The organism is Pseudomonas sp. HLG18 (genome assembly GCF_051903985.1).
GTDB classification, from domain to species: domain Bacteria; phylum Pseudomonadota; class Gammaproteobacteria; order Pseudomonadales; family Pseudomonadaceae; genus Aquipseudomonas; species Aquipseudomonas fluorescens_BT.
In genome coordinates, this window is sequence record NZ_CP195831.1 from 4,948,158 (window position 1) to 5,178,843 (window position 230,686).

General features: G+C 60.3%; 212 protein-coding genes and 1 pseudogene (2 of these 213 only partly in view). 81 read left to right on the forward strand and 132 right to left on the reverse strand.

Going from position 1 to position 230,686, the window contains the following annotated elements; genetic code table 11:
- The 5 genes from ACSPX5_RS22840 to dadA all read right to left on the reverse strand — a co-directional run.
- A protein-coding gene (locus ACSPX5_RS22840; protein ID WP_034152043.1) for a c-type cytochrome crosses the window boundary here: on the reverse strand, positions 1–43 show its start. It extends 374 nt beyond the left edge of the window; the window shows 43 of its 417 coding nt (coding positions 1–43); the start codon lies at positions 41–43; the stop codon falls past the left edge of the window.
- A gap of 182 nt (positions 44–225) precedes the next feature.
- Positions 226–774, reverse strand: coding sequence for a cupin domain-containing protein (locus ACSPX5_RS22845; RefSeq protein ID WP_003229444.1), 549 nt, complete (start codon positions 772–774; stop codon positions 226–228).
- Between the two features lie 89 nt (positions 775–863).
- Positions 864–1,937 (reverse strand): alanine racemase, encoded by a 1,074-nt coding sequence (gene alr / locus ACSPX5_RS22850; RefSeq protein WP_207865452.1) that lies wholly within the window; start codon positions 1,935–1,937, stop codon positions 864–866.
- A 94-nt stretch (positions 1,938–2,031) separates the two neighbouring features.
- Positions 2,032–2,385 carry a RidA family protein gene (locus tag ACSPX5_RS22855; protein WP_039765240.1) on the reverse strand — a complete coding sequence of 118 codons (354 nt, stop codon included), beginning with the start codon at positions 2,383–2,385 and terminating at the stop codon, positions 2,032–2,034.
- The gene (gene dadA / locus ACSPX5_RS22860) at positions 2,357–3,661 is read right to left on the reverse strand and encodes a D-amino acid dehydrogenase (protein WP_085708888.1); all 1,305 of its coding nucleotides are present in this window, start codon (positions 3,659–3,661) and stop codon (positions 2,357–2,359) included. The genes ACSPX5_RS22855 and dadA overlap by 29 nt, the downstream gene beginning before the upstream one ends.
- 154 nt (positions 3,662–3,815) lie before the next feature.
- Between dadA and ACSPX5_RS22865 the strand changes: the two genes are divergently transcribed.
- Complete coding sequence (locus ACSPX5_RS22865) at positions 3,816–4,304, forward strand: Lrp/AsnC ligand binding domain-containing protein (protein ID WP_003177284.1); 489 nt, start codon at positions 3,816–3,818, stop codon at positions 4,302–4,304.
- A 4-nt stretch (positions 4,305–4,308) separates the two neighbouring features.
- On the opposite strand, the gene ACSPX5_RS22870 is transcribed toward ACSPX5_RS22865, so the two are convergent.
- The gene (locus ACSPX5_RS22870; RefSeq protein ID WP_007954485.1) at positions 4,309–4,662 is read right to left on the reverse strand and encodes a YkgJ family cysteine cluster protein; all 354 of its coding nucleotides are present in this window, start codon (positions 4,660–4,662) and stop codon (positions 4,309–4,311) included.
- A gap of 145 nt (positions 4,663–4,807) precedes the next feature.
- Between ACSPX5_RS22870 and ACSPX5_RS22875 the strand changes: the two genes are divergently transcribed.
- A complete protein-coding gene (locus ACSPX5_RS22875) occupies positions 4,808–6,118 on the forward strand; it encodes an NAD(P)/FAD-dependent oxidoreductase (RefSeq protein ID WP_439820305.1) in 1,311 nt (436 codons plus the stop codon).
- Positions 6,119–6,259: 141 nt separating this feature from the next.
- On the opposite strand, the gene ACSPX5_RS22880 is transcribed toward ACSPX5_RS22875, so the two are convergent.
- The gene (locus ACSPX5_RS22880; RefSeq protein ID WP_439820306.1) at positions 6,260–6,505 is read right to left on the reverse strand and encodes a DUF1127 domain-containing protein; all 246 of its coding nucleotides are present in this window, start codon (positions 6,503–6,505) and stop codon (positions 6,260–6,262) included.
- A gap of 179 nt (positions 6,506–6,684) precedes the next feature.
- On the opposite strand from ACSPX5_RS22880, the gene ACSPX5_RS22885 reads away from it, so the two are divergent.
- Together ACSPX5_RS22885 and ACSPX5_RS22890 are read left to right on the forward strand one after the other, a co-directional pair.
- Entirely contained in the window at positions 6,685–8,106 is a 1,422-nt protein-coding gene (locus ACSPX5_RS22885) for a PLP-dependent aminotransferase family protein (RefSeq protein WP_439820307.1), read from the forward strand.
- Between the two features lie 60 nt (positions 8,107–8,166).
- Positions 8,167–9,735 (forward strand): phospholipase D family protein, encoded by a 1,569-nt coding sequence (locus ACSPX5_RS22890; protein WP_169432449.1) that lies wholly within the window; start codon positions 8,167–8,169, stop codon positions 9,733–9,735.
- A 21-nt stretch (positions 9,736–9,756) separates the two neighbouring features.
- Here ACSPX5_RS22890 and ACSPX5_RS22895 read toward each other — a convergent pair whose 3' ends face one another.
- The gene (locus ACSPX5_RS22895) at positions 9,757–10,902 is read right to left on the reverse strand and encodes an MFS transporter (RefSeq protein WP_439820308.1); all 1,146 of its coding nucleotides are present in this window, start codon (positions 10,900–10,902) and stop codon (positions 9,757–9,759) included.
- Between the two features lie 187 nt (positions 10,903–11,089).
- Complete coding sequence (locus ACSPX5_RS22900; RefSeq protein WP_085708877.1) at positions 11,090–12,583, reverse strand: aldehyde dehydrogenase; 1,494 nt, start codon at positions 12,581–12,583, stop codon at positions 11,090–11,092.
- Positions 12,584–12,818: 235 nt separating this feature from the next.
- Here ACSPX5_RS22900 and ACSPX5_RS22905 point away from each other — a divergent pair, with 235 nt between their 5' ends.
- Positions 12,819–13,181: a cupin domain-containing protein gene (locus tag ACSPX5_RS22905; protein ID WP_169432451.1), complete on the forward strand. Its 363-nt coding sequence runs from the start codon at positions 12,819–12,821 to the stop codon at positions 13,179–13,181.
- Positions 13,182–13,254: 73 nt separating this feature from the next.
- On the opposite strand, the gene rpmG is transcribed toward ACSPX5_RS22905, so the two are convergent.
- The 3 genes from rpmG to ACSPX5_RS22920 all read right to left on the reverse strand — a co-directional run bounded on the left by rpmG (position 13,255) and on the right by ACSPX5_RS22920 (position 14,022).
- On the reverse strand, positions 13,255–13,410 hold the full coding sequence (rpmG, locus tag ACSPX5_RS22910; RefSeq protein WP_003177274.1) for a 50S ribosomal protein L33: 156 nt from the start codon (positions 13,408–13,410) through the stop codon (positions 13,255–13,257).
- 11 nt (positions 13,411–13,421) lie between these two features.
- Positions 13,422–13,655, reverse strand: a complete 234-nt coding sequence (gene rpmB / locus ACSPX5_RS22915) for a 50S ribosomal protein L28 (RefSeq protein WP_003177273.1) — start codon at positions 13,653–13,655, stop codon at positions 13,422–13,424.
- A gap of 199 nt (positions 13,656–13,854) precedes the next feature.
- Positions 13,855–14,022 (reverse strand): hypothetical protein, encoded by a 168-nt coding sequence (locus ACSPX5_RS22920; protein ID WP_439820309.1) that lies wholly within the window; start codon positions 14,020–14,022, stop codon positions 13,855–13,857.
- A gap of 79 nt (positions 14,023–14,101) precedes the next feature.
- On the opposite strand from ACSPX5_RS22920, the gene ACSPX5_RS22925 reads away from it, so the two are divergent.
- Complete coding sequence (locus ACSPX5_RS22925; protein WP_169432453.1) at positions 14,102–15,688, forward strand: ABC transporter substrate-binding protein; 1,587 nt, start codon at positions 14,102–14,104, stop codon at positions 15,686–15,688.
- Positions 15,689–15,755: 67 nt separating this feature from the next.
- On the opposite strand, the gene radC is transcribed toward ACSPX5_RS22925, so the two are convergent.
- Entirely contained in the window at positions 15,756–16,430 is a 675-nt protein-coding gene (gene radC / locus ACSPX5_RS22930; protein ID WP_169432454.1) for a RadC family protein, read from the reverse strand.
- A gap of 135 nt (positions 16,431–16,565) precedes the next feature.
- On the opposite strand from radC, the gene coaBC reads away from it, so the two are divergent.
- The 4 genes and pseudogenes from coaBC (at position 16,566) to argB (ending at position 20,799) form a co-directional block, all read left to right on the forward strand.
- Positions 16,566–17,774 carry a bifunctional phosphopantothenoylcysteine decarboxylase/phosphopantothenate--cysteine ligase CoaBC gene (gene coaBC / locus ACSPX5_RS22935; RefSeq protein ID WP_085606127.1) on the forward strand — a complete coding sequence of 403 codons (1,209 nt, stop codon included), beginning with the start codon at positions 16,566–16,568 and terminating at the stop codon, positions 17,772–17,774.
- Between the two features lie 5 nt (positions 17,775–17,779).
- On the forward strand, positions 17,780–18,235 hold the full coding sequence (gene dut, locus ACSPX5_RS22940; RefSeq protein WP_007954445.1) for a dUTP diphosphatase: 456 nt from the start codon (positions 17,780–17,782) through the stop codon (positions 18,233–18,235).
- Positions 18,236–18,492: 257 nt separating this feature from the next.
- Positions 18,493–19,869 (forward strand): annotated as a pseudogene (locus ACSPX5_RS22945) (phosphomannomutase/phosphoglucomutase); the annotation flags it as partial.
- A gap of 24 nt (positions 19,870–19,893) precedes the next feature.
- On the forward strand, positions 19,894–20,799 hold the full coding sequence (argB, locus tag ACSPX5_RS22950) for an acetylglutamate kinase (protein ID WP_003229488.1): 906 nt from the start codon (positions 19,894–19,896) through the stop codon (positions 20,797–20,799).
- A 69-nt stretch (positions 20,800–20,868) separates the two neighbouring features.
- On the opposite strand, the gene pyrE is transcribed toward argB, so the two are convergent.
- Complete coding sequence (gene pyrE, locus ACSPX5_RS22955) at positions 20,869–21,513, reverse strand: orotate phosphoribosyltransferase (protein WP_169432456.1); 645 nt, start codon at positions 21,511–21,513, stop codon at positions 20,869–20,871.
- An 82-nt stretch (positions 21,514–21,595) separates the two neighbouring features.
- Between pyrE and ACSPX5_RS22960 the strand changes: the two genes are divergently transcribed.
- The gene (locus ACSPX5_RS22960) at positions 21,596–22,375 is read left to right on the forward strand and encodes an exodeoxyribonuclease III (RefSeq protein WP_007920349.1); all 780 of its coding nucleotides are present in this window, start codon (positions 21,596–21,598) and stop codon (positions 22,373–22,375) included.
- 63 nt (positions 22,376–22,438) lie between these two features.
- Here the strand turns inward: ACSPX5_RS22960 and ACSPX5_RS22965 are convergent, their stop codons facing one another.
- The gene (locus ACSPX5_RS22965; RefSeq protein WP_207865429.1) at positions 22,439–22,807 is read right to left on the reverse strand and encodes a DUF4870 domain-containing protein; all 369 of its coding nucleotides are present in this window, start codon (positions 22,805–22,807) and stop codon (positions 22,439–22,441) included.
- A gap of 29 nt (positions 22,808–22,836) precedes the next feature.
- The gene (gene rph / locus ACSPX5_RS22970; protein WP_169432459.1) at positions 22,837–23,559 is read right to left on the reverse strand and encodes a ribonuclease PH; all 723 of its coding nucleotides are present in this window, start codon (positions 23,557–23,559) and stop codon (positions 22,837–22,839) included.
- Between the two features lie 268 nt (positions 23,560–23,827).
- On the opposite strand from rph, the gene ACSPX5_RS22975 reads away from it, so the two are divergent.
- From ACSPX5_RS22975 to ACSPX5_RS23000, 6 genes are all read left to right on the forward strand, one after another.
- Positions 23,828–24,691 carry a YicC/YloC family endoribonuclease gene (locus ACSPX5_RS22975; RefSeq protein WP_169432460.1) on the forward strand — a complete coding sequence of 288 codons (864 nt, stop codon included), beginning with the start codon at positions 23,828–23,830 and terminating at the stop codon, positions 24,689–24,691.
- 10 nt (positions 24,692–24,701) lie between these two features.
- A complete protein-coding gene (gene gmk, locus ACSPX5_RS22980) occupies positions 24,702–25,322 on the forward strand; it encodes a guanylate kinase (RefSeq protein WP_169432461.1) in 621 nt (206 codons plus the stop codon).
- A 168-nt stretch (positions 25,323–25,490) separates the two neighbouring features.
- A complete protein-coding gene (gene rpoZ / locus ACSPX5_RS22985) occupies positions 25,491–25,754 on the forward strand; it encodes a DNA-directed RNA polymerase subunit omega (protein ID WP_003229503.1) in 264 nt (87 codons plus the stop codon).
- Between the two features lie 57 nt (positions 25,755–25,811).
- Complete coding sequence (gene spoT, locus ACSPX5_RS22990; protein WP_007954439.1) at positions 25,812–27,917, forward strand: bifunctional GTP diphosphokinase/guanosine-3',5'-bis pyrophosphate 3'-pyrophosphohydrolase; 2,106 nt, start codon at positions 25,812–25,814, stop codon at positions 27,915–27,917.
- A gap of 24 nt (positions 27,918–27,941) precedes the next feature.
- On the forward strand, positions 27,942–28,322 hold the full coding sequence (locus ACSPX5_RS22995) for a RidA family protein (RefSeq protein ID WP_003229509.1): 381 nt from the start codon (positions 27,942–27,944) through the stop codon (positions 28,320–28,322).
- Between the two features lie 73 nt (positions 28,323–28,395).
- Positions 28,396–29,136, forward strand: a complete 741-nt coding sequence (locus ACSPX5_RS23000; protein ID WP_439820310.1) for a hypothetical protein — start codon at positions 28,396–28,398, stop codon at positions 29,134–29,136.
- A 137-nt stretch (positions 29,137–29,273) separates the two neighbouring features.
- Here ACSPX5_RS23000 and ACSPX5_RS23005 read toward each other — a convergent pair whose 3' ends face one another.
- On the reverse strand, positions 29,274–30,131 hold the full coding sequence (locus tag ACSPX5_RS23005; protein ID WP_439820311.1) for an SDR family oxidoreductase: 858 nt from the start codon (positions 30,129–30,131) through the stop codon (positions 29,274–29,276).
- Positions 30,132–30,319: 188 nt separating this feature from the next.
- Here ACSPX5_RS23005 and exbB point away from each other — a divergent pair, with 188 nt between their 5' ends.
- The 8 genes from exbB to ACSPX5_RS23045 all read left to right on the forward strand — a co-directional run bounded on the left by exbB (position 30,320) and on the right by ACSPX5_RS23045 (position 38,279).
- Positions 30,320–31,273: a tonB-system energizer ExbB gene (exbB, locus tag ACSPX5_RS23010; protein ID WP_439820312.1), complete on the forward strand. Its 954-nt coding sequence runs from the start codon at positions 30,320–30,322 to the stop codon at positions 31,271–31,273.
- A 6-nt stretch (positions 31,274–31,279) separates the two neighbouring features.
- On the forward strand, positions 31,280–31,708 hold the full coding sequence (exbD, locus tag ACSPX5_RS23015) for a TonB system transport protein ExbD (protein WP_169432465.1): 429 nt from the start codon (positions 31,280–31,282) through the stop codon (positions 31,706–31,708).
- On the forward strand, positions 31,705–32,454 hold the full coding sequence (locus tag ACSPX5_RS23020; RefSeq protein ID WP_169432466.1) for an energy transducer TonB family protein: 750 nt from the start codon (positions 31,705–31,707) through the stop codon (positions 32,452–32,454). Before exbD ends, ACSPX5_RS23020 begins: the two co-directional genes overlap by 4 nt.
- A gap of 177 nt (positions 32,455–32,631) precedes the next feature.
- Complete coding sequence (locus ACSPX5_RS23025; RefSeq protein ID WP_007954418.1) at positions 32,632–33,561, forward strand: hydrogen peroxide-inducible genes activator; 930 nt, start codon at positions 32,632–32,634, stop codon at positions 33,559–33,561.
- A gap of 9 nt (positions 33,562–33,570) precedes the next feature.
- Complete coding sequence (gene recG / locus ACSPX5_RS23030; RefSeq protein ID WP_011336566.1) at positions 33,571–35,646, forward strand: ATP-dependent DNA helicase RecG; 2,076 nt, start codon at positions 33,571–33,573, stop codon at positions 35,644–35,646.
- A gap of 79 nt (positions 35,647–35,725) precedes the next feature.
- Positions 35,726–37,126 (forward strand): aminoacyl-tRNA deacylase and HDOD domain-containing protein, encoded by a 1,401-nt coding sequence (locus ACSPX5_RS23035; RefSeq protein ID WP_439820313.1) that lies wholly within the window; start codon positions 35,726–35,728, stop codon positions 37,124–37,126.
- Positions 37,127–37,263: 137 nt separating this feature from the next.
- Entirely contained in the window at positions 37,264–37,521 is a 258-nt protein-coding gene (locus tag ACSPX5_RS23040; protein ID WP_085612086.1) for a hypothetical protein, read from the forward strand.
- The gene (locus tag ACSPX5_RS23045) at positions 37,518–38,279 is read left to right on the forward strand and encodes a Fic/DOC family protein (RefSeq protein ID WP_439820314.1); all 762 of its coding nucleotides are present in this window, start codon (positions 37,518–37,520) and stop codon (positions 38,277–38,279) included. The genes ACSPX5_RS23040 and ACSPX5_RS23045 overlap by 4 nt, the downstream gene beginning before the upstream one ends.
- A 36-nt stretch (positions 38,280–38,315) precedes the next feature.
- Here the strand turns inward: ACSPX5_RS23045 and ACSPX5_RS23050 are convergent, their stop codons facing one another.
- The gene (locus ACSPX5_RS23050; RefSeq protein ID WP_096817262.1) at positions 38,316–38,699 is read right to left on the reverse strand and encodes an SCP2 sterol-binding domain-containing protein; all 384 of its coding nucleotides are present in this window, start codon (positions 38,697–38,699) and stop codon (positions 38,316–38,318) included.
- Between the two features lie 532 nt (positions 38,700–39,231).
- Here ACSPX5_RS23050 and ACSPX5_RS23055 point away from each other — a divergent pair.
- A complete protein-coding gene (locus ACSPX5_RS23055; protein ID WP_439820315.1) occupies positions 39,232–39,600 on the forward strand; it encodes a DUF6124 family protein in 369 nt (122 codons plus the stop codon).
- A gap of 61 nt (positions 39,601–39,661) precedes the next feature.
- Here ACSPX5_RS23055 and ACSPX5_RS23060 read toward each other — a convergent pair whose 3' ends face one another.
- The 35 genes from ACSPX5_RS23060 to tssA form a co-directional block, all read right to left on the reverse strand.
- On the reverse strand, positions 39,662–40,705 hold the full coding sequence (locus ACSPX5_RS23060; RefSeq protein ID WP_439820316.1) for a hypothetical protein: 1,044 nt from the start codon (positions 40,703–40,705) through the stop codon (positions 39,662–39,664).
- 73 nt (positions 40,706–40,778) lie between these two features.
- A complete protein-coding gene (locus ACSPX5_RS23065; RefSeq protein WP_439820317.1) occupies positions 40,779–41,768 on the reverse strand; it encodes a hypothetical protein in 990 nt (329 codons plus the stop codon).
- Between the two features lie 51 nt (positions 41,769–41,819).
- Entirely contained in the window at positions 41,820–42,575 is a 756-nt protein-coding gene (locus ACSPX5_RS23070; protein ID WP_439820318.1) for a lysozyme inhibitor LprI family protein, read from the reverse strand.
- A 2-nt stretch (positions 42,576–42,577) separates the two neighbouring features.
- Positions 42,578–43,429 (reverse strand): tetratricopeptide repeat protein, encoded by an 852-nt coding sequence (locus tag ACSPX5_RS23075; protein ID WP_169432724.1) that lies wholly within the window; start codon positions 43,427–43,429, stop codon positions 42,578–42,580.
- A complete protein-coding gene (locus ACSPX5_RS23080) occupies positions 43,416–43,961 on the reverse strand; it encodes a hypothetical protein (RefSeq protein WP_439820319.1) in 546 nt (181 codons plus the stop codon). The genes ACSPX5_RS23075 and ACSPX5_RS23080 overlap by 14 nt, the downstream gene beginning before the upstream one ends.
- Positions 43,962–43,965: 4 nt before the next feature.
- Positions 43,966–44,472 carry a hypothetical protein gene (locus ACSPX5_RS23085; protein ID WP_243433270.1) on the reverse strand — a complete coding sequence of 169 codons (507 nt, stop codon included), beginning with the start codon at positions 44,470–44,472 and terminating at the stop codon, positions 43,966–43,968.
- 35 nt (positions 44,473–44,507) lie between these two features.
- Complete coding sequence (locus ACSPX5_RS23090; protein ID WP_236192136.1) at positions 44,508–45,017, reverse strand: hypothetical protein; 510 nt, start codon at positions 45,015–45,017, stop codon at positions 44,508–44,510.
- Positions 45,014–47,464, reverse strand: a complete 2,451-nt coding sequence (locus ACSPX5_RS23095; protein WP_439820320.1) for an alpha/beta hydrolase — start codon at positions 47,462–47,464, stop codon at positions 45,014–45,016. Before ACSPX5_RS23095 ends, ACSPX5_RS23090 begins: the two co-directional genes overlap by 4 nt.
- A gap of 9 nt (positions 47,465–47,473) precedes the next feature.
- Positions 47,474–48,868 carry a TIGR01777 family oxidoreductase gene (locus ACSPX5_RS23100; RefSeq protein ID WP_439820321.1) on the reverse strand — a complete coding sequence of 465 codons (1,395 nt, stop codon included), beginning with the start codon at positions 48,866–48,868 and terminating at the stop codon, positions 47,474–47,476.
- A gap of 138 nt (positions 48,869–49,006) precedes the next feature.
- Positions 49,007–50,371, reverse strand: a complete 1,365-nt coding sequence (locus tag ACSPX5_RS23105; RefSeq protein WP_439820322.1) for a lysozyme inhibitor LprI family protein — start codon at positions 50,369–50,371, stop codon at positions 49,007–49,009.
- A gap of 20 nt (positions 50,372–50,391) precedes the next feature.
- Positions 50,392–50,853, reverse strand: a complete 462-nt coding sequence (locus tag ACSPX5_RS23110; RefSeq protein WP_439820323.1) for an XAC2610-related protein — start codon at positions 50,851–50,853, stop codon at positions 50,392–50,394.
- 9 nt (positions 50,854–50,862) lie between these two features.
- Complete coding sequence (locus ACSPX5_RS23115; protein WP_439820324.1) at positions 50,863–51,186, reverse strand: hypothetical protein; 324 nt, start codon at positions 51,184–51,186, stop codon at positions 50,863–50,865.
- A 303-nt stretch (positions 51,187–51,489) separates the two neighbouring features.
- A complete protein-coding gene (locus ACSPX5_RS23120) occupies positions 51,490–52,347 on the reverse strand; it encodes a tetratricopeptide repeat protein (RefSeq protein ID WP_439820325.1) in 858 nt (285 codons plus the stop codon).
- Positions 52,340–55,210 carry an SH3 domain-containing protein gene (locus ACSPX5_RS23125; RefSeq protein WP_439820326.1) on the reverse strand — a complete coding sequence of 957 codons (2,871 nt, stop codon included), beginning with the start codon at positions 55,208–55,210 and terminating at the stop codon, positions 52,340–52,342. Before ACSPX5_RS23125 ends, ACSPX5_RS23120 begins: the two co-directional genes overlap by 8 nt.
- 37 nt (positions 55,211–55,247) lie before the next feature.
- Entirely contained in the window at positions 55,248–57,290 is a 2,043-nt protein-coding gene (locus ACSPX5_RS23130) for a type VI secretion system Vgr family protein (RefSeq protein WP_439820327.1), read from the reverse strand.
- Positions 57,291–57,318: 28 nt separating this feature from the next.
- Positions 57,319–58,320: a serine/threonine-protein kinase gene (locus ACSPX5_RS23135; protein ID WP_439820328.1), complete on the reverse strand. Its 1,002-nt coding sequence runs from the start codon at positions 58,318–58,320 to the stop codon at positions 57,319–57,321.
- The gene (locus tag ACSPX5_RS23140; RefSeq protein WP_039765158.1) at positions 58,317–59,045 is read right to left on the reverse strand and encodes a PP2C family protein-serine/threonine phosphatase; all 729 of its coding nucleotides are present in this window, start codon (positions 59,043–59,045) and stop codon (positions 58,317–58,319) included. The genes ACSPX5_RS23135 and ACSPX5_RS23140 overlap by 4 nt, the downstream gene beginning before the upstream one ends.
- Positions 59,045–62,584, reverse strand: a complete 3,540-nt coding sequence (gene tssM, locus ACSPX5_RS23145) for a type VI secretion system membrane subunit TssM (protein WP_323159683.1) — start codon at positions 62,582–62,584, stop codon at positions 59,045–59,047. The genes ACSPX5_RS23140 and tssM overlap by 1 nt, the downstream gene beginning before the upstream one ends.
- A 13-nt stretch (positions 62,585–62,597) precedes the next feature.
- Positions 62,598–63,473 carry a type IVB secretion system protein IcmH/DotU gene (gene icmH / locus ACSPX5_RS23150; RefSeq protein WP_439820329.1) on the reverse strand — a complete coding sequence of 292 codons (876 nt, stop codon included), beginning with the start codon at positions 63,471–63,473 and terminating at the stop codon, positions 62,598–62,600.
- Positions 63,474–63,478: 5 nt separating this feature from the next.
- Entirely contained in the window at positions 63,479–64,810 is a 1,332-nt protein-coding gene (tssK, locus tag ACSPX5_RS23155; protein WP_085731357.1) for a type VI secretion system baseplate subunit TssK, read from the reverse strand.
- A 2-nt stretch (positions 64,811–64,812) separates the two neighbouring features.
- A complete protein-coding gene (tssJ, locus tag ACSPX5_RS23160) occupies positions 64,813–65,313 on the reverse strand; it encodes a type VI secretion system lipoprotein TssJ (protein WP_169432485.1) in 501 nt (166 codons plus the stop codon).
- A gap of 5 nt (positions 65,314–65,318) precedes the next feature.
- The gene (gene tagH / locus ACSPX5_RS23165) at positions 65,319–66,512 is read right to left on the reverse strand and encodes a type VI secretion system-associated FHA domain protein TagH (RefSeq protein WP_169432486.1); all 1,194 of its coding nucleotides are present in this window, start codon (positions 66,510–66,512) and stop codon (positions 65,319–65,321) included.
- 18 nt (positions 66,513–66,530) lie between these two features.
- Positions 66,531–66,671 (reverse strand): hypothetical protein, encoded by a 141-nt coding sequence (locus ACSPX5_RS23170; protein ID WP_053125091.1) that lies wholly within the window; start codon positions 66,669–66,671, stop codon positions 66,531–66,533.
- A gap of 93 nt (positions 66,672–66,764) precedes the next feature.
- Positions 66,765–68,285, reverse strand: a complete 1,521-nt coding sequence (locus ACSPX5_RS23175) for a sigma-54 interaction domain-containing protein (RefSeq protein ID WP_207865407.1) — start codon at positions 68,283–68,285, stop codon at positions 66,765–66,767.
- Between the two features lie 10 nt (positions 68,286–68,295).
- Positions 68,296–70,953, reverse strand: coding sequence for a type VI secretion system ATPase TssH (gene tssH / locus ACSPX5_RS23180; protein ID WP_439820330.1), 2,658 nt, complete (start codon positions 70,951–70,953; stop codon positions 68,296–68,298).
- Positions 70,954–70,964: 11 nt separating this feature from the next.
- Positions 70,965–71,972, reverse strand: coding sequence for a type VI secretion system baseplate subunit TssG (gene tssG, locus ACSPX5_RS23185; protein WP_039765146.1), 1,008 nt, complete (start codon positions 71,970–71,972; stop codon positions 70,965–70,967).
- Positions 71,936–73,723, reverse strand: a complete 1,788-nt coding sequence (gene tssF / locus ACSPX5_RS23190; RefSeq protein ID WP_169432489.1) for a type VI secretion system baseplate subunit TssF — start codon at positions 73,721–73,723, stop codon at positions 71,936–71,938. Before tssF ends, tssG begins: the two co-directional genes overlap by 37 nt.
- A 69-nt stretch (positions 73,724–73,792) precedes the next feature.
- Positions 73,793–74,215, reverse strand: a complete 423-nt coding sequence (locus ACSPX5_RS23195) for a hypothetical protein (RefSeq protein WP_439820331.1) — start codon at positions 74,213–74,215, stop codon at positions 73,793–73,795.
- A gap of 264 nt (positions 74,216–74,479) precedes the next feature.
- The gene (locus ACSPX5_RS23200) at positions 74,480–74,866 is read right to left on the reverse strand and encodes a hypothetical protein (RefSeq protein WP_169432490.1); all 387 of its coding nucleotides are present in this window, start codon (positions 74,864–74,866) and stop codon (positions 74,480–74,482) included.
- Positions 74,863–75,855 carry a DUF6402 family protein gene (locus ACSPX5_RS23205; protein ID WP_169432491.1) on the reverse strand — a complete coding sequence of 331 codons (993 nt, stop codon included), beginning with the start codon at positions 75,853–75,855 and terminating at the stop codon, positions 74,863–74,865. The genes ACSPX5_RS23200 and ACSPX5_RS23205 overlap by 4 nt, the downstream gene beginning before the upstream one ends.
- Before the next feature lie 11 nt (positions 75,856–75,866).
- Positions 75,867–76,391, reverse strand: a complete 525-nt coding sequence (locus ACSPX5_RS23210) for a PAAR domain-containing protein (protein WP_439820332.1) — start codon at positions 76,389–76,391, stop codon at positions 75,867–75,869.
- 11 nt (positions 76,392–76,402) lie between these two features.
- The gene (tssE, locus tag ACSPX5_RS23215) at positions 76,403–76,810 is read right to left on the reverse strand and encodes a type VI secretion system baseplate subunit TssE (protein WP_085708830.1); all 408 of its coding nucleotides are present in this window, start codon (positions 76,808–76,810) and stop codon (positions 76,403–76,405) included.
- Between the two features lie 9 nt (positions 76,811–76,819).
- Positions 76,820–78,295 carry a type VI secretion system contractile sheath large subunit gene (gene tssC / locus ACSPX5_RS23220; RefSeq protein ID WP_085731350.1) on the reverse strand — a complete coding sequence of 492 codons (1,476 nt, stop codon included), beginning with the start codon at positions 78,293–78,295 and terminating at the stop codon, positions 76,820–76,822.
- 28 nt (positions 78,296–78,323) lie between these two features.
- The gene (gene tssB / locus ACSPX5_RS23225) at positions 78,324–78,827 is read right to left on the reverse strand and encodes a type VI secretion system contractile sheath small subunit (RefSeq protein ID WP_003229587.1); all 504 of its coding nucleotides are present in this window, start codon (positions 78,825–78,827) and stop codon (positions 78,324–78,326) included.
- 32 nt (positions 78,828–78,859) lie between these two features.
- The gene (tssA, locus tag ACSPX5_RS23230) at positions 78,860–80,422 is read right to left on the reverse strand and encodes a type VI secretion system protein TssA (protein WP_169432493.1); all 1,563 of its coding nucleotides are present in this window, start codon (positions 80,420–80,422) and stop codon (positions 78,860–78,862) included.
- Positions 80,423–81,114: 692 nt separating this feature from the next.
- Here tssA and ACSPX5_RS23235 point away from each other — a divergent pair.
- Genes ACSPX5_RS23235 through ACSPX5_RS23245 form a run of 3 tightly spaced genes read left to right on the forward strand, consistent with a single transcriptional unit; the run spans position 81,115 to position 83,274 of the window.
- On the forward strand, positions 81,115–81,747 hold the full coding sequence (locus tag ACSPX5_RS23235; protein WP_169432494.1) for a CDP-alcohol phosphatidyltransferase family protein: 633 nt from the start codon (positions 81,115–81,117) through the stop codon (positions 81,745–81,747).
- Positions 81,734–82,333, forward strand: coding sequence for a lysophospholipid acyltransferase family protein (locus ACSPX5_RS23240; RefSeq protein ID WP_439820333.1), 600 nt, complete (start codon positions 81,734–81,736; stop codon positions 82,331–82,333). Before ACSPX5_RS23235 ends, ACSPX5_RS23240 begins: the two co-directional genes overlap by 14 nt.
- Positions 82,330–83,274, forward strand: coding sequence for a phosphatidate cytidylyltransferase (locus tag ACSPX5_RS23245; protein ID WP_039765128.1), 945 nt, complete (start codon positions 82,330–82,332; stop codon positions 83,272–83,274). The genes ACSPX5_RS23240 and ACSPX5_RS23245 overlap by 4 nt, the downstream gene beginning before the upstream one ends.
- 99 nt (positions 83,275–83,373) lie before the next feature.
- Here ACSPX5_RS23245 and ACSPX5_RS23250 read toward each other — a convergent pair whose 3' ends face one another.
- The 3 genes from ACSPX5_RS23250 to ACSPX5_RS23260 form a co-directional block, all read right to left on the reverse strand.
- Positions 83,374–83,649 carry an HU family DNA-binding protein gene (locus tag ACSPX5_RS23250; protein WP_003213368.1) on the reverse strand — a complete coding sequence of 92 codons (276 nt, stop codon included), beginning with the start codon at positions 83,647–83,649 and terminating at the stop codon, positions 83,374–83,376.
- Positions 83,650–83,839: 190 nt separating this feature from the next.
- Entirely contained in the window at positions 83,840–84,988 is a 1,149-nt protein-coding gene (locus ACSPX5_RS23255) for an NAD(P)/FAD-dependent oxidoreductase (RefSeq protein ID WP_439820334.1), read from the reverse strand.
- A gap of 20 nt (positions 84,989–85,008) precedes the next feature.
- Complete coding sequence (locus ACSPX5_RS23260; RefSeq protein WP_169432497.1) at positions 85,009–85,176, reverse strand: rubredoxin; 168 nt, start codon at positions 85,174–85,176, stop codon at positions 85,009–85,011.
- A gap of 199 nt (positions 85,177–85,375) precedes the next feature.
- Between ACSPX5_RS23260 and ACSPX5_RS23265 the strand changes: the two genes are divergently transcribed.
- Both ACSPX5_RS23265 and ubiA read left to right on the forward strand, forming a co-directional pair.
- Positions 85,376–85,927 carry a chorismate--pyruvate lyase family protein gene (locus ACSPX5_RS23265; RefSeq protein ID WP_439820335.1) on the forward strand — a complete coding sequence of 184 codons (552 nt, stop codon included), beginning with the start codon at positions 85,376–85,378 and terminating at the stop codon, positions 85,925–85,927.
- Positions 85,927–86,817: a 4-hydroxybenzoate octaprenyltransferase gene (ubiA, locus tag ACSPX5_RS23270; RefSeq protein ID WP_439820336.1), complete on the forward strand. Its 891-nt coding sequence runs from the start codon at positions 85,927–85,929 to the stop codon at positions 86,815–86,817. Before ACSPX5_RS23265 ends, ubiA begins: the two co-directional genes overlap by 1 nt.
- Positions 86,818–86,868: 51 nt before the next feature.
- On the opposite strand, the gene ACSPX5_RS23275 is transcribed toward ubiA, so the two are convergent.
- Positions 86,869–87,252 carry a COG4315 family predicted lipoprotein gene (locus ACSPX5_RS23275; protein WP_439820337.1) on the reverse strand — a complete coding sequence of 128 codons (384 nt, stop codon included), beginning with the start codon at positions 87,250–87,252 and terminating at the stop codon, positions 86,869–86,871.
- Positions 87,253–87,403: 151 nt separating this feature from the next.
- Here ACSPX5_RS23275 and phoB point away from each other — a divergent pair, with 151 nt between their 5' ends.
- The 3 genes from phoB to ACSPX5_RS23290 all read left to right on the forward strand — a co-directional run bounded on the left by phoB (position 87,404) and on the right by ACSPX5_RS23290 (position 90,906).
- Complete coding sequence (gene phoB, locus ACSPX5_RS23280; protein WP_007896474.1) at positions 87,404–88,093, forward strand: phosphate regulon transcriptional regulator PhoB; 690 nt, start codon at positions 87,404–87,406, stop codon at positions 88,091–88,093.
- A gap of 74 nt (positions 88,094–88,167) precedes the next feature.
- The gene (phoR, locus tag ACSPX5_RS23285; RefSeq protein WP_439822050.1) at positions 88,168–89,454 is read left to right on the forward strand and encodes a phosphate regulon sensor histidine kinase PhoR; all 1,287 of its coding nucleotides are present in this window, start codon (positions 88,168–88,170) and stop codon (positions 89,452–89,454) included.
- A 111-nt stretch (positions 89,455–89,565) separates the two neighbouring features.
- The gene (locus ACSPX5_RS23290) at positions 89,566–90,906 is read left to right on the forward strand and encodes a hemolysin family protein (RefSeq protein ID WP_169432502.1); all 1,341 of its coding nucleotides are present in this window, start codon (positions 89,566–89,568) and stop codon (positions 90,904–90,906) included.
- 7 nt (positions 90,907–90,913) lie between these two features.
- Here ACSPX5_RS23290 and ACSPX5_RS23295 read toward each other — a convergent pair whose 3' ends face one another.
- The 8 genes from ACSPX5_RS23295 to ACSPX5_RS23330 all read right to left on the reverse strand — a co-directional run bounded on the left by ACSPX5_RS23295 (position 90,914) and on the right by ACSPX5_RS23330 (position 101,481).
- The gene (locus tag ACSPX5_RS23295) at positions 90,914–91,810 is read right to left on the reverse strand and encodes a peptidoglycan DD-metalloendopeptidase family protein (RefSeq protein ID WP_439820338.1); all 897 of its coding nucleotides are present in this window, start codon (positions 91,808–91,810) and stop codon (positions 90,914–90,916) included.
- Between the two features lie 185 nt (positions 91,811–91,995).
- Positions 91,996–92,943: a response regulator gene (locus ACSPX5_RS23300; protein WP_169432503.1), complete on the reverse strand. Its 948-nt coding sequence runs from the start codon at positions 92,941–92,943 to the stop codon at positions 91,996–91,998.
- A gap of 187 nt (positions 92,944–93,130) precedes the next feature.
- Positions 93,131–93,892, reverse strand: coding sequence for a phosphate signaling complex protein PhoU (phoU, locus tag ACSPX5_RS23305; protein WP_065258232.1), 762 nt, complete (start codon positions 93,890–93,892; stop codon positions 93,131–93,133).
- A 74-nt stretch (positions 93,893–93,966) separates the two neighbouring features.
- Positions 93,967–94,800, reverse strand: a complete 834-nt coding sequence (pstB, locus tag ACSPX5_RS23310; RefSeq protein ID WP_065258233.1) for a phosphate ABC transporter ATP-binding protein PstB — start codon at positions 94,798–94,800, stop codon at positions 93,967–93,969.
- A gap of 82 nt (positions 94,801–94,882) precedes the next feature.
- Positions 94,883–96,553: a phosphate ABC transporter permease PstA gene (gene pstA / locus ACSPX5_RS23315; protein WP_323159674.1), complete on the reverse strand. Its 1,671-nt coding sequence runs from the start codon at positions 96,551–96,553 to the stop codon at positions 94,883–94,885.
- Between the two features lie 15 nt (positions 96,554–96,568).
- Entirely contained in the window at positions 96,569–98,602 is a 2,034-nt protein-coding gene (locus ACSPX5_RS23320) for an ABC transporter permease subunit (RefSeq protein WP_207865449.1), read from the reverse strand.
- 424 nt (positions 98,603–99,026) lie between these two features.
- The gene (locus ACSPX5_RS23325) at positions 99,027–100,028 is read right to left on the reverse strand and encodes a phosphate ABC transporter substrate-binding protein PstS (RefSeq protein ID WP_011336616.1); all 1,002 of its coding nucleotides are present in this window, start codon (positions 100,026–100,028) and stop codon (positions 99,027–99,029) included.
- 154 nt (positions 100,029–100,182) lie between these two features.
- The gene (locus tag ACSPX5_RS23330; protein WP_169432505.1) at positions 100,183–101,481 is read right to left on the reverse strand and encodes an MFS transporter; all 1,299 of its coding nucleotides are present in this window, start codon (positions 101,479–101,481) and stop codon (positions 100,183–100,185) included.
- A 379-nt stretch (positions 101,482–101,860) separates the two neighbouring features.
- On the opposite strand from ACSPX5_RS23330, the gene ACSPX5_RS23335 reads away from it, so the two are divergent.
- Both ACSPX5_RS23335 and ACSPX5_RS23340 read left to right on the forward strand, forming a co-directional pair.
- Positions 101,861–102,265 (forward strand): acyl-CoA thioesterase, encoded by a 405-nt coding sequence (locus ACSPX5_RS23335; protein WP_003229628.1) that lies wholly within the window; start codon positions 101,861–101,863, stop codon positions 102,263–102,265.
- A gap of 57 nt (positions 102,266–102,322) precedes the next feature.
- Complete coding sequence (locus ACSPX5_RS23340) at positions 102,323–103,222, forward strand: D-hexose-6-phosphate mutarotase (RefSeq protein ID WP_323159673.1); 900 nt, start codon at positions 102,323–102,325, stop codon at positions 103,220–103,222.
- A gap of 48 nt (positions 103,223–103,270) precedes the next feature.
- On the opposite strand, the gene ACSPX5_RS23345 is transcribed toward ACSPX5_RS23340, so the two are convergent.
- The 4 genes from ACSPX5_RS23345 to purE form a co-directional block, all read right to left on the reverse strand.
- Positions 103,271–103,807 carry a DUF3299 domain-containing protein gene (locus ACSPX5_RS23345; protein WP_169432507.1) on the reverse strand — a complete coding sequence of 179 codons (537 nt, stop codon included), beginning with the start codon at positions 103,805–103,807 and terminating at the stop codon, positions 103,271–103,273.
- A gap of 103 nt (positions 103,808–103,910) precedes the next feature.
- The gene (locus tag ACSPX5_RS23350; protein WP_003229635.1) at positions 103,911–104,156 is read right to left on the reverse strand and encodes a GlsB/YeaQ/YmgE family stress response membrane protein; all 246 of its coding nucleotides are present in this window, start codon (positions 104,154–104,156) and stop codon (positions 103,911–103,913) included.
- Positions 104,157–104,269: 113 nt separating this feature from the next.
- Positions 104,270–105,352 carry a 5-(carboxyamino)imidazole ribonucleotide synthase gene (locus tag ACSPX5_RS23355; protein ID WP_439820339.1) on the reverse strand — a complete coding sequence of 361 codons (1,083 nt, stop codon included), beginning with the start codon at positions 105,350–105,352 and terminating at the stop codon, positions 104,270–104,272.
- 10 nt (positions 105,353–105,362) lie between these two features.
- Positions 105,363–105,854: a 5-(carboxyamino)imidazole ribonucleotide mutase gene (purE, locus tag ACSPX5_RS23360; RefSeq protein ID WP_007954291.1), complete on the reverse strand. Its 492-nt coding sequence runs from the start codon at positions 105,852–105,854 to the stop codon at positions 105,363–105,365.
- Between the two features lie 511 nt (positions 105,855–106,365).
- Between purE and ACSPX5_RS23365 the strand changes: the two genes are divergently transcribed.
- Positions 106,366–106,980, forward strand: a complete 615-nt coding sequence (locus ACSPX5_RS23365; RefSeq protein ID WP_169432509.1) for a hypothetical protein — start codon at positions 106,366–106,368, stop codon at positions 106,978–106,980.
- 97 nt (positions 106,981–107,077) lie between these two features.
- Here ACSPX5_RS23365 and ACSPX5_RS23370 read toward each other — a convergent pair whose 3' ends face one another.
- Positions 107,078–107,989, reverse strand: coding sequence for a LysR substrate-binding domain-containing protein (locus tag ACSPX5_RS23370; protein ID WP_169432510.1), 912 nt, complete (start codon positions 107,987–107,989; stop codon positions 107,078–107,080).
- Between the two features lie 180 nt (positions 107,990–108,169).
- On the opposite strand from ACSPX5_RS23370, the gene aspA reads away from it, so the two are divergent.
- The 3 genes from aspA to ACSPX5_RS23385 all read left to right on the forward strand — a co-directional run bounded on the left by aspA (position 108,170) and on the right by ACSPX5_RS23385 (position 112,585).
- Positions 108,170–109,594: an aspartate ammonia-lyase gene (gene aspA / locus ACSPX5_RS23375; protein WP_039765095.1), complete on the forward strand. Its 1,425-nt coding sequence runs from the start codon at positions 108,170–108,172 to the stop codon at positions 109,592–109,594.
- A gap of 441 nt (positions 109,595–110,035) precedes the next feature.
- Positions 110,036–111,481: an alanine/glycine:cation symporter family protein gene (locus ACSPX5_RS23380; protein ID WP_011336625.1), complete on the forward strand. Its 1,446-nt coding sequence runs from the start codon at positions 110,036–110,038 to the stop codon at positions 111,479–111,481.
- 99 nt (positions 111,482–111,580) lie between these two features.
- A complete protein-coding gene (locus ACSPX5_RS23385; protein WP_439820340.1) occupies positions 111,581–112,585 on the forward strand; it encodes an asparaginase in 1,005 nt (334 codons plus the stop codon).
- A 168-nt stretch (positions 112,586–112,753) separates the two neighbouring features.
- On the opposite strand, the gene ACSPX5_RS23390 is transcribed toward ACSPX5_RS23385, so the two are convergent.
- Positions 112,754–113,152, reverse strand: coding sequence for a hypothetical protein (locus ACSPX5_RS23390; protein ID WP_439820341.1), 399 nt, complete (start codon positions 113,150–113,152; stop codon positions 112,754–112,756).
- 333 nt (positions 113,153–113,485) lie between these two features.
- Positions 113,486–113,962 carry a hypothetical protein gene (locus ACSPX5_RS23395; protein WP_439820342.1) on the reverse strand — a complete coding sequence of 159 codons (477 nt, stop codon included), beginning with the start codon at positions 113,960–113,962 and terminating at the stop codon, positions 113,486–113,488.
- 323 nt (positions 113,963–114,285) lie between these two features.
- Between ACSPX5_RS23395 and ACSPX5_RS23400 the strand changes: the two genes are divergently transcribed.
- The 3 genes from ACSPX5_RS23400 to ACSPX5_RS23410 all read left to right on the forward strand — a co-directional run bounded on the left by ACSPX5_RS23400 (position 114,286) and on the right by ACSPX5_RS23410 (position 117,539).
- Complete coding sequence (locus ACSPX5_RS23400; protein WP_439820343.1) at positions 114,286–115,284, forward strand: AraC family transcriptional regulator; 999 nt, start codon at positions 114,286–114,288, stop codon at positions 115,282–115,284.
- A 132-nt stretch (positions 115,285–115,416) separates the two neighbouring features.
- A complete protein-coding gene (locus ACSPX5_RS23405) occupies positions 115,417–116,442 on the forward strand; it encodes a histone deacetylase family protein (protein WP_169432516.1) in 1,026 nt (341 codons plus the stop codon).
- Positions 116,439–117,539: a polyamine ABC transporter substrate-binding protein gene (locus tag ACSPX5_RS23410; RefSeq protein ID WP_439820344.1), complete on the forward strand. Its 1,101-nt coding sequence runs from the start codon at positions 116,439–116,441 to the stop codon at positions 117,537–117,539. Before ACSPX5_RS23405 ends, ACSPX5_RS23410 begins: the two co-directional genes overlap by 4 nt.
- A 59-nt stretch (positions 117,540–117,598) precedes the next feature.
- On the opposite strand, the gene ACSPX5_RS23415 is transcribed toward ACSPX5_RS23410, so the two are convergent.
- Entirely contained in the window at positions 117,599–119,152 is a 1,554-nt protein-coding gene (locus ACSPX5_RS23415) for a PLP-dependent aminotransferase family protein (RefSeq protein WP_439820345.1), read from the reverse strand.
- A gap of 92 nt (positions 119,153–119,244) precedes the next feature.
- Between ACSPX5_RS23415 and ACSPX5_RS23420 the strand changes: the two genes are divergently transcribed.
- From ACSPX5_RS23420 to ACSPX5_RS23440, 5 genes are all read left to right on the forward strand, one after another.
- Positions 119,245–119,868, forward strand: a complete 624-nt coding sequence (locus ACSPX5_RS23420) for an FMN-binding negative transcriptional regulator (RefSeq protein WP_439820346.1) — start codon at positions 119,245–119,247, stop codon at positions 119,866–119,868.
- A gap of 10 nt (positions 119,869–119,878) precedes the next feature.
- Complete coding sequence (locus tag ACSPX5_RS23425; protein WP_011336633.1) at positions 119,879–120,325, forward strand: GNAT family N-acetyltransferase; 447 nt, start codon at positions 119,879–119,881, stop codon at positions 120,323–120,325.
- Positions 120,326–120,337: 12 nt separating this feature from the next.
- The gene (locus ACSPX5_RS23430; RefSeq protein WP_207865382.1) at positions 120,338–121,009 is read left to right on the forward strand and encodes a GNAT family N-acetyltransferase; all 672 of its coding nucleotides are present in this window, start codon (positions 120,338–120,340) and stop codon (positions 121,007–121,009) included.
- A 222-nt stretch (positions 121,010–121,231) separates the two neighbouring features.
- Complete coding sequence (locus tag ACSPX5_RS23435; RefSeq protein WP_439820347.1) at positions 121,232–124,189, forward strand: autotransporter outer membrane beta-barrel domain-containing protein; 2,958 nt, start codon at positions 121,232–121,234, stop codon at positions 124,187–124,189.
- Between the two features lie 172 nt (positions 124,190–124,361).
- Complete coding sequence (locus ACSPX5_RS23440; RefSeq protein WP_439820348.1) at positions 124,362–126,560, forward strand: autotransporter outer membrane beta-barrel domain-containing protein; 2,199 nt, start codon at positions 124,362–124,364, stop codon at positions 126,558–126,560.
- 104 nt (positions 126,561–126,664) lie between these two features.
- Here ACSPX5_RS23440 and oadA read toward each other — a convergent pair whose 3' ends face one another.
- Entirely contained in the window at positions 126,665–128,473 is a 1,809-nt protein-coding gene (gene oadA / locus ACSPX5_RS23445) for a sodium-extruding oxaloacetate decarboxylase subunit alpha (protein WP_169432523.1), read from the reverse strand.
- Between the two features lie 11 nt (positions 128,474–128,484).
- Positions 128,485–129,900, reverse strand: a complete 1,416-nt coding sequence (locus tag ACSPX5_RS23450; protein ID WP_085708794.1) for an acetyl-CoA carboxylase biotin carboxylase subunit — start codon at positions 129,898–129,900, stop codon at positions 128,485–128,487.
- 191 nt (positions 129,901–130,091) lie between these two features.
- Here ACSPX5_RS23450 and ACSPX5_RS23455 point away from each other — a divergent pair, with 191 nt between their 5' ends.
- Positions 130,092–131,054: a LysR family transcriptional regulator gene (locus ACSPX5_RS23455; RefSeq protein WP_439820349.1), complete on the forward strand. Its 963-nt coding sequence runs from the start codon at positions 130,092–130,094 to the stop codon at positions 131,052–131,054.
- Here the strand turns inward: ACSPX5_RS23455 and ACSPX5_RS23460 are convergent.
- The 3 genes from ACSPX5_RS23460 to ACSPX5_RS23470 all read right to left on the reverse strand — a co-directional run bounded on the left by ACSPX5_RS23460 (position 130,996) and on the right by ACSPX5_RS23470 (position 135,207).
- Positions 130,996–131,208: a PA3496 family putative envelope integrity protein gene (locus ACSPX5_RS23460; RefSeq protein ID WP_085708792.1), complete on the reverse strand. Its 213-nt coding sequence runs from the start codon at positions 131,206–131,208 to the stop codon at positions 130,996–130,998. The genes ACSPX5_RS23455 and ACSPX5_RS23460 overlap by 59 nt on opposite strands.
- A gap of 108 nt (positions 131,209–131,316) precedes the next feature.
- A complete protein-coding gene (gene hexR, locus ACSPX5_RS23465) occupies positions 131,317–132,183 on the reverse strand; it encodes a transcriptional regulator HexR (protein WP_007954250.1) in 867 nt (288 codons plus the stop codon).
- Between the two features lie 150 nt (positions 132,184–132,333).
- Complete coding sequence (locus ACSPX5_RS23470; protein WP_169432526.1) at positions 132,334–135,207, reverse strand: GGDEF domain-containing phosphodiesterase; 2,874 nt, start codon at positions 135,205–135,207, stop codon at positions 132,334–132,336.
- A 259-nt stretch (positions 135,208–135,466) separates the two neighbouring features.
- Here ACSPX5_RS23470 and uvrD point away from each other — a divergent pair, with 259 nt between their 5' ends.
- The 4 genes from uvrD to ACSPX5_RS23490 all read left to right on the forward strand — a co-directional run bounded on the left by uvrD (position 135,467) and on the right by ACSPX5_RS23490 (position 139,829).
- Entirely contained in the window at positions 135,467–137,650 is a 2,184-nt protein-coding gene (uvrD, locus tag ACSPX5_RS23475; RefSeq protein WP_207865378.1) for a DNA helicase II, read from the forward strand.
- Positions 137,651–137,792: 142 nt separating this feature from the next.
- The gene (locus ACSPX5_RS23480) at positions 137,793–138,233 is read left to right on the forward strand and encodes an EamA family transporter (protein ID WP_016984014.1); all 441 of its coding nucleotides are present in this window, start codon (positions 137,793–137,795) and stop codon (positions 138,231–138,233) included.
- A gap of 175 nt (positions 138,234–138,408) precedes the next feature.
- Positions 138,409–139,284, forward strand: a complete 876-nt coding sequence (locus tag ACSPX5_RS23485) for a Tim44 domain-containing protein (RefSeq protein WP_169432528.1) — start codon at positions 138,409–138,411, stop codon at positions 139,282–139,284.
- 137 nt (positions 139,285–139,421) lie between these two features.
- Positions 139,422–139,829: an SMI1/KNR4 family protein gene (locus ACSPX5_RS23490; protein ID WP_007995855.1), complete on the forward strand. Its 408-nt coding sequence runs from the start codon at positions 139,422–139,424 to the stop codon at positions 139,827–139,829.
- Between the two features lie 21 nt (positions 139,830–139,850).
- Here the strand turns inward: ACSPX5_RS23490 and ACSPX5_RS23495 are convergent, their stop codons facing one another.
- Positions 139,851–141,614 carry a cation:proton antiporter gene (locus tag ACSPX5_RS23495; RefSeq protein ID WP_169432529.1) on the reverse strand — a complete coding sequence of 588 codons (1,764 nt, stop codon included), beginning with the start codon at positions 141,612–141,614 and terminating at the stop codon, positions 139,851–139,853.
- A 283-nt stretch (positions 141,615–141,897) separates the two neighbouring features.
- Between ACSPX5_RS23495 and ACSPX5_RS23500 the strand changes: the two genes are divergently transcribed.
- Positions 141,898–142,380 carry an acyl-CoA thioesterase gene (locus tag ACSPX5_RS23500; RefSeq protein WP_003229693.1) on the forward strand — a complete coding sequence of 161 codons (483 nt, stop codon included), beginning with the start codon at positions 141,898–141,900 and terminating at the stop codon, positions 142,378–142,380.
- A gap of 117 nt (positions 142,381–142,497) precedes the next feature.
- Here ACSPX5_RS23500 and pdxY read toward each other — a convergent pair whose 3' ends face one another.
- Positions 142,498–143,370 carry a pyridoxal kinase PdxY gene (pdxY, locus tag ACSPX5_RS23505; protein WP_169432530.1) on the reverse strand — a complete coding sequence of 291 codons (873 nt, stop codon included), beginning with the start codon at positions 143,368–143,370 and terminating at the stop codon, positions 142,498–142,500.
- Positions 143,371–143,487: 117 nt separating this feature from the next.
- On the opposite strand from pdxY, the gene ACSPX5_RS23510 reads away from it, so the two are divergent.
- Complete coding sequence (locus tag ACSPX5_RS23510; RefSeq protein ID WP_169432531.1) at positions 143,488–143,901, forward strand: DUF3301 domain-containing protein; 414 nt, start codon at positions 143,488–143,490, stop codon at positions 143,899–143,901.
- Between the two features lies 1 nt (position 143,902).
- Here ACSPX5_RS23510 and ACSPX5_RS23515 read toward each other — a convergent pair whose 3' ends face one another.
- Entirely contained in the window at positions 143,903–144,874 is a 972-nt protein-coding gene (locus ACSPX5_RS23515; protein WP_439820350.1) for a CobW family GTP-binding protein, read from the reverse strand.
- Between the two features lie 25 nt (positions 144,875–144,899).
- On the opposite strand from ACSPX5_RS23515, the gene ACSPX5_RS23520 reads away from it, so the two are divergent.
- On the forward strand, positions 144,900–145,256 hold the full coding sequence (locus tag ACSPX5_RS23520; RefSeq protein ID WP_207865376.1) for an NADH:ubiquinone oxidoreductase: 357 nt from the start codon (positions 144,900–144,902) through the stop codon (positions 145,254–145,256).
- 4 nt (positions 145,257–145,260) lie between these two features.
- Here ACSPX5_RS23520 and ACSPX5_RS23525 read toward each other — a convergent pair whose 3' ends face one another.
- Positions 145,261–145,911: a DUF1826 domain-containing protein gene (locus ACSPX5_RS23525; protein ID WP_207865375.1), complete on the reverse strand. Its 651-nt coding sequence runs from the start codon at positions 145,909–145,911 to the stop codon at positions 145,261–145,263.
- Positions 145,911–147,116 (reverse strand): zinc metallochaperone GTPase ZigA, encoded by a 1,206-nt coding sequence (gene zigA, locus ACSPX5_RS23530; protein WP_439822051.1) that lies wholly within the window; start codon positions 147,114–147,116, stop codon positions 145,911–145,913. The genes ACSPX5_RS23525 and zigA overlap by 1 nt, the downstream gene beginning before the upstream one ends.
- Before the next feature lie 218 nt (positions 147,117–147,334).
- Here zigA and ACSPX5_RS23535 point away from each other — a divergent pair, with 218 nt between their 5' ends.
- Positions 147,335–147,709: a glutamine synthetase gene (locus tag ACSPX5_RS23535; RefSeq protein WP_439820351.1), complete on the forward strand. Its 375-nt coding sequence runs from the start codon at positions 147,335–147,337 to the stop codon at positions 147,707–147,709.
- On the opposite strand, the gene ACSPX5_RS23540 is transcribed toward ACSPX5_RS23535, so the two are convergent.
- The gene (locus ACSPX5_RS23540; protein WP_169432535.1) at positions 147,706–148,905 is read right to left on the reverse strand and encodes an N-acetylmuramoyl-L-alanine amidase; all 1,200 of its coding nucleotides are present in this window, start codon (positions 148,903–148,905) and stop codon (positions 147,706–147,708) included. The two genes, ACSPX5_RS23535 and ACSPX5_RS23540, sit on opposite strands and share 4 nt — an antisense overlap.
- Positions 148,906–148,989: 84 nt before the next feature.
- Between ACSPX5_RS23540 and folE2 the strand changes: the two genes are divergently transcribed.
- From folE2 to ACSPX5_RS23570, 6 genes are read left to right on the forward strand one after another with little or no spacing between them, the layout of a single operon-like run.
- Entirely contained in the window at positions 148,990–149,886 is an 897-nt protein-coding gene (folE2, locus tag ACSPX5_RS23545) for a GTP cyclohydrolase FolE2 (RefSeq protein WP_439820352.1), read from the forward strand.
- Positions 149,883–150,551 (forward strand): metal ABC transporter ATP-binding protein, encoded by a 669-nt coding sequence (locus ACSPX5_RS23550; protein WP_439820353.1) that lies wholly within the window; start codon positions 149,883–149,885, stop codon positions 150,549–150,551. Before folE2 ends, ACSPX5_RS23550 begins: the two co-directional genes overlap by 4 nt.
- Positions 150,551–151,417 carry a metal ABC transporter permease gene (locus tag ACSPX5_RS23555; protein WP_439820354.1) on the forward strand — a complete coding sequence of 289 codons (867 nt, stop codon included), beginning with the start codon at positions 150,551–150,553 and terminating at the stop codon, positions 151,415–151,417. The genes ACSPX5_RS23550 and ACSPX5_RS23555 overlap by 1 nt, the downstream gene beginning before the upstream one ends.
- Positions 151,418–151,428: 11 nt before the next feature.
- A complete protein-coding gene (locus ACSPX5_RS23560) occupies positions 151,429–152,304 on the forward strand; it encodes a metal ABC transporter substrate-binding protein (RefSeq protein WP_439820355.1) in 876 nt (291 codons plus the stop codon).
- Complete coding sequence (locus tag ACSPX5_RS23565; RefSeq protein ID WP_085731299.1) at positions 152,301–152,861, forward strand: gamma carbonic anhydrase family protein; 561 nt, start codon at positions 152,301–152,303, stop codon at positions 152,859–152,861. Before ACSPX5_RS23560 ends, ACSPX5_RS23565 begins: the two co-directional genes overlap by 4 nt.
- 3 nt (positions 152,862–152,864) lie before the next feature.
- Positions 152,865–154,202, forward strand: coding sequence for a dihydroorotase (locus ACSPX5_RS23570; protein WP_439820356.1), 1,338 nt, complete (start codon positions 152,865–152,867; stop codon positions 154,200–154,202).
- Between the two features lie 38 nt (positions 154,203–154,240).
- Here ACSPX5_RS23570 and ACSPX5_RS23575 read toward each other — a convergent pair whose 3' ends face one another.
- Positions 154,241–154,759 carry a DUF3617 domain-containing protein gene (locus ACSPX5_RS23575; RefSeq protein WP_439820357.1) on the reverse strand — a complete coding sequence of 173 codons (519 nt, stop codon included), beginning with the start codon at positions 154,757–154,759 and terminating at the stop codon, positions 154,241–154,243.
- A 146-nt stretch (positions 154,760–154,905) separates the two neighbouring features.
- Here ACSPX5_RS23575 and cls point away from each other — a divergent pair, with 146 nt between their 5' ends.
- Positions 154,906–156,345, forward strand: a complete 1,440-nt coding sequence (cls, locus tag ACSPX5_RS23580) for a cardiolipin synthase (protein WP_439820358.1) — start codon at positions 154,906–154,908, stop codon at positions 156,343–156,345.
- Between the two features lies 1 nt (position 156,346).
- Here the strand turns inward: cls and cfaB are convergent, their stop codons facing one another.
- The 5 genes from cfaB to hflK (ACSPX5_RS23605) form a co-directional block, all read right to left on the reverse strand.
- Positions 156,347–157,534, reverse strand: a complete 1,188-nt coding sequence (cfaB, locus tag ACSPX5_RS23585; RefSeq protein WP_439820359.1) for a C17 cyclopropane fatty acid synthase CfaB — start codon at positions 157,532–157,534, stop codon at positions 156,347–156,349.
- 177 nt (positions 157,535–157,711) lie between these two features.
- The gene (locus ACSPX5_RS23590) at positions 157,712–159,619 is read right to left on the reverse strand and encodes a heavy metal translocating P-type ATPase (protein WP_439820360.1); all 1,908 of its coding nucleotides are present in this window, start codon (positions 159,617–159,619) and stop codon (positions 157,712–157,714) included.
- Positions 159,616–160,668 carry a protease modulator HflK gene (gene hflK, locus ACSPX5_RS23595; RefSeq protein WP_439820361.1) on the reverse strand — a complete coding sequence of 351 codons (1,053 nt, stop codon included), beginning with the start codon at positions 160,666–160,668 and terminating at the stop codon, positions 159,616–159,618. Before hflK (ACSPX5_RS23595) ends, ACSPX5_RS23590 begins: the two co-directional genes overlap by 4 nt.
- Complete coding sequence (gene hflC, locus ACSPX5_RS23600) at positions 160,665–161,708, reverse strand: protease modulator HflC (RefSeq protein WP_207865366.1); 1,044 nt, start codon at positions 161,706–161,708, stop codon at positions 160,665–160,667. Before hflC ends, hflK (ACSPX5_RS23595) begins: the two co-directional genes overlap by 4 nt.
- A complete protein-coding gene (gene hflK / locus ACSPX5_RS23605; protein WP_439822052.1) occupies positions 161,705–163,663 on the reverse strand; it encodes a protease modulator HflK in 1,959 nt (652 codons plus the stop codon). The genes hflC and hflK (ACSPX5_RS23605) overlap by 4 nt, the downstream gene beginning before the upstream one ends.
- A gap of 193 nt (positions 163,664–163,856) precedes the next feature.
- Between hflK (ACSPX5_RS23605) and lpdA the strand changes: the two genes are divergently transcribed.
- Complete coding sequence (lpdA, locus tag ACSPX5_RS23610; protein ID WP_439820362.1) at positions 163,857–165,257, forward strand: dihydrolipoyl dehydrogenase; 1,401 nt, start codon at positions 163,857–163,859, stop codon at positions 165,255–165,257.
- 37 nt (positions 165,258–165,294) lie between these two features.
- Here the strand turns inward: lpdA and ACSPX5_RS23615 are convergent, their stop codons facing one another.
- The gene (locus tag ACSPX5_RS23615) at positions 165,295–165,768 is read right to left on the reverse strand and encodes an Lrp/AsnC family transcriptional regulator (RefSeq protein WP_007954205.1); all 474 of its coding nucleotides are present in this window, start codon (positions 165,766–165,768) and stop codon (positions 165,295–165,297) included.
- 144 nt (positions 165,769–165,912) lie between these two features.
- Between ACSPX5_RS23615 and ACSPX5_RS23620 the strand changes: the two genes are divergently transcribed.
- Positions 165,913–166,542, forward strand: a complete 630-nt coding sequence (locus ACSPX5_RS23620) for a LysE family translocator (RefSeq protein ID WP_439820363.1) — start codon at positions 165,913–165,915, stop codon at positions 166,540–166,542.
- Here the strand turns inward: ACSPX5_RS23620 and ACSPX5_RS23625 are convergent.
- From ACSPX5_RS23625 to ACSPX5_RS23655, 7 genes are read right to left on the reverse strand one after another with little or no spacing between them, the layout of a single operon-like run.
- The gene (locus tag ACSPX5_RS23625) at positions 166,539–168,677 is read right to left on the reverse strand and encodes a hypothetical protein (protein ID WP_439820364.1); all 2,139 of its coding nucleotides are present in this window, start codon (positions 168,675–168,677) and stop codon (positions 166,539–166,541) included. The two genes, ACSPX5_RS23620 and ACSPX5_RS23625, sit on opposite strands and share 4 nt — an antisense overlap.
- Entirely contained in the window at positions 168,664–169,857 is a 1,194-nt protein-coding gene (locus ACSPX5_RS23630; RefSeq protein WP_439820365.1) for a DUF3142 domain-containing protein, read from the reverse strand. The genes ACSPX5_RS23625 and ACSPX5_RS23630 overlap by 14 nt, the downstream gene beginning before the upstream one ends.
- Before the next feature lie 48 nt (positions 169,858–169,905).
- The gene (locus ACSPX5_RS23635; RefSeq protein ID WP_169432553.1) at positions 169,906–170,724 is read right to left on the reverse strand and encodes a class I SAM-dependent methyltransferase; all 819 of its coding nucleotides are present in this window, start codon (positions 170,722–170,724) and stop codon (positions 169,906–169,908) included.
- Positions 170,718–171,872: an acyltransferase family protein gene (locus ACSPX5_RS23640; RefSeq protein ID WP_439820366.1), complete on the reverse strand. Its 1,155-nt coding sequence runs from the start codon at positions 171,870–171,872 to the stop codon at positions 170,718–170,720. Before ACSPX5_RS23640 ends, ACSPX5_RS23635 begins: the two co-directional genes overlap by 7 nt.
- Entirely contained in the window at positions 171,869–172,753 is an 885-nt protein-coding gene (locus ACSPX5_RS23645) for a class I SAM-dependent methyltransferase (RefSeq protein ID WP_323159647.1), read from the reverse strand. Before ACSPX5_RS23645 ends, ACSPX5_RS23640 begins: the two co-directional genes overlap by 4 nt.
- Complete coding sequence (locus ACSPX5_RS23650; protein WP_169432556.1) at positions 172,750–174,054, reverse strand: glycosyltransferase; 1,305 nt, start codon at positions 174,052–174,054, stop codon at positions 172,750–172,752. The genes ACSPX5_RS23645 and ACSPX5_RS23650 overlap by 4 nt, the downstream gene beginning before the upstream one ends.
- Positions 174,048–175,634, reverse strand: coding sequence for a glycosyltransferase (locus ACSPX5_RS23655; RefSeq protein WP_439820367.1), 1,587 nt, complete (start codon positions 175,632–175,634; stop codon positions 174,048–174,050). The genes ACSPX5_RS23650 and ACSPX5_RS23655 overlap by 7 nt, the downstream gene beginning before the upstream one ends.
- A gap of 401 nt (positions 175,635–176,035) precedes the next feature.
- Between ACSPX5_RS23655 and ACSPX5_RS23660 the strand changes: the two genes are divergently transcribed.
- Genes ACSPX5_RS23660 through ACSPX5_RS23695 form a run of 8 tightly spaced genes read left to right on the forward strand, consistent with a single transcriptional unit; the run spans position 176,036 to position 185,021 of the window.
- Positions 176,036–176,950 (forward strand): GDP-mannose 4,6-dehydratase, encoded by a 915-nt coding sequence (locus ACSPX5_RS23660; RefSeq protein ID WP_323159644.1) that lies wholly within the window; start codon positions 176,036–176,038, stop codon positions 176,948–176,950.
- The gene (gene gmd, locus ACSPX5_RS23665) at positions 176,947–177,918 is read left to right on the forward strand and encodes a GDP-mannose 4,6-dehydratase (RefSeq protein ID WP_007954189.1); all 972 of its coding nucleotides are present in this window, start codon (positions 176,947–176,949) and stop codon (positions 177,916–177,918) included. The genes ACSPX5_RS23660 and gmd overlap by 4 nt, the downstream gene beginning before the upstream one ends.
- Before the next feature lie 3 nt (positions 177,919–177,921).
- Positions 177,922–179,364: a mannose-1-phosphate guanylyltransferase/mannose-6-phosphate isomerase gene (locus ACSPX5_RS23670; RefSeq protein ID WP_207865357.1), complete on the forward strand. Its 1,443-nt coding sequence runs from the start codon at positions 177,922–177,924 to the stop codon at positions 179,362–179,364.
- Positions 179,365–180,162, forward strand: coding sequence for an ABC transporter permease (locus tag ACSPX5_RS23675; protein WP_439820368.1), 798 nt, complete (start codon positions 179,365–179,367; stop codon positions 180,160–180,162).
- Positions 180,162–181,412 carry an ABC transporter ATP-binding protein gene (locus ACSPX5_RS23680; protein WP_207865356.1) on the forward strand — a complete coding sequence of 417 codons (1,251 nt, stop codon included), beginning with the start codon at positions 180,162–180,164 and terminating at the stop codon, positions 181,410–181,412. The genes ACSPX5_RS23675 and ACSPX5_RS23680 overlap by 1 nt, the downstream gene beginning before the upstream one ends.
- Positions 181,409–182,776, forward strand: a complete 1,368-nt coding sequence (locus ACSPX5_RS23685) for a glycosyltransferase family 4 protein (protein ID WP_207865355.1) — start codon at positions 181,409–181,411, stop codon at positions 182,774–182,776. The genes ACSPX5_RS23680 and ACSPX5_RS23685 overlap by 4 nt, the downstream gene beginning before the upstream one ends.
- A complete protein-coding gene (locus tag ACSPX5_RS23690; RefSeq protein WP_439820369.1) occupies positions 182,760–183,890 on the forward strand; it encodes a glycosyltransferase family 4 protein in 1,131 nt (376 codons plus the stop codon). Before ACSPX5_RS23685 ends, ACSPX5_RS23690 begins: the two co-directional genes overlap by 17 nt.
- Positions 183,891–185,021, forward strand: coding sequence for a glycosyltransferase family 4 protein (locus ACSPX5_RS23695; protein WP_169432564.1), 1,131 nt, complete (start codon positions 183,891–183,893; stop codon positions 185,019–185,021). It begins immediately after the preceding gene.
- 4 nt (positions 185,022–185,025) lie between these two features.
- Here the strand turns inward: ACSPX5_RS23695 and ACSPX5_RS23700 are convergent, their stop codons facing one another.
- The 27 genes from ACSPX5_RS23700 to rpmH all read right to left on the reverse strand — a co-directional run bounded on the left by ACSPX5_RS23700 (position 185,026) and on the right by rpmH (position 214,225).
- Entirely contained in the window at positions 185,026–187,056 is a 2,031-nt protein-coding gene (locus ACSPX5_RS23700; protein WP_439820370.1) for a 2Fe-2S iron-sulfur cluster-binding protein, read from the reverse strand.
- A gap of 45 nt (positions 187,057–187,101) precedes the next feature.
- Positions 187,102–187,728: a glutathione S-transferase family protein gene (locus ACSPX5_RS23705; protein WP_207865352.1), complete on the reverse strand. Its 627-nt coding sequence runs from the start codon at positions 187,726–187,728 to the stop codon at positions 187,102–187,104.
- A 104-nt stretch (positions 187,729–187,832) separates the two neighbouring features.
- Complete coding sequence (locus tag ACSPX5_RS23710) at positions 187,833–188,759, reverse strand: LysR family transcriptional regulator (RefSeq protein ID WP_169432567.1); 927 nt, start codon at positions 188,757–188,759, stop codon at positions 187,833–187,835.
- Positions 188,760–188,862: 103 nt separating this feature from the next.
- On the reverse strand, positions 188,863–190,269 hold the full coding sequence (locus ACSPX5_RS23715) for an amino acid permease (protein ID WP_207865350.1): 1,407 nt from the start codon (positions 190,267–190,269) through the stop codon (positions 188,863–188,865).
- Positions 190,270–190,380: 111 nt separating this feature from the next.
- A complete protein-coding gene (gene hutH / locus ACSPX5_RS23720) occupies positions 190,381–191,913 on the reverse strand; it encodes a histidine ammonia-lyase (RefSeq protein WP_439820371.1) in 1,533 nt (510 codons plus the stop codon).
- Between the two features lie 2 nt (positions 191,914–191,915).
- On the reverse strand, positions 191,916–193,607 hold the full coding sequence (hutU, locus tag ACSPX5_RS23725; protein WP_207865348.1) for a urocanate hydratase: 1,692 nt from the start codon (positions 193,605–193,607) through the stop codon (positions 191,916–191,918).
- Between the two features lie 404 nt (positions 193,608–194,011).
- The gene (gene glmS / locus ACSPX5_RS23730) at positions 194,012–195,844 is read right to left on the reverse strand and encodes a glutamine--fructose-6-phosphate transaminase (isomerizing) (protein WP_439820372.1); all 1,833 of its coding nucleotides are present in this window, start codon (positions 195,842–195,844) and stop codon (positions 194,012–194,014) included.
- Positions 195,845–195,846: 2 nt separating this feature from the next.
- A complete protein-coding gene (locus tag ACSPX5_RS23735) occupies positions 195,847–196,623 on the reverse strand; it encodes a DeoR/GlpR family DNA-binding transcription regulator (protein WP_323159637.1) in 777 nt (258 codons plus the stop codon).
- Positions 196,624–196,755: 132 nt separating this feature from the next.
- Positions 196,756–198,123 (reverse strand): bifunctional UDP-N-acetylglucosamine diphosphorylase/glucosamine-1-phosphate N-acetyltransferase GlmU, encoded by a 1,368-nt coding sequence (gene glmU / locus ACSPX5_RS23740; protein WP_169432573.1) that lies wholly within the window; start codon positions 198,121–198,123, stop codon positions 196,756–196,758.
- A 118-nt stretch (positions 198,124–198,241) separates the two neighbouring features.
- On the reverse strand, positions 198,242–198,667 hold the full coding sequence (locus ACSPX5_RS23745) for a F0F1 ATP synthase subunit epsilon (RefSeq protein ID WP_007954164.1): 426 nt from the start codon (positions 198,665–198,667) through the stop codon (positions 198,242–198,244).
- 45 nt (positions 198,668–198,712) lie between these two features.
- Positions 198,713–200,089: a F0F1 ATP synthase subunit beta gene (gene atpD / locus ACSPX5_RS23750; RefSeq protein WP_007954162.1), complete on the reverse strand. Its 1,377-nt coding sequence runs from the start codon at positions 200,087–200,089 to the stop codon at positions 198,713–198,715.
- Positions 200,090–200,116: 27 nt separating this feature from the next.
- A complete protein-coding gene (atpG, locus tag ACSPX5_RS23755; RefSeq protein ID WP_008084419.1) occupies positions 200,117–200,977 on the reverse strand; it encodes a F0F1 ATP synthase subunit gamma in 861 nt (286 codons plus the stop codon).
- 50 nt (positions 200,978–201,027) lie between these two features.
- Positions 201,028–202,572 carry a F0F1 ATP synthase subunit alpha gene (gene atpA / locus ACSPX5_RS23760; protein WP_041073579.1) on the reverse strand — a complete coding sequence of 515 codons (1,545 nt, stop codon included), beginning with the start codon at positions 202,570–202,572 and terminating at the stop codon, positions 201,028–201,030.
- Positions 202,573–202,593: 21 nt separating this feature from the next.
- The gene (locus ACSPX5_RS23765) at positions 202,594–203,130 is read right to left on the reverse strand and encodes a F0F1 ATP synthase subunit delta (RefSeq protein WP_007911956.1); all 537 of its coding nucleotides are present in this window, start codon (positions 203,128–203,130) and stop codon (positions 202,594–202,596) included.
- A 12-nt stretch (positions 203,131–203,142) separates the two neighbouring features.
- Positions 203,143–203,613 (reverse strand): F0F1 ATP synthase subunit B, encoded by a 471-nt coding sequence (locus ACSPX5_RS23770; protein ID WP_007954149.1) that lies wholly within the window; start codon positions 203,611–203,613, stop codon positions 203,143–203,145.
- A 59-nt stretch (positions 203,614–203,672) separates the two neighbouring features.
- On the reverse strand, positions 203,673–203,930 hold the full coding sequence (atpE, locus tag ACSPX5_RS23775; protein ID WP_003097235.1) for a F0F1 ATP synthase subunit C: 258 nt from the start codon (positions 203,928–203,930) through the stop codon (positions 203,673–203,675).
- Positions 203,931–204,064: 134 nt separating this feature from the next.
- Positions 204,065–204,934: a F0F1 ATP synthase subunit A gene (gene atpB / locus ACSPX5_RS23780; RefSeq protein WP_439820373.1), complete on the reverse strand. Its 870-nt coding sequence runs from the start codon at positions 204,932–204,934 to the stop codon at positions 204,065–204,067.
- A 16-nt stretch (positions 204,935–204,950) separates the two neighbouring features.
- A complete protein-coding gene (locus ACSPX5_RS23785) occupies positions 204,951–205,358 on the reverse strand; it encodes a F0F1 ATP synthase subunit I (protein ID WP_003229783.1) in 408 nt (135 codons plus the stop codon).
- Positions 205,359–205,506: 148 nt separating this feature from the next.
- A complete protein-coding gene (locus ACSPX5_RS23790; protein ID WP_011336720.1) occupies positions 205,507–206,379 on the reverse strand; it encodes a ParB/RepB/Spo0J family partition protein in 873 nt (290 codons plus the stop codon).
- Between the two features lie 9 nt (positions 206,380–206,388).
- The gene (locus ACSPX5_RS23795) at positions 206,389–207,186 is read right to left on the reverse strand and encodes a ParA family protein (protein WP_085713099.1); all 798 of its coding nucleotides are present in this window, start codon (positions 207,184–207,186) and stop codon (positions 206,389–206,391) included.
- A gap of 18 nt (positions 207,187–207,204) precedes the next feature.
- Entirely contained in the window at positions 207,205–207,849 is a 645-nt protein-coding gene (gene rsmG / locus ACSPX5_RS23800; protein WP_169432575.1) for a 16S rRNA (guanine(527)-N(7))-methyltransferase RsmG, read from the reverse strand.
- Positions 207,846–209,744, reverse strand: coding sequence for a tRNA uridine-5-carboxymethylaminomethyl(34) synthesis enzyme MnmG (mnmG, locus tag ACSPX5_RS23805; RefSeq protein WP_439820374.1), 1,899 nt, complete (start codon positions 209,742–209,744; stop codon positions 207,846–207,848). The genes rsmG and mnmG overlap by 4 nt, the downstream gene beginning before the upstream one ends.
- A 553-nt stretch (positions 209,745–210,297) precedes the next feature.
- Entirely contained in the window at positions 210,298–211,668 is a 1,371-nt protein-coding gene (gene mnmE, locus ACSPX5_RS23810) for a tRNA uridine-5-carboxymethylaminomethyl(34) synthesis GTPase MnmE (RefSeq protein ID WP_323159634.1), read from the reverse strand.
- Between the two features lie 81 nt (positions 211,669–211,749).
- Positions 211,750–213,432, reverse strand: coding sequence for a membrane protein insertase YidC (gene yidC, locus ACSPX5_RS23815; RefSeq protein WP_439820375.1), 1,683 nt, complete (start codon positions 213,430–213,432; stop codon positions 211,750–211,752).
- Positions 213,433–213,434: 2 nt separating this feature from the next.
- Positions 213,435–213,680, reverse strand: coding sequence for a membrane protein insertion efficiency factor YidD (gene yidD / locus ACSPX5_RS23820; RefSeq protein WP_010565858.1), 246 nt, complete (start codon positions 213,678–213,680; stop codon positions 213,435–213,437).
- The gene (rnpA, locus tag ACSPX5_RS23825) at positions 213,673–214,074 is read right to left on the reverse strand and encodes a ribonuclease P protein component (RefSeq protein WP_042556900.1); all 402 of its coding nucleotides are present in this window, start codon (positions 214,072–214,074) and stop codon (positions 213,673–213,675) included. Before rnpA ends, yidD begins: the two co-directional genes overlap by 8 nt.
- Positions 214,075–214,090: 16 nt before the next feature.
- Positions 214,091–214,225, reverse strand: a complete 135-nt coding sequence (gene rpmH, locus ACSPX5_RS23830) for a 50S ribosomal protein L34 (protein WP_003213577.1) — start codon at positions 214,223–214,225, stop codon at positions 214,091–214,093.
- Between the two features lie 565 nt (positions 214,226–214,790).
- On the opposite strand from rpmH, the gene dnaA reads away from it, so the two are divergent.
- From dnaA to gyrB, 4 genes are read left to right on the forward strand one after another with little or no spacing between them, the layout of a single operon-like run.
- Positions 214,791–216,314, forward strand: coding sequence for a chromosomal replication initiator protein DnaA (gene dnaA, locus ACSPX5_RS23835; RefSeq protein WP_085713096.1), 1,524 nt, complete (start codon positions 214,791–214,793; stop codon positions 216,312–216,314).
- Positions 216,315–216,353: 39 nt separating this feature from the next.
- Positions 216,354–217,457, forward strand: a complete 1,104-nt coding sequence (gene dnaN, locus ACSPX5_RS23840; protein ID WP_085733897.1) for a DNA polymerase III subunit beta — start codon at positions 216,354–216,356, stop codon at positions 217,455–217,457.
- Between the two features lie 14 nt (positions 217,458–217,471).
- Positions 217,472–218,575, forward strand: a complete 1,104-nt coding sequence (gene recF, locus ACSPX5_RS23845) for a DNA replication/repair protein RecF (RefSeq protein WP_007911886.1) — start codon at positions 217,472–217,474, stop codon at positions 218,573–218,575.
- 5 nt (positions 218,576–218,580) lie between these two features.
- Positions 218,581–220,998 carry a DNA topoisomerase (ATP-hydrolyzing) subunit B gene (gyrB, locus tag ACSPX5_RS23850; RefSeq protein ID WP_085686140.1) on the forward strand — a complete coding sequence of 806 codons (2,418 nt, stop codon included), beginning with the start codon at positions 218,581–218,583 and terminating at the stop codon, positions 220,996–220,998.
- Positions 220,999–221,060: 62 nt separating this feature from the next.
- Here gyrB and ACSPX5_RS23855 read toward each other — a convergent pair whose 3' ends face one another.
- Positions 221,061–221,780, reverse strand: a complete 720-nt coding sequence (locus ACSPX5_RS23855) for a response regulator transcription factor (protein WP_169428216.1) — start codon at positions 221,778–221,780, stop codon at positions 221,061–221,063.
- 165 nt (positions 221,781–221,945) lie between these two features.
- On the opposite strand from ACSPX5_RS23855, the gene ACSPX5_RS23860 reads away from it, so the two are divergent.
- On the forward strand, positions 221,946–223,487 hold the full coding sequence (locus ACSPX5_RS23860; RefSeq protein ID WP_207865343.1) for a sensor histidine kinase: 1,542 nt from the start codon (positions 221,946–221,948) through the stop codon (positions 223,485–223,487).
- 157 nt (positions 223,488–223,644) lie between these two features.
- On the opposite strand, the gene ACSPX5_RS23865 is transcribed toward ACSPX5_RS23860, so the two are convergent.
- The 4 genes from ACSPX5_RS23865 to glyQ form a co-directional block, all read right to left on the reverse strand.
- The gene (locus ACSPX5_RS23865; RefSeq protein ID WP_169428218.1) at positions 223,645–224,424 is read right to left on the reverse strand and encodes a lysophospholipid acyltransferase family protein; all 780 of its coding nucleotides are present in this window, start codon (positions 224,422–224,424) and stop codon (positions 223,645–223,647) included.
- Between the two features lie 82 nt (positions 224,425–224,506).
- On the reverse strand, positions 224,507–225,046 hold the full coding sequence (gene gmhB, locus ACSPX5_RS23870; protein WP_169428219.1) for a D-glycero-beta-D-manno-heptose 1,7-bisphosphate 7-phosphatase: 540 nt from the start codon (positions 225,044–225,046) through the stop codon (positions 224,507–224,509).
- A 4-nt stretch (positions 225,047–225,050) separates the two neighbouring features.
- The gene (gene glyS, locus ACSPX5_RS23875; RefSeq protein ID WP_169428220.1) at positions 225,051–227,105 is read right to left on the reverse strand and encodes a glycine--tRNA ligase subunit beta; all 2,055 of its coding nucleotides are present in this window, start codon (positions 227,103–227,105) and stop codon (positions 225,051–225,053) included.
- Positions 227,102–228,055, reverse strand: coding sequence for a glycine--tRNA ligase subunit alpha (gene glyQ, locus ACSPX5_RS23880; RefSeq protein ID WP_003187265.1), 954 nt, complete (start codon positions 228,053–228,055; stop codon positions 227,102–227,104). Before glyQ ends, glyS begins: the two co-directional genes overlap by 4 nt.
- Before the next feature lie 81 nt (positions 228,056–228,136).
- On the opposite strand from glyQ, the gene tag reads away from it, so the two are divergent.
- Positions 228,137–228,694: a DNA-3-methyladenine glycosylase I gene (gene tag / locus ACSPX5_RS23885; protein ID WP_085748011.1), complete on the forward strand. Its 558-nt coding sequence runs from the start codon at positions 228,137–228,139 to the stop codon at positions 228,692–228,694.
- Positions 228,695–228,734: 40 nt separating this feature from the next.
- Complete coding sequence (locus tag ACSPX5_RS23890) at positions 228,735–229,622, forward strand: lysophospholipid acyltransferase (protein WP_439820376.1); 888 nt, start codon at positions 228,735–228,737, stop codon at positions 229,620–229,622.
- Between the two features lie 51 nt (positions 229,623–229,673).
- Here ACSPX5_RS23890 and ACSPX5_RS23895 read toward each other — a convergent pair whose 3' ends face one another.
- Positions 229,674–229,988, reverse strand: a complete 315-nt coding sequence (locus ACSPX5_RS23895; RefSeq protein ID WP_439820377.1) for a tetratricopeptide repeat protein — start codon at positions 229,986–229,988, stop codon at positions 229,674–229,676.
- Positions 229,989–230,008: 20 nt separating this feature from the next.
- Positions 230,009–230,686, reverse strand: partial view of a Trk system potassium transporter TrkA gene (trkA, locus tag ACSPX5_RS23900; RefSeq protein WP_085713086.1) — the 3' portion only. The gene runs 699 nt beyond the window's last position; the window shows 678 of its 1,377 coding nt (coding positions 700–1,377); its start codon lies off the right edge, out of view; the stop codon is at positions 230,009–230,011.

The following is a 230,686-nucleotide window of genomic DNA, read 5'->3' on the forward strand; positions in this document are numbered from 1 at the left end:
CCCAGAGGGCCAGTACGGTTGCTGGTGCAGCCAGCATTTTCATAATTAGATTCACGCGTTCACCCTCAATGGTGGCTATTCACGCCTGCGGCCACGGTTCGCAGGCGGGCGCAAGTATAGCGGGTAGCCCGCCACACTGAAACAACCCCAAAGTTAAAGGGGTCTTGTTGCGCATCGGTCAAACAGTCCGGACACCTTTGCCGCAGTGGCCTGGCGTCTCTCGGTTTAAAAGTTCGCCGGCGTGGCTGCGCTGATTAGTCGCGCCGGCGCGTCGAACGGATTACGGAAACGATGCGGCTTGGTACTTTCAAAGTAGTAGCTGTCGCCGGCTTCGAGGATAAAAGTTTCAAGGCCCACCACCAGCTCCAGGCGCCCCTCCACCAGAATTCCGGTTTCTTCGCCTTCGTGGGTGAGCATTTCTTCGCCGGTGTCGGCGCCCGGTGGATAGATTTCGTTGAGAAACGCGATGGCTCGGCTCGGGTGTGCGCGGCCGACCAGTTTCATGGTCACGGCGCCGTCGGAAATGTCGATCAGCTCGTTGGCCTTGTAGACGATCTGGGTCGGTTTTTCCTGGAGGATTTCTTCGGAAAAGAACTCGACCATGGACATGGGAATCCCGCCCAGCACCTTCCTCAGCGAACTGATCGAAGGGCTGACGCTGTTCTTTTCGATCATCGAAATGGTGCTGTTGGTGACGCCCGCGCGCTTGGCGAGTTCACGCTGGGAAAGCCCTTTGAGCTTGCGGATCGATTGCAGTCGTTCACCGACGTCCAAGGCTTGGGCCTCCTGAGTGTTGTAGAAATATTGAGCGTTATCATGGCGACAGCGTTCAGTATTTACAACACTTGGGCCCGGCCCGGGCTTCAACCCCCGGAATAGAGCCTTGGCACCCGGCGCAGGTTGCAGAAGATCTGGTACGCAATGGTATCCGCCCACTTCGCCACGTCACTGGCGAGGATGTTCTTGCCCCACAGCTCGACGGTCGAACCCAGGCCGGCTTCCGGCACATCGGTCAGGTCGATGCACAGCATGTCCATCGACACGCGGCCCAGAATGCGGCTGCGCTTGCCAGCGACCAGCACCGGGGTGCCGGTCGGCGCCTGGCGCGGATAGCCGTCGGCGTAACCCATGGCGACCACGCCGATGCGCATCGGTTTGTCAGTGATGAATTTGGCGCCATAGCCCACCGGTTCACCGGCAGGCAGTTCACGTACGCTGATGACTTTCGACTCCAGCGTCATCACCGGTTGCAGGCGCTCGGCCACAGCGTTGGCTTCTTCGAAAGGGGTGGCACCGTAAAGCATGATGCCCGGACGCACCCAGTCGCTGTGAATCTGTGGCCAGCCCAGTACCGCCGGCGAGTTACGCAGGCTGACTTCGGCTGCCAGGCCCTGACGTGCCGCTTCAAACACTGCAACCTGATCGGCGCTGCTCTGCTCGTGCAGCTCATCGGCACGGGCGAAGTGGCTCATCAGCACGACTTTCGCCACTTTGCCGCTGGCCAGCAGACGCTGGTAAGCCGCCGGGTAATCCTTGGGATGCAGGCCAACACGGTGCATGCCCGAATCGAGCTTCAGCCACACAGTGATCGGTTTGCTCAACGTCGTCTGTTCGATCGCTTCGAGCTGCCACAGCGAATGCACCACACACCAGAAATCGTGCTCGACGATCAGCGCCAGCTCATCGGCTTCGAAAAAACCTTCAAGCAACAGCACCGGCGCACGAATGCCAGCGGCACGCAGCTCCAGGGCTTCTTCGATACAGGCCACCGCGAAGCCATCCGCTTCAGCCTCCAGCGCCTGGGCACATCGCACTGCGCCGTGGCCGTAGGCATCGGCCTTGATCACCGCCAATGCCTTGGCACCGGTGACTTCGCGGGCGATACGGTAGTTGTGACGCAGGGCTTGAAGGTCGATCAGGGCACGGGCAGGACGCATGGCAGCAGACTTCTTGGCGGTCATGGAATAAAAACCGGCGCTGGCTGGCGGCGTGAACCGCCAACAGCACCGGGAGAGGGATCTTTACAACGGGTTACGGCAACGCGGCGACGATGGAGATCTCGACCAGGATGCTCGGCTTGGCCATCTTCGCTTCAACCGTGGCACGGGCCGGCGCGGCGCCTTTGGGCAGCCACTGATCCCACACCGAATTCATGCCGGCAAAGTGCGCCTCGATGTCGTTCAGATAGATCGTCGCCGACAGCAGATGCTGTTTGTCGGTGCCGGCCAGATCGAGCAGACGCTCGATGTTGGCGAGTACGTCGCGGGTCTGCTGTTCGACACCGGCGTTGAAGTCATCGCCGACCTGCCCGGACAGATACACCGTACCGTTGTGGCTGACGATCTGACTCATGCGCTCATTGGTGAGCTGGCGCTGGATTGCCATGCTTTGCGGACTCCTGGGTCTTGTTGCCATAACGGGAAATATCGAGGCCTTCGGCGCTGATCTGCGGCTTTTTCTTCGCCATCAGGTCAGCCAGCAAGCGACCGGAGCCACACGCCATGGTCCAGCCGAGGGTGCCGTGACCGGTGTTCAGGAACAGGTTCTTGAACGGGGTGGCGCCGACGATCGGCGTGCCATCCGGCGTGGTTGGACGCAGACCGGTCCAGAAACTCGCTTCGGCCAGATTGCCGCCCTGAGGATAAAGGTCGTTGACGATCATCTCCAGGGTTTCGCGCCGACGCGGGTTGAGCGACAGGTCAAAACCGGCGATCTCCGCCATGCCGCCAACGCGGATGCGGTTGTCGAAACGAGTGATCGCGACCTTGTAGGTCTCGTCGAGGATGGTCGAAGTCGGGGCCATGGCCGGGTTGGTGATCGGCACGGTCAGCGAGTAGCCCTTCAACGGATAGACCGGGGCCTTGATACCCAGCGGCTTGAGCAGTTGCGGCGAGTAGCTGCCGAGGGCCAGCACGTAGCGGTCGGCGGTTTCCAGCTTGCCGTCGATCCACACGCCGTTGATGCGGTCACCGGCGAAGTCGAGGCGCTGGATGTCCTGGTTGAAACGGAATTCCACACCCAGGTTCACGGCCATTTCGGCGAGGCGGGTGGTGAAAATCTGGCAGTCGCCGGTCTGGTCGTTCGGCAGGCGCAGGGCACCGGCGAGGATGTCGGTGACGCTGGCCAGCGCCGGCTCGACGCGGGCAATGCCGGCGCGGTCGAGGACTTCGAACGGTACGCCGGACTCTTTCAGGACGGCGATGTCCTTGGCGGCGCCATCAAGCTGAGCCTGGGTGCGGAACAGCTGGGTGGTGCCCAAGCTGCGGCCTTCGTAGGCGATGCCGGTTTCGGCGCGCAATTCGTCGAGGCAGTCGCGGCTGTACTCGGACAGACGCACCATGCGCTCCTTGTTCACCGCGTAACGGTTGGCGGTGCAGTTGCGCAGCATCTGCGCCATCCACAGGTACTGGTCGATGTCGGCGGTGGCCTTGATCGCCAGCGGCGCGTGGCGTTGCAGCAGCCATTTGATGGCCTTGAGCGGAACGCCCGGCGCGGCCCACGGCGAGGCGTAGCCCGGCGAGACCTGGCCGGCGTTGGCGAAACTGGTCTCCATGGCCGCGGCGGGCTGCCGGTCGACCACCACCACTTCAAACCCGGCACGGGCCAGATAGTAAGCACTGGCGGTACCGATGACGCCGCTACCCAAGACCATAACGCGCATTTTTGTATCCCTCTCGCGGCGTGCCGCGTACGTCTGTTGTCAGAGCAATGATGCGCGCAGTGTAAAAAAGATTCGCCAGTGCTTTTCACTGTATAAGCGCCTATATTTGGCGACAATTCTCGGCAAAAACCCTTTTCACGGAGGCGCATCCCCTATGCGTACCAATACTCAGACCAAACGTGAGCTGGACAAGATCGACCGCAACATCTTGCGGATCCTGCAGGCGGACGGGCGGATATCATTCACTGAACTGGGCGAAAAAGTCGGGCTCTCCACCACGCCCTGCACCGAGCGGGTGCGACGCCTGGAGCGTGAGGGGATCATCATGGGCTACAACGCCCGCCTGAATCCGCAGCACTTGAAGGGTAGTCTGCTGGTGTTCGTCGAGATCAGCCTCGACTACAAGTCCGGCGATACTTTCGAAGAGTTCCGACGCGCGGTGCTGAAATTGCCCCACGTACTGGAGTGCCACCTGGTGTCAGGGGATTTCGACTATCTGGTGAAGGCGCGGATTTCCGAGATGGCCTCGTACCGCAAGCTGCTGGGCGACATCCTGCTCAAGCTGCCGCACGTACGCGAATCCAAGAGCTACATCGTGATGGAAGAAGTGAAAGAGAGCCTGAGCCTGCCGATTCCGGACTGAACGCTCAGACCAGCACTTGCCGGTTCTCGGCCATGTACTCGAACACCTGCTTCTCGACCCGTGGGTGAATCAGCTCCACCGGCCGACGGCCGTTGGGGCACGGCAAGGTCTGGGTGGTGCCGAACAAGCGGCAGATCAGCGGCCGTTCGTCATACACCGTGCAGCCGTTCGGCCCCAGGTGCACACAGTTGAGTTCTTCCATGGCCGCGTCCTGCTCGGCGCGAGTCTTGCGCGGCAGGCGGGACATTTCCTCGGGCGAGGTGGTCACCGGCCCACAGCAGTCATGACAGCCCGGCACGCACTCGAACGTGGGAATCTGCTGACGCAGGGTGCGGATTTTCTGACTGTTGCAGCTCATTGCAGCGGTAACCGGAGCGAAATAGGCGGCAATTGTGCCGCAAAAGCCGTGATCCAGACACCACGGGCCGACCAATGTTGCCCGGCCTCGGGCCTGCGGCTTATGCTCCGTCAAATTTTCTCGACACCCGTTCAGGATGACGCCCATGAATGCCCGCGCCCAAGCCTTCGCGAGCCAACCCCACGTTGCCTCTTACTACGCCGCCAGCAGCCTGCCGCAGCCCGACCATCCGGTGCTGCAAGGCGAGCTGATCGCGGACGTGTGCGTGGTCGGCGGCGGTTTCTCCGGGCTGAACACCGCGCTGGAGCTGGCAGATCGCGGGCTGAGCGTCGTGCTGCTGGAAGCGCATCGGATTGGCTGGGGCGCCAGCGGCCGCAATGGTGGGCAATTGATTCGCGGGGTGGGTCACGGCCTCGATCAGTTCGCCAATGTGATCGGCGCCGACGGCGTGCGCCAGATGAAACTCATGGGCCTGGAAGCCGTGGAAATCGTCCGACAACGCGTCGAGCGTTTTCAGATCCCCTGCGACCTGACCTGGGGCTACTGCGACCTCGCCAACAAACCCCGCGATCTCGAGGGTTTTGCCGAGGATGCCGAAGAACTCCGAGGTCTCGGTTACCGCTATGAAACCCGCCTGCTGCAAGCGAACGAAATGCACACTGTGGTCGGCTCCAAACGCTACGTCGGCGGCCTGATCGATATGGGTTCCGGGCATCTGCATCCGTTGAACCTGGCACTCGGCGAAGCCGCCGCGGCGCAGCAACTGGGGGTGAAGCTGTTCGAACAATCGGCGGTCACCCGCATCAACTACGGCCCTGAAGTCCGGGTGTACACGGCGAAAGGCTCGGTGCGGGCGAAAACCCTGGTGCTCGGCTGCAACGCATACCTCAACGATCTGAATCCGCAACTCAGCGGCAAGGTGTTGCCAGCCGGCAGCTACATCATCGCCACCGAACCACTGAGCGAAGAACAGGCCCACGCCCTGCTGCCACAGAACATGGCGGTCTGCGACCAGCGGGTGGCGCTGGATTACTACCGCCTCTCGGCGGACCGTCGTCTGCTGTTCGGCGGCGCCTGCCATTACTCAGGTCGTGATCCGAAGGACATCGGCGCGTACATGCGGCCGAAGATGCTCGAAGTATTCCCGCAACTGGCTTCGGCGAAGATCGAGTATCAGTGGGGCGGGATGATCGGCATCGGAGCCAACCGTCTGCCGCAGATTGGCCGGCTAAGCGATCAGCCGAACGTGTATTACGCCCAGGCCTATTCCGGTCACGGGGTGAATGCCACGCACCTGGCGGGCAAGTTGCTGGCCGAGGCCATCAGCGGCCAGCACAGCGGCGGTTTCGACCTGTTCGCCAAAGTGCCCCACATCACCTTCCCCGGTGGCAAGCATCTGCGCTCGCCGCTGCTGGCGTTGGGGATGTTGTGGCATCGCCTTAAAGAGTTGGTCTGATGATTTTGTAGCGTCCTTGAGGCCGCCATCGCTGGCAAGCCAGCTCCCACAAGGTCGGTGGTGGACACTGATTTTGTGAACACCACCACTACTGTGGGAGCGGGCTTGCTCGCGAAGGGGCCGAAACAGGCGCTAAAGCGTTCAGATCCGCCAGAACGGCTTCAACCCCTCCTCCAGCGCCTGTTCGCGAGTCAGCCCGACATCCTTGAGCTGCTCCGCCGTCAGGCCCAGCAGCGCTTTGCGTGTGTGCAGACGATGCCAGAACAGGCCCCAGCGGTTCAGGCCGGACGGCGCGTTGCGCAGCATCTCGTTGCGCGCGTTGTCCTGTTGCCCTGCCTCCAGTTCCTGACGGTGTAACGTCAGCCGCACATCGCTCAAGCCGTTCATTTTTGTCGCTCCTGTTTACTTGGGTAGCCAGAGATTCCATGATGCGCGGGCCGACAAAAGCATTACAGATTCAACACATCTGTATTATTTCCATACAGATTTGCTGTCTCCGGGACTGAATTGTCGATTTACGCCGCATCTGTACTGGTTTTTCGAATCACCTGCATCGAGGCAGTGCCATGACCCTGTATGTGAACCTCGCCGAACTGCTCGGCACCCGCATCGAACAAGGCTTCTACCGTCCTGGTGATCGCCTGCCGTCGGTGCGCGCCTTGAGCGTAGAACACGGGGTCAGCCTGAGCACGGTGCAGCAGGCCTATCGAATGCTGGAAGACAGCGGCCTGGCCACGCCAAAGCCCAAATCCGGGTACTTCGTGCCGGTCGGCCGCGAGCTGCCGGAACTGCCAGCGGTCGGGCGCCCGGCCCAGCGCCCGGTGGAAATTTCCCAGTGGGATCAGGTGCTGGAACTGATTCGCACGGTGCCGCGCAAGGACGTGGTGCAACTCGGTCGCGGCATGCCGGACATCTCGTCGCCGACGATGAAACCGCTGCTGCGCGGACTGGCCCGTATCAGTCGCCGCCAGGATATGCCCGGTCTGTATTACGACAACATCCACGGCTCCCTCGAACTGCGCGAACAGATCGCCCGGCTGATGCTCGATTCCGGCTGCCAGTTGAGCGCCAGCGACCTCGTCATCACCACCGGTTGCCATGAAGCGCTGTCCACCAGCATCCACGCGATCTGCGAGCCGGGTGACATCGTCGCGGTGGAATCGCCAAGCTTTCACGGCGCCATGCAGACCCTCAAAGGGCTGGGCATGAAAGCCCTGGAAATCCCCACCGACCCGCTCACCGGCATCAGCCTCGAAGCGCTGGAACTGGCGCTGGAGCAATGGCCGATCAAGGTCATCCAGCTCACGCCCAACTGCAACAATCCGCTTGGTTACATCATGCCGGAGTCGCGCAAGCGGGCCTTGCTCAATCTGGCCCAGCGCTTCGACGTCGCGATCATCGAGGACGATGTATATGGCGAGCTGGCCTACACCTATCCGCGTCCGCGCACGATCAAATCCTTCGACGAGGATGGCCGCGTGTTGCTGTGCAGCTCGTTCTCCAAGACCCTCGCGCCGGGGCTGCGCATCGGCTGGGTTGCGCCGGGTCGGTATCTCGAACGCGTGCTGCACATGAAATACATCAGCACCGGCTCCACCGCCCCACAGCCGCAGATCGCCATCGCCGAATTTCTCAAGGCAGGGCACTTCGAACCGCATTTGCGGCGGGTGCGCACGCAATACCAGCGCAATCGCGACGTGATGATCGACTGGGTGGCCCGTTATTTCCCGGCAGGCACCCGCGCCAGCCGTCCGCAAGGCAGCTTCATGCTCTGGGTCGAACTGCCGGAAGGTTTCGATACCCTGAAACTGAATCGAGCGCTGCACGACCAAGGCGTACAGATTGCCGTCGGCAGCATCTTTTCCGCTTCGGGCAAGTACCGCAATTGCCTGCGCATGAACTACGGTGCCAAACCTACACCGCTGATCGAAGAAGCGGTGCGCAAAGTCGGTGCAGCGGCAATCAGATTGCTGGCGGAAGCCGACTGACTTTTCACGAGCAAACAGCGTCCATATGCCCAACCCTGCCGCCAACCGGAACAATCCCACGTGAGCTTCAGACAGCCCCTACTCGCTCTGCTGGTACTCGCCTCGTTCCTTGGCGGTTGTGCGTCTATCGACGTACCGCGCGAATCGAGCCAGGCCTTGCCGGCGTCCGACTCCGCGTTCGGCCGCTCGATCCAGGCCCAGGCGGCTCCCTACAAGGGCCAGTCCGGCTTTCGCCTGCTGTCCAACAGCACCGAAGCCTTCACCGCCCGCGCCGAACTGATCCGCAACGCCCAAAGCAGCCTCGACCTGCAGTACTACATCGTCCATGACGGCATCAGCACGCGAATGCTGGTGGAAGAAGTGCTGAAGGCCGCCGACCGTGGCGTGCGGGTGCGGATCCTGCTGGACGACACCACCAGCGACGGTCTCGACCTGATCATCGCCACGCTGGCGGCGCATCCGAATATCCAGATCCGCCTGTTCAATCCATTGCACCTGGGCCGCAGCACCGGCGTGACCCGCGCCGCTGGCCGGCTGTTCAACCTGTCGCAGCAACACCGGCGGATGCACAACAAACTGTGGCTGGCGGACAACAGTGCCGCGATCGTCGGCGGACGCAATCTGGGTGACGAGTACTTCGATGCCGAGCCCAATCTGAACTTCACCGACATCGACATGCTCAGCGTCGGACCGGTCGCCGAACAGCTCGGACACAGTTTCGACCAGTACTGGAACAGCGCCCTGAGCAAACCGATCGACGAATTCCTCTCCAGCAAACCCTCGGCCAAAGACCTGCAGAACACCCGCACGCGCCTGGAAGAATCCCTCGAGGAAACCCGCAAACAAAATCACGCGCTCTATCAGCAGTTGATGACCTTCACCACCCACCCGCGCATGGACATCTGGCGCCGAGAGCTGATCTGGGCGTGGAACCAGGCGTTGTGGGATGCACCGAGCAAGGTGCTGGCGGACGGCGAGCCCGATCCCCAACTGCTGCTGACCACGCAACTGGCACCGGAACTGCGGGGCGTCAGCAAAGAATTGATGATGATTTCCGCCTACTTCGTACCGGGCCAGCCTGGGCTGGTCTACCTCACCGGCCGGGCCGATGCGGGCGTATCGGTGAGCCTGCTGACCAACTCGCTGGAAGCCACCGATGTACCGGCAGTACACGGTGGTTATGCGCCGTATCGCAAGGCGTTGCTGGAACATGGCGTGAAACTGTTCGAGCTGCGGCGCCAGCCTGGGGATAACTTCGGCAGCGGCCCGCATCTGTTTTACAGCAAGTCGTTTCGCGGCTCGGATTCCAGCCTGCACAGCAAGGCGATGATCTTCGACGGAAAGAAAGCGTTCATCGGCTCGTTCAACTTCGACCCCCGCTCGGTGCTGTGGAACACCGAAGTCGGGGTGCTGGTGGACAGCCCCGAACTGGCAGCCCATGTGCGGGAACTGGCCCTGCAAGGCATGGCCCCGGCGCTGAGCTACGAAGCGAAACTGCAGGACGGGAAAGTGGTATGGGTCACCGAGGACAACGGCCAGATGCACACCTTGACCAAGGAGCCCGGCAGCTGGTGGCGGCGCGTCAATGCGTGGTTCAGCACCACGGTGGGGCTGGAGCGGATGCTGTAGCGATCCGCCCCGGTCGGATCCTCAGGCAGGCTCCGGCACCTTGCCGAACGCACCTTGCCGCAACAGCAGTATCACCAGCCCGAACGCCCCGGCCGCCATAAACCATGGCAGCGCGTGCCCGCTGATCCATTGACTGCCCGCCCCCGCCGCCAACGGCCCGATCAGGCAACCGACACCCCAAAGTTGCGCGACATGCGCATTGGCGCGCACCAGCGCATCGTCACGGTAGCGCTCGCCGATCAGGATCAGCGACAAGGTGAACAAGCCACCGGCACTGGCGCCGAACAGCACCCACAGCGGCCAGATCAGCAAGGTGTCGATCAGCATCGGGATCGCCAGACTCGACAGCATCAGCACCACGGCGCAACCGGCGAACAAGGTCCGCCGAGACAGGTAGTCGGCCAATGCACCGATGGGCAATTGCAGCAGCGCATCGCCCACCACCACGGTGCTGACCATCGCCAGCGCCGTTTCTGCCGTAAAGCCTTGTTGCAGGCAATACACCGGCAACAGGGTCAAAATCATCGCCTCGAACGCGGCGAACAGCGACACCGCCCAGGCAATTGCCGGCAGCTCGCGACTGAAGCCCCACAGATCACCGAAAGTCACGCTACTGGCCTCGCTGCTCGGCGCCCCGCTGCGACCCAGCAGCAACAGCGGCGAGACAATCAGCAGAGCGACGCCGACCCAGAAGCCGTAATCATGCGCGGTGCCGAGTGCGCCCAGCAGCAACGGACCGGACAGTTGGCTAAGCGCATAACTGCTGCCATACAGCGCCACCAGCCGCCCGCGCCACTGCTCGACCACCAGTTGGTTGATCCAGCTTTCGCCGAGGATGAAGACGATGGTCAGGATCACCCCGATCATCAACCGCAGCACCAGCCAGATCGGGTAGCTCGGCAGCAGTGCCAGCAGGCCGATGGACAATGCGCCGCCCCACAGGCACAGGCGCATCAGGTTCGCCGTGCCGAAACGCGCCGCCAGATGACTGGAAATCTTCGCCCCGAGCAACACGCCAATGGCCGGCATCGCGGCCATCACACCAATGGCGAACGAGCCGTAACCCCAGCCCTCCAGACGCAACGACACCAGCGGCATGCTGACACCGAGGGCCAGGCCAACACTCAAGACAGACGCCAACACGGCGAAATACGTCGCCCAACGCATGGTCCACGCTCCTGTGGATAATTTTTATGTGCACCACAAAACCAATGTGGGAGCGGGCTTGCTCGCGAATGCAGTCTGACAGTCGACATTATTGCTGACTGACACACCGCCTTCGCGAGCAAGCCCGCTCCCACAAGGGTCTCTGTTTCGTCAGGGAGCCTGGAGTGACCGGGCTCCCGTCAACGGCTTACAGCTTGATCCAGGTCGCCTTCAGCTCGGTGTATTTATCGAATGCATGGAGCGACTTGTCACGGCCGTTGCCCGACTGCTTGAAGCCGCCGAACGGCGCGGTCATGTCGCCGCCATCGTACTGGTTGACCCACACGCTGCCGGCACGCAGTGCCTTGGCGGTCAGGTGTGCCTTGGAGATGTCCTGAGTCCAGACCGCTGCCGCCAGGCCGTAAGGCGTGTCGTTGGCGATGTTGATCGCCTCTTCGGCGGTATCAAAAGCGATGACCGACAGCACCGGGCCGAAGATCTCTTCCTGGGCGATCTTCATCGCGTTGCTCACGCCGTCGAAAATCGTCGGCTCGACGTAGGTGCCACCGGTTTCCTGAAGAATGCGCTTGCCGCCGGCCACCAGTTTGGCGCCGTCGGTATGGCCCGACTCGATGTAGGACAGCACGGTGTTCATCTGTTGGGTATCGACCAGCGCGCCAACGTTGGTAGCCGGATCCAGCGGGTTGCCCGGTTTCCAGGCTTTCAGCGCCTCGATCACCATCGGCAGGAATTTGTCCTTGATCGAACGCTCGACCAGCAGACGCGAACCGGCAGTGCAGACTTCGCCCTGGTTGAAGGCGATGGCGCTGGCGGCGGATTCGGCGGCGGCCTGCAGATCCGGCGCATCGGCAAACACGATGTTCGGGCTCTTGCCGCCAGCTTCCAGCCAGACGCGTTTCATGTTCGATTCGCCGGAATAGATCATCAGTTGCTTGGCGATTTTGGTCGAACCGGTGAACACCAGGGTGTCGACATCATTATGCAGAGCGAGCGCCTTGCCGACGGTGTGACCGTAGCCCGGCAGCACGTTCAGCACGCCTTTCGGAATACCGGCCTCGACCGCCAGTTCGGCGATGCGAATGGCGGTCAGCGGGGATTTTTCCGACGGTTTGAGGATCACCGAGTTACCGGTCGACAGGGCCGGACCGAGCTTCCAGCAGGCCATCATCAGCGGGAAGTTCCACGGCACGATCGCGCCGACCACACCCACTGGCTCGCGGGTTACCAGACCCAGCTGGTCGTGCGGAGTAGCGGCGACTTCGTCGTAGATCTTGTCGATCGCTTCACCGCTCCAGCTCAACGCCTGCGCGGCGCCCGGCACGTCGATGTACAGCGAATCGCTGATCGGCTTGCCCATGTCGAGGGTTTCGAGCAGGGCCAGCTCTTCAGCGTGCTGTTTCAGCAGGCCGGCGAAACGGATCATGGTGGCTTTGCGTTTGGTCGGCGCCAGGCGCGACCAGACGCCGGAATTGAAGGTGGCGCGAGCGTTTTCCACGGCGCGCTGGGCATCGGCGGCGTCACAGCTGGCAATCTTGCCCAGCAGACGGCCATCGACCGGGCTGATGCACTCGAAGGTCTCGCCGGAGACGGCATCGGTGTACTCGCCGTTGAGGTAGGCGCGGCCTTCGATCTTCAGGTCGCGGGCGCGTTGTTCCCAGTCGGCACGAGTCAGGGTGGTCATTCGAGTGTCCTCCTCTTGTTCAATACGAGCGCCGCGATCGTCGCGGTCGTCCTCAGGAATACTGCCCGGCCAGCCTGCTTTTCGGCCCAAGGCATCCGCCACCCTAAACCAGCGGCCGGGGTTGTTTCAATATATTTGACATAAGCTCCTTATACGGCCTTGCGGCGTTCAATTTAATCAACATAGACTTTGGCCCTTTCAAGCCACCGCGCCGTCATCACGGGAGAAAACAACAATGAACATCCAGAACGTCGTCGACATCAGCCTGACCATGGACCAGGCCGAGCGCTACCGCCCGGACCCGGCCAAAGTATTGAAGGGCGATCCCGAGCAGGCGGTGTTCAATCAGTACGACAGCCCTTGCGGGCAAATGGGCGTCGGCGTGTGGGAAGGTGCGGTTGGGCAGTGGACGGTGAATTACACCGAACATGAATACTGCGAAATCCTCCAGGGCGTTTCAGTGCTGCGAGACAGCGAAGGCAACGCCAAGACCCTGCGTGTCGGTGACCGCTTCGTGATTCCCGCCGGTTTCCGTGGCACCTGGGAAGTGCTGGAAGCGTGCCGCAAGGTCTATGTGATCTTCGAACAGAAGGCCTGAGGCTTTTCGCCAGACAACAAAAAAGGCCCGTATCGTGAGATACGGGCCTTTTTCGTAAGTCGGGAAAAATCAATTACTTGATTTTGCCTTCCTTGTAGATCACGTGCTTGCGAACAACCGGATCATATTTCTTGATCTCGATTTTGTCCGGGGTAGTACGCTTGTTCTTGTCGGTAGTGTAGAAGTGACCAGTACCGGCGCTCGAGATCAAACGAATCAATTCACGCATGATTAGCTCCCTTAAACCTTGCCGTCGCGACGCAGCTCGGCCAGCACAACGCTGATGCCACGCTTGTCGATGATACGCATGCCTTTGGCGGAAACGCGCAGGCGTACGAAACGTTTCTCTTCTTCAACCCAGAAGCGGTGATGCTGCAGGTTCGGCAGGAAACGACGACGGGTTTTGTTGTTTGCGTGGGAAATGTTATTCCCGGTTACCGGACCCTTACCGGTAACTTGACATACTCTAGACATGCCTCAGCCCTCTAAAACCACATGCCCAACCCGGCATGGGTTGGCCGCTTAATCTCTAGTCATTGTGGCGCCAGGCGCCGCGATTCTTTAGAGGTCTTACCGGCTACACCTACAAGCGAAGGAACCGGGCCCCTAGAAAAGAGCGCTGCTTTATACCAGAAAGACCACGGAGCAACAACTTTCCGTGTGCAATGAATAGCTAAAAAGCCGCTTTTTCCGCCTGCAAGCGCCTTGGGTAAAGGCTGCCGGCAATTTTTACCATTCGTCGAAGAAAATCGATCATACCCGCATTCGGGATTTTTCCTGCCGCCATTTCCGACATTTCCCCGGCCGCCAGGAGTCGAAAATGCAAAAAGGGGATAGTCATTTGCAATTGCGACCACTAGGGTAGGCCTTTTCCAGACTGCACTTGCAGATGGGCCTTCGATCTGTAAAGGAAGCCGACCATGCGCCTCGCTGCCCTCCCCCTGCTGCTCGCCCCGCTATTGCTGAGCCCCCTGGCCCATGCCGCCGCCCTGAGCGTCTGCACCGAGGCCAGCCCTGAAGGGTTCGACGTGGTGCAATACAACTCGCTGACCACCACCAACGCCTCGGCCGACGTACTGATGAATCGCCTGGTGGACTTCGACACCGCCAGCGGCAAGGTGGTCCCGAGCCTGGCCGACAGCTGGGAAGTCAGCACCGACGGCCTGAGCTATGTCTTCAAATTGCACCCGCAGGTGAAATTTCATACGACCGACTACTTCAAGCCAACCCGCGAGTTGACCGCCGAAGACGTCAAGTTCAGCTTCGACCGCATGCTCGACCCGGCCAACCCGTGGCACAAGGTCGCCCAGAGTGGCTTCCCGCATGCCCAGTCGATGCAGCTGCCGAGCCTGATCAAGAAGATCGACGCACTGGACCCGCTGACCGTGCGCTTCACCCTCGATCACCCGGACTCGACGTTCCTGGCGACCCTGAGCATGGGCTTCGCCTCGATCTACTCCGCGGAATACGCCGACAAACTGCTGAAGGCCGGCTCGACCGACAAACTCAACAGCCAGCCGGTCGGCACCGGCCCGTTCGTCTTCACCCGATTCCAGAAAGACGCGTCGATCCGCTACAAGGCCAACCCGGATTACTTCCGCGGCAAGCCTGCGGTGGATCCGCTGATCTTCGCTATCACCCCGGACGCCAACGTGCGCCTGCAAAAACTGCGGCGTAACGAGTGCCAGATTGCCCTGTCGCCAAAACCGCTGGACGTACAGGCCGCGAAGCAGGAACCGACGCTCAAAGTCGAAAAGACTGACGCGTTCATGACCGCATTCGTCGGCATCAACAGCCAGCACCCGCCGCTGGACAAACCGGAAGTGCGTCAGGCGATCAACCTCGCCTTCGACAAGGCCAACTACCTGAAGGCTGTGTTCGAAGACACTGCCGAAGCCGCCAACGGCCCGTATCCGCCGAACACCTGGAGCTACGCGAAGAATCTGCCGGGTTACCCGCACGACGTGGCAAAAGCCAAGGCATTGCTGGCCAAGGCCGGCCTGAAGGACGGTTTCCAGACCACCATCTGGACACGTCCGTCCGGCAGCCTGCTGAACCCGAATCCGAGCCTAGGAGCGCAATTGCTGCAGTCGGATCTGGCGGAGATCGGCATTCAGGCGGAAATCCGCGTGATCGAATGGGGCGAGCTGATCCGTCGTGCCAAGGCGGGCGAGCATGACCTGCTGTTCATGGGCTGGGCCGGCGACAACGGCGACCCGGATAACTTCCTCACGCCGCAGTTTTCCTGCGCAGCGGTGAAATCCGGCACCAACTTCGCCCGCTACTGCAATGCCGACCTGGACAAACTGATCAGCGCCGGCAAGACCACCAGCGAACAAGGTGTGCGCACCAAGCTCTACGAACAGGCGCAGGCGCAGATCCAGCAGCAGGCGCTGTGGCTGCCGCTGGCGCATCCGACGGCGTATGCACTGACGCGCAAAGACGTGCAGGGTTACTCGGTCTCCCCGTTCGGGCGGCAGGACTATTCCAAGGTCACCCTCAAATAACCCGCCACAACACAAAACCTGTGGGAGCGGGCTTGCTCCCACAGGGGTTAGCGTTTGTACTTGGAAGCTACATCCAGCCACACTCCGCCATCGACAACGGCTCCCCATCGCCAACGATGAAGTGATCGAGCACCCGCACGTCAACCAACTCCAAAGCCTTCTGCAAGCGCTTGGTCAATAATCGATCAGCCTGACTCGGATCGCTGTTGCCCGACGGATGGTTGTGGCACAGGATCACGGCGGCCGCGTTATTGGCCAACGAGCGCTTCACCACTTCTCGGGGATGTACCGCGGTGTTGTCGATCGAGCCGCGAAACAGGGTCTCGAAGGTCAGCACCTGATGTTTGGAGTCGAGAAACAGGCAGCCGAACACCTCGTGCGGCTCATGGCGCAGCATGGCCTTGAGGTAATCGCGGACCACCTGCGGATTCTCCAGCGCCGTTTTCTGCCGCATGCGCTCGGCCAAATGTCGCCGCCCCATCTCCAGCACGGCCTGCAGTTGGGCGAACTTCGCCGGCCCCAGACCCAATTGCTCGCTGAACGCCCCGAGATCAGCCTCCAGCAACGCACGCAGGCTGCCGAACTGATTCAACAAGTGTCGCGCCAGATCCACCGCGCTTTTACCGGATACGCCGGTCCGCAGAAAAATCGCCAGCAATTCGGCATCGGAAAGACTTCCCGAGCCCTGTTCAAGCAGCTTCTCCCGCGGCCTTTCCGCCGCCGGCCAATCGCGAATACTCATACACCTTCCTTGTCTGTGGGCGCCGCTGTTCCGTAGCGGTCGCTGTGATATCGTAGCCCATCTTTTTTGCGGGCGAATTCACCCTGGGGAGGGGGTTTCGCCACGTATGTCACCAACGAAATGAAAGGCAGACCTATGCAGCGGCTGTATCGGAAACGCATCGTTCTGGGCGTCGGCGGCGGCATTGCTGCCTACAAGAGCGCCGATCTCGTGCGCCGCCTGATCGATCAGGGCGCCGAAGTGCGCGTGGTCATGACCCGTGGCGGCAGCGAATTCATCACCCCGTTGACCATGCAGGCGCTGTCCGGCCACCCGGTTCACCTGGACTTGCTCGACCCGGCCGCCGAAGCGGCGATGGGCCACATCGAACTGGCCAAATGGGCCGATCTGGTGCTGATCGCCCCCGCCACCGCCGACCTGCTCGCCCGTCTGGCCCAAGGCATTGCCAACGATCTGCTGACCACGCTGGTGCTGGCCACCGACGCCATTGTCGCTGTCGCCCCGGCCATGAACCAGGCCATGTGGCGCGACCCGGCGACCCAGGCCAACCTGCAACTCCTTGAAAGCCGTGGCCTGAAGACCTTCGGCCCGGCCTCCGGCAGCCAGGCCTGCGGCGACGTCGGCATGGGCCGCATGATGGAAGCCACCGATCTGGCCCAGCTCGCGGCGGACTGCTTCCAGCGTCAGGCGCTGACCGGCAAGCACGTAGTAATCACCGCCGGCCCGACCCAGGAAAACATCGACCCGGTGCGCTACATCACCAACCACAGCTCCGGCAAAATGGGCTTCGCCCTGGCGGAAGCGGCGGTTGAGGCCGGCGCCCGTGTCACCCTGATCAGCGGCCCGGTGCATTTGCCGACGCCGGATCGCGTCACCCGCATCGACGTGGTCAGTGCCCGCGACATGCTCGCTGCCTGCGAGGCCGCGATCCCTTGCGACATCTTTATCGCCTCGGCAGCGGTCGCGGACTACCGCCCGGAAGTCGTCGCCCCGCAAAAATTGAAGAAAGACCCTACGAGCGGTGACGGCTTCGTCCTGCAAATGGTGCGCAACCCGGACATCCTGGCCACCATCGCGACCCGTCCCGACCGTCCGTTCAGTGTCGGTTTCGCCGCCGAGACCGAACACCTGCTCGACTACGCAGCGCGCAAGCTGAAGGACAAGAATCTCGATCTGATCGTCGCCAACGACGTCGCCAACCCGAGCATTGGTTTCAACAGCGAAGAAAACGCCTGCAGCGTCATCGACCGTGCGCTGCACGCCACGGTTTTCGCCCAGACCAGCAAGAGCAAGATCGCTCGCCAACTGGTCACTTTTATCGCCGAACGTCTGAACCAGGTTTAATTTACATGCACGCTTTGCAAGCCAAGATCCTCGACCCACGCATCGGTACCGAATTCCCGCTGCCGCAATACGCCACGCCAGGCTCCGCCGGCCTCGACCTGCGCGCCATGCTGCAAGAGGACATCGTCATCAAGCCGGGTGAAACCGTGCTGATCCCGACCGGTCTGTCGGTCTACATCGGCGACCCGAACCTCGCCGCGCTGATCCTGCCGCGCTCGGGCATGGGCCATAAGCACGGCATCGTGCTGGGCAATCTGGTCGGCCTGATCGACTCCGACTACCAGGGCCCGCTGATGGTCTCCTGCTGGAACCGTGGCCAGACCGAGTTCACCATGCCGGTGGGCGAGCGTCTGGCGCAGCTGGTGCTGGTGCCCGTAGTGCAGGCGCATTTCGAAATGGTCGAAGAGTTCGTCGAGACCGAGCGCGGCGCTGGCGGTTTCGGCCATTCCGGCACCAAGTGATTTGTCTTGTGGCGTGGGAGCCTGCTCCTTCGCCATAAAAATACGCAGATTCATCTGCAAGCTTTACCGCTGAAAATCAAGGCATTGGCAGGCCAAAGCCACGCCGCACAAGGCGTCATGGCCCTTTCACACCACGAACTCTCTGTGAAAACCGCCGTCATACCCTTCAGTTTGAGCTTGCCGTCGAATGAGTCGTCGGTGTGTCCAGCCACTTTCGAGATGGAGCATTTTCGCAGATGAGCACCCCCGCCCAAGTCGCCCCGAAGCTTCCCGACAGCATCTTCCGCGCCTATGACATTCGCGGCACCGTGCCGGAATTCCTCAATGGCGAAACCGCCTACTGGATCGGTCGCGCCATCGGCTCCCAGAGCCTGGCCCAGGGCGAACCGAACGTGTCCGTCGGTCGTGACGGCCGTCTGTCCGGTCCGGAACTGGTTGCCGAACTGATCCGCGGCATCGCCGAAAGCGGCTGCCATGTCAGCGACGTCGGCCTGGTGCCGACGCCTGCGCTGTACTACGCCGCCAACGTGCTGGCCGGCAAATCCGGCGTGATGCTCACCGGCAGCCACAACCCGTCGAACTACAACGGCTTCAAGATCGTGATCGCCGGCGACACCCTCGCCAACGAACAGATCCAGGTGCTGCATGAACGTATCAAGACCGGCAACCTGAGCAGCGGCCAGGGCAGCGTAACCCAGGTCGAGATCCTCGACCGCTACACCACCGAAATCGTCCAGGACATCAAACTGGCCCGGCGCCTGAAAGTCGTGGTCGATTGCGGCAACGGCGCGGCCGGCGTGATCGCCCCGCAACTGATCGAAGCACTGAACTGCGAAGTCATCCCGCTGTTCTGCGAGGTCGACGGCAACTTCCCGAACCACCACCCGGACCCGGGCAAGCCTGAAAACCTTGTCGACCTGATCGCCAAGGTCAAGGAAACCAAGGCTGACATCGGACTGGCCTTCGACGGTGACGGCGACCGCGTCGGCGTGGTGACCAACACCGGCACCATCGTCTTCCCGGATCGCCTGCTGATGCTGTTTGCCCGCGACGTACTGGCCCGCAACCCGGGCGCGGAAATCATTTTCGACGTCAAATGCACCCGCCGCCTGATCCCGCTGATCAAGGAATATGGCGGCCAGTCGCTAATGTGGAAGACCGGTCACTCGTTGATCAAAAAGAAAATGAAACAGTCCGGCGCATTGTTGGCCGGTGAAATGAGCGGGCACATTTTCTTCAAGGAACGCTGGTTCGGTTTCGACGACGGTATTTACAGCGCCGCACGGCTGCTGGAAATCCTCAGCAAGGAAAAATCTTCGGCCGAGGAGCTGTTCGCGACCTTCCCGAACGATATTTCCACGCCGGAAATCAATATCCATGTGACCGAAGAGAGCAAATTCAGCATCATTGATGCACTGCACGATGCGCAGTGGGGCCCAGGCGCCGACCTGACCACCATTGACGGCGTGCGGGTCGATTACGCCAAAGGCTGGGGCCTGGTGCGCGCCTCCAACACCACACCGGTGCTGGTGCTGCGCTTCGAGGCCGATGACGAGGCTGAATTGCAGCGCATCAAGGCTGTGTTCCATGCCCAACTGAAACGCGTTGCACCTGATCTCCAACTACCGTTCTGATTTCTGATTCACCCGGAGCCCTGAATGACCCTCGAACGCGAAGCCGCCGCCCACACCGCCCAGGTCCTGTCCGAAGCGCTGCCTTACATCCGACGTTATGTCGGCAAGACCCTGGTGATCAAATACGGCGGCAACGCGATGGAAAGCGAGGAGCTGAAAACCGGCTTCGCCCGCGACATCGTGCTGATGAAGGCCGTTGGCATCAACCCGGTCGTGGTTCATGGCGGTGGCCCGCAGATCGGTGATCTGCTCAAGCGCCTGTCGATCGAAAGCCACTTCGTCGACGGCATGCGCGTCACCGACGCCGCGACCATGGACGTGGTGGAAATGGTCCTCGGTGGTCAGGTGAACAAAAGCATCGTCAATCTGATCAACCGCCACGGCGGCAGCGCCATCGGCCTGACCGGTAAAGACGCCGGGCTGATTCGGGCGAAGAAGCTCACTGTCACCCGTCAAACGCCGGAGATGACCCAGCCGGAAATCATCGACATCGGCCAGGTGGGCGAAGTGGTCGGGATCAACACCGAACTGCTGAACCTGCTGGTCAAAGGCAACTTCATCCCGGTGATCGCGCCGATCGGCGTGGGTGAGAACGGCGAGTCGTACAACATCAACGCTGACCTGGTGGCCGGTAAAGTCGCCGAAGCGCTGAAAGCCGAAAAGCTGATGCTGCTGACCAACATCGCCGGCCTGATGGACAAGTCGGGCACCGTGCTGACCGGCCTGAGCACCCAGCAGGTCGATGACCTGATCGCCGACGGCACCATCTACGGCGGCATGCTGCCGAAGATCCGCTGTGCACTGGAAGCGGTTCAGGGTGGTGTCGGCAGCTCGCTGATCATCGACGGCCGTGTACCGAACGCGATCCTGCTGGAAATCTTCACCGACACCGGTGTGGGTACGCTGATCAGTAATCGCAAGCGCCCATAAGCGCTCGCGCAAACAAAAAGACCCCGCTCAGCCTGGCTGAGCGGGGTCTTTTTTTGCCTGAAGACGCAATCAGACGCCGAACTGGGCGCGATAGGCTTCAACGGCTGGCAGGTGCTGCTTGAGCTGCGGATCGTCAGCCAGGAATTCCAGCACCTGGTTCAGCGACACGATGCTGATGACCGGGATACCGAAATCACGCTCGACTTCCTGGATTGCCGACAACTCGCCGTTGCCGCGCTCCTGACGGTTCAGGGCGATCAGCACGCCGGCAGCCTTGGCGCCGTCCTGGGAAGCGATGATCTGCATCACTTCACGGATCGCGGTGCCGGCGGTGATCACGTCGTCGATGATCAGCACGTCGCCGGTCAGCGGTGCGCCGACCAGGCTGCCACCTTCGCCGTGGGCCTTGGCTTCCTTGCGGTTGAAGCACCATGGCAAGTCACGGTTGTGGTGCTCGGCCAGCGCCACGGCAGTGGTTGCTGCCAGCGGAATGCCTTTGTAGGCCGGGCCGAACAGTACGTCGAAAGAAATGCCGCTTTCGGCGATGGCTGCCGCGTAGAAACGCCCCAGCTGCGCCAGGGCCGAGCCCGTGTTGAACAGGCCGGCATTGAAGAAGTAAGGACTGGTGCGCCCGGACTTCAGGGTGAACTCACCGAAGCGCAAAACGCCGCGATCGATGGCAAAACGAATGAAATCGCGCTGATACGCTTGCATGAAAAAAACCCCAAATACCACGGATTTAGCTAATTAGCTTGACGCCGTGTATCATACACGCACGCGATTTTTGGGGCCATTTATGCGGATCATCAGTGTGAACGTCAATGGTATTCAGGCTGCAGTCGAGCGTGGTTTGCTCAGTTGGCTGCAGGCACAGAATGCCGACGTCATCTGCCTGCAGGACACCCGTGCCTCCGCCTTTGAACTGGATGACCCAGCCTTCCAACTGGATGGCTACTTCCTTTATGCCTGCGATGCTGAAGTCCCTGCCCAAGGCGGCGTGGCTTTGTATTCGCGGTTGCAACCGAAGGCTGTCATCAGCGGTCTCGGTTTCGAGACGGCCGACCGCTACGGGCGCTACCTGCAAGCAGATTTCGACAAAGTCAGTATTGCCACCTTGCTACTTCCTTCGGGGATGAACGGCGATGAGGACTTGAACCAGAAGTTCAAGCTCATGGACGACTTCGGCAAGTACCTAGACAAACAGCGGCGCAAACGTCGCGAGTACATTTATTGTGGCTCGCTGTACGTCGCGCAGCAGAAGCTCGACATCAAGAACTGGCGCGACAGCCAGCAATCCCCGGGCTTCCTGGCGCCGGAACGCGCCTGGATGGACGAGATTGTCGGCAACATGGGCTACGTAGATGCCCTGCGCGAAGTCAGCCGCGAAGGCGACCAGTACAGCTGGTGGCCGGACAACGAACAGGCCGAGATGCTGAATCTGGGCTGGCGCTTCGACTACCAGATCCTGACCCCGGGCCTGCGGCGCTTCGTGCGCAGCGCACGCCTGCCACGTCAGCCACGGTTCTCGCAGCACGCGCCGCTGATCGTCGACTACGACTGGACGCTGACTATCTAAGCGGCCTTTCGCAGACACAAAAAAACCGACATCACTGTCGGTTTTTTTGTGGGCGATCGTTCATTATTTGATCAACCGCCAAGTGAACGGATAGCGATACGGGAAACCTTCGTTGGCCTTCACCCCACCGATGATCGTCAGCACCAGCGCTGCAATGGCCAGCAGGCCGAACAGCACGAATCCGATAATCAGCAGCATCAGCACGAAGCAGATCATCGAAGCGATCGCCACGGTGATCTGGAAATTCAGTGCTTCTTTACCCTGGGCATCGATGAACGGATCGGTCTCGCGCTTCATCTGCCACAGGATCAACGGCCCGATCAGCGTACCGAACGGAATCCAGATCCCCAGCAAGGCGGACAAGTGACAAAACATCGCCCATTGGCGAACCTCCTGGCTCGGCTTGGGTAGCAACTCTTGCTCATCACTCATCGCGTCCTCCTTGCGGGTTGCGAACCTGCTCAGTCGGCCAGTGCAGCCTGTTGCAGTTCGAAGATCTCATTCATGCCTTTCTTGGCCAGTTCCAGCATCGCGGTCAGCTCTTCAGGCTGGAATGGCGCGCCTTCGGCGGTGCCCTGAACCTCGATGAAGCCGCCGGTGCTGGTCATCACTACGTTCAGGTCAGTCTCTGCGGCGGAGTCTTCAAGATAGTCCAGATCCAGCACCGGCTCGCCCTGGTACATGCCCACGGAAACGGCACCGATCATTTGCTTGAGCGGGTCGCCGCCCTTCAGGCCGCCGCGCTTCTTGATCACTTTCAGGGCATCAACCAGCGCAACCATGGCGCCGGTGATCGACGCGGTGCGGGTACCGCCGTCGGCCTGGATCACGTCGCAGTCGACGTACAGGGTGACGTCGCCCAGCTTGGACATGTCCAGCGCAGCGCGCAGGGAACGGCCGATCAGGCGCTGGATCTCCAGGGTACGGCCGCCCTGCTTGCCACGGCTCGCTTCACGCTGGTTACGCTCGCCGGTGGCGCGGGGCAGCATGCCGTACTCGGCGGTCAGCCAACCCTGGCCCTGACCTTTGAGGAAACGCGGTACGCCGTTTTCGACGCTGACGGTGCAGATGACTTTGGTATCACCGAATTCGACCAGTACCGATCCCTCGGCGTGCTTGGTGTAGTTGCGGGTAATGCGGATCGAGCGGAGCTGATCGGCAGCGCGACCACTTGGACGTTTCATAGGAGATACCTGTACTGGGGACGGAAAACTGCGGAGCATTATAGAGCCGCGCACCGCGCCTGGGCACTCGTTAAAAAATCCGGCCGACGACCGAAAGCCCTGAAACGCGCTTTGCCGACGGCCTGCAGCCCTTTGTCACACCGTGTGTTTGGGCGCATCCGCCGCACTGCGCTACAATCCTGCGCCTTTGCTGCCAGTCGGCTTAAATTCATTGATATCGAGCTGCGGAGCTTCAATTCGCGCCGATCTGTATCGCGAGGTCACCGCCATGGTGCACAGCATGACCGCCTTCGCCCGCGTCGAGAAAGCCGGCGTTCAGGGCACCCTGAGCTGGGAACTGCGCTCGGTCAACAGCCGCTACCTGGAACCCCACCTGCGCCTGCCGGAGTCGTTTCGCGACCTCGAAGGCGCTGTCCGCGAAGCCCTGCGTCAGGGCCTGTCGCGCGGCAAACTGGAATGCACCCTGCGCTTCACCGAGGAAAGTACCGGCAAGCCACTGCAAGTGGATCGCGAACGCGCCGCGCAGCTCGTCGCCGCTGCCGAAACCGTCGCCGGCCTGATCAAGAATCCGGCCGCGCTGAACCCGCTGGAAGTGCTGGCATGGCCCGGCGTGCTGGTGGCCGATGCGAGCGATCCACAAGCCCTTAACGCCGAAGCGCTGGAGCTGTTCAATCAAGGCCTGAAGGAGTTGAAGTCCGGCCGCGAGCGCGAAGGCGCGGAGCTGGCACGCCTGATCAACGATCGCCTGACCTCCATCGAGGAAGACGTGGTGACGCTGCGCGAACTGGTTCCGCAGATGCTCGCCACCCAGCGCCAGAAGGTCCTCGACCGCTTCGCCGACATGAAGGCCGAGATGGACCCGCAGCGCCTGGAACAGGAAATGGTGATGCTCGCGCAAAAGAGCGACGTGGCCGAAGAACTGGATCGCCTGAGCACTCACATCATTGAAGTTCGCCGGGTGTTGAAGTCCGGCGGTGCCGCCGGTCGGCGCCTGGACTTCCTGATGCAGGAACTCAACCGCGAAGCCAACACACTGGGCTCCAAGGCCTTCGACCCGCGCAGCACCCAGGCGGCGGTCAACCTCAAGGTGTTGATCGAGCAGATGCGCGAACAAGTGCAGAATATTGAGTAAGGCAACAGACATGACCCACAGCACCGGCACCCTGTACATCATTTCCGCCCCTTCGGGCGCGGGCAAGAGCAGTCTGGTCAAGGCCCTGACAGACACCAATCCGGACATTCGCGTCTCGATTTCCCACACTACCCGTGCCATGCGCCCGGGCGAGGTGGACGGAGTGAACTACCACTTCGTAAGCCGCGAAGAGTTCGTGAAGATGGGCGAGCACGGCGATTTCCTTGAACGCGCGGAAGTCTTCGGCAACTTTTACGGCACCTCGCAAAGTCGTCTGCAGCAGACCCTGGACGAAGGTCACGACCTGATTCTGGAAATCGACTGGCAAGGCGCCGAGCAAGTGCGCAAGCTGATGCCCCAGGCACGCTCGATCTTCATTCTGCCGCCATCGCTTCAAGCCCTGCACCAGCGCCTGACCAACCGTGGCCAGGACAGCGACGAAATCATCGACGGCCGGATGCGCGAAGCCGTCAGCGAGATGAGCCACTACGTTGAGTACGATTACCTGATCATCAACGACGATTTCGCCCACGCACTGGATGATCTGAAAGCGATTTTTCGCGCCAATCAGCTGCAACAGAAACGCCAACAAGTGCGTTTCGGCAGATTGCTGGCTGAATTGCTGGGCTGAAACAGCACTTCCCAAAACCGCTGCAAGGGCTTTACATTGGTGCTTGGGGCGCGTTGAAGAGCCTGGTCAAAAAATCAGCGCTTCCCTAATCGCTGGTGATTTTTTAAACTGTTGAGTCCGCTCGCCCAACCGGGCAGCGCGCATATTGCATTCGCTCCGAGGAATACCATGGCCCGCGTAACCGTTGAAGACTGCCTAGAACACGTGGAAAACCGCTTTGAGCTGGTCATGCTCTCTACCAAGCGTGCCCGTCAACTGGCCACCGGCGGCAAAGAGCCCCTGGTTCAGTGGGAAAACGACAAACCGACCGTAGTTGCGCTGCGTGAAATCGCTGAAGGCCTGATGAGCTACGAGTTCATCGCCGAGCAGGAAATCGTCCACGAAGACCCGGTCTTCGCTGCGTTCGAGGACGAGTCCAACGAGGCCGTCTAAGCCTATGCCTGGTCGACGTAGCACGGCGCGGGATCACAGCTTGCGGCAGGAGACATCATGCCGAGCATAGACGCCCTCGCCGATCGCTTATCGACCTACCTCGGCAACGACCAGGTCAACCTGGTCCGCCGAGCGTATTTCTACGCCGAACAAGCCCACGACGGCCAACGCCGCCGTAGCGGCGAGGCGTACGTCACGCATCCTCTTGCCGTGGCGAATATTCTTGCCGACATGCACATGGACCATCAGAGCCTGATGGCCGCGATGCTGCATGACGTGATCGAAGACACCGGTATCGCCAAGGAAGCGCTGCAAGCGCAGTTCGGTGAAACCGTGGCCGAACTGGTCGACGGGGTCAGCAAACTGACCCAGATGAATTTCGAGACCAAGGCCGAAGCCCAGGCTGAAAACTTCCAGAAAATGGCCATGGCCATGGCACGCGACATTCGCGTGATCCTGGTCAAGCTCGCCGACCGCCTGCACAACATGCGCACGCTGGAAGTGCTGTCCGGCGAAAAACGCCGGCGCATCGCCAAGGAAACCCTGGAGATCTATGCACCCATCGCCAATCGGCTGGGCATGCACGCGATCCGTATCGAGTTCGAAGACCTCGGCTTCAAGGCCATGCACCCGATGCGTTCCGCGCGGATCTACCAGGCCGTCAAACGCGCCCGGGGCAACCGCAAGGAAATCGTCAACAAGATCGAGGAATCCCTTGGCCACTGCCTCGCCATCGACGGCATCCAGGGTGAAGTCAGCGGTCGCCAGAAACACCTCTACGGCATCTACAAGAAAATGCGCGGCAAGCGTCGGGCCTTTAACGAGATCATGGACGTCTACGCGTTCCGGATCATCGTCGACAAGGTCGATACCTGCTACCGCGTGCTGGGTGCTGTACATAATTTGTACAAACCGTTGCCGGGGCGCTTCAAGGATTACATCGCGATCCCCAAGGCCAACGGCTATCAGTCGCTGCACACCACACTGTTCGGCATGCACGGCGTGCCGATCGAAATCCAGATCCGCACCCGCGAAATGGAGGAGATGGCCAACAACGGCATCGCCGCCCATTGGCTGTACAAATCCAGCGGCGACGAGCAGCCCAAAGGCACCCATGCCCGGGCCCGTCAGTGGGTCAAGGGCGTGCTGGAAATGCAGCAACGTGCCGGCAACTCGCTGGAATTCATCGAGAGCGTGAAGATCGACCTGTTCCCGGACGAGGTCTACGTGTTCACGCCCAAAGGCCGGATTATGGAGCTGCCCAAAGGCTCCACGGCGGTCGACTTTGCCTACGCGGTGCACACCGACGTCGGCAACAGCTGCATCGCCTGCCGGATCAACCGTCGTCTCGCACCGCTCTCCGAACCGTTGCAAAGCGGCTCCACGGTCGAGATCGTCAGCGCCCCCGGCGCGCGGCCGAACCCGGCGTGGCTCAACTTCGTGGTCACCGGCAAGGCGCGGACCCACATCCGTCATGCGCTGAAACTGCAACGCCGCTCCGAATCCATCAGCCTCGGCGAACGCCTGCTGAACAAGGTGCTCAACGGTTTCGACAGCGCGCTGGAACAGATTCCGGCCGAACGCGTGAAGGCGATGCTCACCGAGTACCGCCTCGAACTGATCGAAGACTTGCTGGAAGACATCGGCCTGGGCAACCGCATGGCCTACGTCGTAGCCCGCCGCCTGCTCGGCGAAGGCGAACAACTGCCAAGCCCTGAAGGCCCGCTGGCGATTCGCGGCACCGAAGGTCTGGTGCTCAGCTACGCCAAATGCTGCACGCCGATCCCGGGCGACCCGATTGTCGGGCACCTGTCGGCGGGCAAAGGCATGGTCGTGCACCTGGACAACTGTCGCAACATCAGCGAAATCCGCCACAACCCGGAAAAATGCATCCAGCTCTCGTGGGCCAAGGATGTCACTGGTGAATTCAACGTCGAACTGCGCGTCGAGCTGGAACACCAGCGCGGCCTGATTGCCCTGCTGGCCAGCAGCGTCAACGCAGCCGACGGCAATATCGAGAAAATCAGCATGGATGAACGCGATGGCCGCATCAGCGTCGTCCAACTGGTGGTCAGCGTCCACGACCGTGTGCACCTGGCCCGCGTGATCAAGAAACTGCGCGCACTGACCGGCGTGATCCGCATCACCCGCATGCGTGCATAACTTAAACATTACAAGGAGTCATACATGACCAAGACCGTTATCACCAGCGACAAGGCCCCGGCCGCCATCGGTACTTATTCCCAAGCGATCAAGGCTGGCAACACTGTCTACATGTCGGGCCAGATCCCGTTGGACCCGAAAACCATGGAGCTGGTCGAAGGTTTCGAAGCCCAGACCGTCCAGGTCTTCGAGAACCTGAAAGCCGTGGCCGAAGCCGCCGGCGGTTCGTTCAAGGATATCGTCAAGCTGAACATCTTCCTCACCGACCTGAGCCACTTCGCCAAGGTCAACGAGATCATGGGCAAGTACTTCGACCAGCCGTACCCGGCGCGCGCCGCCATCGGCGTTGCTGCCCTGCCAAAGGGTTCGCAGGTTGAAATGGATGCCATTCTGGTCATCGAGTAATGCGCACGGCGCGGCCCTTCAAGGTCGCGCCGACTGCTCTGCGGTAAAGAAAAGGTTTTGAAAGGATTCCACCATGCGCAAAGCGCTTGCTCTCTCGCTGCTCGCCATTTTCCTCGGCGGTTGCGCCAGCAACCCTGCCGACCGTGACATCAGCGGCACCTGGATCAACCAGGTCGCCATCGATGCCGCCGCCAAGGGCGGCCCCCTGCGTGAAGCGCTTCAGTCCTACGGCCCGAACCTGGAATGGGACATCAACACCAAGGCCAGTCAGGCCCGCTACACCAACGGTTTCGAAAACGTGGAAGGTCGCTTGCTCGGCGAACAGTCCGGCGCCTGGAAAGTCGATTTCTATGGCAGCTCGGCCAGCGAGCTGAAACGTGACGGCAGCCAGTTGCACCAGGCCGCCAGCGAAAATGAACCACAGCAGCTCTTCGACCGCGCGCAGATTCCGGTGCCGGAGGGCGCACCGATCGGCGCCAGCTTCGAACGGGCGCTGTATTCGGCCTACCTGGGCGGAAACTGGACAATCGCCAGCGGCCAGGGCGAAGGTGCCACGGTGCAATTCCAGGCCGACGGACAAGTCTCCGGCCTGCCGGGCGCCGACCGCTATGCCCTGTGCCTGGCGGGCGACTGCGCATCGATGAGCAGCGGCAACGACAGCATGTGGCTGCAACAGAACGGTCAGGGCAACAACTGGATCTTCGTGCGCAAAGGCAAGGAGCTTGAAATTTTGCAGGCCGTGAACACGGCACTGGCGGACGAACAACCGCAGTTCACCCCGGGCGAGCGCAAGTGGTTGCTCGAAAAACAGTAACTGCACCTGAGAACAGCATATAACCCTGTGGGAGCGGGCTTGCCCGCGATGAGGCCATAGCATTCAACATTTATGCTGACTGTTATGCCGCCATCGCGAGCAAGCTCGCTCCCACGATTATTTGTTGCGCTTGAGAATCAGCACTTGCCCTCTAGAATCGCGGCATACCCCTCACGATAACTCGGATACTTCGGTACCCAGCCCAGCGCCTTCGCACGGGCATTGCTGCAACGTTTGCTGCCGGTGCGACGCACGCTCTCGTCTTCCGACCATTCGGTGACACCCAGATACTCGCGCAGCCAGGCCACCACCTCGGCCAACGGCGCCGGCGCGTCGTCCACGCCGATATAGATGTCATCCAGCGCCACGCCCTTGCGATCGGCCTCCAGCAGAAACGCCATCAACCCCGCCGCATCATCGGCATGGATGCGATTGCCATACAGTGGTGGGTCGACCGCCACCCGATAACCCCGACGTACCTGGGTCAGCAGCCATTCACGGCCGGGGCCGTAAATGCCGGTCAGGCGCACGATGCTCGCAGGAATACCGCTGTTGAGCGCAACCTGCTCAGCCTCCAGCATCACCCGACCGGAATAACCCGCGGCAACGGTTTCGGATTTTTCATCGACCCATTCGCCGTTCTGCTGCCCGTAAACACTGCTGCTGGAAACGAACAGCAACCGCTCAGGCTCCTGACCGTAATCGTTCAGCCAACCCAGCACATGCTGCAACCCCTGCACATACGCCGCGCGATAACCGGCCTCATCGTGATCGGTGGCCGCCGCGCTATACACCAGGTAATCGATAGCACCCACCGGCCAGGTCTCGGGGCAATCCTCATTGAACAAGTCACCGGCGACACCGATAACGCCGTCCGGTAAACGCGAAATATTCCGGCGCAGGCCATACACCTGAAAGCCGGCAGCCAGCAATTGCGTGGCCAGACGGCTGCCGACATCACCGCAACCGGCGATCAAAACAGAGGGCGCGGACATCAAAAATCTCCCATCGGAAAGCGACAGACTAGCCTCGACAGGGGACGAGCGGCTAGCAATGAAGGAAAAAAAGCAACTCTATTACTTCTGTTAACAAGAATTACTTGCAATAATGCACGTCACTTTTGTTCTCGGCCTCACGAGGCCTGGAAGAGCATCACCGTTTTTCTATCTCAGGTCCGGCCAGCATGACACGCATTCAAAACCCCGCTTCGCCAACCAACCGACCTCGCGCCTGGAGCGCAGTGGCTGCCCTGCTCCTCAGCCTGATGCTGGCGCCGGCCGCCGCCTTCGCTGACGCACAAGCCCCGGCCGCTCCAACTGCCACCGAGCAGAGCGCTCCGGTCGCCGCACCTGCCGCGACCGTTCCGGTGCAGGCCGTAGACGCCAGCGCCGCCGACGCACCGGAAGTCCTCGAAGCCGACAACTCCCTGGGCATGGCCCACGACCTGTCGCCATGGGGCATGTACAAGAATGCCGACATCATCGTGAAAATCGTGATGATCGGTCTGGCCATCGCTTCGATCATCACCTGGACCATCTGGATTGCCAAAGGGTTCGAGCTGATGGGCGCCAAACGTCGCCTGCGTGGCGAAATCGCCGCCCTGAAGAAAGCCACCACCCTCAAGGAAGCCAGCACCACCGCAGCGAAAGAAGGCACCCTCGCCAACCTGCTGGTGCATGACGCCCTCGAAGAAATGCGCCTGTCGGCCAATTCCCGCGAGAAAGAAGGCATCAAGGAACGCGTCAGCTTCCGCCTCGAGCGTCTGGTGGCCGCCTGTGGCCGCAACATGAGCAGCGGCACCGGCGTGCTCGCCACCATCGGCTCCACCGCACCGTTCGTCGGCCTGTTCGGCACCGTGTGGGGCATCATGAACAGCTTCATCGGCATCGCCAAAACCCAGACCACCAACCTTGCTGTCGTAGCACCGGGTATCGCTGAAGCGCTGCTGGCTACCGCACTGGGTCTGGTGGCCGCGATTCCTGCCGTGGTCATCTACAACGTGTTCGCCCGCTCCATCGCCGGTTACAAGGCTCAGGTGTCCGATGCATCGGCAGAAGTCCTGCTGCTGGTCAGCCGCGACCTCGACCACCAGCCTGAGCGCAGCAGCTCGCAGCCGCACATGGTCAAAGTGGGGTAATCGGCCATGGGCCTGCATTTGAAAGAAGGCGCAGACGACGATCTGGCCGAGAACCACGAAATCAACGTCACGCCGTTCATCGACGTGATGCTGGTGCTGCTGATCATTTTCATGGTGGCCGCGCCACTGGCCACCGTAGACATCAAAGTCGACCTGCCCGCCTCGACCGCCAAACCGGCGCCGCGGCCGGAGAAACCGGTGTTCCTCAGCGTAAAGGCTGATCAGCGCCTGTACATCGGTGACGACGAAGTCAAGGCCGAAACCCTCGGCGCCATGCTCGACGCCAGGACTCAGGGCAAAAAAGACACCACCATCTTCTTCCAGGCCGACAAAGGCGTGGACTACGGCGACCTGATGAGCGTGATGGACAAGCTGCGCAGCGCCGGTTATCTGAAAGTCGGTCTGGTCGGCCTCGAGAGCGCAGTCAAGAAATGATCACGACGCGCCATAAGCTGACGCGTTACAGCGGTAGCCTGGCCGTGGTGCTGGGTGTGCATGCGCTGGCCATCGCGCTGGCGCTTAACTGGACCGCCCGCCCTCCCATCGAATTGCCGCCGCAGGCGATGATGGTCGAGCTGGCACCGGTTCCGGCCCCGCCACCGCCTGCACCGCCAAAAGTCGTCACGCCACCGCAGCCACCGGCTCCGGTTGAAGAACTGCCAATCCCGAAACTGGCCGAAGCACCCAAGGCAGAAATTGCCGTGCCCAAGCCCAAACCAAAACCCAAGCCCAAACCGCAACCGCCGAAGCCGATCGAGAAGAAACCGGAACCCGTGAAGGAAAAACCTTCCGAGGAAAAACCGGCAGAACCTCAGCAGACCCAGGCACCAACGGAGAAATCCGCCCAGCCGGCACCAGGCCCGTCGCCAGCACAACTGGCGGCCAAGGCCAGCTGGCAGGGTGCGCTGCTCGCGCATCTGCAGAAGTACAAAAAGTACCCGGACAGCGCCAGGTCACGGAACAAGACCGGTACCAACCGCCTGCGTTTCGTGGTCGATGGCGAAGGCAATGTGCTGTCGTTCGAGCTGGTGGACCGCTCCGGCAACGCTGATCTGGACCGGGCCACCCTGGAAATGATCCGCCGTGCCCAGCCGCTGCCCAAACCGCCAGCGGACATGCTGAACAACGGCTCCATCGAAATTGTTGCGCCGTTTGTGTACTCGATCGAGAAGCGCCGCTGACGCACAACGCCCCCGTTGGAGTTGCACCGGACAGACAAAGGCACCGAAAGGTGCCTTTGTCATATCTGCAAACGGCAAACAGGCATTGTCCGGTGTGGCATTCATCACTCAGTCTGATAACGTGCGTCTATCGATTGCAGCCGGTATGCTTGGCCCGCATCTTCATGGACGCTTGCTATGACCCTCACAGAATTACGCTACATCGTTACCCTCGCCCAAGAGCAGCATTTCGGCCACGCGGCCGAGCGTTGCCACGTCAGCCAGCCGACCCTGTCGGTGGGCGTGAAAAAGCTTGAAGACGAACTCGGTGTGCTGATTTTCGAGCGCAGCAAAAGCGCCGTGCGCCTGACCCCGGTCGGTGAAGGCATCGTCGCCCAGGCGCAGAAAGTACTGGAGCAGGCCCAGGGCATCCGCGAACTGGCCCAGGCCGGCAAGAACCAGCTGACCGCCCCGCTGAAAGTCGGCGCGATCTACACCGTCGGCCCGTACCTGTTCCCGCATCTGATTCCACAACTGCACCGGGTCGCCCCGCAGATGCCGTTGTACATCGAAGAAAACTTCACCCACGTGCTGCGCGACAAACTGCGCAACGGCGAACTGGACGCGATCATCATCGCCCTGCCGTTCAACGAAGCCGACGTGCTGACCCTGCAACTCTACGACGAGCCGTTCTACGTCCTGATGCCGGCCCAGCACCCGTGGACCCAGAAAGAATCCATCGACGCCGCCCTGCTCAACGACAAGAGCCTGCTGCTGCTCGGTGAAGGCCACTGCTTCCGCGATCAGGTGCTGGAAGCCTGCCCGACCCTGACCAAGGGCAACGACGGCGCCAAGCACACCACGGTGGAATCCAGCTCGCTGGAAACCATTCGCCACATGGTCGCGTCCGGCCTGGGCATCTCGATCCTGCCGCTGTCGGCGGTGGACAGCCATCACTACGCTCCGGGCGTGATCGAAGTGCGTCCGTTGTCGGCACCGGTGCCATTCCGCACCGTGGCCATCGCCTGGCGCGCCAGCTTCCCGCGGCCGAAAGCCATCGAGATCCTCGCCGACTCCATTCGCCTGTGCTCGGTCGCCAAGCCAGCCGCACCGGTCACGGCCGGTTAAGCCAGCGTCATGACGGAGCTGTCGCAGGTCTCGGTCACCGCACTCAAGGGTGTCGGTGAAGCCATGGCCGAGAAACTGGCCAAGGTCGGCCTGGAAAACCTTCAGGACGTGCTGTTCCACCTGCCGCTGCGTTATCAGGATCGCACCCGCGTGGTGCCGATCGGCGCGTTGCGGCCGGGACAGGACGCCGTGGTCGAAGGTACCGTCAGCGGCGCCGACGTGGTCATGGGCCGGCGCCGCAGTCTCGTGGTGCGCTTGCAGGACGGCACCGGCGGACTGAGCCTGCGTTTCTACCATTTCAGCAACGCGCAGAAAGAAGGCCTCAAGCGCGGCACGCGGATTCGCTGCTACGGCGAAGCGCGGCCCGGCGCCTCGGGGCTGGAGATCTATCACCCGGAATACCGCGCCATCAACGGCGACGAACCGCCGCCGGTGGATGAAACCCTGACCCCGGTCTACCCGCTGACCGAAGGCTTGACCCAGGCCCGCCTGCGTCAGTTGTGCATGCAAACCCTGACCCTGCTCAAGCCGGCCACCCTGCCCGACTGGTTGCCAACCGAACTGGCCCGCGACTATCAACTGGCGCCGCTGGCCGACGCGATCCGCTACCTGCACAACCCGCCCGCCGATGCCGACGTCGACGAACTCGCCCTCGGTCATCACTGGGCCCAGCATCGTCTGGCCTTCGAAGAACTGCTGACCCATCAACTGTCCCAGCAGCGCCTGCGCGAGAGCATGCGCTCCCTGCGCGCACCGGCGATGCCGAAAGCCACGAAGCTGCCGGCGAAATACCTGGCCAACCTCGGCTTCAATCCGACCGGCGCTCAGCAACGAGTCGGCAACGAAATCGCCTACGACCTCAGCCAGCACGAACCGATGCTGCGGCTGATTCAGGGCGACGTCGGCGCGGGCAAAACCGTGGTCGCCGCCCTCGCTGCGCTGCAAGCGCTGGAGGCGGGTTATCAGGTCGCCCTGATGGCGCCGACCGAGATCCTCGCCGAACAGCACTTCATCACCTTCAAGCGCTGGCTCGAACCGCTGGGCATCGACGTGGCGTGGCTGGCCGGCAAGCTCAAGGGCAAGAACCGCGTCGCCGCGCTGGAGCAGATCGCCAGCGGCACGCCGATGGTGGTCGGCACCCACGCGCTGTTCCAGGACGAAGTGCAGTTCAAGAACCTCGCACTGGTGATCATCGACGAACAGCACCGCTTCGGCGTGCAACAGCGTCTGGCGCTGCGGCAGAAAGGCGTCGGCGGGCGCATGTGCCCGCACCAATTGATCATGACCGCCACCCCGATTCCGCGGACGCTGGCGATGAGCGCCTACGCCGACCTCGACACCTCAATCCTCGACGAGCTGCCGCCCGGCCGAACCCCGGTCAACACCGTACTGGTCACCGACACCCGCCGCGTCGAAGTCATCGAGCGGGTGCGCAGTGCCTGCGCCGAGGGTCGTCAGGCCTATTGGGTGTGCACGCTGATTGAAGAGTCCGAAGAACTGACCTGCCAGGCCGCCGAAACCACTTTCGAAGACCTGACCGCCGCCCTCGGCGAACTGAAGGTCGGGCTGATCCACGGCCGCATGAAACCCGCCGAGAAAGCCGCCGTCATGGCCGAGTTCAAGGCCGGTAACCTGCAACTGCTGGTTGCCACCACCGTGATCGAAGTCGGCGTTGACGTACCCAACGCCAGCCTGATGATCATCGAAAACCCCGAGCGCCTGGGCCTCGCGCAGCTACACCAATTGCGCGGCCGCGTCGGCCGGGGCAGCGCGGTCAGCCATTGCGTGCTGCTCTACCATCCGCCGCTGTCACAGATCGGCCGCCAGCGCCTGGGCATCATGCGCGAGACCAACGACGGTTTCGTCATCGCCGAAAAAGACCTCGAACTGCGCGGCCCCGGTGAAATGCTCGGCACCCGCCAGACCGGCCTGTTGCAATTCAAGGTCGCGGACCTGATGCGCGACGCCGATTTGTTGCCTGCCGTGCGCGATGCCGCCCAGGCCTTGCTTGAGCGCTGGCCCACCCACGTCAGCCCGTTGCTCGACCGCTGGCTGCGACACGGGCAGCAATACGGCCAAGTGTGAGCACCGTCGCAGTTTCTGACAGCTCGTTCCAACCAAGCTGGTTATACTCCAGCAATTGTTTCAAAAACGGATACAGACCATGACCGAAGCTGCTCTCGCCCCCGAATCCCCGCACGCTCCGTCTGTTATTCGGCTGCTGCTCAACAAGCTGGGCGTCGCCTACGAAGAGGTACTCGACCACCACGGCCTCAATGCTTCGCGCAAAGTGCAGGCCGTGTTGCTGGACGACGCGGTCGGTGCGCTGATGGTGCTGTTTCCACAGAGCCAGTTGCTGGATCTCAACCGCCTCGCCGAGCTGACGGGCCGTCGCCTGACCGCCGTGTCCACCGAGCGCCTGGAAAAGATGCTCGGCAAACACAGCCTGAGCCTGCTGCCGGGCCTGCCGGCGCTGACCAGTTCGCCGTGCCTCTACGAAGAAAGCCTGCTGCGCGAGCCGAAGTTGCTGATCAACTCCGGCGAGCCGGGCCTGCTGCTGGAAATCGCCAGCGAAGACTTCAAGACCATGCTGACCAAGGCCAGCGCCGCCAACTTCGGCGAAGCCCTGAGCAGCATCCGCCCGAACCTCGACCGCCCGGACGATGACCGCGAGGAAATCACCCAGGCCGTGCAGGCGTTCACCGCGCGGCGCATCCAGCAGCGTCTGGAAGCGACCATCGAGATTCCGCCGCTGGCCGAAACCGCGCAAAAAATCATCAAGCTGCGCGTTGACCCGAACGCCACCATCGACGACATCACCGGCGTGGTCGAAACCGACCCGGCGCTGGCTGCGCAAGTGGTGAGCTGGGCGGCATCGCCGTACTACGCGTCGCCGGGCAAGATCCGTTCGGTGGAAGACGCAATCGTGCGCGTGCTGGGCTTCGATCTGGTGATCAACCTGGCGCTGGGCCTGGCCCTCGGCAAGACCCTGAGCCTGCCCAAGGATCACCCGCAGCACACCACGCCGTACTGGCAGCAGTCGATCTACACCGCCGCCGTCATCGAAGGCCTGACCCGCGCCATGCCGCGTGCCCAGCGCCCGGAATCCGGCCTGACCTACCTCGCCGGCCTGCTGCACAACTTCGGCTACCTGCTGCTGGCCCACGTGTTCCCGCCGCACTTCTCGCTGATCTGCCGCCACCTGGAGGTCAACCCGCACCTGTGCCACAGCTATGTCGAGCAACACCTGCTGGGCATCAGCCGCGAACAGATCGGCTCCTGGCTGATGCGCTACTGGGACATGCCGGAGGAACTGGCCACCGCCCTGCGCTTCCAGCACGACCCGAACTACGACGGCGCCTACGCCGAATACCCGAACCTCGTCTGCCTGGCCGTGCGCCTGCTGCGCAGTCGGGGCATCGGCTCCGGCCCGGATGAAGACATTCCGGATGCGCTGCTGGAACGCGTTGGATTGACTCGTGACAAGGCCAATGACGTCGTCAGCAAGGTGCTTGAGGCAGAAGTGCTGCTGCGTGAACTGGCTTCGCAGTTCAGCCAGGCTTAAAGCACTCTTCGGAACGTCAACCAGGGCCTGTTTTGATTGCAAATAGGGCCCTGGCTCCACAGATTTCGGCCACTTTGCCAGCAACGACAGCAAACAAGCGCCCTGCTATGATTTGACGGCATTCAGAGGAATTTCCGATGACCCAAACAGATGCTGTCAGCGTTGCAAGCGAAGTGCGCAAGCTTGCCAAAGACAACAAGGTTACAGCCAGTCGTGACGGCATGAGTCGTATGGCCGTGGGCATTACCCGTTTGGCTGGCGATGTCGTCGAATTGGATGGCATCGAACAGCTGCTCGTCAACCTCAAGAGAAAAGGCGTTCTGAGCAAATCTGAAATCCTGGCGCTCCAAGGGCGCTACCTTCAGGAAAGGCGTGCACAGAAACGTAGCGCATGACTTTCGATCCATTCGGCGACTTCGAGACGGCTGGATATCTTCAAAACTCGCTGCAACTGAAAGATCCCGTTGAAGTAAAAGAGTCAGAGCATCTTTCGTTCGAATTGAGTATCGAAGAGGCGCTTGCCTATCTGGCCAAGAAAAAGCCAATCGATTACCAGACTGTACTCAAGGTTCACGAGATCCTGTTCTCAGGCTTCTATCACTGGGCAGGAAAAGACCGGAACGAGCTCGTCCCCCATCTGGCGGTCTTCAAGGGCTCTTTCGACGACCCCCGCAGCACCGTCTTCGAGCGCCCGGACTCCATCAAAATGTCTGTCGACTATGCACTCAAGCTCGCATCAGACAAAAAACACTTCAGAGACCATCCCGGTGGAGTGATGGGCCAACTGGCTTTCGCACACCCCTTCCTGGACGGCAATGGACGCGCGATTCTATTGGTCTTCATGGAACTCTGTTATCGAGCCGGGTTCGCCATCGACTGGTCAAGAACAAACAAAGACGACTACTTGCGGGCCCTCAGCGACGAGATCCGAGAGCCGCGCGAAAGGCATCTCGATAACTACCTCACCCCATTCGTAGTCGATATATCCAGTCGTGACGAGTGGCCAGAGACCATCAGTGGCATCCGAGGCCTGGATGGCCTGGACAAGGAAGACATCACTTACGAGAAGCTGGACAACCCGAAAGTCCAGCAGATCTACAAGACATACCGGGCCCAGCCCCTGGACGCCGAGCCTCCCGAGCCCGAAAGCTGAAGAGGCAGGCCTGTCCCGACAACCTGCCTGAAAGACCTATGCCTTCGGCTTGGCCTTCCGCGGCTTCAAATACTTCATCAACCCCTGAAACCACATCACCAGCGCCGGATTGCCCTTGAGCTGGATCGACTTGTCCTGAATCCCCTGCATGAACGCCAGCTGCTTGTTCTTGGCCTGCATCGTGGCAAACCCGAACGCCGCGTCTTTAAAGGCAATCGCAAACGCCGGCTCCGCCACCACGCCAGACTTGCTGGTAATGCGCTGGTCCTTCACCACGAAATGCCGCGCCACTTTCCCGTCCAGAGTCTGTAGCTGAAACACCAGATCCTTGTCACCCAACTGCTGCTGGAACGCAGGATTTGTCCGACTGGCCTTACCCATCAACAGACCCAGCATCCACAGAAGAAAACGAAATTTCATGCGCACAGCCTCAAAAGGAAAATGAACGGCTGGGGGAGTGTAAGGGATTCGGACGGATTCGCCACTATCTTGCACGGATAGAAGACGATGCAGCGATTTTCTCGCATGATGACTACCAAGTCACGATTTCACCCTCTGGACTTGGTCCCCGTCCTACACCTGAAGAAACACATTCCTGTAGGAGCCGCCGAAGGCTGCGATCTTTTGATCTTCTCCCCCGCAAACCTATGGGAAATTTCCCGCAATACGCCGGGGCACCCATGAACTAGGCGAACTTGGACATCACCGATAGCCTCTGTGTGTCACCGCAAAATCGGTGACTCGGACGTGCAAGTCCGATGGGGCACACAATCGCTTATGGCAATTCATCGGGCATTTTCCTATGCTCGCGGGTCGTTATGGCGGCTGTGTGTGGGAGGCTTTCGAGCCTGCCGGGTAGCTCCACCGGTCTTGCACACCTATGCACAGCTGCCACCACTTTCGAAGTGCGAGCGAAAACGGTGTCGGCTCCTAAAACATGGAGCAAGACCTTATGTTCAAACCAACACCCAATCCCCCCGAAACACCCGAAACCTCCCCCTACGAATCCCTCGATTCAAAGAAACTCCACGAAGCCGCCGAACGCGCCCTCGACCACCACTTCAAACCCAGAGCCTCACGCCCCAAACGCCTGGGCGGCCTGTTCGCCCTCTGCCCCGACACCGACGCCGAAGCACTCATGGCCAACGCCTCCGAAGACCTCCTGTCCATCAGCGCCATCGCCGCCAACCTGGCCGACGACCTCGACGGCCCCCGCCGCTCGATGGCACTGGGCCTGAGCAGAATGGCCGATGGCGTGCGGTTGATGGTGGAAGGTACGCTCGATCACATCGAGTTTCGGGAGTATCAGGGCAAGCCGTAGCTGAATCGCGGGCGGGAAAAAGGGGACGTTGAGTCCCCTTTCCGATCTTCGGCAACAGCAACTAGCGAAAGTCCTCTGCGCTTTTGGGGCGCGTCTCTAACCCGAAATCCGCCAACCGATGGACGTAAGCATGACCACCGGCATTACAGGACTGTCGGAATACAACTTTGTCCCCCTTGAGCACCGTCAGAAAACTTACGAAGGCCTGGTTAACGAGGTAGGTATACGCACCGCTTTTGAACTTGATGATGTTCAGGTTCACGCTGCCTTCCGACGCATCTACAACAAAGAACTTGCCCTTGGGTGGCATAGCGTTCTTTGGGTAAACCATCTCGATGTTCCCCGGCACACCATAGCGATACTGAACAGAACCGGCCGTGGGCTTGCTGTTTCCCGTCGCACAAACAGAAACCGTCTTTCCGCCCCGCAACGGGCAACTAAAGTAAATGTCTTCGTCATCCGAGCACAACGTTCCATCCTGCCCGCCCTTCAACAGCGCCGTCTCCTGCGAAACGCGCTCCGGCGTTTGAGCGACATCAGCACAGTTGGACAGGCAAACCAGTTTCGAAAGATCCGGAACATCGCTTTCAGTAAACAGGTACGTCGCTGAACCCTCACGATTGCGGTCGTGATAAACGGGAACACTGACGGCCAGCCCTTTGGCCGACACCGGCACCTTGGTATCCCCGCCCGAGACGACCCAGCCTTCGGCCTCCCCGCACAACGCCTCCAAAGCGACCTCACTGAACGAATCTTTCGTTGGCACGGCGAACGGCTTGGCATCACCTCGGCAGTCATAGCCATGCCAGTAGGGCCCGGTGTTCATATCAATGTCGATCGAGAAAACATAAGCGCCGTCGAGCACAACTTTGCCGCTGTCGTAAGTAAAAACCAGCCAACGGCGCGACTTCGCCTGGGAGTAATTTTCTTCCTGAAGGATGTAGCGCTCGGCATCTCGATACAGCCAGAAGTCACTCATCGCCCCTGCCGGCTCCGCCGTCTCGGAAAGGCGCTGCCCGGAATGTGCGTCCACCAGAAAATTGTCCTTCAGCGCCAGCGCACAGTCGCTGTCAGCGTCCCTGCACGACGTGAGAGACGGGAACATAGGCCCCGCCACTGCAGAGAAAGAACACAGCAATAACGCTATCAAACATAATCTTTTCAACTTGCCACCTGCTTCAAAGCGAGTAATCCATCACTTCTTCCAGCTGCCAGCATTGCCCACGGACAAACCGATACTCGAAGACATAATCGGTATCTGGTTTCTGCAGGATGGCGACGGCGTGATCACCCTGCTCTTCCTTGACGGTCAACGTCAGGCCCTGAGTTTCTCGCTTCGCTACATCCGGGATGATCGGGAATTTGAGCTGATCGCCGCTGAGGCTGCTTTTTTGCATCTCGGGTTCGGGATCACCGGCCACGGTCGTGACCATTTTCAGCGGCTGCTGGACGAAGGCTTTCTGCACCTCTGCGCGCTCAGAGAAGGCTGAGAGGAAGGTTGAAAAGTTGGGTGAGGGGCAAGCGACACTGGTCACGTCATCCTTAGTTTTAGGCGACCTCTGGCGATCTTGTTGAAGCTTTGAATTGGCAATGGTCTTTGCATCAAGGTCTGCCAGACGCTTTTTGATACTCGCTGCATCCTTGTAGGCACACACGACTTCTACGCCGTTTTCCCGATTTATACCGTCAAGGCAGTTCTGCAACTCAGGGTCTGGCGGGTCACCTCGAAAGAACTGCAAAGCCAAGTGGTCGCCGTCCTTGAAGAGCGGCAGTTCCAGCACCGAATAGGAATCTCCTTCGAAATGTTCGTCCAGAACTTTGTGTTTTGTCAGGACAAACATGGACTTCCCCGCTCGCTCAGGGAATTTGCGCTCGAAGAAGAACACCGAGGCAATCTGTTCGTCTTCAACCTTCCACACATAATTCAGCGAAGGATTCACCGCATTCATGGGCGCGTAGAAAATCTCGGCACCTGGCACATGCACGCCCCTGACCTGACCCTTGAGGTTGTTCTTCAAAAAGAACACCGTGATCTTTTGATCACCCAACGAAGCAACCACCGGGGGATGCAGTTCACCGATGGTTTGAGGGTCACTTGCCGATGCCGGCTGAGTCGACAAGCCGACGATGAGCCCGAGCACACCAAAACAACTTAAGAGCCTGTTCAATTCCGATCACTTCCCTGCTGATCAATCTTCTAAATATTTACGCTGATGGTTTCACGATGACTCAGGTGCGCCGCATCTCAGCTCTTTGATTTGCTCGTTTTGAATCGGAATTACACAGGCGAGGCGCTTCTCTGCCTCCTCACGAAGCTCGAACAAGCTGAGCGTCAGCTGTAAACCATCCGCAGTGAATGCATGATCCTCAAACAACGCACTGGCGTAACCATCCCAAAACGATTTGCCATTAAAACTGCAAAACCGTTTTGAGGAGAGCACCCGCCAATTGCCCTTGGGCGCGAGGATCTGAACATTGAGGCAGGGGCTGCCAAACGTAGTGACATAACGAGCCACCACATCGCCGTATCGTTGCGAAGCAGAACTGGAAACCTTGGCGACATCGATCACTTCACTCGGATCATCCGGGACGACCGCATCCAGGAAGGCTGCACGCTCTAGGCTCATTCTGGCCATGCAGTTGTTGATGGTCGTGACATGCGCGGCCATCCCAGGCTCGATTTCCGTGGCTTCGAGCGGGCACGTGGTGTCGCGCAGCTTGATCCAGGCGCGCTGGGATTCTCTGGCCATGGCGACCAGCGTCTTGCCCTGCTCCGGGTCGCTCCGCTGCTGAGACTCGAAGCGCGCCAGTAGTTTTTTGTAGCTGATATTGAGCTGTGCATCGGCTTCCTTGCGGGCCGCCTCCACGCAGTGATCGACCTGTGAGCTCACGGAAATCTCTTTGCAGTCGTCATCGGCCATTGCGAAAGAGGCAAACAGGCATCCAAAGGACAACGCGATAAAGCGCACAAACATGTTCAATTTTTCATTCCCTGAATGACGGATCGCTCAACTGCACGTTGAGGTATTTTCTGCGCCTTGCCGTCGGCGCTCATCGCGTCGCGGTACTGGCTGTAATAGCGCTGCGCTTCGTCTTTGCGATCAAGGCGCCAGAGTGAATCGGCGATGTTCAACATTAGCACTGTGCGTTTACCGACTGCCTCGACGCCGCGATACAACTTCAGCGCCAGTGCATCGTTGCCGCCCTCAGCCAAATAGAAACCAAGATCATTGATACCCTGAACATTGCGAGCCGGTGGATGGCAAGCCATGTACGAATCCGCCCCCATGACCAAGCTCCATTCGATCTCGCTGGCTCGATATTGCGCAGATTCAATGTTCGAGAGGGTTTTCAGTAGTGCCTGTGGGGAAGGTGTCTCCATTTCAGCTTTGAGTACTTCACCCTCGTCGGTAGTCCAGCTATTGCCCACCCATTTACCAGCGCAGAACTGATCATCACGCTGAAGCAGGACACAACCGGTCTCCATCGAAATCACATCGCAGTGGCTTCGTGACTGGAAGCTGTCTTCACCACTCCCGTCTGACAACATTCCATACATCGTTTGGTTCACGAGTAAGGTCTTCTTGTCAGGGCTAAGCCATCGAGGAAGGACTTCGACCCCGATATCGGTTCCGTAAAGCGGGAATGTTTTTCCATTCGCGGTAAAGGTCGCACTCGCCGCTTCCACTGAGTGTTCGGGCCATACCTTTGCTTTCAAATGCAATGTCAGTGTGTGCCCGTCGACTCCAGTGACTCGCACTTCTTCTGCCGTAGCCCCATTCGCCAGCAACAGACTCGCGAGCAATAGTGCGGATCTAAGGCTGCCCATAGTCGATCCTTTTAACCGCAGGGCTTGTTTGCTGTAACTGTCTTTCAGTGATGCCATAAGCCTCTATGAGCCCTTCCCAGGAACCCTTCGAACCAAACGACCGATAACTATTGCTGTAGCTGTAATGCTCCAACCTTCCAGCGGTGGAGTAATACCCGCGCCACTCCGGGCAGGACCCACACCCGCCATAACCGCCGATGAACACCAGGCTGCCCTTGCTTCCTTTTACACAATCCATCTCCACTGCCACGTTACTCAGCATCTTCGTCTTCTTACCGTCAGACGTGAGCTGTGAAACCTTGTCGATGTTGCGGCGCAACACTTTGCCGCCAATGTTGATCGTCTGATCGGAGCAGACCGGGATGAGGTGGGTTTCCGCGTCATCCACCGTCACGGATCGGCACGACGACACCATCACCACTTCACCACCGCCACATTGCATGACATCGCGCTGGGTGTAGGCGTCCTGGGGAGCGGCGAAAGCTGGAAATGAGAGCAGCAGCGAAAGGCTGCCTGCTAGAAGACGGTTCATCCACTCATTCCTCATCGATTGACGGCGATTCCACGTCGGTCATGCCAAGCAGCCGGAACTCGTTGTTCACGAATTCGTAGTACCGATCCCGGTTACGGTTTTCCAGGCGATTTCCCTGGGCGTCTTCTTCGCCATCGAGCGTGACGCCGGAAATGATGATCAAGCGACTATCGGGCAGGTACGTCGTGTCGAAAGTGCTGCCGTCGTAGGCATTCGGAAGACCACCAACGACATCACCGGTCTGGGCGTCCAGCACTTCGCCGCAAATGGCGCCGCCGCCACAGCCGAACCTGTACAGGATGTAATGGCCGGCGAAGTTGACCTTGCCTTGCAGGATCTTCGCCCGGGTGCTGTCCATGACCGGGTTGCTTTGTTCCTGCTGCACCGGTTCATGGTTGGGGCCGCTGAAAACGGGGGTGACGGCGTAATCCTTGAAGTCGGGATCGGCGGCGAATGCTATGGAAGTGGCAGCTGAAAGCAAGCTGCCGAGAACAATCGAAAATCCTTTCAAGTACTAACTCCATAACTGCAGTGGGAACCGTTGGCTTACTCAGACTGACCTTCATAACGCTGTGTCTGTGGGTTGAACTGCCACAGATGTGGCCGGGTCATGGCTACATTTTTTTTGTAGCGAATCTGCCCGCGCTTATCCCTGATGTAGGAATAGATCTCGATGTCTTTGACGTCGCCGCCGTTCTTGGGCGGACCGTCCAGAACCTTGATCCCGGCAAAGTAATCACCGCCGGTATGCTTCAAGTAACCACGGCACTGGATCAGGAAGGCGTACGTCATGTCGCCGGCCGAGCCGTGACTTGAATAGGAGAGGAAGATGAAGTCGTCTCGGCCATCGCCGTTGAGATCGCCTTGGTACACCACCTTGCCACGCTCTAGAGAAAATCCGTCATCGTAGAAGCCAGAATGTATGTCTTCGACACTTTCTCCACTGTCTTTCCATTGCGTAAGAAAAGTCTTGGTATCGCTTTTCTCGTTGCAGATATCCGACGCCATCGCTGCCATTGGCAACCAGCTCATGCATAACACCAGCAGTCGTTTCACTTCACATCCTTCGAATTCATCAATTCCAATTCACCATCCCGATACAACACTTCGCACCCGATCCACGCCAGATCCACCTGCGGCATCACCGCCGAAGGCTTGCGCAATTCCCGCAACAACGTCGAACCATGCGACAACCGCCCACCCATCCGCGCAATCACTGCCCGCGCGGCCTGATAGTGCGCGTGACGCCCCGGATCGAGGGTGTCTTCCAGCAAGATGTCTTCGCCAAGAATGCCCCGCACCTGCCCCGGATAAATCATGAATCCGGTGGCCTGTTCGGCACCTTCGCGGCCGTCCTGCCAGAAGCTGCCGTCGCGCGTGCGGATGTCCGGGTGCGGCGCAAACCAGTGTTCGCGATCCGCCAGAGGCATGGCGTGATGCAGGCGGAAGAAGATGCGCATCAGGTTGTCGCGATACCACTCGCGCACTTGCAGGTAGTAACCACGCAGGCCCGGCAGGCCGGTCGAATGCGCGAGGCGGATCAGGCCTGACCATTGCGGGAGGGCTTGTAGTGGCAGCGCGCTCGACGCAGGCCGAGGTGTGGCCGGATCGGTCTCCCACGGCAGTCGATGGGGGCTGTTTTCCAAGTTGTCGTAAGCGGTGGGCGGTCGGCCCAGCCAGTCCCCGCCGCTGCTGGCCAGCGCCGTGGCGATGCACAGATTGCCCTGCACCACGAACACATAGAATCGGGTGAACCAGTCCGCCAGTTGCTGACCGTCAGCACCCTGGGCGACGAGGTCGGTCAGTTCTTGGTCGAAGCGCCGCAAGCCGTGTTCAAGGCTCAGCAAATGCCCCCGAGCGATACGCTGCATGCGCAGGAACAACGGCAGCGAACGCAACATCCGCAGCGGTCGCCACGGCAGATGCGGGGTCGCGCCGCCGACTTCACCGGCATAGTTGCTGGCGCTGATGCCCCAGTCGGTCAACCGTGCGAGAAACAGGTCGTTGTTGATGTAGGACGCACCGCCAAATACAGCCGTGAACGGCTCGTTGTCCTGCAACACCCGCGTATCCCAACGGGCCATGATCGCCGGAATGCTCGCGGCGGCCCGGCGCTGGGCGTACTCCACCAGCACGCTGGGTTGCGGCGGCAGGATCTCGGCGATGTTGGCGGCCGTCAGGTGCCGGCGCCAGCCGTAGTCGCTGATCGGCCGGTATTGCAGCAGCCACAGTTGCGTACCGTCCCAGGCCCATTCGACATCGCCCGGCACATAGTGGAACACCCGCAAGACATCCTGGAGAAAGCGCCACAGCACGTCTTCGGTCAAACCATGGGTTGCCGTGAACGTGCCACTGCGCCAGGCTTCGCCGAGTCGCGAAAGCGTCGCTCGTTCCGGGCTGATCTGACCATCAGCCAACGACTCCAGATGACCTTCAACCCACTCGAGTTCCACCGACAGATGACGCACAAACGCGATGCCGGACACCTGCGGCGTGATGAAGCGCTGCACCACCACTTCCTCGACACCTTCGGCTGTCAGCTCGGCGATACGTGCTGGCACGTTGGCGCTCGGCTCGCGCAGATAGGTCGTGCTCAAACCGGCATTCGCCGAGTCAGCCTGATCTTCGCCATAACTGGAGGAGCGCACCGCCCAGATCGCCTGTGGTTGGCGGGCGAGGAAGGTCGGTAGTCGCGGGTCGTTGCAATCGTTGAGAGTCAGCGCCGCAGGCACCGGTTGCCGGGCCAGTTCCGCCAGACGCAAACGCCCGCCCTTGGTGTGCGCGACAAACCCGCGCTCGCCCGACTCCAGCCACTGCGCAAACTGCGCGGGCGCGTCGATCCATGGGTAATGGCCCCAACCGGGTTGGAGGCTGATGGTCAGATCCGCGCGCGCAAGAATCGCCGACCATGCCGCCGCTTGCTCGATGCCGAGCACCTTGTCCTGATCGCCCCAGACCAGCTCGACCGGGTCGGTGATCCACTCCAGCAATGGCAGCGCGGTGTCGGCACGGATCAGATCCCAGTGCGGCACAAACGCACGGCAACGCGCATAACCGGCGCCCATGCGCTGGTACTGCGCGGGCGTCCAGGTCTGGTTGGAAAACTTGCGCGCGAACAGCGTGGGTCTGTTCGACAGCAGCCAGTGAATGGACTTGCGGATTGGCAGCGGAGACATAAGCGCCGGCAATCGGCGCTGCCACAAAAAGGCGCCCACCGGCGCCAGCAATACACTGCGAGCAAAGTGCCCGGGCCGACGTTGTAGCGCATGCAGCACCAGCAACGCGTTGACCCCGACGGCCATGATCGCGCTGCCCTGTTGCGTCATCGCCAACAAGGTCTGGGCGTAAGCTGCCAGATCCTCACAGGGCGGCTGCGGGTTGGCGCCGAAGCCCGGCAGCTCCAGCGGCACCACCTCGTAACGCTGAAAATGCGGCAGCGCGTCATCCCACCAATCGGCGGCGCTGCCGTTGCCGGCCAGCAGGTACATCAAGGGCTTGCTCATGGGCGATCCTCAGGCCAGATCGCGCAGCGCGGCGTCGAGGGTCGGATAGCGGAACGTGTAGCCCGCCTCGCTCAAACGCTGCGGCACCACACGCTGACCGTCGAAGAACAGCTGAGCCATTTCCCCGGCCAACGCACGCACTGGTGCGGCTGGAATGTGGAACCATACCGGGCGCTTGAGGACCTTTCCGACGTTCTCGGCGAAGGCTGCCTGACTGACCGTTTCCGGCGCGACCATGTTGTAGGTGCCGCGCAAATTTTCATCGTGGAAAGATCGAGCGATCACCTGAATCACATCGTCGCGATGCACCCAGCTCATGATCTGCTGACCGTCACCCATGCGCCCGCCGAAACCCAGACGGAACGGGATCAGCAATGGCAACAACGCACCGCCCGGCCCGAACACCACGCCGAGGCGCAGCAGAACCTGACGCACGCCAAACTGCGTGGCGGGTTGCGCCGAAGCCTCCCAGCGCGCGCAGAGCTCGGCCATGAAACCGTCGCCCTTGCTGGCCTGCTCATCGAGGTTTTCGCTGGCATCGCGCACGCCGTAGAAACCGATGGCCGAGGCTTGAATCCACAGCGCGGGTTTATGGCTTGTGTGCTTCAGCCAGGACATCAAGGCTTCGGTGGTATCGACCCGACTGGCGAGTAGTTGCGCCTGCCGTTTGGGGCTCCAGCGTGGACCGGCGACCGGTGCGCCGGCGAGGTTGATCACCACATCGAAGGGTTCGTCGCAGCCGAGTTCGCTCAGCGACCGCACACAGCGAACGCGACCGTCGAACAGGTTCGCCGCTTTCAACGGATCCCGCGCCAACACACTGACCGTGTGGCCGGCGTCGAGTAACTGATTGACCACGGCTTCACCGATAAACCCGGTACCCCCGGTGATCAGCACACGCTTGTAGGCGCCGCCGACAAAGGGGTTGGACTTGCTTACGGTCCTTTCTGGCGGGGATGACCGACGATCATGACGCAACAACCAGATCAGCGGCGGCAACAGCACCAGCAGCGCGAAACCGTCGAGCCACAGATGCGACCAGACCTGTTTTTGCGCTGAAAGCCACATGTCCTGCGGCGCCCATAACAGCACGCCCGCCATCAACCAGCCCCAAATTGCGGGAGCTTTAAGACGGTTGCCGAGGTGCACCAACGCGAGCATGTACAGCGAATAGCTTTGCAGCGTCGCGCCGAACAACGCGAGCCACCAGACCTGCAGCTCGTGACCGGCGGCGGGGACCGCATCGGCGCCCCAGAATGCGAGTTCGAGGGTGTGCAAATAGCCGTCGAGTAATCCGGAATGACCGGCCCAGGTCAGCGTGAGACCGGCGAGCACATGCACGATCGCGGCGGCATACAGCCAAAGCACCATCGCGGAGCGAAGAGAGAAAGAGGGGGCTGGCATTCCGTGTCCTGAGCGCGTTCCTTGAGGGCGGGGAGTTTAAAGGAAAATGGGGGTTGTCAGATGCACAAGCGCTAAACGTTTACCGTGACGGGCTCACGCCCAACAAGTGCGGAAGCGCATCAAGCATGACCCCGAAATTCAAATGCAGTGGCTCGCCTTGATCGGCTCTGGACCTTGCGACTTCAATCGCGCCACGTTGTCGATGCTCAACCGATGACCTTTGTCAGCCGCCATTTGATAACAGGCTAACGCTCGGGACATATCCTTTGTTCCCAACTCGCCACCCTCAAAGGTAGAAGCCAGATAACTCATCCCCTCTATGGAGCCCATGTTGATTGCTCGAATGACCTGCTCTTCTGCCTGCTTGGGGTGGAGGCAAGGACCATCGTAATCGGTGGAGTTCCCCATACAAAAAAACGAGGCATAACCCAATGCACCACTCGGCGTCTTTGAAGCGGCTTTGAACAATGCTTCAACCTTGCTGGTTTCCAGCTGGGACGCCATCTGCGAAAGGCTCAGTCTTGCCGCTGACTCGCTCGCCTCTGGATCACCCGACTCTGCTGCGCAGACATAATTTTCCAGGGACGCCTCAATCAATTCCACAGTCAGAGGGTACTGCTCAAGAAAACCTAACCCTCCTAAAGCTTCAGCACGCTGTTCGCAGAAATTCTCAGCGCGGCTCATTCCGGGGTTACGAGTTGCGACAAGATCCTTCTCACTCACCGACCAATCCTCAATCCCCTCCAGCACCCAGCACGCCTGACGAGAGAAATTGAAGATTTTTACATTGCTGTTGCCCGCCCGCTTATCGACCACGTTGATGTGACTGTCATCGACCTCTTCAATCTCGACTCCAGGTGTCTTGCCGGGTGTGATGGCGGCCATCAGAGGGTAGGTGAAGGAAGCTCCGCTGACGCCCGAGGTCGAAGGCTCAAAGGTACTACGGTCCTTGCCTGCAACCGGCTTCAACACAAGCGACTTGACCGTCATCGCAGTGAGACGGCGCTGTGATTCACTGCTGGCGGAAAACGCTGTCAGGAAAGCAGGGAATTCCTCCGAAGGACAAGCGCCGTTGGCCGGCGCCGTCGAAGTGCTCTTGTCGGATGCAAGAACAGGGACGATCTTGTCCAGGTACGCCGAGCGCTCGCGACTCATTCTGGCGATGCACGAGTTGACCGCGAACACATGCGCCGGCATCCCCGTCTCGATCTCGAATGCTTCCAAAGGGCAGTTCGCATCGCGCAATTTCAGCCACGCACGTTGCGACTCTTTAACCTTCGCGGCGTACTCCGCGCCCAATGCCGGATCCGCTCGATAATCAGATTCAAGCCGCGCCATTAATTGCTTGTAGCTGAGGTTTAACTGCGTATCGGCAGCCTTCTTCGCCGCCTCCGAGCAGGGCACCATTTCCAGGCTTGAGGTGACTTGGCTGCAGTCATCCTGCGCGTACACCGCTGAAACAGGCAGCAGCACGGCCAGCAGGGTAAAAACAAAACGTTTCACTGTGTTCTTCCTTGAGTCATTCAGGCTTTGCGTTTGGCGAACCGGGTGACGCATTGCTTGGGTATGTTCATTTCCCAGTAGGTGCTGAGCAACGCTTTACGCTTTTTGTCGACGCGCAAATTAACGAAACCATCGCCGCAGTCTGGCTGCAACTCTTGGAAGGTGCCGGTTTTGGCTTGGTAAATGAACACCCGGTAATAGTGGTAAGTGCCCATGCCATCATCGAGTTGCCAGATCGCGAAATCCTTTACTCCGTCAAAATTGAAATCATCGACCTGCACATGGAGTTCGTTTACGGCTTGGAAATCGATTGTCCGCGACTCGTTATGCGTTTCGCCTTTAACCGCGACGTTCAGCGTGGAGCCTTCGAGAACCAGCGTCGCTTCGACGTCTTTGATTGGGCTGAAGGTAGTGGTTTCGGCTAACACCGGCATCGTCCACAGCAGGCCGAGCAGTGATGCTGCCAGAGTTTTTGATCTCATGTGTTCGCCCTACTCCCACTCGCATCCGGACTCCAAAGAGGAATCGACGCTGGTGTTATTTCCAAAATAGTAAACCTTGCCGTTGGACTTATTCGTGTACGTCATCGAGACGATCTGCATTCCTTGAGTCACGAGCTCGTAGGTCCCTGAGACCTTGCCGCTGATGACTTCAGACCAGCTTCTGGTGCTCTGCCAAGGGGCATCGGCGCCGAGCATTTCGTTCTGGGTATCCGTCAACACAATGGAAATTGGCTCGCTGGACTTGGCGTACTTGACGTAGCCGCCAGACCATTTGCTGGATGAGTCGTAAAAGGTATGGAATTCGAACTTCACCGGACTCGTTTCGGATAGTTCGAAGCAGAGTGATTCGCTGGTGACTGCACTGTGGGCGGCAAAAGGAAATAACGCCAAAAAACAAAAATATGACCTTTTCATATTTATTGGAACTCGTTAACCACGTACTATTTCTCAAGCAGCCAATGTAGTATTGCTATAAAAAAGTGGGCAGCTTTATTTAAGAGCCTGCCTCACTTACTAACATAGAGCAAAACAATTCAATCCGCCTCCTTTCGCACCACTAAAACGCAGACGAATCACATCACCCTTAAAATGCCCAAACAAATAATGGCACAACAACTAATTCAAACGCCCAAAAACTCTCTCAGGAATCTTATTTACCAAACCTTTTTTTATCATTGCATCACGATACTTGGCATAATAACTCCTAGCATCTTCATGCCTACCTAGAGCCCAAAGGGAGTCGGCAGCATTCAACTTCAATGGAATCCTATCTTCAGCAATCGGTAACAAGTAATTATAAATCTGCATCGCTAAAAGATGCTCACCACCCTGAGCAAGATAGAATGCAATATCATTATACTCAGATATGTTTTTTCCAGGAGGATAGCACGCAAAATAAGAGGGAGCCCCCATAAAAAAAGAGTCCTTAAGCGTATTCGCCCGCGAGTCTTTTTCAGTCAAGCCAATCGTTTCAGAAATTAGTTTTCTCGGAGGAACACCCCCTTTTGAAAACTCAAAAAACTCTCCCTGAGAACTCTTCCATTTATTACCTACCCACTGACCATCGCACTGTTGTACGGCGCCAATATTTTCTACACACCCAGTTTCCAACGAAACCATATCGCAATATGCCTGCGAAGAGACAATTTCATTTCCGTCCCCATCAACCATTTCCGCTGCATTAGTTCGCTGAACTACCACATACTTCTTATCAGCTGACAAACGGTTTATATCTGAACTTGCTACAACCCCCTCCTCGGAACCTTCTAACTTTTTCGGTAACGAATACAAACTAAATCCATATTTCTCGCTTCGATATTGAACATCACCCCACCCTCCAAAATCCTCATTATACTTATCAAAAATTAAAGCACTTTCATTATAGCCGATAATTTTTAACGGCTGTGCATCAGCATAGCTTACCCCAGCAAGCGAAGCCGAAAATAAAATCAAGAGAGAATATCTATTAAACATTTACCGCCGCCTTTAGCTTCGTATATCTAACATTAGGAGTTGTCATCCCGGTACGACCCGGGCCGTAAATATCAGTGATTTTCCGCTCATAATTAGCGTGATTACTCCCCCATGTACTTACATTCTTACTGACAGTGGGGTTTTCTAAGAAAAATCTATCTAAAGCGTTCTTAAGATTCTCCGCTACGTTACCAGGGCGGTTAACGTGTTCATCCAGAACCGTAGCCTGTCCGAGAGTCGATAAAAACAATTGGCCAACTGTAAAGTCGTAAGAGTTTGGTTTTTTTGACTGAAGCTCTTTCAAACGCTTTATAAAATCTGAAATTTGAAGTCCTACAAAGGAAGGAGACCCCACTGCACAAGCCAATGCAGAGACGGGCTTACATTGAATAACATTTCCAAATGTTGACTCTCCGCATCCGACTCTCAATTTGCTTTTTAATTCAGCACGCTCAAGCTTTTCGCCATTGGCAAATTCAGGATCCTTGTAATACATCTTCGGTTTATCAGAGCTCAAATCCAGATACCATCCTTGATTCTCAAAAAGCTCAGCAAATTCATCAGGATACTGTTCTTTAAAGGATTTCACTTGAATTGGAAATTCACCTGCACCCTGAGGGTTCACAGTTTTCTGCATCGCACCTGCAGAAATTAGTTCACTATCATAAGACTGAACTGTATTGATCTTCCCCTCATTTTCACACATAACGGCAATAACTTTCTTTTCAAAAGCCGTAACTTTACCAGCTGCTTCAAAATCAGCCCACTGAGGTACATCCCCTAGTTTTACCTCTCCCCACACTACAGGTCCGTAATGAGAGCCCCAGCGGGTAACCTTGACAACAACGTTACAGTTACACTGTTTTTTGTTGTTAAAGTTTCCTACCACCCCAACGGGATGCATATGCCAAACTTTACCGTCTGGGCTCAATGCCTCCTTCGTAGCCACTTCTTTCCACCACGACATCTCCTTGATTCGTTTCTTTTGCGCGACCCAATTTAAATTAGGTACATCTTCTGAATGCCCCATTAATCCATCCAATGCATCCCATTTGGCCGCATCATAGAACCACTCACTTTCATACTTAGTAACAAGCTGCGATATGGATTGCGCAAACCAAGGTTTTGCAAGTGCCACCTGTATTTCCGTAGTTGTCAGCTTATCATTCTTGTCTGTATCAATAATGTCGTACAAACCTTCCTTTACCGGCCCTTTAGTCGACTTACTGGCCATCGGGACAAAAGTAGCCTTCTCTTCTTCGGTAAGAAGATCACGGTCATGTAGAAATGAGGATAGATGTTCAGCGTTACTACCGTTTTCTTCGATGAATTGGAATCCCTCCCAGTCCCATGGATTGTGGCGGGTGGTAATCAGATCTTTCTCGCCGAGCCATCCATTAATCGGATTCCCATGCGCATCGCCCAGAACCCCCTCAAGATGCCACCAACGAGTAGTGTTTGACGAAGCAGGACTTGAACCCACCCCAGGAGTTGTTACCGACTGCTTGATTTTTTTTGTAGCCGGCAACGCCTCTAGCACGCCAAGTGGAATAATCAAATCATATCCAATTACTACACCGGCATCGCTCACTTGTGGTGGGTTAGTCGCGTTGATATCTGGGCGATGGGTAATTAACTTCGTACCTTTATAAATTTTTAAAAGGCTTTTTTGATCCGCAGGCAAGGCAGCGGATTTATCTCGACTAAGAGAAACAAAGTTCTCAATATCTTCGCATGTAAAAACCTCTACATGGACCAAGTTACGAGCCGCTCCCTCATCGTGTTCCTGATAATGGCCGGCAAAACCCACCAACGCTCCAGCCTTAATAGCTACTGGATTATCGAGCAGAACAACCTTTCCCAGATCTTTGGGTTCGGTCTTGGTCTCAAGTGAAGGAAACCAAACATAACCGCCAACATTTCCGTTCTCATCAGCGGCAAGTGCGGGGATCGGTGCTCCACCCACGACCTTTACGAGTTTCCGATAGTTTCCAACTGCTCCCTCTTGGCTAATCTCAATTTGAGTGCCAGCGGGCAGTATCGACATAACCTCACCGGTAGTCGAACCGGTCCTACGCACTCTCAAACCCTTGGCTTGATTAGCAGGAATATTTTTCGCTAGCTCGCCAATCAGGTACTCATTTACGCCTTTACTGTTCATTTGGGCTTTGAATACCCACCCGCCTATAGCTGCGGATTGGTCAGCCTCTGGCGCCACACTGACAACTTTTAGCCATTTTCCATCTGTACTCGCGACTCCCGTTGTGACTGTGGTGCCACGGGGCAATGTAGTCAGAATATTGGTGTAGCCCGCTGTCCCTGGGAGATCGGCGCGTACGTTCAAACCCTCGACGGGATCACTCACACTCGCTTTTACCTGATAGCCACCATTAACCCAGTACGAAGGCCGTTCCAACATGGGTGTTTTCGTTCTGTAGCCTTCCATGTCCAACAGATGCATATAGAGACTATAAAACGTCAATATCGGGCCCGCAGCCTGAGCGGCGCCCGAGTCGGCTGAAGGTGTAGGAGGAGCGGGCACCTCCAAGAGATGCTTTACCAGCACGAAGCCTGTCGAAGCAAAAGCAGTGCGATCCGTATATACCGTGGCCGGATAGGTGTCATCGATACGATAGGCAACTACTTGCCCATCAGCGATACAGCGTACCTCGCTCTGTGCAGAGACTAATCCGGAAGCCTCATCAAAATGCACGCCGCCATGCCACAAGCCATTGCTGCCAAGTGGGTAATAACCATCCTGCGCCTTCGCCAAGGCAGCGTAATACCGCTGTGGATCTGTGCCACCCGCACCATCTATCTTTATCGGGTAAGACCACTTTTTAACTTTCACTGGCTCTGTCATTTGTACTTTTACCTAATCCTTTTTGATCCGTTGGCGGTCAACCAGAGAACCTGATCATTCGCATTGGTCGAGGGTCGGCTTTCTGGGGCACCGCATTCAACAACGCCTGATCCATCAAACTCCCCGCCTTATCCTTATCCGCCGCCCCCGGCAGCACCGGCGGTTTGATCCCGATCCCGGTCCCCGAGCCAGCCGATCCGCCAGCATTAATCTTCACCACCGGCCCAACCACCGTCACACCACCGCCATCGAGCTTGATGAAACTACCCCCGCCGAGAATCGTCAGCTCAGTCCCCGCCTCAATGACAATCTTGTCCCCAGCCTTGATGTGAATCTCTTTCCCGACACTGGTCAGTTGCGCAGTCCCGAGCTTCACATGCTGGCTCTCACCAATGGTCAGGTGGTCGTCCATCCGCGCTTCGATCTTGCGGTCGCTGATGGTGGTGCGATGTTCTTCGGCCTTTAGCTCGGTGTAGGTGTTCTTCACCACCGTATCGTGGCGTTCATTCCCGACCCGAATCTTCTGGTCGTGCTCAACGTTTTCATCCCAATCACGCTGGGCGTGGATGAAGATTTGTTCGGCGCCTTTTTTGTCTTCGATGCGCAGTTCGTTGTAGCCACCGCCGCCCGGGGAGCTGAGGGTTTTGAAGACGCTGCGGGTTTTGTTCGCCGGGAGGGCGTACGGCACCGGGTTTTCCTTGTGGTACAGGCAGCCGGTGACTAGTGGCTGGTCGGGGTCGCCTTCGAGGAAGGTGACGAGGACTTCCATGCCGATGCGCGGGATGGAGATGGCACCGTAGCGGTCGCCGGCCCAGGAGCTGGAGACGCGCAGCCAGCAGCTGGTTTTGTCGTCGGCCAGGCCTTCGCGGTCCCAGTGGAATTGCACTTTGATGCGGCCGTACTGGTCGCAGTGGATTTCTTCGCCTTTGGGGCCGGTGACCATCGCGGTCTGGCTGCCGAGCACGCGGGGTTTCGGGTGTTCGAGGGCCGGGCGGTAGAACACGTCCCACGGGGTGGCGAGGAAGGTGTTGCGGTAGCCCTGGTGGAAGTCATCCTTGTTGTCGGTGGTGTCGCTGGTGACCGACTCTTCGAGGACTTGCGGTTGTTTGCCTTCGTGGAAGATTTCGGTGAGCAGCCAAAGGTCGTTCCACTCGCTGCGCGGGTGGTCGGACATTTCCATGAAGTGGCCGCTGACCAGTTTGGTCTGATCGCCGCGACCTTCGGCCTGGCGGTAGTCGGCGCGGTGGCGTTCGAGGGCGCGCTGGCTGAGGAACTTGCCGCGCGCGCGGTCGATGAAGCGGCCGGGGTAGTCGTAGTCTTCCAGATCCGGTTCGGTGCTCTCGCCATCAGGTTTGTAGGCGGCCTCCATTTGCAGGCGCGGCTTTTCGAAGTCGTAGTCGCGCCGGGTGGTGCGGCTGGTGCGGGTTTCCAGGCGCAGCTTGAAGCCTTTGATCACCGGTTCTTCGGCGACCATGCCGCTGCCCTGCACATACGCGGTCGGTTGGCCGAGGTTCGGGAACACGGTCTGGTCATCGCCGAACACCAGCAGGTGGCCTTTCTTGCTGTGCTGAAAGTGGTAGTGAATGCCTTCCTCTTCGCACAGACGCTGGACGAAATGCAGGTCGGTTTCGTCGTACTGCACGCAGTAGTCGCGATCCGGGCATGGCTGGCTCAGCTGGAAGCTGTAGGCGTTGCCCTTGATGCCGTGCTCGTCGAGGATCAGTGCGATGATTTTCGGCGCCGACATCTGCTGGTAGATGCGCTGGTTGGTGCGGTGATGCAGGTATTGCAACTGCGGCACCAGCGAAACCTTGTAGCGGGTCAGGCGCTTGCCGGCATCGCCCTGGGCGACGCGGTAGATCTGGCCGTGGATGCCCGAGCCTTGCGGATCGAGGGCGAGGAACGCCTGTTTGTGCAGGAGTTTTTCCAGGTCCAGATCGGGGTTTTCACTGACCAGTTCCAGGTCGAAACGAAATGGCTGGCTGATGCCTTCGGTGCCGGTGAACGACAGGACTTGCAGGTCGCCTACGTAGTCTTCAACGGTGAGGCTGAAGTGCGTTTCGTTAGCTGGGTTGAACATAAAGTGCTCCCTGTTCGAATGTCATCCGTTACGCCCGCAGTCGCAAACGCTGCAGCCAGGACGAAGTGGCGCCCAAGGCGTCACGCAATTGGTCGGCAGAAATGTTGCGCTCTGCCGCGTCAAAGGCCAGCGCGGTACGCAGCGCGGGCCAGCAGTGTTTCGGTAGATTCGACGGTGCTTGCAGCTCGCGCTCCAGGTGTTCGTCACGGGCCTGGGTCGACGGCAAGCGGCGGAACGGGTGTTTACCGCCCGCCAGTTCATAGATCACGCAGGCCACGCCGTACACGTCCGCGCTGGCCGACAGCGGTTGGCCCTCGAGCAGTTCGGGGGCGGCGTAGCCCGGGGTCCAGGCGTTGAAGCGCTCGCGGCTCAGGTGCGGCAGGCCGGGCAGGATGCCCTCCTCGGCTTGCCCGAGACCGAAGTCGAACAGACGCACGCCGTCTTCGCTGAGCATGACGTTGCTCGGTTTCATGTCACCGTGCAGCACGCCGCGACGATGGGCGTAGGCCAACGCGTCGAGCAGCGGCAGCACGATGTCGCGCAGTTCTTTCCACGGCAGGCCCAGTGGCCGCTCGCAGAGCAGTTTATCCAGGGTCAGGCCACGCATGAGTTCCATGGTGATGAAGGCCCGCTGGCAATCGGTGTCCACTTCGAACGTATGCGGTCGCAGCACGTTGTCGTGGCGCAGGCGTCGGGTCAGGGCGAACTCGCTGTAGAGCAAGGCACTGGCGTCCGGCGACTCGGCAAATTCTTCGCTGAGGATTTTCAGCGCAATGTAGGGATCGGGATCGCCGAACTGTTCGTGCAGCAGATCCCGGGCCCGGTAAACCGCCCCCATGCCACCGGCCCCGAGCAGACGCTCGAGGTGATAGCGGCCGGCGAGTACGTCCGGCAGTGCGCCGATGCTGGCCTTGGTTGGCGCCAGCAAAGGCTCTGCCTTGTTTTCGCTGGCGAAGGCGAAGTAAGTCAGGTTGTTGACCTGCTCTTCGCTCATCAGCAAGTCGTCGACTGAGGATTCGATTTCAGTCATTGGCGGATCACCACGGCCGTCAGGTTGTCCCGAGCGGCACCCCGCAGGGCGCCGTCGAACAGACGTTCCAGCGCCACGTGTGGCGCCGCCAGGCTGAGAGCATTGCCGAGGGCATCGCTGCTCAGGCCTTGATACAAACCATCGCTGCACAGCAGGAACACATCGCCCGGATAGACCTCGAGTTCCAGCACATCCAGGGTCAGTTGTTCCGCCGCACCGACCGCCCGGGTCAACGCCTGGGCTGCCGGGTGCGCCGCTGCTTGCTCGACGCTCATCTGTTGCTCGTCGATCAGTTGTTGTTGCAGCGAATGGTCCTTCGACAGCTGATACAACCGCTGCCCACGCCACATATAACAACGACTGTCGCCGGCCCAGATGCAGGCCGCGCGATTGCCTTCCACCAGCAGCGCCACGACGGTGCTGCCCATGATGCTGTCGTGGCGCCCGGCGGTGACGGTCAACTCCTGCCCCAGGCGCCGGTTCAGCCAGTGCAGGCACTGGCGGATGGCTTTGAGGCGCTCGTCGAAGTCTTCGTGCTGCGGCAGTTCAGCCAGGCTGGCGACGATCAACTGGCTGGCGATGTCGCCACCCTGATGACCGCCCATGCCGTCCGCGACCACCCACAGCCCATGCTGCGGGGTGTCGAGGAAGGCATCTTCGTTGCGCGACCGCACCTTGCCCGGGTCGGTTCGCGCCGCGCTGCGCCAGGGACTGGCCACCAGCATCAGAGCTGCACCGGCATACGGAAGGTGCGCATCACGCCCATGTCGAACGGGTTCGGCGTGCGCTGGCTGGTCAGCAGGTAGTTGGCGCGCAGGCCACCTACGTCGGCCTTCAGCACCAGCACATCACGACCGGTCAGGTACTCGGTCTGCATCAGGTCGAACAGACGGAACAGCGACCACGGGCCGGAGTTCTTCTCGATGCCGATCGGGCGTCCGGCCATCTTGTCCATGACCAAGCTGGTGCGACCGTCTTCAGCATCGGTCGGCCACTTGAAGTTCATGGGCAGGATCGGACCGTGGCGGTATTCCATGGTCTTGTCGCCGAACTTGAACTCGGAACGGCTGACCGCCGGATCGAGGGTGTACGGCTCCAGCTTGAACTGCACGGTTGGCTCGGCCGGATTGATCGAGAAGAAGCTCTGACGGATGTTCAGGGCCGCCGCCATCTGGTCGAGGAAGACCTTGGACACCGGCAGGCTGCGACCGTCGATGCTGCGCATCCGGTAGTTGCCCGGATCACCGCTGACGAACGGACGCATGTAGCTGTCGAAGAAGCGGTCGATGGTGCCTTGAGCCCGGAAGAACTCGCGGAAATCGCTGATCGCCACATCGCTGGTGCTCGATGCGCTGAACGGGTAACGCTGGCTGATAGTCTTGCCATACACGCTGTACAGCTCGCTCTGATAACGGCCGTTCAGGTATTGATAGGCATCGTTGAGCACCAGGCGCCACGAGTCTTCGGCCAGCACGTTGAACCACACGCTCAGCGGACGCGGCAGACGACCGGACGCATTGCGCAGGTTGGTCAGCGCATCACGCTGACCGCTCATGCGGGTCTTGGCCAGTTCGAACGCGGCTTGCTCCGGCGTACTGGAACGGGCGAGGCCCGCCAGTTGCAGTTGCAGGTCGTTGAGCGCGGTGAAGGCCGGGGTCAGGTCAGCGGCCGGGCCGTTGTTGTCATCGAGCAGCTTGTGCAACGGCTCGAAGCGACGTTGCAGAGCCTTCTTGGCGGTGTCCGGCAGGTTTTTCGCCACGTTCATGGCCGAAGCCTTGTCCGCGACAGCGGAGGCCAGTTTGCCGACCTTGCCCAGTTTGCCCTTCTGCCCCGCCAGCGCATCGGCGGCGTCACCGGCTTCGTCCACCGGCTCAGGGGCTGCCTGGAAACGAGTGTTTTCACGCACTTCGGTCAGCAGAGCCAGCACCGGCGAGTTGGCCGAGGTCAGGCCCGCCAGTTGTTCGGCGCCTTCACCGGCATCGCTGATCGGCGGCAGCGCCACCTGGCCAACGGCCTCGCTCCAGTAGTTGGCGTAGTCACGGAAGTACAGTTGCTCCAGCTCGACCATCAGGCGACGCAAGTCCATGTCGCTGATGCCGGCGCCTTCGCCCAGCACCCAGTTGTCACGCAGGATGTCGGTCACCAGCGACGCGCCTTGTACCGAGAAATACTGCTGATAGCCGGTCTGGGTGTAGAAGCCCGGGATCACGTATTCGGTGCCGATGAACAGCGAGCCCTGCGGGCCGAGGTGCTGGCTGAAGCGGTAGTCCGGCAGGTTGCGAGCCTGCTCGCGGAGCATGCGATAAACCACGGCGGCCAAAGATTCGCTGCGCAGGACCTGACGCGCCTGAGTCACCAGTTGCTCGTTGAGCGGGTAGATGAACGGCTGCTTGAGCAGACGCTCAAGGTGCGCGTTCAGACCGTTCTGCACCGCGGTGTTGCCGGTGTAGCGCTGCGACCAGTCAGCCGCGATCCAGTCCTTGAGCCATGCCGCGTCGCGACGATCCTTCATGTTCAACATCAGGTACGCGCGCAGGCTGTTGATCAGCTTTTCGCGGTCCTTCATGTTGGCGCGGATCTGGCCTTCGAGCATCGTTGCGACACGCGGCAGCAGTTGCTTTTCAAGCTCGCGTTCGTAGGCTTCCTTGACCACCGGACTGACGTCCTGGCCTTGATACAGACCGACACGCTCGTGGTAAGACACGTCGCTCTTGTTCGGGAACACCTGGGTGGCGGCGTAGCTGGAGTCGAGGGTTTTCAGTGCGCCCATGGCGTCATCGCGCGGCGACAGTGCCGTGCGTTGCTGGGTCCAGTTCTGCGCCAGGTTGCGCAGGTCTTCCAGACGCTCGTAGTTGGCCGAAAAACCACCGGCCCAGAGCATGCCGAACAGGACCAGCGCGCCCAGTGCGCCGACGTACAGCGCACGCTGGCCCCAGTGGATGCGGCTGCGCTCGCGCTTGTCCAGACCGGCCAGATCGGCCTCGGGGAAAATCACCCGGCTGAGCAAGTGGTGGATGAAACGCGAACGACCGCTGCGCAGCGTCGGCAACACGCCGGCGCTCATGCCCAGACTCGCGCCGATGCCGGCGGTGGTCGAATCCATTTCGTGGGTCAGGTGCGGTGCGCTGGTCAGGTAGAAACCACGCAGTTGCGTCGCACGCTGGTAGCGGTTGCCGGTGAATGCCATGTCGACGAGCAGGCACAGACGCTCGCCGATCTGGCCCATCTGATGCGGGAAGTCGAGGATGCGGCCCCGGCGCTGGGTATCGCGCTCGGAGTGCATGCGCATGATCACCTGGCTGTTGAGGCGACGCAGCAGCTCTTCGAACTCGTTGCGCAGCACCGCCACGTCGGTGCCGACCTGATCCTTGCGGAAACTGGTGCCCAGCACCTGATCGCTTTCTTCGCGGGTCAGTTGGTCGAAGAACTCGTCGAAGCCCAGCAGCTTGTCAGCCTTGCTCAGCACCAGATACACCGGCACATCGACGTGCAGCTTCTGATAGACGTCTTGCAGACGCGCACGCACCTGACGGGCCAGGGTTTCGATGTCCTGTTCGCTGCCACTGGTCAGGGTTTCCACCGGAATGGTCACCAGCACGCCGTTCAACGGACGACCACGACGACGCTTGCGCAGCAGCTCCAGCAAGGTGGTCCAGGCGCTGCCGTCGACTTCCGCATCCGGCTGGGTCAGGTAGCGGCCGGCGGTGTCGATCAGCACACCGTGGTCGGCGAAGTACCAGTCGCAGTGGCGGGTGCCGTGGGTATCACGGGTCAGCTTGCGGTCGATCTTGTTGATCGGAAATTCCAGCCCGGAGAAGTCCAGCAGGCTGGTCTTGCCGCTGGCCTGCGGGCCGATCAGCAAGTACCACGGCAAGTCATTGCGCCAGCGCTCGCTGCGGCCGCGATACAGGCTCGAAGTCTTGAGGGTTTTCAGGGCGTCCTTGAAACGCTCCTTCAACTCTTTCTGCTCTTCGTCGATCAACTCTTCGCGGCGGATACGGTCCTGCCCGTCTTCGGTTTCTTCGACGGCTTTCTTGCGGATACCGGCGCGCCAGCTGACGAAGACCATGGTCAGGCCCCAGATCAGGAACAGCACGCTGATGGTCAGCAGACGCGACGTCGCGCTCTCCCAGAACTTGTAGTCATCTACCGCCAACAACGGGCCGACGAACCACACCAGCAGCGCCACGAACAGCACCAGCAGCAGGGTCCAGACCCAGGTCTGGCGCAGGAAGGCGCCGACTTTCTTGAAAAACTTTTTCATCACACGTCCCTGTTTACGGCTGCGACTGCGGCTGGGCCGCGGCCGGATCAAGCGGCTGATAAGGTTGCAGAACGGTGTCGCGCTGCTCGCCCAAGACCCAGGCGAAGCCCGAATACATCATCACCAGGCAGACGAAGGTGAACAGCACCACCATCCACGCCGGCACGATGCGCACCAGGTTGCGGCGCTGATCGTTGAGGCCTTCCCACTGCGGCGACAATTCACGCGGCACGTCGCCGCGCAACTGACGGATCTGCCGGTACAGGGCGTCGCGGATGCCTTCGAGCTCCAGCATGCCGCGCGCCTGCACGCGGTACTTGCCCTCGAAACCGAGGGACAGGCACAGGTACATCAGCTCCAGCATCGGCAGGTGCTTGACCGGGTTTTTCGACAGCCGATCGAGCAGCTGGAAGAACTTCTCGCCACCGAAGGTTTCGTTGTGGAAGCTGCTGAGCAGGCTCATTTGCGACCACTCGCTCTCGTTGCCCCACGGCGTGGTCACGACGGCTTCGTCGACCACGGTGCAGAGCACGTATCGGGCGGCCATCACCTGGCTGCTTTCGGCGCCGTTGTGCAGGGCGCGCACTTCAAACAGCTTGAGCCCGGCGGTCAGGCGCTCGTTGAGCGCGTAGAGGTCTTCGCGGGTTTCGCTGTGCTTGAGGCGCACCACTTCCGACAGCAGTTCGGACGAGGCCGCCACCAGCGAATTGAGGCTGATGTTGAAGGCTTCCGCCGGGCGCAGGCGCGCGGCGTAGATCATCCGTTCTTCCAGTTGTTCGAAGCGCGGCGGCGCGGCGAAGTCGGTCAGCGGACTCGCCGCCGGGTCATGGCCCTGACGGTCGAGCAGGACGGTTTTGTCGTCCTGGTTGTGTTCCATGTCCTTGATCATGTCGGTCAGTTCCTGATGGCCCAGAATTTCAGTTCAAGCTCGGCGAATTCGCCGGACACGTGGAACGCGAAGCCGCCGGAGCGCTCGAGTTGTGCCAGGTCTTCGGAACTGAGTTCGAGGATGAAATAGGTTTTGTTGGAGTGGAACGCGATCTGCCGCGGGGCCACCGGCAACGGTTTGACCTTGATCCCCGGCAGGTGCAGGTTGACCAGTTGGCGGATACGCTCCACCGGGCCGACCTTGAGGTGCGCAGGCAAGCGATTGCGCAGTTCTTCGGAGTCGCAGTTGGCACTGGCCGCCAGCACGAACGACGCCGAGCCCAGCAGTTTGTGGTCGTGCAGCGGCGACACGATGATCCCGTACTGACGCGCTTGCAGGATCAGCTCGATGGCGTGCTGTTCCAGCACCATCGACAGCACCTGACGGATCGACTCCATCAGTTTGCGGAAGCTCGCGCCCTGGTCGGCGTGGGAGTAACGGCTGTCCAGACGCGGGCGTTTGCTGTCGCTGGAGAAGGTCGCCAGATCGCCGAGCATGGTCAGCAGCGTGCGGTACAACTCTTCGGGGTGAACCTGCTCCAGGCCCAGGTAGTGACGCAGTAACAGTTCGGTGCGGTTGATCAGTTGCAGCATCATGAAGTCGCCGATCTCCGCGCCGCCGACCTTGCCGTTCGAACGAATCCGCTCGGCAATGGTGTCGCCCCGGTGACCGAGCATGCTGATCACTTCCTTCAGGCACGACAGCAGATAGCTGGACGCGTGGGCCTGAATGTAGGTCGGCACGAAATCCGGGTCGAGGCTGATCACGCCGTCGGGCGTGGTGTCGAGCACGTCGCAGATCTTCAGCTTCACGTAGGCCTGGTCGCTCTGCTGCTCGCCGAGCAACAGCTTGAAGTCCGGACGACCGCAACTGACCTGACTGGCGGAATCGTCTCCCGCGTTGGAGTCAGCGACTTCGGCGTCATACGCGGTGTAACGCGCAAGAACGTCCGACTGCTCCGGGCGACGGGCCTCGATGTGGTTACCAGTGACCAGTGGCAGCGCCAGATAGATCGGCATGTTGCCGGTGTTCGGCGGCACGTCCAGCGCCAGCGGTTCGGTGTTGCCACCGAGTTCGAACAGGCTGCCGTCCGGCAGGATCCCCGAGGCTTCACTGATCACCAGCTTGCCCATGTTGAGAAACTGCAAGTCGATCTGAAGGTTCAGGAAACCCCAGGTGTAGCCGCCCAGCAACTGGGTACGGGTCTTCATCTGGTGATCGTAGTAGCGGTCGTTGTGCTGGAAGTGCTGCGGACGCAGCAGCATGCCTTCCTGCCAGATGACTTTATGGGTATTCATGATCAGTCATCTGCCTTGGCGAGCGCTTCGTGGGTGTTGCGGATGCCGGTCCGATCGAGGGTCAGATCGGCTTCGGTGACCTCAAGCGGCGTGACCTGGAATGTGTAGCGCCATTTGGTTTCCGGCAGGTCGCGGTACGCGGCGAGGATGCCGACGTAACGGCTGCCCTCCTCCACGCTGAGCTTCATTTCCACGGTTTCACCCGGGCGCAGTTCGAGTTCTTCGCTGGCCACCAGATCCGGGTTGAGGGATTCCTTGGCGCGTTCGTACAGACTGAAGAAATCGGCGTTCTCGAAGGTCACCGGGTGCTTGAGTTCAAACAGGCGCACCACGATCGGCGACGGACGTCCGTTGAGGTCCGGGTTCAACTGATCGCTGCCGGTGATCTTCAGGTTGACCTTGGTCACTTTCGAATACGGCGACATCGACGAACAACCGGCGAGCAGCACCAGTACGGTGAGCGCCGTCAGCGTCTTGAAAAAAGCGGTCGAGCGGCGAGACATGCGCATCATCCTTGGTGGTCGGTGTGGAGGGTGGAAATCAGGCGGATCTGTTCTTCGTAGGCCTGGGCGAAATCGCGGGCCAGCAGGCGCTCGCTCCAGTCATCGTCCTGACGCAACGCCTGGTGGTAACGGTTGAACGCTCTCCAGCGCCCGCCGGAGGTGGCGAGCAGTGGCTTGTTGTCGCGCTCGAATCGCAGGGTCAGCTGTTCCGGCGAGAAGTGCTCCAGGGTGCCGCGCACCGCCGCGCGGCTGGCGGTCAACAGCGCCACCTGATGCGCCTGCAAGTCGCGGAATGCACGGGAGATCGCCTGCTCGGCCGGCAAGTGTCCCGGCTTGTGCGGCTGCAACAGGATGTCCAGCGCTTCGCTCGGATCGACGGCAAATTTCAGCGGGTTCTTGTTGGTGCCTTGCACGGTGGTCTGGGCCAGACGCAGCTCGTTCTTCAGCTCCGAGCGGGTGCGCAGGCTCTGTTGCAGACCACCGATGCTCTGGCGCAGCAGACGTGCCGCATTCAGCGCGAGGGCTTCACGTTCGTCGTGGCCGAGGTGCTTCACGTCCACGCCGAGGGCTGCGCCGAATTTATCCCAGAAGGTTTCGCTCTGACGCTCGACGGCTTTCGGTGCAGGCGCGGGCTCAGGTTTGGGCTCGACGATCAGCTCCGGCACCATCAGGCTTTCCATGTCGATGCGCGCATAGTCGGCGCGCTGACGGGAGTCTTCAGGGTCGGTCACCGGTGCGAGCATTTCCTCGAATTCCGAGTACACGCGCTCTTGCTGCTCCAGCGACTTCAGCGGATCGAGATCGAGGAACGCATCGTCCGGAATGATGCTGCCGGCGGCGCGTGGCAGGCCGACTTCACCGTCGAACGTCGCCGGGTCGCGCACCAGTCGTGCGCGAATCTCGAAGTCGCCCAGCACGTAGGTGCTGCCGTGCTCGATGCGCACCGGCTCGCCCTTGTGCAGGCGCGCGCCGCTGTCGCCGTCCTGAACACCGTTGCTGCTGGTGTCGGTCAGGAAAAACGTGCCCTCGCGATAGCTGACGATCGCGTGGTGATTGGACAAGTGACGCTTGCGGTCAGGGATGATCCAGTCGCAGTCCTCACCCCGTCCGATCACGCCACCGGCCTGTTTGAAGGTCCGCTGGCACAGCTCGGTGGGCACGAACTGCTTGGTGTTCAGCATTTCGAAAACCAATTCCATGTTTGATGCTCCTTGCGGTCACTTGCCGCGATTGGCCGCCTGCGGATCACCCAATGGGCGGTAATCGTTATCGTTGAATTTGTAATTGCCGCTGCAGCCGCCGAGGCCGCATAGAACGACGAGGGTCAGCAGGACAGCGTGCCAGTGACGAACAGACATCAGAGGGTCTCCAGGTGTAGACAAAGCACAAAGCGCCGACCCTTTCGGGCGGCGCTGATATAAGCGGACGAGGTGAATCCGACGGACTTTCGCCTACCCATCGAAATCACCCAGATTGATGTTCAAGCGGCCGAGCCGGTACAGCAGCGTGCGGCGTGGCAGGCCCAGTTCCCGGGCGGCGAGCGTCTGGTTGCCATCGTTCTTGCGCAGGCAATCGAGCAGTAGATGGCGTTCGACCTGCTCCAGTCGTTCGCGCAAATTGAGGCCGCAGTTGTCTTCCGGCATCGGTTCCAGGCGAAGTGAGAAATGCTCGGCCAGCAACTCGCCGCCCTCGCACAACAGCACCGCCCGCTCGACCAGGCCTTTGAGTTCACGCACGTTGCCGGGGAAGGTGTAACCGGACAGGTGTTCCAGCGCTGCGTCCGACCAGCGCACCGGATCACGTTGCAGGAAGGTGCAGGCCTTGTCGGCGAAGTGTTTGGCCAGGTCGAGGATGTCGCCTTCGCGCTGGCGCAGGGCCGGCAATTCGATCGGAAATTGCGCGAGGCGGTAGTACAGGTCCTCGCGGAATTTTCCTTCGCTGACCAGCACCGACAGATCGCGGTGCGTCGCGGCGATGATGCGCACGTCGATCTTGTGGGTGTCGTTGGAACCCAGCGGACGGATCTCGCCTTCCTGCAACACGCGCAGCAACTTGGCTTGCAGCGACAGCGGCATGTCGCCGATTTCGTCGAGCAACAGCGTGCCGCCGTTGGCCGCGTCGAACAGCCCGGCGCGGTCACGGTCGGCACCGGTGAACGCGCCTTTGCGGTAGCCGAACAGCTCACTTTCCAGCAGGTTCTCCGGGAACGCCGCGCAGTTCTGCACGATGAACGCCTGGGACCGGCGGGGCCCGCAATCGTGGATCGCCCGCGCGACCACTTCCTTGCCGGTGCCGGTCTCGCCACGCAACAGCACGGTGTACGGGCTGTGCAGGACTTTGCTGATCAACGAGTAGGTCTGGCGCATGGCCGCGCTCTTGCCGATCAGGCCGTAGCCGCTGGCACTCGGCAGACTGCGCACGACCGGCGCGGCCGCATCCACCGGCTGGCGCAGACGTTGCAGCAAGTGCAACTGTCCGAGCACGAACGAGCCGAGCTGACCGAGAGAATCGGCAAACCCTTGCAGATTGATGTGACGACGGCTGGCGCACAGCAACAATCCCTCGACAGCCTTCTGCGGATTGACCAGCGGCACGCACAACAGCGACTGCCACGGCGTGGACGATGCCGGCAGAAAACTGGTTTCTTGCAGGCTGCCGCCCAAGTCGTCGAAGCTCACCACGCGGTTCTGGCACAGGGCAAATTGCAGCAACTGCTCGCCATTGTAGTCCGCCGGCAGGCTCGCCGCCCCACGCGGCTGCAACAAGCCGTCGAGGCACTCGGCGTTCATTCCCAGGCACGTGTGGGTGGCATCGAGCAGATACAGCTGAGCCAATTCGCAACCGCTCAACCCGGCCACGCCGCGCACGAAGTCACCCAGCAGCGCAGCACCGTCCGCCGCCCGCGACAGACTGGCGAACTGCGCCAGCAAGGCTTCGGCATAGAGCAGTGGCTGCGGCACTTGAGTGAACATCACACTCACCTCAGGCGAACTCGCAGGTCACGCTGGCTTCGCCGTCGAGCGTCGCATGCACGCGCTTGAGGCTTTCACCGGTGGCCATGGCGTCGAGCAGGCGGTCGGCCACCAGCGGCAGCACGTGCTGGTCGAGCAAGTGGTCGATCAGGCGCGCACCGCTTTCGCTTTGCGTGCAACGCTCGGACAGGTGATCGACGAGGTTCTGGCACCAGGTGAAATCCAGCTGACGACGGTTCAGGCGCTCGCCTAGACGACCGAGTTTGATCTCGATCAGCTCGCGCAGCACCGGGCCGCCGACCGGGTAGTAAGGCACCACTTTCATCCGCGCCAGCAGCGCCGGTTTGAAGTGTTTGCTGAGCACCGGGCGAATGGTTTCTTCCAGCACTTCGGCAGTCGGACGCGCGCCGTCTTCGCAGAGGTCGCTGATCTTGTCGCTGCCCAGGTTCGAGGTCATCAGGATCAGCGTGTTGCGGAAGTCGATCTCGCGCCCCTCGCCGTCGTTGGCCACGCCCTTGTCGAAGATTTGGTAGAACAGGTTGAGCACGTCCGGATCGGCCTTCTCGACTTCATCGAGCAGCACCACCGAGTACGGCTTCTGGCGCACGGCTTCAGTGAGCATGCCGCCCTCGCCGTAACCGACGTAGCCTGGCGGTGCACCGATCAGGCGGGAAACGGTGTGCTTCTCCTGGAATTCGGACATGTTGATCGTGGTGATGAAGCGGTCGCCGCCGTACAGCAGGTCGGCGAGTGCCAGGGCGGTTTCGGTCTTGCCGACGCCGCTCGGGCCCACCAGCAGGAACACGCCGACCGGTGCGTCAGGTTTGTTCAGGCCGGCAGCGGTGGCGCGCATCGAGCGATCCAGTGCGTGCACGGCCTGTTCCTGACCACGGATGCGGGTGCGCAGGTCAGTGGCGAAGCTCGCGACCTTGGCGTTGTGTTCGCGGGCCAGTTGCGCCAGCGGCACGCCGGTCCAGGCACTGATCACTTCGGCCACCAGACGCGGGCAGACTTCGAAGCTGACCAGACGCTCCTTGACCTGAGCGGCGGTCAGGGCGCTGTGGGTTTCGTTGAGTTGTGCTTCCAGTGCTTCGACGCTTTGGCCTTCTTCAACTTCAGCGACCACGGTTTCGATCACCGTGCCTTCGGCATCTTCCTCAACGCTGACGGTTGGCTCGAGTGCGGCGGCTTCACGGGCCTTGGCCAGTTGCTGACGCAGTTCCAGCAGGCGCTCGGCCAGTTGCTTCTGCTCGGTCCACAGGGTTTCCAGTGCGACCATCTCGGCTTCGGCTTCGTCCAGGCGCGCTTCCAGTGCCTCCAGCGCTTCGTGGTCGATCAGCAGACCGGCTTCGGCATCGCGACGCAGGGCCTGACGCTGACGGCCACCTTCAGCCAGTTCGCCGCGCAGGCGTTCCAGGCTTTCCGGGGCAGCGGCGAGGCTGATGCGAACGCGGGCGCACGCGGTGTCGAGCACATCGACCGCCTTGTCCGGCAGTTGCCGACCGGCCAGGTAACGGGCGGACAGTTCCGCCGCGGAAACCACCGCGTCGTCACGCAGGTAGATGCCGTGGCTCTTCTCGTAGACCTGCGCCAGGCCACGCAGGATGGTCACCGCTTCGCTCACTGTCGGCTCGTGCAGTTGAACCGGTTGGAAACGACGGGCCAGCGCCGGGTCTTTCTCGAAGTATTTCTTGTACTCGGCCCAAGTGGTCGCGGCGATGGTGCGCAGTTCACCGCGGGCCAGCGCCGGTTTCAGCAGGTTGGCCGCGTCGGAACCGCCGGCATTGCCGCCCGCGCCGATCAGGGTGTGGGCTTCGTCGATGAACAGGATGATCGGCTTCGGCGAGGCTTTGACCTCGTCGATCACGCCTTTGAGACGACGTTCGAATTCACCTTTGACGCTGGCGCCCGCTTGCAGCAGGCCCATGTCCAGCGACAGCAGCTCGACGCCTTTGAGCACTTGCGGCACTTCACCGGCAGCGATGCGCGAGGCCAGGCCTTCGACGATGGCGGTTTTACCGACACCGGCTTCACCGACCACGATCGGGTTGTTCTTGCGGCGACGGGCGAGGATGTCGACCATCTGGCGGATCGCGCCATCGCGGCACAGCACCGGGTCGAGTTTGCCGTCGCGGGCCTGTTGCGTCAGGTTGTGGGTGAAGCGCTGCAGCAGCGATTCGCCCTGAGCGGCCGGCTTACCGTTGGCAGCTGGTTGCTCCTGTTGCGACAGGGCGAATTCTTTCAGGCGATCAATGTTCAGTTTGGCGAGCAGCGGCTGATAACGGCTGCCGGCGTAGCGCATCGGGTTGCGCAGCAGCGCGAGGATCAGCGCCGCGTCTTCGACCGAGGTCTGGCCCAGTTCGAGGTTGGCGACCAGCAGCGCGTCTTGCAGCCACTGCACCAGTTCCGGGGCGAATACCGGGTTACGCGAAGCGCTGTGCTCGACCCGCGATTGCAGCGCGGCGCTCAGTTCGCCGGCATCAACGTCGGCATCCTGCAGTGCGCGGGAGAGCAGACCGTTCGGGCGCTCCAGCAGGCCGAGCAGCAAGTCTTCGACCAGAATCTTGCTGCCGCCACGGGCCACGCAGCGCTCGGCCGAACGCTCCAGATCGCGACGGGTTTCGGCGTCCAGCGCCTGGATGAGTTGTTGCAGGTCTACGTTGATCATGGCTCACGTCCTTAATGAATTTTGCTGCCCAGGGTCACCACGCCGTCTGCTTTTTCGCAGCCCAGCCAACTGGTCCACCCCAGGCGACAGTCGTTCTTCTCGCCAATGCGCAGTTCACGGATTTCTTCCGGGCGCAGCACCAGGCGAATGTCGTAATCGAGCGGGTCACGCAAGGTGAACCGCACCAGCGCGCAGAGCGGCTGGTAACCGAAACCGATGGGCAGGAATTCGTGGAATCGCTCCCAGTCGAGTTCGGTGATGTGAATGCGGAATTTGCCGCTGCGGTCGCGCACGCGTTCGCCCAGCACCAGGTCTTCACCCAGCACACTGTTGGCGAAGCCGAGGCGGTTGCGCTGCTCTTCGAGGATTTCCACGCGGCGCTCGATGCACTGCTCGATGACCAGGTCTTCGTGCTTGAAGTAGTAACGCAGCACCGCTTCGATCAACGCCGCCGAGTGCGCGCGCAGGCTCAGCAGGCCGAGGTACGGCAGCAGGCGTTTCCAGTTCAGTTCCTTGGCCTTGCGGATCTCGTCGCCGCCGAGGCCGATCAGGGCGAACAGCTGCGACGAAAACGGGTCGACCGCGCCGCTCTGGAAGCTCGCGCGATAGCGGTACTTGCGCCAGATCGGCAGCATCAGCCGTTGCAGGCGATGGTGAAACAGGTCGAGGAAATTGCGCGTCGGGTTGCCGTCTTCGCTGTCGCCCAGGGCTTGTTCGCCGTAGAACGCCGGCAGCGGTGAACCGGAACCGACCAGGCCGATCAGGTTGAACCGCAGGCGCGCGCGCATCTGTCCGTGCTCTTCGAAAAACTCCACGCGATCGACATCGCTGCGCGGAAATCCGAGGCTCGGGTTGGCCTGGAATTCCAGCTGGTCGTACAGGTCGTCTTCGCTCAGGTACGGGTGCGCATCGCGCAGCCGGTCGATCACCAGCAGCACGGCCTGAAACAGCGAGTACTCGCGTATTACCTTCGTCAGCCCGCTTAAAGCAGGGGCTGCAGGCCCATACGTGGTGTCCATTGGTACACCTCTCCCTGTGTGCTTTTTACCCGCAGCTCATGGAATGAATTGAGACTGGCGTAAAGTGCGAAAAACTCGTTGAGAACCGAAGCGAAGACGAACAGGTCGCCCTCACCGATATACCCTTCCGGGTCGATGGTCAGTTCGGTACGCAGACCGCGCACCGGCAGACCACGGTGCAACCGGTCCACGTGGTGATGCTTGATCAGTTTCAGACCGCCGAGCAGGCGTTTGCTGACCTTCTCCGCGTGCTGGTCGTAGTAGCGCGGCAGGTCGTAGGTTTCGAGAATCACCTTCAGTGCATTGACGTCGGCCAGCGACAGATAGTTAAGCGACATGTTGCTGATCAGCTTCCACAGGAAGTCACGGTTCAGCGGCGGCGCGAAACTGGAAGTGGCCGGGGTGATGTTGCGGAAACTCAGGAACTCCGGGGTCTCTTCGCAGGCCATGCAGATCTGCCCGAGCTTGAGTTTGCGCGGCAGGTTCTGATTGGTGCAGACCAGCTCGATCGACAGGGTTTCATGGGCTTCGGTGTGGCGGATGCCGAAGCTCAGGTAGGTGTCGAGGCCGTCGTGCAGCAGCGACGAACGCTGGCGGATGCTGTAATGCGGACGGCTGTTGGGCACGTCGAAACTCGGGTCGTGCTCGAAGGATTCGAACGGCACGTACTCCTGATAACCGAGGCCGCCAGGCTTCCAGCCGGTCACGGTCTCCACCGAGAACACGCCGCAGTTTTCCAGATCGTATTCAGCCGGCAGCAGCAGGTATTCGTCCTGTTTGCCGTCGAGGCGGATCGGCAGTGCGTCGTGCTTGAACAGGTTGACGATCGGCGTGCAGAACAGCTTCACGTTATCCAGGGTCGGACGCATGCGCATGATGCCGCTCTTGCGGATGTCGAAGCGCAATTCCAGGCCACGCATCTGCTTGAGGGTGTCTTCCGGCAGCGCCTTGAGAATGTCCAGGCCGTGGACATCGACGAACAGGAACTTGTCCTGGAAGGCGAAGTATTCCTGCAGGTAGCGATAGCCGCGGAAGGTGTTCAGCGGATACGGGATCAACGCTTCTTCTTCGGCAAAGCCCACCGGCTTGACCCGGTCGCCCGGAATCTTGAACGCCATCGGCTTGCCGCTCACGCCATCGATGGGCTTGCCAGCGCCGTCGAGCGGGATCAGTTCGATGCCGTCGAGGTTGCGCAGCAGGCTCAGGTAGAGCATCTGGCTGATGTAGCGCTCGCCGGCAAAGTGCAGGCGCAGTTTGCTCAGCTCCAGCTCGCCGAGGTGGCCGTCGGCACTCATCTCCAGGCGCAGGCTGAGCAACGAGCCGTCGCCCTTCACCGAGTAGTTCAGCGCGGCAAGATCAAGGGCCATGACTTCAGTCGGGTAGCAGGTGCGGAAGCGGCAGCGCACGTCTTCGATCGGCACGCTCTCGATCGGCGTGTCACGCTCGACCTTCAGCGCCGGCCCGGAACGCTTGAGCGGATCGAACTGCAGAATGCTGAATGCCGGCAGCGGACGCATGTAGTTCGGCCACAGCAGCTGCATCAGGGAATGGCTGAGCTCCGGCAACTCGTCATCGAGCTTCTGGCGCAGCCGCCCGGTCAGAAACGCAAAGCCTTCCAGCAACCGCTCCACATCCGGATCCCGCCCGGCCTGCCCCAGGAACGGCGCCAACGCCGGACTACGCTCGGCGAAACGGCGGCCCAGTTGGCGCAGTGCGGTGAGTTCGCTTTGGTAGTAGTGGTTAAAGGACACGGGTTACCTGCCTGGTAGTGGAACTCATGGAATAACTGTCCTGCGGATTACGCTCGATACCTGACCTGATCATTGGATGGCACTCTCAGACTGGTTCGGCTGGATGCGTCCAGCGATGTTTCTTGATACCCAGCGCAACTCAATGACTTGAGAAGCGAGGATTGCCAGCAAGGTGACGCAACCTTGAGCCACGCCATAAAACAAGGCTCTCAATGGGTTGTCGGGGAGCATCCAAAGCAGGATGAAGCCCACCATAAGGCTCAGAATCACCAGCTTGGCAACGAGGCTTGGAATGAGCGCAGCAATAAAATTGACACCGAGAAAAATGTAAAACATCGCGTAGCTGGCAATACCGATGGCGACCCCACGGGTGGTGAACCCACCGTTCAGATGCTTGTAGGCATGTACTACTGCATTATTCAAAAACACGTAGGCCACACATCCGAAGGCATGGACAAACAGGCACATGGCGATACGGTAGTAGTTGCTCATGCTGGTCTCAGATTTCCGTACCACGATCCAAGGCCATGGATAGCTACAACAGCAGCCAAAACCGAGAGCGTTAGTGCGCGGTGAAGACGTGAATTTCGAGCCGCCCGATGTGAGGCAGTCAGGAGCAATAACAAGCTCAACAAGGCCAGGCAGCCAAACAGATCACTGTCAGCAACACCGGCCAGATACCCCTGCAAACTCATTGCGTCCATGAATACCGCTCTCCAACTTTCTCAGGTAGCGAGGCCGCCTTTAAATCAGGCATCAACGACACTCTGAAACTATCCAACTTTCCCAGCCTTCAGAGCCTGGATAAACAATCATCTCTCCGCGAAACTCGGGTGCAACGCCGGGACTCCCCTCATCCCGCCAGAGATACCATTCTGATGTTTTTAGTAGATCGTTATTTTTTGTATAAACGCGATAAAAATACGGGCTGCTAAAGTACTTAAACGCACGACCAGCCACTACACCCAAAAAATTGTAATTCGGTGAATACGTTGCGATATAGCAGCTTCCTGAGTCATTCCAGTCAATGAAAAGAGGCTCCGCGGCCTTTGAGCTAAGCACCTTCAAGCCCAAAAGAACCAAAACTGGCACAAGCACGCACAACGAAAAAAGTAAAAAGCTCTTTCTAAGGGACGCTTTCATGGCATTGCCTTAGGCTTGGCTGATCGTTGCGAAAACTCTGCAAAATCTGCAGAGGTAAAACGATGATGAATGGATACAGGAATTTTCTTGACCGTAGAGTACACAAACAAATCACCACCCTTGCCAAGTTTGCTGCGGTAATTATTGTAACTATCATTGGTCACTTTGAAGTAAACCTTCCCCTCAGACTCATATGTTTCCGGCGAAGTTAAATATGCAAAAATGCTCGGCCTGACAACGCCGTCGTGATTCCAATACCCAAGCAGTTGGTCGCTGCCATCTTCATTCAGAAACTCATATGTATCACGTACATAACAACCAATTTCTTCAATCGTTAATGTAGCAGCCATTTTTTTCGTCTTGGGTGTAGTGCTGAATTTTGTGACTGCAAATTTAATAACAAATCCACCCAATGTGCCGTACACATCATCCAATGGATTATTCTTCTTTTCCGAAGTGGTAATCCCGATAGATCGAAAATTATATTGCGTTGCAGACTCCAGCATTCGTGCACTCAGGGCACTGTAGTCATGAGCACCCCTAGCAAGGTCCTGGTTAGCCTCATCAAGAACTCCAAGCGTTCTCATGCAAGTCATAAATTGCAAAAGCCCCGGTGCTAACTGCGTCAGTCCCTTTTGACGGCCAATAAGCTCATTGTATTGACTGGGGCTTGCGGCCTTCGCAATAAGCTCTTTGATGGTTTCACCTGTGTGGGGTGAGGAAGAGGTAAGCCATTCAAAATCCAAATCATCAAACAGTTTTTCTTGGGTGATCTTGTCAACGGCAAGACGTCCCCGCTTCTCACTTGAGGACATCACAAAAGGCGCACCGTCGAACCAACGCTGCATGATTCGAGCGCTTTCCTTCCAGCCCATTTTTCTCATCACACCTGGAATATCTGTGATCTGGAAATGATCGACGGCCGCTTCCGCTGGCTTCTTGTCAGAGGAAGGGGTGAGTTGAGCTGTTACAGGAGTGGGTGCCGGCATGTGATAGTTCCTTAAGCAATCACGAGCGAAGTCTGTTCTTCGACGATAAGCGTGACACTTTCAGCGAGGTGGGAAGCAATAGGCCTCGTTCGGCCTTTTGCATCAGTAACGCCCTTGACCTCTTTACCGGAGGCTGTACGCAAGGTGTACGGCCGGTCAGCGACCGGTGTTCCGGTTCTAGGATTACGAACCACAAAATGCTGACTAAACGGCCACTGAATCTCCACCGGCAACGGCGGCACAAACGGCGCGGGCGAATGCGAATTGCCGATAATCACCGTCCCGGATCCAGCCGTTACTTTATTGCCATGAGATCCAACCGAACCGACCGTGGCGGCCGGTTTGCCGTTGATCAGAACCGTCGTCGCCAGATCGCCGACCAACGCACCACCACACGCGGAGGCATCGCCTTCGCGGGCCGCCGGCAGGCCGTCGAAGAACACGTCGCCGGAACCGGCGGCAATCGGGTTGGTGCCGTGGCCGGGGAGCGGGCAAGCGGTGGGGTCGGATACGCGTGCTGCAGGTTTGCCAGACATCGGGGTTCTCCTTAGGTGACCTTCACTTGACCGCTGCCATCCAGGCGCGCGGCAAAACTGACCTGACGCTTGAAACCCTCGACTTCCAGCAGGCCTTCGATGCTGAAGGCCAGGCGAAGCTGATCGTGGTCTCGCGGCAGGGAAATGACACGCACGTTGCTCAGGCGCGGTTCGTAGGCTTCGATGAAGCTTTCGATGGCCAGGCGGGCCTGACTCAGGGAGTCGTGCAGGCTCAGGCGCATGTCATTGAGATCGGGCAACCCGTAGTCGGACAGCGTTTGCACGCTGCCGGCCCGGGTGCTGAGCATTTTGGCCAGATGGGCAGCCACCGACGCCATGGCCGAAGCCTCGAGGCTCCTGCCCTTGCGTAGTTCCGCGTCGCCGTTGAGGCGTTCGAAAAGGCTGCCGTATCCGTCCATGAGTCGCTCTTACTCTTTGTCCAGCTTGCCAACCAGCGACAGGGTGAAATCGGCACCCATGTACTTGAAGTGCGGACGCACGTTCAGGCTGACGCGGTACCAGCCCGGCTCGCCTTCAACGTCGCTGACGATCACTTGCGCAGCGCGCAGCGGACGACGGCCACGCACTTCGGCGCTCGGGTTTTCCTGGTCGGCCACGTACTGGCGGATCCACTTGTTCAGTTCCAGCTCGAGGTCGGTGCGCTCTTTCCACGAACCGAGTTGCTCGCGCTGCAGCACTTTCAGGTAGTGAGCCAGGCGGTTGACGATCATCATGTACGGCAGTTGGGTGCCGAGCTTGTAGTTCAGCTCTGCCGCCTTGCCTTCTGCGCTGATGCCGAAGAACTTCGGCTTCTGCACGGAGCTTGCGGAGAAGAACGCCGCGTTGTCGGAGCCTTTACGCATGGTGAGGGAGATGAAGCCTTCCTCGGCCAGTTCGTATTCACGACGGTCGGAAACCAGAACTTCGGTAGGAATCTTGGTTTCGATTTCGCCCATGCTTTCGAAGTGGTGCAGAGGCAGGTCTTCAACCGCGCCGCCGCTCTGTGGGCCGATGATGTTCGGGCACCAGCGGAATTTGGCGAAGCTGTCGGTCAGCTTGGTGCCGAACGCGTAAGCGGTGTTGCCCCACAGGTAGTGCTCGTGGCTGTTGGCAACGTTTTCCTTGTACACGAACGATTTGACCGGGTTTTCTTCCGGGTCGTACGGGTTACGCAGCAGGAAACGCGGAACGGTCAGGCCAACGTAACGGGAGTCTTCCGAAGTACGGAAGCTCTGCCATTTGGCGAATTGCGGGCCTTCGAAGTGATCTTTCAGATCCTTCAGGTCCGGCAGACCGGTGAAGCTTTCCAGACCGAAGAATTTCGGGCCGGCGGCGGCGATGAACGGCGCGTGGGACATGCAGGCTACGCTGGACACGTACTGCATCAGCTTCACGTCCGGCGAGCTTGGGGACATGTAGTAGTTGGCAATGATCGCGCCAACCGGCTGACCACCGAACTGGCCGTATTCAGCGGTGTAGATGTGCTTGTACAGGCCCGACTGCATCACTTCCGGCGAATCTTCGAAGTCGTCCAGCAGGTCGTCCTTGGAGACGTTGAGGATTTCGATCTTGATGTTTTCGCGGAAGTTGGTGCGGTCGACCAGCAGTTGCAGGCCACGCCACGACGATTCCAGGGCCTGGAAGTCCGGGTGGTGCAGGATTTCGTCCATCTGACGGCTGAGCTTGGCATCGATCTCGGCGATCATGCGGTCAACCATGGCTTTCTTGACCGGCTCACCGTTGTTCTGCGGCTTGAGCAGCTCTTCGATGAACGCCGACACACCGCGCTTGGCGATGTCGTAGGCTTCGTCGTCCGGCGTCAGGCGGGTTTCGGCGATGATGCTGTCGAGGATGCTGTATTCGCCGTTTTCGGCGGCGTTCTGTTGTGCTGCGCTAGTGCTCATTGTGTTGGCTTCCTTGGCTGCTGGAGTCTCAAGCGTCCGGGGCTGCGGCGTTCAGGCCCAGCTCACCGAGTACGCGACCGCGGGATTCATCGTCGGCGAGCACGCCTTCGATGGCTTTACGGAACGCAGGTGCGTTACCCAGCGGGCCTTTGAGGGCCACCAGCGCGTCGCGCAGTTCCATCAGTTTTTTCAGCTCAGGCACTTGCTCGACCAGGCTGGCCGGGTTGAAGTCCTTCATGGAGTTGACGCGCAGTTGCACGGCCAGCTCGTCGGCCTCGCCATCTTCCTGCAGACGGTTCGGCACGCTCAGCGTCAGACCCAGCTCTTGCTTGGCCAGCACTTCGTCGAAGGTCATCTTGTCGATGCTGATCGGCTTGCGATCCTCGATCTTGCGATCGTCCTTGCGGTGGGTGTAGTCACCGATTGCCAGCAGCTTCAGCGGCAGTTCAATCTCTTCCTGAGCACCGCCGGTGGCGGGTTTGAAGGTGACGTTGATGCGTTCCTTGGGGGCTACCGAGCCTTCTTTGGCCATGGCTTTTCTCCTTGCGGTTGTGGCCCTGGGGCCTATTCGAGTACCACTTCGAGGTCGAGGTGGCACAGCCTGCGATAAATCTCTTCCTTGCGTTCACGTACGGCATGGTTCTGCGGCAACAACTCGCAGCAACTGTGCAGCAGGTGCAGCACTTCCAATGCAAGATCGGGCTCCCAGGCGTGCAGGCCTGAGTCCTGTAATGTCTGATCGAGGGTTTCGAGCTGGTTCTTGGCCAGTTCGTATTTCTTGGCCAGGAAGCACAGCCGCGCGAGGGCGAACTGCCAGAAGAAGCGTTCGCGGCCGCCGTGCGCCGATTGCAGACCCTGCTTGAGGATCTGCACCGCCGGTTTGAGGCCTTCCTTGCGCAGGATCGGCTGGACTTCTTCGAGGGCCTTTTCCCAGGCTGGCTGGGTTTCGGCGTTTTCGGTTTCGACCTTGCGCGGCGCGCTGGCGCTTTGCAGGTGCGGCATGACGTTGGCGGCGATCCACGCCCGGGTGGACGGATCGGCGAACGGCGCGCCGTCATGGAAACGCAGCTCAATGATGCCGGGCAGGCGCTGAATCAAAAGCGCGAAGTGGATTTCCACTTCGCGCATGGCCAGCTCGGCGTTGAGGTTCTGGAGACATTCCCAGACCATCCTCTGGCCATCGAACCAGAATGGCGCCTTCGCCAGGCTCGCCTCCAGTTCCACCAGCAGGTCGGCGTATTTGCCCTGATCGAAACGGTCCTGATACTGCTTGAGCTTGTCGACCGGCAACCCACGCAACACAGTGATCTGCTCGGCGTTGCGCTCGGGCACCGCGTCGATCGTCATCCACAGCAAGGTGCGGTTGAGGCGCAGGGCGCGCAGGTCAGTGGCTTTCTGCTTGAGCCACCAGGCGCACAATGGACGGGCGCTTTCCTGCTGGGCGCGCAGGGCCTTGTGGGCTTCTTTCTCGTTGTCGATCGGCGCGCCGGGGGCCAGCAACTGAGTCGCCGCCTGCTTGACCTGGGCCACCGCAGCACCCACCACGCCGGGCGCCGGCTGGTTGTCGGCGGCGCGCTGGATCATGGTTTTCAGACGGCGGGAAAGCGGCAGCAACAACGGTGCATCATCGCCCAGATGCTCGGTGCAGGCCGCGTCGAGACCGGACAGGTGTTCGGACAACTGCCGGAACATCGGCAGCTGTTCCTTGATCGCGATGTTCTCGGTGATCACCTGCTCAAGACGCGGCACCAGCCAGCCGATGGCGGCGGCCCGGGTACGGGGTTTGAGCGGGTGAATCTCGGCCCAGTTGTTTTCCGACAGATGGTGCAGAAAACCGAGGCCGGCCAGCAGGCCGGGGAAGGATTCGCGCTGGTACAGCGACCAGGTCAGCCAGGCGCCGACACGCAAATCCTTGGATTGGGTACGCAGGAGGTTTTCGCTGTTTTCGCGAATTTTCAGCCAGTCGATCTGCCCGCTTTCGTGCATCGACGAGGCTTTGGCCAGCTCGCTTTCCAGGGCCTCGAATTCGCTCGAGAAACGAACGTCTTCACCCGCAAAATTCTCTTTGGAAACAGAGACTTTAGCGAGTTCGAGGTAATGGGCGGAAAGTTTGCTTGAGTAGGACATCCATGGCCTTTATTTGGATTACGGTCGTGCGCCTATTGGAGTTGCAGCAGCGCGGGACAGTATCGAAGAGCAGTCGGAAGACTCATCCAATTGAGTGTGTGCTCTTTCAAGTGGGCGCATCGTAATCACTATGATGGCCACTAGCAAGCATCTGATTAAACAACAAGACGAACTGTTCATTGGGCGCTGTAGGAGATCGCCCTATATGTGTCAGGGGTTTCCCTGATTTCCGCTTATATCAAACGAGCCGTTCAAACCACGGCGTAACCGGCGTCCCAGAGCGGCTGCCCGAAACCCGCCGAAGCCTCCTTGAACGCACGTTCCAAAACACGAACGAAAGCATGACAACACTGGAAAGAAAATAAAGTAGGAATCTTCCGAAAACGGACAGGCATCTTTAAACAAATCCCGGACGACAACAGGCAACAATAAAAGTGCCATCAATTTGATGGCAACTCACACTTTGCATACTTCACAAGACTTCTTTTTCCGCACAATTGCAGGACTTCATGCAAGTCGCCGTCTTTTCGTCAATCGATCCCCCTGCGTAAGCACACACTTTTGATGTGGATTGTTCTGACAAATGTCGCGGACCTGTTCTTACATCAATATATTTCATGCTGCGAACGTGCCTTTATATTGCCAGCCTCAGTCATCAATTGACGGCTTACCACTGATACGGACATTGGCAAATGGATGAAAACAGACGGCCCATCAAGACCCGCTCGGCGGGCTGGGCGAAACGCTTCACGGATGAACTGGTCAAGCGGGACATCTCCCCCAACCAGATCTCCGTCATCAGCATGCTCTTCGCGCTGTTCGGCGCGGTGACGCTTTACATCGATAACGGCGTGGCCGGTTCGATCCTGTGCATCGCCGGCATTCAACTGCGGCTGCTGTGCAATCTGTTCGACGGGATGGTGGCGATCGAAGGCGGCAAGCAGTCGGCCATCGGCAGCCTGTACAACGAGTTTCCGGATCGGGTCGCGGACAGCCTGCTGATCGTCGGGCTGGGTTTTGCCATCGGCCAGTCCGATCTTGGCTGGTTTGCCGCACTGGCTGCCGCGCTCACGGCGTATGTCCGGGTGTTCGGTGGTTCACTCGGGCTCACCCAGAGCTTCATGGGGCCGATGGCCAAGCAGCATCGGATGGCGGTGATGACCGTGGCGTTGCTATTGAACGTGTTCGAAACCATCTACTACGCGACCCACTACGCTTTGCTGATCGCGCTGGTGATCATCGCCCTTGGCTCCGTCGCGACCTGCGTGACGCGCACCCTGGCCATCGCCAGACAACTGAAGGGGAATGCCCATGTGGATCAGTAATGCGCTGATTTCGGTGCTGCGCTTCTTGATCGGCGTGACCGCCCGCTGGGAAAGCCCGCCGGATCTCACGCGCCAACGCATCTACTACGCCAACCACACCAGCCATATGGACACCTTGGCAATCATCGCCGCACTGCCACCGGAAGCCCGATTGAACGTGAAACCGGTGGCGGCCGCCGACTACTGGGGCAAGAACCGTTTTCTGTCATATATCTCGCAGAAAGGACTGAATGCGGTGCTGATCGAGCGCAATCCGGCGCCGGGTACCAACGTGCTCGAGCCGATCTTCGATGTGGTGCGCGCCGGTCATTCGATCATCATTTTTCCTGAAGGGACGCGCTCCACTCAGCCACTGCCGGGGGAGTTCAAATCCGGGATTTTCCGCCTGGCCGAGACTTTTCCCGACGTCGATCTGGTGCCGATCTACCTGGAAAACCTGCATCGCTCGATGCCCAAGGGCAAACATGTGCCGCTGCCGATCATCTGTACGATCCGCATCGGCGACCCGCTGCAAAGAATTACCGGCGAGGAAAAACAGGCGTTTCTGGAACGGGCGCGTGACGCCATCGTGAGGTTGTCGAAATGAGTCTGGAAACCAAGTTCCTGTGGTTCTTCGCGGCAATCGCCGGGTTGCTGGCGGTGGCTTCGCTGATTGGCGGCGTACTGGCACGGCGGGCGAAGAGCGAAAGCTCGATCGCGACCATCGAAAACCTCAACCAGCGCGTGAATGCCTGGTGGGGGATGGTCATTATTTTCTTCGTCTCCTGGCTGCTGGGCCCCAATGCGACGGTGGTGCTGTTCGGCTTCATTTCGCTGTTTGCGCTGCGCGAGTTCATCACCCTGACGCCGACCGCGCGCGGTGACCATAACGCGCTTTTTTCGGCGTTTTTCATTCTGATCCCGCTGCAATACCTGCTGATCGGCACCCATTGGTATTCGATGTTCACGCTGCTGGTGCCGGTGTACGCGTTCCTGCTGCTGCCGGCGATTGCCGTGCTGAGCCAGGACACCGAGGGCTTCCTCGAGCGCACGGCAAAGATTCAGTGGGGCGTGATGATCTGCATCTACTGCATCAGCCATGCGCCGGCGCTGCTGTTGCTGGATCTGCAGGGTTTCCAGGGTCAGAACGCCCTGCTGCTGTTCTACCTGGTGTTCGTGGTGCAGATGAGCGACGTGTTGCAGTACGTGTTCGGCAAGCTCTTCGGCAAACGCAAGGTTGCGCCGCTGGTGAGCCCGTCGAAAACCGTGGAAGGACTGGTCGGCGGCGGATTGTCCGCCACGCTGATCGGTGGCTGCATGTTCTGGATGACACCGTTCAGCTTCTGGCAGTCGTTGCTGATGTCGCTGGTCATCGTGGTCATGGGCTTCCTCGGCGGTCTGGTCATGTCGGCGATCAAACGCAGCCTGAGCGCCAAGGACTGGGGCACGATGATCAAGGGCCACGGCGGGATGCTCGACCGGATGGACTCGATCTGTTTCGCCGCGCCGATCTTCTTTCACCTGACCCGGTACTTCTTTTCGGCCTGATCCGGACGCAATCATCAGCCACAAAAAATGGGCATCCGACCGCAATCGGTATGCCCATTTTTCATGCAGCGCGCCCGGCTGACCGGGCGCTCGCCGCCATTACGGATTGACGCTGTCTTTCAACGATTTGCCTGGCTTGAACGCAACGGTGTTGCTGGCCTTGATCTTCACCGGTTCACCGGTTTGCGGGTTTTTGCCGGTGCGGGCGCCGCGGTGGCGTTGCAGGAAGGTGCCGAAGCCCACCAGCGTGACGCTGTCCTTGCGGTGCAGGGCGCCGGTGATTTCTTCGAGAACGGCGTTGAGAACGCGGTTGGCCTGTTCTTTGGTCAGATCTGCTTTTTCAGCGATTGCAGCGGCGAGTTCTGGTTTACGCATTAGTGAAGCCCCTTTGACGGTTTTTTGTTGTTATGTCCGTGCTGTTCTCGTTGGAACAGCGCCCAAGGCGCCGCAGGCTCTACTCTGCGGCAGACGGGAGTGAGGATGGCACGCGGTTAAGGGCGGCGCCAGTCTCCCCGCGACCTTTGTGCGGGCAAAAGCGGGGTGATTCCGACAGAACGACCGGTATTTACGCCAGCAAGGCCGGAAGTTGTTTGTTCAGTGCGAGTTTTTCCATCACCGCTGCACCGGTCAGCGCGTAACCGAGGAGCTGACCATCGGCGCTGTGGCACAGGGCCTTGATGTCAGCGCCCTGCCCTTCAACGGTCCAGACACCTTCGCTGCCCCGTGGCGGTGGCGAAACGACCAACGGGCACACCGGGGTTTTCACGGTAATGGGCATCGGGCCGTAACTCACCGCCGTCGCATTGCCCGCCAGGGTTTGTGCCAACGCACGCGCACAGCTCATGAGGGGCATGACGTACAGAAGATTGAGCCCGTCGACCTCGGCGCAGTCGCCCAGGGCGTAAATGTTGGCGTGAGAAGTTTGCAGGTGACGGTCGACCACTACACCGCGATTGGTCTGGATGCCGGCAGCCGCTGCCAGATCGATGCGCGGGCGCAGGCCGATGGCCGACACCACCACATCGCACGGAATCACCTGACCATCGGAGAGGTGTGCTTCCAGCCCATCGGCGACCTTTTGCAATCGGGTCAGCACCGGTCCGAGGTGGAAGCGCGCGCCGAGGCTTTCCAGCCCGGTCTGCACCGCTGCGGCGGCGGACGGGTGCAACAGGGTCGGCATCACTTGTTCGCACGGTGCAACCAGTTGCACCTCGTAGCCGCCCAGAATCAGGTCGTTGGCGAATTCGCAGCCGATCAGGCCGGCACCGAGCAGCAACACCCGACGCTTGTCTGCCGCTGCAGCACGAAAACGTGCGTAATCTTCGAGGTCGTTGATCGGGAACACCAGATCCCCGCCGTCGCCCTCGATCGGCACACGCACGGTTTCCGCGCCCCAGGCGAGGATCAGGTCGCGATAACTCACCGCTTCCTCACCGATCCACAGGCGCTTGTGGCCCGGATCGATGCCGCTGATGCGGGTGTGGGTGCGGATCTCGGCTTTCAGTTGCTCGGCCATGGCACCCGGCTCGGCCATGCTCAGGCCGTCGGCGTCCTTGTTCTTGCCGAAACCGGTCGACAGCATCGGCTTGGAGTAGGAACGTCCGTCATCGGCGGTAATCAGCAGCAGCGGGGTTTCGCCATCGAGTTTGCGAAACTCGCGGGCCAGGTTGTAACCCGCAAGCCCGGTGCCGACGATCACGACAGGTGCGTTCATGCCTTACTCCTTGTTGATGCTCAGTTGATTTCGATCATTTCGAAGTCCATCTTGCCGACGCCGCAGTCCGGGCACAGCCAGTCTTCCGGTACATCCTGCCATGCGGTGCCCGGCGCAATGCCGTCATCCGGCCAACCTTCGGCTTCGTTGTAGATCAGGCCACAGACGATGCATTGCCACTTCTTCATTCAGGTACTTCCTCAGGATTCAGGCGTTGTCCGGCACGGACGGTCGATGGTGCTGCGCTGCCATCCGGCTCAGGGCGTTTTGTACTGATCGAACCGACCGGATGCAAGCCTGTTCGGCGCAATGGCGGCCCGGATCAATCAAACTCGCGGTTTGCCATGGTAAGCTCGCCGCCTCATTTGCTGCCAATACTGACTCATTGTGCAACACACAAACGCTCCGCTGTGGCGCCCGCAAAGCGAACTGCCCCCCCTCCCCGACACGTCCACGCTCGACTGGCTGTTCGACGAAGGCTCCCTGACCCGCCGCCTGACGCGCCTGTCCGATGACGGCTTCAGTGTCACGCCGCTGTTCGAGGGCTGGCAGACCCTGCGCGACGATGAATGCGCAGCGCTGGAACTGGCCGAAGGCAGCGAAGGCTGGGTGCGCGAGGTGTATCTGCGCGGTCATGGCGAGGCCTGGGTGTTCGCCCGCAGCGTGGCGTCGCGCAGTGCCTTGCAGGGCGACGGGTTGCACATGGATGAACTGGGCAGCCGCTCGCTGGGCGAACTGCTGTTCTGCGATCACGCCTTCCAGCGTCGCGCCATCGAAGTCTGCCATTACCCGGAGCACTGGCTGCCCGAAGGTTCCCGGGCTGCCGGTCTGTGGGGCCGCCGCTCACGTTTCGACCGTGGGGCATTGAGCGTACTGGTGGCGGAGATTTTCCTGCCTACGCTGTGGGAAGCCGTCCGCGCCCGTCCGGAGAACTGCTGATGTATCAAAGCCTGCTCAAATCCCTGAATCGCTTGAACCCGCGCGCCTGGGACTTCATCCAGTTGACCCGGATGGACAAGCCGATCGGCATTTACCTGCTGCTGTGGCCAACCCTCTGGGCCCTGTGGATTGCCGGCAAAGGCTCGCCATCACTGGCCAATATCGTGATTTTCGTCCTCGGCGTGGTATTGACCCGCGCCGGCGGCTGCGTGATCAACGACTGGGCCGACCGCAAGGTCGACGGCCACGTCAAACGCACTGCGCAGCGACCTCTCGCTGCCGGCAAGATCAGCTCGAAAGAGGCGCTGGTGTTCTTCGCCCTGCTGATGGGCGTGAGTTTCCTGCTGGTGCTGTGCACCAACGCCGCGACGATCTGGCTGTCGCTGGGCGGTCTGGCGCTGGCGTTCACCTATCCGTTCATGAAGCGCTACACCTATTACCCGCAAGTGGTGCTGGGGGCGGCGTTTTCCTGGGGCATGCCGATGGCGTTCACCGCCGAGACCGGTGAGTTGCCGGCGACGGCCTGGCTGCTGTGGATCGCCAATCTGCTGTGGACGGTGGGCTACGACACCTATTACGCGATGACCGACCGCGACGATGACTTGAAGATCGGCGTGAAATCCACGGCGATCCTGTTCGGCGAGGCGGACCGGGTGATCATCCTGACCTTGCAGGCACTGTCACTGGGCTGCCTGTTGCTGGCCGGGTCGAATTTCGAGCTGGGGATGTGGTTCCACCTCGGCCTGCTGGTGGCGGCCGGGTGCTACGCCTGGGAGTTCTGGTACACCCGCGACCGGGACCGGATGCGTTGCTTCAAGGCGTTTTTGCACAATCACTGGGCGGGGTTGGCGATCTTCGTCGGGATCGTGCTGGATTACGCGTTGCGCTGAAGTGCATGACCTGTGGGAGCGGGCTTGCTCGCTCCCACAGGGAATTTGCGTTTATTTGTGCTCGCGAACCACGTGCCACACATCCTTCATGCCATCGCCCTTCATTTCTCCCGGCTTCTCGTCCTTCACGAAGGTGTACAGCGGCTTGCCGTCGTAGGCGTACTGCATCATGCCATCATCGCGCTTGATGACCGTCCATTTGCCTTCGGCCTTGGCACCTGCCGGCGCCATCATCGGCGGCCAGTTCTTCGCACAGTCACCGTTGCACATCGACTTGCCGCCCGCGTCCTTGTCGAACGTATAAACGGTCATGCCTTTGTGATCGACCATCATTCCGTCTTTCATCATGGCCGGCTCGGCGGCCATCGCCAGTCCAGGCAAAGCCAGGGCGGCAGCCATCAGCAAAGCCTTAAAGGAAGCAGTCATTTGTGTCATGGAAACCTTCTCTTGTGGTTGTCAGGATTCGGACTTAGAGCTTAGTTCAGGATTCGCACAATCGCCGCCGGACTAAAATACTGTCACACGACTGCAATAATTCCGTTATCTAATGCGGCGCAAGACAGTTAAATGACAAGAGGATTAAGGCATGGTTGGCAGGAGCATTCTGATCGTCGACGACGAAGCGCCCATTCGCGAAATGATCGCCGTTGCGTTGGAAATGGCCGGCTATGACTGCCTCGAGGCAGAGAACTCGCAGCAGGCTCACGCCATCATCGTCGACCGCAAACCGGATCTGATCCTGCTCGACTGGATGCTGCCCGGCACCTCCGGCATCGAGCTGGCCCGCCGCCTCAAGCGTGACGAGCTGACCGGGGACATCCCGATCATCATGCTCACGGCCAAGGGTGAAGAAGACAACAAGATCCAGGGTCTGGAAGTCGGCGCCGACGACTACATCACCAAACCGTTTTCCCCGCGTGAACTGGTGGCACGCCTGAAGGCCGTGCTGCGTCGTGCCGGCCCGACCGATGGCGAAGCACCGATCGAAGTCGGCGGCCTGCTGCTCGACCCGATCAGCCACCGCGTGACCATCGACGGCAAACCTGCCGAGATGGGCCCGACCGAATACCGACTACTGCAATTCTTCATGACCCACCAGGAACGTGCCTACACCCGTGGCCAGTTGCTGGACCAGGTCTGGGGCGGCAACGTCTATGTTGAAGAGCGCACCGTCGACGTGCACATCCGGCGCCTGCGCAAGGCCCTCGGCGATGCCTACGAAAATCTGGTACAAACCGTGCGCGGCACCGGCTACCGGTTTTCCACCAAGGCCTGAGCCGACCGCCAGACCCGCTGACAAGGACCGTATTCCCCGTGAACCAAAACTGGCATGGCACCCTGATTCGCCACATGCTGTTGCTGGTCACCGCCTGCCTGGTGATCGGCCTGATCACCGGCTACTACGGCTGGAGCCTCGCAGCGGGCCTGGGCCTGTACCTGGCCTGGACGCTCAAGCAACTGCTGCGCCTGCACGAATGGCTGCGCCTGCACCAACCCGATGAAGCCCCCCCCGATGGCTACGGCCTGTGGGGCGAAGTATTCGACAGCATCTACCACCTGCAACGCCGCGACCAACGGGTGCGCGGGCGCCTGCAAGCAGTGATCGACCGCGTCCAGGAGTCCACCGCCGCACTGAAAGACGCGGTGATCATGCTCGACAGCGACGGCAACCTCGAATGGTGGAACCGCGCCGCCGAAACCCTGCTCGGCCTGAAAACCCCGCAGGACAGCGGTCAGCCAGTGACCAACCTCGTACGCCATCCGCGCTTCAAGGAATACTTCGAGCAGGAAAGTTACGCCGAACCGCTGGAAATCCCTTCGCCGACCAACGACCGCGTGCGTATCCAGCTGTACCTCACGCGCTACGGCAATAACGAACACCTGATGCTGGTGCGCGACGTCACGCGCATCCATCAGCTGGAGCAGATGCGCAAGGACTTCATCGCCAACGTCTCCCACGAGCTGCGCACCCCGCTGACGGTGATCTGCGGCTACCTGGAAACCCTGCTCGACAACGTCGAGGAAGTGAACCCGCGCTGGAGCCGCGCGTTGCAGCAGATGCAGCAACAGGGCGGACGCATGCAGACCCTGCTCAACGACTTGCTGCTGCTGGCCAAACTGGAAGCCACCGATTATCCGTCGGACAACCAGCCGGTGCACATCGACACCCTGTTGCGATCGATCAAAAGCGATGCGCAGCAACTGTCCGGATCAAAGAATCAGAAAATCACCCTGGAAGCCGACGCCAGCATCCTGCTCAAGGGCAGCGAGGCGGAACTGCGCAGCGCGTTTTCCAACCTGGTGTTCAACGCCGTCAAATACACCCCGGCCGAAGGCAATATCCGCATCCGCTGGTGGGGCGACGATCAGGGCGCGCACCTGAGCGTGCAGGATTCCGGGATCGGCATCGACAGCAAACACCTGCCGCGCCTGACCGAACGCTTCTACCGCGTCGACTCCAGCCGCAACTCCAACACCGGCGGCACCGGGCTGGGCCTGGCCATCGTCAAACACGTGCTGCTGCGCCACCGCGCGCGAATGGAGATCAGCAGCGTGCCCGGCCACGGCAGTACGTTCACCTGCCATTTCGCCCCGGCTCAGGTCGCCCTGGCACGGGCCGTCAGCGCCGCTGAGTAACGCCGGACTAGGCAATCGCTAGGTCAGCCGCTACATTGGCTGACTTGCGCCTGCCTTTCAGGTGCGGATTTTTCTTTCTTTCGAATCACACGGAACCCGCAAAACTCCATCATGGACCCTTCCCCTGGCTTGTCCCTCGCAACAATATTCGCCGATTTCGGCATGATTCTTTTCGCTCTGATCCTGGTTTTGCTCAACGGCTTCTTCGTTGCGGCGGAATTCGCCATGGTCAAACTGCGCTCGACCCGGGTCGAAGCCATCGCTGAGCAGCACGGCTGGCGCGGGCACATCCTGCGCACGGTGCACAGTCAGCTCGATGCTTACCTCTCGGCGTGCCAGCTCGGTATCACCCTCGCCTCCCTGGGACTTGGCTGGGTCGGTGAGCCGGCGTTCGCACACATTCTCGAACCGCTGCTGAGCGCGGTCGGCGTGCAGTCGGCGGAAGTCGTCAAAGGCATCTCGTTTTTCACCGCGTTCTTCATCATCTCCTACCTGCACATCGTGGTCGGCGAACTCGCACCCAAGTCCTGGGCGATCCGCAAGCCCGAGCTGCTGTCGCTGTGGACGGCGGTGCCGCTGTATCTGTTCTACTGGGCCATGTACCCGGCGATCTACTTGCTCAACGCCAGCGCCAACACCATCCTGCGCATTGCAGGGCAAGGTGAACCCGGCCCGCATCACGAGCACCATTACAGCCGTGAAGAACTGAAACTGATCCTGCACTCCAGCCGTGGCCAGGACCCGAGCGACCAGGGCATGCGCGTGCTGGCCTCGGCGGTGGAAATGGGTGAGCTGGAAGTGGTCGACTGGGCCAACTCCCGCGAAGACCTGATCACCCTCGAGTTCAACGCTCCGCTGAAAGAAATCCTGGCGATGTTCCGTCGCCACAAGTTCAGCCGCTATCCGGTGTACGACAGCGAGCGCAAGGAATTCGTCGGCCTGTTGCACATCAAGGATCTGCTGCTGGAACTGGCGGCGCTGGATCACATTCCCGAGTCGTTCAACCTCGCCGAACTGACCCGCCCGCTGGAGCGCGTGTCGCGGCACATGCCGCTGTCGCAGCTGCTGGAGCAGTTCCGCAAGGGCGGCTCGCACTTCGCCTTGGTCGAAGAGGCCGATGGCAACATCATCGGCTACCTGACCATGGAAGACGTGCTGGAAGTGCTGGTCGGCGACATCCAGGACGAACACCGCAAGGCCGAGCGCGGCATCCTCGCCTACCAGCCGGGCAAGTTGCTCGTACGGGGCGATACACCACTGTTCAAGGTCGAGCGCCTGCTGGGGATCGACCTGGACCACATTGAGGCCGAAACCCTCGCCGGGCTGATCTACGAAACCCTGAAACGGGTACCGGAAGAGGAAGAAGTGCTGGAAGTCGAAGGCCTGCGCATCATCATCAAAAAGATGAAAGGCCCGAAGATCATTCTGGCCAAGGTGCTGATGCTCGACTGATGGGGGATTACCGCTTGCCCAACGCAAAGTTGGGCAATGCGCCCAGCGGCTGGTTGAACTGATACGGAATCGATACCAGCCCCCCTCCTGTATTGCGCTGCACCACGAAATGCAGGTGCGGGCCGCTGCTGTTGCCGGTGTTGCCGGACAGCGCCAGCGGACTGCCCACCGCCACCCGTTGCCCTTCACGCACACTCACCGACCCTTGCTTGAGATGCAGGTACACACCCATCGTGCCGTCGTCGTGCAGCACCCGCACGAAGTTGCCGGAAGGATCGGTGCCGCGGCCGTTCTGCGAGTTCTCGGTCTTCACCACCACCCCGGCCCTCGCCGCAATGATCGGCGTGCCCACCGGCATGGCGATGTCCATCGCGTATTTGTTCTTCGGCCCGTAGTGGCTGTAGTCGCCATTGGCGCCCTGACTCAGACGGAACGGCCCGCCACGCCAGGGAAACGGATAGCGATAGCTCTGTGCGGCACCAGCGGGGTCGCCGAGGGAATACTGGAACTGCGGCGTATACACCAGCGGTTTGCCACCGGACACCGCCGTCAGCAACGCCAGCCGTGTATTGCTGCGCGCCGGCAGCACCCGGCGGATTGTTTCCGTCGGTGCGCCACGCACGTTGCTCATCCCGGTAAACGCCAGCGCAACCTCGACCGGTGCATACAGGTCGTTGCGCACGAACACGACGTCAGTGCCCTTCTGTTTCTTGATGTCGAGATACACCTGACGCTCCAGGCGCTCGACCATCCGGTCCTGAAACACGAACACCTGGGAGCCTTTGCTCGGACGGTCGCTGTACGAAACCACTCCGTTGGCATCGGTGGATTTGTAGATCGTCACGGCCACCGTCGAGGTGGAGGCCATGAACAGACCACAGAAAAACAGCAGGCGCAGGGGCATGGGCAAAAGTTCTGTCGAGTAAGGCCTGGGAATGAGCCTAGCAGCTGAAGCAGACCAGGCTAGTCGACAGATGTTTCAAATTTGGCACAGCACAAAACAAAAGGTCGCAGCCCGGGCACTCCCCGCATTGGAATACGATCCGTTGCGGGGGATGCCACAGGCTGCGACCTTTTTGGCCGCGACGCTTACGCGCCCGGAACGAAGTGCTTCTGCGCCGTGCCGCGGGCGATCAGGCGGGAGATGTAGTCGAGCTTCTGCGCGTCCTGGTCGACGAAGCGGAAGGTCAGTTGCAGCCACTCGCTGTCGGGCTTCGGCTCGTGGGCGACCACGGCGTGCAGGTAGCCGTTGAGGCGGGCGATTTCGGCGTTGTCGCCCTGCTCCAGGTCCAGCACGGCGCTGTCGAGGACCTGTGGCAGGCTGTCGGTGCGTTTCACCACCAACAGCGCTTCCTTGATGCTCAAGGCCTTGATCACGCATTGCTGGGTACCGCCCGGCAGGCGCAGTTGGCCCTGACCGCGACCGCCGGCCGGAGCGCTGGAGGCTGCCGGGGCTTTCACCGGCGGGCTGTTGAGCAGGCCACGCTGTGGCGCGGCGGCAGGTGCCGGGGCTGCAGCGGCAGGTTTGGCAAACGGGTTGGCGGCCGGTGCAGCACCGACAACCGCAGCCTTGCCACCGGTCAGCGCGCTCAGGGAGTCGTTGCCGAACGCCGAGTTCATCTTGGTTGGCGCGCTGTTCATCAGGGCATCGAGCTTGCCGATCTTGTTCAGGGCCTGTTTGACCTTGGTCAGCAGTTGCTCGTTGGTGAACGGTTTGCTGACGTAGCCGGAAACACCGGCCTGAATCGCCTGCACGACGTTTTCCTTGTCGCCGCGACTGGTAACCATGATGAACGGCATGGTCTTGAGGTTGTCCTGCTCACGGCACCAGGTCAGCAGCTCGAGGCCGGACATTTCCGGCATTTCCCAGTCGCACAGCACCAGGTCGAAGGCCTCCTTGGCCAGCATGGCCTGGGCCTTCTTGCCGTTGATGGCGTCCTCGGTGCGGATCCCCGGGAAGTAATTACGCAGGCACTTTTTCACCAGGTCACGAATGAACGATGCATCGTCCACGACCAACACACTGATCTTGCTCATCCAACACCCCTATTAAAATCCCGGCAAGCATAACGCTGGCTGATGGCACATTGCCAAAACTCTTCAGTCACGCCGGGACTTTTCGTTCGCGGGTGCTGCTTTAATTCGCTGTTTCATTCGGATCTGCCATGTGAAAGCAGAAACAAAAACGCCCGGCCAAAGGGCCGGGCGCTTTTCTCAGGCAATCTTACTTATCGTCAGCATCGCCCGGAACATTAGCGGTTTCGCCGCTTGTCCCTTCAACTTCTTCTTTCATGCGCTTGAGGCCCATGTGGCGCACGTCGGTGCCGCGCACCAGGTAGATCACCAGCTCCGAGATGTTGCGGGCGTGGTCGCCGATCCGCTCCAGCGAACGCAGGACCCAGATGATGCTCAACACCCGCGAGATAGAGCGCGGGTCTTCCATCATGAAGGTCGCCAGCTCGCGCAGGGCGGTCTTGTATTCACGGTCGATGATCTTGTCGTACTGCGCCACCGACAGCGCCAGATCGGCATCGAAGCGAGCAAAAGCGTCCAGCGCATCACGCACCATGTTGCGCACCTGGTCGCCGATGTGGCGCACCTCGACGTAACCGCGCGGCGCTTCGCCTTCTTCGCACAGCTGGATCGCACGGCGGGCGATCTTGGTCGCTTCGTCGCCGATACGCTCCAGGTCGATCACCGACTTGGAGATGCTGATGATCAGACGCAGGTCGGACGCCGCCGGCTGACGACGGGCCAGAATGCGCAGGCATTCTTCGTCGATGTTGCGTTCCATCTGGTTGATCTGGTCATCGATCTCGCGCACTTGCTGGGCCAGGCCCGAGTCGGCCTCGATCAGCGCGGTGACCGCGTCGTTGACCTGCTTTTCGACCAGCCCGCCCATGGCCAGCAGGTGGCTGCGCACTTCTTCCAGTTCGGCGTTGAACTGCGCGGAAATGTGATGGGTAAGGCCTTCTTTACTAATCATGTTGGCGTCCTTGGAGCGTCCGGTAAGGTGCGGCGGGCCGCAGCGTCAATTCAGTGAGCGACAACCAGTGTCTGCTAGCCGTAACGACCGGTGATGTAGTCTTCGGTCTGCTTCTTGGCCGGATTGGTGAACAGGGTATCGGTGTCGCCGAATTCCACCAGTTTGCCCATGTACATGAACGCCGTGTAGTCCGACACCCGCGCCGCCTGCTGCATGTTGTGGGTCACGATGACGATGGTGAACTTGGATTTGAGCTCATAGATCAGCTCTTCGACTTTCAGGGTCGAGATCGGGTCGAGGGCCGAGCACGGTTCGTCGAGCAGTAGCACTTCCGGTTCCACGGCGATGGTCCGGGCGATCACCAGACGCTGTTGCTGACCACCCGACAGGCCGAGGGCCGAGTCATGCAGACGGTCTTTCACTTCGTCCCACAGGGCCGCGCCTTTCAATGCCCACTCGACGGCTTCGTCGAGGATGCGCTTCTTGTTGATGCCCTGGATGCGCAGGCCGTAGACCACGTTTTCGTAGATGGTCTTGGGGAACGGATTAGGCTTCTGGAACACCATGCCGACCCGGCGACGCAGCTCGGCCACGTCTTCGCCCTTGCGGTAGATGTTGTTGCCGTACAGGTTGATCGCGCCTTCGACGCGGCAGCCGTCCACCAGGTCGTTCATGCGGTTGAAAGTGCGCAGCAGCGTGGACTTGCCGCAGCCGGACGGGCCGATGAAGGCGGTCACGCGCTGTTTCGGGATGTTCATGCTGACGTCGTACAGCGCTTGTTTCTCACCGTAGAACAGGCTCAGGCCCGGCACTTCGATGGCCACGGTTTCCTGCTCGAGGTTCAGGCTCTGCTTGTCGCGGCCCAGGGCGGACATGTTGATGCCGTGGGTATGTGTTTCGTGCTGCATGGGAGATCCCCTGTGCTAACAAATTCGGTTCGGTTGGCTGCCGGGATACAGGCCGGCAGCCCTTCAATTCTTGTGACGGCGATCAGCTGTCCAGCGCCTTGTACTTCTCGCGCAGGTGGTTACGGATGTACACCGCCGACAGGTTCAGGGTGGCGATCACCAGTACCAGCAGCAGCGCCGTGGCGTAGACCAGCGGCCGCGCAGCCTCGACGTTCGGGCTCTGGAAGCCGACGTCGTAGATGTGGAAGCCCAGGTGCATGATCTTCTGATCCAGGTGCAGGTACGGGTAGTTGCCGTCCACCGGCAGCGACGGCGCCAGTTTCACCACACCCACCAGCATCAGCGGCGCCACTTCACCGGCGGCGCGAGCCACGGCGAGGATCATGCCGGTCATCATCGCCGGGCTGGCCATCGGCAGCACAATCTTCCACAGGGTTTCAGCCTTGGTCGCGCCGAGGGCCAGCGAGCCTTCACGCACGGTGCGCGGGATACGCGCCAGACCTTCTTCGGTGGCCACGATCACCACGGGTACCGCCAGCAGCGCCAGGGTCAACGAAGCCCAGAGCAGACCCGGCGTACCGAAGGTCGGTGCCGGCAGCGCTTCCGGGAAGAACAGACGGTCGAGCGAGCCACCCAGCACGTAGACGAAGAAGCCCAGACCGAACACGCCGTAAACAATCGCCGGAACACCCGCCAGGTTGTTCACCGCGATCCGGATAACCCGGGTCAGGGTGTTCTGCCTGGCGTATTCACGCAGGTACACCGCCGCCAGCACGCCGAACGGGGTCACGATCATCGCCATGATCAGAGTCATCATCACGGTGCCGAAGATCGCCGGGAAGATCCCGCCTTCGGTGTTCGCTTCACGCGGGTCGTCAGACAGGAATTCCCAGACCTTGCTGAAGTAGAAACCGATCTTGGTGAAGGTACCCATGGCGTTGGGCTGGTAAGCGTGAACCACTTTGCCCAGGCCGATTTCGATTTCCTTGCCGTTGGCATCCCGAGCGGTCAAAGCGTCGCGGTTGAACTGCGCGTGCAGATCGGCCAGACGCGCCTCGATGTCCTGATAGCGAGCATTCAGCTCGGCTCGCTCGGATTCCATGTCCGCTTGCGCGGTGGCGTCGAGCTTGCCTTCCAGTTCCAGTTTGCGGCCATGCAGGCGGATGCGTTCGAGACCGGCGTTGATCGCGCCGATGTCGGTCTTTTCCAGCGACTTGAGCTGCGCGGCGAGGCCGTTCACGCGGTTGATCCGCGCTTGCAGCTCAGGCCAGGCCGCTTCGCCTTCGGCGATCACCTTGCCGTCCTGCTTGACGTTGACCAGGTAGCCGTAGAAGTTGCCCCACTCACGACGCTCCAGCGCCATCAGCTCCGGCGGATTCGTCTGATTGGTCAGCCACTCGCCGACGATCCAGGTGAAGTCGTTGCCGTTCAGGTCCCGGTTGCCGACCTTGATCAGCTCGCGGGTCATGAATTCCGGGCCCTGGTCAGGCACCGGCAGGCCGGCGCTCTTAAGGCGTGCGCGGGGTACTTCTTCCTTCTGCACCACTTCGCCGATGACCAGGTGATTGCCCTGGCCCGGCACATCGTAGCTGGCGTGGATCAGGTCCGCCGGCCAGAAGTGACCCAGACCGCGCACGGCAATCACCGCCAGCAGGCCAATGGTCATGATGACCGCGATGGACACCGCGCCACCGCTGATCCAGACGCCCGGGGCGCCGCTCTTGAACCATCCTTTCAGGGAGTTCTGTTTCACAGACTTCTACCTTTCTTAAAGCGACGAGTATTTCTTGCGCAGACGCTGACGAATCAGTTCTGCGAGGGTGTTCATGACGAAGGTGAACAACAGCAGCACCAGCGCCGAGAGGAACAGCACGCGGTAGTGGCTGCCGCCGACTTCCGACTCCGGCATTTCCACCGCGACGTTGGCGGCCAGGGTGCGCAGGCCTTCGAACAGGTTCATTTCCATGACCGGGGTGTTGCCGGTGGCCATCAGCACGATCATGGTCTCGCCGACTGCACGGCCCATGCCGATCATCAGTGCCGAGAAAATGCCCGGGCTGGCGGTCAGGATCACCACGCGAGTCATGGTCTGCCATGGCGTGGCACCGAGGGCCAGCGAGCCCAGGGTCAGGCCGCGTGGCACGCTGAACACGGCGTCTTCAGCGATCGAGTAGATGTTCGGGATCACCGCAAAGCCCATGGCCAGACCGACCACCAGAGCGTTGCGCTGGTCGTAGGTGATGCCCAGGTCGTGGGAGATCCACATGCGCATGTCACCGCCGAAGAACCAGTTCTCCATGAACGGGCTCATGTACAGCGACAGCCAGCCCACGAACAGGATCACCGGGATCAGCAGCGCACTTTCCCAGCCGTCCGGGACTTTCAGGCGGATCGACTCAGGCAGGCGACTGAAAGTGAAACCGGCGATCAGGATGCCGATCGGCAGCAGCATCAGCAGGCTGAAAATGCCTGGCAGATGCCCTTCCACATAAGGTGCGAGGAACAGACCGGCGAAGAAACCGAGGATCACCGTCGGCATCGCTTCCATCAGCTCGATCACCGGTTTGACCTTGCGGCGCATGCCCGGGGCCATAAAGTACGCGGTGTAGATCGCAGCGGCAACGGCCAGCGGTGCAGCCAGCAGCATCGCGTAGAACGCGGCTTTCAGGGTGCCGAAGGTAAGTGGCGACAGGCTCAGTTTCGGTTCGAAATCGGTGTTGGCCGCAGTCGATTGCCAGACGTATTTAGGCTCGTCGTAGTTTTCGTACCAGACCTTGCTCCACAGCGCGCTCCATGAAACTTCCGGGTGCGGGTTGTCGAGCAGCAACGGTTGCAGCTTGCCGCCGGCCTCGACGATCACACGGTTGGCCCGTGGCGACAGACCGAACAGGCCCTGGCCCTCAACCACCTGATCGACCAGCAAGGTGCGGTGCGCGGTGCTGTGGAACACGCCGAGCTTACCGGAAGCATCCAGGGCAACGAAGCCTTTGCGGCGCTCTTCGGCGGTGATTTCAACGATCGGCGTCTTGCCCATCTGGAAGGTGCGGATCTGCTTGAGACGCAGCTCGCCATCGGTGTCACGGGCCATGAACCACTGGGCCAGGCCACCGGTGGAGTCGCCGACGATCAGCGAGATGCCACCCACCAGCTGAGTAGCGGCAGTGACTTGCGCATCGGCGTTTTCCAGCAGTTTGTAACGACCGTTGAGGCTCTTGTCGCGCAGGCTGAACACGTCGGCCTGAGCGCGACCGTTGACCACGTACAGCCATTGCTGACGCGGGTCGACGAAGATGTTTTTCACCGGCTCAGTCATCTGCGGCAGATCGATACGCTTCTGCTCGTTGGTAACTTCGCCGGTCATCATGTTTTCTTCGCTGGTCAGCGACAGCACGTTGAGTTGCGAACCGGTGGAACCGACCAGCATCAGGGTCGAGTCGGTGGCATTGAGGCTGACGTGCTCCAGCGCACCGCCGCTCTCGTTCAGCGCAATCGGCGCTTCGCCGTACGGGAACTCGATCGCCGGGGTGATGGTTTTCTTGCCGTCCGGGTAGCTGACTTTATAAGTGTGACGGAACACCAGCGCCTGACCGTTGGACAGGCCCACGGCCACCAGCGGATGGCCCGGCTGGTCTTCGCCGATGGAGGTCACACTGGCGCCTGCCGGCAAAGGCAGATCGACGCGCTTCAATTCAGCGCCACTGTCGATATCGAAGAACAGCGCCTGGCCCTTGTCGGAAACGCGCATGGCCACCTGATTCTGCTCTTCGAGCGAAATCATCAGCGGCTTGCCGGCGTCCTGCATCCAGGCCGGGGTGATGGCGTCTTTCGCGGTCAGTTCCGCACCCTTGAACAGGGGCGCGACGACGTAGGCGAGGAAGAAGAAGATCAGGGTGATGGCTGCCAGCACCGCCAGACCGCCGACGAGGACATACCAGCGGGTGAAGCGATCCTTGAGCGCGCGAATGCGGCGCTTGCGTTGCAACTCAGGCGTATTGAAATCAATGCGCTTGGGAGGGTTCGTAGTCATTTTGGAATTGGCCAGATCATTCATGCGCACACCCTAGCGATCCTGTATGACAGAAAGATGACAATGCAGTGACGCACCAAATCCGCCGCCAGCAGGGCACTGGCAGTGGATAGAAGAATTCGGGGAGTGTGGGAGCCGGGCCGCTTGCGGGCCGGGCCCCACACGGGAGTCAGGCGGGGTTCACCCCTGACTCAGTTTGTTACTTTTTTGCGACTTCAGCGCCGCCTTCCTGCAGACCCAGGTCAGCCAGTGCTTTTGCAGCAACCTTGGCTGGCAGCGGGATGTAGCCGTCTTTCACGACCACTTCCTGGCCCTGTTTCGACAGAACCAGTTTCACGAACTCGGCTTCCAGCGGGGCCAGAGGCTTGTTCGGGGCTTTGTTGACGTACACGTACAGGAAACGCGACAGCGGGTATTTGCCGTTCAGGGCGTTTTCTTCGGTGTCTTCGATGAAGTCAGTGCTGCCTTTCTTCGACAGAGCAACGGTTTTCACGCTTGCGGTCTTGTAGCCGATGCCCGAGTAACCGATGCCGTTCAGCGAGGAGCTGATCGACTGCACGACCGAAGCCGAGCCTGGCTGTTCGTTGACGTTAGGCTTGTAGTCGCCTTTGCACAGGGCTTCTTCCTTGAAGTAGCCGTAGGTGCCGGATACCGAGTTGCGACCGAACAGCTGAACCGGCTTGTTGGCCAGGTCGCCGGTCACGCCCAGGTCGCCCCAGGTTTTCACGTCGGCCTTGGCGCCGCACAGACGGGTGGACGAGAAGATCGCGTCAACCTGTTCCATGGTCAGGTGCTGGATCGGGTTGTCCTTGTGCACGAACACAGCCAGGGCGTCCACGGCAACCGGGATAGCGGTTGGCTTGTAGCCGTATTTCTGTTCGAAGGCCGCCAGTTCGGTGTCCTTCATCTTGCGGCTCATCGGGCCCAGGTTGGAGGTGCCTTCAGTCAGCGCAGGTGGCGCGGTGGCGGAGCCAGCGGCCTGAATCTGGATGTTTACGTTCGGGTATTCTTTTTTGTAGTTCTCAGCCCAGAGGGTCATGAGGTTGGCCAGGGTATCGGAACCGACGCTGGACAGGTTGCCCGACACACCAGTGGTCTTGGTGTAGCTCGGGATAGCAGGGTCAACAGCGGCAACCGCGTTGGCAGTCGCAACGCCAGCAGCGACAAAAGTCATTGCCGCCATCAAACGCTTCAGTTTCATGCCTTACTCCTAGCAAATAGGGTGTGTTAAGTCGGGGCCAAGTATCAGCAGGCCGTGTGAACACTCTATGGCTGAAATATGACAATTGGATGAAAGGCCAGCATCCCTGTCGGAAGGCTGGCCTTTCAGTTGTAACGGCAAGTGTGAAGGTGGCTTAGCGACCTTTGCTCCACAGCCACGCGCCGACCAGGATCCCCATTCCACACAGCACCGCCACATAGTAGGCAGGCCCCATCGCGCTTTCTTTCAGCAGCAGGCTGACAACCATCGGGGTCAGGCCGCCGAAGATGGCGTAGGCGACGTTATAAGAGAAGGACAGACCGCTGAAGCGCACCACCGGCGGGAACGCTTTCACCATCACATAAGGCACCGCGCCAATGGTGCCGACCAGGAAACCGGTCAACGCATACAGCGGGAACAGCCAGTTCGGGTGATCGGCGAGGCTGTGATAGAAGGTCCAGGAGCTGGCCAGCAAACCCAGGCAACCGAATACGAATACGCGACCGGCGCCGAAGCGGTCCGCCAGCGCGCCGGAAATGATGCAGCCCACGCTCAGAAATACGATGGCCAGGCTGTTGGATTGCAACGCCACCGTCGGCGAGAAGTGATAGACCGTCTGCAGCACGGTCGGGGTCATCAGGATCACCACGACGATGCCGGCTGACAGCAGCCAGGTCAGCAGCATCGAGACTGCAATGGCCCCGCGATGGTCACGCAGCACCGCGCGCAGCGGCACTTCCTCGGCCAGAGCCTTGCGCAGTTGCAGTTCGGCAAATACCGGGGTTTCGTGCAGCCAGCGGCGCAGGTAGACCGAGAACAGGCCGAACACGCCACCGAGCAGGAATGGAATCCGCCAGGCGTAATCCGAAACTTCCGTTGGCGTATAAATGCTGTTGATCGCAGTGGCGACCAGCGAGCCGAGCAGGATGCCCGCCGTCAGGCCGCTGGTCAGGGTGCCGCAGGCATAGCCGACATGCTTTCCGGGCACGTGTTCGGAAACGAAGACCCACGCCCCCGGCACTTCGCCGCCAATCGCCGCGCCCTGGATGACGCGCATCAACAGCAGCAGGATCGGCGCCCACAGGCCGATCTGCGCGTAAGTCGGCAGCAGGCCCATGATCAGGGTCGGCACGGCCATCATGAAAATGCTCAGGGTGAACATCTTCTTGCGCCCCAGCAGGTCGCCGAAGTGCGCCATGACGATACCGCCCAGCGGCCGCGCGAGGTAGCCGGCGGCAAAGATGCCGAAGGTCTGCATCAGGCGCAGCCACTCGGGCATGTCGGCGGGGAAGAACAATTTGCCGACCACGGTGGCAAAGAACACGAAAATGATGAAATCGTAGAACTCCAGCGCGCCCCCCAGGGCCGATAGCGACAGAGTCTTGTAGTCATTGCGGGTCAAGGGTCGTGCGGGTTGGTCTGGCTGCGCGAGGCTCGAGGGCGCTGTGGTCATGGCAAGGTCTTCTCTTATAGTCGGATCTGCCGCCACAACAACGCTGGCTGTGGCTCGGGCAGGTTCGGCACCATAGCAAATTGTTCGAAAAAGCACATAGAGGCGCGTATTTGACGGTCGAAATGAGAACCGGATGGTCGTCGCGGAGTCTACCGACCGATATACTCGCAATCCTGCTCCGGCTTGTAGGGGGTTGCTGTGCGAAAACGTCGTTGGTCGCCCTGGCGCGTGGATCCAGCCGGTTTCGCAGAGTTTCCCCTTTAGTTGCCTTATGGAAAACGTGACGAACGTAGTATGTTCGGTGCTGAATCGTTTTTCCTGAAGACGGCTACCACCAGCAATACCCAACGAAGAGTCACGGGTCAGAGGCACCCCCGGCATGATAGAGCTCGAACAAGAAGATCCGATCCCGCAAGGCGACCTGGCCCTGCAAATCACCGCGCTTCCCCGCGAAACCAACGGCTTCGGCGATATTTTCGGCGGCTGGCTGGTGGCGCAGATGGACCTGGCCGGCACCGCAATGGCCAGCCGCGTCGCCGGTGGTCGTGTTGCAACGGTCGCCATCGATCGCATGGCGTTCCTGGTGCCGGTAGCTGTCGGCGCGCAATTGTCCTTTTATACCCAGACCCTGGAGATCGGCCGCAGCTCGATCCAGATGATGGTCGAGGTGTGGAGCGACGACCCGCTGTCCAGCGAGTGGCGTAAAGTGACCGAGGCGGTGTTCGTGTTCGTGGCCATCGATGGCAGCGGTCGCACCCGTTCGGTTCCGCCACGCGCACGTTAAACCTCGCGACCGTTTCACGGTCGATAGTCGTCCAAGTTGCTGATCGAGAGTTGTCCGATGAACACGCCCAACGTTGAAGCCGTGAAACTGGATGAACTGAACTGCTGGCGCATCCGCCACGGTCAGGCCGAAGTGCTGGTGGCCCAGCAAGGTGCGCACATCCTCAGTTATCAGATCGATGGCCAGCCGCCGATCATCTGGCTCAACGACAAGGCCGTGTTCAAGACCGGCAAGAGCATCCGCGCCGGTGTGCCGGTGTGCTGGCCGTGGTTCGGCAAGTTCGAACGCAACCCGCAGAGCGTGCAGGCGATGCGTGTCAGCGAAGAGCCGGCCGCCGCACACGGGTTTGTCCGGGCAATGGATTGGGAATTAGGCGGCATCGAAGCCGAGGACCAGGGCGTCAAGGTTGAATTCAAGCTGCCGTATCCCGAAGGCGGTTTCCCGGGTTGGCCGCATCAGGTTGACCTGACCCTGACCCTGCATCTGAATGATCAGTTGAACATCAGCCTGACCAGCCACAACCGCGGTGCCAACACCGTCAGTATCAGCCAGGCGCTGCACAGCTATTTCGCGGTCAGCGATGTGCGCAACGTGCGCGTCGAAGGCGTGGACGGTCTGGACTACATCGAGACGCTGGATGACTGGAAGACGCACGCCCAGCAAGGCGACCTGCGCTTTGCCGGGGAAACCGACCGCATCTATCTCGACGCCCCGCCGCAACTGAGCATCGTCGACCCGGCCTGGGAGCGGCGCATCGTGCTGACCGCGACCGGCTCACGCACCGCCGTGATCTGGAACCCATGGATCGACCGCGCCGCCGCGTTCAGCGACATGGACAACGACGGCTGGCAGCGCATGCTGTGCATCGAGACGGCGAATGTGATGGACGACGTTGTGACACTGGCACCGAGTGCCAGTCATACGATGGGTGTCAGCGTCGGCAGTCAGCCGCTCTGAAAACAAAAATCGCAGCCCTGGGGCTGCGATTTTTTTTGCGGGTCTGAATTACAGATCCGACTCCTGCACTACCCGCACCTTGTCCGCATCCAGTGCGTAGGCCGCATCGGCCAGGTCATTGCTGACCTTTTCGATCTTCAGCGTGCCGGTCACCCACAGCGGTGTGTAGATGTCGTCCAGCTTCAAGCCTTTTGGATAACGCACCAGCACCAGTTGGTTCGGCGGTGGCGGCGGCACGTGGATGCACGCGCCGGGGTATGGCACGAGGAAAAACAGCGTACTGCGGCCCTTGGCGTCGGATTCCAGCGGTACCGGATAACCACCGATGCGGATGTGTTTGTCGTTCATCGACGCCACGGTCTTGGTCGAATACATCACCGCCGGCAAACCCTTGGCCTGCTTCATCCCGCCTTTCTGGGTGAAGGTGCCGGTGGCTTCCGGGGAGTTGTGGTCGATTTCAGGCATGGCCTCGAGGGCTTTCTGATCCGACTTGGGCATCAGTTCCAGCCAGTCGGTTTCCGGCAGTTCGCCGGCGTGGGCCAGACCGCTGCCCAGCAAAAGGAGAGTCAACAGAAGACGGCGCATGAAGGTGCTCGGTAAAGGATGCTCGAATAAGGAGGGCAAAGTGAATCGTCGAGCATTCTAGCCCTCCCTACCGGATTGGCAGAGAGGACTTTGTCGCTTTGGATCAGTTCTTTTTGATCAGACCGTAGATCACCAGCAGCACGATCGCGCCAACCAGCGCGCCAATGAAGCCTGCGCCCTGACCTGCCTGATAGATGCCCAGGGCCTGACCGCCGTAAGTGGCTGCCAGCGAACCGCCGATACCGAGCAGGATGGTCATGATCCAGCCCATGCTGTCATCGCCCGGTTTCAGGAACCGCGCCAGCAGGCCGACGATGAGGCCGATAAAGATGGTTCCGATAATTCCCATGGCATTTCCCTCTGAATGGTAGATATGCGATGAAGCCTAGTCAGACTTTCGCATCCTGCCATCAGAGAACGGCGGCCCCGCAATGGTTCCGCCGCTGCCAGATGAAACTCTCGTTACTCGGCGATCAGCGCTTCGACCTTGAGGATCTGCTGCTCGAGGGTCGCCTTGTCCTTGCAGCGCAGATTGGCGTGTCCGACCTTGCGCCCGGCCTTGAAGGCCTTGCCGTAGTGATGCAGATGGCAATCGTCGATGGCGATGACCTTTTCGACCGGCGGAACCACACCGATGAAGTTGAGCATCGCGCTCTCACCGACCTTGGCGGTCGAACCCAGCGGCAGACCGGCGACGGCCCGCAGGTGGTTTTCGAACTGGCTGCACTCGGCGCCTTCGGTGGTCCAGTGCCCGGAGTTATGCACACGCGGGGCGATTTCGTTGGCCTTGAGGCCACCGTCGACTTCAAAGAACTCGAATGCCATCACGCCAACGTAATCCAGTTGCTTGAGGACGCGGCCGGAATAGTCTTCGGCCAGGGCCTGCAACGGATGATCGGAGCTGGCGACCGACAACTTGAGAATGCCGCTGTCGTGGGTGTTGTGCACCAGTGGATAGAACCTGGTCTCACCATCGCGGGCACGCACGGCGATCAACGATACTTCGCCGGTGAACGGCACGAAGCCTTCCAGCAGGCACGGCACGCTGCCCAGTTCGGCGAAGGTATCGACCACATCCTCAGGTTTGCGCAGGACTTTCTGGCCCTTGCCGTCGTAACCCAGGGTGCGGGTTTTCAGCACGGCCGGAAGACCGATCGAAGCGACCGCGGCGTCCAGATCGGCTTGCGACTGGATGTCGGCGAACGCCGGGGTTGGAATCCCCAGGTCCTTGAACATGCTTTTCTCGAACCAGCGGTCGCGAGCGATGCGCAGGGCTTCGGCGCTCGGGTAGACCGGCACGAACTGCGAAAGGAAGGCCACGGTCTCGGCCGGGACGCTTTCGAACTCGAAGGTCACCAGATCGACTTCATCGGCCAGCTGGCGCAGGTGATCCTGATCGCCGTAATCGGCCCGCAGGTGTTCGCCCAGCGCGGCGGCGCAAGCGTCCGGCGCAGGGTCGAGGAAAGCGAAGTTCATGCCCAGCGGGGTGCCCGCCAGGGCCAACATGCGACCCAACTGGCCGCCACCGATTACACCGATCTTCATCTCAACAACCTCAGGCAATACGTGGGTCTGGATTGTCCAGGACGCTGTCCGTCTGCTCGGCACGGAAGGTCTTCAGTACCGCGTGGAATTGTGGATGCTTGGCGCCCAGGATGCTCGCCGACAGCAGGGCTGCGTTGATCGCACCGGCCTTGCCGATGGCCAGGGTGGCAACCGGAATGCCGGCCGGCATCTGCACGATCGACAGCAGCGAATCGACGCCCGAGAGCATCGCCGACTGGACCGGAACGCCCAGCACCGGCAGGTGGGTCTTGGCCGCACACATGCCTGGCAAGTGGGCTGCGCCACCGGCACCGGCGATGATCACCTCGATGCCGCGGCCTTCAGCCTCTTCGGCGTACTGGAACAGCAGATCCGGGGTGCGGTGGGCAGAGACCACCTTGACCTCGTAAGGGATGCCGAGCTTTTCCAGCATATCGGCGGTGTGGCTAAGGGTGGACCAATCGGACTTGGAGCCCATGATCACGCCAACCAGTGCACTCATCGTCGCGCCTCTTCTCTCTGGAGCGCCCGCAGGCGCGTCATAAAACAACAAGCCACGCAGGGTTGCGTGGCTTGATTGTACGAAAAATGGCCGGACGTACCGGCCGAAGGCCGCGCAGTATACCGCAAAGAAAGCAATAAACAGCCCCCGTCGCGACCATCTGTCATCTGAACCTAACCACACATTTTGCTGACTCTAGGTTCAAGAATATTGCTTCGTTTTTTCCCACGGGAAACATGATCAACAGGTCGAATGGAGAGCGTACTCAAATTTCCGCATGAGTTCATGTAATAAAAATCAAAACATTCCCAAGAGCCACAACAAAATTTAAATGATATACAACCAAGCATGAAATAAAAAAACAGAGACCCCACCCAAAAACAAAAACTTATATTGCACAGCAACAAATCCATATTAATAGCACTTTCAAAATCGCAACGGCAGGACAGTCGGCACCATCACGCCTGCCCGTCACTATCAAGTAAATTGCAATCATCCAAAGGAACGGAACATGGCCAAACAGCCTTTAACACTGAATGTCTTCATCCATGAGGACTTATCGGACGACAGCAGACGAGACTTGTACAACACCCATTTTTCCTGGTTTACCGACGAAATCCAGGAACTGTCCGGCCGCAAGCTATCAGTCAATATGTTCACCCCGTCAGAAGCAGAGACCTTGAGTGGTTTTGATTATAAAAAAATATCCGCCGCCAGTTCTTTGGACGCTTGGGCAGAAAAATTAAAAAGCCATTTCGGCTCCGTGCTCCTGCAAGACTCGCACACAAGATTCAACAAATATCTATTGCTGACTCGCGACAATATAAACCCGAGCACAATGGGAATTGCACAAAACAAGGGTTACGCGGGTATATCCTCGATAAGAAGCGACATGGTTCCTGCTCACGAAGCGGGCCACATGTTCGGCGCGACTCATGAAGACAGCGAAATCCTGTACAACGGCTGGTGGAGCGAAACAATCATGAGTGATGATACTTTCTCACCACTTCGAAGCAATGCCAACCGCTTCAGTGATAAAAACAGAGAGAACATTCGCAATTACCTGGACAAACCGATTGCACAGCGGGCCGTGCCGCGCCCCCAAGACGATTGGGACGACGATTGAACTGATGCAAACCTGCCGCATCCCACGAGCTCTCGTATTTTAATAAAGCTCACCCGGCTTGGCAGAGGCGAAAAACAACATTCGCCTCTGCTTTCATTCAGTTATTGCCACTCGCTGCACCGCCTTCCAGCTTGCGCCACAACAACCGCACGTTGGCCTTGCGCACCAGTGCGCAGCGGTACAGGCGAATTTCCAGCGGCACATGCCATTGCGGGCCGCCGCAGACAACCAGTTCGCCACGGGCCAGCTCGGCACGCACGCTCAGTTGCGGCACCCAGGCAATGCCGAGGCCTTCCAGGGCCATGCTTTTAAGGCTGTCGGCCATGGCGGTTTCGTAGATCGTGGTGAAGCGCAACTGACGCTGGCGCAGCAAGCCGTTCACCGAACGTCCGAGAAACGCCCCGGCGCTGTAGGCCAGCAGCGGCACGCTGGCCTCGCCTTCGAGGTCGAACAGTGGCTTGCCATTGGCATCCGCTGCGCACACCGGGAGCATTTCGGTCTGCCCCAGATGCAGTGACGGGAAAATTTCCGGGTCCATCTGCATCGCGGCGTCCGGGTCGTAGAATGCCAGCATCAGATCACAGCCACCTTCACGCAGCGCGTGTACCGCGTCGCCAACGTTGGTCGCGACCAGCCGCGTGGCGATGTTCAGGCCTTCGTTACGCAGTTGCGCGATCCAGCGCGGGAAGAAACCGAGCGCCAGCGAGTGCGCCGCCGCCACCTGGATCACTTCACCCTGCCCGCCTTCCAGGTGATGCAAATGGCGCAACACTTCACCGAGCTGTTCGACCACGGTGCGCGCCGTCACCAGAAACAGTTGCCCCGCCGCCGTCAGCTCGACCGGTGTGCGCGAGCGGTTGACCAGCGTCAGCCCGAGCGCCGCTTCCAGGCTGCGGATCCGCCGACTGAAAGCCGGCTGGGTCACGAAGCGCCGTTCGGCCGCCTGCGAGAAGCTGCGGGTGGCGGCCAGGGCACTGAAGTCCTCGAGCCATTTGCTTTCCAGATTCATCACGTCCTCCCGGACACGCACCAAAACAGGTCACACGTCTGCCACGCACACGGCGTCACACGGGCATTATGCCGAATGTGCATAGGGCAGTGTTTAACAGCATTGGCCCAAAAATTCCCACAAGCCTAGCATTCGCAGCGTTCCGGCACAGACCGGGTCCATATCGAGATGATTTCTATCATGTCCTCCGCTGCATCATTCCGCACAGAAAACGACCTGCTTGGCACCCTCGAAGTCCCTGCTCAAGCGTATTACGGCATCCAGACCCTGCGAGCGGTGAACAACTTCCGTCTCTCGGGCGTTCCGATTTCGCACTACCCGAAGCTGGTTGTCGGTCTGGCGATGGTCAAACAGGCCGCCGCTGACGCCAACCGCGAGCTGGGTCACCTGAGCGAAGCCAAGCACGCTGCCATCAGCGAAGCCTGTGCCCGTCTGATCCGCGGTGATTTCCACGAAGAGTTCGTGGTCGACATGATTCAAGGTGGCGCCGGTACCTCCACCAACATGAACGCCAACGAAGTGATCGCCAACATCGCGCTGGAAGCGATGGGTCACCAGAAAGGCGAATACCAGTACCTGCACCCGAACGACGACGTGAACATGGCGCAGTCGACCAACGACGCCTACCCGACCGCGATCCGTCTGGGTCTGCTGCTGGGTCACGACGCGCTCCTGGCCAGCCTCGACAGCCTGATTCAGGCATTCGCGGCCAAGGGTGAAGAATTCAACCACGTCCTGAAGATGGGTCGTACCCAGCTGCAAGACGCCGTGCCGATGACCTTGGGTCAAGAGTTCCGCGCTTTCGCCACCACCATGGGCGAAGACCTGGCCCGTCTGAAGACGCTGGCCCCGGAACTGCTGACTGAAGTGAACCTGGGCGGCACCGCGATCGGTACCGGCATCAACGCCGACCCGCGCTATCAGGCGCTGGCCGTACAGCGTCTGGCACTGATCAGCGGTCAACCGCTGGTTCCAGCCGCCGACCTGATCGAAGCCACCTCCGACATGGGCGCCTTCGTGCTGTTCTCCGGCATGCTCAAGCGCACCGCGGTCAAGCTGTCGAAGATCTGCAACGACCTGCGTCTGCTGTCCAGCGGCCCGCGTACCGGCATCAACGAAATCAACCTGCCGGCGCGTCAGCCAGGCAGCTCGATCATGCCAGGCAAGGTCAACCCGGTTATCCCGGAAGCCGTGAACCAGGTGGCCTTCCAGGTCATCGGTAACGATCTGGCGCTGACCATGGCAGCCGAAGGCGGCCAGCTGCAACTGAACGTGATGGAGCCGCTGATCGCCTTCAAGATCCTCGACTCGATCCGCCTGCTGCAACGCGCCATGGACATGCTGCGCGAGCACTGCATCGTCGGCATCACTGCCAACGAAGCGCGCTGCCGCGAACTGGTCGAACACTCGATCGGTCTGGTCACCGCACTGAACCCATACATCGGCTACAAAAACGCCACCCGCATCGCCCGTATCGCCCTTGAAAGCGGTCGCGGCGTGCTGGAACTGGTGCGCGAAGAAGGTCTGCTCGACGAAGCCATGCTCGCCGACATCCTGCGCCCGGAAAACATGATTGCTCCGCGTCTGGTGCCCCTGAAGGCCTGATCCGACGCGTGACTTGTAGCACCGCTCACCAGGTCGAGGGACTAGACACCTCTCACCTTTTGAGGGCTTGGGGAGCATTCCCCGAGCCCTTTTTTTTAACTGTTTGAACCTGAGAACCGTATGTATGGAAGCTGGCTGCAAACCGGCTCCCAGACAAGCCCGACGCCGGTAACGTCGGGTGTTTCAAAGCTTCGTTTCGTCGCTTGCACCACAACCGTGCAGACGGGCGCCGCACTGATCGGTATAGTGCCGCCCCTCTTCGCGTGAGCGGTCGTCGGTAACGAGGCCATAACCCATGCGAAACCCGAACTAATAACAAACCCGCGATATGGATCCGGGACGAACCCTCGCCTCGCCCGTTGTGCCGCACGCACACCGGTGTAACGCGATGTTTCTGACCATCCAGCATTTGCTTAAACAATAAACAGCGAGGAAAAATCCATGCTCGAAGTCATCAACGACTTCCTCTCAGGGAAAGTACTGATCGTGCTCATTGTCGGGCTCGGTAGCTACTTCACGATTCGCTCGCGTTTCGTTCAATTGCGCCACTTCTTCCACATGTTCGCGGTGTTCCGCGACAGCCTCAAAGGCAGCGCCGGGCAACTCAGCTCGTTCCAGGCCCTGATGCTCAGCCTCGCCGGCCGCGTCGGTGCTGGCAACATCGCCGGTGTCGGCATCGCCGTGACCCTCGGTGGTCCGGGTGCGGTGTTCTGGATGTGGGTGACCGCTCTGGTCGGCATGTCCAGCAGCTTCTTCGAATGTACGCTGGCTCAGGTCTACAAGCGCGCCGATGGCGACGGCCTGTACCGTGGCGGTCCGGCTTACTACATCCAGCACGGCCTGAAACTCAAAGGCATGGCGGTGGTGTTCTCGATCCTGCTGCTGGTCACCTACGGCTTCGCCTTCATCGGCCTGCAGTCCTACACCGTGACCCACTCGCTGCAAAACGCCTTTGCCTTTGATCCGCAACACACCGGTATCGTCCTGGCTGTGCTGCTGGCCATCACCTTCATCGGCGGCATCAAGCGCATCGCTTCGGTGTCCGACCTGCTGGTACCGATCAAGACCCTGGCCTACATCGGCGTGACCCTGTACGTGATCGGCACCCAGATCGAACACGTGCCCGCCATGCTGGTTACCATTTTCAAGAGCGCCTTCGGTCTCGACCCGGCCTTCGGCGGCCTGCTCGGCAGCGCCATCGTAATGGGCGTGAAGCGTGGCGTGTTCGCCAACGAAGCGGGCCTGGGCAGTGCGCCGAACGTCGCTGCCGTGGCCGCCGTGAAGCACCCGGGCGCTCAGGGCGTGGTTCAGGCGTTCAGCGTGTTCCTCGACACCTTCGTGATCTGCACCTGCACCGCACTGCTGATCCTGCTGTCGGGCTTCTACACCCCGGGCTTCGAAGGTGACGGCATCGTCCTGACCCAGAACTCGCTGGCCGCTGTGGTTGGTGACTGGGGCCGCATGTTCGTCAGCGTCGCGCTGTCGCTGTTCGTCTTCACTTGCATCCTCTACAACTACTACCTGGGCGAAAACAGCCTGCAATTCCTCACCCGCAACCGCGCTGCGCTGATGACGTTCCGCGGTCTGGTGCTGGCACTGGTGGTCTGGGGTTCGATGCAGGATCTGTCGACCGTGTTCGCCTTCGCCGACATCACCATGACCTGCCTGGCCTTCGTCAACCTGATGGCCCTGGCCCTGCTGTTCAAGGTCGGCATGCGTGTGATGCGCGACTACGACGCGCAGCGCCGTGCCGGCGTCGACCAGCCGGTGTTCGACTCCAGCAAGTTCAGCGACCTGGATCTGGACCTGAAGGCCTGGCCTGCCAATCCGTCGGCCGACACCCAGGCCAACGCTCAGCCGCAAGGCATCCCTGCAGCGCAACGCTGATCGGGTAAAAACCGGGCGCAGCTCTTGCGCCCGGCGTGACACAAGCAGCGGTCGGCGTCATGCTCGACCGCATGCTGTCCTCGTTCAGGAGAACTCCCCATGAATTCCTCGACCTACCCTGCCGCCCAGCACGTGATGGTGCTGTACACCGGTGGCACCATCGGCATGCAGGCCAGCGCCAATGGCCTGGCTCCGGCGTCCGGTTTCGAAGCGCGGATGCGCGATTACCTGCACAGCCAGCCTGAGCTGGTGGTACCGCAGTGGCGCTTTCGCGAAATGTCGCCGCTGATCGACAGCGCCAACATGACCCCGGCCTACTGGCAGCAACTGCGTGAAGCGGTGGTCGACGCCGTCGATGTGCAAGGCTGCGACAGCGTGCTGATCCTGCACGGCACCGACACACTGGCCTACAGCGCCGCCGCCATGAGCTTCCAGTTGCTCGGCCTGCATGCCCGCGTGTGCTTCACCGGCTCGATGCTGCCGGCCGGCGTCACCGACAGCGACGCGTGGGAAAACCTCAGCGGCGCATTGGTCGCCCTCGGCCACGGCCTGGCGCCGGGCGTGCATCTGTATTTCCACGGCGAACTGCTGGCCCCGACCCGCTGCGCGAAAGTGCGCAGCTTCGGCCGCCATCCGTTCAAACGTCTGGAACGTCAGGGCGGTGGCGTGAAAGCCACCTCGCTGCCAGCCGCGCTGAACTACAACCGACCCAAGCAACTGGCCAAGGTGGCGGTGTTACCGCTGTTCCCGGGCATTGGCGCCGAGATCATCGACGGCCTGCTCGACAGCGGCATTCAGGGTCTGGTGCTGGAGTGCTACGGCAGCGGCACCGGGCCGAGCGACAATCCGGAGTTCCTCGCCAGCCTGGGCCGGGCGCGGGATAACGGCGTGGTCGTGGTTGCGGTCACGCAATGCCATGAAGGCGGTGTGGAACTGGATGTCTACGAAGCCGGCAGCCGTTTGCGTGGCGTGGGCGTGTTGTCCGGTGGCGGCATGACCCGTGAGGCGGCGTTCGGCAAGTTAAATGGTTTGCTGGGTGCCGGCCTTGAGACAGCTGAAGTACGGCGTCTGGTCGAACTCGACCTGTGCGGCGAGCTGATTTAAACCTTCAAATAATTCCCCCCGTCGTACCGCGACGGGAGGAATAAAATACATCCGGACGAAGTACGGTGGACTTACACCCATATCGAAACACCATTTTTATCGATAATGCACAACACTTGCTATCGGAAAAACCGTTCCTCTCCATAACTCAGCAGCCACAATAAAATCCTACCGAAACTCTACCTCGGCCTCGCCGTAAATGAGCCGAACCGACTGCGCCGTTGCGGTAGCATCAAAGCGAATACTGTATTTCGAATTTTTTTCTTCACGTATGGACAAACCGCCTTTGTCCGCTGTCCAGCCGGTACCCTTGCCTTTATAGTAAAGAAAAGCCTTAGGGAACTCGATAGGCTGGCCTAGATAATCTCGGCTGACACCGATCATGATGATGCTCGTCTTCTTGGAATCTTCAAACTCTAGAAAAATTGTTTCTCCATCGCTGCCTGCGCGCGCCTGCAGGGATATCCTATCATTATCAACCATAACAGAAAGACTTCCAGTTACAGTACCGGCCTTTAGACCTTTAAAATCATCAAGTGTAATTTTTGATTCCTTTGAATTACCCATTATGCAATCCCTCATAAGAGTGAGCTGATATACAGAGCCTATGAAAACAACATATCCAAGGCGTGGAATATGTCAGATATAAAATAGACACAAGACACCAGATACCTGCTGGCGCCAACCCATTGCGCGAAATTGCGCAGTTTTCGCCGTCATCCGCTCAAACGCCTGGAGCATCAGGGCGGCGTCGTGAAAGCCACTTTCCTGCCGGCCGCGTTTAACTACAACCATCAAAGCAATTGGCCAAGGCTGCTGTGCTGCCGCGGTTCCCGGGAATCAGCGCCGAGATCAATAATGATCAGCAATACCCCTCCTTACTGCATGGAGAGGTATCGACTATTTCACAGGTTTAACCACAAGGAGTTTCGCCTTTAATTTTGCTGTTTCCAGATTCGGGGGATCACCGCGCCAAAGAGTCGCATCAACGTCGCACTGAAGCCTTCCTGCGCTGGCGTCAAAGGACACACCAGAAAGCTTTGCTGTGTCCGCATCCCAACGACCGGGATCATTACCAAAGAGAAAATTAAAAAAATCGCCATAACCCATACGAAAATCATACATAACCGAGGATAAAGCTGATTGATCGATTTCCAGATTAATACCGGAATCCTTGCTCCTGAACAGAAGCAGTAACCTCTTTCCGTTTTTATCTGCATGTTCCACCCATGAGTCGGCCGAACATTCAAAATGCTGGCCATCCAGCGTCCCTACTATGCTCCCCTCATCTACAGGATTCTTTCCGCCACCGTACTTATCCAATATGCTTTCAATATAAACACGATGATCTTCGACTTCTTTATTTTTCGAATTCATTTTTTCGCCCTCCTTATTAATAACCCCATACACATTACGACCACAAACTGAGCGTAGACCCAGACAAATACAAATCAAATAAAAAACTCAAATAAATAGACATCAGTAACTAAACGACAAACGGCGCCCCTATAATTAAAAACCTGTTACTTCTGACAGTCGCCAAAACAACTATTTCACATTAAGTTAAACAGGCGGGAGCCACGCCCCTATAGGTGACAAAACAAAAGTGGCCGTAAACATTAATTACCGTAAACAATCGAGATGCAACTTGTGGTATGTAATTTGCTTTCCAGGAAATGTATTTCGCTCGGGACGCCTCTATGCTCCACTCCCACCTCACCACCCTCAACGCTGTCTCCCTGGTGCTCAACACCTTCAGGGATCAAGGCCTGTCCAGCGAAGCGCTGTTGGCTGGCAGCGGCATCAGCGCGGCGGATCTGAGCCGGGCCGACACTCGCATCACCACCAATCAGGAGATGCAGGTCTGCGCCAACGCCGTCGCGCTCAAGCATGACATCGGCCTGGAGCTGGGCCGGCGCATGCATGTTTCCTGCTACGGCATCCTCGGTTACGCGCTGCTGACCTGTGCCACCTTCGGTGACGCTTTGCGCCTGGCGATCCGTTATCCGGCGCTGCTGGGAACACTTTTCGAGCTGAGCCTGGAGGACTACGGCGAGCGTGCCTGGTTCGTCGCCGCCGATTATCGCGAGAGCCCGGCGATGGCCGTATTCAACGCCGAGTTCTGTCTGGTGTCGCTGAAAGTCATCTGCGACGACCTGCTCGGCCATCCACTGCCATTGCTGGCTGCCCGCTTCGAACACGCTGCGCCGGATTACCGCGACAGCTACGCCGAACACTTCAAGGCGCCCCTGCATTTCGGTGCCAAGGACAACGCCTTCGCCTTCGACCGGCGCTGGCTCGATCAGCCGCTGCCGCTGGCCGACATCATCACCCACCAGGCGATGGCCGAACGCTGCCGCAAGCAGAACACCGAGTTCACCGGCCGCCAGGCGTGGCTGGGGCGGATCCGCCAGTTGCTCAGCGCGCAACTCAATGCTGCACCGGGACTGGAAGGTCTGGCGCAGCAGATGAACTGCTCGCCGCGCACCTTGCGCCGGCATCTGAAAGACATGGGTTGCAGCTATCAGGAGCTGCTCGACGAACTGCGCTTCGAGCGAGCCAAGCAGATGCTTTGCGAGGATCAGTTACCGATCTACCGCATCGCCGAGACTCTGGGTTTCAGCGAGACCGCCAGCTTCCGCCATGCGTTCGTGCGCTGGAGCGGCGTGGCGCCGAGTCAGTTCCGCCCACACGGTTAAACCGTCGAGGGGCGATATCAGGTCAGTATTTTTGGCCACATCGATCCCCTTTTGGCCTCTCTGGCCGTTCTCCGATTCGCCCCGCGCCGCAACACTGGAGCCAACCGAATCAGCCCCTGCGGAGAACAACAAATGCTGACGATCTACTCTGACGATCACCACCTGCACCATGGCCGCTGCGAATTGATCGACGGGCAACTCAAGCCTTGCTTCGAGATGCCGTCGCGCGCCGACCACGTGCTGCAACGTGTGAAACATCAAAAACTCGGCCCGGTCGAAGCACCGAAAGATTTCGGCCTTGGGCCGATCGAGCGCATCCACAGCCGCGATTACCTCGACTTCTTCAAAGGCGCCTGGGCGCGCTGGACCGAATTCAACACCGACGGCGACCTGCTGCCCTACACCTGGCCGGCGCGCACTCTGCGTCAGGTCAAACCGACCAGCCTGCACGGCCAGCTCGGCTATTACAGCTTCGACGGCGGCGCACCGATTACCGCCGGCACCTGGCAAGCGGCCTACAGCGCAGCGCAAGTGGCGCTGACCGCTCAAGCGGAAATCCAGCGCGGCGCCCGTGGGGCCTTCGCCCTGTGCCGTCCGCCGGGACACCATGCTGCCGGCGACTTGATGGGCGGTTATTGCTACCTCAACAACGCCGCCATTGCAGCGCAAGCATTCCTCGATCAGGGCCACAAGAAGGTTGCGATCCTCGACGTCGACTATCACCACGGCAACGGTACCCAGTCGATTTTCTACGAGCGCAGCGACGTGCTGTTCACCTCGATCCACGGCCACCCGGAAGCGGAATTCCCGTTCTTCCTCGGCTACGAAGACGAACGCGGCGAAGGGGCCGGCGAAGGCTTCAACTTCAACTATCCGCTGCCGGCCGGTTCCGGCTGGGACGTCTGGAGCGCGGCGCTGGATCAGGCCTGCGCTGAGATCGACAGCTACGGCGCCGACATCATCGTCGTGTCGCTGGGTGTCGACACCTTCAAGGACGACCCGATCTCGCAGTTCAAGCTTGATAGCCCGGACTATCTGGCCATGGGCAAGCGCATCGCCGCCCTCGGCAAACCGACCCTGTTCGTCATGGAAGGTGGCTACGCGGTGGAAGAAATCGGCATCAATGCGGTGAACGTGCTTGAAGGTTTCGAACAATGAGCAGACTCAAGCACCTCATCGCGCCGGTGTTGTGCGCGGCGCTGCTGAGCAGCGGCGCCCACGCGCAAGAACGCACCCTGCGCGTCTACAACTGGTTCGACTACATCACCCCCAAGGCACTGGAAGATTTCAAGGCGCAGAACAGCCAGACCAGACTGGTCTACGACATCTTCGACACCAACGAAGCGCTGGAAGCCAAGCTGCTGACCGGCAACTCCGGCTACGACGTGGTGGTGCCGTCCAACGTGTTCCTGGCCAAGCAGATCGAGGCCGGGGTGTTCCAGCCGCTGGATCGCAGCCAGTTGCCGAACTGGAATCACCTCGATCCGAAACTGATGAAGCTGATCGAAGCCAACGACCCGGGCAACCAGTTCGCCGTGCCGTACATGTACGGCACCATCCTGATCGGCTTCAACTCGGCCAAGGTCAAAGCGGCGCTGGGTGACAACGCGCCGGTGGATAGCTGGGATCTGATCTTCAAGGAAGAGAACATCAGCAAGCTCAAGCAGTGCGGTGTCGCCCTGCTCGACTCGCCGTCGGAGATCCTGCCGCTGGCCCTGCAACACCTCGGCCTGGATCCCAACAGCAAGAACCCGGCGGACTACGCCAAGGCTGAAGCGCTGCTGATGAAGATTCGCCCGTATGTGACCTACTTCCATTCGTCCAAATACATGGCCGACATCGCCAACGGCGACATCTGCGTCGCGGTCGGCTATTCGGGCAGCTTCTCGCAAGCCGCCAACCGCGCCAAGGAAGCGAAGAACGGCGTGGTGGTCGACATGCGCCTGCCGAAGGAAGGGGCGCCGATCTGGTTCGACATGCTCGCTATCCCGAAAGGCGCGAAAAACCCGCAGGACGCCTACACCTTCATCAACTACCTGCTGCAACCGCAGGTGATCGCCCCTGTCAGCGACTTTGTCGGGTATCCGAACCCGAACAAGGACGCCACCGAACATGTCGACCCGGCGATTCGCAACAACCCGAATCTGTACCCGACCGATGCGGCGATGAATACGCTCTACACCTTGCAACCGCTGCCGCGCGATGCGGAACGGGCGCGCACGCGGGCGTGGACGAAGATCAAATCCGGCACCTGAAACCTTCCCATCCAGCTCAGACCCGCCCCGGCGGGTCTTTGGATACCGACGTTCCGTCTTCACTCACCCCAGGCTTGCCGCAAACGGGCCAGGGCCGACTCGATCGCCGGCTCCGGCACCGCCGCAAAACCAAGCACCAGACCGGCGCGCTGATCGAGCGGCAGCGTCGAGTCCGGCAGCCAGTATTTGCTCAAACCATGGACCTCCACCTCTACGCTGGCGGCCTGCTCGATCAATTGCTGTTCGCGGGCCACGCTGTCGACCGTCACCGTGAGATGCAATCCGGCCGACACCGCGGGCAATGCCCCCACACCCGCCAGGCCATGTGGCCAACCATTGATCAGCGTGTTGCGCCGGCTCAGGGCTGCCCGACGCATCCGTCGGATGTGCCGCTGGAAGTGCCCGGCCGCCATGAACTCGGCCATCACCGCCTGAGTGCTCACCTCGGAGTGCCGGACATCCACTGCACGCCGTTGCGCAAACGCCTCCACCAGCCCCGGCGGCAACACCAGATAACCCAGGCGCAGCGCCGGGAACGCGACTTTGCCGAAGGTGCCGACGTATAGCACGCGGCCCTGGCGGTCGAGTGCAGCCAGCGGGGCCAGTGGCGCGCCGGTGTAGCGATACTCGCCGTCGTAGTCGTCCTCGACAATCCAGCCGCCGGTACGCTCGGCCCAGGCCAGCAACTCCAGGCGCCGCGCCAGGCTCATCACCACCCCCGTCGGGTACTGATGAGAGGGCGTGACATAAGCCACTCGGCAATCTTCGGCGGCCGCCAGTGCCGCGCAGTCGATACCCTCTTCGTCCACGGCAATGCCTTGCAATCGGCCACCGGCCAGCGCGAAGGCGTGACCCGCTGCGCGGTAGCCCGGATTTTCAATGCCGACCCCGGCGCCCGGCTCCACCAGCAACTGTGCACAAAGGCTGATTCCCTGCTGCGCGCCACTGGTGATCACAATTTGCTCAGCGGAACACTGCATGCCGCGCGAACTGCGCAAATAAGCGGCGATCAGACCGCGCAAGCGTGCATCGCCCGCCGGGTCGCCGTAACACAGTTGCTGTAAGTCGGGTTTGCGCCAGAACGCCGCGTTCAGCTTGGCCCAGACGTCGAACGGGAACAGATCGAACGCTGGAACCCCCACCCTGAAAGCCCGTGGCGGACCGCTTGGCGGCGTTGGCAAATGATTCTGTTCAAGCCGCTGCAGGGCTCCGCTGTGGATAACTTTTCTGGATAAATCCCCAGTGGCTTTGGCCACAATTGTGGATAAAGCTGTGGGTAAGCCTGTTGAAAAACCTGTGGATACTTTTGTGGATAGTTTTTTCGTCGGTGCCGTCGATTGCGGCAATTGCGCTACATACGTCCCGTCACCGACCCGTCCTTCGATAAAACCCTCGGCATACAGCTGATCGTAGGCGCGCACCACGCTGTTGCGGGAAATCCCCAACGCTGCCGCCAGATCGCGACTGGCCGGCAAGCGCGTGCCGCTGGCCAGAAGCCCGTCGAGCACACGCAGGCGCAAGGCCTGATAGAGCTGACGACTCAGGCCTTTGCGGCGGTCGAGCTCAATACCGGCGGGGTTGAACGGCAGCGACAGCGTGGTCGGATCGGGCATGACAATGGACCTGTGAAATTGGTCATCAATGGCTCTTACAACAGACCAATAGCCTGCCTACGATGCAGGCATTCGCCAAGGAAATTTTCTCCATGTACACGCCCCGCGCCTTTGCCATCGACGACTTGTCCCAACTGCACGAACTGATCCTCGCCACCCGCCTCGCGATCCTGGTGACCCATGGCGAACAAGGCTTGCAGGCCAGCCACGTACCGGTGCTGCTGCATCGTGAACAAGGCCCGAACGGTACGCTGTACGGGCATCTGGCCAAGGCCAATGCGCAGTGGAAAGACCTGCGCGATGGCGCCGAGGCCATGCTGATTTTCCCCGGTGCCGATGCCTACGTCAGCCCGGGCTTTTATCCGAGCAAGGCCGAGCACGGCAAAGTCGTGCCGACCTGGAACTACGTTGCCGTGCACGCCTACGGTCACGCTGAAACCTTCAGCGATGGCGGTCGGCTGCTGGACATCGTCAGCACCCTCACCGATCGCCATGAAGCGGGCCGCGACCGGCCCTGGTCCGTCGACGATGCGCCGGCCGATTACATCGACGGCATGCTCAAGGCCATCGTCGGATTCGCCATTCCGATCGACCGCCTCGAAGGCAAGCGCAAGCTCAGCCAGAACCGCAGCGCCGAAGACATCGCCGGCGTGCGCGAAGGCCTGGCTGCCAGCTCCGACATCAACGATCAAACCCTCGCTCACTTGATGCGTTAAGGAAATCACCATGAGTCAGATCGACATCCGTCCGGTCAGCGCCGCCGATCACGCGGCGTGGCTGCCGCTGTGGCAGGCCTACCTGCGCTTCTACAACACTGAGCTGCCCGACGCGGTCAGCCAAAGCACCTGGCAGCGTTTTCTCGACCCGAACGAACCAACCCACGCCGCCCTCGCCTGGGCCGACGGCAAAGCGGTGGGCATGGTGCATTTCATCTACCATCGTTCGAACTGGAGCATCGAAAACTCCTGCTACCTGCAAGACCTGCTGGTGGAGCCGCAAACCCGTGGCACCGGCGTCGGTCGCCTGCTGATCGAACACGTCTACGCCACGGCCAAGGCCGACGGTTGCTGCAAGGTGCACTGGCTGACCCACGAAACCAACGCCACGGCGATCCAGCTCTACGAGCGCATCGCCGAACGCCCGGGTTTCATCCAGTTTCGCAAAGCCATTTAAGGAGCCACGTGCATGACGATTTCTCTCGCAGACTGGAAAGGCGTGCCGCCGCCCTCCACCACCTTGATCGAAGGCCGCTTCATCCGCCTTGAAAAACTCGACCCGGCACGCCACGGCGATGACCTCTTCAATGCCCTGCAAGGCCCCGGCGCCGATCCGAAACTCTGGGATTACTTGCCCTACGGCCCGTTTCCGGAGCGCAGCGCTTTCAATGACTGGCTGAACAACCACGCCGCCCACAGCGATCCGTATTTCTTCAGCGTCATCGACCGCGCCAGCGGCCAGGTGCAAGGCCTCCTCAGCCTGATGTCGATCGTCCCGGCCCAGGGCCGCATCGAAATCGGCCACGTCACCTTCGGCGCCCCGATGCAGCGCTCGCCGAAAAGCACCGAGGCGGTCTACCTGCTGGCCAAAGAATCCTTCGCCCTCGGCTACCGCCGCCTGGAATGGAAATGCAACAACGGCAACGCCCGCTCCAAATACGCGGCCGAGCGGCTGGGCTTCAGCTTCGAAGGCGTGTTCCGCCAGCACATGGTGGTCAAGGGCCAGAACCGCGACACCGCGTGGTATTCGATTCTGGACTCGGAATGGCCGGCGATCGCAGCGGGATTCGAGCGCTGGTTGAGCGATGAGAATCAGACGGCGGATGGGCAGGTGAAGGGGTTGGTTGAGTGCCGCGCTTGAGCCGGTGAACGTAAAAGAGCGCAGCCTGCGGCATCTCATTCAAGCGATGTCCAAGGCTGCGATTTCGACTCTGCACCACCGTCGGATCTGCAATGAATTGCAGATGAACGTCCAAATCTGAGGCCTGAACTGCAAAAGAATGCACATAGGCCATACATCATTCTGTAAAAACCCTCCGCTATACAGAACGCCCTCACTTATAACTAAAAGGACGTTCCCCCCATGCCGCTCCCGCCTCAGCGCCTTTCTCTCGCCACAGCCCTGCTGATCGCCACCAGTGCCGCCCACGGCAAGACCGTGCAGATCGACACCGCCACCACCGCGTCGCAGACATTGGGTGGCAGCGATACGCTGACGATTTCGGCGCCGGGCAGCATCACCAACAGCGGCAAGGCTGTGAGCCTGAAGGACAAAACCAGTGGTGTCGGCGTGATCATCGATAACGCCGGCAAGATCATCTCATCCGGCGGCCGGGCCATCGACAGCAGCGGCGATCTGACCCAGGCACGCAACTACGCGATCTACAACCGCAGCGGCGGGCAGATTCTCGGTTCCAACGATGCGATTCGCATCGACAGCAACTTCGTCAGTGGCAGTCTCTTGATCGACAACAGCGGCACCCTTCGCTCGACCACAGGCCAGGGGCTGGATCTGGATGCGCTGCGCAGCGACGGTGTGAAAACCACCATCATCAACCGCGCCGGCGGGCTGATTCGCGGCGACGCCAGCGACGGCATGAAAACCGGCGCCAACGCGACCATCAGCAACTACGGCGAAATTTCCACCGGTGATTCGCACAACGCCAATCAGAAGTTCGACGGTATCGATATCGACACCGCGACTGGCGTCAGCGTGACCAACTATGGCGTGATTTCCGGCGGCCGTCATGGCATCACCACCGACCTCGGCGCGACGCTGGTCAATTACGGGCAGATCACCGGACGCAACGGCTCCGGCTTCGGCTCCGACGGCAACGGCACGGTGATCAACCACGGCACCATCACGGGTGCGTATTCAGGCTTGCAGCCCAACGGCGACGGTGACGGCGTGGACATCGACAAGATCGCTCACATCGAAAACTACGGCACCATTCAAGGCGTCGGCGCGGGCGGCGTGGACAAGGGCGGTTTCGCCAATGGCAGTGAAGGCATCGCGCTGGGCGGCGGTTACATCCTCAACGCCAAAGGCGCCCTGATCAGCGGCGCCAACAGCGCCATTCTGGTGGACGACGGCAGCGGCGGTTCGGGGCTGGCGGCCACCACGCTGAAGAACGACGGCACCATTCAGGGCCTCGACGGGTTTGGTGTGAAGTTCGTCGGTGAGTTCGCCGACAACGTGATCAACGGCGGCACCATCAGCGGCAGCAACGGTCTCGCGCTGGACCTGGGCGGTGGCAACGACAGCCTGACACTGCGCAACGGCAGCCGCTTTGTCGGCGTGGTCGATGGCGGCAGCGGTTACGACCGAGTAGTGATGGACGACGCGGCGGGCGGCAGCTTTGGTGCGAGCCGCCATTTCGAATGGCTTGAGGTCAAGCAAGGCGTCTGGACCCTGACCGGCAGCGGCGATTTCAGCGACGGCGGTGCCGTGCGCAATGGCGCGACCCTGATCAACCAGGGTGGCATCGCCGGTAACCTGAGCGTGGACGCCGGTGGTGTGTATGCCGGCGGCGGGTCGGTGGGCAACCTCAACGTGAATGGCACGTTGCGCACTGACACCCGGCTCGGCACCGCAACCATCGTGCACAACTTGAACATGGGCAGTGCATCCACCCTCGCCTACGGCGTTAACGCCGATGGCAGCAGCGCGCCAGTCCAGGTCGGCGGCACGGCCAATCTCAACGGCGCAACGCTGGCGGTCAATCCCGGCAGCGGCACCTATCCGTGGCAGAGCCATTACACGGTGCTGCAGGCTGCGCGGGTCAACGGCACGTTCGGCGCGGTCACCAGCGACTACGCGTTCCTCACGCCGACCCTCGCTTACACGCCAACGCAGGTCAACCTGACCTACACCCGCAATGACGTGGCCTTCAATGAGTTCGCTGCTACCGGCAACGGCAGCAATGCCGCCAACAGCCTCGCCTCGATGGGCAAGAACAACCCGCTGTACAACGCTTTGCTCAACACCACTCAAAGCAGTGCAGGCGCAGCCATCGAGCAACTGGCCGGCGCCAGCAACGCCAACCTGACCAGCGCCACCCTCGGCGCCAGCAGTCAGGTGGGCAGCAGCATGCTCTCGGCGATGCAGCAAATGGGTGGCAGCCCAGGCTTGATGGTCGGCCTCGATCAGCGTGACACACCAATCCTCGCCGCCAACGGAGTACCGTCCGAAGCGCGAAACCTGAATGATCCGAACGCCCGGGGCCGACTCTGGCTGCAAGCCATCGGTGGCTACGGCAAGCTCGATGGCGAACACGGCAGCAGCGGTCTGGAACAACGCACCAAGGGCAGCCTGCTCGGTGCCGACTGGGCACTGAATCCGCAATGGCGCCTGGGAGTGCTCGGTGGTTATTCGAACACCGACCTGGACGCCACCGGCGTCGACGGCAATGTCGAGAGCTGGCACGCCGGCGTTTACGCGCTGCATCAGAACGGCCCGCTGGCCTTGCGCCTCGGCGCCGCGTACAGCGGCCATCAGGGCGAAAGCAAACGCACCATCGCATTCAATGGATTCAGCGATCGTCCCAAAGGCGATTACGACGCCGACAGCCAGCAAGCGTTCGCCGAACTCGGCTACGCCATGGGCACTGGCCGGCTCAGCGCCGAACCGTTCGCCAGCCTCGGTTACCAGCGCTATCACCGCGACCGCTATCAGGAAAAGGGCGGCGCGGCGGCCTTGCAGGTCGACAGCCAGACCCAGGACAACTTCAGCAGCACCGTCGGTCTGCGCCTGGCGCACCTCAGCTCGCTGGACAATGGCATGAGCCTGACCCCGCGCATGGCCGCCGGCTGGAAGCACACCTATGGCGATGTCAGCAGCTCGACCCGTCAGGCATTTGTCGTGGGCGGGACCGCGTTCAGCGCCGATGGCAGCTCGCTGGATCGTGACAGCCTTGTCCTCGAGGCAGGGCTGGACCTGGGCGTTTCTGCGCGGCATACGCTGGGCCTTGGCTACAGCGGCGAGATGGGCAGCAACAGTCGCAATCACGGGCTGATCGGGCAGTGGCAGATGAGCTTCTGAATGCTGTAGGCAAATGTTCCACGCGATGAAAGCAAAAGCGGTCCGTTAAACAAAATGGGCCGCTTTACTGTCACGTCAGTCGACAATCCCTGCATGCTTGGCAGATCCGACTGACATCGATGCCCAGGCACCCCGTTTTAGAGTTCGACCTCCCAACACGGAGGTTGACCCGATGCCTGTTCGACATACACACCGACTTCACCATCTGGCCGTCGCTATTGCATTGACACTCGGCTATACGGGGATCTCACTGGCGCAGGAGTCCGTTCTCGTTCCTGATCCGCCACCCGAACAAACACCGACGCCGGGACTATCAGCGCTCGACGCATTTATCAAAGCCCCGGACACGCTTACGACTACCGTCAAGAGCGGGCAAAAGGCAAAAGACGGCATTTCCCTGCAACTGAGTGATGCAAACGACCTGGTAATCGTGAAGCCTCGTGGCAGCTTCGCCGGGATCGTTGACGGAGGCGCCGGAGTTAACGTTCTGCAACTCGATGCCAAGGAAGGAAAACTCGGCGAATCACGCAACTTCGAGGGACTGGAGGTCAAACAAGGCGCCTGGACGCGCTCAGGTTCGGGTGACTTCAGCACCGGGGTGCTGATACGCGCCAAGGCATCCCTGATTCACGAAGGGCATATTCTGGGTGGAGCACTGACCGAGGGCATTTTCATCAACAGAGGCCAGATTGATCACGGGGTCACGGTTCTCCCCGGCGGGGATCTGACTCACTCGGGGCTCATTGCCGGCAACGTGGATGTGCAGGAGAACGGTCATTTCGCCGGCAGCGGTATCGTCGGCGGCCTGAATGTGCAGGGACGCTTTTCCGTTGACGAGGTGTATGGCGCACCCAGGATCAGGGGCGACCTGAAATTGTCGCGTCCGGCAGTATTGGCCTATTCAATCGATGCTTCCGGCAACAGCCCGACCATCATCGTCGAGGGCACTGCCAGCCTCGGGGATGCGACCCTGAAACTGGTCACCAGCGGTGACTATCCACAAAGCAGTCAGCACACCATCCTCGAGGCCGGCAAGGTCGAGGGCCGGTTCGGCACCATTGAAAACAATCTGGCCTTCATGACGCCAACCCTGGATTACGATGATCCCAAGCGGGTCGGCCTGACCTATGCGCGCAATGGGTTGCCCTTCGAGCAAGTCGCCACCAGCGACAATAGCCGCGAGTTCGGTAAAAGCATTGAGCCTCAGGTGTCGCCAGCCCCTTCCCCTGTTCAAACCCAGGCTCCGGCCGAAACGCCGGAATCTCCCGAACCACCCCGACAAGCGCAAACGCTGCAATCCCCTGCCACGCCTCAGACGCCGGCGGTTTCAACCACTGCGCGCAACACTGCCGTCGCGGCACTACTCACCACCGACAAAGCCACGGCCGCCATCGCCCTCGATCAACTGGCCGGCGGCAGTAACGCCAACCTCGCCAAGGCCACCTTGAGCAGCGTCACGCCGGTCAGCGTCAGCCTGCTGTCGGCCATGCACCAGCTCGATAACCTGCATGACAACCAGCCAAACGCACCCCGCCACGCGGCCGGAAACGCCGAGAGTGGCAGGGTCTGGCTGCAGGCCCTCGGCCACAGCGGGAAACTGGATCGCGATGTGCAGCCCATGCAGCACTCCACCAAAGGACTGCTGCTCGGTGCGGACTGGCGCCTCAATGAAGAATGGCACCTGGGCTTGATGGGCGGCACCTCCGACACGCGCCTGGACAGCAAGGAGCTGGACGGCGATCTCGACAGTAGGCACCTCGGCGCCTACGCCTTGCGCCAGACCGGCCCGTTGTCACTTCGGCTCGGCGCAACCTGGAGCCGTCACGAAGGCAGTACCCGTCGCGAAGTCGCGTTCGGCCGCTTCCAAGACCGACTGAAAGGCAACTACCAGGCCAGCACCCAGCAAGCGTTCATCGAGTCGGGATACAACCTGGGTCGGGCCAACGTCAGCGTCGAGCCGTTTGCCAGCCTCGCCTACCAACGCTACCAGCGCGACGGCTACACCGAAAAAGGCGGAACGGCGGCGCTCAAGGTGGACGATCAATCCCAGGGCAACTTCAACACCACCGTCGGCCTGCGCATGGCGAAGGTCAGCACGCTGGATAACGGCATGCGCCTCACGCCACGATTCAGCGCGGGATGGAAGCACGTTTACGGCGAGACCGACACCAGCACCCGCCAACGTCTGGTTACCGGCGGCCGTGACTACACCATTTATGGCGCAGAGCTGGATCGCAACAGCCTGACGCTGGACACCGGGCTTGATCTGACCGTTTCGGCCAATCACACACTCGGTGTTGGCTTGTCGGGTGAGATCGGTACCGACAGCCGCAACCATGGCGTATCGGGCCAGTGGCGAATGGCGTTCTGAGGACCGATCACACGCGGCCGCAAAGTGCGGCCGCGTGTGTAAAGCAAAAAAAAGGGGAGCACATGCCCCCCCGAGGTTTAAAGCGTTGTATCGAGGCTGTTATCTCAGCCTTCGATCTCGATCAGGATTTCGCCCGGGTTCACCCGGTCGCCCTTGGCAACGTGAATGGCGGTGACCTTGCCGGCAATCGCGGCCTGGACTTCGGTTTCCATCTTCATCGCTTCGGTGATCAGCACAGCCTGGCCTGCCTTGACGGTGTCGCCTTCCTTGACCAGCACATCGACGATGTTGCCCGGCATGGTGGTGCTGACATGGCCCGGAGCCGAGGCTTGCTTGCGCTTGCTGCTGCCGCCGCCGACGAATTCGTTGAGCGGTTCGAACACCACTTCTTCCGGCATGCCGTCGATGGACAGGTAGAAGTGACGCTTGCCTTCAGCCTTGACGCCGACACCGGTGATGTCCACGCGATAGGTTTCGCCGTGAACGTCGATGACGAACTCGGTCGGCACGCCTTCGCCGCCGGCCGAGGCCACCTTGCCCGCTTCCGGGATCGGCAGCAGCACTTCCGGGGTGAGGGTGCCGGCGGCACGCTCTTCGAGGAACTTGCGGCCGATGTCCGGGAACATGGCGAAGGTCAACACGTCTTCTTCGGACTTGGCCAGAGCGCCGATATCGGCACGCAGCTTGGTCATTTCCGGCTTGAGCAGATCGGCCGGGCGGACGTCGATCACCTCTTCGCTGCCGATGGCCTGACGACGCAGCTTCTCGTTCACGGTGCCCGGCGCCTTGCCGTAGCCGCCTTGCAGGTAGAGCTTCACCTCGTTGGTGATGGTCTTGTAGCGCTCGCCGGCCAGCACGTTGAAGAACGCCTGGGTGCCGACGATCTGCGAAGTCGGGGTCACCAGCGGCGGGAAACCGAGGTCCTCGCGCACGCGCGGGATTTCCGCCAGCACTTCGTTCATGCGGTTCAGAGCGCCCTGCTCTTTCAACTGGTTGGCCAGGTTGGAAATCATCCCGCCCGGCACCTGGTTGACTTGAACACGGGTGTCGACGGCGGTGAACTCGCTTTCGAACTGGTGGTACTTCTTGCGCACGGCGTAGAAGTACAGACCGATTTCCTGCAACAGCTCCAGGTCCAGACCGGTGTCGAACTCGCTGCCCTTGAGGGCTGCGACCATCGACTCGGTGCCCGGGTGGCTGGTGCCCCAGGCGAAGCTGGAGATCGCGGTGTCGATATGGTCGGCACCGTTTTCGATGGCCTTCAACTGGCACATCGCGGCCAGACCGGCAGTGTCATGGGAGTGGATGAACACCGGCAGCGATTGCTCGGCCTTGAGGGCCTTGACCAGTTCACCGGTGGCATACGGGGTCAGCAGGCCGGCCATGTCCTTGATCGCCACCGAGTCGCAACCCATGGCTTCCATCTGCTTGGCCTGGGCCACGAATGCGTCGATGGTATGCACCGGGCTGGTGGTATAGGCGATGGTGCCCTGGGCGTGTTTGCCGGCAGCCTTCACCGCTTCGATCGCCACGCGCAGGTTACGCACGTCGTTCATCGCGTCGAAGATACGGAACACGTCGATGCCGTTGACCGCGGCCTTGGCGACGAACGCCTTGACCACATCATCGCTGTAATGGCGATAGCCCAGCAGGTTCTGCCCGCGCAGGAGCATTTGCAGACGGGTGTTGGGCAACGCGGCGCGCAATTGGCGCAGGCGCTCCCACGGGTCTTCTTTCAGGAAGCGCACACAGGCGTCGAAGGTTGCGCCGCCCCAGACTTCCAGGGACCAGTAGCCGACTTTGTCGAGCTTGTCGCAGATCGGCAGCATGTCTTCAGTGCGCATGCGGGTGGCGAGCAGCGATTGGTGAGCGTCGCGCAGGATGGTATCGGTGACAAAGATCTTCTTGCTCATTCTTGTATTCCTCACAGGCCTGCGTGGGCGGCGATGGCGGCGGCGATGGCCAGGGCCAGCTCTTCGGGTTTGCGCTTGATCGAGTAGTTGGTCAGTTCAGGGTGGCTTTCAACGAAGCTGGTGTTGAACTGGCCGCTACGGAATTCCGGGTTGCGCAGGATTTCCTGGTAGTAAGCGGCGGTGGTCTTCACCCCTTGCAGACGCATGTCGTCGAGGGCGCGCAGACCACGGTCCATCGCCTCTTCCCAGGTCAGCGCCCAGACCACCAGTTTCAGGCACATCGAGTCGTAGAACGGCGGAATGGTGTAGCCGGTGTAGATCGCCGTGTCGGTACGCACGCCCGGGCCGCCGGGGGCGTAGTAACGGGTGATCTTGCCGAAGCTCGGCAGGAAGTTGTTTTTCGGGTCTTCGGCATTGATCCGGAACTGCAGGGCAAAACCGCGATGCTGGATGTCTTCCTGCTTCACCGACAACGGCAGGCCGGAGGCGATGCGGATCTGTTCGCGGACAATATCGATCCCGGTGATTTCTTCGGTGATGGTGTGTTCCACCTGCACCCGGGTGTTCATCTCCATGAAGTACACCTCGCCCTCGGCGAGCAGGAACTCCACGGTGCCGGCGTTCTCGTAACCCACGGCCTTGGCCGCACGCACCGACAGGTCGCCGATGTAGGCGCGCTGTTCCGGGGTCAGCTGCGGGCTCGGGGCGATTTCGATCAGCTTCTGGTTGCGACGCTGGATCGAGCAGTCACGCTCGAACAGGTGCACCACATTGCCGAAGCTGTCGCCAAGGATCTGCGCTTCGATGTGCTTGGGATTGACGATGCATTTTTCCAGGAACACTTCGGCCGAACCGAAAGCCTTGGTTGCCTCGGAGATGACGCGAGGGAAATTCTGTTCGAGTTCTTCGCGGCTGTTGCAGCGACGGATACCGCGACCGCCACCACCGGAGGTGGCCTTGAGCATCACCGGGTAACCGATGCGGTCGCCCTCGCTCAAGGCTTCTTCGATGCCCGAGACATTACCTTCGGTGCCCGGCGTGACCGGCACACCGGCCTTGATCATGCTGCGGCGCGCTTCGGTCTTGTCGCCCATGCGGCGGATGACTTCCGCCGACGGGCCGATGAATTTGATCCCGCGCTCGGCGCAGATCTCTGCCAGCTCGGCGTTTTCCGAGAGGAAACCGTAACCGGGATGCAGCGCATCGCAGCCGGTTTCCACCGCCAGATTTACCAGCTTGCGCGGGTTCAGGTAACCGGCCAGCGGCTCGGCACCAATGCTGTGGGCCTCGTCCGCACGCTTCACATGCAAGGCATGGCGGTCGGCGTCGGAAAAAATCGCAACCGAGCGAATGCCCATCTCGGCGCACGCACGCACGATTCGTACGGCAATCTCACCACGGTTGGCGATCAGGATCTTTGTTATCACTTGGAGGTTCCCTTGAGCCGGTGGTACCCACGACCTGCTAGACCCAGGCCGACGCGTGACCAAATGTTTCAATCTGGTCGCGGCTTCACACTAGCGCTCACAATGGATTAACAAAAATGAATAAAAATTGGGTCAGGCATAAGGAAAGACTTATAGTCGCTGCATCCACCATCGGCCAGAGTCGGTAGAAAATGCGTAAGTCCTTGATGCGTATGACATTGCGTCAATTGCAGATCTTCAACGAAGTGTGTGATTTACGTTCCTACAGCCGCGCAGCCGAGGAAATGTCTCTCACACAACCGGCCGTCAGCCTACAGATTCGTCAGCTTGAAGAGCTGATCGGGCAGCCACTGTTCGATTACGTCGGCAAAAAACTCTACATGACCGAGGCCGCGGAAGCACTTCAGCGCGCCAGTCGCGACATCTTTGGCCGGCTGGAAAACCTCGACATGCAACTGTCGGACATGCAGGGCTCGCTGCAGGGCCAGTTGAAACTGGCAGTGGAATCCAGCGCCAAATACTTCGTGCCGCACCTGTTCGCGGCATTCAAGCGCCAGCATCCGGAGGTGAATCTGCAACTGACGGTGGTCAACCGCGGCCAGGTAATCCGCCGCCTCTCCGACAACCGCGACGACCTGGTGATCATGTCGATGGTGCCGCAGGACATGGGCCTGGAGTTCCTCCCCTTCCTCAACAACCCGATCGTGGCAACCGCCCGACCGGATCATCCGCTGGCACACATGGGTCCGCTACGCCTGCAGGATCTTGAACCCTACACACTGCTGATTCGCGAGCCCGGCTCGGGCACGCGACTGGCCTGTGAAGAGTATTTCAAAGAGAAGCGTGTGCACTTCACCCAGACCCAGGAAGTGGCCTCGGCTGAAGCCCAGCGCGAGTGCGTACTGGCGGGTCTGGGCGTCGCGCTGTTGACGCGCCACGCCCTGAACCTGGAGCTGGCGACCGGCGGTCTGGTGGAGCTGCCGGTCGAAGAGTTGCCGCTGTTTCGCAGCTGGTGCCTGGTGCAAGCCAAAGCCAAGCGACTGTCACCGGTGGCGCACGCCTTCCTGGCGTTTATCCGCAGCGAACGGGCGCAGATCAGCGCGCTGGTTGAGCGCTTCGACGGGAAGCTGCGGGAGCTGCCTGCCAGTAGTTGAGTTCGATGTCCTCGGGAAAATCGCTGATTTCGGTCTGAAGCTGACGTAGTTCGAAGCGATCTTCGATGGCGCGGCGGAACTCCATGCGGCGCTGGTCTTCCTGCTGACGACGGGTTTTCGCGGCGCTGTTGCGTTCTTCGTAAGGCTGAGCCATTTCGAGTCTCCCAAGGCGATTACGGGAGTTTCACGATAGGCCCGGAGGATGACGGTTTGGCTGCGTCGGGGTTACAGGCAGATGAAGATTGCCTTCACCCCATGACCATCAGTCATCCAGCGCTTTCACCGACTTGGGTGACAGCCGCAAGCTGCGCAGGCTGCGCTTGACGCTCTTGAGGTGGTTGACCAGGCTCGGCCCGCGCGCCATGGCCACGCCCATGGCCAGCACGTCGATCACCACCAGGTGGGCGATGCGCGAAGTCAGCGGGGTATAGATTTCGGTGTCTTCGTGTACGTCGATCGCAAGATTGACGGTCGACAGCTCGGCCAGCGGCGTCTGGCTCGGGCACAAGGTAATCAGCGACGCCCCGCTTTCGCGAACCAGGTTGGCGGTGATCAACAGGTCTTTGGAACGGCCGGACTGGGAGATACAGATCGCCACATCGGTCGGCTTCAGCGTCACTGCCGACATCGCCTGCATGTGCGGGTCGGAATACGCCGCAGCGGTCAGCAGCAGGCGGAAAAATTTGTGCTGCGCATCCGCGGCTACTGCGCCCGATGCACCGAAACCATAGAACTCGACGCGCTGGGCCTGGGACATCAGCGTCACCGCGCGTTGCAGCTCCAGCGGATCGAGCTTCTCGCGAACCTCCATCAGGGTGTGCAGGGTGGTGTCGAAAATCTTCAGGCTGTAGTCGGCGACCGAGTCGTCCTCATGGATCGCGAACTGACCGAAACTGGCGCCGGCCGCGAGGCTTTGCGCGAGTTTGAGTTTCAGATCCTGAAAACCGGAACAACCGATGGCGCGACAGAAGCGCACGATGGTCGGCTCGCTGATCCCGACGCTGTGGGCCAGATCGGCCATGGAACTGTGCATCACTGCCGCAGGGTCAAGCAGCACGTGGTCGGCGACCTTGAGCTCCGACTTGCGTAACAGGTGACGTGACTGGGCAATGTGTTGCAGCAGATTCAAGGGGCTGGACTCTTGTTATGGAAAGATGTGCTTTGGCCAGATGCCGGGGATGTAGCAAGCTTGTAGTTATACTACATGAATTGGCTTTTTGCCTGCTCAATGCGTAACTGGATCGCCCCGGATCAGGCGACATGCGCTGCATGTAGCCCTTTACAGCGGTTTTTCCTGTTCACGCAGCAACGCGGCAAGGCCGACCGCCTCCACCGGACGACTGATCAGATAGCCCTGCACCTCGTCGCAACCTTCAGTTTTCAGAAACGCCAGCTGCTCGGATCGCTCGACACCTTCGGCGACAACTTTCAGTGACAGCCCGTGAGCCATCGCAATGATCGCCCGGGTGATCGCCGCATCTTCGCTGCCCTCCCCCAGCCCGCGAATGAACGCCTGATCGATCTTCACGTAATCCACCGGAATCCGCTTCAGATAGCTCAGCGATGAATAGCCGGTGCCGAAATCGTCGATCGCCAGCTTCACCCCCAGATCCCGCAGTTGCTGGAACGTGGCGATGATGTGTTCGACGCTGTCGAGCAGCTGGCTTTCGGTCAGTTCCAGTTCGAGGTAGTGCGGTGCCAGGCCGGTTTCCTCCAGCACCTGACGCACCAGACTGACCAGTTTGCCCTGGCGCAACTGATGCACCGACAGGTTTACCGAAACCCGGATCGGCGCCAGCCCCTGCCGCTGCCATTCGCAGGCCTGCCAACAGGCCTGACGCAGCACGAATTCGCCGATCGGCCCGATCAGGCCCGTCTCTTCGGCCAGACCGATGAAGTCCCCCGGCGGCACCCGGCCCATGGTCGGGTGATCCCAGCGCACCAGCGCTTCCGCCGCGTTGAGGCGACCGGTCGCCAGACACAGTTTCGGTTGATAGAAGACGTTGAGCTGCTTGTCCTCGATGGCTTTGCGCAGCTGGTTTTCCAGTTGCAGGCGCTCCAGCGTGCTGGCCTGCAGGCTGTCGGTGTAGAACTGGAAGTTGTTGCCGCCCAGGTGCTTGGCATGTTGCATGGCCATGTTCGACTGGCTGACCAGCGCGGAAATCTCCCGGGCGTTGTCCGGCAGCATGCTGATGCCCATCGAGGCACTCACCACCAGTTCATGCCCTTCCACCGTCAACGGCAGCCGCAGCTTGGTCGACAGCCGTGTGGCGACCCGCGCCAGGCTCGACAGGTTGCCGTAGGCGTCGAACAGCACCGCAAACTCATCACCGGACAACCGGGCAATGGTGTCAGCCTCCGGCAAGGCACTGACCAGACGTCGTGACATCTTTTGCAGCAACTGGTCGGCGATCTCGTGACCGAGACTGTCGTTGAGCAGCTTGAAGCGATCCAGATTGATGTGCAGCAGCGCCAGACTCCGGCGCCCGCCCTGCCGCACGCGCTGATGGGCTTCGTGCAGGCGTTCGCGGAACAGCGAGCGGTTGGCCAGGCCGGTGAGTTCGTCGTAATGGGTCAGGTAACGCATACGCTCTTCAGATTCGCGCCGAGCCGACAGATCGGCGAAGAAGCCGACGATATGGCTCACATTTCCCCGACTGTCGCGTACCGCATTCAATTGCAGCCATTGCGGGTACAGCTCGCCGTTCTTGCGGGTCTCCACCAGCTCGCCCTGCCAGCTGCCGTGCTGCTCCAGCGCGTGGCGGATGGCGACGTAATGCCGGCGGGCGTCGCGGCTGCACGGCAGTTCGACGACGTTGCGCCCGAGCATGTCGTCGATGTCATACCCGGTGACCCGGCTGAAGGCCTGATTGATGGCGATCAGCGAATAATTCGGGTCGAGGATCACGATGCCTTCGCTGGCGGCCTCGAACACCGTCGCCGCCAGTTGCTGCTGGGCTTCCAGGCTTTTGCTGACGCTGATGTCGCGGCGGGTGCCGACCATGCGGATCACCCGTCCGCTGTCGTCGCGCTCCACCGCCCGCCCACGGTCTTCGATCCAGACCCAGTGGCCGTCACCATGGCGCACGCGGTACTCGATCTGATAATCCTCGGTGCGCCCCTTCAAATGCTCGATCAGCGCTCGCTTGAGTGGCGGCACGTCTTCCGGGTGCAATCGCGGCCGCAGGTGCCTGAGCAAACCGGTGACATATTCCGGGTCAATGCCAAACAATTCCTGAATCTGCGTGTGGTGAACTTCGTCGGTCTGCAGGTTCCAGTCCCACAGCCCCAGCTCACTGGCCTTCAACGCCAGGGCCAGGCGCGCCTCACTTTTGCTCAGGGCCTGGTTGGCGACGTCCAGTTCCCGGCTGCGCTGGGCGACCCGGTCTTCCAGCTCGACCTGCGCTTCGCGCAGCTTGCCCTCGGCACAGCGCCGTTGTTCGATTTCCTTGGCCAGCTCCTGATTGAGCTGTTCGCTGCGGGTTTGCGCTTGTTGCAGGTGTTCGATCAGGTGCTGGTTCTGGAAGCGCCGCAGCAACCCACGATCTATCAACCGATTGACCTGCCACGCCACCACGCTCAGCGAGCCGAGCAGAATCAGCCCGAGCCAGCCCCAGCCTCGCGCCAGTTCGTCACCGCCCCAGAACAGATAGCCGATGGCCGGCAGCAGGCATGGCAAGGTAAAGGAAAGAAACGCAGGAATGCTCACGGCGTAGGCCACGCTGGCCGACAGGGTCGCGGCGCCAATCAGGCCGAACACCCAGGCCTGCTGCATGAAATTGTCGGCGGGGACCAAAGCGATGCCGGCGCCGGCCAGGGTCAGGCCGGTCATGGTTGAGCCAAGCAGGAACATCCGCCCCCAGATCGGCTGGGCCTGGCGATCGGGAATCGCCGAGTCGAACGCGGCGACCTGAATCACTCGCAACGCCACCAGCGACAACAGCCACACCAGCCAGACGCTGACCACGAAGTAACGCTGCGGGCTCCAGAGCAGACCGGCGCAGACCAGACCATTGATCAACATGAACAGAGTGGGCAACAGCGAACCCTGATAAAGAAGGCGCGTGCGCTCGACCGCCATTTGGGTGGCGTAATGCTTGCGGATCACCCGGGGTTCCACAGAGGGGCCCGAAAGGTCGAAGCTGAGGGTCATAGGCAACGTTCTTGTTCTTATAGGTGTGAGCATGCGCCCGGAAACGTGGACCGAGCATACACAAGCCGAACCACTTGCCAAACTGCCCCAGATCATAATTTCACCGAAACTTTTCCGTCGCCCGCCGCCCTCCAAAGCCCCGACGCCAGGCGGGCCAACGCCTGTAGCCGGTGACCGACCGGTCGTCACGGGCGGCACTTTCATCGGCTAATGCAAAGCTCGGTTTGCCCGGGCCTGCGGCGCACCCTAGAATGCCCCGATGCGCGATGATCTCTCCCTTCTGCTGAACTCCCTCAACGATGCCCAACGCCAGGCTGTAGCAGCCCCCGTTGGTCGTCAATTGGTCCTGGCCGGTGCCGGCTCCGGCAAAACCCGAGTGCTGGTGCACCGCATCGCCTGGTTGATCCAGGTCGAGAACGCCTCGCCCCACTCGATCCTGTCGGTGACCTTCACCAACAAGGCCGCTGCCGAGATGCGTCACCGCATCGAGCAATTGCTGGGCATCAACCCGGCCGGCATGTGGGTCGGCACGTTCCACGGCCTGGCGCACCGCCTGTTGCGGGCGCACTGGCAGGAAGCCGGGCTGAGCCAGACCTTCCAGATTCTCGACAGCGACGACCAGCAACGCTTGGTCAAACGGGTGATCCGCGAGCTGGGGCTGGACGAACAACGCTGGCCGGCCCGTCAGGCCCAGTGGTTCATCAACGGGCAGAAAGACGAAGGTCTGCGTCCGCAGCACATTCAGGCCAGCGGCGATCTGTACCTGGCCACCATGCGCGGCATCTATGAGGCTTACGAGGCCGCCTGCCAGCGCGCCGGCGTCATCGACTTCTCCGAACTGTTATTGCGTGCCCTCGACCTGTGGCGCGACCATCCGGGCCTGCTCGCGCATTATCAGAAGCGTTTCCGGCACATTCTGGTGGACGAGTTCCAGGACACCAACGCCGTGCAGTACGCCTGGTTGCGTCTGCTGGGCAAGGGCGGCGACAGCCTGATGGTGGTCGGCGACGACGACCAGTCGATCTATGGCTGGCGCGGCGCGAAAATCGAGAACATTCACCAATATTCTTCCGACTTCCCGGATTCCGAGACCATTCGACTGGAGCAAAACTACCGCTCCACCGCCGGCATCCTGAAAGCCGCCAACGCCTTGATCGCCAACAACACCGGACGTCTGGGCAAAGAGTTGTGGACCGACGGTGGCGACGGCGAAGCGATCAATCTGTACGCCGCATTCAACGAACACGACGAAGCACGCTACGTTGTCGAAACCATCGAAAGCGCGCTGAAAACCGGCCTTGCTCGCAGCGACATCGCGATTCTCTACCGCTCCAACGCCCAATCCCGCGTTCTGGAAGAAGCCTTGCTGCGCGAACGCATTCCGTACCGCATTTATGGCGGCCAGCGCTTCTTCGAGCGGGCGGAAATCAAGAACGCCATGGCCTACCTGCGTTTGCTGGAGGGTCGCGGCAACGATGCGGCGCTGGAGCGGGTCATCAACGTCCCGGCTCGTGGTATCGGCGAGAAGACCGTCGAAGCCATCCGTGAACATGCACGCCACAGCGATGTGTCGATGTGGGAAGCCATGCGCCAACTGGTGGCCAACAAAGGCCTGACCGGTCGTGCAGCCGGCGCCCTCGGCGCGTTTATCGAGCTGATCGAGAACCTCGCCGCCAAGTGCGCCGAGATGCCGTTGCACCTGATGACCCAGACCGTCATCGAGCAATCCGGACTGATCGCCTACCACGAAGCGGAAAAAGGCGAAAAGGGCCAGGCCCGGGTAGAAAACCTTGAGGAGCTGGTGAGTGCCGCGCGCAACTTCGAGAACACCGAAGAAGACGAAGACCTGACGCCACTGGCGGCGTTCCTCGGCCACGCGTCGCTGGAGGCCGGCGACACTCAGGCCGACGAACACGAAGACAGCATTCAGTTGATGACCCTGCACAGCGCCAAGGGCCTGGAATTCCCTTACGTATTCCTGGTGGGCATGGAAGAAGGCCTTTTCCCGCACAAGATGAGCCTGGAAGAACCGGGACGTCTTGAGGAAGAGCGGCGCCTGGCCTATGTCGGCATCACCCGGGCAATGCAGAATCTGGTGATGACCTACGCTGAAACCCGACGCCTGTACGGCAGTGAAACCTACAACAAGGTGTCGCGATTCGTACGGGAAGTGCCGAAAGGCCTGATTCAGGAAGTGCGCCTGTCGAATAGCGTCAGCCGACCGTTCGGCGGCAACCAGTCGATGAGCGGCAGCAACCTGTTCGGCGGCAGCGAGATCCCGGATACCGGCCTGAGCCTGGGCCAGGCCGTGCGGCACTCGATCTTCGGCGACGGCGTGATTCTCAACTTCGAAGGCGCCGGCGCCCAAGCGCGAGTGCAGGTGAACTTCAGCGAAGGCAGCAAGTGGCTGATGCTGGGTTACGCAAAGCTGGAAGCGATCTAAACGCCGGTTCTGCTGTTCTGTGGGAGCGAGCCTGCTCGCGAATTGGAGCGCCGCGGTTTACCTGATAAACCACGGTGCAGCCATCGCGAGCAGGCTCGCTCCCACATGGATTTATGCAACCCTTACCGACAGGACACCATGCATGGGCTCTGGCTTCTTTTCCTCCTGGACATTCTGGGCCCTGCTCTCGGCCACCTTCGCCGCATTGACGGCGATCTTCGCCAAGGTCGGCATCGAAAACGTCAATTCCGACTTCGCCACTCTATTGCGCACCATCGTGGTACTCGTCAGTCTGGCCTTGATTTTGTACGCCACGGGCCAATATCAGTCCCTGGGATCGATCTCTGCCAAAAGCTACCTGTTCCTGCTGTTGTCGGGTCTGGGTACCGGGGCTTCGTGGCTGTGCTATTTCCGCGCATTGAAAGTCGGGCCGGCCTCGCTGGTCGCTCCGGTGGACAAACTCAGCGTGGTGCTCGTGGCGGTACTCGGCGTGATCCTGCTGGGCGAGAAACTCGACCTGCGCCAATGGGGCGGCATCGGTCTGATTACCGCAGGCGTGGTGATGTTGGCGTTTCGACGCTGATCAATTTCCCACTGAACCCAAATCCTTTTCCTACAGACAAAAGTACATGGCCTTATTGCCTCGACTGAGCTGAACGTTACCTGTCAGGCAAAAGCCCGAAACACTCTCTCGCTAGCCAGTGACACTTCAGCTGTGCAACATGGCGCGCGTGTCTCCACAAACGGGAATTCCCTTTATGAAACGTTTTCTTAGCATCGCCATGGCGTTGTGCATCGGCCTGACGATGAGCCTCGACGCCAACGCCAAGCGCTTCGGTGGTGGCAAAAGCGCCGGCGCTGCGCCGACGCACCAGACCAGCCAGATGGCTCCTTCTTCCCCAGGCATGGGCGGCGCCGCTGCGACCGCTGGTGCTGCCGGTGCCGCAGGCGCTGCGGCCAAGGCTGGCGGCGCTTCGAAATGGCTCGGCCCTCTGGCCGGCATCGCCGCCGGTGGCCTGCTCGCTTCCATGTTCATGGGCGGCGGCTTCCAGGGCATGCAGATCTTCGACATCCTGATCATGGCCGTGATCGCCTTCGTGATCTTCCGCTTCATCGCCGCTCGTCGCCGCAAGCAGCAGGAGCAGTTCGCTCCGGCCGGCGCGCCGATGCAGCGTGAAGTATTCGAGCAGAAACCTGCCGCCATGGGTTCGATCTTCGGTGGCTCGGCCGCTCCGGCTGCCGCCCGTCCGGTGATCAACGCTCCGGCCTGGTTCAACGAGCAGCGCTTCCTCGAAGCCGCCCGCAGCCACTTCCAGTCGCTGCAGCAGCACTGGGATGCCAACGAAATGGACAAGATCGCCGAGTTCGTGACCCCGCAAATGCTCGACTTCCTCAAGCGCGAGCGTGCGGATCTGGGCGACGGCTTCCAGTCCACCTACATCGACAACCTTCAGGTACAACTGGATGGCGTCGATGATCGCGCTGACAAGACCATCGCAACCCTGACCTTCAGCGGCGTGTCGAAAACCTCGCGTTTCGACCAGGGCGAAGTGTTCAGCGAAAGCTGGAACATGGAGCGTCCGCAGGGCGACAACCAGCCATGGCTGGTCGCCGGTATCCGCCAGAACGGCTGATTCCTTCGGCGTCAGGCATGCAGTCATGAAAACCCCGGCCCAGGCCGGGGTTTTCTATTTCGCGGTTGCATCTATAGCGAGCTACTGTATAAACCGGCCCATATAAACCGCGCCATTCAAGCAAGAGGATCCCGGACGTGGAAGAAATCATCGAACAACTGCGCGAAGCCAACGAACCCGTACCGGTTCCCCTGGAGTTGCCCGACGAAGACCAACTGGTGGAAGTCGAAGAAGAACTCTTCATCAACATCCCGTTCGTCTTCAAAGAGTTTCTGCTGACCGTCAGCGACGTGGTTTACGGCAGCCTGGAGCCGGTGACCGTCACCGACCCGCAGTCCCACACCTATCTGCCGGATGTGGCGGCCAATGCCTGGGACGCCGGTGTGCCGCGCGACCTGATCCCGATCTGCCAGGACGGCGACAACTACTACTGCGTCGAAGAAGACGGCACCGTGGTGCTGTGGTCCGGCGAAGAAGAGCTGATCACCGAAGAGTCCTGGGAGTCGGTATGGCACTGGGCACGGGACGTCTGGCTGGAAAGCTGATCCGCCAGACGCCACGCCGGGTCAATGCCCCGACGATTCCTTGTGATTGTCGAGGGTTTCCAGCAAGGCCACCTGCATCCGCGTGTGTACCCGGATGAACCAGCGCCAGAGCAGCGCCGCCACGGCGGCCGCGACCACGGCGACCAGCACCAGCAACTTGTTGGTCGGCAAGATACTGGCCGACAAGGCTGCCAGCAGCAGGAAAATCACCAGCAGCGAGATGATCGGGATCACTTCGGCGATCACCCGACGCACTCGCTGTGTGTGACGCCCTGCCATCTCCGGCTTAACGCCCATCTCCGCCAGCAGCATCGAAAGCGCCTTGAGCTTGCGATAAGCCGCAATCAGGAACGGCAGCGATAGCAGCAACGCCCCGCCCCAGATCAACGCCTTCTGCCAGCTCGGATCGCTGATCCAGTCCTGAAGCCAGGTCGAGAGACGCCCGGCAAAGAACGCGCCGGCGAAAAAGATCGCAATCACCAGCGCCAGATTGACCCCGACCTGCAGCAGAATCCGCCGGATCATCGACGCCAGCATCGCACCCTCACCCTGCGGCTGAATGCTGCGCAGCCATTCGCCATACATCCCGAACACTCGACCAAGGCGCTGCGGCATGGCGGCGGACAACTTGATCGACAGCGGATCGGCGGCGCGGATCAGGTATGGCGTCAGTAACGTGGTAATCACTGAAACCGCAACGGCCACCGGATAGAGGAAGTTGCTGGTCACCTGCAGCGTCATGCCCAGCGCGGCGATGATGAAGGAGAATTCGCCAATCTGCGAAAGCCCCATCCCGACCCGTAGTGAGGTGCGTCCGTCATTGCCGGCGATAAAGGCACCGAGGCCGCAGGACAACATCTTGCCCAACACCACGGCCACAGTAATTACCGCAATCGGCCACGCGTATTGCAGAAGGATCATCGGATCAAGCATCAGGCCGATGGCGACGAAGAAGATCGCGCTGAACAGGTCGCGAACCGGCTCGATCAGGCGCTCGATCTTCAGCAATTGTCGCGACTCGGCCATGATCGCACCGATCAAAAATGCGCCAAGCACCATGCTGTACTCAAGCTTGACCACCAGCAGGCAAAAGCCAAAGCACAGCCCGAGCACGGTAATCAGCAGCATCTCGTTGCTTTCGAACTTCGCCACATAGGCCAGCAATCGCGGTACCAGCAGAATGCCGATGACCAGCGCGACGATCATGAACAGCGAGAGTTTGCCGACCGTGGAAAACACTTCGCCGGAACTTACCGTGCCGCTGACCGCGATGCTCGACAGCAAGGCGATGATGCCGATGCCGAGAATGTCCTCGACGATCAGCACACCGAAGATCAACTGGGCGAAGCGCTCGTTTTTCATCTTCAGATCGTTGAGCGCCTTGACGATGATGGTGGTCGAGGAAATTGCCAGGATGGCGCCGAGGAACAGCGAGTCCATGGTGTTCCAGTCGAACCAGCGGCCGATTTCGTAGCCGATCCAGATCATCAGGATGATTTCCAGGAATGCCGCGATAAACGCCGTGGCACCGACCTTGAACAGTTTGCGCAGGCTGAACTCAAGGCCCAGGCAGAACATCAGGAAAATCACCCCCAGCTCGGCGAGAGTCTTGATGGTTTCTTCGTCGTGGATCAGGCCGAACGGCGGGGTGTGCGGGCCGATGATGAAGCCGGCGACAATGTAGCCGAGCACCACCGGCTGCTTGAAACGGTGGAACAGCACGGTCACCACGCCTGCGACCAACATGATCACTGCCAGATCCTGAATAAAGCTGATGGCATGCATGGCGTGGGCTCCTTGAATGACGACGCTCGCGGCACGCGTCTGAAAACGCCTGGGCGAGCTGAGTAAAAATCCGCTTTAGATGTAGGAATCGCCCTTGGGGTGGGCTTTTGCAGGGTAACACCGCGACTTCCGGCTGAAAGGCGGTGCAATATATGGAAACAGATCGATCAGGGCGTGACGGCGGCCCGTTGCCCGGCGTCCCGATAACGGTGGTTTTGAAAAGCGACCAGGCACCCGCAGAGGTGCATCTTCCAGCAACCCTGCCTTGACCCGTGAGAACGTTATGGAACCCGGAAACGCCCAGCTGTCGATGACGGTACTGATGACCCCCGACATGGCCAACTTCTCTGGCAATGTCCACGGCGGCACCCTGCTCAAATACCTCGACGAAGTGGCCTACGCCTGCGCGAGCCGCTACGCCGGCCGCTACGTGGTGACCCTGTCGGTGGATCAGGTGATTTTCCGCGAGCCGATCCATGTCGGCGAACTGGTGACCTTCCTGGCGTCCGTCAATTACACCGGCAACACCTCGATGGAAGTCGGCATCAAAGTGGTGACCGAGAACATCCGCGAGCGCTCGGTGCGCCACACCAACAGCTGCTTCTTCACCATGGTCGCGGTGGACGATCAGCGCAAACCGGCTGCCGTGCCGCCGCTGCAGCCACAGAATAGCGAAGACAAACGTCGCTACATGCAGGCCCAGCAGCGCCGGCAGATTCGCCAGGAGCTGGAAAAGCGCTATCAGGAAATCAAGGGCGACGCCTGATCAGCCCTTCGATCTCTGGCGCTTTGTAGATAGCTTTCGCGAGCAAGCCCGCTTCCACAGGGGGAACGCATTCCAAATGTGGGAGCGGGCTTGCTCGCGAATGGGGGCAACGCGGTCTTACAGACTGATCGCCGTCGCCTCGAACTTCACGCGCGGATGGGTGATCCGGTCCTGCGCCCGCACCAGTTGCAGCTCATAGCTGGCGCAGGCCTGGGTCTCCAGCAGCACTTCATGCACCGCTGCCGCAGTGAATTCAAACGCCGCTACCAGACTGTCGCCGAGCAGCACTCGCGCCAGGAACAGGCCGGACGTCAGATCGCCCACACCGACCGGCTGACGCGGGAACGCCAGCAGCGGACGCCGCAGATGCCAACTGCCCTCGGCGGTAACCAGCAGCATCTCGAAGCCATCCGCCGGTTTCCCCGGGTAATCCAGATGCTTGACCAGCACCGCTTTCGGCCCGCGCGCCAGCAGCCCGCGCGCCATCGCCAGGCAATCGAACAGCGACTGTGGCTTGCGCCCGGAGAAGCTGTCCAGCTCCAGCTGGTTCGGGCACATGAAGTCCGCCACCGCTGCAGCCTCGTCGAGCAGGAAATCGCTGACTTCAGCCGGCACGCTGCAACCCTTCTCCGGATGGCCCATCACCGGGTCGCACAAATACAGGGCCTTGGGATTGACCGCCTTGATCCGCTCGATGCCACTGAGAATCGCCCGGCCCTGCGCCGCGCTGCCGAGGTAGCCGGACAGCACCGCATCGCAATTGCCCAATTCCCCAATGGCGGCGATCCCCTCAACCAGCTCCGGGATCCGCTGCGGTGCCAGCACTTCCCCGGCCCACTGGCCGTATTGAGTGTGATTGGAGAACTGCACAGTGTTGAGCGGCCAGACATTGACCCCGACCCGCTGCATCGGAAAAACCGCAGCGCTGTTGCCGGCATGGCCGAACACCACATGGGACTGGATGGCGAGCAGATGAGGCGTACGTTTCATTCGGGATTTTCCGTAAAACGATTGAAATTCAAGCCGCGCAGTATGCGACGAAACGCAGTCTGTACGACAGACCGGCGACGCAGTTAAGCTGATGCCAACTTTTGGAGTTTCTCGTTGATGCTGACCCTGGAAAACATTTTCGTGTTGATGCTGTTCGCCGTTGCCGGCGCGTGGCTTTGGCACAACCACGGCCTGCGTGAACGGGCGCTGGAGCGGGTCAAGCAGCATTGTGCGAATGTCGGCGTCGAACTGCTCGACGGCAACGTAGCGCTAAAGAAGATCGGTCTCATCAAGGATGCCAGTGGGCGTCGACGTCTGGCCCGGGTCTACAACTTCGAATTCACCGTGACCGGCGAAACCCGTCACAACGGCACCATCACCCAGTTCGGCCCGCACAGCGCGCAGATCGAACTGGCGCCCTACCCGGCACCGTTCGACGACACTCCGCCGGTGGTAGAAGTGGCCAGGCCGAGTGCGCAAGTGATCGAACTGAGTCAGTGGCGCCAGGAACACACCAAGTGGAAACCTTGACTCAGGCCGCTTGAACCCGACAACCGGCCAGTCCTGCCTGCAACTCATCAATCACCTGCGGCTGGTCGAATATCAACTCGATTCGAGTGTCCTTGCGCCACTCGCTGGGCTGCCAATCCAGTTTGGCGTTATCCAGGGCATTGGCTGATTCCCAGCCATCCTGGCTGTGGATAACCAGCTTCGCCCGGCGCCAGTCCCGGGATTCCAGCCACCGAGTGATGCGAATCACGTCAAACACCTGGCTTGGGTGCCAGCGCCAGCCTATGCTCCAACCGCCCTCCTGCGCCTGACTCAGGCAAATCGGCGAAGCCGGATCGCTCCAGACGGCCGGCATCTGCGCCAGCCCCTTGGGCACCATCAACTTATCCACACCCGCCTGCGCTTGAGCCGTCACACCCGGCAACTCGCTCAGGGGCAACGATGCCTGTTGCGTCCAGATCAGCCTGACCGGTGGCAACTGGCGAACGATCCGCTCCCGCGTGGATTCATCGAGATTTTCTGCTTTGTTCAATATCAGCAAACCGGCATTCGGGATCGCCTCCCGCTGCGCTGGCGGTAGCATCTTGTCCGCCGCCATGGCCTGGGCATCCAGCACCAGAACGCAGGGCCGAACGGCGAGAACGCCTTGCCATGGTGCCTCGCTCAGTTGTTGCAGCAACTGCGCCGGATGCCCTAATCCGGAGGGCTCGATGAACAGGCGATCCGGCTGAGCCTTGCGCAATAAACGTCCCAGCCCGATCTGAAACGGCGCACCGTTCACGCAACACAAACAGCCCCCGGCCACTTCGCCCAGTGCGATACCATCGGCGTCCCGGGTCAACAGCGCAGCGTCGAGGCCGATCTGGCCAAACTCGTTGATCAGCACCGCCCAGCGCTCGCCGGCCGGTCGCTGCGCCATGAGCTGGCGAATCAGGCTGGTCTTGCCGGCACCCAAGGGACCTGCAATGACGTGGGTGGGAATGTTCTGCAACATGATCAAGGTTTTCTGGAGGTCGGGAATGCGGTGGATGGGATGGTCGTTGCTGTTGGCGTTGGTGTCGGGCGAAGCGCTGGCCCAGGCCTGTGTGGTGCACAGCCAGGCAGAACGCCTCGACGTGAAGGTCTGCCAGCAGAACCGCAACATCCCGGAGAAACTGTTCAATGACGGCTTCTGCCAACCCACGCTGGCGGGGCAAAAGGTCGACGTGCAATACGTCGATCAATGTCCTGCCGGGGCGTTTGGCGTGTGCAGCAACGCGCAAGTCGCCAATATGCCTTATCGCCAGGATATCCACTATTACGGCGTGGCCACTGATTCGGCCTATTTGAAGCCGTACTGCGAAAGCCAGAGCCAGGGCAACTGGCTCAAGCCTTGAGGTGTCAGCCCAGCCAGTCGAGGGTCAACATCAGACGCCGTTCACCCGGCGCCGGTTGCGGTGAGCGATGGATCAATCCGAAACCTTCGTTACCGTGCCACTTCTCCCCTTTGAGCAACGCCACTTCGCCGCTGGCCAGTTGCTGAATCCGCGATTTTTCCTGCGGCTCGGCCAGTGGTTTTCCCAGTTGCTGGCGATCCATTTCCCCTTCCTTCAACCACTCGCTGCCGACGCCGGCGTAGGTGGTGATCAATCGCACGGGCACATGATCGACGTGAAATCGCGGGCACATCGCCTTGTCCAGTACACGCAACCGCAAGCCGATCCGCCGCGCGCCGAGCAGGCAGGCGAAGGCGCCGACCAGCCATTTCAGGTCGGCGATAAAACCTTCGTAGCCTTCCAGATCCCGGAATTCGCTGGCCAGCCCGGTCAGGTCTGGATCGACGTCCTCGTCATGTAGCTCCAGGCACAACGCTTCGGCGTAGGGCTCATTGAGTGACAGCAATAATTTCGCAAAATCGGCGACATGTAGCGGTAGCTGCCGCTGCCAGATGGCGAGGTTGATTTCATCTTCAAGAATGCTCGCCAGCGCTTGCGGGGTTGGGCCAAGGACTTGATCACGCGTCACGTTTTGCAGCGGTTTGAGGGCAAACATCATGCGGCCTCGTCATGCCAGGGGCCGAACGGATCGGCCAGCAATCGCCAGCCTTCGACACCGAGCGCCATCTCCGCATCGGTCAGCAGACAGTCGTCCAGAGCTGACTTGAGTTGTGCGAAATCGATGTTTTGGCCGATAAACACCAACTCCTGGCGGCAGTCTCCTACGCTCGCGGTCCAGTTTTCCATGATCGCAGCGGTGCTTTCCTGATCCTGTGGCCATTGATTCTTTGGCACGAAACGCCACCAGCGCCCGGCGAAACCGTGGCGCATCAAGCCTCCCGCCTGAGACCAACTGCCGGCATCCGTGGGTTTGCTCGCGAGCCAGAAGAACCCTTTTGATCGCAGCAGCTTGCCGTTCACCCAAGTCTGATTGATGAAGTCGAAAAAGCGCTGAGGATGAAAGGGGCGACGCGCGCGGTAGGCCGTGGAGGCGATACCGTATTCATCTATTTCCGGCACATGCTCGCCACGCAACTCCTGAAGCCAGCCCGGGGCCGTTGCAGCCCTGTCGAAATCGAACCGGTGAGTGTTGAGGATCTTCTCCAGCGGCACGTCGCCCATCACCATCGGGATGATCTCAGCGTTAGCGTTCAGCCGCTTGAGGATCGCCATCAGCTCTTCCCGCTCACTGCTGCTGATCAGATCGATCTTGCTGATCAACAGAACGTCGGCGAACTCGATCTGTTCGATCAACAGATCGGTGATCGAACGCTCATCTTCTTCACCGAGGATTTCGCCACGGGAAGCCAGGCTCTCGGCGGCCTGGAAATCAGGCAGGAAATTCAGGCCGTCGACTACAGTGACCATGGTGTCGAGGCGAGCGATGTCCGCGAGGCTCTGGCCCTGTTCGTCGCGGAAGGTGAAGGTCTCGGCAATCGGCAGGGGTTCGGAAATACCGGTGGATTCTATAAGCAGATAATCAAAGCGGCCTTCCCGGGCCAGTTTGGCGACTTCTTCCAGCAAGTCTTCGCGTAACGTACAGCAGATACAACCGTTGCTCATCTCCACGAGCTTTTCTTCTGCGCGGTTCAGGTCGACATCACGCTGGACTTCGCTGCCATCGATATTGATTTCGCTCATATCGTTGACTATGACAGCCACGCGCAGATCCTCTCTGTTACGTAGTACGTAATTCAAAAGTGTACTTTTTCCGGCGCCGAGAAAGCCGGACAAAACGGTCACGGGAAGCGGATTAGACATTGGATAAACCTCATCAGGCGGCGGCTGCAACACTGGAAATGCTCTTGGCGGCGTGCGTTCTTCGGCTTTAGCGAGTGACGCGGGCATAGGTAAGGCAAACCCGTGGAAAGCCGAAGTGATTTTAATGTTATAGTATAACAACAACAGCAATCCACATTCTTCTTGCCGAGAATGGCAAAGGACTGGAAGCTGCTAGCTCTTCCCCGTCGGGTCGCCTCATGAAAACTGCGCTGAAATGCTCACTCTTTGGTCTCGCCTTGCTGACCCTCGATGCATGGGGACAAGTTCCGGGACTCGCTACCTGCACGCGCAGCGCCAACCTGCTGGCGTGCGTCGATGCCAATGGCAATGCCTATAGCGTCAACACCGCCGGCAAGACGATTTACCTACGGGGTTTCGAGAAGATCGGCCAACGATATTGGGCGCAAACCAACAGCATTTACGGGCAGTTGACGTTCTTCACGGGGGTTGCTTCCGACGGCGAGGCCTGGGTCGGTTACAACCGCCGGGTGGGCTGGACAACAATCAACCGCTTCTCCAGCTCCGGCGGAAGTAACGGAAAGTTCACCTGCAGCCGACTCACGGGCTGCTAGACACGCACTTGTTGCTGCTCCTGCTGCCAAGCGATGTAGCTGTCAGCCGGCGGGTTTTTCTGGAAATAGCGCTGTAATCCCTCGAAAAGACCGTCAGCAACCGCTTGCTGATGGCGTGCCGTGACCAGTCGCTGACTGTCCCGCGCGTTGGAGATAAACCCGGTTTCCACGAGAATCGATGGCACATCGGGCGACTTCAACACCGCAAATCCCGCCTGTTCCACACGTTTTTGATGCAGGGTGGTGATACCCGCCAGGCTACCCAGTACCGTGCTGCCTAATTGCAAACTGGCGGCAATCGTGGCGTTCATCGACATATCGAGGATGACTCCGGCGAGCATCGGATCCTTGTCCTTGAGATTCAGCAGGCTGGTTGCACCGAGCAGATCCGCACCGTTTTCCCGTTGAGCCATGAAGCGCGCAGTGGCTGAAGTCGCGCCACCTTCAGACAAGCAATACACAGACGCCCCCGAAGCCGTGAGGCGCGGCGCGGCATCCGCGTGCACAGAAATGAACATGTCGGCCTTGTGCTGGCGGGCAATATCAACCCGCTTGCGCAGCGGCACGAAGAAATCGTCATTGCGCACAAGCTTTACATCGAAGCCCTTCTCCCGCTTCAAGCGACGCGCGAGCAGCTGGGAAATCGAAAGCACGACGTCTTTCTCACGCTCGCCTTTTGCACCGACTGCACCGGGATCTTTGCCGCCATGACCAGGGTCGACCACGACAATAATGTCTCGTTTTGGATGATTGGTTTTTCCCGGTGTTTCACGTGGAACGCTCGGGGCTGCGACTTTTGAAGCGCTCAAAAGATCCAGAACCAGGCGATGCCCCTGACCATCCTGAGGCGCCAGCAGGAAGGTATTGAGCTGAACCGGACCACTCAAATCCAGAACGATTCGGGTATCGCCCTTACCAAAATGCCCCGATCGGATGCTGCGAATAACCGTTTCGCTGAGCGCCAATTGACTGAAATCACCACTCAGGCTGGCACCACTCAGATCAATGATCAGGCGATCCGGCGCACTCAGCGTGAACGTTTTGTAGCTGACCGGCCCGCTCAAATCAAAGACCAGCCGAAGCTTGTCATCCGAACGCCAGAGGCGTGCATTGCGAATTTGTGTGGCGCTGACACTGAATGGAAAAGCCAACGCAGCGCTGGCCAACATCAGGTTAAGCAAATGGCGTCTGTGCATATGAAAGCCCGTTCATGAAAAAGGCATCGTGATTTGAATTGTTATAATGTAACATCAAATTCAATCAACACGATGGTACTGAACATGAATGCGCTGACGCTGCCGGATATCGCCGCGCAAGCCGCCCGACAAGCCTTGCCGCTTGATTGGGTGGGAATGCGTGGCATCGCTCTACCTGTCTTTATCGAAGGCCAACGCCTGGCAGCAAAAGCCGATGCAGGTGTCAGCCTCGATGACGGCGAAGCCCGTGGCATTCACATGTCACGGTTGTATTTGGCGCTGGAAAGGCTGGAACAAAAAAATCTCACCCCCGCACTTCTACACCAGGTTTTGCAGCGTTTTCTCGACAGCCATGAAGGCCTGGCCAACAGCGCCTATTTGGATATCCATACCGATTTGTTGCTCAGAAGGCCCGCATTGGTCAGCCCATTGGCAGGATGGAAAACTTATCCGGTGACTATTGCAGCCACGCTGAAAAACACAGTGTTCCACGTGGAACTGAAAATCGAGGTGGCCTATTCCTCGACATGCCCCTGCTCAGCCGCTCTGGCGAGGCAATTGATCCAGCAGCAATTCGTCGACGATTTCGCCAACAAGCCGTTGCAACATGCCGAAGTCCTGGCCTGGCTGGGCTCGACTCAGGGGATCGTCGCAACCCCACACAGCCAACGCAGCACCGCACAACTGCATCTGCACGTGGATGAATTTGTTGATGGTTTACCACTGACCTCGGCAATCAACGACGCCGAAGCTGCCCTGGGCACCGCGGTGCAAACTGCCGTGAAACGCGCCGACGAACAAGCCTTCGCCCTCGCCAACGGCCAGAACCTGATGTTCTGCGAAGACGCCGCTCGCCGCCTGAATCTGGCGTTGCGTCGTTCACCCGGCATCCGCGAGTTCCACCTGCGCGTGATCCATGCCGAAAGCCTCCACGCCCACGATGCAGTCGCTGAAAGTCACTGGCGACGGGAGACCGCATGATCCGCCTGCAGTCTCTGAGTTGGGGTGCCCCCGGCCAACCGCTCACGCCGCCGCTGAGCCTTCAACTGGAGAGCGGCAGCATGACCGCCATCATCGGCGTCAACGGCAGCGGTAAAAGCAGCCTGCTAAAAGTCATCGCCGGACTCCAAAGGCCTTTGGCCGGCGCCGTCGCATTGGGTGTTCCTCGCCAAAGCGGTTTGTCTTTCCTCCCCCAACAGCAGCACCTGGATCGACAGTTCCCGATCAGCCTTCAGGAACTGGTTGCCGCCGGTTTCTGGGGACGTCGACTGTCAACGCAATTACGAGCGCAACGCCTCACCCAGGCAATTGAAGATTGGCACTTGAGCGGCCTTGAACAGCGCCCGTTGATGGCACTCTCCGGCGGTGAACTGCAACGTGCCCTGCTCGCTCGCTTGAGCCTGACCGACACGCCGGTGCTCCTGCTAGACGAGCCCCATGCTGCACTGGATGAGTTCGGTCAGGCATTGCTCTGGCAACACCTCCACACCTGGCATGCGCAAGGCCGGACGCTGGTCATGGTGGGCCACGACCTCGCTGCTGTCCGCCAACACATTCCACAAACCCTGCTGATCAAAAACAGCGGCTGCGTGTTCGGCCCCAGTGTCGAACTGATTCAGCAAACACCCAACGTGCAGGTCGCCTGATGCTCAGCGCCACTCATTTCTGGCAACCATTTCTCGAGTTCGTGTTCATGCGCCGGGCACTGCTCGGCGGTTTGCTGCTGGCGTGCAGCACCGCTCCATTAGGCGTGTTCCTGATCCTGCGGCGCATGAGCCTGATCGGCGACGCCGTCGCCCACGGCATCCTTCCCGGTGCGGCGCTGGGCTTCTGGTTTGCCGGCCTGAGTCTCCCCGCGCTGACCCTGGGTGGCCTCGGCGCCGGTCTGAGCATGGCCGGACTCGCCGCATGGATCACTCGTCGTACCGGCCTGCGCGAAGACGCCAGCCTCGCGGCGATCTACCCGATCTCTCTGGCCAGCGGCGTGCTGATTCTGGGCATCGCCGGCAAACGGCTCGACCTGCTGCACTTGCTGTTCGGTTCGGCACTGGCGGTCGACGGTCCCACCCTGAACGGAATGTTGGGCGTTTCGCTGCTGAGCCTGATTGCCATGGCGCTGATCTACCGCCCGCTTCTGCTCGACACCCTCGATCCACTGTTTCTGCGCACCGTCAGCCGACTCGGTCCGATCGCCCACGGCGTGTTCCTGACGCTGGTGGTGCTCAACTTGGTCATCGGCTTCCAGGCCATCGGCGCGCTGATGGTGGTCGGACTGATGATGCTGCCCGCCGCCGCTTCACGCTTCTGGAGCCGGCGTCTGCCAATCCTGATCGCCATCGCCGCAGTCATCGGTTGCCTGTCGGTGTGGCTCGGCCTGTTGCTGTCGTTCTACTACTCGCTGCCCAGCGGTCCAGCCATCGTGCTGGTCGCAGGCATCGGTTACCTGTTGTCCGTGGTACTCGGGCCGGTTCACGGCCTGCTGCGCCGCCCGCCCTTGCTCACATCCCAATGAGGTGTTTCCCGATGCGCGCTCTACTTGTGTTGTTCAGCCTGATGCTGTCGATGTCATTGTCGGCGGCGGAAAAACTGCCGGTGGTCACCAGTTTCAGCATCCTTGCCGACATGGTGCATCAGGTCGGCGGCGAGCATATCCAGATCACCAACATGGTCGGGCCAGACGCCGATGCCCACACCTACGAACCGACGCCGGACGATGCCAAGGCACTTCTGAAAGCGAAACTGATCGTCAAGAACGGACTGGGTTTCGAGCCATGGCTGGACCGACTGGTGACTAGCACCGACACCAAAGCCACAGTCATCAGCGCCAGCCATGGAGTGATTCCCCGCTCGCTGGATGAGGACGGCGAAACCGTTCCCGACCCTCACGCCTGGCACAACCTGGCCAACACCGAGTTGTATGTCGCCAACATCACCAAGGCACTGATCGCCGCCGACCCGGCGAACAAGGCCGACTACCAACGCAACAGCAAGGCCTACCTGCAACAGATCCATGCCCTCCTCGCCGAAGCCAAGGCCAAGCTTGGTTCACTGCCGCCGGGCAATCGCAAGATCGTCACCAGCCACGATGCCTTCGGTTATCTGGGGCAAGCCTACGGAATCGACTTCATGGCACCGCAAGGCCTGTCCACCGAGCGTGAACCTTCTGCCGCCGAGGTCGCCGCGCTGATCACCCAGATCCGTCAGGACAAGGTCAAAGCTGTGTTCATGGAAAACATCAAGGACGCACGCCTGCTCAAACAGATTGCCGACGAAAGCGGCGCGCACATCGGTGGCACGCTGTACTCCGACGCCCTCGCCGCTTCGGGTCCGGCCAGCACGTTCACCGGCCTGTTCGAATACAACCTCAACACTCTTTACGACGCCCTGAGCCAACCATGATCCGCAAAAACCCTTCCGGCGATCTGCCGCAAATTGCCGAGTCTGCCTACGTCGATAAAACCGCAATCATCTGCGGCAAAGTGGTGATCGGCGAAAACGTATTCGTCGGCCCCTACGCGGTCATTCGTGCTGATGAAGTGGACGCCTCGGGCGAGATGGAGCCGATCACCATCGGCGCCAACTCGAACATCCAGGATGGTGTGGTGATTCACTCCAAGTCCGGCGCGGCGGTGACCATCGGCGAGTTCAGCTCCATCGCCCACCGCTCGATCGTGCATGGCCCGTGCAAGGTCGGCGACCGAGTGTTCATCGGCTTCAACAGCGTGCTGTTCAATTGTGTGGTGGGCAATGGTTGCGTGGTGCGACACAACTCGGTGGTCGATGGCCGGGATCTGCCGGATGCCTTCTACGTGCCCTCCACCACCCGCATCGGCCCCGGCACCGACCTCTCGCAATTCCCGCCGGTGAGCGTCAGCGCTTCGGAGTTTTCCGAAGACGTGGCACGCACCAACGTCGATCTGGTGCGCGGCTACAAGGCCCTGCAGAACGAGTTCTGAACCATGAACAGTGTGCTGATTCGCAATGCGCGCCTGGTTGATGACGGGCATGAGTTCTACGCCGATCTGCTGGTCAGCCACGGTCGCATCGTCAAGATCGGCCGCAGCATCTTCGGAGAAAACGCCACACTGGAAATCGACGCCAACGGCCAATGGCTGCTGCCTGGAATGATCGACGACCAGGTACATTTCCGTGAGCCGGGCTCGCCAGCAAAAGGCAGCATCTACACCGAATCCCGCGCAGCCGTGGCCGGTGGCATCACCAGTTTCATGGACATGCCCAACACCAACCCGGCCACCCTCACCCTCGAAGCGCTGGCCGACAAAAAACGTCGGGCAGCGATCAACTCGGTGGCCAACTACGGCTTTCACTTCGGCGTCAGTCACGACAACCTGGACACTGTCGCGGCGCTCAATCCAAGTGAAGTGGCCGGGGTCAAAGTGTTCATGGGGGCGTCGACCGGCAACCTGCTGGTTGATGACCCCAAAACACTGGAGCGATTGTTCGCCGAGGTGCCGACGATCCTGCTGGCCCATTGCGAACACACGCCGAGCATCGAGGCCAACACCGCCAGATTGCGCGAGCAGTTCGGTGAACATCTCCCTCCCGACGCCCATGCGCTGATCCGAAATGCCGAGGCTTGCTATCGTTCTTCTTCACTGGCGGTGGAACTCGCCAAACGCCATGGTACTCGCCTGCACGTGCTGCACCTGACCACCGCCCGGGAGCTGGAGCTGTTCGAAAACAAACCTCTGGCACACAAACGCATCACGGCGGAAGTCTGCCTGCATCACCTGCTGTTCGATGACCGCGACTACCCGGACCTCGGCAACCAGATCAAATGCAACCCCGCGATCAAAAGCCAGGCTGATCGCGATGCCCTGCGTCTGGCCTTGTCGAGCAATCGACTGGACGTGATCGGCAGCGATCACGCCCCGCATACCTGGGTGGAGAAACAGCTGTCATATGCCCAGGCACCGTCTGGTCTGCCACTGGTGCAACATGCGTTGCCGGCGTTGTTGGAGCTGGTGGCAGATGGCGTGCTGCCGATCACCACGCTGGTGGCGAAGACCAGTCACCGGGTGGCGGATCTGTTTGCCATTCCGGATCGCGGCTATTTGAGGGAGGGTTATTGGGCGGATCTGGTATTGATTCAGCCGGAGCCCGAGGGTGTCGCGGTATCACGACAACCGATTCTGTCGCAGTGCGGGTGGACGCCATTTGCCCGTCGCAGCTTTCGCCACCGCGTGAGTACGACGCTGGTGTCGGGACAGGTTGCGTGGCACGACAACCGGCTGCATGACGGATGCCAGGGATTACCGCTGCGATTCATGCGCTAAAAAAAAGCCCCCACAATATTGTGGGGGCGGTTCGATGTTCAGGCTCTTGGTTTGACGGTGCCGCAGTCCTGACCCAGCCACACGGCACGGGTTTCCAGACTGCCCTTCTGGTTGATCCCGATGGCATTGAACGTGCCGTTGGCAATGGTGGTGAACTCACGGTCGCTGACGAACGTAGCCACACCGTTGCCAGACGCTCGCGGGCAACTGAAACGGAATTTCCACTGGTTACCGTTGCGCTCGGTGATCTGCTGTTTGCACCCCGACTGCGGGTCAGCCAAGGGAATATCATTGGTCGCCACTTGCTGCGGCGTCAGGCAGGCACGAATACCCTTGCCACCGATGTTGATGCCTTGCTTCTCCAGCTGCGCCCGTTGTTGCGGGGTGATCTGGCCCTGAATCTGGCCGAGGATCGATTGCACGTCCATGGCCTGATCATCGACCTTCACATTGCTCGATGTCATTTCCCACAACCCCGACTGCAGCATTTGCGCCTGAGCCACCAACGGCAAGGCCAACCCCAGACCCAGCGCCAACCCCAGCAGACGAACGTTCATTGCAAAACTCCTGATCAGTAGTGGCCGTTAGACGCCGGCCGCTTGTTTCGGTTCATGGCCTGCTTTCATGGCTAAAAAGAAAATAGCGACAACCGCAAAGGAACATGGTCTGTTAAGCATTGAATCTTCAGGAGCAAGGTTGCCCCATGGATTATTTTGGACCGCATATCTTCGGTTATCTGATCGCGCTGATACATAGCCTGGGCACAATTGCCGCCATCCATGCGGTGCTGACCGTCCGCACGGCGCAAGGCGCGATCGCCTGGGCGCTGTCGCTGATCTTCATTCCCTATCTCACCCTCATCCCCTATCTGGTGTTCGGTCGAAGCACCTTCGACGGTTATATCAAGGCCCGACGTCAGGCCAACGAACAAATGCGCCAGGCCGTTTCCGAACTGAACTGGCGGCCCTGGGTAGAAGAAGCCCTGACCGCTCGCGCCTCCAATGCCTACGACTCATTGCGGGCGATGCCGAAGCTCGGCCGCATGCCGTGTCTGGCCAACAATGAAGTGCAATTGCTGATCAACGGCACCGCCACCTTCGAAGCGATTTTCCACGCAATCAGCCAGGCACGGGAAGCTGTGCTGATTCAGTTTTTCATCATCCACGACGATCGCCTCGGCCAGCGCCTGCACGAACTGCTGCTGAAGAAAGCCGCCGAAGGGGTCGCGATTCATCTGCTGTACGACCGCATTGGCAGCCATGCCCTGCCCCACAGCTACGTGCAGGCACTTCGCGATGGCGGGGTCGAGGTGAAGGCATTCGCCACCCGCAGCGGCTGGCTCAATCGCTTCCAGGTGAATTTTCGCAACCATCGCAAGATTGTCGTGGTCGACGGAATGACCGGCTTCGTTGGCGGGCACAACGTCGGCGACGAATACATGGGCGAAAAACCACCTCTGGCGCCATGGCGCGACACCCACGTTCAGGTGCGCGGGCCGGTGGTCGCCTGCATGCAGGAGTCATTTGCCGAAGACTGGTTCTGGGCTGCCCGTACACTGCCCCCGCTGATCCTGCCGGAGGTTTACCCGGAAGACGGCGTGCTCTGCCAGTTGCTCGCCAGCGGCCCGGCGGATGCCTACGAAACCTGCTCACTGTTTTTCGTCGAAGCCATCCATGCCGCGACTGAACGCGTGTGGATTACCAGCCCTTACTTCATCCCCGACGAAGCCGTTTTCGCTGCACTGCGCCTCGCCGTCCTGCGCGGTGTCGATGTGCGGTTGCTGCTGCCGTCGCGTCCTGATCACCGCATCGTCTACGCCGCATCGAGCCTTTATGCGTTCGAAGCGGTGCGCGCCGGGGTGCGGGTGTTCCGCTACGAACCGGGTTTCCTGCATCAGAAAGTGGTGTTGGTCGACAACGAAATCAGCGCCATCGGCAGCGCCAATCTGGACAACCGTTCTTTCCGGTTGAATTTCGAGGTGATGTTGCTGACGGTCGACAGCGAATTTGCCGGCCACGTGGAACAGATGCTCAACGAAGACTTCGCCCAAGCCTGTGAAATCGCCAAGGAAGAAGGCCGGGAAATCCACCGCCTGCAACAACTCGGCATGCGGATCGCCCGGCTGATTTCACCGATTCTCTAGCTCAAGGGTTGTAGATGTCGTCGCGGGTCCACGGCAGTTCATGGCTGCCATCGGCGTGGGCCTTCACCGCGAGGATCTGGTGCAGATTGATCCAGCCCCGGGCAAACGCGTAGGCGCATCCGGCCAGGTACAGACGCCAGATACGCAAAGCCTGATCTGGTACCAGCTTCGCGGCGGCTTCGAGATTGTCCTCCAGACGTTCGCTCCAGTGGTCCAGGGTGCGCGCGTAATGCAGACGCAGACTCTCGACATCGACGATCTCCAGACCGGCCTCGCTGATCTGGGCCGAGATCATCGCCAGGTGCGGCAGCTCGCCGTTGGGGAACACGTATTTCTCGATGAAGTCCCCGGCACCGCGTCCCACCGGACGGCCATCGGTGTGCTTGGCGGTGATGCCGTGGTTCATCACCAGACCGCCCTCCTTTACCGCGCCGAACAGTGTCTTGCAGTACTCGGCCAGGTTGGCGTGACCCACGTGTTCGAACATGCCGACGCTGACCACTTTGTCGAACCGACCGTCCTGCGGCAGATCGCGGTAATCGAGCAGTTGCAGTTCGATCTGGTCTTCCAGGCCTTCGGCTTTGACGCGCTCCCGAGCAAGGGCCAACTGCTCCTTGCTCAGGGTGATACCAAAAACTTTGGCACCGAACTCACGGGCGGCGTAACGCGCCAGGCCGCCCCAGCCGCAGCCGACATCCAGCAGGTAGTCGCCCGGTTGCAAACGCAGCTTGCGACACAGATGCCGGAATTTGGCCTGCTGGGCCTGTTCGAGGGATTCGCTGCCAGTTTCGAAATAGGCGCAGGAGTACGCCATGTCGCTGTCCAGCCATAGCTGGTAGAACGCGTTAGACAGGTCGTAGTGATAAGAGATGGCCTTGGCGTCGGTTTCCTTGTCGTGGAGCGTGCGCACTGGCTGACTGTCTTCGTCCTCATCAAGCAGCGCGGAGCTCAGCTCATCGCACACCCGGATGACCTCGCTGATCGAGCCCTCGAGTTCGAGTTTGCCCTCAACGAACGCCGCCCCCAGCGCGTCGAGACTTGGATGGGTCAACTGGGACACCATCAACGGGTCCTTGACCACGATGGTGACGCTGGGCATCGGGCCCAGATTGAATTCATGGCCGTCCCAGAGTCGCAGGCGAAGCGGAAGCTGCAGATTCTGTAAGGCCGGTGGAAGTTGCGCGAGCATGGAATATCCCCCTGGTTTCAGACGTCTGATCTGAGGGTAGACCATCCTTGAAAATTAGCAGGCTATCGATTCAATAGTCGCCGCCTATGAGCCGAAATGGCTTTAACGTCACTGATCTCCCTGCTTCAGTGCGCCTTCTCAAATGACTGCAAGAGAGGCGCACAGTTCGAAAAATGATCAGTTCTGTTCGTTGAGTTTCAGCAGCGGCTCCTGAAACCGCAGCAAGCGGCCAGCGTTGCCCAACACCAGCAACGTGCTGAGGTTGTGCAGCAGCGCCGCGATCATCGCCCCGGCAGCGCCCAGCCAGCCGAACGCGGCGAAGACGACGATGGCCAGCGTCCAGCCCAGACCGATGATCACGTTCACTTGAAGCGTGCGCCGGCATTGGCGACTCAGGCGCACACAAGTGCCGAGCCGGCGCAGGTCGCTGCCGATCAGCACGATGTCGGCGGACGCCAGCGCAATGTCCGCACCGCCCGCTCCCATCGCAACACCTACCACCCCGGCCTTGAGTGCCAGCGAATCGTTGATGCCGTCGCCGACCACCATCGGCCGGAAACCGTTGTCGATTTCCTTCAACACTCGATTGAGTTTGTCTTCAGGCAACGCCTGAGCTTCGACTTCATGCAGGCCGACATCACGCGCCAGGGTGTGCGCCACGCTCTGACGGTCGCCGGTCAGCAACAGTTGCCGACCGAGGCCCAGCTCGCGCAGTTCGCTCAAGGCGAATCGTGCTTCCGGTTTGACGCTGTCAGCCAGCAACAGCCAGGCGAGAAATTCACCATTCAAGGCTAGCCCGGCAATCGGGCCGTCGTGATCGGGAATCGATGTGGTCGGGATGCCCAGTTGCGCAAACAACTCTGGGCGACCGAGGGCCGCTTCACCCTGCTCGGTCTTGGCCACCACACCCAATCCTTGCCGTTCGTGAATGTCGGTCAGCACCAGCACGTTGTCCGCGTGGACCAGACCGGCCAGTGCTCGACTGACCGGGTGACTGCTCGCAGCACCAAGGCTGGCGGCCAGTGCCATCACCGAATCGTGATCCGCCTGCGCGCTGTTGATCGACTGCAAACGCAACGTGCCGTAAGTCAGAGTTCCGGTCTTGTCCACCACCAGCGAAGTAAGGTCGGCCAGTTCTTCGAGAAAAGCCGAACTGCGGATCAGAATCCCGTGACGCGCCGCAACCGCCACACCGGCAATCGCCGTGGCCGGTGCCGACAACACCAGTGCACACGGACAGGCTGCGACCAGCACCGCCAGCATCGCCTGCGCATCGTTGGTAACAAACCAGGTCACCGCCGCCAACAGCAACACCAGCACCATATAGCTGCCGGCATAACGTTCCAGCAGCCGGGTGATCGGTGGTTTGGAACGCTCGGCGTTCTGCATCAGGGCGATGACCTTGCCCAGGGTCGATTCATCGCCGGTGCGGGTCACCTCGATACGCAGCAGCCCATCGAGGTTGATCGCCCCGCCGAAAACCGTCATTCCGACGCCCGCCTCGACCGGCACCGACTCACCGGTGATCGAGGCGGTGTCGAGGCTGGCCTGACCGGACAACACGCGACCGTCCGCCGGGACCCGATCGCCGGCGCGGACTTCAACGGTGTCGCCGGCCTTGAGCGTGCCGTTATCGACTTCGATCACGGTGCCGTCTGCCTGGATTTTCCGTGCATGACTGCGAGTGAGCTGGCCCAGGGCATGAATCGCTTCCTGCGAGCCGATCACACTGCGTTCCTCCAGCACATGGCCGAAGATCATGATGATCGGCAACAGCGCGGCGGTCAGCAGATCACCAGTGGCCCAGGCACCGAGCATCGCCAATGCGATCAACTGGTCGGTGATGCCGTGCAGGCTCGGATAACGCAGGCTGAACCACGCCGAACGCATCACCGGCACCGCCACCAGCAAAGAAGCAAAACCCAACAGCAACTGACTGACCCCGGTTTGTTCCGGCATCAACCAGCGCCAGATCAGGCCAAGCCCGAGCAGGCCAAGGGCGAGCATCGCCAGGGTCAACTGGCGCGCAGCTCGACGTTGCTCGGCCGAGGACAACAGACTCGGTGCGGCGGTAGTGGCGGTCATTTACTGGCTCCCTGAATGATCAGGCGGGAATCGTCTTTCGGATCGACCGTGGTGACCGAACCGGCCTGGCCGAGAATCTTCGGTATCCGTTCGCGGTACAGGCGCAGCAGCATTTGCGGGTCGGTGCTCTGTTGCCGGGCCAGACTCAATACAGTGGCGGTATCGGCGGACGCTTTGGCCAGGCGTTCACCGGCCTGGGCATGGGCGACCTGTAAGGTGCGGTCGGCCTGTTCGTTGGCCGTCTGGGTGATTTTTTCAGCATCGGTGCGGGCATTGGCCACCGCTTTGTCAGCCTGTTGGCTGGCTGTCAGCACGGCATTGAACGCACCGACGGCCGGCTCGGGCAGACTTGATTGCACATCGACCCGCGCTACTTCGATACCGATGCCCTGCCCGCTTGCCTTCAATTCAGCCAAGCGACGATTGATGCCTTGCACCAGATCCCCGCGCAAGCGCTCGCGTCGTTCGGCGGCTTGATTGTCAGCGCCGATCAACTCCGGACGCGCCACCAGAATGGTGTCCAGATCCCGCGCCGCTGTCAGGGCCACCGCGCTGCGAGTCACCAATCGATCCAGCGCCGGCAACACATGGTCGCCTTGCAGCACGAAGTCATAGGGATCGGTGACCTTGTAAAACACCCGCACGTCCAGCTGCACCACACCGGCATCACCGGTGAGCAAATAGCCGGAACCGGCCAATGCATCGCTTATTGGCGTGGCGAATGTAGCGACGCGATCCGCCTGTATTGCAGCTGGACTGCGCAGCAAGTTTTCCACGCGACGTTCGATGACCCGATCTGCCGCCGGCAGCAAAACGACCTGTTCGAACGGCTGCGGCCAGGCCAATAACAACCCGGCATTCTGGATGCGATCCAGCGCACCGAAATGCATGACCACCGCACGATTTTGCGGATCGATCTGCCGCACATTGGAAAACGCCCAGGCCAACGCCGCCAGCACCGTCACTGCGTACAGGGCAAAAAATGCCAGACGTCCCGCCTGAATCCACGGACTGTTCAACGAATTTGTTCCACGTGGAACTTCACTCATGGCTGCGTTCCGGTCTTGCTGTCCAGATTCGGTGGGCCGTCCACCAGCACGCGGAATGGCGCGGCATCAGTGCGCAGGATCAACTTCGTATCTGGCGTGACGATAGTGCCGAGGGTGTCCAGTGAGCGCAGCAAGTTGTACAGCTGCGGCGATCCGGCATAAGCACGACCATAAATCTGTGCGGCTTCGACCCGCGATTGCGCCTCGATTTCCGCCGCTTTCACGGTCGCGTCAGCCTGCACAATTCGGGCATCACGCTCGGCGCCGGAGCGAATCTGCGCAGCTTCACGCTTGCCAATTGCAGTGCGTTCAGTGGCGATGGTTTCACGCTCGGCGCGCATCCGGTCAACCGTCGCGGTGAGAGTCACTGATGGCAAGGTCAACCGCTCGATGCCCACTTGCACCACGCGTACGCCGTAAGTGGCGAGCAATTGCTGATCAATCTGCTGACGCAACTGCGCTTCGAAGTCGGCGATGTGCACCTGATTGGCATCGGTGTTGACCAGATTAGCCAGGTCGAAACTGCTGGCGGTGGTCTCCAGCGCCGAGCCGACAAAGGTGCGAATCTGCCGCGCCGCTTCGTCCGGCTGATTCTGTACTGCGCGCATGAACCGTTGGACGTTGTCCGCATCGCCCTGCACCTGCCACGCGACATACGCCTGCACGATGATGCGCAAACCGTCACGGGTGCCGACGTCCTGCAAGCCACTCGATGTCGTACGCAAACGCAGGTCCACCGGGATTGCCGCTTCGAACGGCGCCGGCCAGCGCCAACTCAGACCGGGCTCCAGCAAAACCCGGGACGGGTTGCCGAAGCGGGTGATGACGGTGGCTTCACCGGAGCGCACCTGCACCAGGCTTGCCGCTGCGATGGCGAACGCCACGAGCAGCACCGCCCAGCCCATGCGTCGCCACGGGAAAGGCCCCGCCTCTTCCGGCGCCCCATGATGATGGTGATGATGCCCGTGATGGTGGTGGCCGCCATGAGCATGGTCGTGACCGCTGTGGTCATGGTGATCGTGAGTATGCGACTGGCTCAATGGGTGGCTCCTGGTTGAGCGGTGGTGCGCGCCGGCGTCGGGTCAGCCGGCAGCGTGAACGTACGCAGGTCGATGGTCGGCGCGTTGTTGCTGCCGCCCAGACGATGGTCGAGCACCAACAATTTGGCTTTGCCCAGCCCCTGACTGAGCTGGCTGAGGTATTGCTCCAGCACGAAGGCCTGGCCGGCGCTGGCGTAGGCCTTTTGCTCGGCGCTGAATTTCAGATCCGCCGCGCGGGCGGTCGAGCCGGTTTCGTGGGCATTGGCAGTGGCTTGGTCGCGAGCGAGGCTGGCCTGCAATTGCGCCTGATTGCTCGCTTCGGCCGCCGCCCCACGCTCGCGAGAGATCAACGCCTGGGCACCAATCTGCGCCGCCTGAACGCTGTGATAAGCATTGGCGGCACCCGCCGGCGGGTGAATCGCCTCGACCACAGTGGCAAGAATTTCCACACCACTGTCGAGTTTCTGCAGATCGCTTTGCACCGCGCGGCCGATCTCGTCAGCCAGTCCAACCCTGTCCTGCCCCAGCAAACCGTCAAGGGTGCGCGATGCGAAATCGTGGACCAGAATCCGGCTCGCGGTGCTGCGAATCAGCGTCGGTACATCCGCGCTGTTATACGTCGCGGCCAACGCCGCCTGATCGCTGAGGCCGATGCGGTAGACGAAACGCACGTCCATATTGACGATCTGGAAGCTCTGTTGCTCGCCACGGCTGCTGGCGATGACCTGGGATTTATCGTTGACGTGGCTGGCATCCCACAAGCGGTTGGCGGTGATCGGGGCCGGACCTTCCGCCGGATCCGGCAGCACGGGTACCGGATTTTCGCCGACGCTGGTCGCCAGTTCGTGCACCACGCCGTTCTCCACGCTCAACAACCGGCCCAACGGCCAGGGCAGGCCGGCATGCAAACCGGGGCCGAACACCTGCACCGGTTTGCCGAAGCGCTCATAGATCCCACGGCTTTGCAGCGGGACTTCATGAATGCCGGTGAGCAACCAGCCCACCGTCGCCACCAGCACCAATACCGGCAAGAATGCGCGGCGCATGTAACTGAAGGCCCAGATCTGCCGCAGATCGATACCGAAGCGGTTGTGCAATTCGTGCTGCAAGACGAGCAGCGGTTGCGGTGGCCAGCGCAGCAGATCGGCGACGAAACTGCGGGCCAGCGGCACCGGTTCAAGTTGTTCGCGGCGCGGACTGAACAACGACAACACGGCACGCAGCAGCAACTCCGCCGCGACCAGCCCCGGCAGGATGCCGATCAGCACCGCCAGCCGCACGGGCCACACCGAATTCTCGCTGGCAAACAGCAAGCACAACGCGCCCAGCACCAGGCTGATGATGGTCACGCGCGTTAGTTGCGCCAGCGCGCCGGCCTCGGGCCATTGCGCCGGGTTTTCCTGAGCCAGTTGCCGCTCCAGCACCAGCAGACCGAACGCCAGCAGCAGCGCAATCGCCGCGCTGACGGAAGCGGACAAGCCCACGGCAGTCGGTTGCAGCGTGAGATTCCACACCTGCTCGATGCCAAGCAACGCCAGCAGCGCCAGAGCGCCCAGCCACAATGTCGCTGCACCGATCTGCCCCAGTACATGCAGGCTGCGGCGGCTCAGCCGATCCAGCAGTCGCTCGTACCAGCCATCCGGCCCGGGCGTTTCTTCCTCGACGGTAACCGGCACCACCGGGTTGATCACCCGCGCCCGCCAATCGGCCACCCACCACGCCGATTGCAGCCCGGCGACCAGCACCAGCAACGCCGCGCTCTGATTGACCAACAGCGCCGGCCACAACGATTGCGAGGCGAACAGGCCAACAAAAAACGCCAGCACCACTTCGGCCACGGCCAACCCGCCAAGTCCAATGGCCAACCGGCGCAATCGGCGACTCTGGGCCGCCGCCTGCTGAAAGCGCGGCAAACCGGTCACTTGCGTGCCATCAACGTCCAGATCGACTTGCATATCCCCCCAAAACCCTTGGCTCACTGCACAACTCGTTACGATATAACGAAATCCGTGAAATATTTGTACTCAATTTCACATTCAAAGATGCCCAACCTGTCGCGTTCCTGAAGCCTTGACCGAAATGTCCGGAAACGCACATATTACGTACGTAATTTTTAGCGATCCGCATTCTTCAGCCAGGAGTAAGCGCATGAGCAACTATGACGTAGTGATTCTGGGCGGTGGGCCCGGCGGTTATAACGCAGCGATCCGCGCCGGCCAGTTGGGCCTGAAGGCCGCGTGTGTGGAAGGCCGTGCCACGCTGGGCGGCACCTGCCTCAACGTCGGTTGCATGCCGTCCAAGGCGTTGTTGCACGCGTCCGAACTGTACGACGCGGCGATGGGGACGGAGTTCGCCAACCTCGGCATCGAGGTCAAACCGACGCTCAACCTCGCGCAAATGATGAAACAGAAGGACGACAGCGTCACCGGCCTGACCAAAGGCATCGAATTCCTGTTCCGCAAGAACAAGGTCGACTGGATCAAGGGCTGGGGCCACATCGACGGTCCCGGCAAAGTCAGCGTGACCGGCGATCAGGGCAGCCGGATCGAACTGACCGCTACCGACATCGTCATCGCCACGGGTTCCGAGCCCACTCCCCTGCCCGGCGTGGCGATCGACAACCAGCGCATTCTTGACTCCACCGGCGCGTTGTCCTTGAGCGAAGTGCCCAAACATCTGGTGGTGATCGGTGCCGGCGTCATCGGCCTGGAACTGGGATCGGTCTGGCGGCGGCTCGGCGCGCAGGTGACGGTGGTGGAATACCTCGACCGCATCTGCCCCGGCGTGGACGGCGAAGCCGGCAAGACTTTGCAACGTTCACTGAGCAAACAGGGCATCACCTTCAAACTGAGTTCAAAAGTCACCAGCGCCACGTCCTCGGCCAGCGGCGTACAACTGACCATCGAACCGGCAGCCGGCGGCGCCGCCGAACGGCTGGAAGCCGATTACGTGCTGGTCGCCATCGGCCGTCGCCCTTACACCCAGGGTCTGGGGCTGGAGAACGTCGGCCTGAGCACCGACAAACGCGGCATGCTCACCAACAAACACCATCGCACCGAGGCTCCTGGCGTCTGGGTGATCGGCGATGTCACGTCAGGGCCGATGCTGGCGCACAAGGCTGAAGACGAAGCCATGGCCTGCATCGAGCAGATCGTCGGCAAGGCGGGCGAGGTCAACTACGACCTGATCCCCAACGTGATCTACACCCGACCGGAACTGGCCAGCGTCGGCAAGACCGAGGAGCAGCTCAAGGCCGAAGGCCGGGCCTACAAGGTCGGCAAATTCCCGTTCACTGCCAACAGCCGGGCGAAGATCAATCACGAAACCGAAGGCTTTGCCAAAGTCCTCGCCGACGCGCACACCGACGAAGTCCTCGGCGTGCATCTGGTCGGCCCGAGCGTCAGTGAGATGATCGGTGAGTATTGCGTGGCCATGGAGTTCAGCGCATCGGCCGAGGATATTGCCCTGACCTGCCACCCCCACCCGACCCGTTCCGAGGCGCTGCGTCAGGCGGCCATGAATGTCGAAGGCATGGCGACGCAGATGTAAGCACTTCGCGCAGACTTCCCGCGCAATGCGGGAAGTATCAGGACGGCAAATGCCCCAGCGGCAACGCGCCTGGGGTCTTCACCGTGTGAATCGCAAAATTGCTGCGGATGTCGCTTACCCCCGGTAACTTCAGCAGGCAACCGGTGAGGAAACGGTCATAGGCACGCAAGTCCGGTACCACCACTTGCAGCAGAAAATCCGATTCCCCGGAGACCAGAAACGCCGAAATCACCTCTGGCAATGCTGTCACTGCGCGATGAAACGCCTCGGCCTGTTCATCGTTGTGGCGCTCGACCTTGACCCCGACGAACACCGTCAGCCCCAGCCCAACCTCGTCACGGTCCAGGTTCGCCTGATAACCGCGAATCACCCCGGCCTCTTCCAGCATGCGCACCCGGCGCAGGCACGGCGAGGCGGACAACCCGATCTCGTCCGCCAGTTGCACATTGCTCAGGCGCCCGTCTCGTTGCAGCGCGGCGAGAATCTTGCGATCGAAGGCGTCGAGTTTCATGGTTGGCAGATCCTGATGGTGTAACGGCAAAAAGAAAGCAGGTTATGCCAATCCACGTGGTTATTGAAGCGAACTACGCAAGCACCTGCCCTGCCCCTCAGTCATAGACTGATTGCACCGAATCGACAACGAAAGGGGTGCGACATGGCGAGTCTCTGGCTGTTTTTCCTGGCTTTGGCGGTGGTTTATCTGCTGCCCGGCCCGGACATGATCCTGCTGTTGCAGACCGGTGCCCGCCAGGGTCGCGGCGCAGCACTTGCCACGGTGGTGGGTCTGGCCGTCGCCCGAGCCTGTCATGTAGCGCTCGCGGCGCTGGGGCTGGCGGCGCTGTTCAAGGCGGCGCCGTGGACGTTCGATGCCGTGCGAATGGCCGGGGCGGCGTACCTGCTGTGGATCGGCATCCAGTGCCTGCGCACCACGCTGCTGCCGGATCTGAACGCCGGCACCGCAACGGAAAGCCAGGGTCAGTGGCGCGCAGCGATCCGTCGTGGCCTGCTGACCAACCTGCTCAACCCGAAAGCCTTGTTGTTCTGCTCGGTACTGCTGCCACAGTTCATCGTGGCGAATGGCGCGCCGGTGCTGACGCAGTTTGCGGTGCTCGGCGCGATGCTGGTGGCCGCAGGATTGCTGTTCGACAGCGCCTATGCCCTGCTCGGCACGGTATTGGGCCGCTGGCTGAAACACAGCCCGACGGCCCAACGGGTGCAGCAGTGGTTGTTCGGCAGCCTGTTGATCGGCTTTGCCGTGCGCCTGACGTTCGTCCAGCAGGCTTAGGTTTTGCGAGCCTTGCGCTGGCGGCGGGTAATCATCAACACGGCCACGGCGGTGAACACGACAATCGCACCGATCTGCACCGGCCACTTGTACGGCCGCAGTGTCGAACGCACCGAGTCGGTCACCTGAGTGACATAGCGCTTGTCGGCGTTTTCAAAATCCGGGTACGGGCACTGATGGCCAAAATCCACGGCCCACGGGACGTAAGGCCCTTCATCGACATAGCGCTTGTACAACGCGCTCTGCTCTTCCAGGCTGCTGTTCCAACCGGCGGCCGAGCACAGCACGGCAGCGAACGCCTGACTGGTGTGCGGAAGATTGTCCGCCGCGCGACTGGCCAACGCCGTGGCAACGAAACGGTAGTGATAACGTTCATCCGGCTGCGCTTCACTGGCCTTCTGGCGTTGCACCTCGGCTTCGCTCACCAGCGGCCCGACTTTCAGTTCGGTGGTTTCCAGGCTGTAGTTGCCGCCGAAGGTCGCGTAATCCGGGGCCATTTCGTAGCCCAGGATGTCCATGCCCCACTCGCGGGCCGTCCACGCGGCATTGAACAGCGCACTGGCACGCTTGGTCGGCCACCATGCCGAATCGGCCTTCAGGCGTTGTTCGCCGTAGAGCCGGGCCTTGTTCTGCAGATCGGCATTGTCGAAATAACCGACCGCTTCTTCGTAGTGCCCTTCACGCAACAAACGCCGACCCAGCAGATTGCGCAGGCTTGCGGCGACCGGCAGCGGCACGTAATTGTCGCGATCCTGCTGACTCAGCGCAGGTGGCGCCGGCACATTGGTATCGACATAGTTTTTCAGTTCCTCGACCGTCAGCACTCGCTCCGCCACGGTCGCAGCGTCAAACCAATAAATAGCCTTGCTGCGATATAACTGGTCGAAAGCCTGCAGATACTCACCCCGTTGCAACGCAAGAATCGCGCTTTCACCCTCGACCCGGCACTTGGGCTGCAGGGTTTCAAGATTCCAGTCGGCCGTACGCCGTTCGCCCCAGGATTCGTCCTGCGGAAACGCCTGCGCGGCTTTGGCATAAGCCGCTGCAGCGGCGTTTTTATCGCCGTCACGCACCGCCAGTTTCGCCCGCAGCCACCACGCCAGACCGCCGTCGCCTGCATGTTCGAGGAACGCCTTGGCGCTGGCGTAATCGCCCTGTTGATAATTCATGGCCGCCAGGCGATCGGCGTTGTCGAGGCTGCCGCGAGTACTTTCCTGCAATGCCTTGATCAGCTTTTTCTGATTCGGCGGCTCATCGCCGAACGACCAGCCGATCCGACTGATCAGCGAGGCCGTCACCAGTTGCTGCACCGCTTTGCCGCGCAGCAACTTTTCAAGTCTGTCTTCGGGCTCTTCGGCCAGGTCGTTCATCAACAGCTTCAACGAGGTGTAGCCGACGTTCGAGCCATGCAGGTTTTGCGTGGCATAGAGCTCGATGGCCTTGTCCCAACTGCCCGCCGTGCGCAGCGCTCGTGCTTCTTCGCCGAGGCTGGCCACGCCAAGCTCCAGTGGATCGCTGAAACCGTCGATGCTCAGTTGCCGCGTCTGGCGGAAGGCCTCGATGGCGTTTTCCAACGCCTGGAGTGCATCACCCGCCTCGCTGCTCATGGCAAAGAAAGCCCGGCCCAGCGAATACGCGGCCCAGGTGCTGCGCAACGCCCGCTGATCGGCCGGCAACGCCAGCAACTGACGGAAATACTCGACAGCCAATTGATGGTCGCCGGCGCCGAACGCCACGGCGCCCGCCACATACAAACGCAGTTCCGCCGGCAGGCTCGCGCCCTGCACCTCGACCTGACGGGCATCGGTCAGGCTGCGCAGTTGTTTGACCAGCGCTTGCTGGTCAGGCGTCAGGCCGATCTGCTCGGCCTTGTCGCGCACCTCGGCGGGCTCTGGCGCCTCGGCGTAGATGTCATCCGGATTGTGGGTGGCGGCGGTGACGTTCTTGAGCCCCGCAATGGTTTTGCCGAGGCGACTGATCTCGAACTTGAAGTTGCCCTCCGGCAGTTCCGCCAGCGATTGCCCGCGATCGTCGAGCAGACGCATCGGGAAATCAGGGCCGCAGGCCAGTGCCGATCCCAGCGGCAGGCTGAGGCTCAGGCAAAGCAGGTGGCGGGGCCAGTTACGGGTCAACATGCGAGCCTCCTTGATCAATATTTGCGCAACGTGCCCAACCGATCGCACGTTGCCCGCCCGCCGGCAATCGGCCGTCGCGCAAGCGGGTGAAGGTAAGCAGATCCGCGGTCTGTTGCAATGCATAACCGGCGAGCGCGTCGGCGCCTTCGCAACCCCGGGCTTTGACGGTGATGCGAGTGGGCCAGGCGCTGTCGAGGTTACCGACGTTACGCAGGGCGATGTCTTGCAGGCCGTTCTGTTCGGTGAACGTCAGGCCGAGCTGACTGCTCAACGCATCGCCTCGGGCGACCGCCTGCAGCGTGCTCAGACTCCAGGCCCTGCGGTCGCTGGCCAGCGGCAGGCGAAACCAGATCAGACCGGCCAGATGTGCCGGGCGATCCTCGCGAAGTTCAATGGCCAGCCGGCTCAGTTGCTGCGGGTCGGCGAGTAACTCGCGTCGCTCGCCGCTGCGTTCCAGTGTGACTTCACTCTCCACCACCGGAGCGCCACCGGCGTCCGGCAACAGCGCCACACCGTAGGTGGGCAACGCCAGGTAGAACGGTTGTTCGGTCACCCGCCCCCAGGCCCTGGCCCAGCGTTGTGCCTGCTCGGCGTCGAACAGACCGCGACGCGGATCGCTGACGGCATGCACCTGCAACACACTGCTGTCGACAGCCGCCAACAGCGCCGGCAATTGCGGGCTGTCGAGCCAGGCGGGTAACGCGGTGATGCTCAAGGGCAGGTTGGCCGGCAATGCGGCGCGCAAATGAATGAGGAAATCGGTGTAGGCCGGCAATCGGGCATTGCCGGCGTCATGGTCGATCTCGACGCCGCTCGGGGTCAGTCCCTGCCCTTGCCAGTCGGCGAGCACCTGAATGATCTGCGCCGTGACGGCTTGCTGGTCGAGCGCCTTGAGCTGACCGTCGAGACGAATCACCGCAATCAGCGGCCGGGCATCCTGCTTGAGCAGTGCGTAATCGACTCGCGCCCGATTCCACCCGGCATTCGGGAAGGCTTGCAGCGCCAGCACCCGAAGCGTCGAGAAGTCGCCATGACTGTCCTTCAGGGCGATTTCATGGGCCGGCGTCCATTGCCGTTGCCAGACGTAGAGTTGCTGATCGAGCGGCACGGCGTCCTGGCGTTCACAACCATAGAGCAGCAACACCGCCACCATGGCTAACCACCCGATAAAAAAGCGCATACCTTGCAGATCCCTGAGACATCAGGCTGCAAGGTTACACAAAAGCGCTCAGGGCTTGCGGGCAATGATCACCTGACTTTTCGCCACCACCGCATCCAGCGCCTGCTTGATCTGCGCGCCGCGCGGCGAATCGAGCACCGCTTGCCAGGTATCGGCCCAATGGTTGAGCAGCGGATGGTCCGGGTTGCTGAATTCGACCTTGGCTTCCCAGAACAGCATCATCCACATCGACCAGTAAAAACCGTACTGGCTATGGCTGATGATCTCCAGCCCTGCCTCGCTGACCATCGCCTTGAACTGCTCTTCACTGATGATGCGAATGTGGTTGGGCTTCTGGAAATACTCCGGTGCCGCGATGTCTTTCTGCAAATCTTCGGAACTGGGGTGCGGCACGCTCAGCAGGTACAGCGCGCCCGACTGGCCGACACGCACCAGTTCGGCGAGAAACTGTGCCGGGTCGTCGACGTGCTCGATGACTTCAGTGGACACCACGCGCGTGGCGGTGCCATCGGCAATCGGCAGCGGGTTGCAGTCGGTGACGTGGCACTCGACGCCGCGGGCCGGCGTGTCGCTCAAGCGCTGGCGGGTCGCTTCGACCTTGGCACCGTCGATGTCGGCGATGATGATCTTCGCCCCGCGCATGCCGCAGAAATGTACGTTGCCACCGTCGCCACAACCGACATCGAGCAACGTGTCATCGGCGGTCACCGGGAAGCCTTTGAACAGCTCGCCGGTCTCCTGGTTGAACCAGCCACTGAGCATTGCATCGTGCAGGCCGAGCATGTACGGATCGACCTTGTCGGCAGCAGGCTGCGCGGCTGCCGGGACAGGCGTCGGTGCTGTGAGTTTCTTCAAAAGGCTCAGCATGAGGTGGCTCCAGAGGATGGGACGGCGTTGCGCGATATACCGAGACCCCGCACCAGGGCGGCGCCGCGATTGCGCATCGGCATTTCGATGAAACGATAATTCAGCTCGCTGAGCAGCACGATCAGGCCACCGGCAATCAGCAGCGTCACGACCGGATGCCCCGCCGGGCTCGGCAGACCGGCACTCTGCAAACGGAAGATCAGTTCCCGCACCAGTTGATAGGCCGGGATGTGGATCAGATAGATGCCGTAGGAGCGGCTGCCGATCCATGCCATCAGCCGCTGCACTCTGCCGGCCGGCAACAGGTAATCGCGGTTGTACGATGCGATCCACACCAGCAGCGCGCCGAGCACGGCAATCGAGCCGATCCGGTAAGAGGCGAAGGTGAAACGGTCGGTGGCCATGTAGCTCAACAGCAGCGCCAGCACGATCAGCGCAGTCACACCGGCCAACGGATGACGCAGGAAGGTCGGCTCCCATCGCCGCCAGGACGGCTGCACGCTCCACATCGCCAGCAACACGCCGAGGGCCAGCGCATCGGTACGGATCACCATCAGCAGCGGCGTGCGCAAGGTGAACAATTGCACCGCGACCAGCGCCAGCAACGCCCAGACCAGATGCTTGCGGCACACCAGAATCAGCAGCGGGAACAGCAGATAGAACTGCTCTTCCAGCGACAGGCTCCAGTACACGAAGCTGCTGCCGTACTCGTAATGAAAAAAGCTGTCGGCAAAACGGAAATTGGCGTACTGCAATACGCCGGCCAGCGTCGCTTGCAGGTTGGCGTGCAGCGTACCGAAAGCCCCGGAGCGATTGAGAAACACACATGCGAGCAGCATCAGCGCCAGCCATAACCAGGCCGACGGCAACAGACGGAAGGCCCGGCGCAACCAGAAGTTACGCGTCTGTTCCCAGTATTGCTGGCGAGTCGAACAGCCTCGCAGCGCCGGGATCAGGCTACGGGCGATGACAAATCCGGAAATGGCAAAAAACAGGTCAACGCCCCACCACGGCTGTGCCCAGGCATGAACCCTTTCAAGCAGCGGCACCGGATCGGTGAACAGGCTTCCCTGCAGGTGATGAAACAGCACGCCGAGCACGGCGACCGCGCGCAGGACTTCGATGTCCATGATGCGCTTGCCGCTCATGACACACGCCCTGCATCGAGCGGTTTACGGGCAATGATCACCTGACTCTTGGGCATGAACCGGTCCAGCATCTGCTTGATCGCCAATCCGTCGGGCTGTGCGAGCAAGTCCTGCCAGGTTCTGGCCCAGCCTTCCATCAGGGGTGGATACGGCGCCTGGATCCGGTCGCGCACGGCACCGCCGAGATCACGTCCGGCAGCACGTTCGCTGGCCCAGAAAAAGATCATGCCCATGACCCAGAAAAATCCCGTGGCCTGGCGATGCTCGATCACCAGACCGGCGTCCTCCACCAGTGCCGCGAAACGTTCCGGGGTAAAAATCTGCACGTGGTTGGGTGACTGGTAATAACTGGCCGGGGCGATTCCCTGCTGCAAATGCTCACCCACCGGTGCCGGCACACTGAGCAGGTACAACGCTCCGGGACGCCCCATGCGCACCAGTTCGGCCATGAACGGTTCGGGCTGGTCGATGTGCTCCAGTACTTCCATGCACACCACCTTGCTTGCACAACCATCGCTCAGCGGCAGCGGCAGGCTGTTGCTGACCAGACCGAGACTGGGTTTACGGCTCTGCGCTTCGACTTGCCGGGCGAGGTCACGCACCTTGTCGTGTTCGCTGTCGGTGAAGATCACCGAGGCGCCCTGGCGCACGGCGAACAATGTCGCCACGCCCTCACCGCAACCCACGTCGAGCAGGGTGTCGTCCGCACCGATGGCAAAGCCCTTGAGCAACTCGCCACTGTCGCCGTGAAACCAGCCGTCGAGCATCGCATCGTGCAGCCCGACGTCCCGCGGCGACACACTGACAGCCTTCGGTTCAGGCGCAGAGACCGGCACCGATCGCATGACCGGACGCAAGCGCCTCAGTAATGCGCGGATCATGTGCCTGTGGCTTCCGTTGCAGCGACAGCGCGGAGCTCATGCACTTGAGCGAGAAAATCGCGCAAACGCTGCTCGGCCAACGCCTGACTGCAGAACGCCTGGAGACTGGCAACGGCTTGCGCCGACATTTGCGCATAACGCCCGGGATCGTTCTTCGCCACCTCATAGCTGTCACGATAGGCCACACAGACCGACGCCCAATTGGTCATGTAGCGCAACGTGCGGAACGCCTTGCGCGGATCGTGGGGCCAGGCGGTCAGCTCATCGGTGGACTCAACCAGGAACGCGTTGTCGGTGCTCAGGTAATCGATCATCGCCGTGGTACGCGGTGCTACGGCCGGCTTGCCGCAGGACATGAATTCCATCAGGGGCAGGCACTGGCCTTCACCGTAGGAAGTGTTCACCACGTACCGGGTGGCCTGCACCAGACGTTCGTAGTCCGCGTCCGCGAGGTAGCCATAAATCAGCACGATGCGGCAGCGGTAGGACTGGTTTTTGTACAGGTGATGAAGAATGTCGCTGAGGGCTTCTTCTGCATCGTGGTGGGTGAGCTTGAGGACCAGCGTCGCGTCTTCGATGTCGCGGAACGTCACGCAGAATGCGCTGAGCATGTCTTCCCAGTTCTTGCGTCCGTCGCCGGGATTGAACACCGACGTGTAGACGACACCGTCCAGCAACAACGCCTGCTCGCACACCGGCGCCTGGAAATCGATGCCCTGGCCACGACGCAGATGCTTAGGGCCGAAGGCGTCGAGATCGAGCTTGCGACTGTCGGCCACCAGCCCCTTGATGGTCAGGCGCACCGGCCCCGTCGAATGCTGCCCCTGAAGCTGCGCGCCCCGGGCCGCGAAGCGATCCCACACCGGCGCCGGGACAGCAACAATCGGGTAATCGGCGCCCATGGCCTCGCGCACGGCGTTGACCGTGTAACTGGAATGGGTGATCGCCGCGCCGCAGGCCCGGAGCACCGTGCGCCAGTCATTGCGCGGCTCGTTGTCGAAGGGCTCGTTGGGGATGGTGCTGAATTCCCAGGCGAACACCGGCAGCGTCGGGCACGCCAGATGGATCGGCGTGCGGTGCGGCGGCGAGAACGACAGAAACACGCACGGTTCGCCATGGGCCAGGCATTCCAGATACAGCGCATCGACTTCCCGGGCCGGGTCCACTACTTCCACCACGCGCCCGAGACGTTCGAGCACCGGGCGGTATTCCTTGAGCACGAAGTAATAGCTGTACTCCGAACGGCCCAGGTTTTGCGCGATGGTGTGCTGGTTGGTTTCCGAATGAATGATGATCAGCATGAGGCGTTGTCCGTCACGGGCGCAGATTCGGCGGCCCCTGGCTCGAGGCCGAAAAAGTCCGCCATGCGCTGCTGCACCGGGGCAAACGCGCAGTAGTCGTGCATGCGTTCGACAGCGGCGGCAGACATCCGCGCGTAATCCTGCGGCTGCGCCGTGGCCATCCGGTAGCTGTTTTCGTAAGCGCTTTTGAGCGAAGCCCAGTCCGGTCGATAGCGCAGGGTGCGGTAGATGATGCGGGTGTCCTGGGGCCAGATCGTCAGCTCTTCGCTGGACTGGACGACGAAGGCTACGGTGTCATCGATGTAGTCTTCCATCGCCGTGTGATCCGGCGCGATCACCGGTTTGCCGCTGGACATGAACTCCATCAGCGGCAGGCAAAGGCCTTCGCAGCGTGAAGCGTTGACGTAGAAACTGGCGGCCCGGTAGAGCCGCGCGTATTGCGCATCGTCCAGATAACCGTGCATCACCAGCACCCGGCAGGCGAACGGCGTCAGTTGCGCAAGCAAGGTCATCAGTTCGCTGTAGTAGGACGCCAGATCGTTCTGGGTGATCTTCAGCACCAGCGTCGCATCAGGTGTTTGGCGAAAGGCCCAGCAGAACGCGGTGATCAGATGGTGCCAGTTCTTGCGACCGTCCCTGGGGTTGAATACGGTGACGTAAATCACCCCATCGACCGTGGCTTCGGCCACCCCCGAGGTATCCGGCAGGTCCGGTGGCGGCGGCTCGACCACGGGCACGGCATGAGGGCCGGCAATGTTCGGCAGGCGTCGCTCGAGCCAGGCATGGACTTTGTCCGGCATCAGGTCGCGCAATCCTTCCCAGTACCCGTGATGCAAATATTTCACCCGGGCCATGGGCTCAGGTTGATCGCTCGGGTTCAGCACCCACAGGCGCAGGTAATGGCGGGCAATCACCAGGCGCCTTTTGAACGTCAGCGGTGGCGGGCGCAGCGCCTCGATCTCGGCCAGCTGCTCGGCAGTCAGCGGCTTGGGCAACAAATCATCGGCGCAAAGGCCCAGCGTCCTGCTGTCGAAAATGCAGCCCTTGATCGCCAGCGTCGTACCGGAATTGATCGGCGCACTGACATGCCCTTCACGAATAGCGGCAAAGCTTTCCCACAGCGGGGTTGGCAGCACCAGCACCGGAAACGCTTCACCCATGGCGCGGCGGATTGCCCGGGCAGTATGGCTCGACAGCGTGATGACCCGTCCATGTCGGGCAAGCATCTGCGTCCAGTCATGGCGCGAATCACCGTCCCACGACTCGTCGGGAATCGTATCGAACTCCCATGCGATGACGCAGATCGTCGGACACTCGATATCGGTCGGGGTATTTTGCGGCGGCGTGAACGACAGGAACACGCTGCGCTCTCCGGCAGCGAGCAACTGCCGATAGAGCGGATCGATCTCGGCGGTGGTGGACACCACATGCACCCGCCCCAGGCTTTCAAGCACCGGGCGATAGGCCTTGAGCACGAAGTAATAGCTGTATTCGGGACGCCCGAGACTCTGGCTGATGGAGCGATCGTTGACGTCCGAGTAGAGAATGAAATTCATGGCATCCCAAGGTGCGACCGCCATCCCGGCAGCCTCACGCTATAACGGCCAGGCGTTGGATCGAGCCGGTATCACCGGGGTTCGTCCTGCGTCATCGGGCACATTTCTGTTCTTGTTTTAATGGTCGGTTTTACCCTGTCGCACGACCCTCAGGAAAAACTGCCGGGGAACGCGACGAGGGGCATTCTAAACACATCCGTCGCGGATTCGTGAACCGCCCGGCGAGAAAAATCCGGCTACTCTGACGAGAACTGACCGGTCACGATTTGTCCTGTTGAAATTGTCACGCAATTGGCACAGATTGGCAGCCAAACAACTACAACAATGACTTCACCTACAGACCTGCCGAATTGCTCCTACGATTCGACAGCAAATTCCCGACAAGCCTGTGGGAAAGGTGAACGTTAAAGACCAAGGGGCGCTGTTTGAAAAAAAGTCTGTTCATCACGGGCCTCAGTGGGTTCGTGGGACAACACATCCAGTCACGTCTGCAAGGGGAAGACGCGTCGTGGCAGTTGCTGCCTGCCGCCTCACCCTATGACCTGACGAAACCTGAAAGCCTTGTCGATCTGTGGCCGCAACTGCCCGATGCGGTCATTCACCTCGCTGGCCAGACCTTTGTCCCCGAAGCCTTCCGCGATCCGGCACGTACCCTGGACATCAACCTGCTCGGCACCTTGAACCTGTTGCAGGCGCTCAAGGCCCGCGGTTTCAAAGGCACGTTTCTGTATGTCAGCTCAGGTGATGTCTACGGCCAGGTTGAAGAACACGCTCTACCCATTACCGAACAACAACCACCCTGCCCGCGCAATCCCTACGCCGTAAGCAAGCTGTCGGCGGAATTCCTCAGTCTGCAGTGGGGCCTCAGCGAAGGCTGGCCGGTATTGGTGGCGCGCCCGTTCAATCACATCGGCACCGGGCAGAAAGACAGCTTCGTCATCGCCAGCGCCGCACGCCAGATCAGTCGCATCAAACAGGGCCTGCAAGGGCCGCAACTGGAAGTCGGCGACATCGACGTCACCCGGGATTTCCTCGACGTTGACGACGTGGTTTCCGCCTATTTCGCGCTACTGGAAAAGGGCACGCCGGGTCAGGTCTACAACATTTGCTCGGCCCGTGAACAAAGCATCCGCAGTCTCATCGAGCAAATGGCCGATCTGGCCGAAGTCAACCTGCAACTGGTTCAGGATCCCGCACGCATGCGTCGCGCGGATCAGCGTCGCGTCTGCGGCAGCCATCAACGGCTTGCCCGGACCACAGGATGGACGCCGCAAATCACTACACAACAATCCCTGCGGGCGATCCTGTCCGACTGGGAGAAGCGAGTACGACAAGAATGACAAAAAGTGCATTGATCACAGGGATTACCGGCCAGGACGGTGCTTATCTGGCCAGACTGCTGCTCGACAAGGGTTACAAGGTTCACGGGCTGGTGGCGCGGCGCAGCAGCGATTCGCGCTGGCGTCTGCGAGAAATGGGGGTCGAAGCCGACATCGTGTACCTGGATGGCGACATGGCCGATGCCTGCTCGGTGCAGCGGGCGGTCATCAAGTCGGCGCCGGACGAAGTCTATAACCTGGCGGCCCAAAGCTTCGTTGCCGCCTCCTGGGATCAACCGGTGACCACCGGCATCGTCGATGGCCTGGGCGTGACTCACTTGCTCGAAGCGATCCGCCAGTTCAGCCCGCACACGCGTTTCTATCAGGCATCGACCAGCGAGATGTTCGGTCTGATCCAGGCCGAGCAACAGGACGAGAACACCCCGTTCTACCCGCGCAGCCCTTACGGCGTGGCCAAACTCTACGGCCACTGGATCACCGTCAACTACCGTGAAAGTTTCAACCTGCACGCCAGCAGCGGCATCCTGTTCAACCATGAATCGCCACTGCGCGGCATCGAGTTCGTGACCCGCAAGGTCACCGACGCGGCCGCCCGGATCAAGCAGGGCAAACAGCAGGAGCTGGCCCTGGGCAACATCGACGCCAAGCGCGACTGGGGCTTTGCCGGCGACTACGTCGAAGCCATGTGGCTGATGCTGCAACAGGACAAGCCCGACGATTTCGTGGTCGCTACCGGCGTCACCACCACTGTGCGCGAAATGTGCCGCATCGCCTTCGATCACGTCGGTCTGAATTACCGCGATTACGTGAAAATCGACCCGGCCTTCTTCCGTCCGGCCGAAGTCGAAGTGCTGCTGGGCAACCCGGCCAAGGCCCAGCGTGTGCTGGGCTGGAAACCGAAGACCGACCTCGACACCCTGATCCGCATGATGATGGATGCGGACATGAAACGCGTCGCCAAGGAGTAGGCCATGCTGATCCCCGTGATTCTGTCCGGCGGTGCCGGCACCCGTTTGTGGCCGGTGTCCCGAGAGGGCCATCCCAAGCCGTTCATGACCCTGCCCGACGGCCAGTCGCTGCTGGGCAAGACCTACCGGCGCGCTGCCGGTCTGCTGGACGGCTGGGGAGACATTGTCACGGTGACCAACCGCGAGTACTACTTCCAAAGCAAGGATCACTATCAGGCCGCGCGCCTGTCACGGCACCGCGGACACTTCCTGCTCGAGCCCACCGGCCGCAACACGGCCCCGGCCATCGCTGCGGCAGCACTGTCACTGCAAGCCCTGCACGGCGACGAAGCGATCATGGTGGTGATGCCCGCCGACCACCTGATCGTCGACGAAGTGGCGCTCAAGAGTGCGGTCGAACACGCGGTCAATCTGGCGAAGGACGGTTACCTGGTGACCTTCGGCGTAGTGCCGACCGCTCCGGAAACCGGCTTCGGCTACATCGAGACCGGCGCGCCACTGGATGCCAGAGGCGCGGCCAAAGTGCAGCGTTTCGTGGAAAAACCCGACCTGCAGACCGCCACCCATTATCTGGAGAGCGGTAACTTCCTGTGGAACTCGGGAATGTTCTGCTTCACCACCGCGACCCTGATCGCCGAGCTGGCGCTGCACGCCCCCGAGCTGCTGGAACAGACCCGCGCCTGCATGGCCGCCAGCGAACCGGTGGAAACCGTCGGCTGCCTGCAACAGGAATTGTCGGCGGCGCTGTTCGCCGAGATAACCGATATTTCCATCGACTACGCGCTGATGGAGCGCTCGGAAAAAGTGGTTGTGGTTCCCGCCAGTTTCGACTGGAGCGACATCGGTTCATGGGGCGCGGTCGCGGCGCTGGTGCCCGCGGATGCTGACAATAACCGCGCCAGCGGCGAAGCGATCTTCATCGACAGCCGCAACAACTTCGTCCAGAGCGAAGGCCGGCTGGTGGCTGCGGTGGGTGTGGAAGACCTGATTGTGATCGACACCGCCGACGCCGTGCTCGTCGCCCACGCCGACCGTGCTCAGGATGTACGCCGGGTCGCCAAGCAGCTCAAGGACAAGTCCCACGAAGCCTATCGCCTGCACCGCACGGTCAGCCGTCCATGGGGCACCTACACCGTGCTCGAGGAAGGCCCGCGCTTCAAGATCAAGCGCATCGTGGTCAAACCCGGCGGCAAGCTGTCGTTGCAGATGCACCATCACCGCAATGAACACTGGGTGGTGGTCGAAGGCATGGCCAAGGTCACCAACAACGGTACCGGTACCACGCTGGTGGCCAAGAACGAGTCGACGTTCATCGCTGCCGGTCACAAGCACCGTCTGGAGAACCCCGGCGTGATCGACCTGGTGATCATCGAAGTGCAAAGTGGCGAATACCTGGGAGAGGACGACATCGTCCGCTTCGAAGACCAATACGGCAGGACGGTGTGAATGCTGCTTTCCCTGTACCGCTCGCTGCACGACTACCGGGGTTTCATCCTCGGTAGCGTCAAGCGGGAGTTTCAAGCGCGGTACCGCAATTCGCTGTTCGGCGCGCTGTGGACGGTACTCAACCCGCTGTCGATGATCATCGTCTACACCGTGATCTTTTCCCACATCATGCGCGCCCGTCTGCCCGGCGTGGACGACGGCATGGCCTACAGCATCTACCTGTGCGCCGGGCTGCTGACCTGGGGCCTGTTCTCGGAAATCACCCTGCGCAGCCAGAACATGTTTCTGGAGAATGCCAATCTGCTGAAGAAAATCAGCTTCCCGCGCCTCTGCCTGCCGGTGATCGTACTGCTCAATGCCGGTATCAACTTCGCGATCATCATCGGCCTGTTCCTCGGTTTTCTGTTGATCACCGGACGCTGGCCGGGGATGGCCCTGTTGGCACTGGCGCCGTTGCTGGCGCTGCAAGTGCTGTTCTGCGCCGGGCTGGGCATGATCCTCGGCGTGCTCAACGTGTTCTTTCGCGATGTCGGGCAATTGTTCGCCATCTGTCTGCAATTCTGGTTCTGGCTGACGCCGATCGTGTACCCGCTGAGCATCCTGCCCGAGTGGGTGCAGCGCCTGCTGCAACTCAACCCGCTGACCAATCTGATCGGCAGTTACCAGAATCTGTTTCTCTACGGTCAATGGCCGGTGTGGAGCTCGCTGCTGCCGATCTTCGTGATCGGCCTGCTGCTGTGCCTGATCGGGCTGCGCCTGTTCCGCCGGCGGGTCGGCGAAATGGTGGATGAACTCTGATGGGGCACATACGCGTCACCGGCCTGGGCAAGGCCTACAAGCAGTACCCCACCCGCTGGAGTCGCCTGGCCGAATGGCTGATTCCGTTTTCGCCGATGCGCCATCGCCAGCACTGGGTGCTGCAGGATGTGAATTTCGAAATCGCCCCCGGTGAAGCGGTGGGCATCGTCGGGGTCAACGGCGCCGGCAAAAGTACCCTGCTCAAGATGATCACCGGCACCACCCAGCCCACCTGCGGCCAGATCCAGCTCGAGGGCCGGGTCGCGGCGCTGCTGGAACTGGGCATGGGTTTTCACCCGGACTTCACCGGGCGGCAGAATGCGGTGATGGCCGGGCAACTGCTGGGCATGCACGTCGAAGAAATTGAAGCGCTGATGCCGGACATCGAACGCTTCGCGGAAATCGGCGAGGCCATCGATCACCCGGTGCGCACCTACTCCAGCGGCATGCAGATGCGCCTTGCCTTCAGCGTCGCCACCGCGCGTCGCCCGGACATACTGATCGTCGACGAAGCGCTGTCGGTGGGCGACGCCTACTTTCAACACAAGAGCTTCGACCGTATCCGCAGCTTCCGCAAAGCCGGCACCACGCTGCTGATCGTGTCCCACGACCGCTCGGCGATCCAGTCGATCTGCGACTCGGCGATCCTGCTTGAGGCCGGCCACATGGCCATGCACGACAAACCCGAAGCGGTCATGGATTACTACAACGCCCTGCTCGCCGAACGCGAGGGCCAGACCGTGCGCCAGGAACTGCTCGACGGCGGCCAGGTGCGCACCGTGTCCGGCACCGGCGAGGCCGGGATCCTCAGCGTGCGACTGCTCGATGAGCACGAGCGCTCCATCGACGCCGCCGAAGTCGGTCAGCCGGTAACACTGGAAGTCGACGTCGAGATTCGTCAGGACATCGAACGGTTGGTGCTGGGGTTCATGATCAAGGATCGTCTGGGCCAGGCCATGTACGGCATCAACACCCACCGACAGAACAAGGCGCTGGAAGATCTGCATGCCGGTGAGCGCATCACCTATCGCTTCGCCTTCGTCATGGGCCTGGGCAAGGGCAATTACTCCGTGGCCCTGAGCCTTTCGCGGCTGGATTCGCACCTGGACCGCAACTTCGAATGGCGTGATTACGGCCTGGTGTTCCACGTGATCAACAACCGCCAGGAAGATTTCGTCGGCTGTTCCTGGCTGGGCGCCAGAACCTCGATCACCCGCCATGCGGACAGCCTCGCGGAGCGTGCGCCATGAAACGCCTGCTGGTCGAATGCACCCACGTGTTCAAACACCCGAAAGTCAATTCCGGGATTCAGCGCGTGGTGCGCAATGTCATCAAGCAACTGCCGCCGAGCGCTGAAGGTGTCGAGTGCGTGCCGGTGGTCTTGCTCAAGGGCGAGCTGTACCGCGTGAAGCGCCTGGCGCCACTGAACGCTCCCCTGTTCAATGCCATCGTCACGTTTGGCGAGCGCCTGGAACGGCTGGCCCATCGCTTCTGGCAACTGCATCAGCGCCTCGACAGCCGTTGCCGGAGCAAAACGACACGACGGGCCCTGTACGTCGGCTATCGGCTGGGCTCGTTCGGCCTGTTCGGTATCCCGTTGCGGCTGATCGAACGCGTCAACCGCTATCAGTTGCCCCAACGCTGCGAGCCACTGGAACACCAGCCCGGCGACCAGCTGGTGTTGCTGGATTCGTCCTGGCACTCGGACTTCTTTCTGCATGCCGAACGCCTGAAACACCAAGGCGTGGGCATCGTAGCGGTGATCTACGACCTGATTCCCCTGACCCACCCGCAGTTTTACGACACGCGGCTGGTGCAGGTTTTCAGCGAGTGGTTCGACTGGATCACCCGTACCGCCGACGGTTATCTGGCGATTTCCGCCACCGTGCGCGATCAGGTGCGTGAGGAAGTGCAGCGCCGTCTCGGTCCGGCAGACGTCGAAAAGCGCTGGTTCGACTATTTCCACCTCGGCTCCGAGCTGGATCTGCAAAGCGTCGATGCAGCCGTCGAACCGCAGCTGGAGCGTGTGTTCACAACGCCAGAGCCGGTGTTCCTGATGGTCAGCACCATCGAACCACGCAAGAACCACGACTATCTTCTGGATGCCTTCGAACGCGCCTGGGCAGCCGGTTCAAATGCGCGCCTGTGCATCGCCGGACGCATCGGCTGGAAGTGCGATGCCCTGCTCGCCCGGGTACGCAATCACGCCGAACTGAACCGGCGTCTGTTCATGTTCAACGACTTGAGCGACACCAGCCTGGAATACGCGTATGCCCACTCCAGCGCATTGGTGTTCCCGTCGTTCGTCGAGGGCTTCGGCCTGCCGCTGGTGGAAGCCATGCAGCGCGGATTGCCGGCGATGGGCAGCGACATCGCGGTGTTCCGCGAGATCGGCGGCGAATTCATGGCCTACTTCGATTTGCACGATCCGCAACGCCTTGCCGATCTGGTGACGACCTTCGAGCGCAGCGGCCAGTTTCCCGCCGCCCGTAACGTGGCCGAGTGGCATTGGATCGGCTGGCGCGAAGCCAGTCAGCAACTGGCCGAACGCACCGCACGCCATGTGCTGCAAGCGCCCGCGGCGCAAGCGAGGTCCCATGCGCATAGCCCTTAACGCGCGGATTCTCCAGGCACCACGCACCGGGATCGGCCATTACGTTGCTGAACTGGTCAACGCCTTGCACACCGATACCGATATCGACGTGGCACTGTTTCACGGCTGGGGCTGGAGTGCGCAGTTGCCGGAAGCGGCGATGCCCGGCTACTCGCGCCTGAGCCCAATGCTGCGCAAGATCCCCGGCGCCTATCAGGTACGCCGCTGGCTGGAACAGAAACGCTTCGATCAGGGCCGCACACCCGACATCGACCTGTATCACGAACCGAGCCTGTGGCCGCTGGCCTTCGACGGCCCGACCGTGATCACCCTGCACGATCTGACGCACCTGCATTTCCCGGACACGCAGCCGCAGGCACGGCTCAGGGAAATCGAGCGGCGACTGGCCGACGGCATCCAACAGGCACAGGTGATTCTGACCGACTCGCAAGCCATCGCCGACGAAGCACAACGCTATTTCGGGCTGCCGGCCGAGCGCTTCGTGGTGGCGCCCCTGGGTGTCGCCGAGCGCTTTCATCCGCGCGAGCCGCAAGCCATCGACGCCGTGCTCAAGGCGCATGCCGTGGAGGCGGGGGAGTATTTCCTGTGCGTCGGCACGCTGGAGCCGCGCAAGAACCTGAGCCTGGCCCTGCGCGCCCACGCGCTATTGCCCGAAGCCGTGCGCCAGCGCTTCCCGCTGTTGATCGTCGGTATGGCCGGCTGGCAGCGCGAACAATTCAGTGAGCAATTGCGTGAAGCCCTGGCCAGCGGTCATGTCTGCCTGCTCGGCTACTTGCCGGATGAACAGGTTGCGCAATTGCTGGCCGGCGCCCGGGCGCTGGTTTTTCCCTCGTTGTATGAAGGTTTTGGCCTGCCGGTACTGGAAGCGATGGCCAGTGGCACGCCAGTGGTGGTCACTCGCTCTTCGGCAATGCCGGAAGTGGCAGGGGCCGCCGGTAACTACATTGAAGCTGACGATGCAGACGGCTTGCGCGATGCGCTGAGCCGCCTGATCGACGATCAAGCGCATTGGCAGGCATGCCGAGAAGCCGGATTGCAGCAGGCACGGCTGTTTTCCTGGAAGCGTTGCGCGCAGGCCACGGCCGGCGCCTACCACCAGGCCATGGGAGGTTGAATGCGAGTACTTCATTTTTTCAAGACGTATCTGCCTGACTCGGTCGGCGGCATCGAGCAAGTGATCTTCCAGCTCTGCGAGAGCGGCGCCCAGCACGGTATCGACGGCCAGGTGCTGACCCTCAGCGCCCATCCCGAACCGGCCGTGGTTCAACTGGGCCAACACGAAGTGCATCGGGCCAGACTCGACATCCAGTTCGCTTCCACCGGGTTTTCCTGGAGCGTCTTCAAGCAGTTTCGCGAACTGGCCGCCGAAGCCGACGTGATCAACTATCACTTCCCGTGGCCGTTCATGGATCTGGTGCATTTCGCCAGCGGCATGGACAAACCAAGCGTGGTGACCTACCACTCGGACATCATCCGCCAGAAGAACCTGCTCAAGCTTTATCGCCCGCTGATGAACCGCTTCCTCTCCAGCGCCGACCGGATCGTTGCCGCTTCGCCGAATTACCTGCACACCAGTGATGTATTGCAACAGTTCCAGGACAAGACCCGGGTCATTCCCTATGGCCTGAACAAGGCCGGTTATCCACAGCCTGACGCCGAGCGCATGAACCGCTGGCGCCAGCAGCTTGGGGATAAGTTTTTCCTGTTCGTCGGGGTGATGCGCTACTACAAGGGCCTGCACATCCTGCTCGATGCCTTGAAAGACGTGGACTATCCGGTGGTGATCGTCGGTGCCGGCCCGTTGGAGCAGGCGCTGCACGCTCAGGCAGCAGCGCTGGGTCTGCGCAACATTCACTTCCTCGGACGGGTGAGCGATGACGACAAGGTCGCCCTGCTGCAACTGAGCTACGCCATCGTCTTCCCGTCGCACCTGCGCTCGGAAGCCTTCGGTATTTCGCTGCTCGAAGGCGCTATGTACGGCAAGCCGATGATCTCCAGCGAGATCGGCACCGGCACCAGCTACATCAATATCCACAACGAAACCGGACTGGTGGTGCCGCCGAGTCATCCACAGGCGTTTCGCGAAGCGATGCGCACCCTGTGGGAAAACCCGACCCGCGCCGCCGAAATGGGCGTCAAGGCTGAAGCCCGTTACCGGCAGTTATTCACAGCCGACGAAATGGGCCGCAAGTGGAACGAGCTGTATCAGGAACTGCTGGAGGAAAAGGCGCTGTCCTACGCCTGATCCTTTACAGATCCAGCACCAGCGGCTGGGTACTTTGCGCCGGCACCGCACAGCAGATCAGCACCTGCCCTTCCTCCGGCACGTCGGCCGGGGGCTGTGGATAATTCACTGCGCCGCTGATCAGCCGCGTCTTGCAGGTGCCGCAGGATCCACCGCGGCAACTGAATTCCGGACGCAGTCCACGGCTTTCCGCCAGTTCCAGCAGACTGCCGCCGTCGGGCTGCCAGCGCGCTTCCTTGGCCGAACGCTCGAACACCACCGGCACCGAAGTGGTCGCGGCAGGCAGTTGCTCGATCACGATCGCATCCGGATCGGGTTGGCGCTTGAGGGTCGAGGGGCCGAAGGTTTCGGCGTGGATCTTGTCGTCGCGCACATCCAGTTCACGCAAAGTGTCGTAGATCCCCTGGGTAAAACCGCCGGGGCCACAGAGCACAAAGTCGACCTGATCAAAGTCCTCGTCGGTCAGCAGATTGCGCAATAGATCGCCATCGATACGGCCACGAATATCGAAATCCTCGCCTTGCACCAGATCGTCCTCTGGCTGGCTGAGCACTCGCAACACCTTCACGGCGTCACCGGCGTCCTCCAGCAACCGATCCACCTCTGCGCGAAACGGCTGGTCGGCGAGGCTGCGGGAACTCTGAACAAACAGGGTCGGACGAATCCGCCGGGTACGCAGGCCTTGATAGACCACCTCACGCAGCATCGACAGCAACGGCGTGATGCCGACTCCGGCCGCCAACAACACCAGTGGACGGCGTTCCAGCGCCGCGACCGTGAAATGCCCTTGAGGCAAGCGCGCCTCCAGCACATCGCCTACGCGAATCTGCTCATGCAGGTGCGTCGACACACGTCCTTCGCGTTTGACGCTGATTCGGAAAAAATCGTCCGACGGCGCGCCGGACAGGCTGTAGGTACGGATGTGCATCTCGCCATCGAGGTTGAACCGTAGCGGCAGATGCTGCCCGGCGAGAAACACCGGCAGCCCCGCTCCGTCGTCCGGCTCCAGATAAATCGACCGTATATGACGGCTTTCCATTTCAATCCTGGCCACCCGCAATGGTCGCCAGCTGTCCCCCAATGCCTTGGCCTGCAACCGTGCATCGGCCTGGGCCCAGTTACCGGTCAGCAGGCTGGTGGGTGACATACCGTCGAAGCGCCAGCGAAGAGCCAGCGCTGCCGGACGCCGAACCAGTTTCTCAACTTCGAATGTCCACAACCTTTCGGCGCCTTGGAAAGCCTCGATCTGTGGCCCTTCGAGAATCACCTCGGTGCGGCCGCTGAGCTGCAACACATCGCCTGTGGAAAAGTCGATAAACAGCAACCCGGCCAAGGGATTGAGGAGCAGATTGCCGAGGGTATTGAAGTGCAGATTGCCGGCAAAATCCGGGATCGTCAGTCGATTGCCCTCAACCCGCACAAAACCGGGCTGACCGCCACGGTGGGAAACATCGACTGAACGCTCACCGTCGACATCAACGTAACTGGCGACAAAGAAAGTGTCGGCGCTTTCGATCAACGCAATGGCGGCGTCATCGAGGCTGTCACGATGTTCGGCCTTGCGGGTCTGCGGATCCGTCAGTGGCACCCGCTGAAACTGGCGCAACTGAATGTACTGCGGGCAGTTGCCAAACGACTGATCCACCGTCAGCGTAAAACCGTCCGCCCCGAGGCTGCCGATATGGCCATTGAGCCGATTGCGCCGGCGAGTATGCAGCTCGATGCCAAGCAGGCCGATCGCGGCACCGGCCTGCAACTGCGCCGGATCATCGGCAGCCGGCAGGCTGGCGAACTGCATTTGCGTCGGCTCGGGAGAGTGGGCGAATCCCGGTTCGCCCTCCAGCACACTGGCCCATGGACGCCCCTCGGCATCGACGGCGCCGTACAGCATGAAGGGCAATTGCTGATAGAACTGACGGTGCTGATCCGGCATCCAGGTGCGAATCACCTTACGACCGAACTCCTCCATGCGTTCGGCAACGCCGACATGGGCCTGCAATTGTTGCTCGCCAGCGTGCCACGGTGAACGTTCCATCTCGGACTCTCCCCTGCACCGTCGGCGCAGTGTGGGTGATCAATGTCAGGCAGTGGTTTGCAGGCCGGCGACGGTGCGCGGCATGCCGACAAAACCGGGCAGCGCTTCGATCCGCGCCAGCCAGGCGCGCACATTGGCGTAGTCGTCCAGCGACACATTGCCTTCCGGTGCATGGGCGATGTAGCTGTAGGCCGAGATGTCGGCGATGGTCGGCTCGTTGCCCACCAGGTACGGGGTTTTGCCCAGTTCCACATCCATCACCTTGAGCAAGTTGTGCGCACGGGTGATGACTTCCTCGGCGTTGAACTTCGCCCCGAACACCGTGATAAGCCGCGCCGCAGCCGGGCCAAAGGCAATCGGCCCGGCTGCCGCCGACAGCCAGCGCTGGACACGCGCTGCGCCGACCGGGTCGCTCGGCAGCCAACGACCGTTGCCGTACTTCTGCGCCAGATACACCAGAATCGCATTGGAATCGGCCAGCACCACGCCATTGTCATCAATGGCCGGCACTTGCCCGAAGCTGTTGATCGCCAGGTATTGCGGTTGTTTGTGCTCGCCCTTGGCCAGATCAACGAAGATCAGCTCGGTCGGCAGTTGCAACAGGGACAGCATCAGCTCGACCCGGTGGGCGTGGCCGGAACGCGGGAAGTTGTAGAGTTTGATCGCTTGCATGGTCGACTCCGCTGGACGTTTGCGTCGCCCGAAATGGGCGACAACCGTGGCAGCCATCTTCCACCTATCGCGAAAACAACAGAATAACCAGCAAATGCAATCCATTATTTCTCTGGATGAAATAACGCCGCGTTTTTCAGGGCTGGATGCTCGCGCAAGGCGCTCACGGTGTAATCGACAAAACTGCGCACCCGGGTCGGCGCCTTGCGCCCGCCCTGATACACCACATGGATGGGCAGCGGCGGCAACTCGTACTCGGCGAGGACGATTTCCAGCTCACCCGAGGCGATCTTGCCGGCCACCTGATAAGACAGCACCCGAGTCAACCCAAGCCCCAAACAAGCGGCGGTGATAGCCGCCTGATTGCCGGTGACCACCAGTCGCGGCTCAGGCCTGACGCTCAAGGGTTCACCGCCCTCCAGAAACGGCCAGTTGCGCAGTTGACCGATGGCCGAGGTCGCCACCACTGGCGCACCGGCCAGCGCCTGGGGATGGGTTGGCCGCCCATGCGCGACGAAATAATCCGGCGAACCGCAGATCACTCGACGCACCTCGCCGACCCGGATCGCATGCTGGTTGCTGTCCGGCAAATCACCGATGCGGATCGCCACATCCACGCCTTCCTCGACCATGCTCACCACACGATCCAGCAACAGGGCGTTGATGGAAACGTCCGGGTATTGCGTCAGATAACCCGCCATCACCGGTGTGACAAACAGCTCGCCGAACAACACCGGCGCCGTCACCGTCAATTGCCCACGGGGCTGGGTGTGGCTGCCGGCAGCGGAGTCTTCGGCTTCCTGCACCTCGGCAAGAATCCTCCGACAGTCTTCCAGGTAACGCTGACCCGCCTCACTCAGGTGCACGCTGCGGGTGGTGCGAATCAGCAATTGCGTACCGATCCGCTGCTCCAGCGCCGCCACCGCCCGGGTGACGCTGGCCGCGGAAAGACCCAAGCGCCGCGCGGCAGCGGAAAAGCCCTGTTCCTGAGCAACGGCCGCGAAGACCTGCATTTCCTGGAAGCGATCCATGGTGTCCCCGAAGTGGATGAAAAACCGCCTCGCATTATAGGCAGTACCCGATCCTCAACGGGCATCACCTGCTGGAGCAGCCCAACGTGGCCATGCGATCAGATCAAGGCTGAGAAACCGGCTGATCGCGGGTCACTCGCGCAGCCTGCCCGGCCGCCGGCTTGACCCACGTCAGATACGCCAGCACCAGCAACCCGATCCAGACCACGCCGACAATCAATGCCGCCTGAGTGTCCGGGAAGTAACCCAGCACGCCGAACACGAACAACATGAAGGCAATCGCCGCCATGGGTGCGTACGGCCAGAACGGCACCGGGAATTTCAATTGCGCCACCTGCTCGGCCGTCATGGAACGACGCATGGCCACTTGGGTAAACAGAATCATCAGCCACACCCACACCGTGGCGAAGGTTGCGATGGAAGCGATCAGCAGGAATACGTTTTCCGGGATCAGGTAGTTCAGCAACACGCCCAGCAACAGCGCGCAGCTCATCACAATCACCGTCAGCCACGGCACGCCATTGCGCGATAGCTGAGCAAAACCTTTGGGTGCATGCCCTTGCTGAGCCAGACCGTACATCATGCGGCCCGCACCGAAGATGTCGCTGTTGATGGCCGACACCGCCGCCGAGATCACCACGATGTTCAGAATGGTGGCCGCCGAGCTGATGCCCAGATGGTCGAAAATCTGCACAAACGGGCTGCCCTGGCTGCCAATCTGCTGCCAAGGAAAAATCGACATCAGCACCAGCATTGTCAGCACGTAGAACAGCAGGATGCGCATCGGCACGGCGTTGATCGCCTTGGGCAATACACGGTGCGGATCCTTGGCTTCACCGGCGGTCACGCCGATGATCTCGATGCCGCCGAAGGCAAACATCACCACGGCAAACGAGGCGATCAGGCCGCCCACGCCGTTGGGCATGAAGCCGCCCTGGGTCCACAAGTTGCTGATATCGGTGGCCTGACCGGGGGCGGTGCTGATGCCGAACAGCATGATGCCGAAGCCGCCGAGGATCATCGCAACGATGGCCGCCACCTTGAGCAACGACAGCCAGAACTCCATTTCACCGAAGACTTTGACGTTGCACAGGTTCAGGCCGCCAACGACCGAAACGATGCCCAGCACCCAGATCCAGCGCGAGACTTCCGGAAACCAGAAGCCCATGTAAATGCCGAACGCGGTCACATCGGCCATGCCGACGATGACCATTTCGAACGCGTAGGTCCAACCGAGAATGAAGCCCGCCATGGGGCCGAGGTAGGTGCTCGCGTAATGCCCGAACGAGCCGGCGACCGGGTTGTGCACCGCCATCTCGCCCAGGGCGCGCATGACCATGAACACCGCCGCGCCACCGATCAGGTAAGCGAGCAGAACCGCTGGACCGGCCATCTGGATGGCCGAGGCAGAACCGTAGAACAACCCGGTACCGATCGCCGACCCCAGGGCCATGAAGCGAATGTGTCGGGCCGAGAGCCCGCGTTTCAAACCTTTTGCTGGCTGCTGCATTTTTCGTCCTTATTTATTGTTATTCGACGCAAAAATCGATTCGCGGGCAGGCCCGCTCCCACAGTGGTAGACATTCCAACTGTGGGACCGGGCTTGCCCGCGAAGAGGCCCTTACAGGCTAGGCAAAAGCTTGTCTGGAACCAGTTCGTTCAGACACCGCGAAGCCAGCAGTTCGGTCGCCGCATTGATGTCCGGCGCAAAGAAGCGATCCTTCTCGTAGAACGGCACTTCGCGACGCAGAATCCCACGGGCCTGTTCCAGTTTCGCCGAGGTCTTCAGGCCGTTGCGCAGGTCCAGCCCCTGCACCGCCGCCAGCCATTCCACCGCGAGAATGCCGCGAGTGTTTTCGGCCATTTCCCACAGACGCTTGCCGGCAGCCGGGGCCATCGACACGTGATCTTCCTGGTTGGCGGAGGTCGGCAGGCTGTCCACCGAATGCGGATGGGCCAGTGCCTTGTTCTCGCTGGCCAGCGCCGCAGCGGTCACCTGGGCGATCATGAAACCGGAGTTCACCCCGCCATTGGCCACCAGGAACGGCGGCAGTTGCGACATGTGCTTGTCCATCATCAACGAGATACGGCGCTCGCTGAGGGAGCCGATTTCGGCGATGGCCAGCGCCATGTTGTCAGCGGCCATGGCCACCGGCTCGGCGTGGAAGTTGCCGCCGGAAATCACGTCGCCTTCGGCCGCGAACACCAACGGGTTGTCGGACACGGCGTTGGCCTCGATGACCAGCACCTCGGCGGCCTGACGGAACTGGGTCAGGCACGCGCCCATGACTTGCGGCTGGCAACGCAGCGAGTACGGGTCCTGGACCTTTTCGCAGTTCTGGTGCGAGTCGGAGACTTCGCTGCGCTCGCCCAGCAGATCGCGGTAAGCAGCAGCGGCGTCGATCTGGCCTTTCTGACCACGGGCGGCGTGGATGCGTGCATCGAACGGCGAGCGCGAACCGAGCACCGCTTCCACCGTCAGACCGCCCAGCGCCAGCGCGCCGGCGAACAGGTCTTCACCTTCGAACAGACCGCGCAACGCGAATGCAGTGGAAACCTGCGTACCGTTGAGCAGCGCCAGACCTTCTTTCGCCGCCAGCGTCAGCGGGGCCAGACCGGCGACTTTCAGCGCCTCGGTGGCTTCCATCCACTCGCCCTTGTAGCGCGCCTTGCCCTCACCCAGCAGCACCAGCGACATGTGCGCCAATGGCGCGAGGTCGCCGGACGCACCAACCGACCCCTTCAACGGAATGTGCGGATAGACCTCGGCGTTGATCAGCGCAATCAGCGCGTCGATCACCACACGCCGGATGCCGGAGAAACCACGGCTGAGGCTGTTGACCTTGAGCACCATGATCAGGCGCACCAGCTCATCGCTGATCGGCTGGCCGACGCCGGCGGCATGGGACAACACCAGCGAACGCTGCAGGTTTTCCAGGTCTTCGCTGGCGATGCGGGTCGAGGCCAGCAGGCCGAAACCGGTGTTGATGCCGTAGGCGGTGCGGTTCTCGGCGAGGATCTGCTCGACACAGGCGACGCTGGCTTCGATCTGGGCGCTGGCGCTGTTGTCGAGGGTCAGCTTGACCGGGTGCTGATAGACGTCACGCAGTTGGGACAGGCTCAGTTGGCCGGGGATCAGGTTCAGTGCAGTCATGTTCAGGCTCCTTTAACCGAAGTAATCATCGGCAGGTTCAGCCCCTGCTCCTTGGCGCAGTCGATGGCGATCTGGTAACCGGCGTCAGCGTGACGCATCACACCGGTACCCGGATCGTTGTGCAGCACGCGAGCGATACGCTCGGCCGCTTCATCCGTACCGTCGCAGACGATCACCATGCCCGAGTGTTGCGAGAAGCCCATGCCGACGCCGCCACCGTGGTGCAGCGACACCCAGGTCGCGCCGCTGGCGGTGTTCAACAGAGCATTCAGCAGTGGCCAGTCGGAGACCGCATCCGAGCCGTCCTGCATCGATTCGGTTTCGCGGTTCGGGCTGGACACCGAGCCGGAGTCGAGGTGGTCGCGACCGATCACGATCGGTGCCGACAGCTCGCCGCGACGGACCATTTCGTTGAACGCCAGACCGAGTTTGGCGCGCTGGCCCAGGCCGACCCAGCAGATCCGCGCCGGCAGACCCTGGAAGCTGATGCGCTCGCGGGCCATGTCCAGCCAGTTGTGCAGGTGCGCGTCGTCCGGGATCAGTTCTTTGACTTTGGCGTCGGTCTTGTAGATATCCTGCGGATCACCCGACAGCGCCGCCCAGCGGAACGGGCCGATGCCACGGCAGAACAGCGGACGGATATAAGCCGGCACGAAACCCGGGAAGTCGAAGGCGTTTTCCACGCCCTCTTCCTGAGCCATCTGACGGATGTTGTTGCCGTAGTCGAAGGTCGGAATGCCTTGCTTCTGGAAGTCCAGCATGGCTTTGACGTGCACCGCCATCGACTGCTTGGCAGCCTTGATCACCGCCGCCGGTTCGGTCTTGGCGCGGGCGCGGTATTCGTCCCAGGTCCAGCCGGCCGGCAGGTAGCCATTGAGCGGGTCGTGGGCGCTGGTCTGGTCGGTGACCATGTCCGGGCGCACGCCGCGACGGACCAGCTCCGGAAGGATTTCGGCGGCGTTGCCGAGCAGCGCGATGGAGATCGCCTTGCCTTCTTTTGTGTACTTTTCAATGCGCGCCAGGGCGTCGTCGAGGTCTTTGGCCTGTTCGTCGACGTAACGGCTTTTCAGGCGGAAATCGATGCTCACCTGCTGGCATTCGATGTTCAGCGAGCAGGCACCGGCCAATGTGGCAGCGAGCGGCTGGGCGCCGCCCATGCCGCCGAGGCCCGCGGTCAGGACCCAGCGGCCCTTCAGGTTGGAATCGTAATGTTGGCGACCGGCCTCAACGAAAGTTTCGTAAGTGCCCTGGACGATGCCCTGGCTGCCGATGTAGATCCAGCTGCCGGCGGTCATCTGGCCGTACATCGCCAAACCTTTCGCGTCGAGTTCGTTGAAGTGTTCCCAGGTCGCCCAGTGCGGTACCAGGTTGGAGTTGGCGATCAGCACGCGCGGCGCATTGCTGTGGGTCTTGAACACGCCGACCGGTTTGCCGGACTGCACCAGCAGGGTTTCGTCGTCGTTCAGATTGGTCAGGCTCTCGACGATCTTGTCGTAGCACTCCCAGTTGCGCGCGGCGCGGCCGATGCCACCGTAAACCACCAGCTCTTTCGGGTTCTCGGCCACTTCCGGGTCGAGGTTGTTCATCAGCATGCGCAGCGGCGCTTCGGTCAGCCAGCTCTTGGCGGTCAGCTTATTGCCGCGCGATGCACGGATCTCAACATTGCGGAATTTTGTAGGCTTATTGTCAGTCACGAAAAAGACTCCTCAGCGATCAATTCAAACCAACCCTGGCGATGGGCAAGCGGCTTGTGCGCCCCTTGGCGCGACAAGCGAATCAGTGGACATGATGCGAAGTTTGTTTCAACTCGTATGCATACGTCTTTACTTGTACATACAAGCATATGCAATTGAACGGCCAACTTGTCGAGAAGCCATCCAGCAAAACCTGCGGATACCGCTTGGGGGCCGGATTCACGGGGCGTCGAGTGATTGAATTTTTTTCGAAGGGCGCTTTTTTGAAATCAGAGAGACTGTTTCAGGAGCGTGGCATTGCACCGCGCTGGGGTGTTCGGTAACAAAAGGTGGGAAACATGCCAAAGCCTGGAGACCCCGATGAGTCTCCGGGCTGTGGTCGTCTGGTGCGGCGTGTGGATAACTTATTCCACCGTCACCGACTTCGCCAGGTTACGCGGCTGGTCCACGTCTGTGCCTTTGAGCACCGCGACGTAGTACGACAGCAGTTGCAGCGGGATGGTGTAGAGGATCGGCGACAGAATGTCGTGGATGTGCGGCATCTGCACCACGTGGGTGCCTTCGCCGTTGGTCATCCCCGCCTTCTCGTCAGCGAACACGATCAGTTCGCCGCCACGGGCACGAACTTCCTGCAGGTTGGACTTGAGCTTCTCGAGCAGTTCGTTGTTCGGCGCCACGGTGACCACCGGCATGTCGTTATCCACAAGCGCCAGCGGGCCATGCTTCAGTTCGCCGGCAGGGTAAGCTTCGGCGTGGATATAAGAGATTTCCTTGAGTTTCAAAGCCCCTTCCATCGCGACTGGATACTGCGCACCACGCCCGAGGAACAGGGTGTGGTTTTTGTCGGCGAACAGTTCGGCGATTTTTTCCACCGTGCTGTCCATGGCCAGCGCTTCGCCCAGGCGAGTCGGCAGGCGACGCAGTTCTTCAACCAGTCGGGCTTCAACGCCTTTTTCCAGAGTGCCGCGCACCTGGCCAAGGGACAGGGTCAACAGCAACAGGCCCACCAATTGTGTGGTGAACGCTTTGGTCGAAGCCACGCCGATTTCACGACCGGCCTGGGTCAGCAGGGTCAGGTCGGATTCGCGCACCAGCGAACTGATGCCGACGTTGCAGATCGCCAGGCTGCCCAGGAAACCCAGTTCCTTGGCGTTGCGCAGGGCGGCCAAGGTGTCGGCGGTTTCGCCGGACTGGGAAATGGTGACGAACAGAGTGTCCGGCTGCACCACCACCTTGCGGTAGCGGAACTCACTGGCGACTTCGACCTGGCACGGAATCCCCGCCAGCTCTTCGAGCCAGTAACGGGCAACCATCCCGGCGTGATAGCTGGTGCCGCACGCCACAATTTGCACATTGCGCACTTTGGCGAACAGTTCGGCGGCCTGCGGGCCGAACGCCTGCACCAGCACCTGATCCGAGCTCAATCGACCTTCCAGCGTGCGTTGCACCACGGATGGCTGCTCATGGATTTCCTTGAGCATGTAGTGGCGGAACTCACCTTTGTCGGCGGCTTCGGCACCGTCGGTGTACTGCACGGTCTGGCGCTCGACGGCTTTGCCGGTCACGTCCCAGATCTGCACCTTGTCACGCTGGATTTCGGCGATATCGCCCTCTTCCAGGTACATGAAACGGTCGGTGACCTGACGCAGAGCCAGTTGGTCGGACGCGAGGAAGTTTTCGCCCAGGCCCAGACCGATCACCAGCGGGCTGCCGCTGCGAGCCGCGACCAGACGATCCGGTTGCAGCGCGTGAATGACCGCCAGACCGTAGGCGCCATGCAGTTCCTTGACGGTTGCCTTCAGGGCATCGGTCAGGTCCGGCAGCACCTTGAGCTTTTCGGTCAGCAGGTGGGCGATGACTTCGGTGTCGGTGTCGGAGGAGAACACGTAACCCTGCGCCTTGAGTTGCTCGCGCAGCGCTTCATGGTTTTCGATGATGCCGTTGTGCACCACCGCGACCTTATCCGAGAAATGCGGGTGAGCATTGCGTTCGCTTGGCGCGCCATGAGTAGCCCAGCGGGTGTGGGCGATGCCGAGACGACCCACCAGCGGATGTTCAGCCAGGGCAGCATCCAGTTCGCTGACCTTGCCCACACGACGGGTGCGTTCCAGCATGCCGTCATTGGTGTACACCGCCACACCGGCACTGTCATAACCGCGGTATTCGAGGCGCTTGAGGCCTTCGACCAGGATGGCGGTGATATTACGTTCAGCTACCGCGCCGACAATTCCACACATGCTTATTTCTCCTGACTGACCGTCGCGCAAATCAAATTGATACCGCGAGCCTGAATCTGATCCCGTGCCTCCGGCGGCAGGCGATCATCGGTGATTAGGGTATGGACACTGCTCCACGGCAGCTCCAGGTTTGGAATCTTGCGGCCGATCTTGTCGGCCTCGACCATCACGACCACTTCCCGCGCCACTTCCGCCATCACCCGGCTCAGGCCGAGCAACTCATTGAAGGTCGTGGTGCCACGCACCAGATCGATGCCGTCGGCACCGATGAACAATTGATCGAAGTCGTAAGAGCGTAGTACCTGCTCGGCGACCTGGCCCTGAAAGGATTCCGAATGGGGATCCCAGGTGCCGCCGGTCATCAGCAGGACCGGTTCATGCTCGAGTTCGCTCAGGGCATTGGCGACATGCAGGGAATTGGTCATCACCACCAGGCCCGGCTGCTGGCCGAGCTCCGGAATCATGGCAGCGGTGGTGCTGCCACTGTCGATGATGATGCGGGCGTGTTCGCGAATGCGTGTGACCGCAGCACGGGCAATCGCCTGCTTGTATTTGGAAACGTTCTGACTGACGTCTGCCACCAGTTCCTGAGGCATGGTGATCGCCCCGCCATACCGACGCAGCAACAGACCGTGGCTTTCCAGTGCGGCCAGATCCTTGCGAATCGTAACCTCCGAGGTTTCGAAACGCTTGGCGAGCTCGTCGACACTGACTTCGCCCTGCTCATTGAGCAAGGCCAGAATATTGTGGCGACGTTGGGGTGTATTGCGTTTCGACATGGCGAGCTAAGTTTCGATTCGAAAGATAATGAAAGCAATCAAAACCTATCGAAGCAGAACCGTCAAGCCGATGACGAAAAAAAATCGCTGCCCGAGGGCAGCGATCCTTTGCCTTGAACCACTGTGGATAACTCAGCTCTTCTTGATCTTCTCCGGCCGCTTCCAGCCATCGATGTTCTTCTGTCTTGCACGAGCGACCGCCAATTGAGCGTTATCCACATTCTGGGTGATGGTCGAACCGGCCGCCGTGGTCGCACCGGCAGAGATATCCACAGGCGCCACCAGCGAATTGTTGGAACCGATGAACACATCTTCGCCCAACACGGTTTTCCACTTGTTGGCGCCATCGTAATTACAGGTGATGGTGCCAGCGCCGATGTTGGTACGGGCACCGATCTCGGCATCGCCCAGATAAGTCAGGTGCCCGGCTTTCGCGCCTTCGCCCATACGGGCGTTTTTCAGCTCGACGAAGTTACCCACATGGGCACGGGCCTCGAGCACAGTGCCCGGACGCAGACGGGCAAACGGGCCGGCGTCGCTGTTTTCACCCAGCACCGCACCTTCGATATGGCTGTTGGCCTTGATGACAACGCCTTTGCGCAAGGTGCTGTCCTTGATCACACAGTTCGGGCCGATCACCACGTCGTCTTCGATGACGACTTTGCCTTCGAGAATGACGTTGATGTCGATCAACACATCGCGACCGACGGTCACTTCACCACGCACATCAAAGCGGGCCGGGTCACGCAGGGTTACCCCCTGAGCCATCAGCCGACGGCCAGCGCGCAACTGATAGTGGCGCTCCAGTTCGGACAGTTGCCTGCGATCATTGGCGCCCTGCACCTCCATCGGATCGTGGGGCTGCTCGGTCGCGACCACCAGGCCGTCGCCCACCGCCATTTCAATCACGTCGGTCAGGTAATACTCGCCCTGGGCGTTGTTGTTCGACAGGCGTCCCATCCAGTCCGCCAGATGGCTGGCAGGTACCGCGAGAATCCCGGTATTGCCTTCTGTGATCGCGCGTTGGGCTTCAGTGGCATCCTTGTGCTCGACGATTGCCGCAACCTTACCGTTCGCATCGCGCACGATGCGGCCGTAACCGGTCGGGTCATCCAGTTCGACGGTCAGCAATCCCATCTGGCCAGGAACGACATGCTCAAGCAGACGCTGCAGGGTTTCGACTTCGATCAGCGGCACGTCACCATAGAGAATCAGAACGGTGTCGGACTTGATGAACGGTACGGCCTGGGCAGTTGCGTGGCCGGTGCCCAATTGCTTGTCCTGCAGCACGAAATTGAGGTCATCGGCAGCCAGACGTTCGCGCACCACATCGGCGCCATGACCGATGACCACGTGAATGCGCTGCGGATCGAGTTGACGGGCGCTGTGGATAACATGGCCGAGCATGGAATCGCCGGCAATCGGGTGCAGCACTTTCGGCAGTGCCGAACGCATGCGGGTGCCTTGACCGGCCGCGAGGATTACGATTTCAAGAGACATGACTGCTACCAATCCTGGGTGGTCAGCAACTGCGACCGGGTTTGTAGAATTCGGAAAAGAAAAAAGGGTAGCCGAGGCTACCCTTTTTTATCAATCGCACAACAAGCGGACTGACGGATCAACCGCCAAACTTCTTGCGGATCTGCTGGACGGTGCGCAGCTGGGCTGCGGCCTCGGCCAGACGTGCGGACGCAGCTCCGTAGTCGAAATCTGCGCTCTTCTCATGCAGAGCGGCCTCGGCAGCCTTGAGAGCTGCTTGAGCCTGAGCTTCATCCAGGTCGGCGGCACGTTGCACAGTGTCGGCAAGAACCTTGACCATGTTCGGCTGAACCTCGAGGAAACCACCGGAGATGTAGAACACCTCGGCTTCCCCGCCTTGCTTGATCAGGCGGATCGGGCCCGGCTTGAGATTCGTGATCAGCGGCGCGTGGCCCAGAGCGATACCAAGATCACCCAGAGCACCGTGCGCAATCACCATCTCGACCAGGCCGGAGAAGATTTCCCCTTCCGCGCTGACGATATCGCAATGGACTGTCATAGCCATCTGATTGCCTCAACCTAAATTAGCGCCCGTTGCCGGGCGCCGGGATTACAGTTTCTTGGCTTTCTCGATCGCTTCTTCGATGCCGCCGACCATGTAGAACGCTTGTTCTGGCAGGTGGTCGTAGTCACCGTTGAGGATGCCTTTGAAGCCAGCAATGGTGTCTTTCAGGGAAACGTATTTACCCGAAGCACCGGTGAAGACTTCAGCCACGAAGAACGGCTGCGACAAGAAGCGCTGGATCTTACGAGCACGGTTTACCAACTGCTTGTCGGCTTCCGACAGCTCGTCCATACCCAGGATCGCGATGATGTCCTTCAGTTCTTTGTAACGCTGCAGCACGTACTGAACGCCACGAGCGGTCTCGTAGTGATCGTTGCCGATCACGTTCGGGTCCAGCTGACGCGAAGTCGAGTCCAGTGGGTCTACCGCCGGGTAGATACCCAGGGAAGCGATGTCACGGGACAGAACGACAGTAGCGTCCAGGTGAGCAAACGTGGTCGCTGGCGACGGGTCAGTCAAGTCGTCCGCTGGTACGTATACGGCCTGGATCGAAGTAATCGAACCTTGCTTGGTCGAAGTGATGCGCTCTTGCAGCACGCCCATCTCTTCAGCCAGAGTCGGCTGGTAACCTACTGCCGAAGGCATACGGCCCAGCAGTGCGGATACTTCGGTACCGGCCAGGGTGTAACGATAGATGTTGTCGACGAACAGCAGAACGTCGTTACCTTCGTCACGGAACTTCTCGGCCATGGTCAGGCCGGTCAGCGCTACGCGCAGACGGTTTCCCGGTGGCTCGTTCATCTGACCGTAGACCAGGGCTACCTTGTCGAGAACGTTGGAGTCCTTCATCTCGTGGTAGAAGTCGTTACCCTCACGAGTACGCTCACCCACACCGGCGAACACGGAATAACCGCTGTGCTCGATGGCGATGTTACGGATCAGTTCCATCATGTTTACGGTCTTGCCTACACCGGCACCACCGAACAGACCGACTTTACCGCCCTTGGCGAACGGGCAAACCAGGTCGATAACCTTGATGCCTGTTTCCAGCAGCTCGTTGCCGCCAGCTTGTTCTGCGAAGGAAGGAGCGGCGCGGTGGATACCCCAGCGCTCTTCTTCGCCGATCGGGCCAGCTTCGTCGATCGGGTTGCCCAGTACGTCCATGATCCGGCCCAGAGTCGCTTTACCGACCGGTACGGAGATGGCTGCGCCAGTGTTGTTGACGTCCAGACCGCGCTTCAAGCCTTCGGTGGAGCCCATCGCAATGGTACGAACCACGCCGTCGCCCAGCTGCTGCTGAACTTCCAGAGTGGTTTCGGCGCCTTGAACCTTCAAGGCGTCGTAGATGCTCGGTACGCTGTCGCGTGGAAATTCCACGTCGATAACGGCGCCGATGATTTGAACGATACGTCCGCTACTCATAGCTGGATCCTCTGAATATTTGAACCGTTAAACCGCGGCAGCGCCGCCGACGATTTCCGAGATCTCTTGGGTGATCGCAGCCTGACGCGCCTTGTTGTAGATCAGCTGCAAATCGCTGATCAAATCACCGGCGTTGTCGGTAGCGTTCTTCATCGCGATCATCCGCGCAGCTTGTTCGGCCGCGTTGTTCTCGACCACCGCCTGGTACACCTGCGACTCCACGTAACGCACCATCAAGCCGTCAAGCAGCTCTTTGGCGTCTGGTTCGTAGAGGTAGTCCCAGTGGTGCTTGAGATCCTGATCCGGGGTCGCTACCAGTGGAATCAACTGCTCCACGGTAGGCTGTTGCGTCATGGTGTTGATGAACTTGTTGGATACCACGGACAGGCGGTCAATACGGCCGTCCAGATAGGCATCCAGCATCACCTTGACGCTGCCGATCAGATCATTAATCGACGGCTCTTCACCCAGGTGGCTGATAGCTGCAACGACGTTACCGCCGAAGTTGCGGAAAAAGGCCGCACCCTTGCTACCAACGACACACAGATCAATCTCGACGCCGTTTTCGCGGTTTACCGCCATGTCCTTGACCAGGGCCTTGAACAGGTTGGTGTTCAAGCCGCCGCACAGACCACGGTCACTGCTCACCACGACATAGCCGACACGCTTGATGGCGCGGTCGATCATGAACGGATGGCGGTATTCCGGGTTGGCGTTGGCCAGATGCCCAATTACCTGGCGGATACGCTCCGCATAAGGACGGCTAGCAGCCATGCGCATTTGTGCCTTGCGCATTTTGCTGACCGCCACTTTTTCCATGGCGCTGGTAATTTTTTGCGTGCTTTTGATGCTCGCAATCTTACTGCGAATCTCTTTTGCGCCTGCCATGTAACACCTATCAGGTTAGCAAGCGGGAGCCTTGCGGCTCCCGCTGCGGCTTACCAGGTTTGGGTGGCCTTGAACTTCTCGATACCAGCCTTCAGGCCAGCGTCGATTTCGTCATTGAAGTCACCTTTAACGTTGATCTTCGCCATCAAATCGGCGTGATCGCGGTTGAAGAAAGCAATCAGCGCTTGTTCGAAGCTGCCGATCTTGGCGATTTCAATGTCAGTCAGGAACCCACGCTCAGCGGCATACAGCGACAGCGCCATGTCAGCGATCGACATTGGTGCGTATTGCTTCTGCTTCATCAGCTCGGTAACGCGCTGACCATGCTCAAGTTGCTTGCGGGTCGCTTCGTCCAGGTCAGAAGCGAACTGGGCGAATGCCGCCAGTTCACGGTACTGAGCCAGAGCGGTACGGATACCACCGGACAGCTTCTTGATGATCTTGGTCTGAGCGGCACCACCCACACGGGATACCGAAACACCGGCGTTCACTGCAGGGCGGATGCCCGAGTTGAACATGGCCGATTCCAGGAAGATCTGACCGTCGGTGATGGAAATCACGTTGGTCGGAACGAACGCGGAAACGTCGCCAGCCTGGGTTTCGATGATCGGCAGTGCGGTCAGGGAACCGGTTTTTCCGGTCACTGCGCCGTTGGTGAACTTCTCAACGTATTCTTCCGAAACGCGGGATGCGCGCTCCAGCAGACGGGAGTGGAGATAGAACACGTCGCCTGGGTAAGCTTCACGGCCTGGTGGACGGCGCAGCAGCAGGGAAATCTGGCGGTAAGCCACTGCTTGCTTGGACAGATCGTCATAAACGATCAGCGCGTCTTCACCGCGGTCGCGGAAGAATTCACCCATGGTGCAACCGGAGTACGGTGCCAGGAATTGCAGTGCTGCAGATTCCGAAGCGCTCGCTGCAACGATGATGGTGTTAGCCAGTGCACCGTTTTCTTCCAGCTTGCGAACCACGTTGGCGATGGTCGATTGTTTCTGACCGATTGCCACGTAGACGCAGAAAATGCCGCTGTCTTTCTGGTTGATGATCGCGTCGATCGCCAGAGCGGTTTTACCGATCTGACGGTCACCGATGATCAGCTCACGCTGGCCACGGCCGACAGGGATCATGGCATCGACAGCCTTGTAGCCAGTCTGTACAGGCTGGTCTACCGACTTACGCCAGATCACGCCCGGAGCAACTTTCTCGACCGCGTCGGTCTCGGTGTTGCCCAGTGGACCTTTGCCGTCAACAGGGTTACCCAGTGCGTCGACAACGCGACCCAGCAGTTCCTTACCAACCGGAACTTCGAGGATGCGGCCAGTGCACTTGGCGCTCATGCCTTCAGCCAGACTGGTGTATGCGCCCAGTACAACGGCACCTACGGAGTCTTGCTCCAGGTTGAGGGCCATACCGTAGACGCCGCCCGGAAACTCGATCATCTCGCCGTACATGACGTCGGCCAGACCGTGAATCCGCACGATACCGTCAGATACGCTGACGACAGTGCCTTCGTTACGGGCTTGGGAGGTCACATCGAGCTTTTCGATGCGGCCCTTGATAATTTCACTTATTTCGGAAGGATTGAGTTGCTGCATTGCTCTGCTGCCCCTTCAAACTCAAGATTTCAATGCTTCGGCAAGTTTCGCGATTTTGCCGCGAATCGAGCCATCGATAACCAGGTCGCCGGCGCGGATAACGACACCACCTATAAGGGCAGCATCCTCCGCAACTTGCAGGCGCACTTCCCGGTTGAGTCGTGCACTGAGAACCTTGGCGAGTTTGTCTTGCTGTTCTTGGTTCAATGCAAAAGCACTGGTCACTTCAACGTCTACCGATTTCTCTTGCTCGGCCTTGTACAGGTCGAACAGAGCGGCGATCTCCGGCAGAAGCGGGAGACGGTCGTTTTCGGCAACGACATTGATGAAGTTCTGTGCCTTGGCATCAAACTTGTCGCCGCACACGTCAATGAACGTGGCGGCCTTTTCTGCGCTCGTCAGTCGCGGGGCCTTGAGCACGCGCTGCATGGTGTCGTCTTGCGACACCGCTGCTGCCAGGCCGAGCATGGCTGACCAATTGGCCAGTTGCTGGTGGGCCTGAGCGTGCTCGAAGGCCGCCTTAGCGTAAGGTCGGGCCAACGTGGTCAGTTCTGCCATGATCGCCCTCGCTTAGATTTCAGCAGCCAGTTGGTTAACCAGCTCTGCGTGCGCGTTTTGATCGATTGTGGCACCCAGGATCTTCTCGGCGCCGCCGACAGCCAGCAAGCCCACTTGGGCGCGCAGCTTGTCTTTGACACTGTTCAGTTCCTGTTCGATCTCGGCTTGAGCCTGAACCTTCACACGGTCAGCGTCGACGCGGGCCTTTTCAACGGCCTCTTCGACAATCTGGTTACCGCGTTTCTTGGCTTGCTCGATGATTTCAGCTGCCTGAGCTTTCGCTTCGCGCAGTTGCTGACCCGCTTTCTCTTGGGCCAACTCCAGGTCGCGAGCTGCACGGCTGGCAGCGTCCAGACCATCAGCGATCTTCTTTTGACGTTCATGCAGAGCTGCGATGACCGGAGGCCATACGAACTTCATGCAGAACAGTACAAAAATCAGGAACGCAACGGACTGGCCAATCAGGGTCGCATTAATGTTCACGCCAACACCTCGCAGTTACGTTGTCCATCACATCAAATTACTCGGAAGAATCCGGGTAATTAGCCAGCGATCTGACCAACGAACGGGTTCGCAAAGGTGAAGAACAGAGCGATACCAACACCGATCATGGTTACGGCGTCGAGCAGACCGGCAACGATGAACATTTTAACTTGCAGCATTGGAACCATTTCTGGCTGACGCGCTGCGCCTTCCAGGAACTTGCCGCCCAGCAGGCCGAAACCAATTGCGGTACCCAGTGCGCCCAGGCCGATCAACAGTGCAACAGCGATAGCGGTTAGACCAACTACAGTTTCCATCTTTCCTCCCGACTTTTACGTCGTATGGTTTAGGTTTTTTAGATTAAAGCGGTAAAACAAATCGTTTCATGGTGCCCCGTGAGGAGCCCCTCCCCGTTTTACCGGGAAGGACATCAGACTAGTCGAGACTGGTCTTAATGGTTTTCTTCGTGCGCCATCGACAGGTAGACGATGGTCAGCATCATGAAGATGAACGCCTGCAGGGTAATGATCAGGATGTGGAACACAGCCCACGCCCACTGCAGAACAACGCCCAGGCCGCTGAGCCAGAGCAGGCCGCTGCCGAACATCACAGCGATCAGGATGAACACCAGTTCGCCGGCATACATGTTGCCGAACAGACGCAGAGCCAGAGAGATCGGTTTGGCGATCAGGGTCACGAATTCCAGCAGGAAGTTCACCGGGATCAGCAGCGCCTGAACGAAGATGTTATTGCTGCCGAACGGGTGCAGGGTCAGCTCGCCGATGAAGCCGCCGAGGCCCTTGACCTTGATGCTATAGAAAATGATCAGTGCGAAAACCGAGAACGCCATGCCCAGAGTCGCGTTCGGGTCGGTGGTCGACACGGCACGGAACGGGATGTGGTGGTCGCCGGAGATCAGGATGGCCAGCTGAGGAATCCAGTCGACCGGTACCAGGTCGACGGCGTTCATCAGGAACACCCAGACGAAGATGGTCAGTGCCAGCGGTGCGATCACCGGGCTACGGCCATGGAAGCTGTCTTTCACGCTGCCATCGACGAATTCGACCAACACTTCAACGAAGTTCTGCAGTGCCCCCGGCTGACCGGAAGTCGCCTTCTTGGCCGCCATGCGGAAAAGAAGGACGAAGATCAGACCCAGCGCGACCGACCAGCCGAGGGTATCGACGTGGAAAGCCCAGAAGCCCATTTCCTTGGCTTCTGCTGCGGTGTGGGCAAAGCCCCAGCCGCCGTTGGGTAGCTGACCGAAGGTCAGGTTCTGCAAGTGGTGCTGGATATAGCCCGAAGCGGTTGTTTCTGCCATGGTTGCCTCAAACGCCCTAAGGTCTCGAAAGTCTTGTTCTCATCAGCAGGGGAGCGAACCAGCTGACCGACTGAGTCAGCACGAAGGCGCCGAATACAGCGATCGGCGCCAGTGGCTTCACACCTGCAAACACCAGTGCAAACAGCACTGCCGTCAAAATCAGTTTGCCTGCCTCGCCGGCATAGAAAGACCGGACGATGGACTGGGCTGCTCGGGCGCCGGAAAACCGAAATGCCTTGTGAGCGAAATAAACATTGGGCAGCAAGGCTATCAGGCCTCCGCAAAGTCCCGAGTATCCGGCAACGACTCCGTGCCATTGCCAGAGCGCCAAAGCGGCAATGAGCAAAATGACAAATTGAGCCATCAACACCGGAAAAACCGCCAGGCGATGGAACGGCAGGCGGTTTGGCTTGCGGGTTTCCATCACTTTTGCTCTCCAATGGTCGGCTGCCGAAATTCAATAACTTGGCATAATTTGTGCCGACAAAATGCGCGCAGAGTATAGGGGCGGTTCTGCCCCTATTCAACTGTCAGGTAGTGATTTCCGACTGCGCGCTACAAGAGGAATTGTTTCAGCGGATGTGTGCAAGCACACCCTGAAGCTCATCGAGGGAGTTGTAACCGATCACCAACTGACCCTTTCCCTTCTTCCCGTGGCGGATCTGCACCGCAGAGCCTAGGCGCTCGGCCAGACGTTGCTCGAGGCGAGCGATATCCGGGTCCGGTTTTGCAGGTTCCACAGGCTCGGGTTTGCCACTCAACCACTGACGAACCAGTGCCTCAGTTTGGCGCACGGTGAGACCGCGTGCGACAACATGTCGCGCCCCTTCCACCTGCTGATTGTCCGGCAGACCGAGCAATGCACGGGCATGACCCATTTCCAGGTCGCCGTGGGACAGCATGGTCTTGATGACTTCCGGCAGCGCAATCAGGCGCAACAGGTTGGCCACGGTGACGCGGGACTTACCCACAGCCTCGGCCACCTGTTGCTGAGTGAGCTGGAATTCCTGCTGCAGGCGCTGCAGGGCCACCGCTTCTTCGATCGGGTTCAGGTCTTCGCGCTGGATGTTCTCGATCAGTGCAATGGCGATCGCGGTTTCATCCGGCACATCACGGACCATGGCCGGGATGGTTTCCTGCCCGGCCTGCTGGCTGGCGCGCCAGCGACGTTCACCGGCAATGATTTCAAATCGGCCACCACCAATCGGGCGAACCACGATCGGCTGCATCACGCCCTGAGCCTTGATCGACTGCGCCAGCTCTTCCAGCGCCTGCGGATCCATGTCCCGGCGTGGCTGATACTTGCCGCGTTGCAGCAGGTCCAGCGGCAGGTGCTGCAACTCACGGCTGTCAGCCTGCGCCGCTTGTTCTTCCAGCGAGCTGACAGTCGGACCGCTCAGCAGTGCATCCAGTCCTCGTCCGAGACCTCGTTTCTTGACGGCCATGGGGATTCCTTAAGTTGGCTGGGCAGCGGCGATGCGTGAATTTTTGCGCTGACGGCGAACCATCTCGCCCGCCAGGGCCAGATAGGCCAGCGCGCCACGCGATTGCTTGTCGTAAGCCAGCGCCGGCATGCCGTAGCTCGGTGCTTCGGCCAGGCGAATGTTGCGCGGGATCACCGTGTCGTACAGCTGATCGCCGAAGTGTTCCTTGAGCTGGGCCGATACATCATTCATCAGGCTCAGGCGTGGGTCGTACATGGTACGCAGCAGACCTTCGACCTTCAGGTTCGGGTTCAGCAGTTCGGCGATGCGCTTGATGTTATCCACAAGGTCGCTCAGACCTTCGAGCGCAAAGTATTCGCACTGCATGGGGATAATCACCCCGTCAGCGGCGACCAGTGCGTTCAGCGTGAGCATCGACAGCGACGGCGGGCAGTCGATCAGAATGTAATCGTAGTTTTCACGGATCGGCGCCAGCGCGCTGCGCAGACGGCTCTCCTTCATCTGCATTTCCAGCAGCACCACTTCGGCGGCCGTCAGGTCGCGGTTGGCGGGCAGCAGTTGATAACCGCCGTGTTCCGAGAAGTGCATGGCCTGCGCCAGATCGCATTCGCCGATCAGCAGGTCGTAGACCGAGTTTTCCAGGCCATGTTTATCCACACCGCTACCCATGGTGGCGTTGCCCTGTGGATCGAGATCGATCAACAGCACCCGGCGCTTGGTCGCGACCAGGGATGCTGCGAGGTTGATGCAGGTGGTGGTCTTGCCCACACCACCCTTCTGGTTCGCTATCGCGAATACCTTAGCCATTCTTGCTTGTGTTCCCAATCATGCCGTGCGGCGCAGTATCAGCAGATGGCGTTGGCCTTGGCAACCGGGTACGGCCAGGGCGTGTTCGCTATCGAGTTTGAAGTCTGCCGGCAATGCTACCAGCTCATCGGCCGGATGGACGCCCTTCATTGCCAGCCAGCGTGTATCGGCATCGCCCAGGTGGCGAGTCCAGTTGGTGAAGTTCTCCATGCTGCTGAACGCCCGGGAGATGATCCCGTTGAATGGCTGGGCAGGCTGGAATGCTTCGACGCGACTGTGGATAACTTGCAGGTTGTCCAGTTTGAGTTCCAGTTTGACCTGGGTCAGGAAGCGGGTTTTCTTGCCGTTGCTGTCCAGGCAGGTCACTTGCGAGTCCGGATACAGGATCGCCAGAGGGATCCCCGGCATGCCACCGCCACTGCCGACGTCCAGCCAGCGGCCGTTTTCGATGAACGACATCACGCTGAGGCTATCAAGCAAGTGCCGGGAAACCATTTCGTCGGGATCGCGAACGGCGGTCAGGTTGTAGGCCTGGTTCCATTTGATCAACAGTGCCAGATAACCCAGCAGCAATGCGTGCTGGGTTTCAGTGAGATTGACACCGAGCTCGCGGGCTCCTGTGGATAACTCTTCGGCGTGTTGCGAAGTGACCTTAGAACTCAAGCGCTTTGCTCCAACTGACGGCCCGCGCCGCGTTTTTTCAAATGAATCATCAACAGCGAAATCGCTGCCGGGGTTACACCCGGGATCCGCGAAGCCTGGCCAAGCGTCTCTGGACGCGTGGCGCCAAGCTTGCTCTGGATCTCCTTGGATAGACCGGAAATGTTGGTGTAATCGATATCCACAGGCAGCTTCGTGTCTTCGCTTGCACGCAGACGGGCGATTTCGTCCTGTTGGCGGTCGATGTAACCGGCGTACTTGGTCTTGATCTCGACCTGTTCGGCAACCTGTGGATCTTCGGCCCCCTGTTCGGTCACTTCGACCAGACCAGCGTAGTCGATTTCCGGACGGCTCAAGAGATTGAGCAAGTTGTATTCGTGAGTCAGCGGTGTACCGAATTTTTCCGCGATCGCATCGCCCTGGGCAGTGCCTGGGCGAACCCAGGTGCTTTTCAGGCGCTGCTCTTCGAGTTCGATACTTTCGCGCTTCTTGCAGAACGCTGCCCAACGCGCGTCATCGACCAGACCCAGTTCGCGACCTTTTTCGGTCAGACGCAGGTCGGCGTTGTCCTCACGCAGGATCAGGCGGTACTCGGCACGGGAAGTGAACATGCGGTACGGCTCTTGGGTACCGAGGGTAATCAGGTCGTCGACCAATACCCCGATGTACGCTTCATCGCGACGCGGGCACCAGGCTTCTTGGCCCTTGGCGCGCAATGCGGCGTTGGCACCGGCGAGCAAACCCTGGGCGCCGGCCTCTTCGTAACCGGTGGTGCCGTTGATCTGGCCAGCGAAGAACAGACCACCAATGACTTTGGTTTCCAGGCTGTACTTCAGGTCGCGCGGATCGAAGTAGTCGTACTCGATCGCATAACCCGGACGCACGATGTGCGCGTTTTCCATGCCGCGGATCGATTGCACGATTTGCAATTGCACGTCGAACGGCAGGCTTGTGGATATCCCGTTCGGATACAGCTCATGGGTGGTCAGGCCTTCCGGCTCGATGAATACCTGATGGCTTTCCTTGTCTGCAAAGCGGTGGATCTTGTCTTCGATCGACGGGCAGTAACGCGGACCGATGCCTTCGATCTCGCCTGCTGCCGAATACATCGGCGAACGATCGAGGTTCGCCGCGATGATTTCGTGGGTGCGGGCGTTGGTGTGGGTAATCCAGCAACTGACTTGCCGCGGATGTTGTTCCTTGTTGCCCATGAACGACATCACCGGGATCGGCGTATCGCCAGGTTGCTCGGTCATCACCGAGAAATCCACAGACTTGCCGTCGATACGAGGTGGCGTACCGGTTTTCAGGCGACCGACGCGCAGCGGCAATTCACGCAGACGATGCGCAAGGGCGATCGACGGCGGATCACCGGCGCGACCGCCGGAAAAATTCTGCAAACCGATGTGGATAAGTCCGCCGAGGAAGGTACCGGTGGTCAACACCACGGAATCGGCAAAGAAACGCAGACCCATTTGCGTGACAACACCGCGTACTTGTTCCTGCTCGACGATCAGGTCGTCGGCGGCCTGCTGAAATATCCACAGGTTCGGCTGGTTTTCCAGAATTTCGCGGACAGCGGCCTTGTAAAGAATCCGGTCGGCCTGTGCACGTGTTGCACGCACGGCCGGGCCTTTGCGGCTGTTCAACACGCGAAACTGGATACCGCCCAGATCGGTGGCCGTGGCCATCGCACCACCGAGGGCATCGATTTCCTTGACCAGATGGCTTTTGCCAATGCCGCCGATGGCCGGGTTGCAACTCATGGCACCGAGGGTTTCCACGTTGTGCGTCAGCAGAAGGGTTTTTGCACCCATGCGTGCTGAGGCCAGTGCTGCCTCGGTACCGGCATGACCGCCGCCGATGACGATCACTTCAAAACGGGAAGGGAAATCCACCACGCACCTCGTGCCTGCTTAAGTAGGTAATTCAGGAATAGTTTGAGATCAGGTTTCTGGACCTGGTCGACAAGTATAGGGACTTCGCCCTTCCTAAAGAACCCTTTGCACAAAATTTAACCAGCTGTGGAGAACTCGCGGTTAAAAGAATAAAAAAGAGAGAAATTTATAAAACCTTTGTTTTAAAGCTTATTCTTACTGCCCATGATTTCTGTGGATAGATCTCTACATGCCTTTATTTTCAATGTGTACAGAGATTCAAAACCCTGTGGCCATGTAGCAATGAGGCCCTTGGATAACCGGTGTAAGCCTGTGGATGAATGGGGTTGTTATCCACAGAGGCAGTTATGTTCAGTTTTCTGGCCCTGTTATCAACTGCCCTCAGCGGCAGTTATTCACAGGGCTTAATCCACAGAAATCGAATGAACGAGCACGTAGCGGACAGGGGAAATCCGCTCAGGGAGAAGGAATCTGCCCGGCACTGGAAGGAAAGGAATGGGAAGAGGAGAACCAGACAGGTCGCCAATGGACCTGTCTGTGGACAACAGAAGGGTTATTTACCGATGCAGAAACTGGAAAAGATCCGCCCGAGCAGATCATCGGAGCTGAACGCTCCGGTAATTTCCCCAAGGGACTGCTGAGCCTGACGCAGATCTTCTGCCAATAGTTCGCCAGCCCCTGCCAGAGTCAGCTGTGCACGACCGTGTTCCAGGGCCGCGCTGGCGTGACGCAATGCTTCCAGGTGGCGACGGCGTGCGCTGAAGCTGCTTTCCGAAGTCTGCTCGTAACCCATGCAGGCCTTCAGGTGATCGCGCAACAGATCAAGACCTTCGCCGGCAGCCTTGGCGCTCAGGCTGATGGTTACGTGGCCATCGTCGCTGACTTCCAGGGCAATCGCTTCACCGGTGAGATCTGCTTTATTGCGAATCAGGGTGACCTTTGCCGGATCTGGCCGGGTTTCAAGGAATTCGGGCCACAATGCGAAAGGATCGGCCGCTTCCGGAGCCGTGGCATCAACCACCAGCAGTACCCGATCGGCTTCGCCAATGGCTTTCAACGCACGTTCTACACCGATTTTTTCCACATGGTCGTCGGTATCGCGCAATCCGGCGGTGTCTACGACATGCAGCGGCATGCCATCGATGTGGATATGTTCGCGCAGGATATCCCGGGTCGTGCCGGCGATTTCCGTCACGATGGCAGCTTCTCGACCGGCCAGTGCATTGAGCAGACTTGATTTGCCGGCATTCGGACGACCGGCGATCACCACTGTCATGCCGTCACGCAGCAATGCACCTTGGCCCGCTTCGCGCAATACGGTGGATAACTCGTCACGGACCTTGTCGAGCATGCTCAACACATGGCCATCGGCGAGGAAGTCGATTTCTTCTTCCGGAAAATCGATGGCTGCTTCGACATAAATCCTCAATCCGATCAGCTGTTCGGTGAGGTTATGCACACGTTGGGAAAATGCACCCTGCAAGGAACGCAAGGCATTACGTGCAGCCTGTGCAGAACTGGCTTCGATCAGGTCGGCGATGGCCTCGGCCTGAGCCAGGTCGAGTTTGTCATTGAGGAAGGCGCGCTCGCTGAATTCACCCGGCCGGGCCAGACGGCAACCCAGTTCCAGGCAACGCTTGAGCAACATGTCCAGGACGATCGGTCCACCGTGACCCTGGAGTTCAAGCACATCTTCGCCGGTGAACGAGTTCGGCCCGGGGAAATACAGTGCCAGACCTTCATCCAGCACCTGTTGATCTTCAGTGAGGAAGGGACCGTAGTGGGCAAACCGGGGTTTCAAATCACGGCCGCTGATGGCTTTGGCCGCGACGCTGGCCAGCGGCCCGGAAATTCGAACGATGCCCACGCCGCCACGGCCCTGAGCTGTGGCAACGGCTGCGATGGTTTCACGAGGTGCGCTCATAAACCGGTATCCAGACAAAAATGGCAGATAGCAAAACGCCCCACTAGGGGGCGTTTTGAGTGGTGTTATCCACAGAGTAAGTTACGCCTCGGCTTTTTTCGTCGCCGCTTCAATCTTACGCGTGATGTACCACTGTTGAGCAATCGACAGGCAGTTGTTCACAACCCAGTACAGCACCAGACCCGCCGGGAACCACAGGAAGAAGAAGGTGAAGATGATTGGCATCATTTTCATCACTTTGGCCTGCATCGGATCCGGAGGAGTCGGGTTCAGACGCTGCTGGATGAACATGGTCGCGCCCATGATGATCGGCAGGATGAAGAACGGATCCTTGATCGACAGGTCGGTAATCCACAGCATGAAAGGCGCCTGGCGCATTTCAACGCTTTCCAGCAGAACCCAGTACAGCGAAAGGAAAACCGGCATCTGCACCAGGATCGGCAAGCAGCCACCCAGCGGATTGATCTTCTCTTTCTTGTACAGCTCCATCATGGCTTGCGACATTTTCTGCCGGTCATCGCCATGTTGCTCTTTCAGTGCAGCCAGTTTCGGTGCTACGGCGCGCATGCGGGCCATCGACTTGTAGCTGGCGGCCGACAGCGGGAAGAAGATCCCTTTGATCAGCATGGTCAGGAAGATGATCGACCAGCCCCAGTTGCCGACGATGGCGTGGATATGTTGCAGCAGCCAGAAGATCGGCTGGGCAATGAACCACAGAATGCCGTAGTCGACGGTCAGTTCCAGACCTGGGGACAACTCTTTCAGAACCGCCTGGCTTTTCGGGCCTGCGTAAAGAATGGCGCTGGTTTCAACTTTTGCACCCGGCGCAGCGGTCAGGGAAGGACCGGTGTAACCGATGATGTAGTTGCCTTTGCTGTCTTTACGGGTCTGGACGATATTGTTTTCGCCCTTCGGAGCAACCCATGCCGTCACAAAGTAGTGTTGCAGCCAGGCTACCCAACCACCGGTAACGGTTTCCTTGAGTTGACCTTTGTCCATGTCCTTCATGGACACTTTCTTGTACGGCTCGGAACTTGTCCACAGGGCGGCGCCCAGGTAAGTCGCGGTACCGGTAGCTGTGGTCGACGAAGGATCGGCACTGTTGTCACGCTTCAACTGCGCAAACATCGAACCGGTCCAGGGTTGAGCACTCTGGTTATCCACAAGGTAGGTCACGGTCACGTCATACAGTCCGCGCTTCAGAGTGAAACGCTTGATGTAGTTGACGCCGTCCTTGCTGAATTTCAGGTCGACGACCAATTGGTCCTGACCGTCAGCCAGTTGATAACTTTTCTTCTCCGACGCGTAAACCGGACGACCGGCCGGGCTGGCGTCCGGACCGTTGGTGCCGATCAGACCGCTTTGAGCCAGATAAGTACGCTCGCCGCCGTTGTCGAACAGCTGGAACGGAACATCCGGACGATCCTGACGACGTGGATACAGTGGCAAGGTCAGTTGCGCAACGTCACCGCCCTGTGGATCGATCGCGAGATCGAGCACATCGGTTTTGACCTGGATCAGATCCTTGCTGGCAGCGACCGGTGCTTCTGCAGGTGCGCTGGTATCGCTTGCGGCATGCGGAATATCGTCACTGGCGGAAGAGTTATTGCCAGGAACGGTGTCCGGCAAACCGGATGCAGTCGTACTGGAAGCAACATTCTGAGTCGGCAGGGCAGCCTGGCCATAATCCTGGTTCCATTTAAGAACCATGACGTAGGACACGATTGCCAGGGCGACGATCAGGATCGTGCGTTTGATATCCATGATTACTCGGCCATCGAAGAAGAACGGGAGGTAGGGATAGGTGGAACCGGGTCATAACCACCGGGATTCCACGGATGACAGCGACCTAAACGACGAAAGGTCAGCCAGCCACCGCGCAGAAGGCCATGATTTTCGATGGCTTCCAACGCGTAGCAGGAACAACTGGGGTAGAAACGACAGTGGTCGGCCATCAGAGGACTAATGGCGTAGCGGTAAAACTGGATCGGAACGAGTGCCAGTTTACGCATCTGGACTGTCTACCCCTACAGTTTCGGTTTTGACTGCTGGTACCGGATTGTTGCGTGCCAGACGCTTCCAGAGTTTGCCGAAATGCTGAATCAATTCGGGGTTTTCTACATCGCCCAAACCTTTGCGCGCGACGATAACGATGTCCCAGCCGACCAGTGAATCCTGGTGCAGGCGAAACGATTCGCGCATAAGACGTTTGAGACGATTGCGCTCGACGGAGAGCTTTACGCTCTTTTTCCCGATAACCAGTCCTAGACGGGGGTGATCGAGATCGTTGTTGCGCGCAAGGAGCAGGAGATTTTTCCCCGGAACCTTGCCGGTAGGGGAGTCAAAGACTGCCTTGAAATGCCGGGGAGTAAGCAGACGCTTTTCCCGACTGAAGTCCTGACTCACCTCCAGTGCCGGATTATCAAACTGCCAGACGTGCGCGGCCTTTGGCGCGACGACGCGACAGTACGGCACGACCGTTCTTGGTAGCCATGCGAGCACGGAAACCGTGGGTACGAGCGCGTTTGATAGTGCTTGGTTGGAAAGTACGTTTCATGTCGTGTTACCTGGTTCGTCCACAACGGGCCGGAATGGCCCCCGTTTTAAGAGACCGGGGATTCTAGAGAAAGCAAGTCCATAGGTCAATTTCCAACCAGCGTTTCCTTATAAATAGATCTCTGATGCCCCGAAGCTCGAAACCTTGTCTGCCAGACATAAAAATAAAGAAGGGAATTATTTAAAGCTTTTCTGTAAAGCTTGTAAAAGCTAGGACCGCCACCTTCTGTGGGTAACTGCTCTTAGGCCTTGTTCCACGCGATGTACAGAGAATGACAACTACAGTGGAAAACCGTGTTCAGCCTGTGCTGCGCTATCGGATAACCTGTGTGTGGAAAGTGCTGTTATCCACAGGCGGTTTATCCACCGAGTTTCGCCCCCAGTTGTCCAGTGCCCTCAGCTACGGTTATCCACAGAGCTTATTCACACACCGCTGGTCGCTTTTTCATTGGTTAAGGCATTGATAAATCATGTCTACCGGGCAACCTGCATGTGGATAAGTGAACGTCCGGCCGCTACAATGGCCGCTTGTTTTTGCCTCACCGGCTTTCAATTAGGGGATTTCCGTGTCAGTGGAACTTTGGCAGCAGTGCGTGGAGCTTTTGCGCGAAGAGCTGCCGGCCCAACAATTCAACACCTGGATCCGTCCGTTACAGGTCGAAGCCGAAGGCGACGAGTTGCGTGTCTACGCACCGAACCGTTTTGTTCTGGACTGGGTCAACGAAAAGTACCTGGGGCGCGTCCTTGAACTGCTGGATGAGCATGGCAATGGCCTCGCGCCGTCGCTCTCCTTATTAATAGGCAGCAAGCGCAGCTCTGCGCCGCGTGCCGCGCCCAATGCGCCATTGGCCGCCGCTGCTGCTTCACTGGCTCAGGCCAATGCCGCCCCCGTCAGCGCTCCGGCACCAGCGCCAGCTCCAACCCCGGCCAAGCGCGCGACGCAGAAAACCGAGGAAGTCAGCGAAGAGCCGTCCCGCGACAGCTTCGATCCGATGGCGGGCGCTGCTTCCCAGCAAGCACCAGTGCGTGCCGAACAGCGCACCGTGCAGGTCGAAGGCGCGCTCAAGCACACCAGCTACCTGAACCGCACCTTCACCTTTGAAAACTTCGTCGAAGGTAAATCCAACCAGCTCGCCCGTGCGGCGGCCTGGCAAGTGGCAGACAACCCGAAGCACGGCTACAACCCGCTCTTCCTTTATGGCGGCGTCGGTCTGGGTAAAACGCACTTGATGCATGCGGTGGGTAACCACCTATTAAAGAAGAATCCGAATGCCAAGGTCGTGTACCTGCATTCCGAGCGTTTCGTGGCCGACATGGTCAAGGCGCTGCAACTGAACGCGATCAACGAGTTCAAGCGTTTCTACCGTTCGGTGGACGCCCTGCTGATCGACGATATTCAGTTCTTCGCCCGCAAGGAGCGTTCCCAGGAAGAGTTTTTCCACACCTTCAACGCCCTGCTGGAAGGTGGTCAGCAGGTCATTCTCACCAGTGACCGCTACCCGAAAGAAATCGAAGGCCTTGAAGAGCGCCTCAAATCCCGCTTCGGTTGGGGCCTGACGGTCGCCGTCGAGCCGCCGGAGCTGGAAACCCGTGTGGCCATCTTGATGAAGAAGGCCGACCAGGCCAAAGTCGAGCTGCCTCACGATGCTGCATTCTTCATTGCCCAGCGTATTCGCTCCAACGTCCGTGAGCTGGAAGGCGCGCTGAAACGCGTGATCGCCCACTCGCACTTCATGGGCCGCGACATCACCATCGAGTTGATCCGCGAATCCCTGAAAGACCTGCTGGCGTTGCAGGACAAACTGGTCTCTGTGGATAACATTCAGCGCACCGTCGCCGAGTACTACAAGATCAAGATCTCCGACTTGCTGTCCAAGCGCCGTTCGCGCTCGGTTGCTCGTCCGCGTCAGGTGGCCATGGCACTGTCCAAGGAACTGACCAACCACAGCCTGCCGGAAATCGGCGATGTGTTTGGCGGTCGCGACCACACGACGGTGTTGCATGCCTGCCGCAAGATCAACGAACTTAAGGAATCCGACGCGGACATCCGCGAGGACTACAAGAACCTGCTGCGTACACTGACCACTTGATGAACACCAGCGCAGCTTATTAAGGCAAGGGACTAGACCATGCATTTCACCATTCAACGCGAAGCCCTGTTGAAACCCCTGCAACTGGTCGCAGGCGTCGTCGAGCGCCGACAGACCTTGCCGGTACTGTCCAACGTGCTGCTGGTTGTCGATGGCCAGCAACTGTCGCTGACCGGTACCGACCTGGAAGTCGAGCTGGTCGGTCGCGTGCAACTCGAAGAGCCGGCTGAAACAGGCTCCATCACCGTGCCGGCGCGCAAGCTGATGGACATTTGCAAGAGCCTGCCGAACGATGCCCTGATCGATATCAAGGTCGACGAGCAGAAGCTGGTGGTGAAGGCCGGCCGTAGCCGCTTCACCCTGTCGACCCTGCCGGCCAATGACTTCCCGACTGTGGAAGAAGGCCCGGGTTCGCTGACTACCAGCCTGGATCAGAGCAAGCTGCGTCGCTTGATCGAACGCACCAGTTTCGCCATGGCCCAACAGGACGTGCGTTACTACCTCAACGGCATGTTGCTGGAAGTGTCGACCGGTGTGATCCGCGCCGTGGCCACTGACGGTCACCGTCTGGCCATGTGCTCGATGCAGGCCGACATCGGTCAGCAGGATCGCCACCAGGTGATCGTGCCGCGCAAAGGTATTCTCGAACTGGCGCGTCTGCTCACCGAGCCGGACGGCAACGTCAGCATCGTCCTGGGTCAGCACCACATCCGCGCGACCACCGGAGAATTCACCTTCACCTCGAAATTGGTCGACGGCAAATTCCCTGACTACGAGCGTGTTCTGCCGAAGGGCGGCGACAAACTGGTTCTGGGCGATCGCCAGGCGCTGCGCGAAGCGTTCAGCCGTACCGCGATTCTGTCCAACGAGAAGTACCGCGGCATTCGTCTGCAACTGGCCAGTGGTCAGCTGAAAATCCAGGCCAACAACCCCGAGCAGGAAGAAGCGGAAGAAGAAGTGGGCGTGGAATACAACGGCGGCTCTCTGGAAATCGGCTTCAACGTGAGCTATCTGCTCGACGTGCTGGGCGTGATGACCACCGAGCAGGTTCGCCTGATCCTGTCTGACTCCAACAGCAGTGCGCTGGTGCAAGAGTCCGACAACGACGATTCGGCTTACGTTGTCATGCCGATGCGTCTGTAATCAGCTGACTCTGGATGTCGCTAAGTCGCGTCTCGGTCACCGCGGTGCGCAATCTGCACCCGGTGACCTTCTCCCCTTCCCCCCGAATCAACATTCTTTACGGCGCCAACGGCAGCGGCAAAACCAGTGTTCTGGAAGCCATTCACCTGCTGGGGCTTGCCCGCTCGTTCCGCAGCACCCGACTGTTGCCCGTCATCCAGTATGAGCAACTCGCCTGTACCGTATTCGGTCAGGTCGAGCTTGCCGAAGGTGGCCACAGCGCATTGGGGATCTCTCGCGATCGCCAGGGCGAGTTTCAGATTCGCATCGATGGCCAGAACGCCCGCAGTGCCGCGCAACTGGCGGAGATTCTGCCGCTGCAGTTGATCAACCCGGACAGCTTCCGCCTGCTGGAAGGTGCACCGAAGATTCGCCGGCAATTCCTCGACTGGGGTGTGTTCCACGTCGAGCCACGGTTCATGGCTACCTGGCAGCGGTTGCAGAAGGCCTTGCGCCAGAGAAACTCCTGGCTGCGACATGGTACACTTGACGCCGTTTCGCAAGCGGTTTGGGACAGGGAACTGTGCCAGGCCAGCGCTGAAATCGATGAATACCGCCGCGCTTACATCAAAGCCTTGAAACCAGTCTTTGAACAAACCTTGAGCGAACTGGTTGAGCTCGAAGGTTTGACGCTCAGCTATTACCGAGGCTGGGACAAGGACCGGGAATTGAGTGCCGTACTTGCCGGATCCCTGCAGCGGGACCAGCAAATGGGTCATACCCAGGCCGGACCGCAACGTGCTGACTTGCGTCTTCGATTGGGCGCTCACAATGCCGCGGACATCTTGTCCCGGGGTCAGCAGAAGCTGGTGGTTTGTGCCTTGCGCATTGCCCAGGGGCATCTGGTGAGCCAGGCCCGACGCGGCCAGTGTATTTATCTGGTGGATGACTTGCCGTCCGAACTGGACGAGAGCCACCGTCGCGCGCTGTGCCGCTTGCTGGAAGACTTACGCTGCCAGGTCTTTATCACCTGTGTAGATCACGAATTATTGAGGGAAGGCTGGCAGACGGAAACGCCAGTCGCTCTGTTCCACGTGGAACAGGGCCGTATCACCCAGACCCACGACCATCGGGAGTGAAGGCATTGAGCGAAGAAAATACGTACGACTCATCGAGCATTAAAGTGCTGAAAGGCCTGGATGCCGTGCGCAAACGTCCCGGTATGTACATTGGTGACACCGACGATGGCAGCGGTCTGCACCACATGGTGTTCGAGGTGGTCGACAACTCGATCGACGAAGCCCTCGCCGGCCATTGCGACGACATCAGCATCATCATCCACCCGGATGAGTCCATCACCGTCAAAGACAACGGCCGTGGCATCCCGGTCGACGTGCACAAAGAGGAAGGCGTTTCCGCCGCCGAGGTCATCATGACCGTCCTCCACGCCGGCGGTAAGTTCGACGACAACTCCTACAAGGTATCCGGCGGTCTGCACGGTGTAGGTGTTTCGGTAGTGAACGCGCTGTCCGAAGAGCTGGTCCTGACCGTTCGCCGCAGCGGCAAGATCTGGGAACAGACCTACGTCCACGGCGTACCTCAGGCACCGATGGCGATCGTTGGCGACAGCGAAACCACCGGTACCCAGATCCACTTCAAGGCTTCCAAGGAAACCTTCAAGAACATTCACTTCAGCTGGGACATCCTGGCCAAGCGCATTCGTGAGCTGTCCTTCCTCAACTCCGGTGTCGGCATCGTCCTCAAGGACGAGCGCAGCGGCAAGGAAGAGCTGTTCAAGTATGAAGGCGGCCTGCGTGCATTCGTTGAATACCTGAACACCAACAAGACTGCGGTCAACCAGGTGTTCCACTTCAACATCCAGCGTGAAGACGGCATCGGCGTGGAAATCGCCCTGCAGTGGAACGACAGCTTCAACGAGAACCTGTTGTGCTTCACCAACAACATTCCGCAGCGCGACGGCGGTACTCACCTGGTGGGCTTCCGTTCCGCACTGACGCGTAACCTGAACAACTACATCGAGCAGGAAGGTCTGGCGAAGAAGCACAAAGTCGCCACCACCGGTGACGATGCCCGTGAAGGCCTGACCGCGATCATCTCGGTGAAGGTGCCGGATCCGAAGTTCAGCTCCCAGACCAAAGACAAGCTGGTGTCTTCCGAAGTGAAGACCGCGGTCGAACAGGAAATGGGCAAATACTTCTCCGACTTCCTGCTGGAAAATCCGAACGAAGCCAAGCTGGTCGTCGGCAAGATGATCGACGCCGCCCGTGCCCGTGAAGCGGCGCGCAAGGCCCGTGAGATGACCCGCCGCAAAGGCGCGCTGGACATCGCCGGCCTGCCGGGCAAGCTTGCTGACTGTCAGGAAAAAGACCCGGCGCTGTCCGAACTGTACCTCGTGGAAGGTGACTCCGCGGGCGGCTCTGCCAAGCAGGGACGTAACCGCAAGACCCAGGCCATCCTGCCGCTGAAGGGCAAGATCCTCAACGTCGAGAAAGCCCGTTTCGACAAGATGATCTCGTCCCAGGAAGTGGGCACCCTGATCACCGCGCTGGGCTGCGGTATCGGTCGCGAAGAGTACAACATCGACAAGCTGCGTTATCACAACATCATCATCATGACCGATGCTGACGTCGACGGTTCGCACATCCGTACCCTGCTGCTGACCTTCTTCTTCCGTCAGTTGCCGGAGCTGATCGAGCGCGGCTACATCTACATCGCCCAGCCGCCGCTGTACAAGGTCAAGAAAGGCAAGCAAGAGCAATACATCAAAGACGACGACGCCATGGAAGAGTACATGACGCAGTCGGCCCTGGAAGATGCGAGCCTGCACCTGAACGAAGACGCCCCGGGTATTTCCGGCGAAGCGCTGGAACGTCTGGTGAACGACTTCCGTATGGTGATGAAGACCCTCAAGCGTCTGTCGCGTCTGTACCCGCAGGAGCTGACCGAGCACTTCATCTACCTGCCGGCCGTAAGCCTGGAAATGCTCGGCGACCACGCCAAGATGCAAGACTGGCTGGCCCAGTACGAAGTTCGTCTGCGCACCGTCGAGAAGTCCGGCCTGGTCTACAAGGCCAGCCTGCGTGAAGACCGTGAACGTGGCGTGTGGCTGCCGGAGGTCGAACTGATCTCCCACGGCCTGTCGAACTACGTCACCTTCAACCGCGACTTCTTCGGCAGCAACGACTACAAGACCGTCGTCACCCTCGGCGCTCAACTGAGCACCCTGCTCGACGAAGGTGCGTACATCCAGCGTGGCGAGCGCAAGAAAGCGGTCACCGAGTTCAAGGAAGCCCTGGACTGGCTGATGGCCGAAAGCACCAAGCGCCATACCATTCAGCGATACAAAGGTCTGGGCGAAATGAACCCTGATCAGCTATGGGAAACCACCATGGACCCAAGCGTGCGCCGCATGCTGAAAGTCACCATCGAAGACGCCATCGGTGCAGACCAGATCTTCAACACCCTGATGGGTGATGCGGTCGAACCACGCCGTGACTTCATCGAGAGCAACGCTCTGGCGGTTTCCAACCTGGATTTCTGATTCGGGTCGGCACCAACGAAAAGGCCAACGCATCCGCGTTGGCCTTTTTTGTTGCCTGCGGTTCACTCGCCGGCAGACACCACGCTCTCCAACCGATACCCATACCCATAAATCGTCAGCAACTGCCAACCCCGATCCGCCGTCAGCCCCAGCTTGTTACGCAGCCGATAGATATGAGTATCCAGCGGCCGCGATGAGGCCATTTCTTCATGGGGCCAAAACCTTTCGTACAGGTAGTCCCGTGACAACGGCCGGCCGAGGTTGCTGAACAGGCAATGTGCGAGCCGATACTCGCGCTCGGTCATCATGATCGGCTTGCCTTCGCGGGTGACGGTCAGCTCGGCGTCGTCGAACACCAGATCATTGAAACGCAGAACATTGGCGACGGATGGGCGTTGATGGCTGTGCCGGCGCAGTACGGCGGTGACTCGAGCCTTCAACTCGTTTGGACGAAAGGGCTTGCTGACATAATCGTCGGCTCCTGCATTCAATGCCTGGACGATATCGCTCTCGCCGTCGCGACTGGTCAACATGATGGCCGCCGGCGGCGCTTCCATGTGTTCGCGGGTCCAGCGCAGCAGTGCCAGCCCGGTGAGGTCGGGCAGTTGCCAGTCGAGGATCAGCAGGTCGAAGGTTTCCCGGCGCAGTTGCCGCAGCAGGTCTTCGGCGCGTTCGAAACTGTGCAGCGACCAGGGTTGTTCGCCGGCCTCGGCCATTTGTTGCAGGGTCTGCTCGACCCGGCGCAATTCGGCGGGTTCATCGTCCAGTATCGCAACGCGCATACGCGGGATTCCTTGTCGCTTGGTAATGGGTGGTCAACACCAGAGGCTTGACCAAAGCAGTGAAAGTAAGCGGCACACCCTGGGTCGAGCCGCTATGATTCTTCGGGTCCACGTCCTCAGACCTGTCGCCTATGAAACCATTCAACCCGCCCTGCCCTGTTTTCCATGATTAACCGACGCCGCCACGAAAGCCGTGTGCAAAGTCAGGTTCAACGCCTGTTTCGGCAACTGGTGCGCGAGTGGGTGTGGATAAGTCTAGTGCTGTTGCCGCTGACTGCATTGTTGTCCTGGCGGGCGCAGATCAATCTGCATGATCCGGCGCCTGTCACCAGCGCAGTGCTGTCCACCGTGCTGGTGGCCATTGTGTTGGGATTGTTGCTGTGGCGACCGCGCCTGGCGCTTTGGCTCACTCTGATCGGCATGGTTGGCGTGCTGCTGACCAGCGCAGGCCTGGCTGAAGTTCAGCGTTGGTGGTCCCCTACGCCAGCAGTGCTGGGAATGCTGTTCGGTTATCTGATCTGGAACTGGCGACGGCTGAGTGTCGTGCTGACTTACTTCGGCTGGGAATTGTCACGGCTGGACGATGAACCGAAGGTGTTCCCCGAACGTCGCCGTACACAATTTGCCAGTGGCGACCGATTGCAAGGCCAGATCATGGCCCTTGAGCAAGCCATGAGCCGTACCCGTGACACCCGTCGCTTCATCGCCGATGGCCTGGAATATCTGCCGGTCGCGACCCTGATCAGTGATCCAAAAGGTCAGATCCTGTTGGGTAACCGCAAGGCGCGTGACTTGTTCGGCAGTGATCTGGTCGGTGATGAAGTCCTCGATCGATTGGCGAGTCTTGGCTATCCGGATTTATCCACAGCGTCGCGTCCACTGTTGTCCGACCTGCCTCTAGTGGAGTTCCGAGATCACAAGGAGCGCAGCCTGCGGCTGGAACGTGCAGCATTGTTACCGGTGGACGGCGACACGCCGATTGGCTGGCTGCTGAGCCTTACCGATCTGAGTGCCGAGCGTGCCGCTGAAGAACAGCGCGGCGTGCTGCTGCGCTTTCTGTCCCACGATCTGCGCGCCCCGCATTCGGCGATTCTCGCTCTGCTCGACGTACACCGGCATCAGGCCGGGACAGATTCGCCGTTGTTCGAGCAGATTGAACGCCAGGTGCGGCGAGCGCTGGAGTTGACCGATGGTTTCGTATTGCTGGCTCGGGCCGAATCCAAGGCCTATCAGTTCCAGCCGAGTCTGTTTGCGATGCTGGTAATGGACGTCCTGGATCAGGCGCTGCCCATCGCCCAGCAGAAGCGCATCGAGCTGCTTAACGATATGGACGAACAATCTCAGGAGCGTCTGGTGCTGGCGGACCAGGGCTTGCTGACCCGGGCGTTGTTCAATCTGCTGGAAAACGCGATCAAGTACAGCCCGGTCGGGTCCATGGTCAGGTTACGTATTCGCTGCCACGATGACTGGCTGCAATGCGAACTGACCGATCAGGGCAAAGGCATTGCGGCTGAAGAACTGCCTGATCTGTTCAGCCAATATCGGCGGTTTTCTTCGGCCAAGGGCATTGATGGCGTGGGGCTGGGGTTATCGATGGTCAAGGCCGTGGTGGATCACCACGGTGGGCGGATCGAATGCCTCAGCGTTATCGATCAGGGCACCACATTCCGCCTGGAGCTGCCGCTGATCGCCGAAGAGCAGGCATAAAAAAACCGGCTATATCAGCCGGTTTTCTTACTTCCGAAAAAAACTTATGCACCTTTTACGGTGTTTTATCAGCTTCAGAAATATATATAAAAATCAGTAACTTAATTGACGTTTTTGGAATATTGCCAACAAACCGTACACAGGTTATCCACAAAATTCAGACAGTCAGTTGATCGCTGGCTGCCGGGGCTTGTGGTGCCGGTGGCAACGAACCCATTTCCCGTTGAGCCTGCTCGTTCCAAGCCTGCACCCGGTCGTTCAGATCGGCGATGGCGCGGGGGCCGGATCCTTCGGCATACATCGGTTTACCGATGACCACGGTGATCACACCCTGTTTTTTGCCCCAGCCGATTTTCGGCCAGAACTTGCCGGCATTGTGCGCAATCGGCAGCACTGGAAGTGCCGCATTCACCGCCAATGCGCTGCCACTGCGGGAGAACTTGCCGATGGTGCCGTGGGGAACGCGAGTGCCTTCAGGGAAGATCAGCACCCAGACATTGTCCTTGAGCAGTTCATCACCCTTCGCCGCGACCTGCTTGAGGGCGGCTTTCGGGTTGTCGCGATCAATGGCGATCGGCCGCAGCATGGCCATGGCCCAGCCGAAGAACGGCACATACAGCAATTCGCGCTTGAGCACCTGGCTCAAGGGCGAGAAATAAGCGGAGAGAAAGAACGTCTCCCAGGTGCTCTGGTGGTTCGACTGAATCACGCAGGGCCGGTCAGGCACGTTTTCCGCGCCTTTGACTTCGTAACGGATACCGAGGAACACCTTGGTCAACCACAAGGCGCAACGGCACCAGTACACATTGATGAAGCGATAGCGCGCCTTGAACGGCAGAAAGGGCGCAATAAAAAAGCTCAGGCTGCACCACAGCAGAGCGGTGGTGCCCAGCAGCAGGTAAAAGAGGAAGATTCTGATGGCCTGCAGTATCGACATGGCGACGTTTACCGTTACGGGCGATGCCCGACTGTTCAAGCGCACTCCCGATCAATCCCTGGTCAGGAACTTCAGAAGTACTCTAGTTGTGGATAAGTTCTGCGGCAATCGCCGCCAGATCGTCAAAAATCAGGGTGCCGACCGGAAGGGTCTTGCCCAGAGTCTTTTCGCCTTTCCCGGTCTTTACCAAAACGGGCTGTGAATCGACGGCTTTGGCGGCCTCCAGGTCACCAAGGCTGTCGCCGACGAACCAGACATTCGTCAGCGCCACGTTGTAATGCTGCGCAATGGTTTTCAACATGCCGGGTTTCGGCTTGCGGCAGTCGCAACCCTCGTCCGGTCCATGCGGGCAATACACGATCAGCCCGACTTCACCGCCCTGCTCCGCCACCAGCGTGCGCAGGCGCGCGTGCATGGCATCGAGGGTAACGAGGTCGTAGTAGCCGCGAGCAATGCCTGACTGGTTGGTGGCGACCGCCACCGTCCAGCCGGCCTTGCTCAACTGCGCAATCGCTTCGATCGAGCCGGGCAGCGGAATCCACTCCTCCACCGACTTGATGTAAGCGTCGGAGTCGTAATTGATCACTCCGTCCCGATCGAGAATCAGCAGTTTCAACAGCAATCCCTCAACCCAGCAGCGAAATGTCGGCAACGCCCAGGAACAGGCCACGCAGACGCGCCAGCAGCGCGTAACGGTTGGCCCGCACATTCGCGTCTTCGGCATTGACCATCACCGCGTCGAAGAACGCGTCGACCGGCTCGCGCAGGGCGGCCAGGCGTGCCAGCGATTCGTTGTACTGACGCGCAGCAGCCATTGGCTGTACAGCCTGGTCAGCCTGCTGGATCGCCGAGTACAGCGAGAACTCGTTGGCATTGTCGAAGTACTTGGCCTGAACGTCGGTCGGCACCGAGCCTTCGACTTTGCTCAGCAGGTTCGACACACGCTTGTTCACCGCCGCCAGGGCTGCCGCTTCCGGCAGTTTGCGGAAGGCCTGAACCGCTTGCACACGCTGGTCGAAGTCCAGCGCCGAACCCGGCTTCAGGGCACGTACCGACAGGTAGGTGGCGACATCCACGCCTTCGTCTTCGTAACGCGCACGCAGACGGTCGAAGATGAATTCCAGTACCGCGTCGTTCAGGCCGGCAGCCTTGACCTTGGCACCGAAGGCATTCACGGCGAACGCCACGGCGTCGTTCAGGTCCAGATCCAGTTGTTTCTCGATCAGGATCCGCAGCACGCCCAGTGCCGCACGGCGCAGGGCATACGGGTCTTTGCTGCCGGTCGGCAGCATGCCGATGCCGAAGATGCCGACCAGGGTGTCGAGCTTGTCGGCGATGGCCACGGCCGCACCGGTCAGAGTGGCTGGCAGTTCAGCGCCGGCACCGCGTGGCATGTATTGCTCGTTCAGCGCCAGCGCAACGTCTTGCGGCTCGCCGTCATTGAGGGCGTAGTAGTAGCCGGCGACACCTTGCATCTCCGGGAACTCGCCGACCATTTCGGTGGCCAGGTCGCATTTGGACAGCAGACCTGCGCGGGCAGCCCACGAAGCGTTGCCGCCGATGCGCGCCGCGATGTAAGCCGCCAGTCGGGAAACTCGCTCGGCCTTGTCGTAGACGCTGCCGAGTTTTTCCTGGAACACCACGTTCTGCAGGCGATCGTTGAACGCTTCGAGCTTCTGCTTCTTGTCCTGCTTGAAGAAGAACTCGGCGTCGGTCAGACGTGGGCGAACCACCTTCTCGTTACCGGCGATGATCTGTTGCGGGTCTTTGGATTCGATGTTGGCCACAGTGATGAAGCGTGGCAGCAACTTGCCGTCGGCATCCAGCAGGCAGAAGTACTTCTGGTTGTCCTGCATGGTGGTGATCAGCGCTTCCTGCGGCACGTCGAGGAAACGTTCCTCGAACGAGCACACCAGCGGCACCGGCCACTCGACCAGCGCAGTCACTTCGTCGAGCAGCGCCGGCGGCACGATCGCGGTGCCTTCCTGACGGGTCGCCAGCTCTTCGGTGCGCTTGCTGATGATCTCGCGACGCTCGTTGGCGTCGGCCAGCACGTAGGCGGCACGCAGGTCGGCCAGGTAGCTCGACGGCGAACCGATGCGCACGCTTTGCGGGTGGTGGAAACGGTGGCCACGGGATTCACGGCCAGCCTTCTGCGCGAGGATCGTGCAGTCGATGACCTGGTCGCCGAGCAGCATCACCAGCCATTGGGTCGGACGTACGAACTCTTCCTTGCGAGCACCCCAACGCATGCGTTTCGGGATCGGCAGGTCGTTCAGCGAGTCTTCGACAATGGTCGGCAACAGGCTGGCGGTCGGCTTGCCGGCGATGTTCTGGCTGTAGCGCAGTTTCGGACCGCTCTGATCGATTTCGCTCAGCTCGACGCCGCACTTCTTGGCAAAGCCCAGTGCCGCTTGAGTCGGGTTGCCGTCGGCATCGAACGCCGCCTGACGTGGCGGGCCGTCGAGGTTGATGCTGCGATCCGGCTGCTGGGTGGCCAGCGCGGTGATCAGCACAGCCAGACGACGCGGCGCGGCGTAGACGGTTTTGGTCTCGTAATTCAGGCCGGCAGCTTGCAGGCCCTTGTCGATACCGGCCAGGAACGCTTCGGCCAGGGTGTTCAGGGCTTTGGGTGGCAGTTCTTCGGTGCCCAGTTCAACCAGAAAATCTTGAGCACTCATTGTGCAGCCTCCAGCTTGGCCAGTACTTCGTCACGCAGGTCCGGGGTTGCCATCGGGAAGCCCAGCTTGGCGCGGGCTAGCAGGTAGGCTTGGGCGACGGAACGCGCCAGGGTGCGAACGCGCAGAATGTATTGCTGACGCGCAGTCACCGAGATCGCCCGGCGTGCATCCAGCAGGTTGAAGGTGTGCGAGGCCTTCAGGACCATTTCGTAGCTTGGCAACGGCAGCGGCTGGTCGAGTTCGATCAGGCGCTTGGCTTCGCTTTCATAGAAGTCGAACAGTTCGAACAGCTTGTCGACGTTGGCGTGTTCGAAGTTGTAGGTGGACTGCTCCACTTCGTTCTGGTGGAACACGTCGCCGTAGGTCACTTTGCCGAACGGACCGTCAGCCCAGACCAGGTCGTAGACCGAGTCCACGCCTTGCAGGTACATGGCCAGACGCTCGAGGCCGTAGGTGATCTCGCCGGTCACCGGGTAGCACTCGATGCCGCCCGCCTGCTGGAAGTAAGTGAACTGGGTCACTTCCATGCCGTTCAGCCAGACTTCCCAGCCCAGACCCCAGGCGCCGAGGGTCGGCGATTCCCAGTTGTCTTCGACGAAGCGGATGTCGTGGACCAGCGGGTCCAGGCCGACATGCTTGAGGGAGCCCAGGTACAGTTCCTGGAAGTTGTCCGGGTTCGGCTTCAGGACTACCTGAAACTGGTAGTAGTGCTGCAGACGGTTCGGGTTTTCGCCGTAACGGCCGTCAGTCGGACGGCGGCTTGGCTGCACGTAAGCGGCGTTCCAGGTTTCCGGGCCGATGGCGCGCAGGAATGTCGCGGTGTGGAAAGTGCCGGCGCCTACTTCCATATCGTAGGGCTGAAGTACCACACAACCTTGCTCGGCCCAGTATTGCTGGAGCGCGAGGATCAAGTCTTGGAAGGTACGCACGGCTGGCGTAGGCTGGCTCACGAAATTCACCTGTTTCTTGGGCTGCGATTTAAAGAGCGGGAGTATACCCGATTCAGTCGCACCTCCACCCCCTGGAGCCTTATGCCACGCTGCTTTTGGTGCAACGAAGATCCGCTGTACATGGCTTACCACGATCAGGAGTGGGGTACGCCGCTACGCGATGCGCAGGGTTTGTTCGAGTTGCTTTTGCTCGAAGGGTTCCAGGCCGGGCTGTCGTGGATCACCGTGCTGCGCAAACGTGAGCGATATCGCGAGGTGCTGTTCGGCTTCGACGTACAGCGTGTGGCGCAGATGAGCGACGCGGAAATCGATCAATTGATGCTCGATCCGGGGATCATCCGCAACCGTCTAAAACTCAATGCCGCCCGGCGCAACGCCCAGGCCTGGCTGGCGCTGGAAGATCCGGTGGCGTTCCTCTGGTCGTTTGTGGATAACCGGCCGGTGATCAATCATTTCAAGGATCGCAGCGAAGTCCCGGCCATCACCCCGCAAGCCGTGGCCATGAGCAAAGGCCTGAAAAAGGCCGGTTTCACCTTCGTCGGCCCGACCATCTGCTACGCGTTGATGCAGGCCTCGGGCATGGTCATGGATCACACTCAGGACTGCGACCGCTACGCGCAGCTCGTCAACGCCGGTTAGAATGGCCGCCTCGCGCACAGCACAAGATCAGGAGTGACCTGTGGAAAAGTTTAAAGGCGCCATGCTGGTTGGCGCTCTGCGGCTGTTTGCCCTGCTTCCGTGGCGGGCCGTGCAGGCCGTGGGTTCGGTGATCGGCTGGATCATGTGGAAAACCCCCAACCGTTCCCGCGATGTGGTGCGGATCAACCTCGCCAAATGTTTTCCACAGATGGACCCGGCCGAACGCGAGCGTCTGGTCGGCCAGAGCCTCAAGGACATCGGCAAGTCCCTGACCGAAAGCGCCTGCGCCTGGATCTGGCCGGCCCAGCGTTCCATCGACCTGGTGCGCGAAGTCGAAGGCCTCGACATCCTCAAGGAGGCGCTGGCGTCGGGTAAAGGTGTGGTTGGCATCACCAGTCACCTGGGCAACTGGGAAGTGCTCAATCACTTCTATTGCAGCCAGTGCAAACCGATCATTTTCTACCGCCCGCCCAAGCTCAAGGCTGTGGATGAATTGCTGCGCAAGCAGCGGGTGCAATTGGGTAACCGCGTGGCGGCGTCGACCAAGGAAGGCATCCTCAGTGTCATCAAGGAAGTGCGCAAGGGCGGTCAGGTGGGGATTCCTGCGGACCCGGAGCCGGCGGAATCGGCCGGGATCTTCGTGCCGTTCTTCGCCACTCAGGCCCTGACCAGCAAGTTCGTGCCGAACATGCTCGCTGGCGGCAAAGCCGTCGGGGTGTTCCTGCATGCCCTGCGCCTGCCGGACGGTTCCGGCTACAAGGTGATTCTCGAAGCGGCGCCTGAAGCGATGTACAGCACCGACACCGAAACCTCCTGCGCAGCGATGAGCCAAGTTGTCGAGCGCTATGTGGCGGCTTATCCGAGCCAGTACATGTGGAGCATGAAACGCTTCAAGAAGCGTCCGCCGGGCGAGGCGCGCTGGTACTGAGCGGCGCTGTGCAATTGTGGATAACCTGAAAAAACGGGTTATCCACAGCGATTACGGCCTCTGCCGATCCAGCTTCTTCAGAAACACCGTCATTTCCTTCTCGGCCTGTTTGTCGCCATGGGCCCGGGCCGCTTCCAGACCCTGCTCCCAGGCCTGCCGCGCAGCCGCCAGATCACCCAGCGCCAGTTGCGCCTTGCCCAGCAGTTTCCAAGCAGCCGAATACTTCGGATCGAAGCCGACACACCGCTGGAAATGCTCGGCCGCCTTCGCGTTTTCTCCCAGATCCAGATAACCCTTGCCGAGTCCGAAGCGCAGCAGCGAGTTATCCACACCCTTGGCGAGCATTTTTTCCAGGGATTCGATCATCGGTCTCGCCTCATGGTCGCTCAGAAGAAACTCAGGCCCACGTGGAACAGCTTCTCCACATCGCGAATGTGCTTTTTATCCACAAGGAACAGGATCACATGGTCGCCCGCTGCGATCACCGTGTCGTCATGGGCGATGATCACTTCTTCATCGCGGATAATCGCGCCGATGGTGGTGCCCGGCGGCAGTGCGATGTTTTCGATGGCCTTGCCGATGACCTTGCTCGACTTCGAATCGCCATGAGCCACCGCTTCGATGGCCTCAGCCGCGCCCCGGCGCAGGGAGTGCACGCTGACGATATCGCCGCGCCGCACGTGAGCCAGCAAGGTACCGATGGTCGCCAGTTGCGGGCTGATGGCGATGTCGATGTCGCCGCCCTGGATCAGATCGACGTAGGCCGGGTTGTTGATGATCGTCATCACCTTCTTCGCCCCCAGACGCTTGGCCAGCAGCGACGACATGATGTTGGCTTCGTCATCGTTGGTCAGCGCTAGGAAGATGTCCGCGTCGGCGATGTTCTCTTCCAGCAGCAGGTCGCGATCCGACGCACTGCCCTGCAGCACCACGGTGCTGTCGAGGGTGTCGGAGAGATAACGACAGCGCGCCGGGTTCATCTCGATGATCTTCACCTGATAGCGGCTTTCGATGGCCTCGGCCAGGCGTTCGCCGATCTGCCCACCGCCGGCGATGACGATGCG

Coding starts and splice junctions, on each gene's coding strand:
- ACSPX5_RS23415 (WP_439820345.1), bottom strand. CDS start 119,152: ATGCCCGATCCGACCACGCTGTCGCTGCCGTTCAACCCCGCCGGTATT.
- ACSPX5_RS23300 (WP_169432503.1), bottom strand. CDS start 92,943: ATGAGCAAGATCAGTGTGTTGGTCGTGGACGATGCATCGTTCATTCGT.
- tssG (WP_039765146.1), bottom strand. CDS start 71,972: ATGGACACCACGTATGGGCCTGCAGCCCCTGCTTTAAGCGGGCTGACG.
- tssA (WP_169432493.1), bottom strand. CDS start 80,422: ATGTCCTACTCAAGCAAACTTTCCGCCCATTACCTCGAACTCGCTAAA.
- argB (WP_003229488.1), top strand. CDS start 19,894: ATGACCCTCGAACGCGAAGCCGCCGCCCACACCGCCCAGGTCCTGTCC.
- ACSPX5_RS23275 (WP_439820337.1), bottom strand. CDS start 87,252: ATGACACAAATGACTGCTTCCTTTAAGGCTTTGCTGATGGCTGCCGCC.
- phoR (WP_439822050.1), top strand. CDS start 88,168: ATGCTGTTGCTGGTCACCGCCTGCCTGGTGATCGGCCTGATCACCGGC.
- ACSPX5_RS23895 (WP_439820377.1), bottom strand. CDS start 229,988: ATGATCGAATCCCTGGAAAAAATGCTCGCCAAGGGTGTGGATAACTCG.
- glmS (WP_439820372.1), bottom strand. CDS start 195,844: ATGTGTGGAATTGTCGGCGCGGTAGCTGAACGTAATATCACCGCCATC.
- rpmG (WP_003177274.1), bottom strand. CDS start 13,410: ATGCGTGAATTGATTCGTTTGATCTCGAGCGCCGGTACTGGTCACTTC.
- glyS (WP_169428220.1), bottom strand. CDS start 227,105: ATGAGTGCTCAAGATTTTCTGGTTGAACTGGGCACCGAAGAACTGCCA.
- ACSPX5_RS23700 (WP_439820370.1), bottom strand. CDS start 187,056: ATGGAACGTTCACCGTGGCACGCTGGCGAGCAACAATTGCAGGCCCAT.
- ACSPX5_RS23765 (WP_007911956.1), bottom strand. CDS start 203,130: ATGGCAGAACTGACCACGTTGGCCCGACCTTACGCTAAGGCGGCCTTC.
- ACSPX5_RS23210 (WP_439820332.1), bottom strand. CDS start 76,391: ATGTCTGGCAAACCTGCAGCACGCGTATCCGACCCCACCGCTTGCCCG.
- ACSPX5_RS23345 (WP_169432507.1), bottom strand. CDS start 103,807: ATGCGCCGTCTTCTGTTGACTCTCCTTTTGCTGGGCAGCGGTCTGGCC.
- ACSPX5_RS23575 (WP_439820357.1), bottom strand. CDS start 154,759: ATGAACGTTCGTCTGCTGGGGTTGGCGCTGGGTCTGGGGTTGGCCTTG.
- ACSPX5_RS23550 (WP_439820353.1), top strand. CDS start 149,883: ATGATCCGCCTGCAGTCTCTGAGTTGGGGTGCCCCCGGCCAACCGCTC.
- ACSPX5_RS22925 (WP_169432453.1), top strand. CDS start 14,102: ATGCGCCTCGCTGCCCTCCCCCTGCTGCTCGCCCCGCTATTGCTGAGC.
- gmk (WP_169432461.1), top strand. CDS start 24,702: ATGACCCACAGCACCGGCACCCTGTACATCATTTCCGCCCCTTCGGGC.
- hflK (WP_439820361.1), bottom strand. CDS start 160,668: ATGAGTGAAGTTCCACGTGGAACAAATTCGTTGAACAGTCCGTGGATT.
- ACSPX5_RS23670 (WP_207865357.1), top strand. CDS start 177,922: ATGCTGATCCCCGTGATTCTGTCCGGCGGTGCCGGCACCCGTTTGTGG.
- tagH (WP_169432486.1), bottom strand. CDS start 66,512: ATGGAATTGGTTTTCGAAATGCTGAACACCAAGCAGTTCGTGCCCACC.
- pstB (WP_065258233.1), bottom strand. CDS start 94,800: ATGCAGCACGAAACACATACCCACGGCATCAACATGTCCGCCCTGGGC.
- ACSPX5_RS22975 (WP_169432460.1), top strand. CDS start 23,828: ATGGTGCACAGCATGACCGCCTTCGCCCGCGTCGAGAAAGCCGGCGTT.
- ACSPX5_RS23590 (WP_439820360.1), bottom strand. CDS start 159,619: ATGACCGCCACTACCGCCGCACCGAGTCTGTTGTCCTCGGCCGAGCAA.
- folE2 (WP_439820352.1), top strand. CDS start 148,990: ATGAATGCGCTGACGCTGCCGGATATCGCCGCGCAAGCCGCCCGACAA.
- ACSPX5_RS23100 (WP_439820321.1), bottom strand. CDS start 48,868: ATGCCAGCCCCCTCTTTCTCTCTTCGCTCCGCGATGGTGCTTTGGCTG.
- ACSPX5_RS23005 (WP_439820311.1), bottom strand. CDS start 30,131: ATGTCCGCGCCCTCTGTTTTGATCGCCGGTTGCGGTGATGTCGGCAGC.
- purE (WP_007954291.1), bottom strand. CDS start 105,854: ATGAGTGCACTGGTTGGCGTGATCATGGGCTCCAAGTCCGATTGGTCC.
- ACSPX5_RS22920 (WP_439820309.1), bottom strand. CDS start 14,022: ATGACTATCCCCTTTTTGCATTTTCGACTCCTGGCGGCCGGGGAAATG.
- ACSPX5_RS23380 (WP_011336625.1), top strand. CDS start 110,036: ATGCTCGAAGTCATCAACGACTTCCTCTCAGGGAAAGTACTGATCGTG.
- ACSPX5_RS23170 (WP_053125091.1), bottom strand. CDS start 66,671: ATGTCTGTTCGTCACTGGCACGCTGTCCTGCTGACCCTCGTCGTTCTA.
- ACSPX5_RS23110 (WP_439820323.1), bottom strand. CDS start 50,853: ATGAGATCAAAAACTCTGGCAGCATCACTGCTCGGCCTGCTGTGGACG.
- exbB (WP_439820312.1), top strand. CDS start 30,320: ATGACACGCATTCAAAACCCCGCTTCGCCAACCAACCGACCTCGCGCC.
- uvrD (WP_207865378.1), top strand. CDS start 135,467: ATGCGCGATGATCTCTCCCTTCTGCTGAACTCCCTCAACGATGCCCAA.
- yidC (WP_439820375.1), bottom strand. CDS start 213,432: ATGGATATCAAACGCACGATCCTGATCGTCGCCCTGGCAATCGTGTCC.
- ACSPX5_RS23640 (WP_439820366.1), bottom strand. CDS start 171,872: ATGAGCGGCAAGCGCATCATGGACATCGAAGTCCTGCGCGCGGTCGCC.
- mnmE (WP_323159634.1), bottom strand. CDS start 211,668: ATGAGCGCACCTCGTGAAACCATCGCAGCCGTTGCCACAGCTCAGGGC.
- ACSPX5_RS23075 (WP_169432724.1), bottom strand. CDS start 43,429: ATGGGCAGCCTTAGATCCGCACTATTGCTCGCGAGTCTGTTGCTGGCG.
- ACSPX5_RS23560 (WP_439820355.1), top strand. CDS start 151,429: ATGCGCGCTCTACTTGTGTTGTTCAGCCTGATGCTGTCGATGTCATTG.
- spoT (WP_007954439.1), top strand. CDS start 25,812: ATGCCGAGCATAGACGCCCTCGCCGATCGCTTATCGACCTACCTCGGC.
- ACSPX5_RS23790 (WP_011336720.1), bottom strand. CDS start 206,379: ATGGCCGTCAAGAAACGAGGTCTCGGACGAGGACTGGATGCACTGCTG.
- glmU (WP_169432573.1), bottom strand. CDS start 198,123: ATGTCTCTTGAAATCGTAATCCTCGCGGCCGGTCAAGGCACCCGCATG.
- ACSPX5_RS22960 (WP_007920349.1), top strand. CDS start 21,596: ATGCGGATCATCAGTGTGAACGTCAATGGTATTCAGGCTGCAGTCGAG.
- ACSPX5_RS23035 (WP_439820313.1), top strand. CDS start 35,726: ATGACCGAAGCTGCTCTCGCCCCCGAATCCCCGCACGCTCCGTCTGTT.
- ACSPX5_RS23200 (WP_169432490.1), bottom strand. CDS start 74,866: ATGAAAGCGTCCCTTAGAAAGAGCTTTTTACTTTTTTCGTTGTGCGTG.
- ACSPX5_RS23420 (WP_439820346.1), top strand. CDS start 119,245: ATGTACACGCCCCGCGCCTTTGCCATCGACGACTTGTCCCAACTGCAC.
- ACSPX5_RS23635 (WP_169432553.1), bottom strand. CDS start 170,724: ATGCTGAGCCTTTTGAAGAAACTCACAGCACCGACGCCTGTCCCGGCA.
- ACSPX5_RS23120 (WP_439820325.1), bottom strand. CDS start 52,347: ATGTTTAATAGATATTCTCTCTTGATTTTATTTTCGGCTTCGCTTGCT.
- recF (WP_007911886.1), top strand. CDS start 217,472: ATGTCGCTAAGTCGCGTCTCGGTCACCGCGGTGCGCAATCTGCACCCG.
- ACSPX5_RS23705 (WP_207865352.1), bottom strand. CDS start 187,728: ATGCAAGCGATCAAACTCTACAACTTCCCGCGTTCCGGCCACGCCCAC.
- oadA (WP_169432523.1), bottom strand. CDS start 128,473: ATGAGCAAGAAGATCTTTGTCACCGATACCATCCTGCGCGACGCTCAC.
- dut (WP_007954445.1), top strand. CDS start 17,780: ATGCACGCTTTGCAAGCCAAGATCCTCGACCCACGCATCGGTACCGAA.
- ACSPX5_RS23785 (WP_003229783.1), bottom strand. CDS start 205,358: ATGGAAACCCGCAAGCCAAACCGCCTGCCGTTCCATCGCCTGGCGGTT.
- hutH (WP_439820371.1), bottom strand. CDS start 191,913: ATGACTGCACTGAACCTGATCCCCGGCCAACTGAGCCTGTCCCAACTG.
- ACSPX5_RS23235 (WP_169432494.1), top strand. CDS start 81,115: ATGGATGAAAACAGACGGCCCATCAAGACCCGCTCGGCGGGCTGGGCG.
- aspA (WP_039765095.1), top strand. CDS start 108,170: ATGTCCTCCGCTGCATCATTCCGCACAGAAAACGACCTGCTTGGCACC.
- ACSPX5_RS22965 (WP_207865429.1), bottom strand. CDS start 22,807: ATGAGTGATGAGCAAGAGTTGCTACCCAAGCCGAGCCAGGAGGTTCGC.
- ACSPX5_RS23290 (WP_169432502.1), top strand. CDS start 89,566: ATGGACCCTTCCCCTGGCTTGTCCCTCGCAACAATATTCGCCGATTTC.
- ACSPX5_RS22900 (WP_085708877.1), bottom strand. CDS start 12,583: ATGACCACCCTGACTCGTGCCGACTGGGAACAACGCGCCCGCGACCTG.
- rph (WP_169432459.1), bottom strand. CDS start 23,559: ATGAAACGTCCAAGTGGTCGCGCTGCCGATCAGCTCCGCTCGATCCGC.
- dnaN (WP_085733897.1), top strand. CDS start 216,354: ATGCATTTCACCATTCAACGCGAAGCCCTGTTGAAACCCCTGCAACTG.
- ACSPX5_RS23535 (WP_439820351.1), top strand. CDS start 147,335: ATGAAAACTGCGCTGAAATGCTCACTCTTTGGTCTCGCCTTGCTGACC.
- lpdA (WP_439820362.1), top strand. CDS start 163,857: ATGAGCAACTATGACGTAGTGATTCTGGGCGGTGGGCCCGGCGGTTAT.
- ACSPX5_RS23430 (WP_207865382.1), top strand. CDS start 120,338: ATGACGATTTCTCTCGCAGACTGGAAAGGCGTGCCGCCGCCCTCCACC.
- tag (WP_085748011.1), top strand. CDS start 228,137: ATGCCACGCTGCTTTTGGTGCAACGAAGATCCGCTGTACATGGCTTAC.
- ACSPX5_RS23070 (WP_439820318.1), bottom strand. CDS start 42,575: ATGTTTGTGCGCTTTATCGCGTTGTCCTTTGGATGCCTGTTTGCCTCT.
- ACSPX5_RS23860 (WP_207865343.1), top strand. CDS start 221,946: ATGATTAACCGACGCCGCCACGAAAGCCGTGTGCAAAGTCAGGTTCAA.
- ACSPX5_RS23565 (WP_085731299.1), top strand. CDS start 152,301: ATGATCCGCAAAAACCCTTCCGGCGATCTGCCGCAAATTGCCGAGTCT.
- ACSPX5_RS22995 (WP_003229509.1), top strand. CDS start 27,942: ATGACCAAGACCGTTATCACCAGCGACAAGGCCCCGGCCGCCATCGGT.
- ACSPX5_RS23195 (WP_439820331.1), bottom strand. CDS start 74,215: ATGAGCAACTACTACCGTATCGCCATGTGCCTGTTTGTCCATGCCTTC.
- ACSPX5_RS23060 (WP_439820316.1), bottom strand. CDS start 40,705: ATGTTCCCGTCTCTCACGTCGTGCAGGGACGCTGACAGCGACTGTGCG.
- ACSPX5_RS23500 (WP_003229693.1), top strand. CDS start 141,898: ATGGAACCCGGAAACGCCCAGCTGTCGATGACGGTACTGATGACCCCC.
- pyrE (WP_169432456.1), bottom strand. CDS start 21,513: ATGCAAGCGTATCAGCGCGATTTCATTCGTTTTGCCATCGATCGCGGC.
- tssM (WP_323159683.1), bottom strand. CDS start 62,584: ATGAAAAAGTTTTTCAAGAAAGTCGGCGCCTTCCTGCGCCAGACCTGG.
- ACSPX5_RS23570 (WP_439820356.1), top strand. CDS start 152,865: ATGAACAGTGTGCTGATTCGCAATGCGCGCCTGGTTGATGACGGGCAT.
- ubiA (WP_439820336.1), top strand. CDS start 85,927: ATGTATCAAAGCCTGCTCAAATCCCTGAATCGCTTGAACCCGCGCGCC.
- ACSPX5_RS22880 (WP_439820306.1), bottom strand. CDS start 6,505: ATGAACGGCTTGAGCGATGTGCGGCTGACGTTACACCGTCAGGAACTG.
- ACSPX5_RS23485 (WP_169432528.1), top strand. CDS start 138,409: ATGAAACGTTTTCTTAGCATCGCCATGGCGTTGTGCATCGGCCTGACG.
- ACSPX5_RS23260 (WP_169432497.1), bottom strand. CDS start 85,176: ATGAAGAAGTGGCAATGCATCGTCTGTGGCCTGATCTACAACGAAGCC.
- ACSPX5_RS23205 (WP_169432491.1), bottom strand. CDS start 75,855: ATGCCGGCACCCACTCCTGTAACAGCTCAACTCACCCCTTCCTCTGAC.
- ACSPX5_RS23630 (WP_439820365.1), bottom strand. CDS start 169,857: ATGCGCTTTTTTATCGGGTGGTTAGCCATGGTGGCGGTGTTGCTGCTC.
- ACSPX5_RS23080 (WP_439820319.1), bottom strand. CDS start 43,961: ATGAACCGTCTTCTAGCAGGCAGCCTTTCGCTGCTGCTCTCATTTCCA.
- ACSPX5_RS23685 (WP_207865355.1), top strand. CDS start 181,409: ATGAAACGCCTGCTGGTCGAATGCACCCACGTGTTCAAACACCCGAAA.
- ACSPX5_RS23020 (WP_169432466.1), top strand. CDS start 31,705: ATGATCACGACGCGCCATAAGCTGACGCGTTACAGCGGTAGCCTGGCC.
- ACSPX5_RS23050 (WP_096817262.1), bottom strand. CDS start 38,699: ATGAAATTTCGTTTTCTTCTGTGGATGCTGGGTCTGTTGATGGGTAAG.
- radC (WP_169432454.1), bottom strand. CDS start 16,430: ATGAGTATTCGCGATTGGCCGGCGGCGGAAAGGCCGCGGGAGAAGCTG.
- phoU (WP_065258232.1), bottom strand. CDS start 93,892: ATGATTAGTAAAGAAGGCCTTACCCATCACATTTCCGCGCAGTTCAAC.
- gmd (WP_007954189.1), top strand. CDS start 176,947: ATGACAAAAAGTGCATTGATCACAGGGATTACCGGCCAGGACGGTGCT.
- ACSPX5_RS22905 (WP_169432451.1), top strand. CDS start 12,819: ATGAACATCCAGAACGTCGTCGACATCAGCCTGACCATGGACCAGGCC.
- ACSPX5_RS23435 (WP_439820347.1), top strand. CDS start 121,232: ATGCCGCTCCCGCCTCAGCGCCTTTCTCTCGCCACAGCCCTGCTGATC.
- ACSPX5_RS23745 (WP_007954164.1), bottom strand. CDS start 198,667: ATGGCTATGACAGTCCATTGCGATATCGTCAGCGCGGAAGGGGAAATC.
- alr (WP_207865452.1), bottom strand. CDS start 1,937: ATGCGTCCTGCCCGTGCCCTGATCGACCTTCAAGCCCTGCGTCACAAC.
- recG (WP_011336566.1), top strand. CDS start 33,571: ATGACGGAGCTGTCGCAGGTCTCGGTCACCGCACTCAAGGGTGTCGGT.
- ACSPX5_RS23620 (WP_439820363.1), top strand. CDS start 165,913: ATGGCGAGTCTCTGGCTGTTTTTCCTGGCTTTGGCGGTGGTTTATCTG.
- tssJ (WP_169432485.1), bottom strand. CDS start 65,313: ATGTCTCGCCGCTCGACCGCTTTTTTCAAGACGCTGACGGCGCTCACC.
- ACSPX5_RS23695 (WP_169432564.1), top strand. CDS start 183,891: ATGCGAGTACTTCATTTTTTCAAGACGTATCTGCCTGACTCGGTCGGC.
- ACSPX5_RS23370 (WP_169432510.1), bottom strand. CDS start 107,989: ATGAATCTGGAAAGCAAATGGCTCGAGGACTTCAGTGCCCTGGCCGCC.
- ACSPX5_RS22865 (WP_003177284.1), top strand. CDS start 3,816: ATGCGTACCAATACTCAGACCAAACGTGAGCTGGACAAGATCGACCGC.
- ACSPX5_RS22855 (WP_039765240.1), bottom strand. CDS start 2,385: ATGGCAATCCAGCGCCAGCTCACCAATGAGCGCATGAGTCAGATCGTC.
- ACSPX5_RS23040 (WP_085612086.1), top strand. CDS start 37,264: ATGACCCAAACAGATGCTGTCAGCGTTGCAAGCGAAGTGCGCAAGCTT.
- pdxY (WP_169432530.1), bottom strand. CDS start 143,370: ATGAAACGTACGCCTCATCTGCTCGCCATCCAGTCCCATGTGGTGTTC.
- ACSPX5_RS22870 (WP_007954485.1), bottom strand. CDS start 4,662: ATGAGCTGCAACAGTCAGAAAATCCGCACCCTGCGTCAGCAGATTCCC.
- dadA (WP_085708888.1), bottom strand. CDS start 3,661: ATGCGCGTTATGGTCTTGGGTAGCGGCGTCATCGGTACCGCCAGTGCT.
- cfaB (WP_439820359.1), bottom strand. CDS start 157,534: ATGCTCGCGCAACTTCCACCGGCCTTACAGAATCTGCAGCTTCCGCTT.
- ACSPX5_RS23650 (WP_169432556.1), bottom strand. CDS start 174,054: ATGCTGATCATCATTCATTCGGAAACCAACCAGCACACCATCGCGCAA.
- ACSPX5_RS23095 (WP_439820320.1), bottom strand. CDS start 47,464: ATGAGCAAGCCCTTGATGTACCTGCTGGCCGGCAACGGCAGCGCCGCC.
- ACSPX5_RS23130 (WP_439820327.1), bottom strand. CDS start 57,290: ATGTTCAACCCAGCTAACGAAACGCACTTCAGCCTCACCGTTGAAGAC.
- ACSPX5_RS23245 (WP_039765128.1), top strand. CDS start 82,330: ATGAGTCTGGAAACCAAGTTCCTGTGGTTCTTCGCGGCAATCGCCGGG.
- ACSPX5_RS23135 (WP_439820328.1), bottom strand. CDS start 58,320: ATGACTGAAATCGAATCCTCAGTCGACGACTTGCTGATGAGCGAAGAG.
- ACSPX5_RS23515 (WP_439820350.1), bottom strand. CDS start 144,874: ATGTTGCAGAACATTCCCACCCACGTCATTGCAGGTCCCTTGGGTGCC.
- rpmH (WP_003213577.1), bottom strand. CDS start 214,225: ATGAAACGTACTTTCCAACCAAGCACTATCAAACGCGCTCGTACCCAC.
- ACSPX5_RS23045 (WP_439820314.1), top strand. CDS start 37,518: ATGACTTTCGATCCATTCGGCGACTTCGAGACGGCTGGATATCTTCAA.
- ACSPX5_RS23175 (WP_207865407.1), bottom strand. CDS start 68,285: ATGTTCACTCAAGTGCCGCAGCCACTGCTCTATGCCGAAGCCTTGCTG.
- ACSPX5_RS23855 (WP_169428216.1), bottom strand. CDS start 221,780: ATGCGCGTTGCGATACTGGACGATGAACCCGCCGAATTGCGCCGGGTC.
- icmH (WP_439820329.1), bottom strand. CDS start 63,473: ATGATCAAGGACATGGAACACAACCAGGACGACAAAACCGTCCTGCTC.
- tssB (WP_003229587.1), bottom strand. CDS start 78,827: ATGGCCAAAGAAGGCTCGGTAGCCCCCAAGGAACGCATCAACGTCACC.
- ACSPX5_RS23395 (WP_439820342.1), bottom strand. CDS start 113,962: ATGAATTCGAAAAATAAAGAAGTCGAAGATCATCGTGTTTATATTGAA.
- ACSPX5_RS23025 (WP_007954418.1), top strand. CDS start 32,632: ATGACCCTCACAGAATTACGCTACATCGTTACCCTCGCCCAAGAGCAG.
- ACSPX5_RS23625 (WP_439820364.1), bottom strand. CDS start 168,677: ATGTTGACCCGTAACTGGCCCCGCCACCTGCTTTGCCTGAGCCTCAGC.
- zigA (WP_439822051.1), bottom strand. CDS start 147,116: ATGTCTAATCCGCTTCCCGTGACCGTTTTGTCCGGCTTTCTCGGCGCC.
- ACSPX5_RS23325 (WP_011336616.1), bottom strand. CDS start 100,028: ATGAAACTGAAGCGTTTGATGGCGGCAATGACTTTTGTCGCTGCTGGC.
- ACSPX5_RS23400 (WP_439820343.1), top strand. CDS start 114,286: ATGCTCCACTCCCACCTCACCACCCTCAACGCTGTCTCCCTGGTGCTC.
- hflK (WP_439822052.1), bottom strand. CDS start 163,663: ATGCAAGTCGATCTGGACGTTGATGGCACGCAAGTGACCGGTTTGCCG.
- ACSPX5_RS23255 (WP_439820334.1), bottom strand. CDS start 84,988: ATGAACGCACCTGTCGTGATCGTCGGCACCGGGCTTGCGGGTTACAAC.
- coaBC (WP_085606127.1), top strand. CDS start 16,566: ATGCAGCGGCTGTATCGGAAACGCATCGTTCTGGGCGTCGGCGGCGGC.
- ACSPX5_RS23405 (WP_169432516.1), top strand. CDS start 115,417: ATGCTGACGATCTACTCTGACGATCACCACCTGCACCATGGCCGCTGC.
- ACSPX5_RS22895 (WP_439820308.1), bottom strand. CDS start 10,902: ATGCGTTGGGCGACGTATTTCGCCGTGTTGGCGTCTGTCTTGAGTGTT.
- ACSPX5_RS23510 (WP_169432531.1), top strand. CDS start 143,488: ATGCTGACCCTGGAAAACATTTTCGTGTTGATGCTGTTCGCCGTTGCC.
- ACSPX5_RS23865 (WP_169428218.1), bottom strand. CDS start 224,424: ATGTCGATACTGCAGGCCATCAGAATCTTCCTCTTTTACCTGCTGCTG.
- ACSPX5_RS23385 (WP_439820340.1), top strand. CDS start 111,581: ATGAATTCCTCGACCTACCCTGCCGCCCAGCACGTGATGGTGCTGTAC.
- atpG (WP_008084419.1), bottom strand. CDS start 200,977: ATGGCAGGCGCAAAAGAGATTCGCAGTAAGATTGCGAGCATCAAAAGC.
- ACSPX5_RS23440 (WP_439820348.1), top strand. CDS start 124,362: ATGCCTGTTCGACATACACACCGACTTCACCATCTGGCCGTCGCTATT.
- ACSPX5_RS23330 (WP_169432505.1), bottom strand. CDS start 101,481: ATGACCACAGCGCCCTCGAGCCTCGCGCAGCCAGACCAACCCGCACGA.
- ACSPX5_RS23540 (WP_169432535.1), bottom strand. CDS start 148,905: ATGCACAGACGCCATTTGCTTAACCTGATGTTGGCCAGCGCTGCGTTG.
- tssE (WP_085708830.1), bottom strand. CDS start 76,810: ATGGACGGATACGGCAGCCTTTTCGAACGCCTCAACGGCGACGCGGAA.
- ACSPX5_RS23295 (WP_439820338.1), bottom strand. CDS start 91,810: ATGCCCCTGCGCCTGCTGTTTTTCTGTGGTCTGTTCATGGCCTCCACC.
- atpE (WP_003097235.1), bottom strand. CDS start 203,930: ATGGAAACTGTAGTTGGTCTAACCGCTATCGCTGTTGCACTGTTGATC.
- ACSPX5_RS23390 (WP_439820341.1), bottom strand. CDS start 113,152: ATGGGTAATTCAAAGGAATCAAAAATTACACTTGATGATTTTAAAGGT.
- rpmB (WP_003177273.1), bottom strand. CDS start 13,655: ATGTCTAGAGTATGTCAAGTTACCGGTAAGGGTCCGGTAACCGGGAAT.
- atpA (WP_041073579.1), bottom strand. CDS start 202,572: ATGCAGCAACTCAATCCTTCCGAAATAAGTGAAATTATCAAGGGCCGC.
- tssK (WP_085731357.1), bottom strand. CDS start 64,810: ATGAATACCCATAAAGTCATCTGGCAGGAAGGCATGCTGCTGCGTCCG.
- ACSPX5_RS23250 (WP_003213368.1), bottom strand. CDS start 83,649: ATGCGTAAACCAGAACTCGCCGCTGCAATCGCTGAAAAAGCAGATCTG.
- ACSPX5_RS23645 (WP_323159647.1), bottom strand. CDS start 172,753: ATGATCCGCGCATTACTGAGGCGCTTGCGTCCGGTCATGCGATCGGTG.
- ACSPX5_RS23680 (WP_207865356.1), top strand. CDS start 180,162: ATGGGGCACATACGCGTCACCGGCCTGGGCAAGGCCTACAAGCAGTAC.
- rpoZ (WP_003229503.1), top strand. CDS start 25,491: ATGGCCCGCGTAACCGTTGAAGACTGCCTAGAACACGTGGAAAACCGC.
- ACSPX5_RS23460 (WP_085708792.1), bottom strand. CDS start 131,208: ATGGCTCAGCCTTACGAAGAACGCAACAGCGCCGCGAAAACCCGTCGT.
- ACSPX5_RS23335 (WP_003229628.1), top strand. CDS start 101,861: ATGATAGAGCTCGAACAAGAAGATCCGATCCCGCAAGGCGACCTGGCC.
- ACSPX5_RS23365 (WP_169432509.1), top strand. CDS start 106,366: ATGGCCAAACAGCCTTTAACACTGAATGTCTTCATCCATGAGGACTTA.
- ACSPX5_RS23240 (WP_439820333.1), top strand. CDS start 81,734: ATGTGGATCAGTAATGCGCTGATTTCGGTGCTGCGCTTCTTGATCGGC.
- ACSPX5_RS23480 (WP_016984014.1), top strand. CDS start 137,793: ATGGGCTCTGGCTTCTTTTCCTCCTGGACATTCTGGGCCCTGCTCTCG.
- ACSPX5_RS23795 (WP_085713099.1), bottom strand. CDS start 207,186: ATGGCTAAGGTATTCGCGATAGCGAACCAGAAGGGTGGTGTGGGCAAG.
- ACSPX5_RS23340 (WP_323159673.1), top strand. CDS start 102,323: ATGAACACGCCCAACGTTGAAGCCGTGAAACTGGATGAACTGAACTGC.
- ACSPX5_RS23455 (WP_439820349.1), top strand. CDS start 130,092: ATGCGTAAGTCCTTGATGCGTATGACATTGCGTCAATTGCAGATCTTC.
- ACSPX5_RS23520 (WP_207865376.1), top strand. CDS start 144,900: ATGCGGTGGATGGGATGGTCGTTGCTGTTGGCGTTGGTGTCGGGCGAA.
- exbD (WP_169432465.1), top strand. CDS start 31,280: ATGGGCCTGCATTTGAAAGAAGGCGCAGACGACGATCTGGCCGAGAAC.
- tssC (WP_085731350.1), bottom strand. CDS start 78,295: ATGAGCACTAGCGCAGCACAACAGAACGCCGCCGAAAACGGCGAATAC.
- ACSPX5_RS23320 (WP_207865449.1), bottom strand. CDS start 98,602: ATGCAGGACGCCGGCAAGCCGCTGATGATTTCGCTCGAAGAGCAGAAT.
- ACSPX5_RS23055 (WP_439820315.1), top strand. CDS start 39,232: ATGTTCAAACCAACACCCAATCCCCCCGAAACACCCGAAACCTCCCCC.
- ACSPX5_RS23615 (WP_007954205.1), bottom strand. CDS start 165,768: ATGAAACTCGACGCCTTCGATCGCAAGATTCTCGCCGCGCTGCAACGA.
- ACSPX5_RS23350 (WP_003229635.1), bottom strand. CDS start 104,156: ATGGGAATTATCGGAACCATCTTTATCGGCCTCATCGTCGGCCTGCTG.
- ACSPX5_RS23470 (WP_169432526.1), bottom strand. CDS start 135,207: ATGACCCTCAGCTTCGACCTTTCGGGCCCCTCTGTGGAACCCCGGGTG.
- ACSPX5_RS23140 (WP_039765158.1), bottom strand. CDS start 59,045: ATGCTGGTGGCCAGTCCCTGGCGCAGCGCGGCGCGAACCGACCCGGGC.
- ACSPX5_RS23675 (WP_439820368.1), top strand. CDS start 179,365: ATGCTGCTTTCCCTGTACCGCTCGCTGCACGACTACCGGGGTTTCATC.
- ACSPX5_RS23735 (WP_323159637.1), bottom strand. CDS start 196,623: ATGTCGAAACGCAATACACCCCAACGTCGCCACAATATTCTGGCCTTG.
- ACSPX5_RS23425 (WP_011336633.1), top strand. CDS start 119,879: ATGAGTCAGATCGACATCCGTCCGGTCAGCGCCGCCGATCACGCGGCG.
- ACSPX5_RS22875 (WP_439820305.1), top strand. CDS start 4,808: ATGAATGCCCGCGCCCAAGCCTTCGCGAGCCAACCCCACGTTGCCTCT.
- ACSPX5_RS23525 (WP_207865375.1), bottom strand. CDS start 145,911: ATGTTTGCCCTCAAACCGCTGCAAAACGTGACGCGTGATCAAGTCCTT.
- atpD (WP_007954162.1), bottom strand. CDS start 200,089: ATGAGTAGCGGACGTATCGTTCAAATCATCGGCGCCGTTATCGACGTG.
- ACSPX5_RS23710 (WP_169432567.1), bottom strand. CDS start 188,759: ATGGATCGCTTCCAGGAAATGCAGGTCTTCGCGGCCGTTGCTCAGGAA.
- tssH (WP_439820330.1), bottom strand. CDS start 70,953: ATGATCAACGTAGACCTGCAACAACTCATCCAGGCGCTGGACGCCGAA.
- ACSPX5_RS23655 (WP_439820367.1), bottom strand. CDS start 175,634: ATGGCGGTCGCACCTTGGGATGCCATGAATTTCATTCTCTACTCGGAC.
- ACSPX5_RS23000 (WP_439820310.1), top strand. CDS start 28,396: ATGCGCAAAGCGCTTGCTCTCTCGCTGCTCGCCATTTTCCTCGGCGGT.
- ACSPX5_RS23125 (WP_439820326.1), bottom strand. CDS start 55,210: ATGACAGAGCCAGTGAAAGTTAAAAAGTGGTCTTACCCGATAAAGATA.
- ACSPX5_RS23495 (WP_169432529.1), bottom strand. CDS start 141,614: ATGCATGCCATCAGCTTTATTCAGGATCTGGCAGTGATCATGTTGGTC.
- ACSPX5_RS23715 (WP_207865350.1), bottom strand. CDS start 190,269: ATGCAGCAGCCAGCAAAAGGTTTGAAACGCGGGCTCTCGGCCCGACAC.
- ACSPX5_RS23355 (WP_439820339.1), bottom strand. CDS start 105,352: ATGAAGATCGGTGTAATCGGTGGCGGCCAGTTGGGTCGCATGTTGGCC.
- ACSPX5_RS23410 (WP_439820344.1), top strand. CDS start 116,439: ATGAGCAGACTCAAGCACCTCATCGCGCCGGTGTTGTGCGCGGCGCTG.
- ACSPX5_RS22885 (WP_439820307.1), top strand. CDS start 6,685: ATGACCCTGTATGTGAACCTCGCCGAACTGCTCGGCACCCGCATCGAA.
- phoB (WP_007896474.1), top strand. CDS start 87,404: ATGGTTGGCAGGAGCATTCTGATCGTCGACGACGAAGCGCCCATTCGC.
- ACSPX5_RS23690 (WP_439820369.1), top strand. CDS start 182,760: ATGCGCATAGCCCTTAACGCGCGGATTCTCCAGGCACCACGCACCGGG.
- yidD (WP_010565858.1), bottom strand. CDS start 213,680: ATGCGTAAACTGGCACTCGTTCCGATCCAGTTTTACCGCTACGCCATT.
- atpB (WP_439820373.1), bottom strand. CDS start 204,934: ATGGCAGAAACAACCGCTTCGGGCTATATCCAGCACCACTTGCAGAAC.
- ACSPX5_RS23555 (WP_439820354.1), top strand. CDS start 150,551: ATGCTCAGCGCCACTCATTTCTGGCAACCATTTCTCGAGTTCGTGTTC.
- cls (WP_439820358.1), top strand. CDS start 154,906: ATGGATTATTTTGGACCGCATATCTTCGGTTATCTGATCGCGCTGATA.